At 46.2% G+C, this 230,686-nt stretch carries 215 protein-coding genes, 7 tRNA genes, 9 pseudogenes and 3 CRISPR repeat arrays (2 of these 234 only partly in view); of the genes and pseudogenes, 167 read left to right on the top strand and 64 right to left on the bottom strand.

Going from position 1 to position 230,686, the window contains the following annotated elements; genetic code table 11:
* Both ecfA2 and CELL2_RS03530 read left to right on the top strand, forming a co-directional pair.
* Positions 1-423, top strand: partial view of an energy-coupling factor ABC transporter ATP-binding protein EcfA2 gene (gene ecfA2, locus CELL2_RS03535; RefSeq protein ID WP_038033346.1) — the 3' portion only. It extends 378 nt beyond the left edge of the window; the window shows 423 of its 801 coding nt (coding positions 379-801); its start codon lies off the left edge, out of view; its stop codon occupies positions 421-423.
* Entirely contained in the window at positions 420-653 is a 234-nt protein-coding gene (locus tag CELL2_RS03530; protein ID WP_008193867.1) for an RNA-binding S4 domain-containing protein, read from the top strand. The genes ecfA2 and CELL2_RS03530 overlap by 4 nt, the downstream gene beginning before the upstream one ends.
* On the opposite strand, the gene CELL2_RS03525 is transcribed toward CELL2_RS03530, so the two are convergent.
* Positions 622-1,317, bottom strand: a complete 696-nt coding sequence (locus CELL2_RS03525; RefSeq protein WP_011943304.1) for a biotin--[acetyl-CoA-carboxylase] ligase — start codon at positions 1,315-1,317, stop codon at positions 622-624. The two genes, CELL2_RS03530 and CELL2_RS03525, sit on opposite strands and share 32 nt — an antisense overlap.
* A 53-nt stretch (positions 1,318-1,370) precedes the next feature.
* Here CELL2_RS03525 and CELL2_RS03520 point away from each other — a divergent pair, with 53 nt between their 5' ends.
* Genes CELL2_RS03520 through CELL2_RS03495 form a run of 6 tightly spaced genes read left to right on the top strand, consistent with a single transcriptional unit; the run spans position 1,371 to position 6,556 of the window.
* Positions 1,371-2,309, top strand: coding sequence for an aminocyclopropane-1-carboxylate deaminase/D-cysteine desulfhydrase family protein (locus CELL2_RS03520; protein ID WP_038033348.1), 939 nt, complete (start codon positions 1,371-1,373; stop codon positions 2,307-2,309).
* On the top strand, positions 2,309-3,019 hold the full coding sequence (locus tag CELL2_RS03515) for a DUF554 domain-containing protein (RefSeq protein ID WP_052123920.1): 711 nt from the start codon (positions 2,309-2,311) through the stop codon (positions 3,017-3,019). The genes CELL2_RS03520 and CELL2_RS03515 overlap by 1 nt, the downstream gene beginning before the upstream one ends.
* A 30-nt stretch (positions 3,020-3,049) precedes the next feature.
* Positions 3,050-3,523 (top strand): NADH-quinone oxidoreductase subunit NuoE, encoded by a 474-nt coding sequence (gene nuoE, locus CELL2_RS03510; RefSeq protein WP_011943301.1) that lies wholly within the window; start codon positions 3,050-3,052, stop codon positions 3,521-3,523.
* On the top strand, positions 3,520-5,157 hold the full coding sequence (gene nuoF / locus CELL2_RS03505) for an NADH-quinone oxidoreductase subunit NuoF (protein ID WP_012310703.1): 1,638 nt from the start codon (positions 3,520-3,522) through the stop codon (positions 5,155-5,157). Before nuoE ends, nuoF begins: the two co-directional genes overlap by 4 nt.
* Before the next feature lie 59 nt (positions 5,158-5,216).
* Positions 5,217-6,074, top strand: coding sequence for an AEC family transporter (locus CELL2_RS03500; protein ID WP_012310702.1), 858 nt, complete (start codon positions 5,217-5,219; stop codon positions 6,072-6,074).
* 5 nt (positions 6,075-6,079) lie between these two features.
* A complete protein-coding gene (locus tag CELL2_RS03495) occupies positions 6,080-6,556 on the top strand; it encodes a metallophosphoesterase (protein ID WP_038033350.1) in 477 nt (158 codons plus the stop codon).
* Here the strand turns inward: CELL2_RS03495 and murC are convergent.
* From murC to CELL2_RS03460, 8 genes are read right to left on the bottom strand one after another with little or no spacing between them, the layout of a single operon-like run.
* Entirely contained in the window at positions 6,508-7,881 is a 1,374-nt protein-coding gene (gene murC, locus CELL2_RS03490) for a UDP-N-acetylmuramate--L-alanine ligase (RefSeq protein ID WP_011943297.1), read from the bottom strand. The genes CELL2_RS03495 and murC overlap by 49 nt on opposite strands.
* Positions 7,878-8,897 (bottom strand): undecaprenyldiphospho-muramoylpentapeptide beta-N-acetylglucosaminyltransferase, encoded by a 1,020-nt coding sequence (gene murG, locus CELL2_RS03485; protein ID WP_039446205.1) that lies wholly within the window; start codon positions 8,895-8,897, stop codon positions 7,878-7,880. Before murG ends, murC begins: the two co-directional genes overlap by 4 nt.
* Positions 8,894-9,988: an FtsW/RodA/SpoVE family cell cycle protein gene (locus CELL2_RS03480; protein WP_038033354.1), complete on the bottom strand. Its 1,095-nt coding sequence runs from the start codon at positions 9,986-9,988 to the stop codon at positions 8,894-8,896. Before CELL2_RS03480 ends, murG begins: the two co-directional genes overlap by 4 nt.
* The gene (murD, locus tag CELL2_RS03475; RefSeq protein ID WP_038033357.1) at positions 9,985-11,277 is read right to left on the bottom strand and encodes a UDP-N-acetylmuramoyl-L-alanine--D-glutamate ligase; all 1,293 of its coding nucleotides are present in this window, start codon (positions 11,275-11,277) and stop codon (positions 9,985-9,987) included. The genes CELL2_RS03480 and murD overlap by 4 nt, the downstream gene beginning before the upstream one ends.
* Complete coding sequence (gene mraY / locus CELL2_RS03470; protein WP_011943294.1) at positions 11,274-12,182, bottom strand: phospho-N-acetylmuramoyl-pentapeptide-transferase; 909 nt, start codon at positions 12,180-12,182, stop codon at positions 11,274-11,276. Before mraY ends, murD begins: the two co-directional genes overlap by 4 nt.
* Positions 12,179-12,556, bottom strand: a complete 378-nt coding sequence (locus tag CELL2_RS09535; RefSeq protein ID WP_241208690.1) for a glutamate ligase domain-containing protein — start codon at positions 12,554-12,556, stop codon at positions 12,179-12,181. Before CELL2_RS09535 ends, mraY begins: the two co-directional genes overlap by 4 nt.
* Entirely contained in the window at positions 12,550-13,458 is a 909-nt protein-coding gene (gene murF, locus CELL2_RS03465; protein WP_241208689.1) for a UDP-N-acetylmuramoyl-tripeptide--D-alanyl-D-alanine ligase, read from the bottom strand. The genes CELL2_RS09535 and murF overlap by 7 nt, the downstream gene beginning before the upstream one ends.
* Positions 13,455-14,927: a UDP-N-acetylmuramoyl-L-alanyl-D-glutamate--2,6-diaminopimelate ligase gene (locus CELL2_RS03460; protein ID WP_012310695.1), complete on the bottom strand. Its 1,473-nt coding sequence runs from the start codon at positions 14,925-14,927 to the stop codon at positions 13,455-13,457. Before CELL2_RS03460 ends, murF begins: the two co-directional genes overlap by 4 nt.
* A gap of 67 nt (positions 14,928-14,994) precedes the next feature.
* On the opposite strand from CELL2_RS03460, the gene CELL2_RS03455 reads away from it, so the two are divergent.
* The 28 genes from CELL2_RS03455 (at position 14,995) to hup (ending at position 38,905) form a co-directional block, all read left to right on the top strand.
* A complete protein-coding gene (locus CELL2_RS03455; RefSeq protein ID WP_011943291.1) occupies positions 14,995-15,537 on the top strand; it encodes a hypothetical protein in 543 nt (180 codons plus the stop codon).
* Between the two features lie 39 nt (positions 15,538-15,576).
* Positions 15,577-16,689, top strand: coding sequence for a glucose-1-phosphate adenylyltransferase subunit GlgD (glgD, locus tag CELL2_RS03450; protein WP_012310694.1), 1,113 nt, complete (start codon positions 15,577-15,579; stop codon positions 16,687-16,689).
* A gap of 11 nt (positions 16,690-16,700) precedes the next feature.
* Positions 16,701-17,972 (top strand): glucose-1-phosphate adenylyltransferase, encoded by a 1,272-nt coding sequence (locus tag CELL2_RS03445; RefSeq protein ID WP_038033362.1) that lies wholly within the window; start codon positions 16,701-16,703, stop codon positions 17,970-17,972.
* Positions 17,973-17,975: 3 nt separating this feature from the next.
* Positions 17,976-19,001 (top strand): DUF4899 domain-containing protein, encoded by a 1,026-nt coding sequence (locus tag CELL2_RS03440; protein WP_038033365.1) that lies wholly within the window; start codon positions 17,976-17,978, stop codon positions 18,999-19,001.
* Positions 19,002-19,012: 11 nt separating this feature from the next.
* On the top strand, positions 19,013-19,270 hold the full coding sequence (locus CELL2_RS03435; RefSeq protein ID WP_012310691.1) for a hypothetical protein: 258 nt from the start codon (positions 19,013-19,015) through the stop codon (positions 19,268-19,270).
* A complete protein-coding gene (locus tag CELL2_RS03430; RefSeq protein WP_038033367.1) occupies positions 19,267-20,118 on the top strand; it encodes a radical SAM protein in 852 nt (283 codons plus the stop codon). The genes CELL2_RS03435 and CELL2_RS03430 overlap by 4 nt, the downstream gene beginning before the upstream one ends.
* 4 nt (positions 20,119-20,122) lie before the next feature.
* Positions 20,123-21,430 carry an electron transport complex subunit RsxC gene (rsxC, locus tag CELL2_RS03425; protein ID WP_038033368.1) on the top strand — a complete coding sequence of 436 codons (1,308 nt, stop codon included), beginning with the start codon at positions 20,123-20,125 and terminating at the stop codon, positions 21,428-21,430.
* Complete coding sequence (locus tag CELL2_RS03420) at positions 21,427-22,383, top strand: RnfABCDGE type electron transport complex subunit D (protein WP_038033370.1); 957 nt, start codon at positions 21,427-21,429, stop codon at positions 22,381-22,383. Before rsxC ends, CELL2_RS03420 begins: the two co-directional genes overlap by 4 nt.
* On the top strand, positions 22,380-23,054 hold the full coding sequence (locus CELL2_RS03415) for an RnfABCDGE type electron transport complex subunit G (protein WP_004082950.1): 675 nt from the start codon (positions 22,380-22,382) through the stop codon (positions 23,052-23,054). The genes CELL2_RS03420 and CELL2_RS03415 overlap by 4 nt, the downstream gene beginning before the upstream one ends.
* Positions 23,051-23,653: an electron transport complex subunit RsxE gene (gene rsxE / locus CELL2_RS03410; protein WP_004082951.1), complete on the top strand. Its 603-nt coding sequence runs from the start codon at positions 23,051-23,053 to the stop codon at positions 23,651-23,653. Before CELL2_RS03415 ends, rsxE begins: the two co-directional genes overlap by 4 nt.
* Positions 23,650-24,225 (top strand): electron transport complex subunit RsxA, encoded by a 576-nt coding sequence (gene rsxA, locus CELL2_RS03405; RefSeq protein ID WP_004082952.1) that lies wholly within the window; start codon positions 23,650-23,652, stop codon positions 24,223-24,225. The genes rsxE and rsxA overlap by 4 nt, the downstream gene beginning before the upstream one ends.
* Before the next feature lie 13 nt (positions 24,226-24,238).
* Positions 24,239-24,532, top strand: a complete 294-nt coding sequence (locus tag CELL2_RS03400) for an RnfABCDGE type electron transport complex subunit B (protein ID WP_004082953.1) — start codon at positions 24,239-24,241, stop codon at positions 24,530-24,532.
* On the top strand, positions 24,519-25,532 hold the full coding sequence (dprA, locus tag CELL2_RS03395; protein ID WP_038033372.1) for a DNA-processing protein DprA: 1,014 nt from the start codon (positions 24,519-24,521) through the stop codon (positions 25,530-25,532). Before CELL2_RS03400 ends, dprA begins: the two co-directional genes overlap by 14 nt.
* A 4-nt stretch (positions 25,533-25,536) precedes the next feature.
* A complete protein-coding gene (csrA, locus tag CELL2_RS03390) occupies positions 25,537-25,788 on the top strand; it encodes a carbon storage regulator CsrA (RefSeq protein WP_011943281.1) in 252 nt (83 codons plus the stop codon).
* Complete coding sequence (gatC, locus tag CELL2_RS03385; RefSeq protein ID WP_004082956.1) at positions 25,751-26,041, top strand: Asp-tRNA(Asn)/Glu-tRNA(Gln) amidotransferase subunit GatC; 291 nt, start codon at positions 25,751-25,753, stop codon at positions 26,039-26,041. The genes csrA and gatC overlap by 38 nt, the downstream gene beginning before the upstream one ends.
* Positions 26,038-26,364 carry a YraN family protein gene (locus tag CELL2_RS03380; RefSeq protein ID WP_038033374.1) on the top strand — a complete coding sequence of 109 codons (327 nt, stop codon included), beginning with the start codon at positions 26,038-26,040 and terminating at the stop codon, positions 26,362-26,364. Before gatC ends, CELL2_RS03380 begins: the two co-directional genes overlap by 4 nt.
* Position 26,365: 1 nt before the next feature.
* Positions 26,366-26,818 (top strand): SsrA-binding protein SmpB, encoded by a 453-nt coding sequence (gene smpB / locus CELL2_RS03375; protein WP_038033376.1) that lies wholly within the window; start codon positions 26,366-26,368, stop codon positions 26,816-26,818.
* Positions 26,819-26,868: 50 nt separating this feature from the next.
* On the top strand, positions 26,869-27,081 hold the full coding sequence (gene rpmB, locus CELL2_RS03370; RefSeq protein WP_038033379.1) for a 50S ribosomal protein L28: 213 nt from the start codon (positions 26,869-26,871) through the stop codon (positions 27,079-27,081).
* A gap of 400 nt (positions 27,082-27,481) precedes the next feature.
* Complete coding sequence (locus CELL2_RS03360) at positions 27,482-28,492, top strand: 3'-5' exoribonuclease YhaM family protein (RefSeq protein WP_038033383.1); 1,011 nt, start codon at positions 27,482-27,484, stop codon at positions 28,490-28,492.
* Positions 28,485-30,386 carry a type I DNA topoisomerase gene (gene topA, locus CELL2_RS03355; protein ID WP_038033385.1) on the top strand — a complete coding sequence of 634 codons (1,902 nt, stop codon included), beginning with the start codon at positions 28,485-28,487 and terminating at the stop codon, positions 30,384-30,386. Before CELL2_RS03360 ends, topA begins: the two co-directional genes overlap by 8 nt.
* A complete protein-coding gene (locus tag CELL2_RS03350; RefSeq protein ID WP_038033386.1) occupies positions 30,301-31,212 on the top strand; it encodes a D-alanine--D-alanine ligase in 912 nt (303 codons plus the stop codon). Before topA ends, CELL2_RS03350 begins: the two co-directional genes overlap by 86 nt.
* Complete coding sequence (locus CELL2_RS03345; protein ID WP_038033387.1) at positions 31,209-31,877, top strand: DUF47 domain-containing protein; 669 nt, start codon at positions 31,209-31,211, stop codon at positions 31,875-31,877. The genes CELL2_RS03350 and CELL2_RS03345 overlap by 4 nt, the downstream gene beginning before the upstream one ends.
* A gap of 12 nt (positions 31,878-31,889) precedes the next feature.
* Positions 31,890-33,098 (top strand): inorganic phosphate transporter, encoded by a 1,209-nt coding sequence (locus tag CELL2_RS03340; RefSeq protein WP_038033389.1) that lies wholly within the window; start codon positions 31,890-31,892, stop codon positions 33,096-33,098.
* 13 nt (positions 33,099-33,111) lie between these two features.
* Positions 33,112-34,212: a DNA polymerase III subunit beta gene (dnaN, locus tag CELL2_RS03335; protein WP_038033391.1), complete on the top strand. Its 1,101-nt coding sequence runs from the start codon at positions 33,112-33,114 to the stop codon at positions 34,210-34,212.
* A gap of 10 nt (positions 34,213-34,222) precedes the next feature.
* Complete coding sequence (mnmG, locus tag CELL2_RS03330; RefSeq protein WP_038033393.1) at positions 34,223-36,103, top strand: tRNA uridine-5-carboxymethylaminomethyl(34) synthesis enzyme MnmG; 1,881 nt, start codon at positions 34,223-34,225, stop codon at positions 36,101-36,103.
* Complete coding sequence (locus CELL2_RS03325; protein WP_038033394.1) at positions 36,100-36,819, top strand: pseudouridine synthase; 720 nt, start codon at positions 36,100-36,102, stop codon at positions 36,817-36,819. The genes mnmG and CELL2_RS03325 overlap by 4 nt, the downstream gene beginning before the upstream one ends.
* Positions 36,779-38,452, top strand: a complete 1,674-nt coding sequence (uvrC, locus tag CELL2_RS03320) for an excinuclease ABC subunit UvrC (protein ID WP_011943269.1) — start codon at positions 36,779-36,781, stop codon at positions 38,450-38,452. Before CELL2_RS03325 ends, uvrC begins: the two co-directional genes overlap by 41 nt.
* A 180-nt stretch (positions 38,453-38,632) precedes the next feature.
* Entirely contained in the window at positions 38,633-38,905 is a 273-nt protein-coding gene (gene hup / locus CELL2_RS03315; RefSeq protein ID WP_011943268.1) for a DNA-binding protein HU, read from the top strand.
* Positions 38,906-38,933: 28 nt separating this feature from the next.
* Here hup and mnmE read toward each other — a convergent pair whose 3' ends face one another.
* The 4 genes from mnmE to CELL2_RS03295 are packed head-to-tail and all read right to left on the bottom strand — an operon-like array spanning position 38,934 to position 44,021.
* On the bottom strand, positions 38,934-40,286 hold the full coding sequence (gene mnmE, locus CELL2_RS03310) for a tRNA uridine-5-carboxymethylaminomethyl(34) synthesis GTPase MnmE (RefSeq protein WP_038033396.1): 1,353 nt from the start codon (positions 40,284-40,286) through the stop codon (positions 38,934-38,936).
* A gap of 4 nt (positions 40,287-40,290) precedes the next feature.
* Complete coding sequence (locus CELL2_RS03305) at positions 40,291-42,597, bottom strand: homocysteine S-methyltransferase family protein (RefSeq protein ID WP_011943266.1); 2,307 nt, start codon at positions 42,595-42,597, stop codon at positions 40,291-40,293.
* Entirely contained in the window at positions 42,581-43,189 is a 609-nt protein-coding gene (locus CELL2_RS03300) for a Vitamin B12 dependent methionine synthase activation region (protein ID WP_012896218.1), read from the bottom strand. The genes CELL2_RS03305 and CELL2_RS03300 overlap by 17 nt, the downstream gene beginning before the upstream one ends.
* Positions 43,176-44,021, bottom strand: a complete 846-nt coding sequence (locus tag CELL2_RS03295) for a methylenetetrahydrofolate reductase (RefSeq protein ID WP_038033397.1) — start codon at positions 44,019-44,021, stop codon at positions 43,176-43,178. The genes CELL2_RS03300 and CELL2_RS03295 overlap by 14 nt, the downstream gene beginning before the upstream one ends.
* A 64-nt stretch (positions 44,022-44,085) precedes the next feature.
* On the opposite strand from CELL2_RS03295, the gene CELL2_RS03290 reads away from it, so the two are divergent.
* The 5 genes from CELL2_RS03290 (at position 44,086) to CELL2_RS03270 (ending at position 51,324) form a co-directional block, all read left to right on the top strand.
* Positions 44,086-45,318: a hypothetical protein gene (locus tag CELL2_RS03290; RefSeq protein ID WP_038033398.1), complete on the top strand. Its 1,233-nt coding sequence runs from the start codon at positions 44,086-44,088 to the stop codon at positions 45,316-45,318.
* Positions 45,319-45,392: 74 nt separating this feature from the next.
* The gene (ppdK, locus tag CELL2_RS03285) at positions 45,393-48,038 is read left to right on the top strand and encodes a pyruvate, phosphate dikinase (RefSeq protein ID WP_038033399.1); all 2,646 of its coding nucleotides are present in this window, start codon (positions 45,393-45,395) and stop codon (positions 48,036-48,038) included.
* Between the two features lie 47 nt (positions 48,039-48,085).
* Positions 48,086-49,027 carry a class II fructose-1,6-bisphosphate aldolase gene (fba, locus tag CELL2_RS03280; protein ID WP_038033400.1) on the top strand — a complete coding sequence of 314 codons (942 nt, stop codon included), beginning with the start codon at positions 48,086-48,088 and terminating at the stop codon, positions 49,025-49,027.
* A gap of 12 nt (positions 49,028-49,039) precedes the next feature.
* Positions 49,040-50,251, top strand: coding sequence for an acetate kinase (gene ackA, locus CELL2_RS03275; RefSeq protein ID WP_011943260.1), 1,212 nt, complete (start codon positions 49,040-49,042; stop codon positions 50,249-50,251).
* A 17-nt stretch (positions 50,252-50,268) separates the two neighbouring features.
* Positions 50,269-51,324 carry a GntR family transcriptional regulator gene (locus CELL2_RS03270; RefSeq protein WP_081625172.1) on the top strand — a complete coding sequence of 352 codons (1,056 nt, stop codon included), beginning with the start codon at positions 50,269-50,271 and terminating at the stop codon, positions 51,322-51,324.
* A gap of 18 nt (positions 51,325-51,342) precedes the next feature.
* On the opposite strand, the gene araA is transcribed toward CELL2_RS03270, so the two are convergent.
* The gene (gene araA, locus CELL2_RS03265) at positions 51,343-52,833 is read right to left on the bottom strand and encodes an L-arabinose isomerase (RefSeq protein WP_038033401.1); all 1,491 of its coding nucleotides are present in this window, start codon (positions 52,831-52,833) and stop codon (positions 51,343-51,345) included.
* Positions 52,834-53,025: 192 nt separating this feature from the next.
* On the opposite strand from araA, the gene CELL2_RS03260 reads away from it, so the two are divergent.
* The 12 genes from CELL2_RS03260 to CELL2_RS03205 all read left to right on the top strand — a co-directional run bounded on the left by CELL2_RS03260 (position 53,026) and on the right by CELL2_RS03205 (position 68,328).
* Entirely contained in the window at positions 53,026-54,336 is a 1,311-nt protein-coding gene (locus tag CELL2_RS03260) for a sugar ABC transporter substrate-binding protein (protein ID WP_038033403.1), read from the top strand.
* A gap of 62 nt (positions 54,337-54,398) precedes the next feature.
* A complete protein-coding gene (locus CELL2_RS03255; protein ID WP_235231283.1) occupies positions 54,399-55,256 on the top strand; it encodes a carbohydrate ABC transporter permease in 858 nt (285 codons plus the stop codon).
* Positions 55,256-56,107, top strand: a complete 852-nt coding sequence (locus CELL2_RS03250; protein WP_038033407.1) for a carbohydrate ABC transporter permease — start codon at positions 55,256-55,258, stop codon at positions 56,105-56,107. The genes CELL2_RS03255 and CELL2_RS03250 overlap by 1 nt, the downstream gene beginning before the upstream one ends.
* Before the next feature lie 180 nt (positions 56,108-56,287).
* Positions 56,288-58,150, top strand: coding sequence for a glycoside hydrolase family 127 protein (locus CELL2_RS03245; protein ID WP_038033414.1), 1,863 nt, complete (start codon positions 56,288-56,290; stop codon positions 58,148-58,150).
* Between the two features lie 126 nt (positions 58,151-58,276).
* Complete coding sequence (locus tag CELL2_RS03240; protein ID WP_038033417.1) at positions 58,277-59,731, top strand: alpha-N-arabinofuranosidase; 1,455 nt, start codon at positions 58,277-58,279, stop codon at positions 59,729-59,731.
* Between the two features lie 28 nt (positions 59,732-59,759).
* Positions 59,760-60,830, top strand: a complete 1,071-nt coding sequence (locus CELL2_RS03235) for an aldose epimerase family protein (protein WP_011943240.1) — start codon at positions 59,760-59,762, stop codon at positions 60,828-60,830.
* Between the two features lie 76 nt (positions 60,831-60,906).
* Positions 60,907-61,545 (top strand): L-ribulose-5-phosphate 4-epimerase, encoded by a 639-nt coding sequence (locus CELL2_RS03230; protein ID WP_012310658.1) that lies wholly within the window; start codon positions 60,907-60,909, stop codon positions 61,543-61,545.
* 11 nt (positions 61,546-61,556) lie between these two features.
* Entirely contained in the window at positions 61,557-63,077 is a 1,521-nt protein-coding gene (locus tag CELL2_RS03225; protein ID WP_012310657.1) for an FGGY-family carbohydrate kinase, read from the top strand.
* Positions 63,078-63,080: 3 nt separating this feature from the next.
* Positions 63,081-64,292 (top strand): sn-glycerol-1-phosphate dehydrogenase, encoded by a 1,212-nt coding sequence (locus CELL2_RS03220; RefSeq protein ID WP_038033420.1) that lies wholly within the window; start codon positions 63,081-63,083, stop codon positions 64,290-64,292.
* A 67-nt stretch (positions 64,293-64,359) separates the two neighbouring features.
* Positions 64,360-64,812 (top strand): PadR family transcriptional regulator, encoded by a 453-nt coding sequence (locus CELL2_RS03215; RefSeq protein ID WP_004082997.1) that lies wholly within the window; start codon positions 64,360-64,362, stop codon positions 64,810-64,812.
* Positions 64,809-66,542, top strand: coding sequence for an ABC transporter ATP-binding protein (locus tag CELL2_RS03210; RefSeq protein WP_012896234.1), 1,734 nt, complete (start codon positions 64,809-64,811; stop codon positions 66,540-66,542). The genes CELL2_RS03215 and CELL2_RS03210 overlap by 4 nt, the downstream gene beginning before the upstream one ends.
* Entirely contained in the window at positions 66,535-68,328 is a 1,794-nt protein-coding gene (locus tag CELL2_RS03205; protein ID WP_012310654.1) for an ABC transporter ATP-binding protein, read from the top strand. The genes CELL2_RS03210 and CELL2_RS03205 overlap by 8 nt, the downstream gene beginning before the upstream one ends.
* A gap of 29 nt (positions 68,329-68,357) precedes the next feature.
* On the opposite strand, the gene pfp is transcribed toward CELL2_RS03205, so the two are convergent.
* Positions 68,358-69,617, bottom strand: a complete 1,260-nt coding sequence (gene pfp, locus CELL2_RS03200) for a diphosphate--fructose-6-phosphate 1-phosphotransferase (protein ID WP_038033422.1) — start codon at positions 69,615-69,617, stop codon at positions 68,358-68,360.
* Between the two features lie 217 nt (positions 69,618-69,834).
* Here pfp and CELL2_RS03195 point away from each other — a divergent pair, with 217 nt between their 5' ends.
* From CELL2_RS03195 to CELL2_RS09530, 6 genes are read left to right on the top strand one after another with little or no spacing between them, the layout of a single operon-like run.
* Positions 69,835-70,938, top strand: a complete 1,104-nt coding sequence (locus tag CELL2_RS03195; RefSeq protein WP_011943233.1) for a citrate synthase/methylcitrate synthase — start codon at positions 69,835-69,837, stop codon at positions 70,936-70,938.
* The gene (locus CELL2_RS03190; RefSeq protein ID WP_008193729.1) at positions 70,931-72,187 is read left to right on the top strand and encodes a 3-isopropylmalate dehydratase large subunit; all 1,257 of its coding nucleotides are present in this window, start codon (positions 70,931-70,933) and stop codon (positions 72,185-72,187) included. Before CELL2_RS03195 ends, CELL2_RS03190 begins: the two co-directional genes overlap by 8 nt.
* Positions 72,188-72,200: 13 nt before the next feature.
* A complete protein-coding gene (locus CELL2_RS03185) occupies positions 72,201-72,701 on the top strand; it encodes a 3-isopropylmalate dehydratase small subunit (protein ID WP_008193726.1) in 501 nt (166 codons plus the stop codon).
* A gap of 12 nt (positions 72,702-72,713) precedes the next feature.
* Positions 72,714-73,961 (top strand): glutamate-5-semialdehyde dehydrogenase, encoded by a 1,248-nt coding sequence (locus tag CELL2_RS03180; RefSeq protein ID WP_038033428.1) that lies wholly within the window; start codon positions 72,714-72,716, stop codon positions 73,959-73,961.
* A gap of 2 nt (positions 73,962-73,963) precedes the next feature.
* Positions 73,964-74,758, top strand: coding sequence for a glutamate 5-kinase (gene proB / locus CELL2_RS03175; RefSeq protein WP_241208688.1), 795 nt, complete (start codon positions 73,964-73,966; stop codon positions 74,756-74,758).
* The gene (locus CELL2_RS09530; RefSeq protein WP_371180341.1) at positions 74,719-75,018 is read left to right on the top strand and encodes a PUA domain-containing protein; all 300 of its coding nucleotides are present in this window, start codon (positions 74,719-74,721) and stop codon (positions 75,016-75,018) included. Before proB ends, CELL2_RS09530 begins: the two co-directional genes overlap by 40 nt.
* A 25-nt stretch (positions 75,019-75,043) precedes the next feature.
* Here the strand turns inward: CELL2_RS09530 and fsa are convergent, their stop codons facing one another.
* On the bottom strand, positions 75,044-75,700 hold the full coding sequence (fsa, locus tag CELL2_RS03170; protein ID WP_012310648.1) for a fructose-6-phosphate aldolase: 657 nt from the start codon (positions 75,698-75,700) through the stop codon (positions 75,044-75,046).
* Between the two features lie 98 nt (positions 75,701-75,798).
* A complete protein-coding gene (locus CELL2_RS03165; protein WP_038033429.1) occupies positions 75,799-76,746 on the bottom strand; it encodes a carbohydrate kinase in 948 nt (315 codons plus the stop codon).
* A 103-nt stretch (positions 76,747-76,849) separates the two neighbouring features.
* On the opposite strand from CELL2_RS03165, the gene CELL2_RS03160 reads away from it, so the two are divergent.
* Genes CELL2_RS03160 through CELL2_RS03135 form a run of 6 tightly spaced genes read left to right on the top strand, consistent with a single transcriptional unit; the run spans position 76,850 to position 83,667 of the window.
* Positions 76,850-77,623 carry an SDR family NAD(P)-dependent oxidoreductase gene (locus CELL2_RS03160; protein WP_038033430.1) on the top strand — a complete coding sequence of 258 codons (774 nt, stop codon included), beginning with the start codon at positions 76,850-76,852 and terminating at the stop codon, positions 77,621-77,623.
* Between the two features lie 12 nt (positions 77,624-77,635).
* Complete coding sequence (locus CELL2_RS03155; protein ID WP_012896252.1) at positions 77,636-78,592, top strand: mannitol dehydrogenase; 957 nt, start codon at positions 77,636-77,638, stop codon at positions 78,590-78,592.
* Positions 78,593-78,609: 17 nt separating this feature from the next.
* Positions 78,610-80,055, top strand: a complete 1,446-nt coding sequence (locus tag CELL2_RS03150) for an L-fuculokinase (RefSeq protein ID WP_038033431.1) — start codon at positions 78,610-78,612, stop codon at positions 80,053-80,055.
* Positions 80,056-80,072: 17 nt separating this feature from the next.
* Complete coding sequence (locus tag CELL2_RS03145) at positions 80,073-80,894, top strand: class I fructose-bisphosphate aldolase (protein ID WP_038033433.1); 822 nt, start codon at positions 80,073-80,075, stop codon at positions 80,892-80,894.
* Between the two features lie 14 nt (positions 80,895-80,908).
* Positions 80,909-82,249, top strand: coding sequence for an alpha-L-fucosidase (locus CELL2_RS03140; RefSeq protein ID WP_038033435.1), 1,341 nt, complete (start codon positions 80,909-80,911; stop codon positions 82,247-82,249).
* Positions 82,246-83,667 (top strand): L-fucose/L-arabinose isomerase family protein, encoded by a 1,422-nt coding sequence (locus tag CELL2_RS03135; protein WP_038033436.1) that lies wholly within the window; start codon positions 82,246-82,248, stop codon positions 83,665-83,667. Before CELL2_RS03140 ends, CELL2_RS03135 begins: the two co-directional genes overlap by 4 nt.
* Positions 83,668-83,683: 16 nt before the next feature.
* Here CELL2_RS03135 and yicI read toward each other — a convergent pair whose 3' ends face one another.
* Positions 83,684-85,978 carry an alpha-xylosidase gene (yicI, locus tag CELL2_RS03130; protein ID WP_038033438.1) on the bottom strand — a complete coding sequence of 765 codons (2,295 nt, stop codon included), beginning with the start codon at positions 85,976-85,978 and terminating at the stop codon, positions 83,684-83,686.
* Positions 85,979-86,297: 319 nt separating this feature from the next.
* Between yicI and CELL2_RS03125 the strand changes: the two genes are divergently transcribed.
* From CELL2_RS03125 to CELL2_RS03105, 5 genes are all read left to right on the top strand, one after another.
* A complete protein-coding gene (locus CELL2_RS03125; protein ID WP_038033441.1) occupies positions 86,298-88,274 on the top strand; it encodes an ABC transporter substrate-binding protein in 1,977 nt (658 codons plus the stop codon).
* A 43-nt stretch (positions 88,275-88,317) separates the two neighbouring features.
* On the top strand, positions 88,318-90,336 hold the full coding sequence (locus CELL2_RS03120; protein WP_012310641.1) for a beta-galactosidase: 2,019 nt from the start codon (positions 88,318-88,320) through the stop codon (positions 90,334-90,336).
* A gap of 97 nt (positions 90,337-90,433) precedes the next feature.
* Positions 90,434-90,922 (top strand): DUF6512 family protein, encoded by a 489-nt coding sequence (locus tag CELL2_RS03115; protein ID WP_011943218.1) that lies wholly within the window; start codon positions 90,434-90,436, stop codon positions 90,920-90,922.
* Between the two features lie 59 nt (positions 90,923-90,981).
* Positions 90,982-91,959, top strand: a complete 978-nt coding sequence (locus tag CELL2_RS03110) for a Gfo/Idh/MocA family protein (protein ID WP_038033444.1) — start codon at positions 90,982-90,984, stop codon at positions 91,957-91,959.
* Positions 91,960-91,972: 13 nt separating this feature from the next.
* Entirely contained in the window at positions 91,973-92,932 is a 960-nt protein-coding gene (locus tag CELL2_RS03105; RefSeq protein WP_038033451.1) for an aldo/keto reductase, read from the top strand.
* 31 nt (positions 92,933-92,963) lie between these two features.
* On the opposite strand, the gene CELL2_RS03100 is transcribed toward CELL2_RS03105, so the two are convergent.
* Entirely contained in the window at positions 92,964-93,143 is a 180-nt protein-coding gene (locus CELL2_RS03100) for a YHS domain-containing protein (protein ID WP_038033454.1), read from the bottom strand.
* A gap of 94 nt (positions 93,144-93,237) precedes the next feature.
* Here CELL2_RS03100 and CELL2_RS03095 point away from each other — a divergent pair, with 94 nt between their 5' ends.
* From CELL2_RS03095 to CELL2_RS03080, 4 genes and pseudogenes are all read left to right on the top strand, one after another.
* Entirely contained in the window at positions 93,238-93,495 is a 258-nt protein-coding gene (locus CELL2_RS03095) for a PLB family transporter (RefSeq protein WP_012310637.1), read from the top strand.
* On the top strand, positions 93,488-93,811 hold the full coding sequence (locus CELL2_RS03090; protein ID WP_038033457.1) for a carboxymuconolactone decarboxylase family protein: 324 nt from the start codon (positions 93,488-93,490) through the stop codon (positions 93,809-93,811). Before CELL2_RS03095 ends, CELL2_RS03090 begins: the two co-directional genes overlap by 8 nt.
* Positions 93,771-95,953, top strand: a pseudogene (locus CELL2_RS03085) (heavy metal translocating P-type ATPase). The gene CELL2_RS03090 and the pseudogene CELL2_RS03085 overlap by 41 nt, the downstream one beginning before the upstream one ends.
* Positions 95,954-95,980: 27 nt before the next feature.
* The gene (locus tag CELL2_RS03080) at positions 95,981-96,184 is read left to right on the top strand and encodes a heavy-metal-associated domain-containing protein (RefSeq protein ID WP_011943213.1); all 204 of its coding nucleotides are present in this window, start codon (positions 95,981-95,983) and stop codon (positions 96,182-96,184) included.
* Here CELL2_RS03080 and CELL2_RS03075 read toward each other — a convergent pair.
* Entirely contained in the window at positions 96,169-96,753 is a 585-nt protein-coding gene (locus CELL2_RS03075; protein ID WP_038033464.1) for a ThuA domain-containing protein, read from the bottom strand. The two genes, CELL2_RS03080 and CELL2_RS03075, sit on opposite strands and share 16 nt — an antisense overlap.
* Positions 96,754-96,904: 151 nt before the next feature.
* Here CELL2_RS03075 and CELL2_RS03070 point away from each other — a divergent pair, with 151 nt between their 5' ends.
* From CELL2_RS03070 to CELL2_RS03035, 8 genes are all read left to right on the top strand, one after another.
* Positions 96,905-97,915, top strand: a complete 1,011-nt coding sequence (locus CELL2_RS03070; RefSeq protein WP_011943211.1) for a C4-dicarboxylate TRAP transporter substrate-binding protein — start codon at positions 96,905-96,907, stop codon at positions 97,913-97,915.
* 62 nt (positions 97,916-97,977) lie between these two features.
* Positions 97,978-98,457: a TRAP transporter small permease gene (locus CELL2_RS03065; RefSeq protein ID WP_011943210.1), complete on the top strand. Its 480-nt coding sequence runs from the start codon at positions 97,978-97,980 to the stop codon at positions 98,455-98,457.
* Position 98,458: 1 nt separating this feature from the next.
* Positions 98,459-99,742, top strand: coding sequence for a TRAP transporter large permease subunit (locus CELL2_RS03060; RefSeq protein ID WP_038033465.1), 1,284 nt, complete (start codon positions 98,459-98,461; stop codon positions 99,740-99,742).
* Positions 99,743-99,757: 15 nt separating this feature from the next.
* On the top strand, positions 99,758-100,513 hold the full coding sequence (locus CELL2_RS03055; protein WP_038033470.1) for an SDR family NAD(P)-dependent oxidoreductase: 756 nt from the start codon (positions 99,758-99,760) through the stop codon (positions 100,511-100,513).
* Positions 100,514-100,525: 12 nt separating this feature from the next.
* Positions 100,526-101,368 (top strand): MurR/RpiR family transcriptional regulator, encoded by an 843-nt coding sequence (locus CELL2_RS03050; RefSeq protein WP_038033473.1) that lies wholly within the window; start codon positions 100,526-100,528, stop codon positions 101,366-101,368.
* A 16-nt stretch (positions 101,369-101,384) separates the two neighbouring features.
* A complete protein-coding gene (locus CELL2_RS03045; RefSeq protein ID WP_038033475.1) occupies positions 101,385-102,368 on the top strand; it encodes a phosphoglycerate dehydrogenase in 984 nt (327 codons plus the stop codon).
* 39 nt (positions 102,369-102,407) lie between these two features.
* A tRNA-Thr gene (locus CELL2_RS03040) sits at positions 102,408-102,484 on the top strand.
* 33 nt (positions 102,485-102,517) lie between these two features.
* The gene (locus CELL2_RS03035; protein ID WP_008193633.1) at positions 102,518-103,444 is read left to right on the top strand and encodes a site-specific DNA-methyltransferase; all 927 of its coding nucleotides are present in this window, start codon (positions 102,518-102,520) and stop codon (positions 103,442-103,444) included.
* Here CELL2_RS03035 and CELL2_RS03030 read toward each other — a convergent pair.
* From CELL2_RS03030 to CELL2_RS02990, 9 genes and pseudogenes are all read right to left on the bottom strand, one after another.
* Positions 103,435-104,109, bottom strand: coding sequence for a hypothetical protein (locus CELL2_RS03030; protein WP_004083091.1), 675 nt, complete (start codon positions 104,107-104,109; stop codon positions 103,435-103,437). The two genes, CELL2_RS03035 and CELL2_RS03030, sit on opposite strands and share 10 nt — an antisense overlap.
* Positions 104,084-105,388 carry an amidohydrolase family protein gene (locus CELL2_RS03025; RefSeq protein ID WP_011943205.1) on the bottom strand — a complete coding sequence of 435 codons (1,305 nt, stop codon included), beginning with the start codon at positions 105,386-105,388 and terminating at the stop codon, positions 104,084-104,086. The genes CELL2_RS03030 and CELL2_RS03025 overlap by 26 nt, the downstream gene beginning before the upstream one ends.
* Entirely contained in the window at positions 105,385-105,948 is a 564-nt protein-coding gene (pyrE, locus tag CELL2_RS03020) for an orotate phosphoribosyltransferase (protein ID WP_011943204.1), read from the bottom strand. Before pyrE ends, CELL2_RS03025 begins: the two co-directional genes overlap by 4 nt.
* Entirely contained in the window at positions 105,945-106,550 is a 606-nt protein-coding gene (gene pyrF / locus CELL2_RS03015) for an orotidine-5'-phosphate decarboxylase (RefSeq protein WP_011943203.1), read from the bottom strand. Before pyrF ends, pyrE begins: the two co-directional genes overlap by 4 nt.
* Positions 106,547-107,359, bottom strand: coding sequence for a dihydroorotate dehydrogenase (locus CELL2_RS03010; protein WP_012310634.1), 813 nt, complete (start codon positions 107,357-107,359; stop codon positions 106,547-106,549). The genes pyrF and CELL2_RS03010 overlap by 4 nt, the downstream gene beginning before the upstream one ends.
* Entirely contained in the window at positions 107,347-108,000 is a 654-nt protein-coding gene (locus CELL2_RS03005) for a dihydroorotate dehydrogenase (RefSeq protein WP_010865096.1), read from the bottom strand. The genes CELL2_RS03010 and CELL2_RS03005 overlap by 13 nt, the downstream gene beginning before the upstream one ends.
* A pseudogene (locus CELL2_RS03000) lies at positions 107,963-109,136 on the bottom strand (dihydroorotase). Before CELL2_RS03000 ends, CELL2_RS03005 begins: the two are co-directional and overlap by 38 nt.
* Positions 109,121-110,359 (bottom strand): esterase EstD, encoded by a 1,239-nt coding sequence (gene estD, locus CELL2_RS02995; protein ID WP_004083104.1) that lies wholly within the window; start codon positions 110,357-110,359, stop codon positions 109,121-109,123. Before estD ends, CELL2_RS03000 begins: the two are co-directional and overlap by 16 nt.
* The gene (locus CELL2_RS02990; RefSeq protein ID WP_011943201.1) at positions 110,356-112,059 is read right to left on the bottom strand and encodes a YgiQ family radical SAM protein; all 1,704 of its coding nucleotides are present in this window, start codon (positions 112,057-112,059) and stop codon (positions 110,356-110,358) included. The genes estD and CELL2_RS02990 overlap by 4 nt, the downstream gene beginning before the upstream one ends.
* A gap of 371 nt (positions 112,060-112,430) precedes the next feature.
* Here CELL2_RS02990 and CELL2_RS02985 point away from each other — a divergent pair, with 371 nt between their 5' ends.
* The 11 genes and pseudogenes from CELL2_RS02985 to aroQ all read left to right on the top strand — a co-directional run.
* Positions 112,431-112,814 carry a DUF2089 domain-containing protein gene (locus tag CELL2_RS02985; protein ID WP_011943199.1) on the top strand — a complete coding sequence of 128 codons (384 nt, stop codon included), beginning with the start codon at positions 112,431-112,433 and terminating at the stop codon, positions 112,812-112,814.
* Positions 112,807-113,307, top strand: a complete 501-nt coding sequence (locus CELL2_RS02980; protein WP_011943198.1) for a hypothetical protein — start codon at positions 112,807-112,809, stop codon at positions 113,305-113,307. The genes CELL2_RS02985 and CELL2_RS02980 overlap by 8 nt, the downstream gene beginning before the upstream one ends.
* A gap of 6 nt (positions 113,308-113,313) precedes the next feature.
* Positions 113,314-113,490, top strand: a complete 177-nt coding sequence (locus CELL2_RS09360; RefSeq protein WP_164819368.1) for a hypothetical protein — start codon at positions 113,314-113,316, stop codon at positions 113,488-113,490.
* A gap of 12 nt (positions 113,491-113,502) precedes the next feature.
* Positions 113,503-114,744 carry an MFS transporter gene (locus tag CELL2_RS02970; RefSeq protein ID WP_011943197.1) on the top strand — a complete coding sequence of 414 codons (1,242 nt, stop codon included), beginning with the start codon at positions 113,503-113,505 and terminating at the stop codon, positions 114,742-114,744.
* 256 nt (positions 114,745-115,000) lie between these two features.
* Entirely contained in the window at positions 115,001-116,017 is a 1,017-nt protein-coding gene (gene aroF, locus CELL2_RS02965) for a 3-deoxy-7-phosphoheptulonate synthase (protein ID WP_004083125.1), read from the top strand.
* The gene (locus CELL2_RS02960) at positions 116,014-116,775 is read left to right on the top strand and encodes a prephenate dehydrogenase (protein ID WP_038033481.1); all 762 of its coding nucleotides are present in this window, start codon (positions 116,014-116,016) and stop codon (positions 116,773-116,775) included. Before aroF ends, CELL2_RS02960 begins: the two co-directional genes overlap by 4 nt.
* Positions 116,772-118,037 carry a 3-phosphoshikimate 1-carboxyvinyltransferase gene (gene aroA / locus CELL2_RS02955; RefSeq protein ID WP_011943196.1) on the top strand — a complete coding sequence of 422 codons (1,266 nt, stop codon included), beginning with the start codon at positions 116,772-116,774 and terminating at the stop codon, positions 118,035-118,037. The genes CELL2_RS02960 and aroA overlap by 4 nt, the downstream gene beginning before the upstream one ends.
* The gene (gene aroE, locus CELL2_RS02950; RefSeq protein ID WP_011943195.1) at positions 118,034-118,795 is read left to right on the top strand and encodes a shikimate 5-dehydrogenase; all 762 of its coding nucleotides are present in this window, start codon (positions 118,034-118,036) and stop codon (positions 118,793-118,795) included. The genes aroA and aroE overlap by 4 nt, the downstream gene beginning before the upstream one ends.
* Positions 118,792-119,922, top strand: coding sequence for a chorismate synthase (gene aroC / locus CELL2_RS02945; protein ID WP_011943194.1), 1,131 nt, complete (start codon positions 118,792-118,794; stop codon positions 119,920-119,922). The genes aroE and aroC overlap by 4 nt, the downstream gene beginning before the upstream one ends.
* Entirely contained in the window at positions 119,870-121,348 is a 1,479-nt protein-coding gene (aroB, locus tag CELL2_RS02940) for a bifunctional shikimate kinase AroK/3-dehydroquinate synthase AroB (protein WP_012896285.1), read from the top strand. The genes aroC and aroB overlap by 53 nt, the downstream gene beginning before the upstream one ends.
* Positions 121,345-121,773 (top strand): annotated as a pseudogene (aroQ, locus tag CELL2_RS02935) (type II 3-dehydroquinate dehydratase); the annotation flags it as partial. The gene aroB and the pseudogene aroQ, both read left to right, overlap by 4 nt.
* Here aroQ and CELL2_RS02930 read toward each other — a convergent pair.
* From CELL2_RS02930 to CELL2_RS02905, 6 genes are all read right to left on the bottom strand, one after another.
* The gene (locus CELL2_RS02930) at positions 121,771-122,373 is read right to left on the bottom strand and encodes a LysE family translocator (RefSeq protein ID WP_011943191.1); all 603 of its coding nucleotides are present in this window, start codon (positions 122,371-122,373) and stop codon (positions 121,771-121,773) included. The pseudogene aroQ and the gene CELL2_RS02930 overlap by 3 nt on opposite strands.
* Positions 122,374-122,996: 623 nt before the next feature.
* Positions 122,997-123,755: a CRISPR direct-repeat array (repeat unit 30 nt; unit sequence GTTTCAATAGTTCCTTAGAGGTATGGAAAC).
* A 69-nt stretch (positions 123,756-123,824) separates the two neighbouring features.
* Positions 123,825-125,039, bottom strand: a complete 1,215-nt coding sequence (locus CELL2_RS02925) for an ABC transporter permease (RefSeq protein ID WP_038033483.1) — start codon at positions 125,037-125,039, stop codon at positions 123,825-123,827.
* The gene (locus tag CELL2_RS02920) at positions 125,026-125,730 is read right to left on the bottom strand and encodes an ABC transporter ATP-binding protein (protein ID WP_008193575.1); all 705 of its coding nucleotides are present in this window, start codon (positions 125,728-125,730) and stop codon (positions 125,026-125,028) included. The genes CELL2_RS02925 and CELL2_RS02920 overlap by 14 nt, the downstream gene beginning before the upstream one ends.
* Positions 125,727-126,734, bottom strand: a complete 1,008-nt coding sequence (locus CELL2_RS02915) for an efflux RND transporter periplasmic adaptor subunit (RefSeq protein WP_012310631.1) — start codon at positions 126,732-126,734, stop codon at positions 125,727-125,729. The genes CELL2_RS02920 and CELL2_RS02915 overlap by 4 nt, the downstream gene beginning before the upstream one ends.
* Complete coding sequence (locus CELL2_RS02910) at positions 126,731-127,993, bottom strand: TolC family protein (protein ID WP_038033486.1); 1,263 nt, start codon at positions 127,991-127,993, stop codon at positions 126,731-126,733. The genes CELL2_RS02915 and CELL2_RS02910 overlap by 4 nt, the downstream gene beginning before the upstream one ends.
* Positions 127,994-128,008: 15 nt before the next feature.
* Positions 128,009-128,995 (bottom strand): TolC family protein, encoded by a 987-nt coding sequence (locus tag CELL2_RS02905; RefSeq protein WP_011943187.1) that lies wholly within the window; start codon positions 128,993-128,995, stop codon positions 128,009-128,011.
* A gap of 165 nt (positions 128,996-129,160) precedes the next feature.
* Here CELL2_RS02905 and ilvA point away from each other — a divergent pair, with 165 nt between their 5' ends.
* The 4 genes from ilvA (at position 129,161) to CELL2_RS02885 (ending at position 132,842) form a co-directional block, all read left to right on the top strand.
* The gene (gene ilvA, locus CELL2_RS02900; protein WP_039446204.1) at positions 129,161-130,366 is read left to right on the top strand and encodes a threonine ammonia-lyase; all 1,206 of its coding nucleotides are present in this window, start codon (positions 129,161-129,163) and stop codon (positions 130,364-130,366) included.
* 107 nt (positions 130,367-130,473) lie between these two features.
* Positions 130,474-131,643 carry an iron-containing alcohol dehydrogenase gene (locus CELL2_RS02895; RefSeq protein WP_128080910.1) on the top strand — a complete coding sequence of 390 codons (1,170 nt, stop codon included), beginning with the start codon at positions 130,474-130,476 and terminating at the stop codon, positions 131,641-131,643.
* Positions 131,644-131,724: 81 nt separating this feature from the next.
* A complete protein-coding gene (locus CELL2_RS02890) occupies positions 131,725-131,931 on the top strand; it encodes a hypothetical protein (protein ID WP_004083158.1) in 207 nt (68 codons plus the stop codon).
* A 2-nt stretch (positions 131,932-131,933) separates the two neighbouring features.
* A complete protein-coding gene (locus tag CELL2_RS02885; RefSeq protein WP_038033490.1) occupies positions 131,934-132,842 on the top strand; it encodes a diacylglycerol kinase family protein in 909 nt (302 codons plus the stop codon).
* Between the two features lie 13 nt (positions 132,843-132,855).
* Here the strand turns inward: CELL2_RS02885 and mds are convergent, their stop codons facing one another.
* Entirely contained in the window at positions 132,856-133,926 is a 1,071-nt protein-coding gene (mds, locus tag CELL2_RS02880; RefSeq protein WP_011943183.1) for a GDP-mannose:di-myo-inositol-1,3'-phosphate beta-1,2-mannosyltransferase, read from the bottom strand.
* Between the two features lie 234 nt (positions 133,927-134,160).
* Here mds and tnpA point away from each other — a divergent pair, with 234 nt between their 5' ends.
* The 3 genes and pseudogenes from tnpA (at position 134,161) to CELL2_RS02865 (ending at position 136,145) form a co-directional block, all read left to right on the top strand.
* Entirely contained in the window at positions 134,161-134,550 is a 390-nt protein-coding gene (gene tnpA, locus CELL2_RS02875) for an IS200/IS605 family transposase (protein ID WP_039446189.1), read from the top strand.
* Positions 134,535-135,744 (top strand): annotated as a pseudogene (locus CELL2_RS02870) (RNA-guided endonuclease InsQ/TnpB family protein). Before tnpA ends, CELL2_RS02870 begins: the two are co-directional and overlap by 16 nt.
* A 50-nt stretch (positions 135,745-135,794) precedes the next feature.
* Positions 135,795-136,145, top strand: a complete 351-nt coding sequence (locus tag CELL2_RS02865) for a MazG nucleotide pyrophosphohydrolase domain-containing protein (RefSeq protein WP_012310625.1) — start codon at positions 135,795-135,797, stop codon at positions 136,143-136,145.
* On the opposite strand, the gene CELL2_RS02860 is transcribed toward CELL2_RS02865, so the two are convergent.
* Positions 136,142-136,465 (bottom strand): hypothetical protein, encoded by a 324-nt coding sequence (locus CELL2_RS02860; protein WP_012310624.1) that lies wholly within the window; start codon positions 136,463-136,465, stop codon positions 136,142-136,144. The genes CELL2_RS02865 and CELL2_RS02860 overlap by 4 nt on opposite strands.
* A 55-nt stretch (positions 136,466-136,520) precedes the next feature.
* Here CELL2_RS02860 and CELL2_RS02855 point away from each other — a divergent pair.
* The 9 genes and pseudogenes from CELL2_RS02855 to CELL2_RS02815 all read left to right on the top strand — a co-directional run bounded on the left by CELL2_RS02855 (position 136,521) and on the right by CELL2_RS02815 (position 146,291).
* Positions 136,521-137,383, top strand: a pseudogene (locus CELL2_RS02855) (deoxyribonuclease IV).
* Position 137,384: 1 nt separating this feature from the next.
* Positions 137,385-138,725, top strand: coding sequence for an NFACT family protein (locus CELL2_RS02850; RefSeq protein ID WP_039446203.1), 1,341 nt, complete (start codon positions 137,385-137,387; stop codon positions 138,723-138,725).
* Positions 138,695-139,033, top strand: a complete 339-nt coding sequence (locus CELL2_RS09525) for an NFACT RNA binding domain-containing protein (protein ID WP_039446202.1) — start codon at positions 138,695-138,697, stop codon at positions 139,031-139,033. The genes CELL2_RS02850 and CELL2_RS09525 overlap by 31 nt, the downstream gene beginning before the upstream one ends.
* Positions 139,030-140,356: pseudogene (gene mgt, locus CELL2_RS02840) on the top strand (4-alpha-glucanotransferase). The gene CELL2_RS09525 and the pseudogene mgt overlap by 4 nt, the downstream one beginning before the upstream one ends.
* A complete protein-coding gene (locus CELL2_RS02835) occupies positions 140,356-141,711 on the top strand; it encodes an aminopeptidase (RefSeq protein ID WP_012310620.1) in 1,356 nt (451 codons plus the stop codon). The pseudogene mgt and the gene CELL2_RS02835 overlap by 1 nt, the downstream one beginning before the upstream one ends.
* 9 nt (positions 141,712-141,720) lie before the next feature.
* Complete coding sequence (gene nth, locus CELL2_RS02830) at positions 141,721-142,362, top strand: endonuclease III (protein WP_011943175.1); 642 nt, start codon at positions 141,721-141,723, stop codon at positions 142,360-142,362.
* Positions 142,334-143,012: pseudogene (locus CELL2_RS02825) on the top strand (TIGR00266 family protein). The gene nth and the pseudogene CELL2_RS02825 overlap by 29 nt, the downstream one beginning before the upstream one ends.
* Positions 143,013-143,059: 47 nt before the next feature.
* Entirely contained in the window at positions 143,060-145,042 is a 1,983-nt protein-coding gene (locus CELL2_RS02820) for a methyl-accepting chemotaxis protein (RefSeq protein ID WP_038033526.1), read from the top strand.
* 139 nt (positions 145,043-145,181) lie between these two features.
* Positions 145,182-146,291 (top strand): MFS transporter, encoded by a 1,110-nt coding sequence (locus CELL2_RS02815; RefSeq protein WP_011943172.1) that lies wholly within the window; start codon positions 145,182-145,184, stop codon positions 146,289-146,291.
* Between the two features lie 9 nt (positions 146,292-146,300).
* Here CELL2_RS02815 and CELL2_RS02810 read toward each other — a convergent pair whose 3' ends face one another.
* Both CELL2_RS02810 and CELL2_RS02805 read right to left on the bottom strand, forming a co-directional pair.
* Positions 146,301-146,744, bottom strand: a complete 444-nt coding sequence (locus CELL2_RS02810) for a transcriptional regulator (RefSeq protein ID WP_012310618.1) — start codon at positions 146,742-146,744, stop codon at positions 146,301-146,303.
* The gene (locus CELL2_RS02805; RefSeq protein ID WP_011943170.1) at positions 146,741-147,469 is read right to left on the bottom strand and encodes a KaiC domain-containing protein; all 729 of its coding nucleotides are present in this window, start codon (positions 147,467-147,469) and stop codon (positions 146,741-146,743) included. Before CELL2_RS02805 ends, CELL2_RS02810 begins: the two co-directional genes overlap by 4 nt.
* A gap of 171 nt (positions 147,470-147,640) precedes the next feature.
* On the opposite strand from CELL2_RS02805, the gene argR reads away from it, so the two are divergent.
* Positions 147,641-148,099 carry an arginine repressor gene (gene argR, locus CELL2_RS02800; protein WP_004083185.1) on the top strand — a complete coding sequence of 153 codons (459 nt, stop codon included), beginning with the start codon at positions 147,641-147,643 and terminating at the stop codon, positions 148,097-148,099.
* Here argR and CELL2_RS02795 read toward each other — a convergent pair.
* Entirely contained in the window at positions 148,089-151,091 is a 3,003-nt protein-coding gene (locus CELL2_RS02795; RefSeq protein WP_038033529.1) for an efflux RND transporter permease subunit, read from the bottom strand. The genes argR and CELL2_RS02795 overlap by 11 nt on opposite strands.
* A gap of 233 nt (positions 151,092-151,324) precedes the next feature.
* On the opposite strand from CELL2_RS02795, the gene dnaK reads away from it, so the two are divergent.
* Together dnaK and CELL2_RS02785 are read left to right on the top strand one after the other, a co-directional pair.
* A complete protein-coding gene (dnaK, locus tag CELL2_RS02790) occupies positions 151,325-153,115 on the top strand; it encodes a molecular chaperone DnaK (protein WP_004083187.1) in 1,791 nt (596 codons plus the stop codon).
* Between the two features lie 15 nt (positions 153,116-153,130).
* Positions 153,131-153,574: an Hsp20/alpha crystallin family protein gene (locus tag CELL2_RS02785; protein WP_004083188.1), complete on the top strand. Its 444-nt coding sequence runs from the start codon at positions 153,131-153,133 to the stop codon at positions 153,572-153,574.
* A 29-nt stretch (positions 153,575-153,603) separates the two neighbouring features.
* Here CELL2_RS02785 and CELL2_RS02780 read toward each other — a convergent pair whose 3' ends face one another.
* Complete coding sequence (locus tag CELL2_RS02780; RefSeq protein WP_008193527.1) at positions 153,604-154,191, bottom strand: phosphate propanoyltransferase; 588 nt, start codon at positions 154,189-154,191, stop codon at positions 153,604-153,606.
* A gap of 74 nt (positions 154,192-154,265) precedes the next feature.
* Positions 154,266-154,994, bottom strand: a complete 729-nt coding sequence (locus CELL2_RS02775) for a sulfite exporter TauE/SafE family protein (protein ID WP_038051465.1) — start codon at positions 154,992-154,994, stop codon at positions 154,266-154,268.
* A 626-nt stretch (positions 154,995-155,620) separates the two neighbouring features.
* Positions 155,621-156,796: a CRISPR direct-repeat array (repeat unit 26 nt; unit sequence CAATAGTTCCTTAGAGGTATGGAAAC).
* Positions 156,797-156,890: 94 nt separating this feature from the next.
* Between CELL2_RS02775 and CELL2_RS02770 the strand changes: the two genes are divergently transcribed.
* From CELL2_RS02770 to CELL2_RS02760, 3 genes are read left to right on the top strand one after another with little or no spacing between them, the layout of a single operon-like run.
* The gene (locus tag CELL2_RS02770) at positions 156,891-157,796 is read left to right on the top strand and encodes an ABC transporter ATP-binding protein (RefSeq protein WP_011943166.1); all 906 of its coding nucleotides are present in this window, start codon (positions 156,891-156,893) and stop codon (positions 157,794-157,796) included.
* Positions 157,793-158,848: an ABC transporter permease gene (locus CELL2_RS02765; RefSeq protein WP_235280193.1), complete on the top strand. Its 1,056-nt coding sequence runs from the start codon at positions 157,793-157,795 to the stop codon at positions 158,846-158,848. Before CELL2_RS02770 ends, CELL2_RS02765 begins: the two co-directional genes overlap by 4 nt.
* 21 nt (positions 158,849-158,869) lie before the next feature.
* Positions 158,870-159,880, top strand: a complete 1,011-nt coding sequence (locus tag CELL2_RS02760) for an ABC transporter permease (protein WP_004083210.1) — start codon at positions 158,870-158,872, stop codon at positions 159,878-159,880.
* Here the strand turns inward: CELL2_RS02760 and CELL2_RS02755 are convergent.
* The 4 genes from CELL2_RS02755 to CELL2_RS02740 form a co-directional block, all read right to left on the bottom strand.
* Positions 159,877-160,842 carry a nitroreductase family protein gene (locus tag CELL2_RS02755; protein WP_038033534.1) on the bottom strand — a complete coding sequence of 322 codons (966 nt, stop codon included), beginning with the start codon at positions 160,840-160,842 and terminating at the stop codon, positions 159,877-159,879. The genes CELL2_RS02760 and CELL2_RS02755 overlap by 4 nt on opposite strands.
* An 81-nt stretch (positions 160,843-160,923) precedes the next feature.
* On the bottom strand, positions 160,924-162,879 hold the full coding sequence (nrdD, locus tag CELL2_RS02750) for an anaerobic ribonucleoside-triphosphate reductase (RefSeq protein ID WP_038033536.1): 1,956 nt from the start codon (positions 162,877-162,879) through the stop codon (positions 160,924-160,926).
* On the bottom strand, positions 162,845-163,396 hold the full coding sequence (gene nrdG, locus CELL2_RS02745) for an anaerobic ribonucleoside-triphosphate reductase activating protein (RefSeq protein WP_004083204.1): 552 nt from the start codon (positions 163,394-163,396) through the stop codon (positions 162,845-162,847). The genes nrdD and nrdG overlap by 35 nt, the downstream gene beginning before the upstream one ends.
* Positions 163,397-163,521: 125 nt before the next feature.
* Positions 163,522-164,022 (bottom strand): nitroreductase family protein, encoded by a 501-nt coding sequence (locus tag CELL2_RS02740; protein ID WP_038033537.1) that lies wholly within the window; start codon positions 164,020-164,022, stop codon positions 163,522-163,524.
* A 28-nt stretch (positions 164,023-164,050) separates the two neighbouring features.
* On the opposite strand from CELL2_RS02740, the gene CELL2_RS02735 reads away from it, so the two are divergent.
* Entirely contained in the window at positions 164,051-164,713 is a 663-nt protein-coding gene (locus tag CELL2_RS02735; RefSeq protein WP_004083200.1) for an endonuclease III domain-containing protein, read from the top strand.
* Here CELL2_RS02735 and lpdA read toward each other — a convergent pair.
* The 4 genes from lpdA to CELL2_RS02715 form a co-directional block, all read right to left on the bottom strand.
* The gene (lpdA, locus tag CELL2_RS02730; RefSeq protein WP_038033540.1) at positions 164,690-166,039 is read right to left on the bottom strand and encodes a dihydrolipoyl dehydrogenase; all 1,350 of its coding nucleotides are present in this window, start codon (positions 166,037-166,039) and stop codon (positions 164,690-164,692) included. The two genes, CELL2_RS02735 and lpdA, sit on opposite strands and share 24 nt — an antisense overlap.
* Before the next feature lie 45 nt (positions 166,040-166,084).
* A complete protein-coding gene (locus CELL2_RS02725) occupies positions 166,085-166,420 on the bottom strand; it encodes a carboxymuconolactone decarboxylase family protein (protein ID WP_004083197.1) in 336 nt (111 codons plus the stop codon).
* Positions 166,421-166,444: 24 nt separating this feature from the next.
* Positions 166,445-167,734 (bottom strand): FAD-dependent oxidoreductase, encoded by a 1,290-nt coding sequence (locus CELL2_RS02720; RefSeq protein ID WP_235280192.1) that lies wholly within the window; start codon positions 167,732-167,734, stop codon positions 166,445-166,447.
* Positions 167,735-167,884: 150 nt separating this feature from the next.
* Positions 167,885-168,850, bottom strand: a complete 966-nt coding sequence (locus tag CELL2_RS02715; protein ID WP_038033541.1) for an NAD(P)H-dependent glycerol-3-phosphate dehydrogenase — start codon at positions 168,848-168,850, stop codon at positions 167,885-167,887.
* A 110-nt stretch (positions 168,851-168,960) separates the two neighbouring features.
* Positions 168,961-169,607: direct repeats of the CRISPR family, unit length 30 nt; unit sequence GTTTCCATACCTCTAAGGAACTATTGAAAC.
* Positions 169,608-170,267: 660 nt separating this feature from the next.
* On the opposite strand from CELL2_RS02715, the gene CELL2_RS02705 reads away from it, so the two are divergent.
* Both CELL2_RS02705 and CELL2_RS02700 read left to right on the top strand, forming a co-directional pair.
* Positions 170,268-171,488 carry a glycosyltransferase gene (locus tag CELL2_RS02705; RefSeq protein ID WP_012310607.1) on the top strand — a complete coding sequence of 407 codons (1,221 nt, stop codon included), beginning with the start codon at positions 170,268-170,270 and terminating at the stop codon, positions 171,486-171,488.
* Positions 171,489-171,492: 4 nt separating this feature from the next.
* Entirely contained in the window at positions 171,493-172,608 is a 1,116-nt protein-coding gene (locus CELL2_RS02700) for an ROK family transcriptional regulator (RefSeq protein WP_038033547.1), read from the top strand.
* A 26-nt stretch (positions 172,609-172,634) separates the two neighbouring features.
* Here CELL2_RS02700 and CELL2_RS02695 read toward each other — a convergent pair whose 3' ends face one another.
* The 6 genes from CELL2_RS02695 to CELL2_RS02670 all read right to left on the bottom strand — a co-directional run bounded on the left by CELL2_RS02695 (position 172,635) and on the right by CELL2_RS02670 (position 178,026).
* Positions 172,635-173,372 (bottom strand): hypothetical protein, encoded by a 738-nt coding sequence (locus CELL2_RS02695; RefSeq protein ID WP_008191950.1) that lies wholly within the window; start codon positions 173,370-173,372, stop codon positions 172,635-172,637.
* On the bottom strand, positions 173,360-174,637 hold the full coding sequence (locus CELL2_RS02690; RefSeq protein ID WP_038033549.1) for an NAD(P)/FAD-dependent oxidoreductase: 1,278 nt from the start codon (positions 174,635-174,637) through the stop codon (positions 173,360-173,362). Before CELL2_RS02690 ends, CELL2_RS02695 begins: the two co-directional genes overlap by 13 nt.
* The gene (locus tag CELL2_RS02685) at positions 174,634-175,080 is read right to left on the bottom strand and encodes a 4Fe-4S dicluster domain-containing protein (RefSeq protein ID WP_024103735.1); all 447 of its coding nucleotides are present in this window, start codon (positions 175,078-175,080) and stop codon (positions 174,634-174,636) included. Before CELL2_RS02685 ends, CELL2_RS02690 begins: the two co-directional genes overlap by 4 nt.
* A gap of 5 nt (positions 175,081-175,085) precedes the next feature.
* Positions 175,086-176,609 carry a glutamate synthase-related protein gene (locus CELL2_RS02680; protein WP_038033551.1) on the bottom strand — a complete coding sequence of 508 codons (1,524 nt, stop codon included), beginning with the start codon at positions 176,607-176,609 and terminating at the stop codon, positions 175,086-175,088.
* Positions 176,602-177,735, bottom strand: coding sequence for a glutamine amidotransferase family protein (locus CELL2_RS02675; protein ID WP_012895854.1), 1,134 nt, complete (start codon positions 177,733-177,735; stop codon positions 176,602-176,604). The genes CELL2_RS02680 and CELL2_RS02675 overlap by 8 nt, the downstream gene beginning before the upstream one ends.
* Positions 177,736-177,952: 217 nt before the next feature.
* Positions 177,953-178,026 (bottom strand) — tRNA-Gln (locus CELL2_RS02670).
* 115 nt (positions 178,027-178,141) lie between these two features.
* Between CELL2_RS02670 and CELL2_RS02665 the strand changes: the two genes are divergently transcribed.
* Both CELL2_RS02665 and CELL2_RS02660 read left to right on the top strand, forming a co-directional pair.
* Positions 178,142-178,813 carry a response regulator transcription factor gene (locus CELL2_RS02665; protein ID WP_011943151.1) on the top strand — a complete coding sequence of 224 codons (672 nt, stop codon included), beginning with the start codon at positions 178,142-178,144 and terminating at the stop codon, positions 178,811-178,813.
* Positions 178,794-180,011: a HAMP domain-containing sensor histidine kinase gene (locus tag CELL2_RS02660; RefSeq protein ID WP_038033555.1), complete on the top strand. Its 1,218-nt coding sequence runs from the start codon at positions 178,794-178,796 to the stop codon at positions 180,009-180,011. The genes CELL2_RS02665 and CELL2_RS02660 overlap by 20 nt, the downstream gene beginning before the upstream one ends.
* Here the strand turns inward: CELL2_RS02660 and CELL2_RS02655 are convergent.
* Positions 179,995-180,549: a thymidine kinase gene (locus tag CELL2_RS02655; RefSeq protein WP_038033558.1), complete on the bottom strand. Its 555-nt coding sequence runs from the start codon at positions 180,547-180,549 to the stop codon at positions 179,995-179,997. The genes CELL2_RS02660 and CELL2_RS02655 overlap by 17 nt on opposite strands.
* Before the next feature lie 306 nt (positions 180,550-180,855).
* Between CELL2_RS02655 and CELL2_RS02650 the strand changes: the two genes are divergently transcribed.
* The 33 genes and pseudogenes from CELL2_RS02650 (at position 180,856) to CELL2_RS02495 (ending at position 211,739) form a co-directional block, all read left to right on the top strand.
* Positions 180,856-182,163, top strand: coding sequence for an ammonium transporter (locus CELL2_RS02650; protein WP_029683380.1), 1,308 nt, complete (start codon positions 180,856-180,858; stop codon positions 182,161-182,163).
* Between the two features lie 13 nt (positions 182,164-182,176).
* Positions 182,177-182,518, top strand: coding sequence for a P-II family nitrogen regulator (locus CELL2_RS02645; protein WP_011943147.1), 342 nt, complete (start codon positions 182,177-182,179; stop codon positions 182,516-182,518).
* Positions 182,519-182,661: 143 nt separating this feature from the next.
* A complete protein-coding gene (locus CELL2_RS02640; RefSeq protein ID WP_004083243.1) occupies positions 182,662-183,171 on the top strand; it encodes a cytidine/deoxycytidylate deaminase family protein in 510 nt (169 codons plus the stop codon).
* Positions 183,168-183,968 carry a 2-oxoacid:ferredoxin oxidoreductase subunit beta gene (locus CELL2_RS02635; protein ID WP_004083245.1) on the top strand — a complete coding sequence of 267 codons (801 nt, stop codon included), beginning with the start codon at positions 183,168-183,170 and terminating at the stop codon, positions 183,966-183,968. Before CELL2_RS02640 ends, CELL2_RS02635 begins: the two co-directional genes overlap by 4 nt.
* The gene (locus CELL2_RS02630; RefSeq protein WP_004083247.1) at positions 183,965-184,567 is read left to right on the top strand and encodes a 2-oxoacid:acceptor oxidoreductase family protein; all 603 of its coding nucleotides are present in this window, start codon (positions 183,965-183,967) and stop codon (positions 184,565-184,567) included. Before CELL2_RS02635 ends, CELL2_RS02630 begins: the two co-directional genes overlap by 4 nt.
* Positions 184,548-185,030 (top strand): diacylglycerol kinase family protein, encoded by a 483-nt coding sequence (locus CELL2_RS02625; protein ID WP_011943146.1) that lies wholly within the window; start codon positions 184,548-184,550, stop codon positions 185,028-185,030. Before CELL2_RS02630 ends, CELL2_RS02625 begins: the two co-directional genes overlap by 20 nt.
* Positions 184,993-186,027, top strand: a complete 1,035-nt coding sequence (locus tag CELL2_RS02620; protein ID WP_038033563.1) for a chemotaxis response regulator protein-glutamate methylesterase — start codon at positions 184,993-184,995, stop codon at positions 186,025-186,027. The genes CELL2_RS02625 and CELL2_RS02620 overlap by 38 nt, the downstream gene beginning before the upstream one ends.
* Before the next feature lie 13 nt (positions 186,028-186,040).
* A complete protein-coding gene (locus CELL2_RS02615) occupies positions 186,041-186,856 on the top strand; it encodes a peptidoglycan DD-metalloendopeptidase family protein (RefSeq protein ID WP_038033565.1) in 816 nt (271 codons plus the stop codon).
* Positions 186,853-187,302, top strand: a complete 450-nt coding sequence (locus tag CELL2_RS02610) for a DUF523 domain-containing protein (protein ID WP_038033569.1) — start codon at positions 186,853-186,855, stop codon at positions 187,300-187,302. The genes CELL2_RS02615 and CELL2_RS02610 overlap by 4 nt, the downstream gene beginning before the upstream one ends.
* A 161-nt stretch (positions 187,303-187,463) precedes the next feature.
* Entirely contained in the window at positions 187,464-188,615 is a 1,152-nt protein-coding gene (locus CELL2_RS02605; protein WP_029683376.1) for an ROK family transcriptional regulator, read from the top strand.
* On the top strand, positions 188,566-189,750 hold the full coding sequence (gene iolM / locus CELL2_RS02600) for a scyllo-inosose 3-dehydrogenase (RefSeq protein ID WP_029683375.1): 1,185 nt from the start codon (positions 188,566-188,568) through the stop codon (positions 189,748-189,750). The genes CELL2_RS02605 and iolM overlap by 50 nt, the downstream gene beginning before the upstream one ends.
* 10 nt (positions 189,751-189,760) lie before the next feature.
* On the top strand, positions 189,761-190,732 hold the full coding sequence (iolN, locus tag CELL2_RS02595; protein ID WP_008191988.1) for a 3-dehydro-scyllo-inosose hydrolase: 972 nt from the start codon (positions 189,761-189,763) through the stop codon (positions 190,730-190,732).
* Positions 190,733-190,736: 4 nt separating this feature from the next.
* Positions 190,737-191,741 carry an inositol 2-dehydrogenase gene (iolG, locus tag CELL2_RS02590; RefSeq protein ID WP_008191990.1) on the top strand — a complete coding sequence of 335 codons (1,005 nt, stop codon included), beginning with the start codon at positions 190,737-190,739 and terminating at the stop codon, positions 191,739-191,741.
* Positions 191,738-192,595: a PfkB family carbohydrate kinase gene (locus tag CELL2_RS02585; RefSeq protein WP_008191991.1), complete on the top strand. Its 858-nt coding sequence runs from the start codon at positions 191,738-191,740 to the stop codon at positions 192,593-192,595. The genes iolG and CELL2_RS02585 overlap by 4 nt, the downstream gene beginning before the upstream one ends.
* Positions 192,564-193,373 (top strand): 5-keto-L-gluconate epimerase, encoded by an 810-nt coding sequence (gene iolO / locus CELL2_RS02580; RefSeq protein WP_012895857.1) that lies wholly within the window; start codon positions 192,564-192,566, stop codon positions 193,371-193,373. The genes CELL2_RS02585 and iolO overlap by 32 nt, the downstream gene beginning before the upstream one ends.
* Positions 193,374-193,582: 209 nt before the next feature.
* Positions 193,583-194,914, top strand: coding sequence for an ABC transporter substrate-binding protein (locus tag CELL2_RS02575; RefSeq protein ID WP_011943139.1), 1,332 nt, complete (start codon positions 193,583-193,585; stop codon positions 194,912-194,914).
* 36 nt (positions 194,915-194,950) lie between these two features.
* On the top strand, positions 194,951-195,835 hold the full coding sequence (locus tag CELL2_RS02570) for a carbohydrate ABC transporter permease (protein WP_011943138.1): 885 nt from the start codon (positions 194,951-194,953) through the stop codon (positions 195,833-195,835).
* Complete coding sequence (locus tag CELL2_RS02565; RefSeq protein ID WP_011943137.1) at positions 195,835-196,683, top strand: carbohydrate ABC transporter permease; 849 nt, start codon at positions 195,835-195,837, stop codon at positions 196,681-196,683. The genes CELL2_RS02570 and CELL2_RS02565 overlap by 1 nt, the downstream gene beginning before the upstream one ends.
* Positions 196,683-197,762 carry an ABC transporter ATP-binding protein gene (locus CELL2_RS02560; protein WP_038033572.1) on the top strand — a complete coding sequence of 360 codons (1,080 nt, stop codon included), beginning with the start codon at positions 196,683-196,685 and terminating at the stop codon, positions 197,760-197,762. The genes CELL2_RS02565 and CELL2_RS02560 overlap by 1 nt, the downstream gene beginning before the upstream one ends.
* A 17-nt stretch (positions 197,763-197,779) precedes the next feature.
* Entirely contained in the window at positions 197,780-198,685 is a 906-nt protein-coding gene (locus CELL2_RS02555) for a TIM barrel protein (RefSeq protein ID WP_038033574.1), read from the top strand.
* A 146-nt stretch (positions 198,686-198,831) separates the two neighbouring features.
* The gene (locus tag CELL2_RS02550) at positions 198,832-199,764 is read left to right on the top strand and encodes a sugar ABC transporter substrate-binding protein (RefSeq protein WP_038033576.1); all 933 of its coding nucleotides are present in this window, start codon (positions 198,832-198,834) and stop codon (positions 199,762-199,764) included.
* A 53-nt stretch (positions 199,765-199,817) separates the two neighbouring features.
* The gene (locus tag CELL2_RS02545) at positions 199,818-200,798 is read left to right on the top strand and encodes an ABC transporter permease (protein ID WP_012895862.1); all 981 of its coding nucleotides are present in this window, start codon (positions 199,818-199,820) and stop codon (positions 200,796-200,798) included.
* Complete coding sequence (locus tag CELL2_RS02540; protein ID WP_012895863.1) at positions 200,795-201,547, top strand: ATP-binding cassette domain-containing protein; 753 nt, start codon at positions 200,795-200,797, stop codon at positions 201,545-201,547. Before CELL2_RS02545 ends, CELL2_RS02540 begins: the two co-directional genes overlap by 4 nt.
* Positions 201,548-201,735: 188 nt before the next feature.
* Positions 201,736-202,542, top strand: a complete 807-nt coding sequence (locus tag CELL2_RS02535) for a TRAP transporter substrate-binding protein (protein WP_235231268.1) — start codon at positions 201,736-201,738, stop codon at positions 202,540-202,542.
* 326 nt (positions 202,543-202,868) lie between these two features.
* Positions 202,869-203,288 carry a TRAP transporter small permease gene (locus CELL2_RS02530; protein ID WP_235231267.1) on the top strand — a complete coding sequence of 140 codons (420 nt, stop codon included), beginning with the start codon at positions 202,869-202,871 and terminating at the stop codon, positions 203,286-203,288.
* Positions 203,285-204,684, top strand: a pseudogene (locus tag CELL2_RS09885) (TRAP transporter large permease). The gene CELL2_RS02530 and the pseudogene CELL2_RS09885 overlap by 4 nt, the downstream one beginning before the upstream one ends.
* Positions 204,685-204,747: 63 nt before the next feature.
* Entirely contained in the window at positions 204,748-206,157 is a 1,410-nt protein-coding gene (gene gndA, locus CELL2_RS02520) for an NADP-dependent phosphogluconate dehydrogenase (protein ID WP_038033579.1), read from the top strand.
* Complete coding sequence (locus tag CELL2_RS02515) at positions 206,154-206,798, top strand: GntR family transcriptional regulator (RefSeq protein WP_012310576.1); 645 nt, start codon at positions 206,154-206,156, stop codon at positions 206,796-206,798. Before gndA ends, CELL2_RS02515 begins: the two co-directional genes overlap by 4 nt.
* A 6-nt stretch (positions 206,799-206,804) precedes the next feature.
* Positions 206,805-208,250: a D-tagaturonate epimerase UxaE gene (uxaE, locus tag CELL2_RS02510; protein ID WP_038033581.1), complete on the top strand. Its 1,446-nt coding sequence runs from the start codon at positions 206,805-206,807 to the stop codon at positions 208,248-208,250.
* Positions 208,247-208,426 (top strand): SDR family NAD(P)-dependent oxidoreductase, encoded by a 180-nt coding sequence (locus tag CELL2_RS09505; RefSeq protein WP_371180331.1) that lies wholly within the window; start codon positions 208,247-208,249, stop codon positions 208,424-208,426. The genes uxaE and CELL2_RS09505 overlap by 4 nt, the downstream gene beginning before the upstream one ends.
* A 4-nt stretch (positions 208,427-208,430) precedes the next feature.
* Positions 208,431-209,015, top strand: coding sequence for an SDR family oxidoreductase (locus tag CELL2_RS02505; protein WP_241208695.1), 585 nt, complete (start codon positions 208,431-208,433; stop codon positions 209,013-209,015).
* 13 nt (positions 209,016-209,028) lie between these two features.
* Complete coding sequence (locus CELL2_RS02500) at positions 209,029-210,312, top strand: lactate racemase domain-containing protein (protein WP_038033587.1); 1,284 nt, start codon at positions 209,029-209,031, stop codon at positions 210,310-210,312.
* Positions 210,309-211,739, top strand: a complete 1,431-nt coding sequence (locus CELL2_RS02495) for a gluconokinase (RefSeq protein ID WP_038033588.1) — start codon at positions 210,309-210,311, stop codon at positions 211,737-211,739. The genes CELL2_RS02500 and CELL2_RS02495 overlap by 4 nt, the downstream gene beginning before the upstream one ends.
* On the opposite strand, the gene CELL2_RS02490 is transcribed toward CELL2_RS02495, so the two are convergent.
* The 7 genes and pseudogenes from CELL2_RS02490 to CELL2_RS09355 all read right to left on the bottom strand — a co-directional run bounded on the left by CELL2_RS02490 (position 211,727) and on the right by CELL2_RS09355 (position 219,133).
* On the bottom strand, positions 211,727-213,103 hold the full coding sequence (locus tag CELL2_RS02490; protein WP_038033591.1) for an aspartate ammonia-lyase: 1,377 nt from the start codon (positions 213,101-213,103) through the stop codon (positions 211,727-211,729). The genes CELL2_RS02495 and CELL2_RS02490 overlap by 13 nt on opposite strands.
* Positions 213,100-214,314 (bottom strand): [FeFe] hydrogenase H-cluster maturation GTPase HydF, encoded by a 1,215-nt coding sequence (hydF, locus tag CELL2_RS02485; protein WP_011943114.1) that lies wholly within the window; start codon positions 214,312-214,314, stop codon positions 213,100-213,102. The genes CELL2_RS02490 and hydF overlap by 4 nt, the downstream gene beginning before the upstream one ends.
* Positions 214,315-214,434: 120 nt before the next feature.
* Positions 214,435-214,950: a 5-(carboxyamino)imidazole ribonucleotide mutase gene (purE, locus tag CELL2_RS02480; RefSeq protein WP_004081520.1), complete on the bottom strand. Its 516-nt coding sequence runs from the start codon at positions 214,948-214,950 to the stop codon at positions 214,435-214,437.
* Positions 214,938-216,081: pseudogene (gene purK, locus CELL2_RS02475) on the bottom strand (5-(carboxyamino)imidazole ribonucleotide synthase). Before purK ends, purE begins: the two are co-directional and overlap by 13 nt.
* A 13-nt stretch (positions 216,082-216,094) precedes the next feature.
* Positions 216,095-218,230: an outer membrane protein assembly factor gene (locus CELL2_RS02470; protein ID WP_038033599.1), complete on the bottom strand. Its 2,136-nt coding sequence runs from the start codon at positions 218,228-218,230 to the stop codon at positions 216,095-216,097.
* Positions 218,227-218,889, bottom strand: coding sequence for an FAD-dependent thymidylate synthase (gene thyX / locus CELL2_RS02465; protein WP_038033605.1), 663 nt, complete (start codon positions 218,887-218,889; stop codon positions 218,227-218,229). The genes CELL2_RS02470 and thyX overlap by 4 nt, the downstream gene beginning before the upstream one ends.
* 91 nt (positions 218,890-218,980) lie before the next feature.
* Entirely contained in the window at positions 218,981-219,133 is a 153-nt protein-coding gene (locus CELL2_RS09355; protein WP_011943110.1) for a hypothetical protein, read from the bottom strand.
* A gap of 56 nt (positions 219,134-219,189) precedes the next feature.
* On the opposite strand from CELL2_RS09355, the gene CELL2_RS02460 reads away from it, so the two are divergent.
* The 14 genes from CELL2_RS02460 to rpoC form a co-directional block, all read left to right on the top strand.
* A tRNA-Met gene (locus tag CELL2_RS02460) sits at positions 219,190-219,265 on the top strand.
* A gap of 106 nt (positions 219,266-219,371) precedes the next feature.
* Positions 219,372-219,444, top strand: a tRNA-Met gene (locus tag CELL2_RS02455).
* A gap of 23 nt (positions 219,445-219,467) precedes the next feature.
* A tRNA-Thr gene (locus tag CELL2_RS02450) sits at positions 219,468-219,543 on the top strand.
* Between the two features lie 9 nt (positions 219,544-219,552).
* A tRNA-Tyr gene (locus CELL2_RS02445) sits at positions 219,553-219,639 on the top strand.
* Positions 219,640-219,664: 25 nt separating this feature from the next.
* Positions 219,665-219,814: a 50S ribosomal protein L33 gene (rpmG, locus tag CELL2_RS02440; RefSeq protein ID WP_004081515.1), complete on the top strand. Its 150-nt coding sequence runs from the start codon at positions 219,665-219,667 to the stop codon at positions 219,812-219,814.
* Positions 219,815-219,818: 4 nt separating this feature from the next.
* Positions 219,819-219,894: transfer RNA gene (locus tag CELL2_RS02435), tRNA-Trp, on the top strand.
* A 26-nt stretch (positions 219,895-219,920) separates the two neighbouring features.
* Entirely contained in the window at positions 219,921-220,118 is a 198-nt protein-coding gene (gene secE / locus CELL2_RS02430; RefSeq protein ID WP_004081514.1) for a preprotein translocase subunit SecE, read from the top strand.
* Positions 220,119-220,129: 11 nt separating this feature from the next.
* Positions 220,130-221,191 (top strand): transcription termination/antitermination protein NusG, encoded by a 1,062-nt coding sequence (gene nusG / locus CELL2_RS02425; protein ID WP_012310572.1) that lies wholly within the window; start codon positions 220,130-220,132, stop codon positions 221,189-221,191.
* A gap of 47 nt (positions 221,192-221,238) precedes the next feature.
* Positions 221,239-221,664: a 50S ribosomal protein L11 gene (gene rplK, locus CELL2_RS02420; protein ID WP_038033608.1), complete on the top strand. Its 426-nt coding sequence runs from the start codon at positions 221,239-221,241 to the stop codon at positions 221,662-221,664.
* A gap of 23 nt (positions 221,665-221,687) precedes the next feature.
* Positions 221,688-222,389 (top strand): 50S ribosomal protein L1, encoded by a 702-nt coding sequence (rplA, locus tag CELL2_RS02415; protein WP_004081511.1) that lies wholly within the window; start codon positions 221,688-221,690, stop codon positions 222,387-222,389.
* Between the two features lie 141 nt (positions 222,390-222,530).
* The gene (gene rplJ / locus CELL2_RS02410) at positions 222,531-223,070 is read left to right on the top strand and encodes a 50S ribosomal protein L10 (protein WP_011943106.1); all 540 of its coding nucleotides are present in this window, start codon (positions 222,531-222,533) and stop codon (positions 223,068-223,070) included.
* Positions 223,071-223,085: 15 nt separating this feature from the next.
* Positions 223,086-223,472, top strand: a complete 387-nt coding sequence (gene rplL, locus CELL2_RS02405; protein ID WP_011943105.1) for a 50S ribosomal protein L7/L12 — start codon at positions 223,086-223,088, stop codon at positions 223,470-223,472.
* 190 nt (positions 223,473-223,662) lie between these two features.
* Positions 223,663-227,454 carry a DNA-directed RNA polymerase subunit beta gene (locus CELL2_RS02400; RefSeq protein ID WP_012895873.1) on the top strand — a complete coding sequence of 1,264 codons (3,792 nt, stop codon included), beginning with the start codon at positions 223,663-223,665 and terminating at the stop codon, positions 227,452-227,454.
* Between the two features lie 16 nt (positions 227,455-227,470).
* On the top strand, positions 227,471-230,686 hold the 5' portion of the coding sequence (rpoC, locus tag CELL2_RS02395) for a DNA-directed RNA polymerase subunit beta' (RefSeq protein WP_038033610.1). It continues 1,857 nt past the right edge of the window; the window shows 3,216 of its 5,073 coding nt (coding positions 1-3,216); its start codon is at positions 227,471-227,473; its stop codon lies off the right edge, out of view.

Genomic DNA, 230,686 nt, shown 5'->3' with positions numbered 1-230,686 from the left:
GATTTCGACTCTTTCAAAGACAGAGTGCCGTTTTTCCTGTCCGGCGGTGAGAAGAGAAGAGTAGCGATCGCTTCTGTGATCGTTCACGAACCGGATATTCTCATCCTCGATGAGCCTTTAGTGGGGCTGGACCGGGAAGGGAAAACAGACCTTCTGAGAATTGTTGAGAAGTGGAAGACCCTTGGAAAGACGGTCATTCTCATTTCTCACGATATCGAAACAGTTATAAATCACGTGGATCGTGTGGTGGTACTCGAGAAGGGAAAGAAGGTCTTCGACGGGACCAGAATGGAATTCCTTGAAAAATACGACCCTCGCTTCTTCACGAGCAAGATGCTGGTTATGAGAAGATTAGTTTTGAAAGGAGAAGACCCCTTCTCAATGAGCGACGATGAGCTTTTGGAAAGGGTGTGCAATTCATGAGATTAGATTTGTTTCTCAAGATCTCGGTGGTGAAGAGAAGAACGATTGCCCAGAAACTTCTGAAAGGGCAGAGAGTTTTGGTGAACGGAAGACCCGCGAAAGCCTCGTACGAGGTAAAGGACGGAGACATCGTGGAGGTGTTCTTACCAACCAAGAAAATAACCCTAAGGGTTGTGGGAAACGGAGGCTACGAAATCCTCAGTGAGGAGAGAGTGAGTAAACCTTTTTGATCTCTCCGTCGAAGTCTATTAACAGACTGTCAGGGTTTATCTTTACGATCTTTCCTTTCTTTCCTTCCAGAGATATGATATCTCCTTCTTTCTGAAGAAGGTATCTTTTCCAGATCCTCGTCAGAGCTTCTTTTTTCTTTGAATACTTTCTGAAAATCACGCGTGCGTTCTTCAATATCGACTCTATGAGTTTCACAACGCTGATTTCTTTTCCCGTGATTTCCTTCAGACTGATCGCTCTTGTTTTCAACTCGGCTGGGATTTCGTTGTTCACGTTCATCCCCACTCCCACGACAACGGCGAGAGGTTTTGCACCTTCAAAAATTCCCTCTGAGAGAACTCCTGCGAGCTTTCTCCCGTTTATGTACACGTCGTTGGGCCACTTTATGTTCGCGTGTATTTTCATGTTTTCAAGAGTCTTCACAACCGCTACTGAGAACACCCTTGTGTAAAACGAAAGCTCCAGTGACTTTCTCGGTTTGAAAAGCACAGAGAACCATAGTCCACCCCTTGGAGAGTGCCAGTGTCTTCCGTTTCTTCCGTATCCTGAGGTCTGCTCCAACGCAACCACTACCGTGCCATCGGGATAGAAGCGGTAATTCTCTTTCAAGAAACGATTCGTGGAGTCTATGGATTCGAAAGAAATGATCTTTTCTCCTATCAATCTCTCTCCCTCCCGTGCTACAATTCTAACAAACAAAAAGAGGGGGGAGACGAATGAGAATCGATCTTTCCCTTAAACCCACACCTGTTCAGTTTCTCAAAAGACTCTCGGAAGAATACGGGTTCAACATCTACGTTAAAAGAGACGATCTCACAGAGCTTGTGGGATCGGGCAACAAAATCAGAAAGCTGGAGTATCTTCTCTGGGAAGCTCTTAAAAAAGGAGCAACAACTGTCTTCACCTGTGGAGGTCTTCAGTCGAACCATGCCAGAGCAACGGCATACGTTTCGAGAAAACACGGTTTGAAACCTGTTCTCTTCCTCAGAAAAGGAGAGAAGGTTCTGAACGGAAATCTTCTCCTCGACATTCTCCTCGGTGCTGAAATAGTGGAGGTCTCCCCGGAAGAGTACGAACGCATCGATGAGATCTTCGATGTTCACAAAAAGATGAGAGAGAAGAAAGGTGAAAAGGTGTACGTGATACCCGAAGGGGGATCGAACTCCCTTGGGGCCTTTGGCTACTTCAATGCGGTGCTGGAGATGAAAGATCAATTGAACCTCGAATCTTTCGATGCTATCGTGTGTGCTGTTGGAAGTGGCGGAACCATAGCGGGTTTGTCAGCTGGAATTTCCTTTCTGGAATATCACGTACCTGTGGTGGGTGTGAACGTCACCACGAAAAACTCGGATTATTTTGTGGGGAAGGTGAAAAGAATAATTAGTGGTATGGAAAAGTACGGTCTGAGAGTCAACGAAACCGTTTTCGAAGTGGTGGACGATTACAGAGGGCCGGGATATGCGATTCCGTCCAGTGAGGATGTGGAGATCTTGAAAGAAGTAGCTTCGATAGAAAGTATCATCCTCGATCCGGTCTACACGGCAAAAGCCTTCAGAGGAATGATCGAAATGTTCAGAAATTCAGGAAAGAACGTTCTTTTCATCCACACGGGGGGAATATTCGGTCTGTTCGCGCAGAGCGGGAGGTTGGTATAATGTTTCACTACGCTGTTCTTCTGAACGCACTTGGAGTTTTGATCGGTGCGTCCGTGGGTTTCCTGTTCAAAAGAAAGATTCCTCAGAGATTACACGACATCCTTTTCACGGTGATAGGACTCACCACAATGGGCATAGGTATCCGGATGGTCACGCAGGGTGATGATTTTTTGATGATTCTCCTCGCACTCGTTGCAGGCGGCATCATCGGAGAGTTGTTCAGAATAGAGGACAGAATAGAAGGTATTGGGAAGAAGTTCAGTAATTCTCAGGGGTTTGCGGAGAGTTTTCTCACTTCTTCGCTTCTCTTTCTGGTTGGTCCCATGACCATAGTGGGATCCATAAACATAGGACTCACGGGAAACGCGGATTTGATACTCGTGAGAACGGTGCTAGACACAGTGTCAGCCACAGTGCTCACGGCAACCTTAGGAACAGGGGTTTTTCTCTCGGCAGTTTCTGTGTTCCTCGTTCAGGGACTTCTCGTTGTTTTCGCAAAGAACCTGACTTTTCTCACAGGTGATGCGTTTATCTCCGATTTTGTTGGCACAGGTGGTGTCATGATTCTGGGTCTTGGAATAAGGATTCTTAAACTGAAAGAGGTAAAGGTTGGGAACCTACTTCCGGCGCTGGTTTTGATTCCTATTTTTGACTGGTTGAAAAACTTTTTTAAATGGCACAGAAAAAGTGGTATAATTTTTCGTGAATGATTGTGAAATTTTTGACGAGGGGGAGTGAAGATGAGGGAGGTAATAGTAGAGATCGTCCAGAAAGCTAAAGAGACAGCAGAAGAGAGAGACGTTTTGATAAACACCCTGCACGAGATACAGAAGCGCTTTGACAACTTCATACCACCGGAGGCTGCTGAGATCGTGGCTGAAGAGCTTGGCGTGCCGCTCTCCAGAGTGTACGAGGTGTTGACGTTCTACACCATGTTCTCGACAAAACCGAAGGGAAAATACGTGATAAGGGTTTGTGAGAGTCTTCCGTGTCATGTTGAAAACGGGAGAGAAGTGGTCAAAGCCCTCAAGGAAATTCTGAAAATCGACTTTGGCCAGACCACTTCTGATGGTCTTTTCACACTCGAAATGACGAGTTGTCTGGGCCTTTGTGGTGTTGCACCGGTGATCATGGTGAACGACGAGTATTACGGTAATATGACACCTGGTCGTGTGAAGGATCTCATAGATAGACTGAGAGGTGAGTCGCTATGAAACCGATAACAGTTCTGGTCTCAGTTGATTCGAACAGTGTGTTGATGGGTGCTCGTCACTTTCTCAATTACTTCAGGGATCTTGTGAAGGAACACAATCTCGAAGATACCGTCGATGTACTGGAAACGGGTAGCATGGGAATTTATCCAGAAGGAGTGATTGTTTCCGTTCTTCCCGACGGTGTTTTCTACGTTGTGAGGAATGAATTGGATGTGAAGAGGATCTTCGAAGAGCACATTCTCAAGGGAAGGAGAGTGTTCGATCTTGAAGTTCCCGAGAGTCAAATAAAAGGAACCGTTGAGGTAGAGAAGGTGGCCGAAGAAACTCGTATCGTTCTAAAGAACGTAGGAGAGATAGATCCCACTCGTATAGAGGAATACATCGCAAGAGACGGTTATTTTGCCCTCGCCAAGGCACTCCAGATGGAACCAGGAGAGGTAATCGAAGAGATAAAGAGAAGTGGGCTGAGGGGAAGAGGTGGAGCCGGTTTTCCAACAGGTCTGAAATGGGAATTCACCTACAAAGCTTCTGCCGACCAGAAATATGTTCTGTGCAACGCCGATGAAGGAGAACCCGGTACCTTTAAAGACAGGCTCATCATGGAGGGTGATCCTCATTCTTTGATAGAGGGCATGATCATAGCGGGGTACGCGGTTGGTGCAACGAAGGGTTACATATACATAAGGGGAGAGTATCACAGTTCGATAGAAATCTTGAAAAAAGCTGTAGAACGGGCTTACGAGTACGGATTCCTCGGTGAGAACATCCTCGGAAGTGGATTCAACTTCGATCTGAAAATAAGGCTCGGGGCGGGAGCTTACGTGGCGGGAGAGGAGACGGCGTTGATAGAGTCCATAGAGGGGAAACCCGCTCGACCCAGGCTGAAACCTCCTTACCCTCCCACCTTTGGTCTCTTTGGAAAACCCACCGTTGTGAACAACGTGGAAACTTTTGTGAACGTTCCAAGGATAATAATGAACGGTGCGGAGTGGTTCAAAAAGTTCGGCACCGAGTCTTCTCCTGGGACGAAAGTGTTCTCCCTCGTGGGTAATGTGGTGAGAAAGGGAATCGTGGAAGTGCCAATGGGAGTGACGGTGAGAGATCTCATCTTCAAATTTGGTGGGGGGATTGAGGGTGGCAGGAAGTTGAAAGTGGTGCAAACGGGTGGTAGTGCAGGAACGTTCATCGGACCAGACAAACTCGACGTTCCACTCGATTTTGATTCTTACGCAAAGTACGGAGTTTCTCTCGGATCAGGAGTGATTCTCGTTGCTGACGAGACTCACTGTGTGGTGGATCTCGCACTCACCGTTATGAGGTTCTTCGAACACGAGTCGTGTGGGAAGTGTACACCGTGTCGGGAAGGTACGAGGATGATCGTCAATATTTTGGAGAGAATAAGCAGAGGCGAAGGCAAAAAAGAGGATCTCGATACGTTGAGGGAGATCGCTCGAAACGCAGGGGAAACTTCTTTCTGCGGACTGGGTCAAAGCATTCCGGTTCCTCTGCTCTCGATCGTTGACAACTTCGAGGAAGAATTCAGAGCCCACATAGGCGCTGATAAATGTCCGGTGGGTGTGTGTGAGTTCAAGAAAAAGAAGGAAAAGAAGAAAATTGGTGTTAGAAAACCATAAAGAGGGCGTCAAAGAGACGCCCTCTTTTTCTGGTAGAATTCCTCTCAGGGGTGCACTGAATGGAATTTTCGGTCATCATACTGATCGGTTATCTGACGAAGAAATTTTTCGAAAGAGATACTGGTAAGGTCCTTTCGAAACTGGTGGTGAATTTCACACTGCCTGCGGCGATCTTCTACAGTTTTTCCACTTCGCGTTTTCACTTTTCGAAGTTCGCCTTCACTGCAACGGGTATTTTGAGTAACCTTCTTCTCATCTTTCTTGCCTTTCTGTTTTTCTCGAGAATAAAGGACCCAAGAGTGAGAATCCCGATCATTCTCTCTTTCGTTGGTTTCAACACAGGTTTGTTCATGTATCCTCTGGCGGAAAGCCTCTGGGGAGAAGCATCGGTGGTTAACTTCGCCCTGTTCGACTTGGGGAATTCTTTCTTCATATTTGGTGTGGGGAAAGCAGTGGCTGAGCAGAACAAAAAGGGAATACTGAAGGTTTTCACCTTTCCACCGTTTCTGTTCCTCCTTGTCGGAATAACGATGAACAGCCTCAAAGTGGTTCCACCTGGTATTGTTCTCGATGTTGCGCGGACGATAAAGAACGCTAATGCCTTCCTCGTGTTTTTTCTTGTGGGATACTATCTCAGCTTCAGATCGGTTTACGACAAATTCCGTCTGATTTTAATGGCGGGACTCGTAAAGTATGCCGCCGGGTTGCTTGTTGCTCTGATCGCAGTGAAGATCTTCTCTCTTTCTTCTTTCGAGGAAATGAACCTGTTTCTTTCACCGCTTCTTCCTTCTGCCATCATGACACTCGTGTACTCGGTTGAAAAGGGTTACGATGCGGAACTCGCGAGCGGGCTCATCACTTTCTTCACGATCGTTTCAACGTCCATAATCATGGCGGTAAACTATACATGGGGGTGATGCGAATGTGGCTGATACTCAGTGACACTCACGATAACATGGAGGTTCTGAAAAAGGTGGAAGAACTTCTATCTGAGAAGAATATAGAAAAAGTTTTTCACTGTGGAGACTTCGTTGCGCCGTTCACACTTGGAAGATTGATCAAAGAAGGGGTAGATTTCTACGGTGTTTTTGGAAACAACGACGGAGAGGTACTGCTGTTGGACAAAAGATCCGGCGGAAGAATCAAAAAACCACCCATTTTCCTGGAGATTGATGGGTTGAGAGTAGCAATGATGCACGAACCCATTCTTCTGGATGCGATCGTTCGCTCCCAGGAGTTCGATCTGATTCTCTACGGGCATACTCATAGAGTAGATGTGAGAAAAGAAGGAAAAACTCTCGTGGTGAATCCTGGAGAAGCGTGTGGTTATCTTTCCGGTAAGAGCACCGTCTATTTGTTCGATCCCAGAACACGTGAAGGAGAACTTTTGGAACTCTGATAACGTTCCACGAATCTTCTGGAAGAGTGGATGATATCTCCGGCACCGACGAAAAGAAAGACGGTGTTCTCACTCACGGGGATTACCTTTTCCAGTTCTGGAAGCTTCTCAACGAAATACGCCTCTTTACCGAGCGACTTGAGAGAGTCCCAGATCATCTTCCCTGAGATGCCGTTTTTCCTCTCTTCGAACGCATCGTAGACTTCTGTGACCACAACTTCATCCGCCAGCTGAAGCGCTTTTGCGAAGTTTCCATCTTCCCTTTCCAGTCTGGTGTATCGGTGCGGCTGGAATATCACCACGATTTTTTCGTTTTCGAAGACTTCTTTTGCTGTCTGAAGAAGGTTTCTTATCTCATCTGGTGTGTGGGCGTAGTCGTCTATCACATAGATGTTCGTTTCCGGATCGTGAAACGCGATGGAGAAGCGCCTGTGAACTCCCCGGAATTCTTCCAGTGCTTCAAGCACTGGCGCCAGATCGTACCCGAGCGAGTCGAAGAGTGCTATCACTGCCAGTGCGTTCAAAACGTTGTGAAAACCGGGAACCTTGAGTTTGAGTTCGAGATATCTCTTTCCATTTTTCTCCACCACTGCTTTTTGTTCGGCGCGAGAAGCGCTTCTCATTTCAAGGGTGTACGTGCCTTTCTTCACGCCAAAAGTTACATCACCCAGATGGGATGTGAGTTCGTCCTCTGCGAAGGTGACTACCAGATCGGTGTTCCTGCTGATCTTTTCGAAGGCCGATCTGTATCTGGACAGAGAGTTGCCGTAGTTTTCCAGATGATCTCCTCTGGCGTTTGTGATTATGAGATAGTTTGGGGAGAACTCTGAGAAAAACTCTTCGCTCTCGTCGAGTTCGTAAACTACGGGCCCGTTTCCTTTCTCGTAGTTTCCGTGTTCGAGGGAATCCATTATGCCTCCAAGGAACACCGTTGGAGACTTTTTCAAATGTTTCAAAACGTGCGCAACCATAGCGGTTGTTGTGGTTTTTCCATCGGTTCCGGTTACAGCGAACTCTTCCTTTTTCTCCCGTTTCAGAATGTCTCGGAAATAATGCAGTCTATTTTCTACTGGGACCCTTTCCATCCTGGCGCGTACTATCTCCGGGTTGTCGTCACGAACAGCGGGGGTTTTTATAACCAGATCGGGATCGTACCAGTTGTCTGCGGAGTGTGGCACAAAAATCGGAATTCCTAATTTTCTTAAATAAGCGGTTCTTTCTGTTTCCTCTATATTTGAACCGTAAACATCGTTTCCATTCAAGAATTCGTGTAAAGCCACGGCACTCATTCCAATTCCACCAATTCCTACGAAATGAATTTTCACATTATCTCCCCCAGTATTTCCTCAGATATTTTGGAAGCAGGGTTTTCTTTCATCTTCTCTATTTTACCTTTTTTCACCACTTTATCAATAGACTCGATTATTTTTCGGGGTGACGCCTCGTTTTCTCTGATAACGATACCATACCCCAGCCTTTCCGCTTCCAGAGCGTTTTCAAGCTGGTGTGATTCGGCGGAACTTTCCCACGGTATCAGTATTCCGGGAACACCGTAGTACATCATCTCTGCGATTGTACTCGCCCCTGCCCTTGAAATGGACGCGATCGCTTTCTTCCAGTAGGCTCCCATGGGGTCTATGTAAGTGAGTGCTGTTACATTTGGAAAAACGGAAAGTCTTTTTGTCCAATCGTCTGATCCCGCGGAATGTACGAATTGAGTTTCCTGAAGTTCTGGATACACCTTTTCCATCAATTCATTTATCGCTTCACTCCCCAAACTTCCACCGAGAACGAGCACGAAATCCTTCAGAGGTGCTTCTTTTTCCGTTTCTCTCACCGGACATCCAGTGACGACGATCTTATCCTGCCATTCTCTCAGATAATCTCGGGTTCTTTCGAAAGAGACGAAAACTTTCTTCGCGTACTGTGAGAGAACTTTCACTGCGAGTCCTGGAACGACGTTTTGTTCGTGAACAAAGATGGGTATCCCAAGATCCTTAGCGGCTAGCCCCACAACTCCAGATATGTATCCACCCGTGAGAACCACTAAATCCGGTTTGAAGCGCTTCAAATGTTTCTTTACTTCGATCGTAGCAATTCCTATCTTCAAGGTTCTCCACAGGTTTTTTGGATGATGGAGTGGCCTGAGCAAACCTCTGACATCGATTGAAACTGTTTCGAACTCTGGATGATCTTTTCTCACAACTCTCTCATCGATTTTGCCTTTTACAGCGAAGAACAGGACCTTCACGTCAACTCTTTTCGCGAGCGTCTCGAGGATGGCCAGAAGTGGATAGAGATGTCCACCAGTTCCACCGCCAGCTGCAGCGACCTTTATCACTCTCTTTCACTCTCCAGAATCATATTTCCGACTATTCCAAAGCCTATCATGATAGAAAGAAGTGAACTCCCTCCATAGCTTACCAGAGGAAGAGTTACTCCCGTGACTGGAAGAATTCCGGATATGACACCAACGTTCGTCATCACCTGAAGCATTATCAAAATAGCGAAACCGGAGATGAACGTTCTGACTGATGGAACCGTATGCATTTTCGTAGCGACCTTCACAAGGCTGTGAACCAATCCGTAAAATGAGAACAGGACAACTCCCAGACCTATGAAGCCAAGCTCTTCTCCCACTATAGCTAACACGAAGTCGCTTGTCACCACAGGCACGAAGAGCTTTTCTTCACCGAGAACTAATCCTTTGCCAAGCGTACCACCGTTTCTTATAGCGTTCACTGCTTCAACAACCTGTTCTGAAACGTTCCCTCTCAGATACGATATGAGTCTTTCCATCTGGTAATTTTTCAGGAAATGTTCCAGAACACCGGTTTTATACATGGAAATAAAAAGAGAAATTATCACCAGAAAGAAACTCAGCACGTAAATCCCGCGAGTTTCAGCAGCGTAGAGTGTGAGGATAACCATGAAAACAAGAAGCACAAAAGTACTGAAATCGGGTTCTATCAGAACAAGGAAGAGTAGAGGAGAAACAAGAAGAATCGGCTTCAAAAATCCCCTGAAGAATTTTTTCATGAACAGGGAGTTTTTTTCGACGTACCACGCGAGAAACAGAAGAATGTAGATTTTGACCAGTTCGGATGGCTGGAATGAAAAGCTACCAAGATCTATCCACCTGTGTGCACCTCTCTCACTCGAGGGGAGGAACAGCACGACCGTCAGAAGGACAAGGGAGAGGACGTATCCCCCTATGATGATTTGCTTTGAGAAGAGCAATCTGTGGTCCGTGTAGAGGAAGACAACGAAAAAAGCGATGGCCACCGCGAGCTTCATCAAATGGTTCAGCACCACGTGTGCGGTGTCTCTGACCGGTTTCACATAATCCCGAACTATTTCAAAACTGCTGAGAGATATGAACCCCACGCACAGAAGTACGATGACAAAGAACACGAGAGATTTTTCGTTCAAACTTCATCCCCTCCGTGTCGTTTGAAGATCTCTCTGAAGTGTTCACCTCTTTTTGCGTAGTTTTCGTACATGTCAAAGCTCGCTCCTCCCGGGCTGAGAAGAATCACATCACCTTTTTCAGAGACTTCCATTGCTTTTTCAAAGGCTTCTTCCATGTTTTCGACAATACTGTGAGGAATTTTCCCCACAAACGGAGCGAGTTCTTTCGATATCTCTCCGAACATGATGAGATGTTTCAGCTTTGGACTGGCTTTTTCCACGAAGAGAGAGTAATTTTCTTTTTTACCGATTCCACACATTATGAGAACTACCTTGTCGAAGTTGGAGAGCGCACCCAGTACCGCGTGTGTCGACGTGGCTTTCGAGTCGTTGTAAAAATGCCTTCCATCTATTTGACCCAGGTATTCCATTCTGTGCGGGAGCGGTTTGAAATCTCTGAGAAGTTCCAGAAAACTTTCCAGTTCGTTGAACATTTCCATGTAAAGAACGGAAACTGCCAGTACGTTTTCCCTCATCTGATACGGATAGTTTCCAGGAAGTGTGTATCTCTTCCCGCGAACGATCAGTTCCTTTTCTGTAGCAAAGTTTTCATCCGTCCAGAAAGGGATTTTTCTGGATCTCACACCTTCCAGATCTTTCAAGCGCTCTATGTGCTTGTTGTAGACGAACAGATCTCCTTCTGTCTGGAGAAAAACCGGTTTCAACTTTGAATCAACGTATTCTTCGAAAGAGGAGTGCCAATCCAGATGATCTTCGGATATGTTCAGAACGAGGAAATTTGAAAGATACGGTCTTTCGCTCCAGAAAAGCTGGAAACTGCTCATTTCCAGTACGTAATAGTCGTACTCTCCTTCCAGGGCTTCCACAGCCGGTGTACCAAAGTTTCCACCAAGGAAAGATTTGAATCCCCTTTCGGAAAGCACATGATGCATGAGGGCGGTAGCGGTGCTTTTTCCGTCAGTCCCCGTGATGCCCACGACCTTTTTTGGATCTACATTGTCCAAGAAAAACTGAAGTTCTGTGGATAGTTTCGCACCTCTGGAAGAGAGGAGTTCGATCATGCTCGTGTCTGGTTTTATTCCGGGACTCACGTAAACAACATCACAATCCAGGAGTTTTTCGGTGTGGCCTCCTTCTTCGTATTCCACGGAGTGTTCTTCCAGAAATTTTTTCGTTTCACCGTCCAGAGTTTTTGCTTCGCTCACGAAAAATTTCGCTTCTTGATGCTTCAAAAGATATTTCAGAAGGGACCTGTTGCTCTTTCCAAAACCCAGAAAGCCTATTCTCACGCTATCACCCCGAAGATCTCAAGAACGACAAGAGAAGATATCAGATTGAAAACGGTGAACACTGCCACGATTTTTTCCTCGCTCCATCCGATCAATTCGAAGTGATGGTGCAGAGGAGACATTCTGAATATCCTGCGTTTGAAGATCTTGAAAGATCCCACCTGAAGAATAACGCTCAATGTTTCGATGACGGGGATCAAAAAGAAAAGCACCAGATAGAACTCCGTTTTCGTTAGAACGGAAACAGTTCCCAAAACCCCACCGAGTGTGATAGAACCTGTGTCTCCCATGAAGATCTTTGCGGGTTTCGAATTGAACACTAGAAAGGCAAGAACACCGGCTCCAAGGATCAGCAGAATGTCCTCTGAGACTCCCCTTTCTTTGAGGAAAAACCAGTAAGGGATGCTTCCGCTCACGTATATCCAACCGGCCAGCCCATCCAGTCCGTCCGTCAGGTTCATGGCGTTCGAGCTTCCCACGATGACCAGGAGCGCGAAGAGGTAATACCACTTTCCCATCTCAATCGTGAAGCCAAAGAAATCGACGTTCGTTTCAGGACGTATCAGAAGCAACATAATGAGGGCTGATAGAGTCTGAAGCAGAGCCTTCTGATAAGTTTTCAACCCCGTGGAGTCTTTTCTTACCACACTGAGAAAGTCATCCAGAAAACCGATGAGGAAGAAGAGAAACATGCCGAGCAACACCATCGTAGTTGTCTTCGAAATCATTCCAAACAGAAAACCGGTCAGAACGAACAGAATACCTCCCATGGTGGGGGTACCCTCTTTGTAGCCGTGAAGGTCTGGGCCTTCTTTCCTTATGTACTGCCCGATTCTTCTTCGTCTGAAGAGTTTTATGAGGATCGGATAAAGAAAAAGGTTCAGAAGAAAATTTGCTGCTATCATTTTCTCTCCAGCTCCTTTTCAAACATTTCCAGAACTTTTTCTATTCTCACCGCTCTTGAAGCTTTGAAGAGAACCACATCCCCTTCTGTTACCCTGGAAGCAAGATCTTTCGCTATCTTTTCGGGATCGTCTGACTTCAGAATGATCTTCTTGGACTTGATCCATTCCGCTTCGGGTTCTGACAAGAAAATGTACACCCCATCCAGAACGTTCAATCTCTCTCCGAGCTCTTCGTGAAATTCCTTCGACCTCTCCCCAAGCTCTTTCATTGCTCCAACAACGGCGAATCTCCTTCCAGGAAAGCGAAGAAGCGCCTCTATAGAAGTTTGAAACGCTTCAGGGCTTGCGTTGTACGTATCGTCCACGATCAGCACATCTTTTTTTCTCTCACATTGAAACGGCCGGGAACTGTTTTCAGGCTGGCAAGATCGAAGATATCCACAGTTTCGCCCAAAGCTCTCATGACACACAGAGAAGCGGCGATGTTCAAGAGTTGCCCTCCGTTCCAGTATCCGGAGAGTTTCACTGTAAAAAGAGAATCAAAAGCTTCGAACTCTGCGATCGTGGAACCCTCATAGTACCACCAATCCTTTAGAACCGAGTCACCGCCTTCTTTGCCGAAGAACAACGTTTTTCTGTAACAAGGTACTTCCCTTCTCAAATCGGGATCGTCAAAGAGTGTTACGGCTGTCGCATTTTCTTTCGAGTGCTTGATGATCTCCATCTTGGTTTCCATGATTCTTTCTCGTGTTCCAAAAAACTCGAGGTGAGCGCTTCCAACGTTGAGGAGAACGGCGACATCCGGAGGAGCGATTTTACACAGGTGAGCGATATCACCGGGCCTGCTCGCGGCCATTTCGAGAACCAGGATTTCCTCTCCTTTGTAATCGTTGAGGATGGAGAGTGGCAACCCGTACTCCGTGTTCATGTTTCCCGGTGTTTTGAAAACACTTCTCTTGTTTTTGAGAAGGTTGTACAATATCTCTTTCGTGGTGGTTTTTCCCGATGAACCTGTTACACCAACGACTGTACCGGAAAAATTCCCGAGCTTTTCTCGGGCCAGTTTTGCAAGTGCGTCAACGGAACTTTCTACGAGAAGGATTCTATCAGAATCCACCGTTTTTCTCTCGGCAATGATCGCGTAAGCACCGTTCCTGAGGGCTTCATCTATAAAATCGTGACCATCGAATTTTTTCCCCTTCACAGCGACGAACACATCACCTTCTCTCACTTCTTTCGAGTTCAGAACAAAGCGCCTTGTGAGGAGATCTTTCATTGGGCGTATTTCCTCCCCTTCAGCTTTTCTCTCAAGATCTCTTCCACGACCTCTCTGTCCTTGAACGGTACCTTCTTTTCTTCGTCAATTATTTGGTATCTTTCGTGGCCTCTCCCCGCTATGACAACAGAATCTCCTCTGTTGGCGATGGTAAGAGCTGTTTCAATGGCTTCTCTTCTGTCGAAGAGCACCAGATAAGGTTTACGTTTATCTATACCCTTTATCAGGTCTTCCATTATCTGTTCCGGGTCTTCCCCTCGTGGATCGTCGGTTGTGAGAATAACAACGTTAGCGAGTTTTGATGCGACTTCGGACATCATGGGACGTTTCCCTCTGTCGCTGTTTCCCCCGGCCCCGAAGACAACTATCACTCTTCCCTGAGAGATCTTCCTGACATTTTTCAGTAATTTTTCCAGTGCATCTGGAGAATGGGCAAAATCGACGACAACGTTGAGGCCAATCTTCTTTGCTCCCCGTACTACTTCGAACCTTCCCTCGACTCCTGTGAACGTCTCAAGGGAACTCGCCAATTCTTTTGGATCGTATCCGAGCTGGTGGAGAGCTGCGATAGCGGCCGCGGCGTTGTAAGCGTTGAAATCTCCTATTGCTTTCGTGAAAACTTTCAACAAACCATCGGGAGTTTCCAGAACGAACTGTGTCCCTTCCCAGTTCACTTCTATGTTTCCCAACCTGTAATCGGCGTTTTTCGATGTTCCAAAGGTGATTTTTCGCGACTTCCGATTGAAAGCGTCTGCCAGTGATTCGTTCAGAACAGCAACCCCATCATCTTTCAGCAGATCAAAGAGATGAAGCTTTGCTTTCAGATAGTTTTCGAATGTGCCGTGAAAATCGAGGTGATCGCGTGATATGTTGGTGAATATTCCTACATCGAATCTGACTCCTTCGACCCTTTTCTGGACCAGTGCGTGAGAGGAGACTTCGAGGGCGAAGAACTTTCCTCCACCTTCCTTGTTCTCTTTCATGGCGGAAAGGATAGTGATCGCATCCGGTGTGGTGATGTCGTCGTAGTAGGAGCTTCCAAGAATTCTCTTCACAGCGGTGGTGAGAACGCTTCCTCTTTCCCCAAGGGAGGTGAGCATGTGGTAGATCATCATGGTTGTTGTGGTTTTGCCGTTTGTTCCTGTGACTCCAAAGGTTAAAACGTCTTTCCAGGGGTCTTCGAAGAAGAGGCTGGCCACCTTTGCCTCAAAATAGCGAGAATCGAAAACCTGAATGTGGGGGAAATCCAGATCTATCTCTTTTTCGACGACAACAGCCACTGCTCCTTTTTCCATCACTTCGGGTATTATCTCGTGGGAATCGAACTTTTCCCCTCTTCTGCAGATGAAGAGATCTCCTTTTTTTACCTTAGAAGAGTGGTTGGACACACCTGTTATTTCGAGATCGTAGGGTGCACGAACTTCTAAAATGAGATCCTTTAAATTCGACACGATAGTTGATATATTCATAGTAGAACCACCTCTGAAGGAATTTTAACACTTTATTTAAAGCTTTTCCAGACAGGGGGTAGGAAAAATGATTCTAACTTATCATCTTGAAAAATGGAGAGACAGAGAAATTGTGAAGTTAGAACTGATGGAAGATGAATTCAAGGGAGGATCGACCATAGTTCCCGAAAGATCGCTGGGAGAGCATTACAAGATTTTTGTGGCCGTTCTTGAAGAATATGAGGGGATTCTCAAGGAAGCAAAATCAAGTCAGATTTTTGGTCTCTTCGAGAGACTCGAGGCGCATTTTCCAGAACATCCGAAAGTGCTTTTCTCGTTATCGTGTGCCATGTTAGAACTCTTTTCCAGACGTTATGGAGTAAAGCTCAAGGAAATGTTCGATCTGCCGGACTTCGAGCCAGAAAAGCTTGATTTTCCTTCTGGTGATTTTCTGATCTTCCCCGAAATGATCGGTCACGTTCTCAGGGTGATGGGATTCATGTCTGCCATGAGAAGTTTTGGAGAGAGAGTTTATCTTGTCGTGAGGGAATATCCGGATTCTAACACCAATTTCATTGTAGATTTACTGAAAAAACTTTCGGACGGTTTTATAGAAGAAGAGTGGAGGTGATAGAATTCTTTAGTGAACGAAGGAAGAGAGGTGTTAAGAATGAGGGTGCTTGGATTGATTCTTGCTGGGGGAAAAAGTGATCGTTTGTGGCCTCTGACGAAGGTGAGAGCCAGTGCGGCGGTTCCTGTGTTTGGAAAGTACAGGGCTATAGACTTCACTTTGAGCAACATGGTGAATTCCGGCATCAGGAAAGTGGGTATCCTTACTCAGTACAATCCAAGGAGTTTGATGGACCATCTGGGTTCTGGAAAGGAATGGGACCTCGATCGGAAAAGCGGAGGATTGTTCATTCTCCAGCCCTACGTTGGGCCGAACAGAGAAGTTTGGTACAGGGGAACGGCGGATGCCATCTTCCAGAATATGACCATTCTAAGAAGGGGCGAGGAAGATCACGTTTTGATAGGTTCGGGAGATCACATCTACAAGATGATCTACAGGGATCTTTTCAACTACCATCTAAAAAAGGGAGCGGACATAACTCTCGTAGTTAAAGAACTCGATGAGACGTACAACTTGAGTGAATATGGAATAGTTCAGCTCGACGATGATATGAGAGTGGTGGAGATAGAAGAAAAACCTGCGCATCCAAAAGGGAACATCGCGTTTCTTGGGGTTTACTTCATGAACAAAGAACTGCTCAAGGAACTTCTTTATGCAACAGTTCCCCAGGGGAAGTACGATCTCCTTCTCGACATAGTGATTCCCAACCTTGATAGATTGAAGGTCTACGCTTACAGGTTCGATGGTTACTGGAGAAACGTAAAGAAGGGAATAAAAGAATACTACAGGATAAACATGGATATATTGAAAAAAGAAGTACGCGATGAGCTCTTCTACAGAAACGGGAAGGTTTATACGAAGCTGAAGGATCTCCCTCCTCCAAAATTCACGACCACGGCTGTTGTTGAGAATTCTTTGATCGCAGATGGGAGCATAGTTTCCGGTACGGTGAGAAATTCTGTCATTTTCAGAAACGTGCGAATAAAAGTTGGGGCAGTAGTGGAGAATTCCATCATCATGGAAAGCACTGTCGTGGAAGAAGGCGCAGTTCTGAGAAACGTGATCCTGGACAAGAACTGTATCGTGAGAGAAGGTCGTGTCATCGAAGGAGACACAGAGTTACCTGTTTTCGAAAAAAGAGCAGTTTTGTGAGGTGAAATCTTATGGGAAATACCGTTGCGATGATACTGGCAGGTGGTCAGGGGACGCGGCTCGGAGTTCTCACGGAAAGAGTAGCGAAGCCTGCTATCCCTTTTGGAGGGAAATACCGTCTGATAGATTTTACTCTGAGCAACTGTGTGAATTCTGGAATCTATAGGGTAGGAGTTTTGACCCAGTACAGACCCCATGTTCTCTCGAAACACATAGGTATTGGAAGACCCTGGGATCTGGACAGAAAGGACGGAGGGGTTGAAATTCTTCCACCTTACGTCGGAAGGCACGAGTCTGATTGGTACAAGGGGACTGCCAATGCCGTCTATCAGAATCTTGAATTTCTCGAAGAAAACGATGCGGAACTCGTCCTCATCCTCTCGGGAGATCACGTGTACGCCATGAATTACAATGATCTCATAGACTATCATCTGCTCAAAGAGGCGGATGGAACGATAGCCTGCATGGAAGTGCCCATCGAAGAAGCGAGCAGGTTCGGTATCATGATAACGGATGTGGATGGGAAAATCGTCGATTTTGAAGAAAAACCGGCAAAACCCCGATCGAACCTGGCATCTCTGGGAATTTATGTCTTCAATTATGAATTCCTGAAGAAAGTTCTCATCGAAGACGAGAACGATCCAAACAGTTCTCACGATTTTGGAAAAGACGTGATTCCAAGAATTTTGAGAGAAAATCTCGGTTCTCTCTACGCGTTCAGATTCGACGGGTACTGGAGAGATGTTGGTACGCTCAGATCTTACTGGGAAGCCAATCTGGAGCTTGTTCTTCCAGTGCCGCCTTTCAACCTCTACGATCCAAACTGGAGGTTTTTCACCCATACCGAAGAGATGCCGCCTGCTTACGTGGCTCCTGGTTCGAAGGTCTCCACCTCTCTTGTGAGTGAAGGAGCAGAGGTTTACGGCAACGTTTTCAACTCTGTTATTTTCCAGGGTGTGAAGATCGGTAGAGGAACAGTGGTGAAAAATTCAGTCATAATGACCAGAACTGAGATAGGAGAGAACTGCTATCTAGAGAACGTGATAATAGCGGAAAATGTAAAAGTAGGAAACAACGTCAGGATGGGAGTAGGTGAAGACGCTGAAAGCAAACTGGATCCAAAGGTGTACTCTGGTCTCCTGACAGTGGTTGGGATGAACTCTGTGATTCCCGACGACATGGTGATAGGAAAGAACTGTGTTATAGGTATTGGTGTAAAACCAGAAGACTTCAAATCGAAAACTTTAGAATCGGGAGATTATGTGATAGTCAGGGAGGAGTAGTGAGTGGATCTCTATTTTGTGAAGTTCAGGGTCACATCGAAGCTCACATCCGAAATCGTTCAGGGGTATTTCCTTGGCAAACTCAACCAGATCCCCGAGTACGATTTTTTCGTGATGCCGGGTCGGTACATCCGGAAGTATTCTGTAGATTTGAATCTTGGATTTGAAGAGTTCCTTGAGGATTTTAAAGCAAAAAAGGAATCGGCTTTGAAAGAAGTACTGGAAGCTTCTGCCATAACGGATGAATTCTTCAATTTCTGGCTGATTCAAAGCAGAAAACAGAACCTCCGGTTGGTGGGGAGCGAGTTTTTCAGGCTCGTTGAAAGTGGTGATCACGAGGCGCTCAGGGTCTTCATAGCCGACCTTTTCAGGGAGTGGTCTGAAAAACTAGAGGTTGAAGTGGTAGGAGTACCTCTGGACTATGAAGACGTTTCCATTGAAGTGGTGAAAGAACACTTCGAAGAACTCTCGACTGATGAAGTTTTCAAATTGTTTCAGAGAGAAGACTTGAGAAATCTGCCGGAAGTGTTTCCGGTTCTTGATCCTTTGAACGGCGTGACCATAAAAGAGATAGATGTGGAAGAGAGGATAGATTTCGTGATCCTGAACTATGGAAGCCAAGAGTTTTCGGAGAAGTTCAAGAGGTTTCTGAAGGAAAAGTTTGGAACAGAAAACGTAGCGAGTCTCCCTGGAAAAATCCTTTCAAAAGAAATCGTAAAGACCCGGGAAGGAAATCTTTATCTTTTGAAAGTAGAGTTTGAAGAGGGAATAATTGGAAAAGCCATAGTATCCCCGAATTTGAAGATAAAACGCGGTGAAAGCAGGGTGAAGATTTCCGATGAAGAATGGATGGAAAAAATAGGAGAGATGCTCAAGGAGGGGGAAGAATCGAAGCAAGAAAAGTTGAAACTGAGAAACTCTCCTCAGCCCGTTCAGAAAACGACGAGTTCGGATTTTCTCCTCGCTCTCGTGCTGGCGCTTCTTGTCATGGGAATTCTTCTGATACTTTCTTATCTTCTTTTCAGTTAGGTTCTCTTGTCATGGAAGTTCTTTTTGCTCTTCTCATCGTCACAGTGATCTTTTTCACGGTTTGCAGTGTTTCCATTCACGCGAGAAGGATATTTTTACTTTACAGGGAAAGAGAAATAGCTGAAAGAACCGCAGATGGTGTGCTCATGCGATTGGAAGCAAAACAGTCGATTCCTGAATTTTTGAACGGCTTCGAGATCAGTGTGGAAGGGAGCAGGGTTCATCTGAGAAACCAAGAAAGAGAATACGAGTTTGAGGTGGAGAAATGATACTCAGAGCATCTTACGGAACAATTCAGAAAGTGAATGGAAGATTGTCTTTAGAGATGGACACAGCTTATCTCATGCTTGGAGAAAGGTGCGTTTACAACTGCCTTTATTGTGCGCAGTCACGCTCTTCCACAAGCCCATCTCATTTTCTCTCCAGGGTCACCTGGAAAGAGGTTTCGGAAGATTTGCTTGGCAAATTGAACGATCGTTTCAAGAGGGTTTGTATCCAGGTTGTTTCTTATCCTGGCTACGGAAAGGATCTCAGTTTGATCATTCCAAGGTTTCGTATACCGGTTTCGGTGAGTGTCAGAGCTATCAGTGTGGAGGAAGTTACAGAGTATTTCGAACTTGGGGCGGACAGAGTGAGTATCGCTGTGGATGTCCCCAACAAAGATCTTTTTGAAAAAATCAGAGGAGGAAAGTACGAGAGACACCTCCATATTTTGGAAAAATCAGCGGAAATGTTCCCTGGAAAGATCACAACGCACGTGATAGTTGGACTGGGTGAAAGCGATAAAGACATCGTTGATTTTATAGTGTGGGCAAGAGAAAGAAATATCGTGGTTTCTCTGTTTGCTTTCACACCCATCAGGGGAACGGCCTTTGAAAACAGGGAAAGACCTTCCCTGGAGCGTTACAGGAAAATTCAGTTGGTAACTTACCTTCTCGAGAAAAACCTGATAAAACCGGAGAATATAATTTTCGACTCAAATGGTAAAATTATTGACGTTGAATGGAACGGCGAGTTCCCGGAAGAGGCTTTGAAAACTCGCGGATGCCCTCACTGCACGCGCCCCTACTACAACGAAAGTCCAAGAGGCCCTATTTACAACGTTCACTGGAGGTGAAAATGTGCTCACTTTTAAGGGAGGGGTTCATCCCCCGGAATTGAAGGAATGGTCGAAGGATAAACCCATTGAAAGGGCACCTCTACCTCAGAAGGTTTTCGTCTTTCTTTCTAATCACGCGGGAAACCCGGCGAAGCCTGTAGTTTCTCCCGGTGATGAAGTGAAGACCGGTCAGGTCATAGGAGAGCCTGAGGGTTTCATTTCCGCTTATCTTCACTCTCCCGTGACAGGAAAGGTGATCGAGATAAAAAAGATCCTTCATCCAATTCTCGGAAAGCCCATCGAGGCGATCGTTATAGAAAGAACCTCTGACGATGAGTGGGTTCACATGGAAACTGGAGATTTTGAACGTATGTCGAAAGAGGAAATCCTGGAAATCATCAAAAAAGCAGGAATTGTTGGTCTGGGTGGAGCGATGTTTCCCACCCACGTTAAACTCTCACCTCCTCCCGAGAAAAAAGTTGATACCTTGATCATCAACGGGGCAGAGTGTGAACCCGTTCTCACGATAGATCACAGACTCATGCTGGAAAGAGCCGAGGACATCCTCCAGGGAATCCTGATAATGATGAAGGTCCTGGGGGTTCAAAAAGCCGTAGTCGGTGTGGAGAGCAACAAGATGGATGCGTACCACAATTTGAAGAAGGTTTTCAAGGGATACCCCGTCGATGTTGCTCTCCTCAAGACCAAATATCCGCAGGGTGCAGAAAAGCAGCTCATATACGCGATAACCGGAAGGATGGTACCAAGGGGCGGTCTTCCAATGGATGTTGGAGTGGTGGTCCAGAACGTCGGTACCTGTGTCGCAGTGAAGGAAGCGGTCGTCGATGGAAAACCACTCGTGGAAAGAGGTATAACAGTCAGCGGTGATGCCGTGAAAAATACGAAAAATCTGGTCGTCAGGATAGGGACACCTGTGAAGGATGTTATCGATTACTGTGGTGGAATAGATGAGAACACGGAGCGTGTCATCCTTGGAGGTCCCATGATGGGAATATCCATCACAAATCTGGACATCCCTGTTATGAAAGGAACTTCTGGAATAACCGCGTTTCTTCCTGAGAAACCTCAACCCCAGAAACCCTGTATTAGATGCAGTGAATGTGTTCAGGTGTGTCCGATGAACCTTCAGCCTTACCTTCTCTATCTTCTCTCCACGAAGAGAAAGTACGACGAAGCTGTGGAGAACGGTTTGATGGACTGTATAGAGTGCGGCTCGTGTACCTACACCTGTCCCTCGAAGATAGAGCACGTAAGGTACATAAAACTCGCAAAAACAGTGTATCGTGCTACAGGGAGGGGTAGAAGATGAAGCTGATAAGCGCTTACGCTCCACATCTTCGAGAAGAGGATGATGTTAGAAAGATCATGCTGGATGTGCTCATAGCCCTATCACCAGCGGTTATTGGGGCGGCTTATTTCTTCGGATGGTATGCTCTATTTCTCTGTATCGCAGGAGCGGTGATAGGTGAGCTGTTCGATATATTCGTCATGAAGTACCTGAGAGGAATAAAAAACTTCGTCCCGGATGGCAGCGGGGCAGTGACAGGACTGCTTCTGGCGATGAACGTGAGCACAAGGCTTCCTTTCTGGGCTTTTTTGTTGGGACTCGTTTTCGCTCTGGGGATCGGGAAACACGTGTTCGGAGGACTCGGCCAGAACATTTTCAACCCTGCGCTCGTCGGAAGAGCGTTTCTGCTCATTTCTTTTCCCACTTACATGACCACCTGGGTTGTACCCGGGGCAGGATTCTGGAAATCTCCAGCGGATGTGGTAACGGCAGCAACTCCTCTTGCACTTTTCAAGGAACACGGTGTTTTCACACCCTATTGGGATCTGTTCATAGGTAAGGTTGGAGGATCCTTAGGTGAAACGAGTGCACTTCTTCTCATAATTGGTTTCATCTATCTTCTCTTGAGAAAGAGAGTGAAGATATTCATTCCTGTCTCCTATATAGGAACTGTTCTTGTGTTTTCTTCGATAGCTTATTTGATGAATCCAAGGTACGGTGATCCTCTCTTTCACCTCCTCAGTGGTGGTCTCATGCTCGGTGCACTTTTCATGGCCACCGATATGGTGACGAGTCCCATCACCGCGAAGGGACAGGTGATCTTCGGGATTGGATGTGGCGTTCTCACGATGGCTATAAGACTCTTTGGAGCGTATCCTGAAGGCGTTTCATTTTCGATCCTTTTCATGAATGCACTGGTTCCCCTGATAGACAGGTACACCAGACCGCGCATCTTCGGTGAGGTGAAAAAATGAAGGATATCCTGAAGACTGGATTGATTCTGATGGTTTTCACGGCTATTTCTGGACTCTTTCTTGGACTCGTGTATGTGGGAGTCAAAGGAAAGATCCAGGAAGCGGATAACGCAGCTAAGTTGAGCGCCATCAAATTCGTTCTGAAAGATCCCCTCACGGGAGATTATCTGGTGGATGAAAAAGAAATCGAGGAAATCGTCAAAAAAACAGGCATAGAAACGGTTGTTCTGAAAGAGTACAAAGAAGGGGTAGTCCTTGGTCCCTTGTATGAATTCGTGACGAAGGATGGCAGAAACGCATACGTTCTGTCGGGATACGCACCCGGTTTTGGAGGAAACGTGACCGTTGTAGCCTGTTTTATAAAAACGGAAGATGGATTCATGCTCAATTCCGTGAGAGTAATAGATTATTCTCAGGAGACGCCTGGACTCGGCGCAAAGATAGGAGAAGAAAGTATACAGAGGCGTTTCTTTCCAGTTCCACCCGAAGGACTGAAGAACGGCCTGAGGGTCGACAAAGATGCGGGACTTCCGAAGGGTTCTCCTGAGGAGTTGAAAAAGCAGGGTATTGTGAAGGTAAGCGATGTAATGACGGGAGCAACGATCACACCAAGGGCCGTGGTGACCGCTCTGAATCTCATGTACAGGTACCTCGAGGAGGTGTCGAAATGAGCCGCTTGAGAGAATTAACTAAGGGGATCATAAAAGAAAATCCCACTTATGTTCAGGTTCTTGGAATGTGTCCCACACTCGCCGTCACCACGAGTGCCATCAACGGTCTGGGGATGGGGCTTGCTACGACAGCCGTTCTCACCATGTCAAACGTGGTTATTTCACTGATAAGAAAGATCGTTCCTGATAAGATCAGAATTCCTATATTCATCGTTGTTATCGCGTCTTTCGTTACCATGATAGATCTCCTCATGCACGGTTTTGCCTACGATTTGTGGAAAACTCTGGGCCTTTTCATTCCTCTCATAGTGGTGAACTGTATCATAATGGGAAGGGCGGAATCGTTCGCTTCCAAACATGGTGTTCTGGATTCCATGCTCGATGGCCTGGGAGTGGGGCTCGGTTTCACAGGTTCGCTTGTTCTCCTTGGAAGCGTCAGAGAACTCTTCGGCAACGGTACGATCTTTGGTTACAAAGTGTGGGAGTTGAAGATATTTCTTGAAATTCTTCCACCGGGAGCCTACATAACACTCGGCCTTCTCTCTGCACTCTTCACCTACATCGGCATCAGGAGAAAGAAAAGAGGTGAAGCGAAATGAAGGTGTTTCTACTCTTCTTTTCTGCCATATTCGTGAACAACTTCGTTCTGGCGAGGTTTCTCGGGATTTGTCCCTTTCTGGGGGTCTCCAAAAGGTTGGAAACGGCAACAGGAATGGGTATAGCCGTTACGTTCGTTATGACGGTTTCTGCTGCCATCAGCTGGTTTCTGGACAAGCTCCTTATCTCCACAGGACTTGAATTTCTGAGAACGATCGTCTTCATACTCGTCATCGCTTCTTTCGTCCAGTTCGTCGAACTGTTTTTGAAGAAAACCAGCCCGGATCTCTACGAAGCGCTTGGTATTTTCCTGCCTCTCATCACCACAAACTGTGCGATCCTTGGTATGGTGCTTTTGAACAGTCTCATGAAGCTCAACTTTGTTGAGGCGGTCTTCCACGCACTGGGATCTGGTCTTGGATTCGCTCTTGCTCTTGTGATATTCGCCGGAATAAGAGAAAAAATGGATCTCTACGATCTGCCGGAGCCTTTCAAAGGCACCGCCATAGCCCTCATCACCGCGGGACTTCTTTCGCTTGCTTTCATGGGATTCCAGGGAATGGTGAAGCTGTGAGGAGGTGAAGGAGTTGGAAGTCATCTACTCGACGCTCTTGCTCGCTGTTCTGGGTTTTGGGTTCGGGGCTTTTCTTGCCTATTCTGCGCAAAGATTCAAGGTGGAAGAAGATCCACGTGTGAAGATGATAACGGAGGTTCTTCCTGGAATAAACTGTGGTGCGTGCGGTTTTGCCGGGTGTGAAGCCTACGCGAAGGCGATCGTGAAGGGTCAGGCGGAAACGAACAGGTGTCTCCCCGGAAGACCTCAGGGTGTCGAAGAGAAGATAAAGAAGATTCTCGAGGAGTACAAGAATGTCTCCTCTTGAGATGGCTCTGCTCGTTCATCGTGGTGAGTTCCATCTTCGGGAACTGGAACCGGAGTTACCTCTCGAAAAATTTCTGAAGAACGCGGATCCAAAAAAGACGAGGAAGTTTCTTGAAAAGTGCGGAAAAGAAGAATTAGAAAGGCAAAAGGAACTGATAAGGAAACACAATGTGAAGCTCGTTTCGTTCTGGGAAGATGACTACCCCCAGCACTTGAGGGAGATCAGGTATCCGCCAGCTGTTCTTTTTGTGAGGGGCGATGCTGAGCTCTTGAAAGAAAAGTGTGTGGGAGTTGTGGGAACAAGAAGACCCACAAGTTATGGAGTGAACGTCACAAAGCGCTTTGTTAAACTGCTGAGCGAATACTTTGTGATCGTTTCCGGCATGGCGTTTGGAATAGATTCCGTTGCACACAAGGAAGCCCTGAGTTCTGGAGGAAAGACGGTGGCGGTTCTCGGCACAGGAGTGGATGTTGTTTATCCGCGATCGAACGAACGACTCTTCCATGAAATTGTGAAAAACGGGTGTGTTGTCAGTGAGTATCCAATGGGAACTCGTGCTCGAAAACATCATTTTCCAGCGAGAAATCGAATCATAGCGGGTCTTTCTGATGCGATCATCGTCACAGAGGCTCCCATCAAAAGCGGTGCGCTCATAACGGTGAAGTTTGCTCTGGAAAGCGGTCGTGATGTGTTCGCCGTTCCCGGTGATATAGATAGGAAGACCAGCAAAGGTACGAACTATCTGATAAAGTCAGGTGCCTATCCCCTCACCGACGAGGAAGACCTTGAAACTCATTTTGGAATCAGAAGAATCGCTTCCCCATCGCTCGATGATGACAAAAAGAAGATCTACGATCTGTTGAGAAGTTCGCCAAAAACAGTCGATGAGCTTGTTGAAGAATTGGGGTGGAGCGTTTCGAAGGTCCTCAGGGTGATATCGGAGATGGAACTGATGGGAATGATCTGGTTCGACGGCGGTGCATACAGATTGCTGGGGTGATAACGTGCTGGTTCTCACTAGAAGAGTAGGGGAAAAGATCGTGATTGGTGAGGACATAGTGATTACTGTCCTGAAGATAGAAGGAAATTCTGTTAAAATTGGTATAGAGGCACCAAGGCATGTGAAGATTCTTCGTGAGGAACTTTACGAAGAACTCAAGAGTGAGAACATAAAAGCTTCTGAAGTTTCAAAAGATGACCTGAAGGGGGTTTTAAAAAATGATAAAGGTTACAAAGGACCTGGTACTTCATCTTGAAAATCTGGCAAGGTTAGAACTCTCCGAAGACCAGAGAGAAAGTCTGATGAAAGATTTTCAGGAGATACTCGATTACGTGGAGCTCCTCAACGAAGTCGACGTGGAGGGTGTGGAGCCGATGTACACACCCGTTGAAGACAGTGCCAAACTCAGAAAAGGAGATCCGAGGTTCTTTGAAATGCGGGACCTCATAAAGAAGAACTTCCCGGAAGAAAAAGACGGTCACATAAAAGTCCCCGGAATCCACAGATGATGGACTGGAAAGAAGCGGAAGAACTCGCATGTAAATTCTTGAAGAAAAAAGGCTACAAAATTCTTGAAAGAAACTACAGAACGAAGTACGGTGAGATAGACATAGTGGCGCGCGATGGGAGAGAGATAGTTTTCGTGGAAGTCAAAAGCGGAAGTGGGAAAGTGGATCCTCTTGAAAGAATAGATCTCAAAAAGGTGAGGAGCCTGGAACAGACAGCGAGATTTTACATGATTCAGAACAAATTAAAAGGACCAGCGCGGGTTGATTTTGTGAGGGTGACCCCTGAAGGAATAGACCATTTTGAAGGTATCTGGCTGGGGTGAGATGGTGAAGGTTGTTGCCACGAACAAAAAAGCCTACACGGACTACGAGATCCTGGAAACTTACGAGGCGGGAATCGTTCTCACAGGAACGGAAGTGAAATCCCTGAGGAACGGCTCAGTCAATTTCAAGGATTCCTTCTGTCGCTTCAAGAACGGAGAGCTGTACCTTTTGAATTTACACATTCCACCCTACAGTCACGGTGGAGTTTACAACCACGATCCTGAAAGGCCAAGGAAGCTGCTCCTTCACAAAAGGGAACTGAAGAGACTCATGGGTAAAGTACAGGAAGAGGGAGTAACGATAGTCCCACTGAAGATATATTTCAACGATCGCGGGATAGCAAAAGTGGAGATAGCCGTTGCTCGAGGAAGAAAGAAATACGACAAGAGAGAAGCGATAAAAAAGAGGGAAATGGAAAGAAAGATCAGGGAGTACATGAAGTATTCGAGATAGTTATGGTATACTCTTGGAGAGAGAAATCAGACTCACGGGAGGTCGTGATCATGGCAAAGAAATGTGAAGTGTGTGGAAAGGCTCCCAGATCTGGGAACACCGTTAGCCACTCGGACAAAAAGTCAGGAAGATGGTTCAGACCCAATCTCCAGAAAGTAAGAGTGGTGCTCCCAGATGGAACGGTTAAGAGAATGAGAGTCTGCACTTCCTGTCTGAAAGCTGGTAAGGTGAAGAAGTACGTTGGGCAGATTTCGGAGGTGTGAGCGGGCTGTTGGCCCGCATTATTTATGGTAATAAGATTCAGGATCCCTTTCTGGTATAAGTTCATCATGGTTCTGCTATGGGTTGTGAGCTTTGACCTCACAATTTTCCTTTTTTATAAGCCTCTCCATTTGATTTTGAGGATTTCTCTACTGATTTTGGATATAATCTTTGGTGTATGGGTGATTTCACTCTTCAAGAAAGAGATGGTGATCGATTTAGAACAAAACAAACTGATTCTGAGGAGGGAATTATTTGACCTTTTTTCGATTGAACGAGTTGAAAGATACGGGATGTCAATTGTTTTCTATTTAAGTGATGGAACACGTCGTGTTTTTTCTCATCCGGTGGAGGATTTTGAACTTTTGAAGAAATTGATTAACGAGAAGGGAAGTGGTTGGTTTGAAACTCGGTGATTTGATGCCAAGAGATCTGTTAAAACAGGAACTGTTTGTTCAGGATTTGAAGAATCATATCAACGACAATGTTGAAATCACCCTTAAGATTAGGAGTAAAAAACTCCAAGAGACGAAAGACAGTAAGAAATTCCTGATCATGACGCTGGAAGACAGGACGGGAACCGTCAGGGCTGTGGATTGGTACAATGCTGAACTCAACGATCAGCGTCTGAAGGAAGGAAGCGTCGTCAGAGTGAAAGGCAGAGTGGTATTTTTTGAGAACAGGATACAGATAAACGTGGATAACGATTACGGTGCTATAAAGATCCTGAAGAACGACGAGTACGATTACACAAAATTCGTCGCACAGTCGAAGAAAGACCTGGAAGTTTTGAAGAAAAAACTTTTTGTCCTTCTGGATCAAATAAAAGATCAGCACTACAAAAAACTTTTGAAGGCATTTTTCGAAGATGAAGAATTTTCTGAAAAGTTCTTCAGATCACCGGCGGGTATGCGGGTACATCACGCTTACATAGGCGGACTTCTGGAGCACAGCGTTACGGTCGCTGAGATTTGCAAAGATATCAGCAAATATTACTCCCTCGATAGAGATCTTCTCATAACTGGTGCCCTCCTTCATGATGTTGGAAAGGTGGAAGAATACAAGATCACAGAATCCGGGATCGAGGTGACCACTGAAGGAGAGTTGAAAGGGCATATAGCGATAGGAGCGGCTATGGTCAGAGAAACGGGGAAAAAGTTGTCTATTCCAGAACACAAGATCCTCGAGTTAGAGCACATAATTCTCTCGCACCACGGAGAGCTCGAGTGGGGATCACCCGTGGTTCCAAAAACAATAGAGGCTTTAATAGTTCACCACGTTGAGAACTTGGATTCCAAGATAGCTCGATTCATTGAGGTTATTGAAAGTTCCGAAACAGATCAGGGATGGACAGAGTACGATAAGAATCTGGGAAGGAGAATCTTTTTAAGAGGTGAAGTAACTGATGAGTAAGAAAGTGAAAAAATACATCGTCGTTGAGTCTCCTGCCAAGGCGAAGACGATCAAGAGTATTCTTGGAAACGAATATGAAGTCTTCGCTTCGATGGGGCACATCATAGATCTTCCCAAGAACAAGTTCGGTGTGGATCTGGAAAAGGATTTCGAACCGGAATTTGTGGTGATAAAAGGGAAAGAGAAGGTAGTCGAAAAGCTGAAAGATCTTGCAAAGAAAGGAGAACTGCTCATTGCTTCTGATATGGATAGAGAAGGAGAAGCCATAGCCTGGCACATAGCCAGGGTGACAAACACTCTTGGAAAGAAGAACAGAATTGTGTTCTCTGAGATCACTCCTCGCGTGATAAGAGAAGCCGTTAAAAATCCTCGAGAGATTGACATGAAGAAAGTTCGAGCACAGCTCGCAAGAAGGATTTTAGACAGGATCGTTGGTTATTCTCTGAGTCCGATACTCTGGAAAAATTTTAAAACCAACCTGAGCGCCGGCAGGGTCCAATCGGCTACCCTGAAGCTCGTTTGTGATAGAGAGAGAGAAATCCTCAGGTTTGTGCCAAAGAAGTACCACAGGATCACCGTCAAATTCGATGGACTCACAGCAGAAATAGATGTGAAAGAAAAGAAGTTCTTCGACGCTGAAACGTTGAAAGAGATCAAGAGTATAGACGAACTCGTCGTAGAGGAGAAAAAGGTTTCTTTGAAAAACTTTTCACCTCCAGACCCCTTCAAAACCAGTACCCTCCAGCAGGAGGCGTATTCCAAACTGGGTTTCTCTGTTTCTAAAACCATGATGATTGCCCAGCAGTTGTATGAAGGCGTGGAAACAAAAGATGGACATATCGCGTTCATAACCTATATGAGAACAGATTCAACACGTGTGTCAGACTACGCAAAGGAGGAAGCCAGAAATCTGATAACAGAAGTGTTTGGAGAGGATTATGTTGGTTCGAAAGGAACAAAGAGAAAGAACAATACAAAAATACAGGACGCGCATGAGGCAATTCGTCCCACGAACGTTTTCATGACACCCGAAGAAGCAGGAAAATACCTGAATTCTGATCAGAAAAAGCTCTACGACTTGATATGGAGGAGATTTCTCGCCTCTCAGATGAAGTCTTCTCAATATGAGGAAACTCGTTTTATTCTGAGAACAAAGGATGGAAAGTACAGATTCAAGGGAACGGTACTGAAGAAGATTTTCGATGGGTACGAAAAGGTTTGGAAGACGGAAAGAAACACAGGGGAGTTTCCTTTCGAAGAGGGAGAATCTGTGAAACCGGTGGTTGTAGAAATAGAAGAACAGGAAACCAAGCCGAAACCAAGGTACACTGAAGGTTCACTCGTGAAGGAAATGGAAAGACTTGGTATAGGTCGTCCCAGCACCTACGCATCCACGATAAAGCTTCTGCTGAACAGGGGTTACATAAAAAAGATCAGGGGCTATCTCTACCCAACGATCGTTGGAAGCGTTGTCATGGATTATCTGGAGAAGAAATACTCTGACGTTGTTAGCGTTTCTTTCACAGCTGAAATGGAAAAGGACCTCGACGAGGTCGAACAGGGTAAGAAAACAGACAAAATCCTCTTGCGGGAGTTTTATGAATCCTTTTCCAGTGTGTTCGACAGGAACGACAGGATTGTGATTGATTTTCCGACGAACCAGAAGTGTTCGTGCGGAAAGGAAATGAGACTCTCTTTTGGGAAATACGGATTCTATTTGAAATGCGAGTGTGGTAGCACCAGAAGCGTGAGAAACGATGAAATTGCAGTCATAGACGATGGAAAAATATTCCTGGGGAGGAAAGACAGTGAGAGTGGCTCTCCTGATGGGAGGAGTGTCGAGGGAAAGGGAAATCTCTCTGAGAAGCGGAGAAAGGGTAAAAAAAGCTCTTGAAAGACTTGGGTATGAATACACAGTTTTTGACGTCAAAGAGGACTTTCTCAAGAAAGTGGATCAGTTGAAAAGTTTTGATGTGGTCTTCAACGTTCTCCACGGAACTTTCGGTGAGGATGGAACGTTTCAGGCAATTCTGGATTTTTTGGGGATCAGATACACCGGGTCCGATGCGTTTTCAAGCATGATATGTTTTGATAAACTTGCGACTTACAGGTTTTTAAAAGGCACCGTCGAGATACCTGATTTTGTGGAGATCAAGGAATTCATGAAAACTTCTCCCCTTGGGTATCCCTGTGTGGTAAAACCGAGGAGAGAGGGTTCAAGCATAGGAGTGTTCGTTTGCGAATCGGATGAAGAGTTTCAACACGCGCTCAAAGAAGATTTACCACGATATGGGAGTGTGATTGTTCAAAAGTACATCCCTGGCAGGGAGATGACCGTGTCTATTTTGGAAACGGAAAAAGGTTTTGAGGTCCTTCCCGTTCTTGAGTTGCGACCAAAGCGTCGTTTCTACGATTACGTTGCGAAGTACACGAAAGGTGAAACGGAGTTCATTCTTCCTGCTCCTTTGAATCCTTCAGAAGAACGCCTCGTTAAGGAAACAGCTCTCAAAGCATTTGTGGAAGCTGGCTGCAGAGGTTTTGGGAGAGTGGATGGTATTTTCAGCGATGGCAGGTTCTACTTTCTGGAAATCAACACGGTACCGGGTCTAACGGAAACCAGCGATCTCCCAGCGAGTGCGAAAGCGGGAGGAATCGAGTTCGAGGAACTCGTTGATATCATCTTAAAAAGCGCTTTTTTGAAAGAAGGGGTGAAAGTATGAAATTTATAGAAAAAATGCTCCCGGAGGAGTCTCCCATCGATCTTCTCATAAATCTTTCCAGAAGAGGCGAAGCGGTCGTTGTGCTTCTCAAAGATGCCATCGAGGATTACTTCACCGGAAAATTCGGGGAAGGCCACCTCAATCGTGTGATCTCTCTGGAGCGAGAATCAGATGAGATCAAGTTAAAGCTGAAGAAGATGTATCTAAAAATGAAGTACACCTACTTCGAAAAGGACGATTTTCTTTACATAGTTCACAAAGCAGATGAGATTCTTGACCTTGTCAGGGATATCGTCATCATGCTCGACATGAACAGAGTTGAAGATGTACCGGAGAATATCAAAGAGTTATTCGCAGAACTCGTTGAAAACGTTCTGGATACTATCAGAGAAACCACCGAGGCAATCGAACAGCTTCGCACACTCGCGGAGAGCGGTTTTTCACCTTTTGAAAAGGAAAAGGAAGAAAGAGAAATCTTTGATGTGTCCATGGAAGAGAGGGAAGTCGACACAATATCGAGGAATCTTGGAAAAAAACTCTATTCCCTCAAAAACAGTATGAATCCCGTGGATCTGATTTTCTTGAACAAAGTAGCAAGACTTATTTCAAAAATCGCCGATCAGGGCAAAGATATCACAAAGAGGATAAATTCCATCCTTAGGTGAGGAGGGAACAACGTGACAATACTCATCGTAGCTGGCATACTTGGTTTCATCATGGCTTTCTCCATAGGAGCCAACGACGTGGCGAATTCCATGGCCACAGCCGTTGGAGCAAAGGCCATAACTGTAAGACAGGCATCCATTATTGCGATGTTTCTCGAGTTTCTTGGAGCGGTTATGTTCGGCTCTCATGTCTCCCAGACGATTGTCAAGGGAATAGTAGAGGTGGAGAAAGTTCAACCGGTAGAACTCATGTATGGTGCACTGTCAGCCTTGATCGCAGCTTCACTCTGGATCCTGATAGCGACCAACTGGGGTTATCCCGTTTCCACCACCCATTCTATAGTCGGAGGAATGATAGGATTCGGTCTTGTGGCGGTAGGCATAGATGGCGTGAACTGGAAAACGTTTCTCTTCATAGTACTTTCCTGGGTTGTTTCACCTGTTCTCGGCGGTTTGATTTCCTTTGTGATGTTCAAACTGATCTCTCTTTCGGTGTTCCACACAAAAAATCCGAAGAAATCTTCCACTGTGGCTATTCCGTTTTTCATATCTCTTGCGGTTTTCACAATGATATCTCTTTTTGTAAAAAAGACGCTCAAACAGCCTCTCAGTGAATCTTTTCTGCTCGGTATTGCTTTCTCTCTCGTAACATTTTTCGTAGTTCACTTCGCTGTGAGAAAGCTGATAAACGAAAAGAAAGATGTGTACGAAGCGGTTGAAGATGTGTTCAAGCGCGCTCAAATTCTCACTTCCTGCTACGTTTCTTTTTCTCATGGAGCCAACGACGTTGCCAACGCGGCAGGTCCTGTAGCAGCGGTCATGATCGTTGCGTCAACGGGTGTTGTTCCAAAAACCGTTGAGATACCCTTCTTGGCGCTTCTTCTTGGGGGAATTGGTATCTCACTTGGTGTGTTCTTCCTTGGGCAGAGAGTGATGGAAACGGTAGGTGAAAAGATAACGACGCTCACAAATTCCAGGGGATTCACCGTGGATTTTTCCACTGCGACGACGGTTCTGCTCGCTTCGTCACTTGGGCTTCCTATCTCCACGACGCACGTTGTGGTGGGAGCTGTCACGGGTGTTGGCTTCGCCAGAGGACTTGAAATGGTGAACGTTGGTGTGTTGAAGAACATCGTTATATCCTGGCTTCTCATAGTACCAACGGTGGCTGCGACTTCCGCAGCTGTTTATTGGGTTCTGAAACTGATATTAAAATTCTAATGGGGGTGTGACGATGAAAGTAACTGTTACGACTCTTGAATTGAGGGACAAAATAACTATTGCCTCAAAAGCACTCGCAAAGAAATCTGTGAAGCCCATTCTTGCCGGATTTCTTTTCGAAGTGAAAGATGGAAATTTCTACATTTGTACAACCGATCTTGAGACCGGAGTCAAAGCAACTGTGAACGCTGCTGAAATCTCCGGTGAAGCACGATTTGTAGTACCGGGAGACGTCATCCAGAAGCTGGTCAAAGTTCTTCCAGATGACATCACAGAACTTTCTTTAGAGGGGGATGTCCTTGTTGTAAGTTCTGGAAGTACTGTTTTCAGGATCACCACCATGCCTGCGGACGAATTTCCAGAGATAACACCGGCCGAGTCCGGAATAACTTTCGAAGTCGACACTTCACTTCTCGAGGAAATGGTTGAAAAGGTCATCTTCGCCGCTGCCAAAGACGAGTTCATGCGAAATCTGAATGGAGTTTTCTGGGAACTCCACAAGAATCTTCTCAGACTGGTTGCAAGTGATGGTTTCAGACTTGCACTCGCAGAGGAGCAGATAGAAAACGAGGAAGAGGCGAGTTTCTTGCTCTCTTTGAAGAGCATGAAAGAAGTTCAAAACGTGCTTGACAACACGACGGAGCCGACTATAACGGTGAGGTACGATGGGAGGAGGGTTTCCCTGACGACAAGCGACGTGGAAACGGTGATGAGAGTAGTCGATGCTGAATTTCCTGATTACAAAAGGGTGATCCCCGAAACTTTCAAAACGAAAGTGGTAGTTTCTAGAAAGGACCTTATGGAATCGTTGAGAAGAGTGATGGTAATCGCCACCAAGGGAAGCGAGTCCGTGAAGTTCGAAATAGAAGAAAACGTTATGAGACTTGTGAGCAAGAGTCCGGATTATGGTGAAGTGGTTGATGAAGTTGAAGTTCAGAAAGAAGGGGAAGATCTCGTGATCGCTTTCAACCCGAAGTTCATCGAGGACGTTTTGAAGCACATTGAGACTGAAGAGATCGAAATGAACTTCGTTGATTCTACCAGTCCCTGTCAGATAAATCCACTCGACATTTCTGGATACCTCTACATAGTGATGCCCATCAGACTGGCATGAGGTGATTGGTTTGAGGCCTGAGGACGATCGTGTCTACGATGTGATCGTTGTGGGAGCCGGTCATGCGGGAATAGAGGCGGCTCTTGCGGCTGCTAGAATGGGTTTCAGAGTACTTGTCCTCACGGTGAATCCGGACACCGTGGGATGGGCTCCATGCAATCCCGCCGTAGGTGGTCCGGCAAAGGGTGTTGTGGTTCGTGAAATAGACGCTCTCGGTGGAGAGATGGCCAAAACAACCGATGAGACGATGATAAACGTGCGAATGCTGAACGTGAGCAAAGGGCCCGCTGTGAGAGCTTTAAGGGCTCAGATAGACAAGATCTCGTACAGCAGAACGATGAAAAGAAAGCTGGAAACGAATCCGAACATAGTGTTGAGACATGGTATCGTTGAAAGAATTCTAACGGAGAAGGGAAGAGTTAAGGGAGTTGTGGACAATTACGGGATAGACTACCTGGGAAAAGCTGTGATCGTGACAACCGGGACTTTTTTGAGAGGAAAGATATTCATCGGTCGTTCCACATTCCCAGCGGGTCGGATGGGAGAGTTTCCAGCGACAAAGCTCACGGAAAGTCTCATAGAACTGGGATTCGAAGTTGGTAGATTCAAAACAGGAACGCCGGCTCGTGTGTTGAAGCGCTCTATAAACTTTTCCGTTATGGAAAGGCAGGACACCTCGGATGAACCCCTTGCTTTTTCCTTCTTTGACGAACCGAGAGTACTCTCGAAAGATTACCCCTGCTGGCTGACCAGAACGAACCCGGAAACCCACAGCATAATAAGACAGTATCTGGAATTTTCGCCCCTTTATGGAACGGTCAAACTCATAGAGGGAATAGGACCAAGGTACTGTCCTTCCATAGAGGACAAGGTTGTCAAATTCAAAGACAAAGAATCGCATCAGGTCTTCGTAGAACCGGAAGGAAGAGACACGGAGGAATACTATCTGAACGGTTTGAGTACGAGCCTGCCCTATGAAGCACAGATAAAGATGATAAGAAGCGTGAAAGGATTGGAAAACGCTATCATCACTCGTCCTGCCTATGCGATAGAGTACGACTACATAGATCCCAGGCAGCTCTATCCCACGCTTGAATCCAAACTTGTGGAGAATCTCTACTTCGCAGGTCAGGTGAACGGGACGAGCGGATACGAAGAAGCGGCTGGTCAGGGTATAATCGCCGGTATAAACGCTGCTCTCAAACTTCGGGGAGAACCTCCTCTCATCTTGAAGAGGTCCGAGGCCTACATTGGTGTTCTGATAGACGATCTGGTAACGAGGGGAGTGGATGAACCATATCGGCTTCTCACTTCAAGGGCCGAGTATCGTCTTCTTCTACGCCATGACAATGCTCATCTGCGGCTGGCGAAGTACGGCTATCGGGTGGGGCTGATTCCCAAGTGGTTCTACGAAAAGGTATTGAGTCTTGAACGCAGAATAAACGAAGAGATCGAACGTTTGAAGAAGGTTGTTGTAAAACCTTCTGACAAGATCAACGATCTTTTAACTTCTCTGGGAACCAGTCCTCTCAAAGAGTCGGTCTCCCTATATCAGCTCTTGAAACGTCCTCAATTGAGTTACAGTGCGCTGAAGTTTCTGGATCCGAACCCTATAGATGATCCAGAAGTCGTGGAACAGGTGGAAATAAACGTGAAATATGAGGGATACATTCAGAAAATGTTCGAAGAGGTCGCCGTCTTTGAGAAGTATGAGAATTACAAGATACCGCACGATTTAGATTACGATGCAGTTCCGAATCTCTCCACAGAAGCGAGGGATAAATTGAAAAAGATCAGGCCGAGATCCATCGGTCAGGCTATGAGAATCCCGGGGATAAATCCTTCCGACATTTCGAACCTCATAATCTACCTGGACAGGGAAAAACAATGAGATTGGACAGGTATCTTTCGAACAGTGGTTTGGGAACAAGAAAAGAAGTGAAAAAACTGATAAAACAGGGCAGGGTGACCGTTAACGGGAGAGTAGTGCTCGATCCTGATCATCCTGTGTCGGAGAACGATGCAGTTGCGCTCGATGGTGAGACAGTGAAGCTTCACAGAAAGGTTTACATTCTCTTCTACAAGCCTTCAGGATACGTGACCAGCACGAAAGATCCCCATTCGGAAACCATCATGGAATTTCTTCCCCCATTGAAAGGAATTTTCCCCGTTGGAAGGCTCGATAAAGATGCCGAAGGTCTCCTGATAATAACTAGCGATGGTGATTTCGCTCATCGTGTGATTTCGCCGAAATGGTCTGTAGAAAAAGAGTACATTGTGAAGGTAGAAGGAGAAGTCACAGAAGACAAGATAGAAAAGTTGAAAAATGGTGTGACTTTAAGGGACGGTTTTTTCGCAAAAGCGAAGTGTGTGGAGAAGCTGTCGAACGACACGTTGAAGATAGTTATAACGGAGGGTAAATATCATCAGATCAAACGGATGACGGTTGCTGTGGGTCTAAGAACAGTGCATTTGAAGAGAACTAGAATTGGCAGACTCGTTCTACCCGAGGACATGAAACCTGGAGAGTACAGATTCTTGAGTGAAGAGGAGGTGAAGAAGGTTTTTGAAAGAGAAGATCAGAAAGAAGATACTCCTCGCTCCTGAAGAACCTGGTGTTTACATCTTCAAGAACAAAGGTGTTCCCATCTACATAGGAAAAGCAAAGAGATTGTCCAGTAGATTGAGGAGTTACCTCAATCCCCAGACGGAGAAAGTGTTCAGAATTGTCGAAGAGGCCGACGAACTGGAAACGATCGTTGTGATGAACGAAAGGGAAGCGTTCATACTCGAGGCGAATCTCATAAAGAAGTACAGGCCAAAGTACAACGTTCGTCTCAAAGACACGAATTTCTATCCTTACATCAGGATATCCGATGACGAAATACCGTACGTTGAAATCGTGAAGAGAAAACTGAGGGATGGAACGTACTTCGGCCCCTACACCAGTGTTCAATTCGTCAGAAATCTGCTGGAAATACTCCAAAAAATAATGGGATTCAGAACCTGTAAATCTGATTTGAAAAGAATAAAGAGGCCCTGTTTTCTTTATCACCTCGGTAGGTGCACCGGCCCGTGCATTGGAAATATAGAATCGCATGGAGAAGCGGTAAGAAGGCTGAAAGAGTTCCTCTCGGGGAACATGGAAGAAGTCTTCGATTATCTGAAAGAAAAGATGGAAACTCACAGCAGAATGCTCGATTTCGAGAACGCTGCAAAGTACAGGGATCTTCTTTTGAATCTGTCGAATGTTCTGGAATCTCAGGGAGTGGTTTTTGAAGAAAGTATCAGCTGTGATGTTCTGGTCCACGCACACGATCTGTTCGTGGTTCTGAGAGTCAGAAATGGTTACCTGGTAGGGAAGATCTCCTTTGAAATGGAAGGGGGAAATGTGGAAGATTTCATCAGAGAATACTACGTATCCGGGAGAGGTGATATCCCGAAAACTCTCATTCTGGAGAGTGATCTGGATGAAATGGATTACTCGTCTCTCGGTTTTGAGTATGTAGGACCGCCGCGTTCCACCACAGAAGAAGATCTCCTTGAGAAAGCAAAGAAGAACCTGGAAAACGAGTTAAAAATGAGAGGATTGAGAAAGGAAGCGCTCGAAGAATTGATGAAGCTCCTGAACATGAAGGATTTTCCGTACAGGATAGAAGGGATCGATATTTCTCATCTTCAAGGAAAATACACCGTGGCTTCTCTGGTGGTGTTCGAAGATGGATTTCCCAAAAAGAGCGATTACAGACGTTACAAGATCGAACAGGATCATCCAGATGATTACGAATCGATAAGAACAGTCGTGAAAAGAAGATATTCGAAACACCCGCTTCCAAATCTTCTGTTCGTGGATGGAGGAATAGGGCAGGTGAACGCCGCTGTCGAAGCGTTAAAGGAAATAGGAAAGGACTGTCCCGTGGTTGGACTCGCGAAGAAGGAAGAGACCGTTGTCTTTGAGAACAGAGAAATAAAACTTCCACACGATCACCCGGTTTTAAGACTCCTCGTTCAGATAAGAGACGAAACACACAGATTCGCTGTGAGTTACCACAGAAAGCGGAGGGAGAAAGAATCACTCAGGTCTGTTCTTGACAGTGTGCCCGGAATAGGTCCCATTAGAAAGAAAAAGCTCATTGAATACTTTGGTTCTCTGGAGAATATTCGTTCTGCCTCTCTGGAAGAAATAGCAAGGGTCATTGGTAGTGCTGAGATAGCGAAAAGAATCCTGGATGTTTTGTAAATTTTCTGTAACCAATTCTAAATTTTATCTTATATTTCGAAATTCCGCTTTTTATGGGGATTTTAGAACTTTCAGGCTTCGAAGTGCTTTTGTAAAGGGACTTGCAACACCCCACTGTAAAATGGTATATTTACAAGCAGTGAGAAGGATGCTTTACAACCCTAGAAAGGAGGGGGTTTCATGAACAAAAAGGAACTCATCGACAGGGTGGCGAAGAAAGCAGGTGCGAAGAAGAAGGATGTAAGAGTGATTCTCGACACCATTCTTGAAACGATCTCAGAAGCTCTCGCAAAAGGGGAAAAGGTTCAGATCGTTGGGTTCGGAAGCTTTGAGGTGAGAAAGGCTGCTGCAAGAAAAGGCGTGAATCCTCAGACAAGAAAACCCATCACCATTCCCGAAAGAAAGGTTCCGAAGTTCAAACCCGGAAAAGCTCTCAAAGAGAAGGTCAAGTGATAGGGGAAGGGGAACCCCTTCCCCTCATTCATTTTCCAACGCAGAAATTGGAGAATATGGTATCAAGCAGATCTTCCCTGAAGCTCCTTCCTGTCACTTCATCGAGAAGATTGAGAGCCCTCTCTAGATCTATAGAAGCCATATCAACCGGCATTCCTTCCTTCAAAGACTTTATAGCGTCTTCCAGATGTCCTTTAACGTTTTCAAGCAACTGCTTTTGTCGAAGGTTCGTTATAAGGGAATCAGAACCTCTTTCAAAGATCTCCTGAGTTTCTCTGTAGATGGATTCTTCCAGCTTTTCAAGTCCTTCTCCTTTCAGGGCAGATATCTTCACCATGTGTCTGTCTGTTCCGAGTTTGTTTTTTATCTCCTCTTCATTTATCTTCTCCACCACATCCACTTTGTTTATCACCACAAGATAGCGTTTGTTCTTTATCCTTTCGAGGATTTTTCTGTCCTCTTCGTCAAGTGGTGAAGAAGCATCGAGCACAAACAGTACTATGTCAGCTTTCTCTATTTCCTGAAGAGTTCTCTCTATCCCCAGTCTCTCGACCAGATCGTTCGTTTCCGATCTCACACCCGCTGTGTCGACTATCCTGAAAAGAATTCCTCTTATGACGATTTCTTCACTGATAACATCCCTTGTTGTTCCGGGTATATCTGTGACGATCGCCCTGTCCTCGTTCAAAAGTCGATTCAGAAGAGTAGATTTTCCCACGTTGGGCTTTCCCGCGATGACCATCCTGAGTCCTCTGTTGAGAAGAATGCCTGCATCTGCTTTTTTCAGTTCTTCTGTGAGCTTTTCTTTTATTCGCTCCAGCCTGGTCACCACTTCGCCTGTGTTCGTTTCTATCTCGTCTGGATAATCGAGCTCTACCCGTATCTCAGCAAGGACTTCTATGAGTTCTCTTCTCAAGCTCTCAACAAAGTCCTTCAATCCTCCCTTGAGGTTCCTCAGGGAGAGTTTCAAACTGGTTTCACTTTTTGCCTCTATGAGATCTCTCACAGCCTCTGCCGAAGTGAGATCCATTTTTCCGTTCAAAAAAGCTCGTTTTGTGAACTCGCCGGGTTCAGCCATTCTCGCTCCAGATTTCAAGAAGAGATCCAGCAGCTTTTTCACCACGAGCGGTCCTCCGTGGCACATCACCTCTACCATGTCCTCTCCTGTGTAACTCTTCGGTGATTTGTAGAAAACGACCACTACCTCATCCACATCTTCTCCGTTTTCGTGGATCCAGCCGTGGATTGCCTTTCGTGGAACGATTTTCGATCGCGTCCGAAGGTGTTTCTGAACGATTTTCCAGCTATCTGGACCGCTCAACCTGAGAATCGCGATTGCTCCTTTTCCGGGAGGGGTAGCTACAGCGACAATGGTGTCCACAATCTCATCTCCCGAGAGATTTCAATATTTTTACCGCTTCGGAAGCGTTCCTTGCGTAATAGTCCGCTCCTAGCTCCTTTGCAAGTTTTTCGTTCAGGGAAGCACCACCCACTATGACGGGGATTTTCAGGTTCTTTTCTTTGAGCTTTTCCACAACTTCCTTTATTCTTCCGACGGTGGTTGTCATCATTGCAGACAGACCGAGTGCAACGGGTCTTTCTTTTTCCACGGTTTCCAATATTTTCGATGTTTCCACGTCCTTTCCAAGGTCCACCACGCGGTACCCGCTGCTTCTGATGACAGACGCCACTATGTTCTTTCCTATGTCATGCACATCACCCTTGACTGTTGCAATGACGAACGTTTCACCCTGACTGTCTGACGGAAGCATCGATGTCAGTTTGTCGAACGCGGGTTTCACCGTTTGAGCGGCGAGGATGAGTTGCGGAAGAAAGATTTTTCCCTTATCGTAGAGTTCTCCAATACGCTCCATCGCCGGCCTCAATTGTTCTTCTATTATGGAAAGAGGATCTTTTTCCTTCAGAAAATCCTCCACGAGCCTCTCGAGTTCCGACCGGTTCCCGGAGAGTATGATTTCAACCAGTTTTTCTTCCTTCACTTCAGCTCTGGGAAGTTCCTTCTTCTCTAATATCACAAGTGTAGCGTTCAAGGTCTTCATTAGTATTTCGTCGAGGGGATTCATGATGGCAGAGCTCAGGCCTTTAGATATTCCAAGAACGAGAAAAGCGGTGTTGTAATAACTTCTGTCAGGAAGTCCGAAAGACAGATTGGAAAGACCAACAGTCGTGTTGAAACCCCTGTTTGAAATGAATTCTATGGTCTTCAGTACTTCTACCGGTTTTCCTTCTGCACCGAGAGGCAGAACTCCTGGATCGAAGATCACTCTGTCTGAGAAATTGTGTCTCTCCAGGATTTTCAGAGCCTTTTCGAAGTACTCTTTTCTCTCTTCGAAGCTTTTTGGAACGTCTTTTCCCATCAAAAGTACGATGAGTGTTCCACCGTATTTCTTCAACAGGTTTATTTTCTTTTCGAGTTCTTCTTCATCCACCTTGGACGAGTTGAAAAGGGGTCTTCCCGGGTAGGTTCTGAGCGCTTTCTCTGTGAGGTCAACGCTTTGGATGTCCAAGGAGAGAGGAACGTTCGAAACATACGGAAGTGCCTGAACGATCTTTTCCACGTATCGTACGTCTATCTGGGATTCTATCCCGAAGTTCACATCGAGCACTTCCGCACCTTTTTCCACCTGTGTCTTTGCTTCGTTGATCACGATTTCTTCGTTTCCTTTCTGCATCTCCGCCCATAGCTTCTTTCTACCTGCCGGGTTTATCCTCTCTCCTATGACAACAAAGTGATCGAACGTCACGAGTTTTGAAGGAGAAGAAACAGCAAATATTCTCTTTTTCTTTCTTTTAAGAGGCTTTCTATTTCCAAGAACTTTTCTGAAGAGCTTCACGTGTTCAGGGGTGGTTCCGCAACAGCCTCCGAATATGTTCACACCGAGTTCGTAATAGGAATCTATATGAACGGCAAAGTCATGTGGTTTCAAAGGATACACGGTTTTCCCGTTTTCCACGATGGGCTTTCCCGCGTTCGGTTCAACTACGAGAAACTTGTCTGTGTACTGGGACAGTTCCTGAAAAATGGGAAGGATCTCTTCGGGCCCGAGTGAACAGTTTATACCGAGGGCATCGACATCCAGTTCATCGAACGTGATGGCGAAGTTTGCGGGATCTGTCCCTGTGAGACTTCTTCCCTTCTCATCGAATGTCATGTGGGCAATCAGGAAAACATCACGGGAGACTTCCCTTGCCGCGAGCACAGCGGCTTTCAACTCTAGAATGTCCGAGAACGTCTCAAAGATGATTCCATCCACACCTTCCTCGACCATTATCTTCACGGTTTCTCTGAAGTTCTCGTAGAATTCCTCGAACAAAGTGTTTCCGAGTGGATAGGGAAGTTCTCCCGTCGGTCCGATATCTCCAAAAACAAGCTTTTCTCCAGCTGCTCTTCTTGCGATTCTCACAGCGTTTCTCACAATAGGATCCAGTTTGTCCTCCAGGCCGTGTTTTCTCAGTTTCATCCTTGTGGCACCGAACGTGTTCGTCAGAATGACATCCGATCCACTCTCTATGTAACTTCTATGAACCTTCAGCACCACGTCGGGTGCTTTTATATTCAGCTCTTCGGGAAGGTCATCGTATCCGTACTTCATGAACTCCGTTCCGTAGGCTCCATCCAAAAGCAACACTCTCTCTGAAAGCAATTTTGAAACCTCACGTCTGTTTCTCATTCTTCTCCCTCCAGCCTACGAATGCTGTGATGGTTTTTCTGGGAACGAGCACGTAAGAGTCTTCGAACACATCGACGTCCACTTCTTCCTTGAAAATTTCGACGATCTTTTTGTTCAAGGAAAGCGGGAGGTCTCCATATCCGGGTGAAATTCTAAAACTTCCCTCCAGGTTGGATCTTTTCATTCTGAGCTCCGCATCCACCTTTCTCAAAGCGTACTCCACCATCTCTGAAGCGATTCCATCGATGAAGAACGCGAGAAGATCCTCTCCTTTTCTAAAGTATTCCTCTATCTTTTTGTCCACCTTTTTTCCGAGGGTCGCAAGAAAAACTGTGATGATCTTACTCCCAGAAAGGTGTTTCGTTGCAAGTTCACCCGTGAGTTCCATGTTGTCGAAAGAGAGAGAACCGTCCACCTCGAAATCTCGCCACAGAACCACAGGTTTCGCCACATCGTGAAGCTCTTCATACGCCCTTTTCACCATTTTCCTGAATTCTTCGGGTATCTCTTCTGCTCTTCCAAAACCGAGTTTTGACTTCAAAACGTTGTTTGGAATCTTTATATCTTTTGGGTCTATTTCAACTTTTGGCAATTTCTACCACCTTCCTGATTTTTTCGAGATCTTTCACTATGGCCACTATGTAGAAACCATCCAGTACATCTTTTGTCTCTTCAACGAATCTGAGCACACTTTCAAAGCTTTTTTCTTTCAGGTAATCGTCTCCCTTCTCCGCGGAATTCACTATCTCATCGGGTATTTCTATTCCAGGAACGTTCGAGAAGTAGCCCATCTGTTTTGCGTTTTCAAAGAAAACTATAGAAGCGAGAATTTTCGTGTTCAGTTCTTCCTTGATCTTTTTTGCCACCTCGCTGTTGAAAAGCGGCTGGGTGACAAGGAAATCAACGCCGGCTTCAATCTTCTGTTTGGCCCTTTCTACGTCTTCATCGCTGAAGGGATTCAGCGCACCACCGACGAAGAAATCTGTTTTTCCATAGATCTTGTTTCCGGCAAGATCTGTTCCTTCGTTCATGAGCTTTGTGAGTCTTATGAGGTCTAAGATATCTATATCGTTAACGGAGGTCGTTTCAGGGTAATCACCGTGGGAAGGATTGTCTCCGGACAGAAGGAGCAGATTCTTCACTCCGAGGGCATGACAGCCCAGAAGGTCAGATTGTATTCTTATCATATTCCTTGTGTTCCTCGTAAAGTGCATGAGAACATCTTTTCCGCTTTCCACAAGAAGGTGGGAAGCAGCCCAGGGAGCCATTCTCACTCTTCCCATCGGCATGTCGGTCACCGTGAACGCGTCGATGCCAGTCTTCCAGGCTTCTTCGGTGAACTCCATGAATTTATCCAGATTTGTGCCTCTTGGTGTCAACACTTCCAGAACAACGCATTTTCCTGTCTCGAGAGATTTTCTCAACGTGCTACCTCCTTTCCTGTGTTATCATAAGTTTTGGTGAAGAAAAAAGAAGGAGGTTCTGAACATGAAGAAAGGGATAATTTTTATCCTGCTGATTCTCACGGCCCTCTCTTTTTCACAAATATTAAACTATGTACCGGAGAATTTCAAGGTGATTCGATATGTGAAGGATTTATCAGAGTTCTACTCCGAGGTCAAAAGCCTTTCTACCGGCCGTTTCCTGACAGAGAGCCTCGGTCTTGAGATGATGATACAGGGTGTTCTGGAGTCCCAGCTTATCAGCAGGGATATAGAGCCTTCCGACTTCTACGATCTCCTCTCTCACGAATTTCTCTTTGTACAGCTCGACAGCGAAGACACTTGCTTCGTTCTGGGACCGTCTGAAAAGACAAAGAAACTGAAAGACAGCATAAAGTCTCTCGTGGTTGATCTGCTGGGAATGGAAGATGTGGTCGTTGCTGAAAAAGATGGGTATCTCTTCTTAGGAACAGCTAAAGCAGTGAACGCTTCTTTGAAGGGTGGGGGAAAGATTCCCGATACTCTGAAAACCGCAGATTTCTTTGGCTACGGTTTGCTGCAAGGTGAGAAGTATTCCTTCACCGTTGTGAGCACAAAAGAATCCGCGGGTGATCATCTCTCGATAAAGGTGGAAATCATACCAATGGATGATACTTCCAGAAACTTCCTCGAAAAAGTTGGACAGCCGAGGAAAGTCCCATCTGATTACTACACGTTCGGAGAATTGACGGTGATTTTCAACACGGAGAATTACGATGGATTGTTAGACGTTCTCTCCAGCGCTGGATTTTCTATAGAAAGCGAGAATCTACCTGTTCAACTTCCCGAATCGGACATTGAGAAAGTTGTCAAAAATCTCTTTGAAGAACTCGAACCTCCAATGTTCTTGAGTGCGAATGTATCTTCAGCGGTTATGGACCTGATAGCCGGATCCACTCCCACCAATCTCGAAGTTGTTGCAAAAGCCAGGCTGAAAACCCCTGATGCAGTGGAAAACGCTTTAAAAACCGCGGGAGTTCAGTACAGGAAGGAAGGCAGGTGTTTTGTTCTGGAAAATGGATTATCGATTTGCACAGAGGGAGACACAGTCGTTCTGAAAAGCGAGCAATTTTCTCCCAGAGATCTCGATATCACGCCTGCAAAGAACGACGTTTTCTTCCTCTTTCTCGATATGAAAGCTGTCATGGAATCGCTTGTGGGAGAGGGTGAGGAGGCTTACATCTTTGCGAGGGGCTTCTACAAAGATGGGAAGATGGTTTTCTATGTTAACGTGAAATGATACCGAAGTTAATCGTGCGGTTTTGATTTTATAATAAATTCTTGGATACGAAAGGAAAAGGAGGGAGTCAGAAGATGGCAAAGAAATACGTGTATTTCTTCGCAAACGGTAAGGCAGAAGGCCGAGCGGACATGAAAGATATCCTCGGTGGAAAAGGTGCCAACCTCGCAGAGATGACCAACCTTGGAATTCCTGTTCCTCCCGGATTCACCATTTCTGCGGAAGTTTGTAAGTACTACTACGACCACGGAAGAACTTATCCAGAAGAACTGAAAGAACAGGTTGAAGAGGCAATGAAGAGACTCGAGGAGGTTACTGGAAAAAAGTTCGGTGACCCCAACAATCCACTCCTTGTTTCCGTCAGATCTGGTGCAGCCATTTCAATGCCTGGAATGATGGACACCGTTCTCAATCTTGGTCTCAACGATGAGACAGTGAAAGGATTAGCAAAACTGACGAACAACGAAAGGTTTGCCTACGACGCTTACAGAAGATTCCTTCAGATGTTCGGTGATGTGGTTCTGAAGATACCTCACGAGAAATTCGAAAAGGCACTCGAAGAACTCAAGAAGGAAAAAGGTGTGAAACTCGACACCGAACTGGATGCAGAAGACCTCAAAAAACTCGTTGAAAGATACAAACAGATCTACAAGGAAGAAGGAAAAGAATTTCCGCAGGATCCCTGGAAACAGCTCTGGCTTGCGATCGATGCGGTGTTCGGTAGCTGGATGAACGAGAGAGCTATCAAGTACAGAGAAATTCACGGAATCAAAGAGGGAGATCTCCTCGGTACGGCTGTGAACATCGTCGCGATGGTCTTTGGAAACATGGGAGAAGACTCCGGAACGGGTGTCGCTTTCACAAGAGACCCGAACACTGGAGAGAAGAAACCTTATGGAGAGTTCCTGCCCAACGCCCAGGGTGAGGACGTTGTTGCGGGTATCAGAACCCCCCTCAAACTTGAAGAGTTGAAGAACAGAATGCCGGAGGTCTACAATCAGCTCCTTGAAATAATGGAAAGACTCGAAAAACACTACAGAGACATGCAGGACATCGAGTTCACCATCGAAAAAGGGAAACTCTACCTGCTTCAGACAAGAAGTGGAAAGAGAACATCTCAGGCAGCTATCAGGATCGCCGTTGACATGGTCCACGAAGGACTCATCACCAAAGAGGAAGCTATTCTCAGAGTGAGACCTGAAGACGTCGAACAGGTGCTTCATCCTGTGTTCGATCCAAAAGAAAAGGCCCAGGCAAAAGTCATCGCGAAAGGGCTTCCTGCGTCTCCAGGTGCTGCAACGGGTAAGGTCGTTTTCAACGCCAAGAAAGCCGAAGAACTTGGTAAAGCAGGTGAACAGGTTATTCTTGTGAGACCTGAAACCAGCCCCGAAGACGTCGGAGGAATGGCCGTTGCACAGGGAATTCTGACCTCCAGAGGAGGAATGACCTCTCACGCTGCCGTTGTCGCGAGAGGAATGGGTAAGCCAGCAGTCGTCGGAGCAGAATCCATAGAAGTCCATCCTGAGGAAGGCTACTTCAAAGTGGGAGACGTCGTTGTAAAAGAAGGAGAATGGATCTCAATCGATGGAACGACCGGTGAGGTTCTCCTTGGAAAAGTGACAACAATAAAACCACAGGGTCTTGAAGGACCAGTCGCAGAACTTCTGCAGTGGGCCGATGAGATCAGAAGACTCGGTGTGAGAACCAACGCAGATATACCGAGAGACGCGGAAATTGCGAGAAAATTCGGTGCTGAAGGAATTGGGCTCTGCAGAACAGAACACATGTTCTTCGAAAAGGATAGAATACCCAAGGTTAGAAGGATGATCCTCGCAAAGACAAAAGAAGAAAGAGAAAAGGCTCTGGATGAACTTCTGCCACTTCAGAAAGAGGACTTCAAAGGATTGTTCAGGGTGATGAAAGGACTTCCTGTCACCATAAGGCTCATAGATCCTCCTCTTCACGAATTCCTGCCGCAAGAAGATGAACAGATCAAGGAAGTTGCCGAACAGATGGGAGTCTCCTTTGAGGAACTCAAGAACGTCGTGGAGAATCTCAGAGAACTCAACCCGATGCTCGGACACAGAGGTTGTAGGCTCACCATCACCTATCCTGAGATCGCTGTGATGCAGACCAAAGCAATAATTGGAGCGGCCATCGAACTCAAGAAAGAGGAAGGAATAGATGTGATACCTGAAATCATGATTCCTCTTGTGGGACACGTTAACGAACTCAGGTACCTGAAGAAGATCATCAAGGAAACGGCCGACGCTCTCATAAAAGAAGCTGGTGTCGAGCTCACTTACAAGATCGGAACCATGATCGAAGTTCCAAGGGCTGCTGTCACCGCCCATCAGATAGCGGAAGAAGCTGAATTCTTCAGCTTCGGTACCAACGACCTCACACAGATGACCTTCGGATTCAGCCGAGACGACGTTGGAAAGTTCCTGCCTGAGTACCTTGAAAAGGGCATCCTCGAACACGATCCGTTCAAGACGCTGGACTACGACGGTGTTGGAGAACTGGTGAGGATGGGTAAAGAGAAAGGAAGAAGCACAAGACCCGATCTCAAAGTTGGCGTCTGTGGAGAACACGGTGGAGATCCGAGATCCATACTGTTCTTCGACAAGATCGGACTCGACTACGTTTCCTGTTCGCCGTACAGAGTACCCGTTGCCAGACTTGCAGCAGCTCAGGCAGCTCTCAAAAACAAGAAATAATTGAAGGCCGGGCTTGTCCCGGCCTTTACATTGAAGGAGGTGTGACAATGCCTTATGTAAAGAGCACAAAAGAAATTCTGGAAAAAGCCAGCAAAGAGAGATACGCTGTTGGTGCGTTCAATTTCAACAACATGGAATTCCTTCAGGCGATTCTTGAAGCCGCTGAGGGAGAAAAAGCACCGGTCATCGTCGCCACATCGGAAGGGGCAATAAAGTACATAGGAAAAGGCGATATAGAGGCAGGAGCAAAACTTGCCGTTGAAATGGTGAGAACTTACGCTGAGAAACTTTCGGTTCCTGTCGCACTCCACCTGGACCACGGAAGGGACTTTAAAATCATCATGGCCGCCATAAAAGCGGGTTACTCTTCGGTGATGATCGACGCTTCACATCTTCCCTTCGAGGAAAACCTCAGAGAGACGAAGAGAATCGTGGAGATAGCTCACGCGGTTGGTATAAGTGTAGAAGCGGAACTCGGAAAACTCAAGGGAATAGAGGACAACGTGGTGGAAAAAGAGTCCGTACTTGTCGATCCAGAAGAAGCAAAGGTATTTGTGAAGGAAACAGAAGTGGATTTCTTAGCTCCAGCCATTGGAACCAGTCATGGTGCGTTCAAGTTCAAAGGGGAAGCACAGCTCGACTTTGAACGACTGAAGAAAGTGAAGGAATACACCCAGATACCACTCGTTCTTCACGGAGCTTCCATGGTTCCACAGGATGTAGTGAAACTGGCGAACGAATACGGTGCCGAGCTTTCCGGTGCGAAAGGTGTTCCTGAAGACATGTTGAAGAAAGCTATAGAACTTGGTATCAACAAGATAAACACGGACACCGACCTGAGAATTACCTTCGTTGCGTATCTCAGGAAGGTTCTCTCAGAAGACAAGTCTCAGATAGATCCCAGAAAGATTTTTGGACCTGTCTTCGAACAGGTGAAAGAAATCGTCAAAGAGAGAATCAGAATATTCGGATCTAGCGGAAAGGCGTGAGGTGAAGAGAGAATGAAAGTACTGGTGATAAACTCGGGAAGTTCCTCAATAAAGTACCAGCTCATCGAGATGGACGGTGAGAAAGTTCTTTGTAAGGGTATCGCAGAAAGAATCGGCATTGAAGGCAGCAGGCTCGTTCACAGAGTGAACGACGAAAAGTATGTGATAGAAAGAGAACTTCCGGATCACGAGGAAGCATTGAAACTCATATTGAACACATTGGTCGATGAAAAACTTGGAGTCATAAAAGATCTAAAGGAGATCGATGCCGTTGGTCACAGGGTGGTTCACGGTGGTGAAAGATTCAAAGAATCGGTGCTTGTGGACGAGGAAGTGCTCAAAGCGATCGAAGAGGTTTCACCTCTTGCACCGCTTCACAACCCTGCGAATCTCATGGGAATAAAAGCTGCCATGAAGCTCCTTCCAGGAGTACCAAATGTGGTTGTTTTCGACACAGCTTTCCACCAGACGATTCCTCAGAAAGCATATCTTTACGCTATACCGTACGAATACTACGAGAAGCACAGAATCAGACGCTACGGTTTTCACGGTACAAGTCACAGGTACGTTTCGAAAAGAGCGGCGGAGATCCTTGGGAAGAAACTAGAAGAACTCAAGATCATCACCTGTCACATAGGAAACGGAGCTTCAGTAGCCGCTGTGAAATATGGAAAGTGCGTCGATACCTCCATGGGATTCACACCGCTTGAAGGACTCGTTATGGGTACAAGGTCCGGTGATTTGGATCCGGCAATTCCCTTCTTCATCATGGAAAAAGAAGGTATATCCCCCCAGGAGATGTACGATATACTTAACAAAAAGAGTGGTGTCTACGGACTTTCAAAGGGCTTCAGCTCCGACATGAGGGACATCGAAGAGGCTGCCTTGAAAGGAGACGAATGGTGCAAGCTCATCCTCGACATCTACCACTACAGGATCGCCAAATACATAGGCGCGTACGCTGCTGCGATGAACGGTGTTGATGCCATAGTCTTCACAGCCGGTGTTGGAGAAAACTCTCCAATCACAAGGGAAGATGTGTGTTCTTACCTGGAATTTCTCGGAGTGAAGCTTGACAAACAGAAGAACGAAGAAACAATAAGAGGAAAGGAAGGCATAATCTCCACTCTCGATTCCCGTGTGAAAGTACTGGTTGTTCCAACAAACGAGGAGCTCATGATAGCGAGGGATACGAAAGAAATAGTCGAGAAGATTGGCAGGTAAAGGAGAGGTGATTTGCAATCCTTCCAAAATACAGAATAATTGAAAAATTTCTGATCGATGAAATAAAATCTGGAAAGTACAAACACGGAGACAAACTCCCCACCGAGAAAGAGTTAATGGAAAGATTCAACGCCAGTCGGGAAACGGTGAGAAAGGCCCTTGAAAGACTGGTAGTTAAAAACCTGGTCATCAGAAAGCCAGGACTTGGAACGTTTGTGAACATAGAAAAGAAAAACAAGGTCGTTGGCATTCTTGTCCAGCAGATCACAAGTTACATATTTCCATATATAGCACTCGGCGCCGAAGAGGTTCTGTTTGCAAACGGGTACAAGATGCTTCTTGGAAACGCTTCTGAGGACCCCCACAAGGAGAGACAGATCATAAACGAATGGCTGGAAGTTGGTGTGGATGGCCTGATAATAGACCCTGTCTACAGTGCCACCAAACGTTCCAACAGAGATTTGATAGAAGACATGGCAAAAAAAGGCACGAAGGTAGTTCTGGTACACACCAACTGGGACATAGAAGGTGTGGGAAGTGTTGTTCTCGACGACTGGTACGGAGGAGAAAAAGCAGCGGAAATATTTTATCAGTATGGACACAGGAATGTGGCTGTATTGTATAAAACGATACACCTTCCCAGTGTTGTGAGAGCCCAGGCTTTTCTGAAACGAGGAAGAGAACTCGGTTTCGAGAAAGTCCACGAGAAATCTTTTCATGTTTCGGAGTTCACCGGTATTGTTATGCAGAGTGCTTTTGAGCTTCTATCTTTACCGAAGGATCAGCGTCCAACTGCGGTTTTCTGCTACAATGATGCAACGGCTCTTCAGTTTTTCCTTGCAGCAAAGAGAATGGGTCTGAAGATACCAGAGGACGTTTCAGTTATAGGTTTCGACGATGCTCCCATAGGTGATTTCAGAGAGATTCTGACCACCTTCGAACATCCCAAGGAAGAAGTTGGAAAGAAAGCAGTCGAGATCCTTTTGAAGATGATCGATGGAGAAAAACCTGAGAAATATGTTTTCAAACCAAAACTCATTATGAGAGAGTCGGTGACGTATCCAAAAAAATGAGGGGCTTTCGCCCCTCTTTCATCTTTTCAAAAGCCCCCAGTAGAGTTCGTTCCATCTCAGTTCTTTTTTGAAGTCCTCGAGATCCAAATTCTCATCGATGACGACGTATTCGATTTCCAATGCCTCCGCCCAGTCGATGAGGTATTCTATGTCAATGGCTGTTGAGAAGGCAGTGTGGTGTGATCCTCCAGCGAGTATCCATGCAGTAGTTGCCCTCTTGAAATCAGGCAGCGGTTTCCAGAGGACCCTGGCTGTTGGGAGTTTTGGCATCTTCCTCTCTATGGGAACGGATAAAACCTTGTTCACAACGAGTCTGAACCTGTTACCCATGTCAACGATCGATGCGTTAACGGCTGGTCCTTCCTGACCGTCGAAGACAAGACGGGCAGGATCTGCTTTCCCGCCGATGCTGAGAGGGTGAACCTCTATTCGTGGTTTTTCCTTTGCTATCGTTGGACATACCTCGAGCATGTGAGCCCCTAAAACGAGTTCGTTCCCGGGAGTGAGGTGGTAAGTGTAGTCTTCCATAAAGGAAGTTCCGCCGGGAAGACCCGTTCCCATTACCTTGATGGCTCTAACCAATCCCGCTGCTTTCCAGTCACCTTCTGCACCAAAACCGTATCCTTCCTCCATGAGTCTCTGGACCGCGAGCCCGGGAAGCTGTGGAAGATCGTGCAGGTCCTCGAACGTGGTGGTGAAGGCAATAGCGTTCTTTTCTTTCAAAAATTCTCTCAGAGCAATTTCTATTTTCGCCTGCTCTCTTATTGCCTTGAGACTGTATTCATCCTCTGGCATGATGTATTTTTCTCTGTATTCTTTGAGAAGTTCCTCTACTTCGCGCTCTGGAACGGCTTTCACTCTCTCTGCAAGTTCTCCAACTCCCCAAGTGTTTATGGACCAGCCGAGTTTTATCTGGGCTTCTACCTTGTCACCTTCGGTGCTGGCGACTTCTCTCATGTTGTCGCCGAACCTGACTATCTGTCCCGTTCTTCCATCCTGTATCGCACAGGCCACTCTCATCCACTTTGCGATCTTTTCTCTGACTTCTTTCTCTTCCCAGTGTCCCACCACAACTTTCCTTGGAAGTCTCATCCTTGCATGTATGAACCCATGCTCTCTGTCTCCGTGTGCAGACTGGTTCAGGTTCATGTAATCCATATCGATCGTATCCCATGGAATCTCTCTGTTGTACTGCGTGTGAAGGTGAAGCAGGGGTTTTTTGTTTATAGAGAGTCCCCGTATCCACATCTTCGATGGGGAAAAAGTGTGCATCCAAACGATAACCCCTGCGCATTTGGGGTCTGCGTTTGCTTTCTCAAAGATTTCTGTGATTTCAGAAGAACTCTTCAAAACCGGCTTCAGAACGATCTTTGAAGGGAAGATGGGGTCATCGTTCAGTGAATCCACGATCTTGCTTGCCTGCTGTTCCACCTTTTTCAGGGTTTCCAGACCGTAAAGATACTGACTTCCAACGAGAAACCAGAACTCGTACTGCTTGAGATCTATCATTCTCCGACCTCCTTTCTCATGGTTTCATCCTTTTAGTATAACATAAAAGTACGTACCTTTATACGTATCATGTCCGTTTCTGCGGAGATTTATGTTAACTAATTGACTATAAGATAATTCTTTGTTGACAGATATGATATACTACCATCGGTACGTACCGTTATCCACTATTTTTAGGCAGGGGGGATTTGTATGAAGAGATTTTTACTGTTGATCTTTCTCATCATCACCTCGTTGATCTTCTCGGTTAAAATCTCCGTTCTCTGTTCTCCAGACAACGCGGACGCCCTGAAGTGGCTTGCCCAGGAGTTCATGAAACAGAATCCCGAAATTCAGGTTGAGATCGTACCTCTTTCGTGGGAAGTACTTTATCCGAAGCTGCTGCAGGATCTCAGATCTCAGGCTGGATCGTTCGACGCTTTCACTTACGATGTGATGACCACTGGAGCCGTCTCTTTCGGACTGGTTGACCTTGGAGAGTTCATGAAACAACATCCAGAACTTGTTCCAGAAGATTACGATTTGAACGATTTTATCCCACAGGTTCTGGAAGAATCTGGAAAGTGGCAGGGAAAACTCATCGGGCTTCCGTTCTACAACAACACAATGCTCTTCTATTACAGAAAAGATCTCTTTGAAGATCCAAAGATAAAACAAGCGTTCAAAGAAAAATACGGTAGAGAACTCACCCTCCCGACCACCTGGGAAGAAGTTGTAGAAATAGCGGAATTCTTCACCAAAAAATACAACAAGAGCTCTCCAACAGACTACGGAATCGCCCTCATGTTCCCGAGAACCCACACACTCTTCTACATGTATCTGCTGTTTTTCGGTGAGTACAGGAACGCACCACTCGGTATCATGAGGCACGGAACTGCGGATCTTGAATTCGGTGAATACTTCACAGCGGATCACAAACCGGCCTTCAACGGCGAAGAAGGATTGAAAGCGCTCGAAATGATGAAAAAACTCATGCCTTACAGTCCAGATCCGCTCGGCTCTGATTACGGTGAAACGATTGAGTACTTCAACCAGGGACTCGTTGCTATGGTACCTCAATGGACGGGGCCGTATCTGATCTTCAAGAGCACACTCGGTGAAGATAAAGTCGGGATCATTCCCATGCCGGGTCGATCTGTGAGTGGTCAATGGGCACTCGGCATCAACAAATTCATACCCGAGGACAAGAAACTCGCTGCGTTCAAATTCATCATTTTCGCCACTAGCAAATGGGCTGACAAGAACAAGTTCTTGAGATTCGCCGTCGCTCCTGCCAGAATCTCAACACTCCAGGATCCCGAGGTGAGGGCCGCTGACCCGAGAGTTCCCGCCCTCGAGGTAACGTACGTTTCTCAGACCCACAGGCCAAGGATTCCAGAGGAACCGAGACTCGAAGACATCACCGTTGAGACCTTCTCCAAGATCCTCTCTGGAGAACTCCCGCTCTCCATGGAAACGCTGAACGATCTTGCAAAAAAATGGGAAGAGATTCTTGGAAAATAAGGAGGTGAAGAGGGGGCGCTCTGCCCCCTTTTGCCATGAGAAAAAGAATTGTTCCCTGGTTGATGGTTCTTCCCGTTCTCGCTCTTTTCCTTGCAATGACAATCTATCCCTTTGGTTTCATGATCTGGGCTTCTTTCAGAGATTACGATCTTTCAAAGAGTGCGGAGACTCACTTCATTGGTCTTTCGAATTACTTCCAGATTTTCAGAGATTCAACCGCTATCGAATCCATGAAATTCACCGCAAAGCTCCTCTCGATAGCAGTTCCCGTAGAACTTGTTCTCGGTGTTCTCATCGCTTTTCTGATAAGGGGCGTCAAGGGAGAAAAGATAATCAGGTCTTCCCTTCTCATTCCCATGATGATTCCACCGGCGGTTTCCGGTGTTGCCTGGAAGATGTTGTACAACTTTGCCTTTGGACCGGTGAACTGGTTCCTGTCACTCTTCGGTGTTCCCAAAATTTCGTGGCTTGGAGATCCATTCTATGCACAACTGGGGATCATTATCATAGACGTTTGGCAGTGGACTCCTTTCATTTTTCTCATGATATACGCAGGTCTTCAGTCGATACCTCAGGATCTCATAGACGCGGCCCGGGTGGATGGAGCCGATTGGGGAAGAGTCTTTTTGCACGTGGAGTTTCCTCTTCTAAGACCTTTGATCCTGGTCGCTCTTGTTTTGAGAATCATAGACTGTCTGAAGACCTTTGATATTGTCTTCATGACAACCTGGGGTGGTCCAGGATCTGCGACCCACACTTACAGTTTCTACATCTACAAGGTAGGTATTTCTTTTGGGTGGAACATCGGTTACGCCTCTGCGTTGAGTGTTTTGCTATTGATTGTGGCGATAGTCCTTGTGAATGCAGTGTTCAGGCTTGTGAGAATGAGACAACAACTGGGGTTTGGGGGTGAAGAGTGATGAAAAAAATCCTGACAATTGTGAGATACATCCTGATCGCCGTTTGTTTGATATTTTTCCTTTTTCCCGTTTACTGGCTTGTGATCACAGCCTTTAAGCCTTCAGACGAGTGGTTCACCATGCCTCCTAGATTCTTTCCGACAAAGCCCACGCTTGCTAATTTCTTTGGAGCAAAAGAGACAGAAGTTTTCGGTGGAACAACCGGTTCTATTGAGAACATCTTTCCGTACTTGAGAAACAGTATCGTGGTTGGTGTATCTGTAGCACTTATAGGAACGGTAATCAGTGCCCTCGCTGCCTATGCTATTGCCCGATACAAGGTAGGAGGTCCATTCCTGGCGGAGTGGATCATCTCCATCAGAATGCTCCCGCCTATTGTGTCAGCCGTTCCCCTGTACGTGATATTCACGAAACTGAGACTCATCAACACCTGGTGGGCTCTCATTCTGTCCCATCTTGTCATAGTTGTGCCTCTCGGGGTCTGGCTTCTTATCAGCTTTTTCAGAGAGATTCCAAGAGAGATAGATGAAGCGGCTTATGTAGATGGGGCTACTCCTTTTCAAACGTTCTTCTATGTGGTTCTTCCTCTCAGTGCCCCAGGACTCGCAGCGGTCGCAGTGCTTTCTCTCATTCAAAGCTGGGGAGAGTTCCTTCTGGCTCTTGTTTTAACGAACGATGCACGTGCTCAAACGCTACCCATTTTCCTTGGAAGATACATCACTGGATGGAGGGTTGCATGGGGACCTCTTTCCGCGGCCGGTATAGTCACCATGCTTCCCGTTGTGGTCTTTGCTCTTGTTGCCCAAAGGTATCTAATTAGAGGCCTCACCTTCGGAGCGGTGAAAGGATAGTTTGTGAAAAAATGAGAAAACATGAGAAAAACCATTGTAAGTAGGAATATTTGTATCTATTAACAGATAATGCGCAGTGTTTACCCCGAATCATACTTGATTTAACAAAAGTGGGCAATGTAGAATTTATGTGAAGAATAATGTACGTACCTAAATGTATAAAAAGGAGGAATATCGTTTATGTCCAGAATCGTAGAAGTTTCCAAAAGCCCTTATGCGAAGCTCAAAACGATACCTGTTGGTTCTGTGAAGTTAAATGGATTCATGGGTAAATACTTTGAAACCCTCGTCAACGTGACTCTTCCCACACAGTACGATCTTCTGGAGAGCACAGGAAGACTCGACAACTTCAGAATCGCCGCTGGCAAGATGGAAGGATCTTACAAAACATTTTTCCCGTTTGACGACACAGACGTGTACAAATGGACTGAGGCAGTGTCCTTCGCTTTAGCGAACAGGAAACTTCCGGAGCTGGAGAAGATCCTTGACAGCGTGATAGAAGAGGTGAAAGCTGCTCAGGATGAAGACGGTTACCTTGGAACCTATCTTTCTGGAGAGAGAAAAAAAGAGCGATGGACGAACCTTGCGTGGAATCATGAGTTGTACAACGCAGGTCATTTGATTCAGGCTGCCGTTGCGCACAGAAGAGTGACAGGAAAGAACTTCCTCTTTGAAGTGGCAAAAAGATTCGCAGATCACATTTGCAACACTTTCGGTCCTGGAAAAAAAGAAGGGGCACCGGGGCATCCTGAAGTGGAAATGGCACTTGTAGAGCTCTACAGAGAAACAGGAGACAGAAAATATCTGGACCTTGCAAGGTACTTCATTTACGCACGTGGAAAAGGGCTTGCCAGCGTCCCAAGAAATCCTGGACCAGAGTACTTCATCGATCACAAACCTTTTGTGGAGCTAGAAGAGATCACAGGCCATGCGGTGAGAGCTCTGTATCTCTGCTCTGGTGCTACCGATCTTTATCTTGAAACAGGTGATGAAAAGATCTGGCAGGCCCTCAACAGACTCTGGGAGAATTTTGTGACGAAGAAGATGTACATCACAGGAGGGGCGGGTTCCAGACACGACTGGGAATCCTTCGGAGAAGAGTACGAGCTTCCAAACAGAAGATCTTACGCCGAGTCCTGTGCCTCGATAGCGAACTTCATGTGGAACTTCAGGATGCTTCTTGCAACGGGCGATGGGAAATTTGCAGATGTGATGGAACAGGTACTGTACAACGGACTTCTCTCCGGTATATCCCTCGATGGGAAGCACTATTTCTACTTCAACCCGCTGGAGGACTACGGGAGAACAAGAAGACAGAAATGGTTCGACTGTGCGTGCTGCCCACCGAATCTTGCCAGGTTCATAGCGTCTTTTCCGGGATACATGTACACCACATCGGACGACGGTGTTCAGGTTCATCTGTACGAAAAAAGTACAGCCAGGCTTGATTTCAAAGGTTCGGTTGTGGAGATAGAGCAGGAAACAGACTATCCATGGAGTGGCGAAGTAGCTTTCACGATTAAAACAGACATTGAAGAGCCATTCTCCATTTATCTCAGGCTTCCTTCCTGGGCAGATGATTTTGTTCTCAGGGTGGACGGAAAAGCGGTGATAGCAAAGCCACAGAACGGTTATGTAAAACTGAGCCAGAGCTGGAAAGGAAAACACACAGTGGAACTCTCACTTCCTATGAAAGCGGAGTTCATTGAAGCACATCCGTTCGTGAGAGACAACCTTGAAAAGGTTGCAGTGAGAAGAGGCCCCGTTGTCTACTGTATAGAACAAGCAGATAACCCGGATTTCCATGTTTGGACACTGGTGTTGAACTCAGAAAGCCTGAAGGAAGAAAAAGGAAAGGTACTGGACAGGGAGGCTTTTTTCCTCAAAGGAACTGGAAGAGCACTGGACATCTCTGAATGGGAGGGGAAACTGTACAGAAAGCTGTCTGAGGTTAGGGAAAAAACGGTAGAGTTCACTCTTATTCCCTACCATATGTGGGCCAACAGAGAACCGGGTGCAATGGCGGTGTGGTTGAAAAAATAAAAAAGAGCCCCACGAAGGGGCTCTTTTATCTTTTCTGGAAAAGTTCCTTTACCTCTTCAGCTGTCAACGGCCGATCATAGGTATTTCTATAACACCAACTTTTGTGAAGTGAGGAGGGAAAAGAGTATGTCCTACAGGATAGTGGTTGATCCAAAAAAAGTTGTCAAGCCGATTAGTAGACACATCTACGGTCATTTCACGGAACATCTGGGAAGGTGTATCTACGGCGGAATTTATGAAGAAGGTTCTCCGCTCTCCGATGAAAGGGGTTTCAGAAAGGACGTTCTGGAGGCTGTAAAGAGGATAAAAGTTCCGAACTTGAGATGGCCCGGTGGAAACTTCGTGTCGAACTACCACTGGGAAGACGGAATAGGTCCCAAAGATCAGAGGCCTGTTAGGTTCGATCTCGCCTGGCAACAGGAAGAGACGAATAGATTTGGAACGGACGAATTCATTGAGTACTGTCGTGAGATAGGAGCAGAACCTTACATCAGTATAAACATGGGAACTGGAACACTCGACGAAGCTCTCCACTGGCTTGAATACTGCAATGGAAAGGGTAATACCTACTACGCTCAACTCAGAAGAAAGTACGGTCATCCAGAACCTTACAACGTAAAGTTCTGGGGAATAGGCAACGAGATGTACGGGGAATGGCAGGTAGGCCACATGACGGCGGACGAATACGCAAGAGCCGCCAAAGAATACACGAAATGGATGAAGGTTTTCGATCCTACAATTAAAGCGATCGCCGTGGGCTGTGACGACCCTATATGGAATCTCAGAGTTCTTCAAGAAGCAGGCGATGTGATTGACTTCATATCTTACCATTTCTACACAGGGTCCGACGATTACTACGAAACGGTCTCTACGGTTTACCTCCTCAAAGAAAGACTGATTGGTGTCAAGAAGCTCATCGATATGGTGGATATTGCTAGGAAAAGAGGAGTCAAGATCGCCCTCGATGAATGGAACGTATGGTACAGAGTGTCCGATAACAAACTCGAAGAACCTTACGATCTCAAAGATGGTATCTTTGCATGTGGAGTGCTTGTACTTCTTCAAAAGATGAGCGACATAGTCCCACTTGCCAATCTCGCACAGCTTGTAAACGCCCTTGGAGCTATACACACCGAGAAAGACGGTCTCATTCTCACACCCGTTTACAAGGCTTTTGAACTCATCGTGAATCATTCCGGAGAAAAGCTTGTCAAGACCCATGTTGAATCGGAGACTTACAACATAGAAGGAGTCATGTTCATCAACAAAATGCCTTTCTCTGTCGAGAACGCACCGTTCCTTGATGCCGCCGCTTCCATCTCAGAAGATGGCAAGAAACTTTTCATCGCTGTTGTAAACTACAGGAAAGAAGACGCTTTGAAGGTTCCAATCAGAGTGGAAGGTCTGGGACAGAAAAAAGCCACCGTTTATACACTCACAGGTCCGGACGTGAACGCGAGAAACACCATGGAAAATCCGAACGTCGTTGATATTACCTCCGAAACCATCACCGTTGACACCGAATTTGAACACACGTTTAAACCATTCTCTTGCAGTGTGATTGAGGTAGAATTGGAGTAAGAAAAACTGTTGCCAGGAGGAGAAAGAAATGGAATATCTGATGAGCCACATTGAAAAGGAGTTCTTCGGAGCAACTTCTGAGGGAATACCTGTATATCAGTACACACTCATAAACAAAAATGGAATGATGGCAAAGATCATCACTTATGGTGCGATAGTGAGAGAATTGTGGGTGCCAGACAGTTCTGGCACCCTTTCTGATGTTGTTTTGGGATTTGACACACTCCAGGAGTACGAAGCAAAGAACTCGAACTTCTTCTTCGGGGCGATAGTGGGAAGATACGCGAACAGAATAGCCGGTGGAAGATTCGAGATCGACGGAGTCACCTATCAGCTTGCCCTGAACGATGGAGATCGTCCAAACGCGCTCCACGGTGGTGTGAAGGGATTCTACACCAGGGTCTTCAAAGCCGTTCCCATAAAAACGCCCACTGGACCTTCCCTTGTTCTGAAGTATTTGAGCCACGATGGCGAAGAAGGCTATCCTGGCAATCTGGATCTCACAGTTATCTACACTCTCACAAACGAAAACGAGCTGAAGGTAGAGTATCGTGCCACAACGGATAAACCCACCGTTGTGAACCTCACACAACATTCCTATTTTAACCTTGCCGGTGATGGTTCAATACTTGATCACGAGCTTATGATAAACGCAGATAACTACACCCCCGTTGATGATAACCTCATACCAACAGGAGAGATTGCACCGGTTGAAGGCACACCGTTCGATTTGAGATCTTTCAAAGTTCTGAGAGACGCCATCGAACCGTTGAAAAGCACTACAACAAAAGGTTTCGATATAAACTACGTTTTAAACGGTGAAGATGGAAAGCTGAAGCTTGCAGCTGTTCTAAGAGACAAGAGATCTCGTCGAAGGATGGAGGTCTACACAACAGAGCCGGGTCTTCAACTCTACACGGGAAACTTCCTCGATGTGAAGGGAAAATGCGGTACATACTACGGACCGTACTCAGGTTTGTGTCTTGAAGCACAGCACTTCCCCGATTCTCCAAATCATGCAAACTTTCCAAGCACCATCTTGAGACCAGGTGAGGAGTACAGACAGGTTACTGTTTATAGATTTTCTGTTGAAGTTTGAAAACAAAAACGGAACTGTGATGCCTTGTTGTGTGGATAATTTTGACTGTACGTTTACCCATAAAGGAGGTAAAAGCATGTACGAAAAAGAAAGGAAAGAGCTATACAATGCCCATCTTCTGTTGGAAAAATACGGTCTTGTCGCTTACACAAGCGGTAACGTGAGTGTGAGAATCGGTGATCATGTTCTGATAAAGCCCTCCGGTGTTCCATACACCGAGCTGAAACCAGAGGACTTCGTCGTGGTGGACCTTGAAGGAAACGTGATCGAGGGAGAGAAGAAACCCTCCGTCGATACAGCCACACATCTGTATCTCTACAAACACCTCGACTGGGCAAAATCCGTGATTCACACTCATTCAACATTCGCCATGGTGTGGGCAATTCTCGAAAAATCAATCCCCGTTCTTTGCACGGCACATGCGGATGTTTTCGGAGAGGAGATTCCTCTTACAGAATACGCTCCTGTAGGATCCGAGGCGATTGGAAAAGCTGTCGTGAAAGTGATTGGAAAATCCGGTGCTGTTCTTCTCAGAAAACACGGTGTTATGATCGTGGGGACCTCTGTGGACGATGCGGTGAAAAAGGCGATTTTCCTTGAGGAGGTAGCAAAGGCAGCGTACTTTGCAACACTTGCAGGAAAACCCACACCATTGCCACCTGATGAGGTGGATCGTCTCTACAATCAGTACCACACCAAGTACGGTCAGAAGTGAGGAGGGGGAATATGTACCTCATCGGAAGTGATATAGGAACTCAGGGTACGAAATCCGTCATTGTGAACGAGAAAGGAGAAGTGCTCGCTGAGGCTTTCAGAGAGTACGAAGTCATAACTCCAAAACCGAACTGGGCAGAACAGTGGCCTGATGTCTGGGTTAAAGCAGTCTTTGAAACTGTAAAAGAAGTGGTGGAGAAGTCTGTGGTATCAAAGAAAGAAATAGCTGGGATTGCCATTAGCGGGCTCTACGGTGGATCGGGCATTCCAGTTGACAGGAACATGCAACCGCTCAGACCCTGCCTCATCTGGATGGACAGAAGAGCGGTGAAAGAGACGGAGTGGGTGAAACAGAACGTTCCCAAGGAAAAGCTCTTCGAAATCACAGGAAATTACGTGGATTCGTACTTTGGCTTTACGAAAATCATGTGGATCAGAAACAACGAACCAGAGATCTGGGAAAAGATCTACAAGTTCATCACTCCTAAGGACTACGTGATCTATCAAATGACGGGAGAAGTTGTCATCGACTATTCCTCCGCTGGAAACCTGGGTGGTGTTTTTGACATCAGAAAGCTCACCTGGTCCAAGGAGATGTGCGATGTTCTCGGAATACCAATTGAGTTCCTCCCCGAGAGAATAGTGAAGTCTTCTGACGTGGTTGGAAGAGTGACGAAAGAAGCTTCAGAATTGTGCGGACTCCTCGAGGGAACACCCGTAGTGGCCGGTGGAATAGACGCTCCAGTTGCCCAGCTTTCTGCCGGTGCACTTGAAGAGGGAGAACACGTTGCGATGGTGGGTACTTCCACCTGCTGGGGAACGGTCCACGATGGTTCGAAACTGGCTTTCGGGCTTGTGAATTATCCTTATGTGGTTTACGACACTGAAAGGATCTACACATTTGGAGGGTCCGCTACAACGGGGGCTCTCGCCAGGTGGTTTAAAGAACAGTTCGGTGAGAGCGAGACAATCGTCGGTGAAAGAACTGGCATCTCACCGTACCAGCTCTTTGACAAGGAGGTAGCAAACATCCCTGCTGGAAGCGAGGGTATCATCGTTCTTCCATACTTCATGGGTGAAAGATCTCCGATATGGGATCCTACCGCAAGGGGTGTGTTCTTTGGGGTCACTCTCTATCACAAGAGAGCACACCTCTACAGGGCACTAATGGAAGGAGGAGCGTATGCCCTGAGACACAACATGGAAGAGGGCTTGAAAGCTGGTTTGAAACTGAACGACGAATGCTGGATCGTCGGTGGCGTTTCCAAATCTTCTGTGTGGGTTAAAATATTTGCGGATGTTACTGGTTTCAAGATGAGGCAGGTTGCAAGCCTTGTGGAGGCTCCTTACGGAGATGCCTTCCTTGCGGGACTCGGAACAGGCGTTATAGACAAGCCCGAGAGAATAAAAGAGTGGGTGAAATACAGAGATCCCGTGGAGCCAGATCCGGAGAACAAGAAGATCTACGACAGGTACTACGAAATATACAGAGAGCTCTATGAGAGAACAAAAGACCTGATGGCGAGGTTGTGAGGGATGAAGGATATCCTGGGAAAAACCTTCGAGTGCAGTTGCGGGAAAACTCATGAGGTTCCGAATATAGAAATCCTGGAGGCATCCATAAGAGAGGCACCGGATGTTTTTTCGGATGCGTTTTTCATAGCAGACCTGAACACCGCTTCCCTGGTGGACTTGCCCGGGAAGCGGTCTTTCGTTTTCAACGAGAGAAGACCCCTTGCAACGATGGAAAACGTTGAAAAAATAGTGAAAGCATCTGGAGATTTCCCAGAGATCGTATCGATTGGATCTGGCAGCCTCACAGACATAGCAAGATACGCGGCATATCTTTCTGGAAAGCGTTTCTCGTGTGTTCCTACAGCGCCTTCTGTGGATGCTTATACTTCCACCGTGGCGCCCATCCTGGTGAACGGTGTGAAAAAGACCTTCATGGCGATTCCCCCCAGGAGAATCCTTTTAGATATCGAGGTGTTGAGAAACGCACCAATGGACCTTTTGAGGGCTGGTGTAGGAAACATTGTTGCCAAGATTCCCGCAAGAATGGATTGGATTCTCTCACATATCGTTACGGGTGAATACATCTGTGACTTCGTCTGGAACGACATGAAAGATCTGTTGAAAGAAATTCTTTTGAAGTCAAAAGACATTCTCAACAGGGAAAGAAATGCCATCAAAACACTCATGGAGGCCCATCTTGTTTCAGGAATCAACATGGTCATCATGGGAAATTCAAGGCCGGCGTCCGGTGCAGAACACATGGTTTCCCATCTGATAGAGATGTTTCACGAAGAAAAAGGGGAGATGCCTCCTTTCCATGGCTTGACAGTGATGATAGGAGTTTTTGTTTCGATGAAGGCGTACGAGGCACTTGTAGAGAAGAAAGAGATACCTCTAAAAGACTACTCCATTGAGGAAAGAAGGAAAGAACTTCTTGAGCTCTTCGAAGAAAGAAAAGTAGAAGAATTTTTAAAAACATACGCTGAGAAGAAATTCCCAAAAATCGAAGCAGATATAGTCGGAGAACCATTGGAGGATATTTACTGGGAGTTTTTCCCCCATCTCAAAAGAACTCTTGAGACTATAGATGTGAACTCAGTGATCAACAGTTACAGCAAAGACTTTCTGTCAAGAGTTGTACGTCTCGCAAACACCATAAGGGACAGGTTCACCATCTTGGATGTCTTTGATGAGATGAAGATCCTCAAGAATTTTTCCGAAATGGTGTTTTGAGATATTCCAGAAATCCGGTATAATTCTTGTTGAAAATCATAACTCTATAGATATATCTGGTGACAGTATGAGAGATACGAAAGGGCATCTGAAATTTCTGGTTCTTCACATAATTTCTCAACAACCCTCTCATGGGTACTACATAATGAAGAAGATCTCCCAGATAATAGGGGCAGAGCCTCCGAGTCCTGGTGCGCTCTACCCGATACTCTCTTCCCTCAGGAAGCAGAAATACATCGAAACATACAACGAGGGGAAAAGAAAGGTTTACCGTTTGACTGATAAGGGGAGAAAGTACCTGGAAGAACACAAAGAGGAAATCAAGAAGGCACTGGATTTCGCAGAGAGATTCAGAGTCTTTTCTGAAATTTGTGGTCTTTCCTTGAGAAATGTAGTGGATGTGATTTTCAAAAACGCGAAAGATCTCACACCGGAACAAAAGAAGAAATTAAAACACGCCACGGAAGACTTTGAAAGGAACGTATACAACATCATCTACGGAGGGAAAAACTCGAAATGAAAACACTCGCCAGATATTTAAAACCTTACTGGCTATTCGCCGTTCTCGCACCGCTTTTCATGGTTGTAGAAGTGATATGTGATCTTTCACAACCCACTCTTTTGGCACGTATCGTCGACGAAGGAATCGCGCGTGGAGACTTTTCTCTGGTTTTGAAAACAGGGATCCTCATGTTGATAGTGGCACTGATAGGTGCGGTGGGAGGAATAGGCTGCACGGTCTTTGCGAGCTACGCCAGTCAGAACTTTGGAGCCGACTTGAGGCGAGATCTCTTCAGAAAAGTTCTGAGTTTTTCTATTTCCAATGTGAACAGATTCCACACTTCATCTTTGATAACGCGTCTCACCAACGACGTCACGCAGCTTCAAAACTTGGTGATGATGCTTCTCAGGATCGTTGTCAGAGCGCCTCTTCTCTTTGTGGGTGGAATAGTCATGGCAGTGTCTATCAACGTGAAGCTTTCTTCCGTTTTGATCTTTTTGATACCTCCCATCGTTCTCCTCTTTGTGTGGCTCACTAAGAAAGGGAATCCTCTTTTTCGAAAGATTCAAGAGAGCACCGACGAGGTCAACAGAGTCGTGAGAGAAAATCTCCTGGGTGTCAGGGTAGTGAGGGCCTTTCGAAGAGAAGAATACGAGAATGAGAACTTTCGGAAAGCAAACGAGTCTCTGAGAAGATCCATCATCAGTGCCTTTTCACTCATTGTTTTCGCACTGCCCCTTTTCATATTCATCGTGAATATGGGGATGATCGCCGTCCTGTGGTTTGGAGGGGTTCTCGTTAGAAACAACCAGATGGAGATAGGAAGCATCATGGCATACACGAATTACCTCATGCAGATCATGTTCTCTCTCATGATGATCGGAAACATTCTCAATTTCATTGTAAGAGCCAGTGCTTCTGCAAAGAGAGTTCTGGAGGTGCTGAACGAAAAACCTGCAATTGAAGAAGCGGACAACGCCTTAGCACTTCCAAATGTGGAGGGGAGCGTTTCCTTCGAAAATGTCGAATTCAGATACTTCGAAAACACCGATCCTGTTCTCAGTGGAGTGAACTTCTCCGTTGAACCAGGATCACTCGTTGCCGTTCTGGGTGAAACAGGGTCCGGAAAGACCACCCTCATGAGCCTCATTCCAAGGCTCATCGATCCAGAGCGTGGACGTGTGGAAGTCGATGAATTGGATGTTCGGACGGTGAAGCTGAAAGATCTGAGAAGTCACATATCTGTTGTTCCTCAGGAAACCGTGCTGTTTTCGGGAACCATCAAAGAGAACCTGAAATGGGGAAGAGAAGACGCCACAGATGATGAAATCGTGGAGGCAGCGAAGATCGCTCAGATACACGATTTCATAATCAGTCTGCCCGAAGGATACGATTCTCGCGTCGAAAGAGGGGGGAGAAACTTCTCGGGAGGTCAGAAACAGAGACTTTCCATAGCCCGTGCTCTTGTAAAAAAACCAAAGGTACTGATACTCGACGACTGCACGAGTTCAGTGGATCCCATAACTGAGAAAAGAATACTGGATGGGTTGAAGCGATACACGAAGGGATGTACGACCTTCATCATCACTCAGAAGATCCCAACGGCTCTTCTCGCCGATAAGATCCTGGTCCTTCATGAAGGGAAAGTAGCGGGATTTGGCACCCACAAAGAGTTGCTCGAACACTGCAAACCCTATCGAGAGATATATGAATCCCAGTTTGGAAACGGGGTGATGAACGATGCCTGAGATCAGAAGAAGGCCACACGGACCAATTTTAGAAAAACCCGCACTGAAAAATCCCACGGCCACGTTGAGAAGACTCCTCGGTTATCTGAGACCTCACACTTTCACTTTGATCATGGTCTTTGTTTTCGTCACCGTTTCTTCCATACTTGGTGTTCTCTCACCGTATCTCATAGGAAAAACGATCGATGTTGTCTTCGTTCCAAGAAAATTCGATCTTCTTCCCAGATACATGCTGATTCTCGGAACGATTTATGCGCTTACGTCTCTTCTCTTCTGGCTTCAGGGAAAAATCATGTTAACGCTTTCCCAAGATGTTGTTTTTCGTTTGAGAAAGGAGCTTTTCGAGAAGCTTCAAAGAGTTCCGGTCGGCTTCTTCGACAGAACACCTCACGGAGACATCATAAGCAGAGTCATAAACGATGTGGACAATATAAACAACGTTCTTGGAAACAGTATCATTCAGTTCTTCTCGGGAATTGTGACACTCGCAGGCGCTGTGATCATGATGTTCAGAGTGAATGTGATCCTTTCACTCGTCACACTCTCAATAGTTCCCTTGACCGTTCTCATCACGCAGATCGTCTCCAGCCGAACCAGAAAATACTTCTACGAAAATCAAAGAGTCCTCGGCCAGCTCAATGGGATCATAGAAGAAGACATCTCCGGCCTCACTGTGATAAAACTCTTCACCCGTGAGGAAAAAGAGATGGAGAAGTTCGACCGGGTGAACGAGAGTCTCAGAAAGGTGGGAACGAAGGCTCAGATCTTTTCAGGTGTTCTCCCTCCTCTTATGAACATGGTCAACAACCTTGGATTTGCCCTGATCAGCGGTTTTGGAGGATGGCTCGCCTTGAAAGACATAATCACAGTGGGTACCATAGCCACCTTCATAGGCTACTCGAGGCAGTTCACAAGACCGTTGAACGAGCTTTCTAACCAGTTCAACATGATCCAGATGGCGCTTGCGAGTGCTGAAAGAATCTTTGAGATTCTCGATCTGGAGGAAGAAAAAGACGATCCTGATGCTGTGGAACTGAGGGAAGTCAGAGGAGAAATCGAGTTCAGGAACGTGTGGTTCTCCTACGACAAGAAAAAGCCTGTTCTTAAAGACATAACTTTTCACATAAAACCGGGTCAGAAGGTTGCACTGGTGGGTCCCACAGGGTCCGGAAAGACGACGATCGTGAATCTGTTGATGAGATTCTACGACGTGGACAGAGGGCAGATCCTCGTGGATGGTATAGATATAAGAAAAATAAAGAGGAGTTCTCTGAGATCCAGCGTAGGTATCGTCCTTCAGGATACTATTTTGTTTTCCACCACCGTGAAAGAAAACCTCAAATACGGAAATCCTGACGCTACCGACGAAGAAATAAAAGAAGCAGCGAAACTGACACATTCCGACCACTTCATAAAACACCTGCCTGAGGGTTACGAAACGGTCCTCACCGACAACGGTGAAGATCTGAGTCAGGGTCAAAGACAGCTTCTTGCCATAACAAGAGCTTTCCTTGCGAATCCAAAGATCCTGATACTGGACGAAGCCACCAGCAACGTTGACACAAAGACGGAGAAAAGCATACAGGCAGCCATGTGGAAACTCATGGAGGGGAAGACCAGCATCATCATAGCTCACAGATTGAACACGATAAAAAACGCAGATCTGATCATCGTTTTAAGAGACGGAGAAATTGTGGAGATGGGAAAACACGATGAGTTGATTCAAAAGCGAGGCTTTTATTACGAGCTCTTCACAAGCCAATACGGTCTCGTTGTAGAAAGATAATGAGCCCCAAGATGGGGCTCATAAAAGTTTTATGGAAGCTCTGTCGTGTGCCAGTATTTCTTTTTGAATTCTTCAGGTTCCATCTTTGCGAGCTTTGCTAGTTTTTCGAGAGTTTCGGGATCTTCGAGATCTTTCTTTTCCAGCCTTATCATGTATTTTCTTGCTACTCTGTAATCTTCCGATCGAACATCCACCACTCTCACCTTTGTCCTTCCGGTCTTTGGATCCATGAAAGCGTCGAAGGGAAGAATCTTGATTCTGCCACCAACCACGCACACCATCCCGCCAGGGAGATCGGAATAATCTCCAAGGAGAAATCTCACAGCACCGTAACCGAGTGTTCTGGTGTATACTATGTCGAAGGGTATGGGACGTGCGCTTCTGAGTTCGTATCCTATTGTGACATCGACGATATGGATTCTTTCACCTCTTTCAGCGTATCTCCTCTCGATCGCCCGTTTCAGAATGGTGGCGAGCGGGATCTCTGCAAGTCTCAGGTGTCCGTGCGGGTCTTTTTCGACTATCACACCGGGAATGTTGGCAAGTTCCTCAGGATCCATCTTTTCTGCGATACCTTCACCTATTATTGCTACTCCATCGTCTCTTCCCATGAGTTTTCTCTTGAGAATCGCCCCATCGAGAACGTCGCACACTTCTTCGAGTGTCACTCCCTCTTTGAACTCTTCAGGAATGATCGTGATCGTTGCACTCGCTGCTTTTCCAACGCCGAGTGCGAGGTGCCCGGCTTCCCTTCCCATCATGGCCACAAAGTACCATCTGTTCGTTGTTCTTGAGTCCTGCATGAGATTGTAAACGAGCTCTGTGGCCACGTGGCGGGCTGTTTCAAAACCGAACGTGGGCATGTTCTCCGGAAGAGGGAGGTCGTTGTCTATAGTCTTTGGAACGTGGACCACCTTTATTTCGCCCTGCGATCTTTCACACACTTTGCTCGCAGAAAACGCGGTGTCGTCCCCTCCGATAGTAACAAGATACTTTATCCCGAGCTTTTTGAGAGTCTGAACGGTCTTCTCGAGGGTTTCTTCGGATTTGGCAGGATTCACCCTCGAGGTTCTGAGAATGGATCCACCTTCGATGTGGATTCTAGAGACATCTTCGATGGAAAGTTTTTTCACCATATTCGTTTTTCCCTCTACGAGGTGTTTGAATCCATCGTATATTCCGATCACTTCGAGTCCGTTGTTTATAGCTTCGATGGTAACAGAACTTATCACACTGTTGATTCCAGGTGCCGGCCCTCCGCCAACGAGTATTCCCAATCTTTCAGCCACTTCAACCCCTCCCCTTGCTTAATGTCTTCAAAACATATTCTACCAATTTTTCTGCGAAAGTGTTAAATCTTTTTCAAAACGAAAAGCATTAAAATGCCAGCCTGTGCCATGCAGTACTGTTTAACTTTACCTTCAAGTTTGTATGGTAAAATTTCCCAAAGCCCTCCTTCATTTTTAATCGTTCCAGTGTATAGTTATACAACACGGAGGTGTTATTTTGATACAAAAGGGACTGGAAGGCGTCAAAATATGTGAAAGTTCGATATGCTATCTGGACGGCATCAACGGAAGACTCTACTACCGAGGAATACCGGTTGAGGAACTCGCGGAAAAATCGACTTTCGAAGAAACGGCCTACTTTCTCTGGTACGGAAAGCTTCCCACAAAGAGTGAGCTTGAAGAATTCAAAAGGAAAATGGCAGATTACAGAGAGCTTCCTGATGAAGCCCTTGAAATTCTTTACCATCTTCCGAAAGACCTTCATTACATTGATGTTTTGAAGATATTCCTTTCCATTCACGGTTCCATGGATGGGAACGATGAGGATCTCAGAGAAAAAGCCATCAGGGTTGCCAGCGTCTTTCCCACAATACTGGCGTATTACTACAGATACTCTAAAGGAAAAGAACTGATAAAGCCAAGAAAAGACTTATCACACGTTGAGAACTTCTACTACATGATGTTCGGAGAGAGAAACGAAAAGATCCGTCTTCTGGAATCTGCGTTCATTCTTCTCATGGAGCAAGATATAAACGCTTCCACCTTTGCCGCGCTTGTGATAGCTTCCACACTCTCCGATCTTTATTCCTGTATTGTAGGGGCTCTCGGTGCGCTCAAGGGTCCTCTCCACGGTGGTGCGAGTGAAAAGGTTCCGCCCATGCTAGAAGAGATCGGAAGTGAAGACAGGGTGGAAGAGTTCGTTCAAAAGTGTCTGAAAGAGAAAAGAAAGATCATGGGATTCGGGCATCGAGTTTACAAAACTTACGATCCGAGAGCGGTGTTTTTGAAGAGAGTTCTTCAGGAACACTTTCCAGATAGCAAACTGTTCAGAATCGCCAGCAAGCTGGAAGAATACATCGTTTCTAACAAGATCAAAAACATATACCCGAATGTGGATCTGTATTCGAGCGTTCTCTTCGAAGAGCTCGGTTTTCCAAGGAACATGTTCACTGCCCTGTTTGCAACTGCTCGCGTTGTCGGATGGACCGCTCATGTGATCGAATACGTGAGCGACAACAAGCTGATCAGACCAACTAGTGAGTACGTGGGTCCTATGGATGTCGAATACATTCCTATCGAGCGGAGGGATGAGAATGGGTAAGACACTCGCAGAAAAGATCTTTTCTGAACATACTGGAAGAGACGTGAAAGCCGGAGAAATCGTACTCGCGAGAGTGGATATAGCCATGGCCCAGGATGGAACAGGCCCCCTGATGATAAACGAATTCAGAGAACTCGGCTTCAAAGAAGTGAAGGTCCCGAAGGCCTTCCTCTTCATCGATCACGCTTCTCCGAGCCCGAGGAAAGAGCTTTCGAATTCGCAGAAGATGATGAGAGAATTTGGAAAAGAGATGGGAGTCAAGGTTTTCGATGCGGGAGACGGGATATCCCACCAGATCCTCGCGGAAAAATACGTGAAACCCGGCGATCTGGTAGCAGGTGCGGATTCGCACACCTGCACTGCCGGTGGGCTCGGTGCTTTCGGAACGGGAATGGGGTCCACAGATGTTGCGATCATCTTCGGGCTTGGACAGAACTGGTTCAAAGTACCTGAGTCGATCAAAGTTGTGGTGAACGGGAAGTTACAGGATGGAGTTTACGCGAAAGACATTATTCTCGAGATCGCGAGAATTCTGGGAAGCGACGGCGCAACTTACAAAGCGTTGGAGTTCCACGGAAGCTGTATCGAAAATATGAATGTGGAGGACAGACTCACCATTTCCAACATGGCGGTGGAAGTGGGAGCGAAAGCAGGTCTCATGCCTTCTGATGAGAAGACCAGAGAGTTCCTGAAAAAGATGGGAAGAGAGGAGGACTTCAGAGAGTTGAAAGCAGATCCAGACGCGGTTTACGAGACAGAGATAGAGATAGATGCCACCACACTCGAACCACTCGTCTCTTTGCCTCACTATGTGGACAACGTGAGAAAGGTAAGCGAGGTTGAAAAGGAAAAGATAAAGATAGATCAAGTGTTCATAGGAACCTGTACGAACGGAAGACTCCAGGATCTTGAGATCGCTTTGAAAATTCTTGAGAAACACGGAAAGCACCCGGATGTGAGGCTGATCGTTGGCCCTGCTTCAAGGAAGGTCTACATGGACGCCCTTGAAAAGGGAATAATCAAGAAATTCGTTGAACTTGGAGCGGCAGTTATACCACCGGGTTGCGGCCCGTGTGTTGGAATCCACATGGGTGTTCTTGGAGACGGAGAGAGGGTACTTTCCACGCAGAACAGAAACTTCAAGGGAAGGATGGGAAACCCCAACGCGGAGATATACCTTGCTTCTCCTGCAACGGCGGCAGCCACCGCGGTAACTGGATACATCACAGATCCGAGAAGGTTCATTTGAAGGAGGGTGGAGCATGATAAGGGGAAGAGTCTGGAAGTTCGGTGACAATATATCGACTGACCATATAGCACCTGGAAGGTACTTTCATCTGAGGAACAATCTTGAGGAGCTCGCAAAACACGTCCTGGAAGATGCCATGGAAGATTTCGCAAAGAAGGTGCAGAAAGGTGACATCATCGTGGCCGGCAAGAACTTCGGACTTGGTTCTTCCAGAGAGCACGCTGCGCGTATCATAAAGATCGCTGGTGTTTCCTGTATCGTGGCGAAGTCTTTCGCAAGGATCTTTTACCGAAACGCCATCAATGTGGGGCTTCCGGTTATAGAGCTCAAAGAAGTCGACGAGATCAACCAGGGAGACGAACTTGAGATAGATCTCGAAAACGGTATTTTGAAGAACCTCACAACAGGGAAAGAATACAGATTCACTCCTATTCCGAAGTTTCTCCTCGAGATACTGAAAGAAGACGGTATAGTGAACTATCTGAAAAAACACGGTTCCTTCCCGAAGGTTTAGGGGGTGAGAGTTGTGGATGAACTCCTCGAGAAGGCGAAGAAGGTACGAGAGGCTTGGGATGTTCTGAGAAACGCGACGACGAGGGAAAAGAACAAAGCGATAAAGAAGATAGCCGAGAAACTCGATGAGAGGAGAAAAGAAATCCTCGAGGCGAACAGAATCGACGTGGAAAAGGCCCGCGAGCGGGGTGTGAAAGAATCCCTTGTCGATAGACTCGCCCTGAACGATAAAAGAATCGATGAGATGATAAAAGCTTGCGAGACGGTGATTGGACTGAAAGATCCCGTGGGAGAAGTAATCGATTCTTGGGTGAGAGAAGACGGACTCAGAATCGCGAGGGTGAGGGTTCCCATCGGTCCGATAGGAATCATTTACGAATCCAGGCCGAACGTCACTGTGGAGACCACGATCTTGGCCCTGAAGAGCGGTAACACCATACTGCTCAGGGGCGGATCCGACGCTCTTAACTCGAACAAGGCGATAGTCTCAGCCATAAAGGAAGCGCTCAAAGAAACAGAGATTCCAGAAAGCTCCGTTGAATTCATAGAGAACACCGACAGATCCCTCGTTCTTGAGATGATACGGCTCAGAGAGTATCTCTCCCTCGTCATTCCACGTGGTGGATACGGCCTCATCAGCTTTGTGCGTGACAACGCGACTGTTCCGGTACTGGAAACAGGTGTTGGAAACTGTCACATCTTCGTCGATGAGAGCGCCGATCTGAAGAAGGCTGTTCCGGTCATAATAAACGCGAAGACACAAAGGCCTGGTACCTGTAACGCTGCAGAGAAACTGCTCGTTCATGAGAAGATAGCGAAGGAGTTTCTTCCTGTGATCGTGGAGGAGCTGAGAAAACACGGCGTCGAAGTGAGAGGCTGTGAAAAGACCAGAGAAATCGTGCCGGACGTGGTACCGGCTACTGAAGAGGACTGGCCCACCGAGTATCTGGATCTCATCATCGCCATCAAAGTGGTCAGAGATGTGGATGAGGCAATTGAGCATATAAAGAAATATTCCACAGGACATTCCGAATCGATTCTGACTGAAAACTATTCGAACGCTAAAAAGTTCGTTTCAGAAATCGATGCCGCAGCCGTTTACGTGAACGCTTCGACCAGGTTCACAGACGGTGGACAGTTCGGATTCGGTGCCGAGATCGGAATCAGCACTCAGAGATTCCACGCAAGAGGTCCTGTGGGACTCAGAGAGCTCACCACGTACAAATTCGTCGTTCTTGGAAATTATCATGTGAGGGAATGATTATGAAAGTCGTTGTAAAGGTTGGAAGCAACCTGCTTGTGGGAAGTTCTGGCTTGAGAAAGTCTTACATCGCAGAACTCTGTCGCGAGGTTGCACGTTTGAAAAGTCAAGGGCACGAAATTTCCATCATCACATCTGGGGCCCGCGCTGCGGGCTTTACTTATCTTGGAAAAGGAAAGAGAACACAGGACCTTCACATAAAACAGGCTCTCTGCGCTGTGGGACAGGTCCAGCTCATGAAGGTGTACGAAAACGCCTTCGATTTCTATGGCATCAAAATCGCCCAGATCCTGCTCACAAGGGACACTTTTTCCAACAGAAAAAGGTACCTGAACCTCAGAAACACACTGATCGGACTCTCGGAGTTCGATGTTGTACCCATCGTGAACGAAAACGACACAGTTGCAACAGAGGAGATCACACTCGGTGACAACGACACGCTCGCTGCCATGTTCTCGATAGCCTGGGATGCGGACTTCCTTGTGCTTTTCACAACGGTGGATGGAGTCATCGATGAGAACGGAAAACTCGTCGAAAGATTCGACGAGTCGGTGAAACTGAAAGATATGGGAAAGAGCAGCTGGGGAACTGGTGGTATCAGATCCAAGATAGAATCTGCGTTGATGGCTTCAAGATGCGGTGTGAAAGCGACCATATGCAGCGGAAACGACGTTTCAAACCTCACAAGGTTTGTGAAGGGAGAACCTGTCGGTACTGTTTTTGAACCACAAGGACGCTTGAAAGCAAAAAAGCCTGGATCGCCTTTCTTTCAGAACCTGCGGGGAAGATATACGTAAACAAAGGAGCTGAAGAAGCACTCAAAAGCGGTAATAGTCTGCTGCCTGTTGGTGTCACAGGTGTGGAAGGAACGTTCGATGTGGGAGATGTGGTGGAGATAGTGAACGAAGAAGGAGAACTCGTCGGTCGAGGAATCGTGAATTACTCGTCTTCGGATCTGGAGAAAATAGCGGGTCACAAATCTTCCGATTTGAAAAAGATCCTCGGATACGAAGGAAACAAGGTGGTCGTTCATATAGACAACATGTGGGTAGCTTAAAAAAGCCCGCCGGGTGGCGGGCTCTTTATTTCTTCAGGTTCTCCAAATACTTTTTCCAGTCTTCCATGAACCTTTCTATTCCAAGATCCGTCATTGGGTGTTTGAAGAGTCTCTCCAGCACGGCAAATGGTATTGTCACGATATCCACACCCATGAGTGCCGCCTCCACAACATGCATCGGATGTCTGATGCTTGCGGCGATGATCTCGGTTTCGAAACCGTAGTTGTTGTAGATCTCGACGATTTCCCCAAGCATCCTCATCCCGTCGTTTGAAAGATCGTCCATCCTTCCAACGAAGGGGCTCACGTAAGTTGCTCCCGCTTTCGCGGCCAGAATAGCCTGGGCTGGGCTGAACACGAGTGTCACGTTTGTCTTTATACCCTCCGCGGAGAGAGTCTTCACCGCTTTGATGCCATCGGGTGTCATTGGTATCTTGATCACCACGTATTCGCTGATCTGAGCGAGCTCTCTCGCCTCTCTCACCATACCTTCGTAGTCGAGAGACACAACTTCCGCAGAAACGGGACCTTTCACCAGATCACAGATCTCTTTTACTCTCTGTTTGAACTCTGCTCCTTCCTTTGAAATCAGCGTTGGGTTCGTCGTTACTCCATCCACGATACCCCATTCGACACCTTTTTTGATCTCTTCTAAGTTTGCTGTGTCCAGAAAGATCTTCATCGTTTCACCTCCCAGAAGCTATTCTCCCTTATTTTCTTTAAGAGCTCGATAGGAATTTTTGAAAATCTCTGTTAGTCTTTGATTGATAAGAAGTTAACTCAACGTTCCTGATTTGATAGAAACATTTCAACTTCATCTAAAACCGGCATCGCATCTACACCGCCCACTCTTGTGATAACGATAGCGGCGACGGCGTTGGCGAACTTTCCAATCTCGACAGCGTCTTCGATCGTTTCAGGTGTTTTCTCCAGATACTTGTGTATCACTGCGGCTGTGAACGAGTCTCCGCATCCCGTTGCGTCGACTGGTTCTACCTTGAAAGCAGGTACCATACGCACTTTACCTCTGTACTTCACAAGACATCCCTTCTCTCCCATTGTTACAAAGAGCACTGCATCTTCTCTTATCGGAATCTTCTCAACGGAAGTTTCCAGATCTTCCTGGAAGATGTATTCAAGATCTTTGTCACTGAGTTTTACGATGTCGACCTTGGATGAAATCTCAAGGAAATCTTTCACAAACGATTCTCTATCTTCTATCAGTGATGCCCTCACGTTCGGGTCGTACGAGACGGGTTTTCCCGCTTTGAGAAATTCTTCCATCACCTTCAGATAGGTGCTGCGGGAAGGTTCCACAACGAGGGAGTAAGATCCGATGTGGAGGAAAGAAAAATCCTCCGGATTGAGTTTCACCTCTTCAGGTCTCAAATTTGTGTCCGCCGGATTTTCCCTGAAAAACACAAAATCCGGGTTCCCCATCTCGTCCCTCGCTACAAAAGCGAGCGTTGTTTTGCAGGAAGGATCCACAACTACGTGTGTTGTGTCTATGCCTTCCTTTTTCATCGCTTCGAGAAGAAACGAGGAGAACTGATCTTTTCCGAGTTTTCCAAGAAAAGAAACGCGCCTTCCCAATCTTCGAAGTGCAACGGCAACGTTCAGTGGAGAACCTCCTGCTTTCTTCCTGAAGAGTTCACTCTGGGAAAGGTTTTTTCCCCGATCTTCTGAGATGAAGTCTATGAGGATTTCACCGGTGCAGAGAACATTCATTCACCTTACACCTCCTGTGCCTCTTTAACTCAATTATACTTACACGGATTCAACCGCAGTGTGTTAATATTGTGTTGAAACGATTGGTATGGGAGGAGAAACCATGCAGATTCTTGAAAGACTTTTCTCTCTCGAGGGAAGAACTGCTCTTGTAACAGGTGGAGGTCAGGGAATTGGAAAAGCCATCGCACATGCACTGGCAGAGGCAGGAGCATCCGTTTTGATCATGGACATCAACGAAGAAACGGCTCGAAAAACAGTTGAAGAGATAAGAGAAAAAGGCAAAGAAGCAGATTTCTACGTGGGGGATGTGACAAAAGAATCGGATTGTTTCCATGCAGTGAAGAAGGTACTGGACAATTGGGGAAAACTTGACATAGGTGTTAACAACGCAGGAATAGGTGACTGGTGTGAGGCAGAGAACTATCCGGTGGAAAGGTGGAAGAAGGTCATAGACGTGAATATGGTAGGGGTTTTTCTTTCTGCAAAAGCAGAGTTCCACGCAATGAAGGAGAGAAAATACGGAAAGATCATAAACATCGCTTCGATGTCGGGTCATATAGTGAACAGGCCACAAAAACAGACAGCCTACAACGCATCAAAAGCGGGCGTGATACACCTCACCAGATCACTTGCCGCCGAGTGGGCACCGTACGGTATAAGGGTGAACAGCATAAGCCCTGGCTACATCAGAACTCCTCTCATAGAGTCTCCAGAGGTGAAAGATCTTGTTCCCCTTTGGCTCGATATGATTCCACTTGGAAGGCTGGGGGAGGTGGATGATCTGATAGGTGCTGTCATCTTTCTTGCAAGTCCTGCCTCTGATTATATGACCGGTCACGATCTTGTGATAGATGGAGGGTATACCATCTGGTGAGGAGGGGAAGTTATGAAAGCACTTCTCATAGAAAGTCCTGGTGATTCAGAAGTTGTGGATCTGGAAACGCCCGTTCCTGGAAAAGGACAGACACTTGTGAAAGTCCTTGCCTGTGGCATCTGTGGGACTGATTACAAGATCTTCTCAGGAGAAACGAACGCGAACTATCCGGTTGTTCCAGGGCATGAAATCGCAGGTGTTGTCGAAAAGTCCGATGATTTTGAAAAGGGTCAGATGGTCGTGATAGATCCCAACAGATCCTGTGGAGAGTGCAACTTCTGTAGAAAAGGAATGCCCCAGTTCTGTGAAAATCTTCAGGCGACAGGGGTGACAGAGCCGGGTGGTTTTGCGGAGTACGTTCTTGTGGAAAATTCACAGGTTTATCCCTTGAAAAATGTACCGGTGGAGAGAGCGGTGTTTGCAGAACCACTCTCGTGTGTTCTCGAAGGAGTGAAGATGATAAAGCACGGGTTTTTCGACAGAATCCTCATAGTGGGGGCAGGCAGTATAGGCGTGATCTTTGGTTTGGTGTTCAGGAAGATCTTTCCAGGTGCAGAGATTGTTCTTTCAGAAAAGGACGAAAAGCGTGCAGAATTCGTCACTCAAACGTTTGAGTTGAGGGTGGATGAACCAAAAGGTGAATACGACCTTGCTGTTGAGTGTTCTGGAACAGCAGAGGGATTCAAAGTGTGTTTCGATCACGTTGGAAAAGGTGGAGCTCTCCTTCAGTTCAGTGTTATAGCAAAGAACAGAACCATCGACATCTCACCCTTTGAGATCTATCGGAAGGAGATGAAGATACTCGGTTCTTATCTCAATCCGTTCACCATGAAGGAAGCAGTGAAGATCATAGAATCAGGGGAGTTTCTTTTTGAGAAACTCGTCACCGACCGGTTGGATCTCAACGGAGTAAGAGAGTATCTGTCGTCTCATAAAAAAGCGTTGATGAAAGGAATTTTTGCTCCCTAAAAAGTGGGGGATCATTTGTGTACTGTGGAATAGACGTTGGGACAACCAACACAAAAGTTCTGGTGTTCGATGATGATTTCAAAGTTGTGTTTTTGAAAAAATTCAAAACACCAGTGATTTCCAGCAAAGAGGGGGATCTTTTGTCATCAAAAAAGCTTTTTGTGGAGATTCTGAGTTCTCTCAAATCAATTCCAGAGAGCACAAAAGAGAAGATAAAAGCTATCGGCATCTCTTCACTCGGAGAGACGGTGTTTCCAATTTCGCAGGATGGAGAAGTACTCCAGGACGGGATGATGTGGTACAACAAGAACGTGCTGGAAGAATACAGGGAGTTTCTAAAAAAAGTTCCATCGGATGTGATATTCAAAAAAACGGGATTGTGGCCTTCGTGGATATACTCTGTGTTCAAAATGAAAAAGTTCTACAAAGGAAATGAAGAACTGAGTCAAAGAGTTTACAAATGGCTCGATGTGACAAGTTTAATAGCTTTTTTGTTGACAGGAAACGTTGCGATGGATAGGGTGCTCTCTTCAAGAACACTTTTGATGAATATACTCACCGGGAAGTGGGATGAAGAACTGGTGGAGGCATCTGGCATCCCAAAAGAGCATCTTCCGGAGGTTGTTGATAGCGGTGTTTCTCGAGGAAGAATAAGAAAAGGAATTTCTGAAGAAACAGGTCTTCCAAAGGACACGATTGTGACCACAGCTGGGCAGGATCATATAACCGCTTCCTATGCTGCCGGTGTTCACGATGAAACCAAGTTACTAGATTCCTCCGGTACGACAGAGGCTGCACTTTGGACAGTTAGCAAAGAAACCCTAAAGAAGTACTTGAAAAAGGCTCCGAGTATATTTCAGGCTGGTTTTCACTGTATCCCTGGTAAATACTATCTTCTCACAGGTCTTCCCACAGGCGGATTCTGTATCGACTGGCTCCTCAACAAAATTCTCAAGGAAGATTACTCCGTTTTCAGGATGTTTAAATATCAAAAGAACGCGGTCTTCTTCTTCCCCTACCTCCGTGGTAAGTTCGACAGGGAAGAGATCGGAGGAGCGTTCTTCAACTTAAAAGACACAGATGATCGAGATGTTATCATCTCAGCTGTTCTTGAATCGATCGCTTTCGAAATGAGAGGTTGTCTTAACGAATTCGAGAAACTGGGATTGAAAAACTATGAGGTTGTGGCAACGGGTGGTGGTAGTCAGCTAAGAGAGTGGTTGAAGATAAAAGCAAGTGTTTTCGACAGAGCTGTGAAGGTCTTCTCTGTTCACGAGAGCGTCGCTCTTGGTGCAGCCATGATAGCCAAAATCGCAAAAACAGGCCAAAAGAATTGGGGAGAGTTTTTCAAAGAAGTTTCACAGAATTTTGAGTACGAGTATTTCCAGCCAGACGAAGGTGAGTATTTCCAGAAAAAATACCTCGAGTATCTAAAACTCAGAAACAGAATTTACGGGTTCTAAAATAAGGAGTGAGTCAGATGTATGGTGGGAAAGCAGTGAGGTTCTCAAAACTTTTAAATCCGAAATCTGGAAGATCTCTTATTATTGCTCTAGATCACGGTTTAATATTTGGAAACGTAGAGGGACTAGAAGATCCTGTGAAGACTTTAGAGAGAGCGATATCCTGTGGCGTGGATGGGGTTCTTTTGAGTCCTGGTGTAGCGAGATTGACGGAGCAGTTGTTCAGAGGGAAAAATGCCCCTGCTCGGATTCTAACAATAGATCTTCCAATGGGTTCAACTGTTCCGGGAAGATTCGAAAAAGTATTCGCCCATAAGCTGATATACTCTGTAGAACAGGCAGTGAAAATGGCTGTGGATGCCGTGAAGATTCTATTCCCATGGGGATTAGAAAAGAGTGCACAAGCCGAAGTAGTTCAAGTGATATCAAAGGCTGTTGAAGAATGCGAGCACTGGGATATGCCATTGGTGGTCGAACCGGTTTTGTGGGGGGAGAATGTTTCAGAAAGGAACGATCTTGATCTCATAGAGTCTGCTGCGAGAATAGCCGTGGAGATAGGAGCGGACATCTTGAAGATTCAATTCTTGGGGGAAAGTCGACTCTCTCGGATAATTCATAGGCTTCGTATTCCCGTTTTTGTACTTGGGGGACCAAAGTCAGACAGTTCAAGACAGATCCTGAAGGTAGTTCAGGAATCAGTGAGATCAGGTGCAAAAGGAGTGATGTTTGGAAGAAACGTATGGCAGAGAGAAAACATGGAAGAAGTCCTGGCAGCCCTGAAATCCATCATACACGATGATTTGGGTTATGAGGAAGTTGTCCAGAAGTTCAATTTGTAAGAGGGGGATGCACAGTGAATCATCGCTACAAACCTGACTGGGAATCTCTGAGGGAACACACAGTGCCGAGGTGGTTCGACGAGGCAAAATTTGGGATCTTCATTCACTGGGGGATTTACTCTGTTCCGGGATGGGCGACGCCCACCGGAGAACTCGGTAAAGTGCCGATGGATGCCTGGTTCTTCCAGAATCCGTACGCAGAGTGGTACGAAAATTCCCTCAGGATCAAGGAGAGTCCCACCTGGGAATACCACGTGAAGACCTACGGAGAAAATTTCGAGTACGAGAAGTTTGCGGATCTTTTCACCGCAGAGAAGTGGGATCCACAAGAGTGGGCTGATCTCTTCAAAAAAGCAGGAGCGAAGTACGTGATACCGACAACGAAACACCACGATGGATTCTGTCTGTGGGGGACGAAATACACAGATTTCAACTCCGTGAAGAGAGGACCGAAGAGAGATCTCGTAGGAGATCTTGCAAAAGCCGTAAGAGAAGCAGGATTGAGATTTGGAGTGTACTACTCAGGAGGTCTGGACTGGCGCTTCACGACCGAGCCGATAAGATACCCCGAGGATCTCTCCTACATCAGGCCGAACACTTACGAGTACGCAGATTATGCCTACAAACAGGTCATGGAACTTGTGGATCTGTACCTTCCCGACGTTCTCTGGAACGACATGGGCTGGCCGGAGAAAGGAAAGGAAGACCTGAAGTATCTCTTCGCTTACTACTACAACAAACATCCAGAAGGTTCTGTGAACGACAGGTGGGGAGTGCCGCACTGGGATTTCAAAACGGCCGAGTACCACGTGAACTATCCGGGGGATCTGCCGGGCTACAAATGGGAGTTTACGAGGGGAATAGGGCTCTCTTTTGGATACAACCGAAACGAGGGGCCGGAACACATGCTCTCTGTTGAACAGCTCGTCTACACACTCGTGGACGTTGTGAGCAAGGGAGGAAATCTCCTTTTGAACGTTGGGCCAAAGGGTGACGGAACGATTCCGGATCTGCAAAAAGAAAGACTCCTGGGCCTTGGTGAATGGCTGAGAAAGTACGGAGATGCCATCTACGGTACTTCTGTCTGGGAAAGGTGCTGTGCGAAGACTGAGGATGGAACAGAGATCAGGTTCACCAGAAAATGTAACAGAATCTTTGTCATCTTTCTCGGTATCCCGACCGGAGAAAAAATTGTAATTGAGGATCTCAATCTATCAGCAGGGACAGTGAGACATTTCCTGACGGGGGAGAGATTGAGCTTCAAAAATGTGGGAAAGAACCTGGAAATCACAGTACCCAAAAAGCTCCTTGAAACAGACAGCATAACACTCGTGTTGGAGGCGGTGGAAGAATGAAGGGAAAATACAGGGTGGGACTCATCAGCTTCTCCGATGGAAGAGAGTACGTGCACAGAGAACTTGAAGGCATTGTGAAAAAGTTCGAAGATGAGATAGCAAAAACTCTGGAAGAAACAGGAGAAGTGGAGGTAATCAGAGCAAAAGAAATCGTGTGGAAGCCTTCAATAGCGAAGAGAGAAGCAAGAAGGCTCGCAGAAGAGGGAGCGGAAGTTACCATCTTCAACTACGCAGTTTGGGCGTTCCCTCATTTCACAGTTCTTGCGAGCAAATTCGCACCGGGTCCGTTTCTACTTTTTTCCAACATAAACCCGCAGTATCCAGGTATGGTTGCGATGCTCTCTGCGGCGGGAGCGCTGGAACAGGACGGAACGAAGCACTACAGAATGTGGGGCAACATAAAAGACGAGAAAGTTCTCAGGAAAGTGATGGCATTCATCAGAGCGGGAAGCACATACAAAAAACTCAGGGGTCAGAGATACGGTGTGTTCGGTGGAAGATCGATGGGTATGTACACCGCCGTTCCTAACGTGGATCTGTGGAACAAGATCTTCGGTGTCGATGTAGAGCACATAGACCAGTTCGAGATCGTTCGAAGAAGCCAGCTGATACCGGACGAGCGCGCAAGGAAAGGAAGGCTCTGGATCGAAGAGAAAGCAAAAGCGGTTCACTACGATGGGAAGTACCTCACACCCGAAAAGCTCGAACTCCAGATAAAGAGCTATCATGCGGTGAGGGAGATCGTGGAGGAGATGGAATTAGACTTTGTGGGAATAAAAGGCCAGCTCGAACTCACAGAACACTTCGTGACGATGGATGTGACGGAGACGTTCCTGAACGATCCCTACGACTGGGAAGGAGAGCACGAACCGATCGTGTGCGCAACAGAGGCAGATTCCGATGGGGCGCTCACGATGCAGATCTTCAAGCTGATTGCGAAAACACCCGTGCTCTTTGCGGACGTGAGACACTACGTGGAGGAGTACGATGTACTGGATCTGTGCAACTCAGGAAACCACGCAACGTACTTTGCAGCCAGATCGTTCGATCCCGACGAGAACATGAAGAAAGTGGAGTTCTATCCACAGACGTTCTACTTCCCCGCAGGTGGTGCAGCGGTAAAACACATAGCAGCACCCGGAAAAGTGACACTTGGAAGACTCACGAGGGAAGATGGAAGGTACAGATTCACAGTCGTTCCTGGAGAGTTCGTGGACTTTGGGGAGGAGAAAAACTACGAGATAGCAGACAGCATACAGAACAACTGGCCGCACGCGTTTTTGAAGATGGAGACACCTATAGACGAATTCCTGACCAAATATTCCTCCAACCACATCCACGGCGTCTACGGAGACTACGTGGAGGAGATCAAAACCTTCTGTGAAATAGCCGGTATCGATTTTGTGCTTATGAAATGAGGGCGCAGAAGCGCCCTCATTTTGTCTTTAAAATCGCTCTCTGGAAGCTGAGAACCACCTCTGTTCCTTTTTCTAGTTCTCTTGTCTCAGCGCCTTCCACTGCCTCAAGCCTTTCGTTCCAGAACAGCAGCTTCCATGGTTTTCCGGAGTCCTTCAGGACCTCAACGTGTATCTCGTTTTCTCTTCTCTCTACTTTCACACTCAATTCCACCTCGTCCCGTGTGTTGTAAACATGCGCTGTTTTGTTTGAAATTTCAAAAACGTTCAATGTGACACCGTCTGCGTAATCGTAATCCGGCCTGTCATCGACGGACCCTGCTGGAATTACGGAGTTTGGTCTCACAAAGAGTGGAAGCCCGAAGTAGTCGTATTTTTCTGTTCTCCATCTTCCTCCTTCTATCCTCTCACCGGTGAGAAAGTGAGTCCAGACTCCCTCTGGAAGGTAGTAGGTTACCTCTCCCGTCTCGCTGAAGATCGGAGCGACAAGGAGTGATTCTCCCAGCATGTACTGTCTGTCCAGATAGAGACAGGTGGGATCGTCTGGAAACTCAAAAATCATGGGTCTCGTGACAGGGATTCCCCTCTCATGTGCTTCGACTGCACTGGCGAATATATAGGGCATGAGCTTGCACTTCAGTTTCGTGAAAAATCTGAGCACCTCCACCGCTTCTTCATCGAAGTTCCAGGGAACCTTGTACATCGAATTTCCGTGGAGCCTGCTGTGAGAGGACAGAAGACCGAATGCCACCCATCTCTTGTACAGATCCGGTGTTGTGATGTCCTCGAATCCTCCGATGTCGTGACTCCAGAAACCGAAACCGCACAGTGCGAGAGAAAGACCCCCTCTCAGGGTTTCCGCCATGGACTCATAGGAAGCCAGACAATCTCCTCCCCAGTGGACCGGGAATTTCTGACTCTCTGCCGTTGCAGACCGCGCGAAGACGGCAGCGTTTCTCTTTCCGAGTTTTCTCTCAATGGTTTCGAAGACCACTTTGTTGTACAGATAGGTGTAGTAGTTGTGCATCTTCTCAGGATCGGATCCGTCGTAATAGACCACATCTGAGGGGATTCTCTCTCCAAAGTCCGTCTTGAAACAGTCAACTCCCATATCTATCAATCTTTCCAGTTTTGAAGCGAACCACTTTCTCGCCTCGGGATTTGTAAAATCGATGATCGCCATTCCTGGTTGCCAGTCGTCCGTCTGCCAGACATCTCCGTCTGGTTTTTTCAGGAAATAGCCCTTTTCTTTTCCCTCGTCAAAGAGACTCGAAAACTGAGAGACATAGGGGTTTATCCAGACGCACACCTTCAGTCCCTTCTCTTTGAGGCGTTTCAACAACCCTTCAGGGTCGGGGAAGTTCTCCCTGTTCCACTCAAGATCCACCCAGTGAAACTCCTTCATCCAGAAGCAGTCGAAGTGAAAGACATGAAGGGGTATGTCACGTTCTCTCATGCCATCCACGAACTCCATCACAGTTCTCTCATCGTACTGTGTGGTGAAGGATGTGGTGAGCCAGAGTCCAAAGCTCCAGCCAGGAGGAAGTTCTGGCCGTCCTGTGAGAAGTGTGTAGCGTTCCAGAACTTCTTTCAGATCTTTTCCAGCGATGATGAAATAGTCCAGAGTCTCTCCTTTCACACTGAACTGCACCTTTTCCACATGTTCTGTTGCAATTTCGAAGTCCACCTTTCCAGGATCGTTCACGAAGACACCGTACTTTCTGCTGCTCACATAGAACGGGATGTTCTTGTAGGTCATATCGGAGATCGTTCCGGCGTCCTCGTTCCACATGACAACTCTCTGACCGTTTTTGACGAAAGGTGAGAATCTTTCTCCGAGACCGTAGATCATCTCTCCCACACTCAGATGAAGTCTTTCAAGACAGAACCTCCCTTCTGGTGCCACGGCGTATCCCAGATCCGATTTCGTGAGGAAACGATCTTCGTAGAAGAATTCCATCTTGAGAGGATTCTTCCTTATGATCGCTTTTACCTTTCCTGAGGTGAAGATAAAACTTCCTTCTGTTTCTTTGATATCCGGTGTGAAGCTTTCATCCTGGTGGATTTCGTAGTACGGTGACTTTTCGAGTACTCCCTTGAAATGTCTGAACCGAATTCTTATTACGTTTTCAAACGGAGAGGAGATCTCGATCTCGAAGACCGGACCCTGAAGCGTCTGTCCCCGGTGCTCCACCCTCTGAAACGGCGATCGAAGGATCAATCTTTTTCCATCGCAGGAGTATTCGTACACCTGTTCTGGTTTGAACAGCTGTACCCCTTCTCTCAATCTCCACAGCCCTTCTGTGAAACGCATCTTGGCCCACCTCCTTTTGAACTAAGATTATCATGAAACTGTTTTCACGCAGAGTTTGAATAATTCCTCTGAAACCAGATACCAGCGAATTATAGAAGATTAACGTCGAGTATCTTTTCTGAAGGCTTTTTCAAATTAGGAAATACAGTTTCAGATGAGAAAATTGACGGTAAAAATCGATATTTATCGATAGTTGTGAATAATTCCAGAAAATCGGATTTTTTCGTGTTTGGTTCTCTTTGTACAGTGGTGGTAGTATAATAACGAAGAAATTTCTTTAGAGGAAAAAATAAAAACATTCATCAAAGGGGGTGTGTTCATGAGGAAAGTCTTTGTTTTTCTGCTGGTCTCATTGTTCATTGTGATTGGTCTTTCCTGGAGTGTCTACGCAACACCTGAAGACTACTACAAAGCCACGGGTAAAAAGATTGAAAAGTTCAACGAGGCACCCATGCTTGCCGAACTTGTGAAACAAGGAAAGCTCCCACCGGTCGAGCAGAGGCTTCCAAAGGAACCTCTTGTTGTAGTTCCTGAGGAAAGTGTAGGACAGTACGGTGGCACCTGGAGGAGAGTCTGGAAAGGGCCTTCTGACAGGTGGGGTATTCCCAGGATCAACCAAGCGAGTCTTGTGTTCTGGGACAAGAACGGAGAGAAGTTTGTACCGGGAGTAGCGAAAAGCTGGGACATACTTGAAAATGGAAAAGTATATGTCTTTCATCTCAGAGAAGGCATGAAGTGGTCCGATGGTCATCCCTACACTTCCGAAGATATTCTTTTCTGGGTCGACGATATACTGGGGAACGATGAACTCACCCCTGCGAAACCCGCCTGGTACAGACTTCTCGACAGGGTGGAAGCTCCTGATCCCTACACGGTGAAATTCGTGTTCAAACAACCGTACGCTCTGTTTCTGCTTCAGGTGGCGAACAGAGGGATTCACAGGCTTCCCAAACATTTCTTGAAGCAATTCCACCCAAATTACACCCCTATGGAAGAGATCGAAAAGAAAATGGTTGAGGGTGTTCACAACACATGGGTAGATCTTTTCAATGACAAAAGTGATTTTCTCGAAAGTCTTGATCTGCCCGTTTTGACACCCTGGAAACCCATCACAGATCCAACAGAACAGTTCTACATACTCGAGAGAAATCCATACTTCTGGGCGGTTGACATCGAAGGGAATCAACTGCCTTACATCGATAGGATCAGACACGAATACGTTCAAAGTAGTGAGGTTATCATGTTGAAAGCAATCTCCGGAGAAATCGATATGCAGTGGAGGCACATTGGTCTTCTGGGACCCGGCCCGGGTGTTTTGCCGCTTCTTCTCGAAAACGCCAAGAACGGTGGTTACAAGGTTTTGAGATGGAAAACCGACAATGGATCTGTGAGCATGTTAATGCTGAACATCTCCGATCCACCAGATCCTGTACTTGGAGAAGTTTTCAGGGACGTGAGATTTAGACAGGCGCTGTCACTTGCTATCAACAGAGAAGAGATCAACGAGATTCTCTTCAACGGACTCGCAGAACCAAGGCAAGCCTCGTTCGTGAGTGGATCTCCGTACTACGATCCCGAATGGGAGAAGGCGTATGTGGAGTATGATCCAGACAGAGCAAACAAACTCCTCGACGAAATGGGACTGAAGTGGGACAGCAAACGCGAGTACAGACTTCTTCCCAATGGAAAACCTCTGAGATTCACCGTACAGGTCACTGGTCAGACCCACGTTGATGTCTGGACGATGGTGAAAGAATACTGGAAACAGATAGGTGTGTGGGTCGAAATCGAAAACCTCGAAAGGTCACTCTATGATTCGAGGCTCAGTGCACACGATTTCGATGCACAGGCTTGGGTGATGGACAGGGCAAGTCAGCCCCTTGTGGATCCCCTGTGGATCATTCCTGGAAGCACGGAGTACGCTTCCGCGTGGTACATTGGCTGGGCTGATTGGGCTGGTTCTTACCTTGAAGGAGAAGAATCTCTGAAGGAATATCTACAGCAGGAAGATGCGATCGTTCCACCCGAGGGTATAAAGGAGACTCTCGAAAAGCTACTCGACGTATGGAAGGAGATTCAAAACACTTCCGATCCTGAAAAGATCAAGGAACTCATGAAAGAAGTAACGAAGATCCACAGGGAAAATCTCTGGATGATAGGAACAGTGGGCGAAGATATATCTCCTGCCATCGTTAAGAACAACTTCAAGAACGTACCGGAGGAACTGGTGACGGCAACGCCGTTCTTCAGTCCATGGAACGCCATGCCGATACAATTCTACATAGAACAGAAATGAGAAAGCCCCGGCGATCGCCGGGGTTTTTTGGAGGTGAACGTGGGTGGTAAATCCGAAACTTCCTGTGATCTGGTACGGAGGAGACTACTACCCGGAACAGTGGGACGAGGAAACGTTCGAAAGAGATATCAGGATGTTCAAAGAAGCAGGTATCAACGTGGTCACCCTCGGGGTTTTCTCATGGAGTCTTATCCAACCAGACGAGAACACTTACGATTTTTCGTTCTTCGAAAAAGTGATGGATCGTCTGTACAAAGAAGGTATCTATGTCTGTCTTGCAACTCCCACATCCGCTCCCCCTCACTGGATGACGCAGAAATACCCTGAAATCCTTCTCACAGACGTGAACGGTGTAAAGCGAGAGAAGGGAGGCAGACAGAACTTTTGTCCCAACAGTGAGAAGTACAGATATTTTGCAAGAAACATCGCAGAGAAACTCGCAGAACATTTCAAGGATCACCCTGCTCTCGTTCTTTGGCACGTGAACAACGAATATTTGAACTACTGCTACTGTGATATCTGCAGGGGGAAGTTTCAGAATTGGTTGAAGGAAAAGTACGGCACACTCGATGAATTGAACAGAAGATGGAACACGCGTTTCTGGTCCCAGACCTTCACCGCCTGGGAAGAGATTCCTGTTCCAACAACGAGAAGTGTTCTCTTCTGGAGAAAGGACAGGTATCAATCTGTTCTTCCGGAACTTTATCTGGATTACAGACGCTTCATGACACAGAGTATGCTCGAGTGTTTCCTGGAGGAATACAGGGCAATAAAGAAACACACTCCAGACATACCCGTCACCACGAATCTGATTGCGGCAACTTTCAAGGAGTGGAACTATTTCGAATGGGCGAATCATATGGACGTTGCAGCATGGGACAACTATCCCGGTTACAAAGAAGATTTCTCCGTGATTTCTTTGAGACACTCTCTGATACGCGGTTTGAAAGAAGGAAAACCCTTCGTCCTAATGGAACAGTCTCCTTCGCAGGCGTGCTGGAGATGGTACAATCCCCAGAAAAGACCAGGAGAGATGAGGCTCTGGAGTTATCACGCTCTCGCTCACGGTGCAGAGACTCTCATGTTCTTTCAACTGAGACAATCAAAAGGAGGAGTAGAAAAATTCCACGGGGCTGTTATCACGCATGTCGACAGTCCGAACACAAGGGTCTTTCAAGAAGTGAAAAGAGTGGGAGAAGAGATAAAGTCCTTATCGGATATTCTCGACACAAGGGTTGTCTCACAGACTGCTCTTCTTTTCGACTGGGAAAGCTGGTGGGCGATGGAAGACACTCTGACACCGAACATAGACTTCAAGTACCTGAACGAAGCAGAAAAGTATTTCAAGGCACTTGTGAAAACCGGTCTTGGAGTCGATGTTGTTGGTAAAGATCAGAATTTTGAGGGATATAGGATCATCGTTGCTCCGGCGCTTTACATGGTGGACGAAGAACTTGCACGGAAGCTGAAAGATTACGTCTCGAACGGAGGAATCTTGATCCTCACAACAATGAGCGGTATTGTCGATGAAGACGATCAGGTTGTTCTGGGAGGTTATCCAGGTTATCTTCGCGATCTTATGGGGGGCTATGTGGAAGAAATAGATGCTTTGCCACCTGAGGAGAAAAACGAAATCTTGATGTTTGGCAAAAGGTACGAGTGTAGTTTGGTGTTTGACTACATAAAAACCACCACAGCGGAAGTGCTCGGAAGATTTGGAAGGGACTATTACATGAACGAACCTGCCGTGTTGAGAAACAGATACGGTGGCGGATGGGTTTACTACGTAGGTTCTTCCGCGTCTTTCGATCTTGTATGGGATCTTGTGAAGTTCATAGAGAGAGAACACGATCTCAGAGCAGAGATCACACCGCCAGATGGTGTAGAGGTGATAAAGAAAGTCAAAGGAGAGAAGACCTTCTACTTTCTCTTCAATCACTCTCATGAACCGCAGATCGTTGACTTGCCGGAAGGAACGTTCAGGGATCTGATCAAAGGAAATTTGTATGAAAAAAAGGCAAGACTGCAACCGCTCGATGTCTTGATCCTTCTGAAAGAGTGAGAGTTTTACCAACAGTAGTGTGTTCAAGGGCGGATTTCCGCCCTTTTTTGTTCTGGTGTTAGAATTTGTACAAGCTTCGTATAGGGGAGGTGTGATGATGCTCTGGAAGGCTTTGATCTTTCTGGGTATCTACGCTGTTCTTCACTTTGGCTACGAACTCTCCGGCTGGGAATTCTTAAAGCCCATCTGTGGAGTTGACGAGTCTGTCTTTGAACATCTCAAGATCGGCTTCTGGGCGTACTTTTTCACGAATATCATCGAGTATTTCTTCGCAAAGAAAAAACACGGGTTCTGGTATCCTCGTATCCTATCAACAGTTCTTCTTCCCTGGTTCATAGTGCTCATCTGGTACATGCTTCCTGTGTTCTTTGGACACATCGAATCGCTTGCTGTGGATCTTTCCTGGGCTTTTGTGGTAACCTTCCTTGCTGCGATCCTGTCGGAAATTTTCGAGAGAAATCTGGAAAGAAATTCTCTCGGAACAGATTTCAAAACAGTGATAGTTGTACTTTTCATCATCTCCATAATCTTCTACACCGCTTTTTCATTTGAAAAACCTTGGATCGACGTCTTCACTGAACATTGAAATGAAAACATTTTCAAACTATAATGTATTTGGAAACCACATGAAAGAAGGTGAAGCCTTTGAGAAAGATCAGATTGGGTGTTGTGGGGTGTGGAATCGCCGCTCGAGAGCTGCACCTTCCTGCTCTGAAGAACCTTTCCCATCTCTTTGAGATCACGGCTGTCACGAGTAGAACGAAGTCTCACGCTGAAGAGTTCGCGAAAATGGTCGGAAATCCTGTTGTTTTCGATAGATACGAGGAACTTTTGGATTCTGGTCTTGTTGACGCGGTCGACCTCACACTTCCCGTTGAATTGAACCTCTCGTTCATTGAAAAGGCCCTTCAAAAAGGAGTCCATGTGATCTGTGAAAAACCCATTTCAACGGACGTAGAAACGGGAAAGAAAGTTGTCGAGTTGTCAAAAAAGTCTGAAAAAACAGTCTACATCGCGGAAAATTTCAGACACGTTCCAGCGTTCTGGAAGGCAAAAGAACTGGTTGAGAGCGGGTCGATAGGTGATCCTGTTTTCATGAGCTGGCAGATCTGGGTGGGAATGGACGAAAACAACAAATACGTTCACACCGACTGGAGGAAGAAACCGAAACACGTTGGAGGTTTTCTCTCGGACGGTGGTGTTCACCACGCGGCGGCGATGAGGTTGATCCTTGGTGAGATAGAATGGGTTTCCGCCGTTGCGAAGGATCTTTCCCCGCTTCTCGGGGGAATGGATTTTCTTTCTTCGATTTTTGAGTTTGAAAGCGGTGTTGTTGGAAATTACACGGTTTCCTATTCTCTGAGAGGAGACGACAGGTTCGAGATCGTTGGAACGAAAGGAAGAATGGAAATATTCTGGGACAGAATAGTCCTGAACGGAGAAGAGATAGAAGTTCCCCATCAGGATAGTTATCAGAGAGAATTCGAGGATTTCTACCGTGTGATCATGGGAGAAAAGAGAAACGATCTGGGAGATCCTCTCGAGGCGCTGAAGGATCTTGCCTTCATAGAAGCATGTGTGAGATCTCAGGGAAACAGGGTGTCTGTTTCCAGTCTGCTGTGAGGAGGTGCTGTTTATGGAGTACAGGAAGGTTGGAAAATGGGGTATCAAGATCAGCGAACTTTCACTCGGATCGTGGCTCACTTTTGGAAAACAACTCGATCTGGACATGGCCACCGAGGTTGTGAAAAAAGCGTTCAACAGTGGGATAAACTTCTTCGACACGGCAGAGGCGTATGCGGGTGGAATAGCGGAGGCTATGCTCGGAAAGATTCTCAAAAGCTTCAGAAGAGAAGATCTTGTCGTTTCCACGAAGATCTTCTGGGGTGGAAGTGGCCCGAACGATCTGGGGCTTTCGAAGAAGCATCTTCTCGAGGGGACCTGGAACTCTTTGAAGAGGCTTCAGATGGACTATGTGGATATCCTCTACTGTCACAGACCCGATCCGAACGTTCCCATGGAAGAAGTTGTCTTCGCGATGGACTACATTTTGAGAGAAGGGCTTGCACTCTACTGGGGAACTTCTGAGTGGAGTGCGAAAGAGATAGAAGAGGCTCACAGGGTTTGCAGGGAACTGGGAGTTATGCCACCCATCGTGGAGCAGCCGCAGTACAACATGTTCGTGAGGGAGAGAGTGGAGAAAGAATACGCTCCTCTGTACGAAAAGTACGGTATGGGTCTCACCACGTATTCTCCTCTTGCCTCGGGCCTTCTTTCTGGAAAGTACAACAACGGTATCCCGGAAGGATCGAGGCTTGCCACGTTCCCGCAGGTGAGAAAGTGGCTCGAAGAAGGAGGACTGCTCAACGAAAAGACATTCGAAAAACTCAGAAAACTCCAGAAAATAGCGGATCAACTGGGAGCGAGTCTTCCTCAACTTGCCATCGCCTGGATACTGAAGAACAGGAACGTGAGCAGTGTCATCCTTGGAGTGAGCAGGCCAGAGCAACTGGAAGAGAATTTGAAGGCGGTGGAGATCAAAGAAAAACTCACAGAGGATGTGATGAAGGAGATAGAAGAAATCCTGAACGAATAAAAGGCGCCGGGCGGCGCCTTTTTTTAATCTTTCAATGACAACATCCATGACCACGTGACTTTCCCCGGTGCGCGTATTGTTCTGGATTATCTTTAAACTTTTCAGCACACTCTTGAGAACAGAAGTAGTACTCTTTCCCCATGTATTCCACCTTTTCCACCGCCTCTTCCTTTTCGATCTTCATTCCGCAGACGGGATCCTTCACTTTCATAAAATCCACCTCCTTACTGGAAAAATTCGACTTGAATTAGTCTCTCATAATGTGCTACAATTAGTGTAGCATAATTTGAGAGGAGGAATCAACGATGTGTCCTTTTTGTTTTTGGAGCTGGGGCTTCTGGCCCTGGAACTGGGGAGGAGTTATCATGATGATTTTCTGGGCAGTTATTCTGGTGGTTCTCTTTGCCTTTCTCTTCAGGTGGCTTGGAGGAGAAAGACATGAGAAAACGGAAGGAAGAACCAGTAACAAAAAGGCTCTTGAGATACTGAAGGAAAGGTTTGCCCGCGGTGAGATCACCGAAGAAGAGTACGAAAGAATGAAAAGGAGGATCCAGGATGAGTGAATTTGAACGCTGGAGAAAGGAATTCCCTGAAGTGAGTGGTGCCGTTGTAAGAATGAGAAACAAGGCTTTCGCTGACGGTTCTATCCCTGCAAAGTACAAAGTGCTGACGGCTTTAGCCATAGCGGTTGTGGAAAAGTGCAAACCCTGTGCTCAGGGATATTATCAGAAAGCGATCGAAATGGGTGCCACAAAGGATGAAATAAAAGAGATCCTCGAAGTTGCTATCACCATGGGAGCGTGCATTGCAGAAACCTGGGCGAGGGAGGTATGGCAGGATGGTCGATCAGAAGATGATGGAGGATCGTGCTGTGAATAATAATGATAAAATAAAGAAAACCTTCACTGTGACAGGGATGACGTGTGCTACCTGTGCAAAGACCGTTGAAAAGGCCCTGAGAAAACTCGACGGAGTGAAGTTCGCGGCTGTGAACCTTGCTACTTCAACTGGTTTCATCGTGGCAGAGAAAGAGATTTCCCTCGAGGAGATCAAAAAAGCCGTGGAGGAAGTGGGATACGGAGTAACAACGGAATCTCCAGAAGATGTGGAAAAAAAGCGATACGAAGAGTCAAAGAGAAATCTGATACTTGCCTGGCTCGTCACAGCCCCCCTTGCCCTCCTCATGATCTACCACATGTTTGTTTCTGAGGTGCCATATTTCACCTGGATAGAGTTGTTTGCTGGTGCGTTCGTTACGTTCTACGTGGGAAGGGGAACGATCAGAGGTGCATGGATAGCCCTCACACACAAACACACAAACATGGACACACTCATCTTCTTCGGTGCGGTGACTTCCTGGGTGACGGCTGTTCTTGACAGTGTGGGACTTCCTGTGATGTCCTTTGGTGCCATCGGCGCGATGATCGTTGCGTTTCATATCACCGGACGTTTCATAGAGTCTTACCTGCGTGACAGGGCCAGCAAGGAAATCAAAGCCCTTTTGAAACTTCAAGCAAAAGAAGCCCGCGTCATCACCGATGAAGGAGAAGTAATGATGCCGATAGAGGCAGTGAAAGAAAGGTTCATAGTACTCGTGAAACCCGGTGAAAGAATACCCGTGGATGGAGTGATCGTGGAAGGCCAATCTTCAATCGATGAATCTGTAGTAACGGGAGAATCCATACCGGTTTTGAAAAAGAAAACGATGAAGTGATCGGCGGTTCTTTGAACGTATCGAGTCCTATCAAAATAAAAGTCACAAAAATAGGAGAAGACACCTTTCTGTCTCAAATGATCAAATTGATTCAGGAAGCGCAGGGTTCGAAGGTGCCGATTCAGGCTCTGGCCGATAGAATCACCATGTGGTTTGTCCCAACGATCATTATTCTTGCAGTAGTCAGTGCCCTGGTGTGGTATTTCAACTACGAAACCTTCCTACCCTTTGTAGAAAAGGCAAGAGAAATCTTTCCCTGGATCATACAAACCAGTGACCCGCTGACCTTCTCTGTCTTCGTCTTCGTTGCAACGATCGTCATAGCGTGTCCGTGCGCTCTTGGTCTTGCAACTCCCATGGCGCTCGTCACGGGAACGGGACTTGCTGCAAAGAAGGGCCTTCTCATAAGAAACGCCGAGGCGATTCAGACATCGAAGGATATAGGAGTGGTGCTCACAGACAAGACAGGAACGCTCACCGAGGGTAGTCCAAAGGTGGTGGATCACAATCTCTCCGCTGAACTGATCAAAATTGTTGCGAGTATAGAGAGAAACTCGAACCATCCTCTTGCAAAGGCAATTTCTGAACTCTCTCAGGATGTGGTTGGGGTAGAAAACGTGGAAGAGATCCCAGGAGAAGGAGTGAGGGCACGTTACAAAGGAGAAGAGTATTTTGTCGGGAAGCCTCTGGATTATTCAAAGTACGAGTCTCTTCTGGAAGAGGGAAAGACCGTGGTTGAGGTGAGAAGAAACGGTGAAGTTGTGGGATTTCTTGCGATAGAAGATCCTATCAGGGAAGACAGTCCCGAGGCCGTGAGAAGGCTCAAGGAGATGGGAATAGAACCTGTCATGATAACGGGAGACAACGAAAAGACAGCAAGAGCGGTTGCAAGGCGACTTGGGATAGAGAAGTTCCACGCGGGTGTGAAGCCTTCTGAAAAACTGGACCTTGTGAGGTCTTACCAGGCTCAGGGAAAGAAAGTTGCGATGGTGGGAGACGGTATGAACGACGCCGCTGCTTTGAAAGGGGCAGACGTCGGAATAGCAATAGGTTCAGGAACAGACCTTGCCATCGACAGTGCAGACATCATCATAACAAAGGGTGGTATATCAAAAGTCGTCGATGCCATCGAGGTGTCGAGAAAAACCTTCAGAATCATAAAACAGAACCTGTTCTGGGCCTTCTTCTACAACGTGGTGGCCATTCCAATGGCGATGATGGGATTGCTTCATCCGGTGATCGCAGAACTCGCCATGGCTTTCAGTTCCATCACTGTGACTCTCAACTCTATGAGGGTGAGAGAGTGAACGATCAAAATCTGAGGAGGTGCTGCCATGAGGTACGTACTCAACGTTCCGGATATTTCCTGCAATCACTGCAAAATGAGAATTTCGAAGGCGCTGGAAGAACTGGGCGTTAAAAACTACGAAGTGAGCGTGGAAGAGAAGAAAGTGGTTGTTGAAACGGAAGATCTGGACAGTGTTTTGAAGAAACTCGAGGAGATCGACTATCCGGTGGAGAGTTACCATGAAGCCTGATTAACAAAGGTGTTGAGAACTTTCTTCAAAAAATCTCTAAAGACCTGATCCTTCAGGCCCTCACTGTGAGCAGATGTGAGGGCCAGTATTTTTCCGTTGTAATATCTTTTCATCCAGCCCGCGATGGAGGTACCGTCTTCTGATTCACTCCAGAGGAATATCTCCACATCGGAATACAGATCCACGAAATAGTGTTCATCTACGAGTTCAAATTCAACGTCCTTGCCGTAGTATCTCACTTTCTTCTGAGGTGGATGGTGGATGAACCTTCCTCCAACAAGCCTGTTGTAGCTCTCTGGAAAACGTGCAAGGCCGGAGTGCCAGACAAAGAGCATTCCTCCAGATCTCACGTAGTCTTCCAGAATCTTTGTTTCTTCCTCTTTGAACCACGGTGTTTCATCGTCGAGGAGGTTCCAGCGTCCTATGACAACAAGATCTGGGAATTTTCTGATCTCTGGGAAATCCTCAGGACGAAGATCATTGATCTCACAGTTTAAGGCATATTTCAAGGTTTCCAGAAAGAGATCGTGATCGTGGTATTTGTCGCCAAGAAAAGAAAAAACTCCCATCTCATCCCTCCTAATCAGTATACTATCACCACATTATGTAACAGAAATGTTAACCATTGACTTTCTATCCGATTGAGATATAAAATTTTTTTGCAAAGATATGGTTATAGTACCATAAGAAAAAATATTTTTACCGAGGAGGTGTGGGTTAATGGGTAAAAAGCTTCTTTTGATGCTGATTTTAGGCGTGTTTTTAGTGTCGGCTGTGTTCGGTGCAAAGTACACACTGAGATTTGGACACGTTCTTGCTCCAGGTGAACCGTACCATCAGGCGTTTCTGAAATGGGCCAAGGCAGTTGAGGAGAGAACGAACGGCGATGTTAGAATTGAAGTCTTCCCGAGTTCACAGCTTGGTGTGGAAGAGGACATCATCGAGCAGATCAGAATGGGAGCGCCTGTGGGATGGAACACGGACTCTGCAAGGCTTGGAATGTACGTTAAAGACATCGGCGTCATGAACCTTGCATACTTCATCGATTTCATGGGCGCAAAAACTCCTGAAGAGGCGATGGAGGTTCTGAAGAAGATCAAGCAATCTCCAACAATGCAGAAGTGGTTGAAAGAGTTGGAACAGAAATTCGGTATAAAGGTTCTCTCCTTCTACTGGGTGCAGGGTTACAGACACTTTGTGACAAACAAACCCATCAGGGAACCGGAAGACCTGAATGGTTTGAGAATCAGAACTCCCGGTGCGCCTGCATGGCAGGAATCCATAAGAGCTCTTGGTGCCATCCCTGTTGCCGTCAACTTCGGAGAGATCTACACAGCGGTTCAGACGAAAGCGGTCGATGGAGCAGAACTCACTTACGCGAATGTTTATAACGGTGGTCTATACGAAGTTTTGAAGTACATGTCTGAAACGGGACACTTCCTTCTCATCAACTTCGAAATCGTCAGCGCAGACTGGTTCAACAGCCTGCCCAAGGAATATCAGAAGATTATTGAGGAAGAGATTGACAAAGCGGGAATCGAAGTTTCTCTCAAAATCATGAAAGAACTCGAAGAAGAATACAAACAGAAGTGTATTGAAAAGGGTATGACAGTGATACCAGCTTCTGAAATCGACAAGGAAGCCTTTATGGAAAGGGCAAAACAGGCTTACAAGAATCTCGGTCTTGAGGATGCTCTCAACCAGTTGATCAAGGAAGTGAAGGGAGAGTAATCATCAATTGCCCGGCCCTTTCTGGGTCGGGCTTTCACTCTGTTCAGACAGAGGTGAGAGACGTGAAAAAAGTGGACCAGATTCTTTTGAAGTTTGAAAAACACGCCGCCAAGATTCTCCTTATGGTTATGATTGTTCTCGTTTTTGCTTCAGGAGTTGCCAGATTTCTAAAGCATCCAATAAACTGGGCTGTTGATATGAGTAGCTTTTTCTTTGCCTGGGCCTGTTTCTTTGCGGTGGATGTGGCCTGGCGTGAAAACAAGATGATGTCTGTGGACATCCTTGTGAAGAAATTTTCCGAAAGGACTCAAAAGATCATCAGGGTAGTGAATTACATCATTATCCTTGCTTTCATTGTTTATCTTATCGTGTGGGGCTTTTATCTTTCCTATAAAACAAGATACAGAACCTTCGTGGGGATACCAAACTTCAGCTACACGTGGGTCACACTGAGTGTTCCTGTTGGTGCAATTTTGCTATTCAGAACAACTGTACTGAAGCTGATAGAAGAGTTCAGAGGCAACAAGAAGGAGGAAAGATGACATGATCATAGTGCTCATTGCCTTCGCTGTTTTTCTGATGCTTGGCATGCCTGTTGCCTTCGCTATAGGAATATCCGGATTCCTCTGGTTTCTTCAGCATCCAGAACTTCCCATCACTATTCCGATACAGAGACTGCTTTCTCAAACAGTGAATTTCACGCTGCTTGCTATTCCCATGTTCATTGTGGCTGGTAATGTGATGAATTCTGCCGGTGTGACGAGAAGACTCCTTGATTTTGCCTCTACCCTCGTTGGTCACATGAGAGGAGGACTCGGTCAGGTTTCAGCTGTTCTTTCCACGTTGATGGGAGGAGTTTCCGGATCCAGTATTGCGGACGCGGCGATGGAAACAAGGATGCTCGGTCCAGAGATGCTCAGACGAGGCTATCCAAGAGGATTCGCTGTTGCCGTGAACGTCTGGACGTCCCTGATCACTCCTATTATCCCTCCCGGTATCGCTTTCATCATTTACGGTACAATCGGTCAGGTCTCCATAGGAAGGCTCTTTGCGGCGGGAATAGGACCTGGTCTTCTTTTGATGGTGGTTTACATGATCACCATATGGTTTGTTGCTAAAAGATTGAACCTTGCACCTGAACGAGAGAAACGAGCACCGATAAACGAAGTTTTCAGATCTCTTGGAAAGAGTATCTGGGCTCTTATGTTTCCGGTTTTGCTGATTGTGGGTTTGAGAGGCGGTATCTTCACCCCTTCGGAGGTTGGTTCTTTCGCAGTTTTGTACGGAATGCTGGTGGGATTCATAATACACAGGGAGATGTCTTTCAAAACCTTTTATTGGGAAACCCTGGAGAATTCTCTTGGTGATATCGGTAGTGTGATGTTCATACTTTCAATGTCTACAATCTTTGGTTACGGTATGATATGGGAAAGGATACCGGAAAAGCTCGCGGAATTTCTCCTTGGAATATCTTCCAATCCAAACGTTCTGATGATAATGATCTCCTTGTTCCTGGTCTTCGCTGGTTTGTTTGTGGACGCAACGGCTTTGATTCTCATGCTTACACCAATCCTGCTTCCTGTGGCAAGACAGGTGGGAATAGATCCCGTTCACTTCGGTTTGGTGTTCATTCTATCTGCTGCTATGGGTAATCAGACACCGCCTGTAGGTGCTTCCATGTATGCCGGTTGCTCTGTGCTCGGTGCAACCATAGAAGAATACATACAGGCATCCTGGCCTTTCCTCATAGTAACGGTGATAGCCATACTTCTCATCATCTTCTTCCCGCAGATCGTGCTGTTCATACCGAACCTCATCTTTGGATAAGGAGGGATTGAAGCTATGAACTTTCAGGGAAAGGTGGTTTTGATAACGGGAGCAGGTTCCGGCATCGGAAAGAAGGCAGCCATTATGTTCGCAGAAAGAGGAGCGAAAGTGGCAGTGAACGACATTTCCGAGGAGAAAGGCAATGGCACTGTGGAACTGATAAAAAGCAAGGGTGGAGAGGCCGTGTTCATTCTTGGAGACGTAACAAAGGATGCAGAACGGATAGTGAGAAGAACGGTGGAAGCGTTTGGGAGACTCGATATCCTTGTGAACAACGCGGGTATAGTTCCCTATGGAAACATAGAAGAGACTTCGGAGGAAGACTTTGACAAAACGATAGCCGTGAACGTCAAAGGGCCTTTCCTTCTTTCAAAATATGCTGTCGAGCAGATGAAAAAACAGGGCGGAGGAGTCATTGTGAACGTTTCCTCCGAAGCAGGACTCATAGGGATTCCAAGAAGGTGTGTCTACAGTGTTTCAAAAGCAGCACTCCTGGGACTCACACGATCTCTTGCCGTTGACTACGTCGATTACGGAATCAGGGTCAACGCGGTGTGTCCAGGCACCACTCAGTCTGAGGGGCTCATGGCGAGGGTGAAGGCTTCTCCGAATCCAGAAGAACTCCTGAAAAAGATGACCTCCAGGATCCCCATGAAGAGACTGGGGAAAGAAGAGGAAATTGCCTTCGCAATCCTCTTTGCGGCGTGTGACGAAGCCGGATTTATGACGGGCAGTATCATAAACATAGATGGAGGTTCTACCGCTGTGTAAGGAGGTCTTAGTGTGGATGTTATTCAGAGGATCAAGGAAAAATACGATGAGTTCACGAATGCAGAGAAAAAAATAGCTGATACCATCCTTTCTGATCCGAAGGGAATTATAGAGAGTTCCATCAGCGATCTCAGCGAAAAAGCAGGTGTGAAGAGTGAAGCTTCCGTCGTGAAGTTTTACAAAAAACTGGGATTGAACAGCTTTCAACAGTTCAAGGTGCTTTTGGCTCAGAGCATCTCCAGGGCACCGCTCGAGATCGTCTACGAAGATGTCTCGAGTGAGGACGATACGAAAACCATCACGGAGAAGATATTCAAAGCAACAGTGAGGGCCATCCTGGATACACTGAATTGGATGGATGTAGATTCCATCGAAAAGGCCGTCGATCTGTTTAAAAACGCTCAGAGGATCATATTCATCGGTTTCGCGGCCTCGGCAGCTGTTGCGTTTGATGCGTTTCACAAATTCACAAGAATAGGAAAGAACTGTCTGTTTTCTAACGATGAGCACATCATAGCAACCATTCTTGCTACAGCTTCACCAAACGATTTGCTGGTTGCCATTTCGCACACCGGAGAAACGATCTCTGTGGTGAACTTTGCCAGGAAGGCCAGAGAGATGAAGATACCGGTTGTTGCAATAACGGGAAACAGAAAGTCCACTCTTGCAAATTACTCGGACGTTGTCCTCGTAACGAACACGAAAGAGACGAAGATAAGAACAGATGCTATGACCTCCAGGATCGTACAACTCGTAATACTCGACACGATTTACACACTTCTTGCAGCGAGAGATCCAAAAGCCATAGAGAATCTGAACAAGAGCAGGTTGTCTGTCTCGGAGCTAAAGTACTGAACGTGGAGGGAAAAATATGAGGAAAGTTCTGATTGTAACACGAACCTTTGGTAAATATTCTCGAGAACCTGTTGAGTTTCTCAGAAAAAATGGATTTGAAACAATAAGGGCCGATACCATAGATCCTGATGTTTTGAAGAACGTGGACGCTCTGATCGTGGGCACACATCCTGTCACGGCTGAGATGATAGAAAACTCCCGTCTCAAAATCATAGCCAAGCACGGGGTAGGAGTGGACAACATAGATTTGGAAGCTGCCACGAAAAAAGGTATTCCCGTTACCATCACAGCCGGTGCAAATTCCCTTTCCGTCGCAGAGCTCACAATCGCTTTCATCTTCGCACTGATTAGAGGTCTTGTATGGGCTCACAACAAACTGTTTCTCGAAAGAAAATGGGAAGGAACGGTGGGACAGGAAGTTTCTGGAAAAACACTGGGTGTGGTGGGGTTTGGCTCGATAGGAAGAGAAGTGGTTAAAAAGGCTGTCTGCCTTGGAATGAACGTGCTGGTCTACGATCCTTATGTGAGTAAAGATAATGTTAGATTACTGGAGGCTACCCCTGTTGATGATCTGGATCAACTTCTAAAAGAGAGTGATTTCGTCTCACTCCATGTTCCGCTGAACGAAAGTACAAAGAACATGATAGGAGAAAGAGAACTCTCACTCATGAAGAAATCTGCTTTTTTGATCAACACCTCCCGCGGAGGACTGGTAGATGAAGAAGCACTCGTGAAAGCTTTGAAAGAGGGAAGAATAGCGGGTGCTGCCTTGGATGTCTTCTCTGAGGAACCTCCGAATCCCAATTCACCTCTTTTCAAATGTCCCAATCTCATCACCACAGCCCATATAGGTGCGCATACAAAGGAATCCATCCTCAGAATGAATATGATGGCTGCTCAATCTGTGGTGGACTTTTTCAAGGGTAATATTCCGAAATACGTGGTGAATAAAGAAGTAGCCCAGATTTTGAAAGAGAAGGGTTATCAAGAAGTATCTTGAACGGAAAAGGTTCGTGTGTTAAAATAACCACAGAAGCGAGCAGGCGTAGCTTCAAGCGGTGGAGCGCCGCCTTGGTAAGGCGGAGGGTGTGGGTTCGAGTCCCACCGCCTGCTCCATTTTCTATTTTCCTATCCCCAGGGGATGACATTGTGAAGAGAAGAAAATCAACAAGAACCAGTTCTTTTGGAGTAAAAGGCCGGGAAAGCCATGATTCATCTCCATTTTATAGTAGAGCGATCTATTCCAACTTTTCCCTTCCAAAACCTTCAGAGGAAGATCTCATCGAGAACCCACTTCCTGAAAATCTCTTAGACAAGGTCATTGAGGGGGATGCCAGAGAAGTTCTGAAAAAAATACCTGACTGTTCGATACATCTCATGGTGACTTCACCTCCGTACAATGTAGGGAAAGAATACGATGAAGATATGACTCTTGATGAATACCTTGAATTCATAGAAGAAATCATGAAAGAAGTGTACAGGGTTCTCGTCTGGGGTGGAAGAGCCTGTTTTAATGTAGCAAATCTTGGAAGAAAACCGTACATTCCTCTTCATGCGTATCTCATCCATTTGTTTGAAAAGATAGGCTTTTTGATACGTGGAGAGATCATTTGGGACAAAGGGGAAGCGGTGAGTGGTTCTTCGACTGCGTGGGGTTCGTGGATGTCTCCTGTAAATCCCGTGCTAAGAGATCAACACGAATATATAATTGTAATGAGTAAAGGAGATCTAAAGCGAAGAAAACCCAGTGATAGAGAAGCAAAATCAACAATAACAAGGGAAGAATTTTTAGAATTCACAAGGAGTGTGTGGAAATTTCCACCAGAGTCAGCTAAGAGAGTAGGACATCCTGCCCCCTTTCCTGAGGAACTTCCTTACCGTTGTATACAGCTCTACACCTTTAAAGGAGATGTCGTTCTCGATCCTTTTGCTGGTGTAGGAACAACTTGTGTGGCTGCCGTTAAAACAGGACGGCATTTTGTTGGAATAGAGATAAATCCCGAATACGTAAAAAAGGCCGAAGAAAGGGTAAAGGATATTCTCAGCAAACCTACTCTTTTTGAAGATCACTGTTGATATTTTTCTATCAACTCTTTTATGAGATCGTACCATCCTTTGAAATATTCTTCTTTTGCTTTGAGTATCAATTCAACGGGAAAAGGTTTGTAATCGATCTCTAAATAGTTTTCCTCTTTTTTTGAAAGCTCGATCAATCTTTTTACAGTAGAACTCTTCAATCCAAAACCACGCGGGTTTGTGTTGCTGCTCGGGAGTGAGTAGTACTCCTCCAACTTTGATTCATTTTTTTCTACTTCTCTCTGTAGGTCTCTCAATTTTTCTAAATCAATAACGCATAGTATTATTTTGTCTTTGTTTCTTGCAATGTAGAATATATCTGCCTGGAAGTTGAAAGTTAAAATTCTATCTTTGGTTGGGAATCCATCCCATGCTATTTTAACGTCGGAAAATCCTTCAGTTGTTTTTATACTGTACCTCTTTGTTGAGTCGTCTTGAAAAGTTATTTCAATATCCCAGTTTCTTTCTGTGTCTGGGGCTTGATTAACGGATTTTATGAAGTGTGAAAGTTCTTTTCTTATCATCTCAACTATGAAATTCTCACGCCTTTTACCTACATCGGGAGCTCTTCCTTCAAAATAAAAGATATCCCATGCTTTTCCAAGGATATCGATTCTCTCTTTGTTCTTTTTGAAAATATCAATGAGAGGATCCGTTTTTCTCATAAATCTTCTCCCCCTCCACAAACACCGCAATGGGATCATCCTCGAAAAGAAGTGGATTTCTCTCGTAGAGACAAAAGTCTGCTCTGTACCCTGCTTCTATCTTTCCTGTTTTTATTCCCACCTGACTTGCCCCCGCTTCCGTCATCAGGTAGAACGTTTCTTCTCTGGAGAAACCCATTTTGAGTGCGTGTTCTGCGATATATTTTGGGTCACACGGTGAAACGGGAGAATCCGAAGAGAAAGAGATAGAAACACCCGCTTTGAACATTCTGTAGAACGGATAGTGAAGAGCGTTCACCTTGACTTTCTTCAAAAGGGGCTGATCTTCGAAGAAGAAATGTGGCTGAACGGAAAAAGTGGTGTTTTTCACCCGTTGTAGATCCTTTTCCTGGACGAACTGAGCGTGGATGATTCTGTGACCGCGGTGTCTTTCGAGAACATCGAGAACAAGGCTCACCGCACTGTCTCCTATGGCGTGAACGTTCAAAATGAGATCGTGTTCGTCGCAGAAGCGAGCCAGTTCTTCGAGTTTTTCTTCTGTGAGAAGTTGCACACCCTGCGTTCCGTCGTCGTATTCACCGGAGATGAGAGCCGTTTTTGCTCCAAGGGAACCGTCCATGAAGACTTTGACTCCTTTAACGTGCACTCTCTTGTTGAGATCTCCGAAGTGTTCGGGTTTTAGATCCTTTGGTTTCAGCTTCTCGAAGAGTCTGATTCTGGAGTGTTTTATAATGGAAAGAAGCCTTTCCACGCTCACACCGTAAAGGTCATCGCTCTGAACGAATGTTACACCGTGTTTGAGAAATTCCTCTTCTCCTACTCTGTAGAATTCTGCTATTTTCTCTTTGAAGACGTATTCGTAGATCTTTTCCAAGTTCTCTACGAGATACCTTTCTTCGACTCCCAGAACCTCCATCGCTTTTTTGTTGAGAAACGCTTTGTGACCGCACCTTCTTATGAGAAAGACAGGCGCTTCGATTCTGTCCAACCTCTCAACAACCGATCCATCTGGTTCTTCGAACCAACCCCTTCCCACCACAACTTCACTGGTGAGATCTCTTTCGAAAAGCTCGTCCCAATCGTTGAACTGGACACTGAGTTTCGAAAAGCCCGTTCCCACAACGTGTGCGTGTGAATCGACAAAGCCCGGAACGAGGAAGTATCCTTTCGCATCAATGACAGGTTCATTTGCTTTTTCGACGAATTCTCCGTTTTCCACGAACAGATCTTTTTGAACAAACTCCCTTCCATTCCACACCAGGGCACCTTTTATTATCATTTCAACCCCCTGCTTCCCGGTTTTTCTGCCGGGATTCCCTGTTTGCAGAGTGGACAGTCTTCAGGATCGTAGACCGGAAGGTCGAGCTTCAGAAGACTTTCGAACGGAACTCCAAAGTCCACTTTTCCGCCGGAGCGATCGATGATGGAACCCACACACACCACGTTTGCTCCATACTCTTTCAAGAGCTCTATCACTTCCTTCACAGAACCACCCGTGGTCACCACGTCTTCAACTACCGCTGCTTTCTCACCAGGTCTTACGAAAAAGCCCCTTCTGAGTTTCATCACTCCGTTTTCTCTTTCCGCGAACAACGACCTCGCTTTCAGGTACCTTGCGACGACGTACGAGAGTATCACTCCTCCCATCGCAGGACCCACTACTGTTTCCACATCGTACTTCCTCAGAAGCTTTGCTAATTCTTCTCCCACGATGTCGCCGTACTCTGGGAACTCGAAAAGACGTGCGCACTGCACGTATCTTGAGGAGTGTTTCCCGGAAGAGAGAATGAAGTGCCCCTCCATCAAAGCACCGGTTTTCTCGAGGATTTCCTTTATCACAGTCTCATCTCCTTTATTCTTTTGATCTTTTCTCCGGGATTTTCGCTCAGGTAGATCTCTCTTCCGAGCACAGCAAAATCCGCTATTCCCTTCATTTCTTCGAGCGTTACGACGTCCTTTTGATCGTCTGCTTTCACTTCCATTCTGATGCCGGGAACGAGAATTTTGCCTTTTATCTTCTCTCTCAGAGCCTTTGCCCATGGACCAGGAAGCACGAAATCACACCCAAGCTTGTTCAGTTTTTCTATCCTGTCCATGTAATCCTCGAGAGATCCTTCCATGGAAGTGAGTTTCACCACAACGAACACATGTTTGTCTGTTGTCCTGAGGGCTCTCTCCACGCTTTCGTATCCAGCGCAGGAGTGAACTGTGAAACCTATGATCGCCGGATGATCCCAGCTCTTTATGGAACGTTCCACCGTTGAAGGGATATCACAGAACTTCAGGTCAAGGATTATCTTCAAATTCCTCTTTGCGAGTTCGTCGAAGATCTTTTTTCCGTGTACGGCGAGGTTGTGCCCCACCTTCACCACTTCGAAACTGCCGTTTTCGTCGATGAATCTGATAGGATCTTCCATGTCCAGACTGAGAACAGGTGTCATCTTTTCACCTCCAGCAGATATTTTCCAATTTCTTCCACAACACCGGGATCTTTGAAGAGAGCGCTTCCGACTCCTATCACGTCCGCTCCCACTTTCAGGAATTCTTCTGCGTCTTTCACGGAGTACACACCACCGCTTGCTATCACAAAGAGTTCTGGGAATCTTTTCTTCACTTCGTACACTGCCCTGAGGGCGATCGGTTTCAGCACGGGACCAGAAAGTCCTCCTAAGATCATCGTGTCTTTTTCAAAATGCAGTCCCCTCACCGTGTTCACGAGCGTGATTCCGTCCCATTCCGCTTTCATCACAAATTCCGCGGCATCTTCCACAAAGATACCCTCTACTCCCACTTTCGCTATCAGGAAGGAGTCGGGAAGTTCTTTTCTAAGTGTGTTCAGGAGTTTCTTCCACTCTTCCGCGTTTTTGACTATGGAGAGTCCTCCTTCTTTCACGTTCGGACAGGAGAAATTGAACTCCACCGCATAGAATCTGTCCGCTACCTTTTTGAACACACGGGCCACTTCCAGATACTCCTCGAAAGAATCACCGCCGAGACTTGCGATCATGGGAACGGGAAGTTCCGGAATGTTTTCAACGAACGCGTGTATTCCGGGGTTTTCCAGTCCGATCCTGTTTATCACGTAGAAATCGCTGTCTGCCATTCTGGGAGTGGGGTTTCCTTCTTTCGGATGGAGCGTGACGGTTTTCAGCAAAACACCGCCCACGTATCTGTGATCCATGAGCTTCAGATACTCTCCAAAGCCGGCAGGACCGGAGAGAAGAACAAGGGGAGGTTTCAGCTCCAGCACAGTTCATCACCTCTGAATATAGGACCATCGGTGCAGACGTGTTTCACACCCTCTTTTGTGAAGACGGCACAGGACTTACACGCTCCTATTCCGCATCCCATGTATTCTTCGAGCGAGAAGTAAACTTCTTTTCCTTTCAGGTGTTCCCAGCAGACTTTTTCCATTCCCCGAGAACCGGAGACGAGGTACCAGTCGTACTCTCCCGTGGAGGAGAGTTTACTCAAAAACTCCTCATCACCAACGGCCGTTTCGTGATCAAGTGGTATCTGGAAGGGAGTTCTGCTTCCCACGAGTACATCCACGTTCATCTTCTTTCGGAACGCTTCGGCCATCGTGAGGCATGTGGGAGAGATGATGAGAAGGCCTTTTCCAGGCTTTTCGAAGCCGTTTCCAAGAGGACCGTGACCTTTTATCTTCTCTGCTTCTTCGACGATCCACTTCGTTCCCTTTCCCTTCACCTGAACGGAGATCGCTGTGTGATCTTCCCAGTATCCGAGAACGAAAGGCTTTCTGACGAGTTTCGGTGTCTCCAACATGACGAACTGTCCTGGAGAGAAATCGATCCGCTCCTCGAAGAGAACGATCCAGGTATCCTCGTTCACTCTAATCGTTTTCTTTTTGGTCAGCAATAACCTCTCCATCTATCATCACCCATCTTCCTTTGAGTTTTAAGAGCGACCACTTTTCCCTTCAGTCTGACACCGTCGAACATGGAATTCTTCCCTTTGCTTTTGAATTTTTTTGCGTCCACGATGAACTCTGCCTCCGGATCGATGAACACAAGAGTATCTTCTGTGAGACGAGCTTCAACACCGAGCACTTCGAGGGGCTTTTTCGTGAGTTTTTTTACGACGAGTTCGAGATCACCCAGGGCTGTGTAATAGGCAGGAAAGGCGATTTCTATGGATGTTGAGCCGTAGGGAGCGGTGAGAAAATCGTCCGGTTTTTCGTGGTGTGGCGCGTGATCCGTCGCTAGAACATCGATCACATCTTTTTTCACGGCCTCAATGAGAGCTCTTCTATCCTCCGGAGATCCGAGAGGAGGGTTGATCTTGAAGTTCGTGTTTTTGATGTCTTCGTAGCAGAAAAACAGGTGGTGCGGTGTTACTTCACAGCTGACCTTTGCCAGGTTCTTCAAAAACGATATCACTTCTACGGAGTACTTCGTTGTTACATGCTGGATGTGGAATCTTTCGAATCCGTACTCAAGGCCCGTCAGAACGGTTCGTGCTATGGCTATCGCTTCGTTCGATCTCGGTCTTTTCTGAAACGGTAGAGGAGCTCCCTCGTAGAAGATTCCATCCACCTCGTACATCTGGCTGTGGTCGAACCAGAGGGCTTTCTTTTTCTTTTTCATCGTTTCAACGAGTGTAGGGTAGTCGTACTCTATGCCGTCCGTTGAAAAGCCCACCACTCTTTCTCCTTCAGCTTCGATCGATCCGAAGGGAGAAACGGCAAAGAGAAACTCGACCGCTCTGTTTTTGGAGAGATCCAGGTGTCTTTCCAGAACTTCTTTGCTGTCTATGAGTGGCTTTGTATTGGGCTGTACCACCACTTTAAAAAAGCCTCCCACAAGGGAGGCTTCTTCTAAGGAGCTGTAATCTTCTCCACCATTGAGGCGAACATGAACGTGAAGATCGACAAAGGGAAACGTGGCAACCAATCCTTTCGAGGGAAAGGGTGTTTCTATTTCTTCTTCTATCCATTTCTTTCTAAACGGATCGTAGATCCTCACACTTTTCCCTCCGAATTCCTTTCCTGTTATTTTACCATCCACCTGGCGATCTCATCTATTACTCTTTTGTCAACGTGACCTTTCTTCATGTATTCAACCGGCGTTGATTTTCCTTCTCCTGAAATCATCAAGTGATTGAGATCGTCGAAGACGAGTATTTTCACATTTTCCCTGCCTGAAAGTTCCTTCAACCAGATCTCCTGGTCCTTTTCAGTCACCTGGTAGTCTCTGCCGCCGAAGATCAAAAGCATGGGGATGGTTAGTCTCTTCGCAATTGAAGCAGGATCTCTTTCTCTCAGATCGTAAAAGTACTTCGCGGGAGCTCCAAGGACGAATTCATCTGGAGGAATCTCTTTTCTTTTGAGTTTTTCCAGAATGTTCAGAGTTTCTTCTACGTTGCTTGCAAGACCCAGAGACTGAAGATATTTCAACTGATCTTCCATGACTTCTTCGAGCGGTCTTGCGGGCGGTGCTATCATGACAACACCGTCTGCCTTCGATCTTTCCGCTATCTCCGGTGTGAGCATCGCACCGAGGCTGTGTCCCAGCACATAAACTCGGGAGACGTCTTTTCTCTCTTTGAGTATCTTCACCGCTTCCAGTGCGTCTTCTATGACTTCTTTTTCGACGGTCAGGGTGGTAGGGTCTACTTTCTCGACGAACGTTCTTTTGTGGTATCTGAGAACGATGATACCCTTCGAAGACAGACCGTACGCGATGTCCTTGAATATCTTGTTTGGACCGATGGTTTCGTCCATGTCGTTCGGTCCAGAGCCGTGCACGAGGACAACAGCCGGGAACGGTCCGCTTCCTTTTGGGATCGTGATCTTCCCGGGAAGGCCGTTCACGGTGATATCCTTCTCCTCAAAGCTCTCCGGGTCCACGTAGTCTGGAAGTTCGTACTCTGTCTTTGTAGCCTGTTTGAAGAAGAGTCCGGCGACTTTTCCTTCTCTGTCCATGGTGACAAGTGCTGAGATTTCTCCTCTGTCGAACTTCAGAGTGAAGTTGTAGATCTCGTATTCAGCCTGGATGATTTTCTCGTATCCAGCGATTTCTCTGAAGTCACTGAGCTGTGCTTTCAGAGAGTTCCAGATGTTTGAAAGACTCTGGACACTGAGCTGTGCTTTTACCTGATTGGAACACATATTCAAAGCCGATTCGAAGTTTTCAGAGGTGAGATGTTGAACGAAGAGAAACGCTTCCTGATCGAAGGCACCAAACACCATCACACCGAGAAAGAGCGAAAGGAAGACAGTGAGTCTCATCTCTTTTCCCTCCCCTTCTTTTTGAACAGCACGTTCTCCTTCATCTTGTTTCTTACCTTCAGCGATCTTTCGACGTGAACCTTTTCACCTGTGAAGGGATCCAAACCAGAGTAGTACATCGCGGTGCTCACCGTTCCGGGAGTAGGTGTGAATATCTGGATCTGCTGAGGAAAGTACCCGAGGTGTTTGAGTATGAAGTCTCTCAAGTAATTGTTCTCCCTCCAGCCTTCTCCCGGATGTCCCACTATGAAGTAGCCGATCACGTACTTTCTCTTTCCTATCTTCTTTGCGAGTGTTTCAAAGCGCCTTTTGAACTCGAGGAACAGTTCTACAGGCGGTTTTCTCATCAGAGATAGCACCTTTGGATGAGCGTGTTCGGGGGCGAGTTTCAGCTGTCCCGGGGTGTACTTCACGAGTTCCCTTATGAAGACGTCTGGATCTTTTTCGGCAAGGACGAAGTCGTGCCTGATCCCGGAAGAGACAAAGACGTTTCTGACACCTGGTATTTTCCTGATCGACTCGAGAAGAGAGATGAATTCGTCATGGTTCGGTCGGACAATCTTGCACACGCTGGGATACAAACAGAACTTCTGGCACTGTCCTTTCGTTTCTCTGATGGAACAGCTCGAACCGTAGAGGTTCGCAGTCGGCCCTCCAACATCCGTGATGGTACCTTTGAAATCCTTTTTCTTTGTGAGGATCCTCACTTCTTCGAGAATGGAATCTTTGCTGCGGTAGGAAACGTGGGTCGTCTGGTGCTGTGTGAGGGCGCAGAAAGAACAGCTTCCGAAACAACCTCTCACGGCCGTTATCGAGAACTTCACCGTTTCTATCGCCTTCACTCTTCCCATCTTTGCGTAGAAGGGATGAACTTCTCTTTCGAAAGGAAGAAGGTAGAGCCGGTCGAGTTCCTCCTGGGAAAGTGGAAGTTGCGGGGGATTCTGAACAACATATCTTGTGTCCTGTTTCTGGTAGATCAGAATGTTCTTGTATGGATCAGTATACCAGGTCTGAAGTTTCAACGCTTCGGCGTATTTTTCGGGATTCTCTGAGATTTCATCGTAGGAGGGTAGTTCGATGCCTCCTTCAGGTTTTTGAGAGGACCACCAGACAACTCCACGAACACTTTTGCACTTTTCTATATCACCTGTTCTGGAAAGAATCTGTGCAATCTCAAGAACTGCCTTCTCACCCATTCCATAGACGAGGAGATCCACCTTTGAATCGATGAGGATGGATTTTCTCACCTTTTCGCTCCACCAGTCGTAATGTGCGAACCTTCTGAGGCTCGCTTCCAATCCACCAAGGACAACGGGAACTTCCGGGAAGAATCTCTTGATGAGATTCGTATAGACGATGGTTGCTCTGTCAGGTCTTTTTCCACCAGATCCACCCGGTGTGTAGTCGTCCGTTTTTCTCTTTTTCTTTGAGGCCGTGTAATTCGCCACCATCGAGTCAACGTTTCCAGCGGTGACACCGAAGAAAAGACGAGGCCTTCCAAGACGTGTGATGTCTTTTTCTGTTCTCCAGTCCGGCTGAGCTATGATTCCCACTTTGAAGCCGTGAGAGACGAGATAATGACCGATGAGGGCAACACCGAAGGAGGGATGATCCACATAAGCGTCACCTGTGACAAGAATGACATCGAGCTCTCTCCAGCCTAATTTTTTCATTTCCTCACGTGTTGTGGGAAGAAACACAGTATCACCCTATGTATTTTAAAACAAAAAAAGCCTCGTTTCGAGGCCTGGTTAAAAAACAGGGACGCAGGGGCACGACACTTATTTCTTTTGAGGTTGCTTTATCTTTTCATTGTGGATCGAAATCAACACATCTACCGGTATCAACACTAACATTTTCCTCACCTCCTTTTTGAGAATTACTCTCATTTTTCATGTGTAAGTGTATCATCGGGAGATTAAGAGTCAAATAAGGTAACGCTAATTATATGTAAAGAAAGACTCATTTCACGGTGAAGAAGGGAGCAATAAGAATCCTCACAGAAAAATTTTTGGGGACTTGACAAAATATTTGGTGATAGTCTAAAATATTTTGCAGGAGGTGACAAAATATGTTGCCCAAGTGTCCGGTCTGCGGAAAAGAAATGATAGTTACAGAGCTTCACTGCAAAAGAGACGATGTCACTGTGCGGGGACATTTCAAAGCGAGCCCGTTCGATTTTCTCGACAAAGATGAACTCGAGTTCGTGATTCTATTCTTCAAGGCGCGTGGGAATTTGAAGGAGATAGAGCGTTACACAGGACAGGGCTATTTCGCCTTGAGGGGGAAGCTGGAGAGAATCCTGGAGAAGATGAATCTCCAACCCCTTGGAGAAGTGGAGGAAGAAGCTGCAGAAGAGGATCTCTTCAAGCAGGTGAAAGAAGGGAAGATCAGCGTTGAGGAAGCTTTGGAAATTCTGAAGAAGAGGAAAAAAGGAGGAGAGAGCGATGTCTGAGGAGATCAGAAAGATCCTGGAAGCTGTGGCAAGGGGAGAAATCAGTCCAGAAGAAGGGGAGATGCTGATAAAGGCGGTACAGGAAAAGGAAAGAGAAGAAATCGGGCCAAAAGGTGATTTTTCTGAACGGGAGGGCGACTACATCCTCGGCGAAAACGAGATAGTGGAAGAAGATCTCGTCCTTTCTAAAAAGAAAGCGATCATAAGGGGAAAAATCAAAGGAGATCTTGCGCTCATCAACTGTGAAACGTTCTTTTCCGGAGAGGTGGAAGGTGATCTTGCCGTCATCGGCGGAAAGATCGAATTCGATGGAGGAACGGTGAAGGGAGATCTCGCTCTCATCGGCGTCAAAGAATCAGGGAAAACACCGGTGGTGGAAGGTGATATCGCGAGGATATCGAACTTCTTCGTCAGCGGTATTTTGAAAATGGTCTCTCCTTTCATCAGTAACATCTCTGTTTCTTCCAAGAAGAAGGTCGAAGGAAAAGAATGATCTTCCATGAAGGTGTATCTGATGGTTTCGACGATTCTTGTGGTGATGTTGTTTTCTTTGATATGGCTGTATGTGCTGTTTTTTTCTACTGTAGAGACAGCTCCATCTTCACCGGCGGTTTGGGAACTGGGTGTCACAGAAACATCCAGTGCAATGGTACCTGGAAGTCTTCAGGATCGATGAGGAGGGAGTACTGTGAATGAGCTCTTACACTGGAAGAGGAACTTCTTCCTTCTTGCCCTCGGAAGGTTCGTATCGATTCTTGGAAGTTCCATTCAGGCGGTTGCGATTCCTCTTTTTGTACTGGATCTGACACACTCTGGATCTGCTGTTGCCCTGATGACCGTAGCCTACATGGTTCCGAGGATCCTTTTCACACCCATAGCCGGGATCGTGGGAGACAGGGGAGATAGAAAGTTTCTCATGGTCTCGATGGATTTTCTGAGGGGATTTCTCATCTGTTTTCTGGCCCTTCTTGCGTTCAGAAACTCCGTCACCCTTCCCGTTCTCTACGTTTCTCAGATAGCGATGGCTGTCATGGACAATCTCTTCGACATACCGACAGGTGCGATGTTTCCCGATATCGTTCCTCAGGATTTTCTCATGAGAGCCAACTCCATCATGGGTATGGTGAGGATCTTTCCACAGATCCTGGGCCCCGCACTGGGAGGAGTGATCTACGGATTCTACGGTATAGCGATCGTTTTTCTTGTGAATGGGGTGTCTTTTGTCCTCTCTGCTATCAGTGAGATCTTCATCGTTTACAGCCGAAAGGTGGAGAAAAAGCCAGCAAAATTCTCTCAGATCCTTGAAGATCTCAAAGAAGGATTTCTCTTCATCTGGAACCACGAGCTCATACGAACCATTCTGATCTTCGCACTTTTTCTGAATCTGCTCATCTCTCCGCTGTTCATGGTGGTGTATCCTTACACGATCAGGGAAGTGATGAAATTTTCGGCTCAGGAATTTGGTTTCCTGGAGACTTCCTTCACCTTAGGGGCGCTTCTTGGGAACTTTCTGATCGCATCGTACCTGTCAAAGAAGAACATGTGGAAGGCCATGAAGATTTCTATCTTTCTTTTTGAACTTCCCATCGTCTTCCTTGGCTTTCTCGTCATGCCTGATTTTTCCTTGAACAGACTGGTTCTTTTCTCGCTGTTTTTCATCACGTTCCTGATAATGGGTTTTTTGAATCCCATCATCAACGTTCCTCTGGACACGGCGTTTCAAAAGATGACACCTTCTCACATCAGAGCGAGGGCCTTTTCTTTCCTCATTCTCGTAGCAAACGGAGTCACTCCGCTCGGATCGGTTCTCTACGGATACCTCGTTGATAGAGTGCCGGTCCATTTTCTTTACTATATTGTCGGAGCGCTTTCTTTTCTGGTCGCTGTGCTGCTTCTGGTAGCTTTGAGGGGAAAAGAGCTTCCCACTTGATTTTTCCAGCGTTGTTTGTTAGAATAGTAACCAAACAGGGGTGAAAGGTTATGCGATGTGGAAGAATAATATGTCTCAAATCGATTGAACACAATTATTATTACTTTTGGTTTAACAGGGGCACCTGTCCGTGAGTGCGACCGCTCCGGGCAGGTGCCTCTTTCGGTATCTGCCCGGAGCGATAGAAAACACTGAAGGGCTCCGGGCAGCGGAGCCCTTTTTTTATTACCAAAATCCCGTAGGAGGTGGTAGATCTATGATAGTCGTTTTGAAACCCGGTTCCACAGAAGAAGATATAAGGAAGGTGGTGAAGTTGGCTGAGAGTTACAACTTGAAGTGTCACATTTCCAAAGGTCAGGAAAGAACGGTTATTGGGATCATCGGGGACGATAGGTACGTGGTGGCGGACAAGTTCGAATCTTTGGACTGTGTGGAAAGCGTTGTGAGGGTGCTCAAGCCTTACAAACTCGTCTCTCGTGAGTTCCATCCGGAGGACACGGTGATCGACCTCGGAGATGTGAAGATAGGAAACGGCTACTTCACCATCATAGCGGGACCGTGCTCAGTTGAGGGCAGGGAAATGCTCATGGAAACCGCGCACTTTTTGAGCGAACTCGGTGTCAAGGTTTTGAGGGGAGGGGCTTACAAGCCTCGAACATCTCCTTACTCTTTCCAAGGACTCGGAGAGAAAGGGTTGGAGTACCTGAGAGAAGCTGCCGACAAGTACGGTATGTACGTGGTGACGGAGGCTCTCGGAGAAGACGATCTTCCAAAAGTGGCCGAGTACGCTGATATCATTCAGATAGGAGCGAGAAACGCTCAGAACTTCAGATTGCTCTCTAAAGCGGGAAGCTACAACAAACCCGTTCTTCTGAAAAGGGGTTTCATGAACACCATCGAAGAGTTCCTTCTCTCCGCTGAATACATCGCAAACTCTGGAAACACGAAGATCATACTGTGTGAAAGGGGAATCAGAACGTTCGAAAAGGCCACGAGGAACACACTCGATATATCCGCTGTTCCTATAATCAGAAAGGAATCCCATCTTCCCATTCTGGTGGATCCGAGCCACTCTGGGGGAAGAAGAGACCTCGTTATTCCACTCTCCCGGGCCGCTATAGCGGTTGGAGCTCATGGAATCATTGTGGAGGTTCATCCGGAGCCGGAGAAGGCACTTTCGGATGGAAAACAGAGTCTTGACTTCGAGCTCTTCAAGGAACTGGTTCAGGAAATGAAGAAACTCGCTGATGCCCTGGGGGTGAAGGTGAATTGAAAATTTCTGTGCACGGAGCGGGATGCATCGGTGGATCGATCGCACTTAAATTGAAAGAAAAGCATCATGTCACAGCCTTCGACAGAGATGAAGAAACGATGAAAGCATTGGAAGAAAACGGAATAGAAACTGTTTCAAAGGAAAGCGATCTCTACGATACAGACCTTCTCGTTCTTGCGCTTCCCATGAGCGTCGAGGAGAGATTCCTGAAAGAAACGGACTTTTCAGGGAAGATTCTCGATGTGGCGAGCGTGAAGACACCTTTCATGGAAATAGCCAGAGAGAGGGGATTGAACTTCACAGGAGGACATCCCATGGCCGGAAACGAACGAAAGGGAAAATCAGGTTGGGATCGAGAAATGTTCGACGGAAAGATCTTCTTTCTCTGCTCTCTCGACGGAAAAGAGGATGGGATGATTGAAAACATCGTGAAAGATCTTGGTGCCAGACCTTTGTGGATAGACTACAGGATCCACGACGAGATCGTCGCTGCGGTGAGCCACGTTCAGTACTTGATCTCACTGAGCGCACGGTACGTAGGGAAACCCTTTGAAGAATACGCGGGACCTGGTTATCTTTCCAACACGAGACTTTCGAAACAGAACATGGAGATGGCGCTGGATATGATCAGATATAATAAAGAAAACATCCTCAAATACCTGGAGGACGCAAGAAACTTTCTGAATGTTTTATATCATCTCACAGAGAAAGAGGATTTCGAAAACCTGAAAAAAGTGATAAGGGAAGTGATATCTTGAAGGTACTTCCGGCGAAGAAGGTTGAAGGAGTGCTGAGCGTTCCTCCGGACAAATCCATAACTCACAGGGCTCTCATTCTGTCCGCTTTGGCGGAAACGGAAAGCACCCTGTACAACCTCTTGAGGTGTCTCGACACAGAGAGAACCCACGATATTCTCGAAAAACTCGGTACACGTTTTGAAGGCGATTGGGAAAAGATGAAGGTCTTTCCGAAGCCCTTCGCTGAGCCAATAGAACCTCTCTTCTGTGGAAACTCCGGAACAACCACGAGGTTGATGAGTGGAGTTCTTGCTTCATACGAGATGTTCACAGTGCTTTACGGGGATTCTTCTCTTTCCAGAAGGCCGATGAGAAGAGTGATCGAACCTCTGGAGATGATGGGAGCGCGTTTCATGGCGAGGCAGAACAACTACCTTCCCATGGCTATCAAGGGAAATCACCTTTCCGGTATCAGCTATAAAACACCGGTGGCGAGCGCTCAAGTGAAGAGCGCGGTTCTTCTGGCGGGGCTCAGAGCCAGCGGACGAACAATCGTTATCGAACCAGCAAAAAGCAGAGATCACACGGAAAGGATGCTCAAAAACCTCGGTGTTCCCGTCGAGGTGGAGGGAACACGTGTGGTTCTGGAGCCTGCTACCTTCAGGGGTTTCACGATGAAAGTCCCTGGTGATATCTCGTCGGCTGCTTTCTTCGTGGTTCTCGGCGCCATTCATCCCAACGCTCGAATCACAGTAACGGACGTTGGCCTGAATCCCACCCGAACGGGACTCCTCGAAGTTATGAAACTCATGGGAGCCAACCTGGAGTGGGAGATCACGGAAGAAAATCTTGAACCGATAGGAACTGTGAGGGTTGAGACATCTCCAAACCTGAAAGGTGTGGTTGTTCCCGAACACCTCGTACCTCTCATGATAGATGAACTGCCTCTTGTGGCGCTTCTCGGTGTTTTTGCGGAAGGAGAAACGGTTGTGAGAAACGCGGAGGAGTTGAGAAAGAAGGAATCCGACAGGATAAGGGTTCTGGTGGAAAACTTCAAACGGCTCGGTGTCGAAATAGAAGAGTTCAAAGATGGTTTCAAGATCGTTGGAAAGCAGAGCATAAAAGGTGGATCGGTGGATCCAGAAGGCGACCACAGAATGGCTATGCTCTTTTCCATAGCAGGGCTCGTGAGTGAAGAGGGGGTTGATGTGAAAGATCACGAATGCGTGGCGGTGTCTTTCCCGAACTTTTACGAACTGCTGGAGAGAGTGGTGATATCATGAAATTCTGCATCATAGGGTATCCGGTGAGTCACAGCATATCACCAAGGCTTTACAACGAGTATTTCAAAAGGGCGGGAATGAACCACTCGTACGGTATGGAAGAGATACCACCTGAATCTTTCGACACGGAGATAAGAAGGATTCTCGAAGAATACGATGGTTTCAACGCGACAATTCCTCACAAAGAAAGAGTGATGCGGTACGTCGAACCATCTGAAGATGCGCAGAGAATAAAAGCCGTGAACTGCGTCTTTCGGGGAAAGGGATACAACACCGACTGGGTTGGCGTTGTGAAATCGCTCGAGGGTGTAGAGGTGAAAGAACCCGTTGTCGTTGTGGGAGCGGGCGGAGCCGCACGTGCTGTGATCTACGCTCTCCTCCAGATGGGCGTGAAAGACATCTGGGTGGTGAACAGAACGATCGAAAGGGCGAAGGCTCTCGATTTTCCTGTGAAAATTTTCTCTCTCGATCAGCTCGACGAGGTTGTGAAAAAGGCGAAGAGTCTCTTCAACACCACTTCCGTTGGAATGAAGGGAGAGAAACTGACCGTTTCCGAAGCTTCTTTGAAAGGTCTGTATCTTGTTTACGACGTGGTGTACTTTGAGACTCCTCTCGTTTCTGATGCGAAGAGATTGGGAGTGGAACACGTTGTAAAGGGAAACCTCATGTTTTACTATCAGGCGATGGAGAATCTCAAAATATGGGGAATCTACGATGAAAGATCGTTCAAAGAAGTGTTCGAGGAGGTACTGAGATGAGGCTCACAATAGCGGGAGATTCCCACGGAAAGTACATGATAGCGGTTTTGGAAGGGATTCCTGCGGGTTTGAAGATCGACGAAGAAATCATAAGAAGAGAGCTTTTCAGGAGAAGAAATTGCTACGGTAGAGGAAAGAGGATGAGCATGGAAGAAGATGCCTTCGAGATCGTCTCCGGAGTGTGGGGAGGTATCACAACGGGAGCACCGGTGACGATTCTCGTTCCAAACAAAGCGGGCAACCCGGTGAAAGACGTTCGAAGCGTGCCGAGACCGGGTCACATAGATTACGCTGCCTTTGTGAAGTACAAACTGCCGGATCTGAACGTCTACGTGGAACGATCCAGTGCCAGATGGACGGTGGCTCTCACGGCGGCGGGTGCTCTTCTGAAGAGTCTCCTCAGAGAGTTCAACATAGATGTTCTCGGGTTTGTCACAAGACTTGGAAACGTGGAAGCGAAGAATATCCCAGACAATTTTGAGGAGTTGAGAAGAAAGAGGGACGAATCGGCCGTTTTCTGTCCAGATCCAGAGGCAACGGAAGGAATGATCTCCGAGATCGACAGGGCGAAAGAAGAGGGAAACACCCTCGGCGGCAAGGTGAAGGTCATTGCAAGAGGTGTCCCGGCAGGCATCGGGAGCTACTCCGATCTTTTCAAAAAGCTCGACTCGAAGATAGGTTCCCTCTTTTTTGCCATTCCCGCTGTGAAGGGAGTGGTGATTGGAAGTGAAGAGATGTGGTACGGCTTTGACTATCTGGATGAGTTCGAACTGGAAGACGGCAGGATAAAGAGAAGAACAAACAATCTGGGAGGAATAGAAGGGGGCATCACCAACGGAGAAGACGTGTGGGTGAACGTCTTCGTGAAACCCATTCCTACCACAGGAAAGCCGTTGAACTCCGTTGATTTGAGAACAATGGAACCGGCGAAAACACCGTACGTGAGATCTGACGTGACGGCCGTTCCTCCCGCTTCCGTCGTGTGTGAAGCCGCGCTCGCTGTGGTGATTTCGGACGCCTTGCTCGAACACCTGGGCGATGGAAACATCGACGACCTGAAAAGGAGGTTCGGGAATGAGAATCTTCCTCGTTGGGATGATGGGTTCTGGAAAGAGTACGATCGGTAAAAGGGTTTCCGAGGTGCTCGACCTTCAGTTCATAGATATGGACGAAGAGATAGAAAGAAGAGAGGGAAGAAGCGTTCGAAGGATTTTCGAAGAAGACGGTGAAGAGTACTTCCGATTGAAAGAGAAAGAACTTCTTAGGGAACTTGTGGAAAGAGACAACGTGGTCGTGGCAACGGGTGGAGGTGTTGTGATCGATCCAGAGAACAGGGAGCTTTTGAAGAAAGAGAAGACTCTCTTTCTCTACGCTCCCCCTGAAGTGTTGATGGAAAGAGTAACAACAGAGAACAGGCCTCTTCTGAGAGAAGGAAAAGAGAGAATACGAGAGATCTGGGAAAAGAGAAAACAGTTCTACGCGGAGTTCAGAAGGATCGACACCTCCAAGTTGAACGAGTGGGAAACAACCGCACTCGTTGTGCTGGAGGCTCTGGACGAGAAAGAAATCTCAACGATAGAAAAACCACACCTGGTGAAGATCATCCTCGGTGGTTTCAAGAGGGTGAGGAACGAAGAGCTGGTTTTCACCACGGAGAGGGTGGAGAAGATATACGGAAGGTACCTTCCAGAGAATCGGCTTCTTTTTCCGGATGGAGAGGAAGTGAAGACGCTGGAGCATGTCTCCAGAGCGTACTACGAACTTGTGAGGATGGACTTTCCCAGGGGAAAGACCATAGCGGGTGTCGGAGGAGGTGCTCTCACCGACTTCACTGGCTTTGTGGCGAGCACGTTCAAAAGGGGAGTGGGACTTTCTTTCTATCCGACAACACTTCTGGCTCAGGTGGACGCTTCCGTTGGTGGAAAGAATGCCATCGATTTCGCTGGAGTGAAAAACGTCGTTGGGACTTTCAGAATGCCAGACTACGTCATCATAGATCCCACCGTCACGCTTTCGATGGATGAGGGCAGGTTCGAAGAGGGAGTCGTGGAAGCCTTCAAGATGACGATTCTATCGGGTCGCGGGGTAGAACTCTTCGATGAGCCGGAGAAGATTGAGAAGAGAAATCTCAGAGTTCTCAGCGAGATGGTAAAAATCTCCGTCGAAGATAAAGCGAGGATAGTAATGGAAGATCCCTACGACATGGGTTTGAGACACGCCCTGAATCTGGGACACACGCTCGGTCATGTGTACGAGATGCTGGAAGGGGTACCTCACGGTATAGCGGTAGCGTGGGGCATCGAAAAAGAGACGATGTACCTGTACAGAAAGGGAATAGTGCCTAAGGAAACCATGAGATGGATCGTAGAAAAGGTCAAACAGATCGTACCAATTCCTGTTCCATCCGTCGATGTTGAGAAAGCCAGAAATCTCATTCTGAACGACAAGAAGATCCTGAAAGGTTCCAGAGTTAGGCTTCCTTACGTGAAAGAAATCGGAAAGATCGAATTCTTAGAGGTCGATCCGCTCGAACTTTTGGAGGTGGTAGATTGAAAGTACTCGTGGTGAACGGACCCAACTTGAACATGCTCGGAAAAAGAGACAAAAACATCTATGGAAACTTTTCTCATGAGGATCTTGTGAAGATGATAGAAGATTGGGGAAGGAAAAACGATGTGGAAGTGGAGGTCTTTCAGTCGAACCACGAGGGAGAAATTTTGGATAGACTGCACAGGCTCGATTTCGATGGTCTTGTGATAAACCCGGGGGCTTTCACCCACTACAGCTACGCCATAAGGGATGCCCTGGAGATCGTGAAGGTGCCGAAGGTGGAGGTTCACATATCGAACATACACAGGAGGGAAGAGTTCAGAAGAAGGAGCGTTACGGCTGAGGTGTGCGACGGTCAGATAAGCGGACTTGGTGTGTACGGTTACCTTCTGGCTCTGGAGTACATAAAAAAGAAACTGGAAGAACTACCTGAAAGAATCAAGCACGAAGAAAAGACCAAAACCGATGAGGAACAGACCGGTCACGGCCATCACTATTTTATAGATCCGTGAGGATTTCAATATGGTGTTTCCAAAGACACCTATCAGAGAGTACCAGAGAATGTCTGAGAGAATGTGGCCGAAGTAGAAGGCAGTAACCCCAGCCAGAAACGATGTCTGCGCTTTGACAAGGAAAGCGCTGCCGACGGACATCCACCAAAGAAGAAAGTACGGGTTGGACAGTGAAACGAGGGCTCCTGTGATGGGAAGGGGGATTTTCAGATCGTTTTTTTCTACCTGTGAGATCTCACCTTTGATGGCTGTTAGCTGAGAAATCCCCATGAAAGCAAGGAAAGATCCTCCAAGAAGACCTATCACTTTTGTCACAAGCGGAGATTTCAGGACCCATTGAAAGCCAAGAACCAGCAGGAGAACAAGAAAAGCTTCCAGAACAACGTGGCCGGATATCAGTTTTATAGAGTTTTTCCAACCTTTTGCACTCTGGGATATGGCTATCATCATTAGAGGGCCCGGTGCGACCGCACCGGAAAGCCCCACAAGGAAACTCCCGAAGAATATGGAAATCATCATCTTCCTCCCCAAGAATTTTGAAAAATTTTACCACTCTGTTCTTTGCTTTTGTGTTAGTGTGAAATATATTTGTTTTAACATATTATGTTTTATGCATACAAACCAGGTTAGTTCCAATCATTCACAAAGTAGGTGATGTGTGTATCTGGCACTGGAAGAACGATACAGAGTATGCAATTACCGGTAACGAAAAATTTCATGCAGGTTTGTGGTACCGGAAGCTATGCGTTAAAAAGGGAATAATGGATGATATGAAGAGACAATATGAAGAGAATTTGTGGTAATCGATGACGTGTAAGTGCTTTGAATTCGAGAAATTAGTAGTTAACTTCTAACACATTGAGGAATACCTTCTTTCATCTATTTGTGAAACATGGAACTAATCGATTTTTACCAGAAACACCTCAAAACACCCTGACGTAGGTTGATATAATTTATCTTCTGTTTTTTGCTTGTGTTCTTTCGTTGTTTGACTATGCAATTATTCCATTTTTCCAAACAGTACTTGAAGGTGCTCTTTTGTGTGTTAGAATGGTTTATGGAAAGGGAGGATATGGAAGGTCAAAAAACATCTTGCTTTCAGATTGTGTTTGTGGTATAATTTCTCTTGAACTCAACGGGTTTCAATAGTTCCTTAGAGGTATGGAAACTAACACCCTTGTTTGCAGAAGTGTTTTCGATGAAGAGTTTCAATAGTTCCTTAGAGGTATGGAAACTGGTATGAGTAGTAATAGTCTCGTGCCCAGTTAACAACGTTTCAATAGTTCCTTAGAGGTATGGAAACACATACGATACACTCTCAACTTCATAATACCGCCTCCTGTTTCAATAGTTCCTTAGAGGTATGGAAACTGGTTTTCTTGATACCTTTTTCGACTCTTGCGTTTAGTTTCAATAGTTCCTTAGAGGTATGGAAACATGATCATGTTGATAAGTTCTTCGTCTCTTTCCAACGTTTCAATAGTTCCTTAGAGGTATGGAAACTGCTGGTAAAGGTCAAATTCTACACCACCCAACCTAGTTTCAATAGTTCCTTAGAGGTATGGAAACTGAGCTTTCTGAGATTTTTCATCTACAGAGGGATGAGTTTCAATAGTTCCTTAGAGGTATGGAAACTGCATTTTATGACTTTCGGCGAGTTCGTCCAGTTGGTTTCAATAGTTCCTTAGAGGTATGGAAACAGTGTGGCTTGAGCTCTATTAACAGGAACTTCTACCCGTTTCAATAGTTCCTTAGAGGTATGGAAACGTAGCCATTCGAAATCCTCCTCCCCGGGCTCAAATTGTTTCAATAGTTCCTTAGAGGTATGGAAACGCTGTTTTGTAGAATGCCCGGTATAGACATCTTAAGTTTCAATACTTCCTTAGAGGCATGGAAATCTGATACAAAACAAAAAATGCCCCTTTCGGGGCAAATGTTTGTTTTTGTGTTTCCGCTATCCGGTTAAATTACTCGTACCTCAGGGCTTCTATTGGACTCAGTCTGGAGGCTCTGTATGCGGGATAGAACCCAAAGAACAATCCAACGCTTGCCGAAACTCCAAATGCAACAATCACAGAGAGCGGATCTATCACGGCTTTCAATCCGTACTGACTGCCAAAGGTGTTAACTATCGTGTTCGAACCTAAGATACCCAGAGCAACACCTATGGCACCAGCAACGAATGTGATCACAACGCTTTCCACAAGAAACTCCAAAAGAATTCTGAGTCTTGATGCTCCTATAGCCATCTTTATACCTATTTCCCTGGTTCTTTCAACAACAGAGACGAGCATGATGTTCATGATACCGATACCACCAACGATCAGCGACACAACGGCGATTGCAACGAGAACAAGGTTGATGATAGACACACTCTCAGAGACCACGTTCAAGATGGCTTGCTGATTGATGATGTTGTAGTAACTTTCTTCCTCGTGAAACTTTGTGTAGAGCAGGTGATCTATCTCCATGACTGCCCTTTGAGCAACATCCGCGGATTTACTTGTTGCGAGTATCATGGAAACCTTCCCGTGTGTCTGGAAGACCCTGAATTTTCCCGTTTCATAGGGGATCAGAATCATGTTGTCTGGGTTGAACATGAGAATGCTACCGGTTCTTTCGAAGATTCCAATGATTTCAAAGACGAGTTTTCTATTTCCCTGAACGAGGTAAATCTTTTTGCCCAGAGGATTTTCGTTTCCGAACAGGTTGTACGCCACTTCTTGTCCGATGATCGCGACGTTGGCAGTGTTGTCCTCCTGGGAGAAGGTCCTTCCAGAAGAGACTTTCAGATTCAAAATGTGGAAAATATCAGCTGGTGCAGAGTACACGTTAGATCTGGTGTTTGTCTCTCTGTACTGAACAAGGAAACTTCCATTCACAAGACCGATCGCTTTGTCAACACTCGGGCACATCTTCAGGATATCTTCTACATCGTCTTCCTCGAGCGATTCCACCGATTGAGCGATCGTACCTCCTCTTCCTCCAGTGAATCCAGGTGTGATCATGATGATGTTCGATCCAAGCGAAGTGAGCCTCTCTGTCACGCTTTCTTTCATACCTGCCCCAAGAGACATCACCATGATAACGGCGGTCACTCCGATCACAATACCGAGCATCGATAGAAACGTTCTCATCTTGTTGGCAAGAAGTGATCTCAGAACCTCTTTAAGTATCTCCATACACAACACCTCGACGTTCTACACCTTCGATTTTTCCATCTCTGATTCTCACGATGCACGTTCCTTCGTCCACCATCTCGAGGTTGTGAGTCACAACAACCAGCGTTTTTCCCATCTCGTGGAGTTTTCTGAACAGCTCCAGTATCTCTTCGCCAGTTTTTGTGTCCAGATTTCCCGTTGGTTCGTCTGCGAGGATGAAGACAGGATCGTTTGCCAGAGCCCTCGCTATCGCAACTCTTTGCTGCTGACCTCCTGAAAGCTGATTCGGCCGGTGATGGAGTCTGTCTCCCAGACCGACCAATTCCAGAAGCTCTTTTGCCCTCCTTTTTCTCTCCTTCGCCGGTACACCCGCGTAGATCATTGGAAGCTCCACATTTTCCAAAGCGGTGAGACGGGGAAGAAGGTTGTAACTCTGAAAGACAAAGCCTATTTTCCTGTTTCTAACCTGCGCGAGCCTTCGATCACCCATCCTCGAAACCTCTTCTCCTTCTATGAGTACCTTTCCCTTTGTAGGACGATCGAGACATCCAAGAATGTGAAGGAGTGTAGACTTTCCGCTTCCAGATGGTCCTATTATGATCACGTATTCTCCTTCGAACACCTCGAAAGAAACACCACGAAGAGCCTCGACCTTCACCTCACCCAGGTCATATATTTTCCACACATCGACAAGCTCCATCACCTTTTTCATCTTGCTCGTCCCCCTCCGGGGCCGAACATTGGAAGACCTTGTCTTGTTCGAAGTCTCTGGATTTCCTGCTGTGACGGGATGAGAAGCAAAACGTCTCCTTCGGAAACACCCTTTTTGATTTCTATCTTATCGTTCAGCTCTTCACCCACCTCAACATACACCTTTTGAGGTCCTTGGGGTGTTTGTTTCATCACGTAGTAACCGTTTTGATCCTGACTGACCGCTTCTTTTGGTACAAAGAAAGAACTTGTAGCTTCTTTGATGATTATTTCCACGTCGCACGTGAGACCAGGTATCACTAAGCTGGGAGGTATCTGATCGAAAGAAAACTCCACCGGTATCACGGTAACTCCACCGGACGTTTCCGCAACAGGACTGATTCTTTTCACCTTTCCGGTCAGGGTGAGGCCAAGCTGTTCGAAGGTGAAGACAGCCTTCATTCCTTCTTTAACGTTCTTGAGGTCGTATTCACTGATGGAACCTTCTACTCTGAGGGTATCTGTTTCCACTATAGTGACTATGCTGGTACCAACCGACACACTGTCTCCCACATCCACATTGACCGATTGAACTACTCCATTCACAGGCGAAACCACCGTTGTGTTCTCCAGGTTCTCTTTTGCTTTCTCCAGATTCAAACGGTTGATCTCGGTGGGAGAAGTTTTGTAGCTGTTGAGAGCGGAAAGATAACTGATTTGATAATCTGTGTCGTCTATCTTTGCTATTTTCTGACCTACCTGAACCACATCTCCCTCTTCCACGTAAATTTCCAGAACGTCTCCAGATACTTTGGAAGTGACTTTCTTCGTATCGGCGGTGACCTGACCCACTATTTCTACAGTTTCATTCTCTTTCGTCACAGTGTAGGTGAGATAGACAGGAGCCTGTGTTGAAGTGGCGTCTTTTTCAGAAACGGTCTGGGCACTGGCTCTGTTCAAAAAGATCACAACGATCACCAGGACCACCAGTACTGCTATGATCAGCAGGGTTATCCACTTTTTCAATTCTGATCACCTTCCTTGAGGAATTTCTCAAGATCGTATCCTAAGATGCTTATGTATTTCAGTTTTTCCAGAATCAATGAATTTTCCAGATTTTCTTTCTCGAGAGTTCCTTCCACGTAGTCGAGTTTCGAGAGAGTGTAGTCTTCTTCACTCAGGAAGCCTTTCCTGAAAAGCTGATCGTTTGTTTTGGAGCTTTCCTCCAGATCTTCCAGTTCGATTTCTTTTTGTCTCAGCTGAGACTCGAGATTGGCAATGTTGACAAGCTCTTGGCTCAACGAGTTTTCTATGTTTCGCACCTTTTCCTGATATTCCAGAGAAACCAGCTGGGATTTTCTTTTCTCTGCTTCCAGTTTTCTTTCTCCAAAGTCCCAGAGCGTCATCTGAAATCCTATTCCGATCGACCACTCGTTCTCTTCGAAGTCGTAGTTGAACGAGAACGTCAGATCCGGAAGATACGGAAGAAACCATGTTTTCTTTTCTATCTCTTCGGCTTTCTTTTGAAGCTCCAGAGCTTTCAGGTCTTCTCTGTACTCCAGAGTGGTGGCCGGCAGAGTGACCCCCTCGAGAAACTTTCTTGTTTTCTGATACACTTCTTCGTCGATGTTCTTTGTTTGAATCGTCTGAAGACTGTATTCTGCGCTTCTCAGGGTTTGTTCAGTGGAGAGTATCTGCTTTTCCAGAGCTTTCTTTTCGTCGTCATCTTTTGCCTTGCTGAGTTTTTCGTTCAACACCTGAAGTCTCTGCGAGAGTATCTCGATCTTCTTTGTGTAGTAGTACCAGTCGAATATGTCCTGGACGGTCTGGATGAAAATGCTGTTCTTTGTGGATTTCAAAGAATACTTGCTGGAAAGGTAGTTTGCCTCAGTCTTCAACTTGTCCACTGTGTATTCCGTTTTGAGATTTCTGGACACACTGAGCTGTGTTCCTTCGAAGTTAAAAGACCAGTCGTCAGTGTTCACGGAGATCGGAAAGGAAAGTCCGAGCTCGAATCCGTAGATGTTTACAAAGTTGACAATTGGAGATATTGAGAAATCAGAGATACCATCCTCTGTTATGGTGATACCTGTCTTCCCCAATGAAACGGATATCTCAGGATTCCAGAAGTTTGTGTAACGTTTGTAGTTGAGCTGTGCTTCTTTGAACTTTTCCACACTCGACCAGTAACCGGACGAATTTTTCAGGTTCTCCTCGAACAGATCGAAGACGTTCCCCACGAGGAAAACCGGAACAAGGAGAAAAACCAGAAAAAATCGTTTCATTTCTTACCACCTTCTTCAAAAGGAGACTTCTTTTCCAGCGTCTATCAGGAAGTTCACGATCGAAGTGTAGTAGCTGCGTAGCGAATTGAAGTAGTTCTTTTTGGTGTTGAGAAGATTGATCTTCTGGGTGTTCAGTTCTTTCTTTGAGATCAGTCCCTTTTCGTATCTTTCCTGGTAATCTTTGAGGATGTTCTCGTTGAGGTCAACCTTTTCTTTCAGTACTTTCAAATTCAAGAAGGCGATTTCCAGAGAATCGAGGGTGCTCTTATAGCTGTCTTTTGCTTCTTTCAAAGCTTCGTCGTAGTTCATCTTTGATTTCTTGTAATTCAGCTCTGCCTTTTTCTGTTCGTACTTCGAAGCGGAAGCGGAGAGGTTGTTGAGATCGTATTCAGCGATCTTCATGTTCAGCTCCGCGATCTTGACGGAAGAAAGATTGTCGAGGTATTCGTCTTCACTCACAAGGTTCTGATAATCGATGAGAGGAAGCTCTATTTCACTCACTTCCACGCTGAAGATCTCCTCATAATCTTTTTGGGCTTCTTCAAGGTCTTTTTGGGCGGAAAGGAGGTTGTTGCTGGCTTCTTCGAGGGTGAGCTCTGAATCTTTCAGGTCGTTCTCGGAAATGAGATTCTTCTTGAAAAGCTCCTGACTGGTTTTGTAGTCTTCCTGGGCGTTTTCGAAGTTCAGCTGTGCGATTTCGTAGGAAAGGTCAGCGGTCAGGAGATTGAAAATCCTTCCCAGAACATCTTGATAAGCGGATTTCAGCGAGTTTCTGTAGCTTTGAAGGTTGTTGTAGTAGCTGAGTTCTGCGGAGAGTTCTGATCTCTTGTTCGTTGCTTCGAGTTTTGCTTTTTCGTAGTCCATCGTCGCGGATTCTAAGTTGATCTGCGCGATTTGATAATCTGTACTGCTTGCAAGAGCGGTTTGAAGAACATCATTCAGAGAAACAGAAAAGCTCAGCACAGAAACGAGAGACAACAGCACCACGAAGAGATTTTTCATACAAATACCTCCTTTTTCGATTGTTTGACGATAAAATTCTATGCCTTTTTTGTGAAAAAACGTGAATTTCTCACAAGCAAAATGAGAAACTCCTTCTTTCAAACGAGTTCGGGCCTGGAGTAAGATTAAAACTGTGGTTGCTCAGAAAACCGGGAGGTGTTTCTCGTGATCACACTCGAGGATATAAAAGAAGCCCAAAGAACGCTGAAGAATGTGGTGCACAGGACCGCTCTTGCTTACAGCTCTGTTCTGAGCGAAGTGACAGGTGGAGAGATCTACCTGAAGATGGAAAATCTCCAGAAGACCGGTTCGTTCAAAATAAGGGGAGCGTACAATAAAATAGCCCACCTGAGCGAAGAGGAAAGAAAGAGAGGAGTCGTTGCCGCGTCCGCTGGAAACCACGCGCAGGGAGTGGCACTTGCTGCTCAAATCTTCGGTATTCCCGCTACCATCGTGATGCCGAAGTACGCTCCTCTTTCTAAAATCACCAAAACGAGGAATCTTGGAGCTCAAGTGATTCTTGAGGGGAACATCTTTGATGAGGCCTACGAAGCAGCTCTCAGAATACAGGAGAAAATAGGTGCGGTTTTTGTGCATCCCTTCAACGATCCTCATGTCATCGCTGGGCAGGGAACCATAGGGTTGGAAATAATGGAAGATCTTCCGGATGTGGAAGTGGTGGTAGTGCCCGTTGGTGGAGGTGGTTTGATTTCGGGAGTATCCGTTGCGATCAAATCGATGAATCCTGAGGTTAAAGTAATAGGCGTTCAAACGGAGAACATGCCTTCCATGATCGCTTCACTGAGAAGGGGCAGGGCAGAGCGGGTCGAGGGTAAACCCACGCTTGCCGATGGAATAGCCGTGAAAAAGCCCGGTGACCTGACCTTCGAGCTGGTGAAGAAGTACGTCGATGAGATGGTCGTGGTGAACGAAGAAGAAATAGCGGATGCCATCCTTTTCCTTCTTGAGCAAGCAAAGGTGGTTGCTGAAGGTGCAGGAGCAGTGGGGGTGGCCGCTGTTTTGAACAAACTGGATGTGAAGGGAAAGAAGGTAGCGATCGTGATAAGCGGCGGCAACATAGATGTGAACATGATAGACAGAATCATAAACAAAGGACTCGTGAAGAGCGGAAGGAAAGTGTTCATAGAAACGTTCGTGATGGACAGACCTGGTGCCCTGAAAGAGCTTCTCGGGATAGTGGCGGAACTCGGCGCAAACGTCCTTTCCGTTTTTCACAATCGCTCCGCAAAGGAAGTTCCCATTGGTTTTGCCAAAATAGAGCTCGAGCTTGAGACGGTCGATGAAAAACACGTTGAAGAGATAGAGAGGGTGTTGATCGCAAAGGGATACGAGGTGAGAATAGTCGTGTGAGAAAATTTTCACAAATGTAATTGTTATGAAATTCACAATGAAGAAAGTCCGGGTACAATGAAAATCAGGAGGTGATAGATTATGTGGTCCAAAGAGATTAACATCAAATAAGAACAAAAACGACTTGTTACTTTGGGGCGGGTGCATTAGCTAAAATCGAGGATATACTGGATTTTCTGAAGGAAAGAGGTATAAAGTCTGTGGTAGTTGTTAGTGACAAAGTTGCGTACAAAGTTACAGGTGCATGGGATAAAGTGAAGCCTGCTTTGGAAAAGAGAGGTATAGAATACGTAGTTTATGATGATGTGACACCAAATCCCACAACCGAACAGATAAACGAGGCTACAAAAAAAGCGCTTGAAATAAACGCTCAAGCCGTGATAGGAATAGGCGGAGGAAGCCCCATCGACACTGCAAAAAGTGTCGCAATATTACTTGAGTATCCTGAAAAAACAGCTGAAGAATTGTATGAACAAAAGTTCATACCCGAAAAAGCAAAACCCATAATTGCCATAAACACAACACATGGTACAGGAACAGAAGTCGATAGATTTGCAGTGGCATCTATTCTGGAAAAAGAATACAAACCACCAATAGCCTATGATTGCATTTATCCAACCTTCTCTATCGATGATCCAGAGCTAACTAAAAGTCTTCCAGAAAAACAAAGTATTTATACCTCTCTTGATGCACTGAATCATATCACAGAAGCAGCTACAACTTCTTTAGGAAATCCATTTTCAATAAATCTTGCAAGAAATACTGTGGAATTGATATCTGAATACTTACCCGAGGTTCTCAAAAAACCTGATAACTTAGAAGCGCGTTACTTCCTGATGTATGCTTCTGCAATAGCAGGTATCTCTTTCGATAATGGTATGCTACATCTCACGCATGCTCTTGAACATCCGCTGAGTGCTATCAAACCCGATCTTCCTCATGGTTTGGGACTTGCTATGCTGCTTCCAGCTGTTTTTAAATACACATATAAAGCGAAACCACAAATACTTGCTTACGTATATCAGCCTATAATTCCTGATTTAAAAGGAAGACCGAATGAAGCGGAAGAAGCTGCTTCAAAACTTGAACAGTGGATTTTTAACTTGGGTGTCAAAGAGAAACTGGCGGATGTTGGATTTTCTGAAAAAGACATCCCTAAACTTGTAAGGCTTGCTTTTGAAACTCCTGCATTAGATCTTCTGCTGAATTTGGCACCAATGAAAGTAGATGAGAATCTGGTGGAAGCAATCTATAAAGAATCCTTGAAGCCTTATTGAGTAAAGGAATCAGAAACACTAAAGAAGGGCAGGGATTTCCTGCCCTTTTTTTGGTAGAATATCCCCTGCGGAGGTGAGACTTTGAGATTTGTATCGGATTTTCTGTTCTTTGCCGGTTTTGGACTTTTGTTCATCGCGATAGTGTTTTTCGATCTTGGAACACGTGCTATAAAGAAGAAGCAGAATCAAAAGAAAAAGTTCTACGATAAAAAAGGATGGCAGTTTCTCTCTGTGAGTCTTGGAGCCTTTGCTGTATCTATTCTGCTTGCTCTGATCGGAAGGGGATGAACATGGTATTCCTGATCTACAATCCCGCTGCGGGTGGAGGAAGAGCTGGAAAAATCTGGGACAGGGTCGAAGATCTTCTGAAGAAACACGGGATAGATCACAAGGTTGCCTTCACAGAAAGGCCAGGTCACGCGATGGAAATTTCAAAGAAGGCTTTCAAAGAGGGATACAGAAGAATAGCAGCGTTCGGTGGAGATGGAACGGTAAACGAGGTGGTAAACGGGATCTTCTTGAACGGATACGATTTAAGAGAAGTTGTCTTCGGGTGGATACCGTTCGGAAGCGGCAAAGACTGGGCGAGAACGATCGGCGTTTCTCTTGAGATCGAAGAAGCGATCAAAACATTGAAAGATGGAAAAGAATTCGTTCAGGATCTGGGAGTAGGTGAATACGAAAAAGCGAGCGGAGAGATAGAAAAGCGCGCGTTCGTGAATGTTGCAGGCCTTTTCTTCGACGGATTTGTGACCTACAGGACCAACCTTCTCAAGAGGAAGAACCGCGTTTCTTACTTCTCGAGGATTTTCTCCTCTATCATCGAATACGATCCCCCTACTGCCAGGATCCAGATCGATGAAAAGGTGTGGGAGAAGAGGGTTTTCTCCATGAACGTTGGGATCTGTAAATACAATGGAGGAGGCATGAACCAACTTCCCCACGCTGTGCCAGACGACGGCCTTCTTGCTGTGACAGTGATAAACGACATAGGAAAGTTGAGAATCCTGGCTAACCTGCACAGGGTGTTCAACGGAAAGCTGTTGGAACATCCCGGGGTGGAGGGTTATCAGGCGAAAAAGGTGGTGGTGGAGTTTCAAAGAGATGAACCGGTGGAATTCGATGGTGAATCTTTCTGGGCCAAGAAGATTTTCTTTTCAATAATCCCCGGGGTTATAAGGGTGCTGGTGAAAAAATGAGGAGGCTACCCCCTCATTTGGTGATGGTCTTTGCAAGATCCAGGAATTCCTGAGCGATCTTGTCACCGCCGTACTTTTCCACAAAAACCCTCACTTCTTTCTTGATATCCTCGACCTGCTCTCTGTCCAGCATCAAAAGCTCGAGCTTGTGAACCAGATCGTGAATATTTCTGTACTTCACGATGGGGCCGAATCCGTACGCGTCGGTCTCTATGGTTTCAACGAATCTACTGTCTCTTATGACGATGGGGGTTTCACTCGCTATGATCTGATACAGGGTAGAAGACACAACAACGTTCGGAGTGTTTCCTTTTGGTAGAAGGTGTACGTTCGATCCCTTCAGATAACTGTAGAGTTTTTCGACGGTTGGTCTTTTCTGCCACTGAGTGATCCACTCAGCCTCGTAATCCACCCTTCCATCTGACCTGATGATCCAGTAGTGAACGTTGTCGAATCTCTTTCTGAGTTTTTTCAGGGCGTTGAGGAAGTCACAGTATTCTTCGACGGGTTGTCTTCCAAACGAAAAGAACAGGAACTTGTCTTCACTGACGGGTCTTTCTGGTTCCACATCGTAGGGTTTCATAACCGGGTAGCTGATCACTTCGACCTTTTCCCGGGGGATCTCGTAAAACTCCAGAATCTCATCGTAAAACCTTCTATCGAAAACCACGATTTTATCGCAGGGCAGTTTCACCACTTCTCTTGCTTTGAAGATGTTTGCTTCATGGAAAACGGAAATAACCGGAATCTTCAGCTTTTCTATGAGCCTGGTGAGTGGTTTTACCGGAACTCTCCAGAAGGTTTCTATTATGAGCAGGTCCAGGTTTTCCTTTAAAATCTCTTCTTCTTTCACCCAGCCCTCCTCTGTTACGTTGTCCACTTCCGTGTAGATCTCTCTCTTCACGAACTCCGGATCCTGGGCTTCCGTTCTTTTGTAGTATTTAACTTCCTTGCTGGCACTCTCTTCTGTTGGTGCAAAGACCACAACTTCGTGTCCCATTCTGATGAACTCTCTTGCAAGTATCTCTGCGTGCATCCCCACACCGCACGTGGCACCCCATCTGCTGAGGAATCCGATTTTCATACTCTCACCTCCTTTTTGTGATGCAAATTTTAAGAACTTCCTATAATATATTATAGAATTCATCGAATTTAGGAGCGTGATGAAATTGAAAGAAATTTTGAGCATGGAAACAAAAGAGCTGATTCTAAAAGCAAATAGAATGACAGAACCCCAACCACTTACTATCCCCCTTCAGGGGGATAGGTTTGTTGTGGTGTTAATTATCTTATGATATAATTGAATGTGGTGATAGGTATGCATATCAAGAAGACAAGGTGGAGTCATTATAATCTGAACTATCATTTTGTGTGGATACCTAAATACCGCAGAAAAATCCTGGTCGGCTCCATAGCTGAAGAACTTGAACGAATACTCCGCAACACAGCAAAACAACACGGAATAGAAATACTGGCCCTCTCTATTCAGCCTGATCATGTTCATTTGTTTGTATCGGCGCCTCCAAGATTTTCACCGGCTGAGATAGCAAACCTGTTCAAGGGCGTTTCAGCGAGGAAACTGCTGGAGAAATTTCCAGAGCTTAGAACCAAAGAGGGCCTTTGGGCTCGAAGTTACTACGTTGGAACAGCCGGTAATGTTTCTGAAGAAACTATCAGGAGGTACATCGAGGAATGTCAAGACGTGTGATACGAACCTACAAACTCGCCGTACCAGGACACCTGAGTCAAACATGCGAAGAACTCAACCGCACTGCAGCAAGAATCTACAACAAAACGATGTCTACTTGTGCGAAAGATACACCAAAAGAAAGGCTTCTGGCTGTCCTGGCCTGCCGCAGACAAATACATCCTCCGCTGGGCAGAAAACATCAAAATCCACGTCCACTCAAAGCAGGCATTTGTTCAGCTCTACTTTCAAGCCCTCAAAGGGTACTTCAAAGCAACCAAAAAGAATCCAGATGCAAAACCTCCCTACAAGAAAAAACGCTATCTGCCGTTCATATGGAAAGAAAGCGCTGTAAAACTTCTGCCAGACGGTACCCTAAGACTGTCTTTGGGCAAAGAACGAGAATCATTTGTTGTACAAACACCTCTCAAACCTCCCCTTCGCATCAAACAGGCAAGACTTGTCTTTGAAGATGGATACTATCTCCACCTTGCGATAGAGGTGGAGATTGAAGAGAAGAATGCTGGCTCTGGTGTTATGGCGGTCGACCTTGGAGTGCTCCGTCCCATTACGTGCTTTGATGGAAAAGAAGTCATCAGCTACCACGGAGGAGTCCTCAGCAGCACTCTTCGCTATCGAAACAAACGCCTTGCAAGTTTTCAGTCTGCCATAGCAGAGTGCAAGAAGGGATCAAGAAGGTACAACAAGCTTGTTCGTGCAAAGAAAAGAGTCCTGAGACGGCTCAGAAACCAGATCAACGACATCATGCACAAGATCACAAGCAACTTCATCGGACTGTGCCTCAGAAAACAAATCAGAACCATCGTGATAGGAGACGTCACAGGGATCAGAGAAAGAGCGGACTACAGCGACAACGCGAACCAGAAGATCCACCAGTGGCAGTTCAGAAAACTCATCGAGATGATAAGGTACAAAGCAGAGCAGTTCGGAATCGAAGTGAAACTCATCTCAGAAGCGAATACAAGCAAGACGTGTCCTGTCTGTGGTGCAAAGAACAAGCCGAATGGAAGAAGATACCACTGCAAAGCCTGTGGTTTTGAGTATCACAGGGACGGAGTTGGAGCAATCAACATCTGGAAAAGGTATCCTGGCACAGGCCAGGTAGTAGCGGGCTTGGCCCCCGTCAGAGGTGTGAGGTTTCATCCACACCTCTGTGGCCATGGAGCATCTTTGGCTCCATGGAAGGTGGCCTGAGAGCCACCAAAAGTCCCATCCCCTTCAGGGGATTGGGAGGAGGTCAAGGGATGGTAGAGAGACTTCTTGAAATCATCGAAAGAAGTTTGAGAAAGTGCCCTTGGTTAGAGAAACAGAGCATTGAAACTCTGCTTGAAGCCCTCGCTTCTGAAATAGAAGAAGTCGCTGAAGCTGTGAAGAAAAACGACCTCGTAAATCTCGAGGAAGAGATAGGAGATCTCATCTACGACGCGCTTCTCGTGGCAGCAGTGGCACAGAGAGATTACGGAATAGACCTTGAAAGTGCCATTCAGAAGGTGGTGGAAAAGATCTCACACAGGAAGCCCTGGCTGTTCTGGGAAGAAAAGATTTCCTTAGAAGAGGCGGAAAAGATATGGAAAGAGCGCAAAAAGAAAATTTAATCTTTCTTCTCCAAGGGAACCTCTCCAAAAAGCTTTGCAGGTATGAAATAAAGAGGTGATTTGAGTTTCCTGTTGAATTTCTCTACCTCAAAGTTGTAGTCTTCCTTGGCCCTTTCAAGGAGCTTCAGAATTTTCTCGTATTTTTCTTTGACAAAGTCATTTCCTGAGGCAACTTCTCTTCTGAAGAGCTTCTCTCTTTCTTCCAACTCCAAAATATCCCTTTCTATGTACGAGATGATCTTTCTGTGACGAACAAGAAACGCCCAGGTGTAAAATGAATATAGAGTGAATCCGAGAACAACGAGTGCGGTGATCCACACGATGTCACCTCCATGCACTGTTTCATTATATCACCGCGGGAAAGGGGTAAGAAGCATGATAAAAATAGGAGCTCACATGCCCATCTCGAAAGGATTTGACAGGGTACCACAAGACACAGTGAACATTGGGGGGAACTCCTTCCAGATCTTCCCGCACAACGCCCGGTCCTGGGGTGCAAAACTCCCTTCTGACGAGGTCGCCACGAAATTCAAAAGGGAAATGAAAAAAACGGTATCGACTGGGAAAATGCGTTCTGTCACAGTGGATACCTCATAAACCTTGCCAGTCCAAAGGAGGACATCTGGCAGAAATCCGTTGAACTTTTGAAAAAAGAAGTGGAAATTTGCAGAAAGCTGGGTATAAGGTATCTGAACATTCACCCCGGAAGCCATCTCGGGACAGGAGAGGAAGAGGGAATAGACAGAATAGTAAGAGGACTGAACGAAGTGCTGAACAACACCGAAGGTGTGGTAATTCTCCTTGAGAACGTTTCACAAAAAGGAGGAAATATCGGATACAAATTGGAACAGCTAAAGAAGATCAGAGATCTCGTCGATCAAAAAGACCGTGTGGCTGTCACCTACGATACGTGTCACGGGTTCGACTCTGGATACGACATCACAAAAAAGGAGGGTGTCGAAGCCTTGCTAAACGAAATAGAAACCCTGTTTGGCCTGGAAAGACTCAAGATGATACACCTGAACGATTCTAAATACCCCCTCGGAGCGGCAAAAGACAGACACGAAAGAATAGGAAGCGGATTCATAGGTGAAGAAGGTTTTGCCGTGTTTTTCTCCTTCAAAGAGATCCAGGAAGTTCCGTGGATCCTGGAAACCCCCGGTGGAAACGAAGAGCACGCGGAGGATATAAAGAAAGTGTTTGAGATCATAGAAAAATTCGGTATAGAGGTCGATTGATATGCCCTTCGATGGGTTGCTTCTGCACAAAGCAGTCAGAGAGTTAAAGGAACTCGAAGGAGAACACTTGAGGCAGATCTATCAACCAACAACGGTTGATTATTATTTTCTTTTCAGAAGTGCGACCGTTCGGGTGTGTTTGAGACCCGATGTTTCCCATGTAACGATCGCTGAAAAAGAAGAGGCATCGGAGAAGATGCCCTCTTCGTTCACGATGCTTCTGAGAAAGGAACTGAAAGGTGCGAAACTTCTAAAGGTAGAACAAATTGGGATGGACAGAACACTGCGGTTTTCCTTCGAGAAATTCGATGAGATAGAGGGAATCGTTCAAAAAGATCTCTACATCGAAATAATGGGGATCCACTCGAACATGATACTGGTCAGAGACGGGAGAATCGTTGACGCACACAGACGCATTGTAACGAAAAAGAGAGAAATCCTCCCCGGAAGGGAGTTCGTGATTTTTCCCTCTGGAAAGTTATCTATTTTTGAATTGAAAGAACTTCCCCCAGAGAGTGAAAAAACGATTCGAAACGTTCTCCTTTCACTTCTTGAAGGCTTTTCTCCCGCCTCCGTGGAGGAGTTGATCCACAGAACCGGCTACGAGCTGAATACTCCGTGGAGGTCTGTGATTCGAGGGAAGATACTCGAAGTTCTTGAGGAGATAAAAAAGGAGCTGGAACTCCCGGGGGTGTTTGTTTATTACGAAGCTTCACACCCTGTGGAAGTTTCTGCCTTCAGGTTCACCATGCTGGGCCCCAAAGAAAGGTACTTTGAAAAACCCTCCGAGGGTATCAACGAATTTGTGAGATGGAAAGAAGAAAAATCCACCTTTGAAAACACCAAAAATCGTTTTATCAAAGTGGTTGTGAATAGAATTGAAGATCTGGAGGATCTTGAAGAAAAACTTTCGAGGGAACTTTCCGAAGCAGAGAAAGCCGAAAGATACAAAAAACTCGGCGATCTCATCGTTCAGAACCTCTGGAGTATAAAGGGAAAATCCGGAGAGGTCGAACTCACGGACTGGGAGACAAACGAAAAGATCGTTGTGGATGTGGGAAAAGATCCTGCCCAGACGGCTCAGAAGTTCTACAATACCTACAAAAAACTGCAGAGAAAGAAAGAACAGGTAGAAAAACGGCTCGAAGAGATACAGCGGGAAAAAGAGTATCTCTATCAGCTGTGGCAGACGATCGAAGACGCGGAAGATCTGGAAACACTCGAAGAGATAGAAGAAGAAATGAGAGAATTTGGACTCCTGAAAGAGAGGAAAACGAAAAACAAAAATCAAAGAAAACCCGTTTCAGAGAGGTGTACTACGGCGGATTCAAAATTCTCATAGGAAGAAACAACAAACAGAACGATGAACTCGTGAGAACTTCCTCGAAGGAGGACCTGTGGTTCCACGCTCATGAAATGCCGGGAGCTCACGTTGTGGTGAAGACAGAAGGAAAGGAGGTGCCTCAGGAAGTCGTGGAGTATGCGGCGAGTCTCGCAGCCGGTTACTCGAAGGGAAAAAACTCCGGGAAAGTGTCGGTCGATTACACGTTTATAAAATATGTAAGAAAACCTAAGGGGTTCAAACCCGGTATGGTGATATACACGAACTACAAAACCATTCTTGTTGAGCCAAGGAGGATAGAGGGATGATAGGCTATCAGATCTACGTGAGATCTTTCAGGGATGGAAACCTCGACGGTGTGGGAGATTTCAGGGGATTGAAAAACGCTGTTTCCTACCTGAAAGAACTGGGGATTGACTTTGTCTGGCTCATGCCTGTTTTTTTCCTCCATATCTTTTCACGGGTACGACGTGGTGGATTTTTATTCTTTCAAAGCTGAGTACGGTAGCGTGAGAGAGTTCAAAGAGATGCTCGAGGCGTTCCACGACAGCGGAATAAAAGTCGTTCTTGACCTTCCCATCCATCACACAGGCTTTCTCCACACGTGGTTCCAGAAGGCGCTGAAAGGAGATCCACACTACAGAGATTACTACGTATGGGCAAACAAAGAGACGGATCTGGACGAGAGAAGAGAGTGGGATGGAGAAAAGATCTGGCATCCCCTGGAAGATGGAAGGTTCTACAGAGGACTCTTTGGACCTTTTTCACCCGATTTGAACTACGACAACCCACAGGTATTCGATGAAATGAAAAAGCTGGTTCTCCACCTTCTTGATATGGGAGTGGATGGTTTCAGGTTCGACGCAGCAAAGCACATGAGGGACACGATCGAACAGAACGTTCGCTTCTGGAAGTACTTTCTTTCCGATTTGAAGGGCATCTTCCTCGCGGAAATATGGGCAGAGGCCAGAATGGTGGATGAACACGGCAGAATATTTGGCTACATGCTCAACTTTGACACATCCCACTGTATAAAGGAAGCTGTATGGAAAGAGAACACAAGAGTTCTGATAGAGTCGATCGAAAGGGCCGTTGTCGGCAAAGACTACCTCCCGGTGAATTTTACTTCGAATCACGACATGTCAAGGCTTGCAAGCTTTGAAGGAGGCTTCAGCAAAGAAAAGATCAAACTTTCGATTTCCATTCTTTTCACTCTCCCGGGAGTTCCTCTCGTGTTCTATGGGGATGAGCTTGGAATGAAAGGAATTTACCAGAAACCGAACACAGAAGTCGTTCTGGATCCGTTTCCGTGGAATGAGAGTATGTGCGTTGAGGGACAGACCTTCTGGAAGTGGCCCGCGTACAACGGGCCTTTCTCTGGTGTCTCTGTGGAATACCAGAAGAAAGATCCCGATTCGATTCTTTCACACACGCTGGGATGGACGAGATTCAGAAAGGAAAACCAGTGGATCGATCGGGCAAAGCTCGAATTTTTGTGCAAAGAGGACAAGTTCCTTGTGTACAGACTCTACGATGATCAGCATTCTTTGAAGGTGTTTCACAATCTTTCAGGGGAAGAGGTTGTCTTTGAGGGAGTTAAAATGAAGCCTTACAAAACGGAGGTGGTTTGATGAAAATGGAAAGGAAAAACGTCTGGCACCACAGGAAGAAGAAGGAGATAGAAGCCTTTTCGAAAGAGTACATAGAATTCATGAGCAAAGCAAAAACCGAAAGGATGACGGTGAAAGAAATCAAGAGAATCCTCGACGAATCGGGATTCGTTCCTCTTGAAGACTTCGCGGGGGATCCCATGAACATGACAGTTTACGCTGTGAACCGGGGAAAAGCCATCGCCGCCTTTCGTGTGGTGGATGACCTGAAAAGAGGTCTGAACCTTGTGGTTGCGCACATAGATTCTCCGAGGCTGGATTTCAAACCCAATCCGTTGATAGAAGACGAACAAATAGCCCTGTTCAAAACACACTACTACGGAGGAATAAAGAAGTATCACTGGCTGAGCATTCCTCTTGAAATACACGGTGTTCTCTTCAAAAACGATGGAACGGAGATAGAGATTCACATAGGGGATAAACCGGAGGATCCCGTCTTCACGATTCCAGATCTTCTTCCGCATCTCGACAAGGAAGACGCGAAGATCTCTGAGAAGTTCAAAGGAGAAAACCTCATGCTCATAGCCGGAACGATCCCCCTCAGTGGAGAAGAAAAAGAAGCGGTGAAGACGAACGTTCTCAAGATTTTGAACGAGATGTACGGTATCACCGAAGAGGACTTCGTGAGCGGTGAGATAGAAGTGGTTCCTGTTTTCTCACCGAGAGAGGTAGGAATAGACAGAAGTCTCATAGGAGCGTATGGACAGGACGACAGGATATGTGCCTACACAGCTCTTCGAGCGCTTCTGTCTGCAAATTCCGAAAAATCGATAGGTGTGATCTTCTTCGACAAGGAAGAAATAGGAAGCGACGGAAACACGGGAGCAAAAGCCAGATTCTACTTGAAAGCCCTCAGACAAATTCTGAAAATGCAGGGTGCGAAAGATTCGGAGTTCGTGCTCGATGAAGTTCTTGAGAATACCTCTGTCATCTCCGGAGATGTGTGCGCTGCCGTGAATCCTCCTTACAAAGATGTCCACGATCTTCACAACGCTCCGAAACTGGGATACGGAGTTGCTCTTGTGAAGTACACGGGTGCAAGGGGAAAATACTCCACGAACGACGCGCACGCTGAATTTGTAGCTCGTGTGAGAAAAGTGCTGAACGAACAGGGAGTCATCTGGCAGGTGGCCACCCTCGGGAAGGTGGACCAGGGCGGAGGAGGAACAATTGCCAAGTTCTTTGCTGAGAGAGGATCCGATGTGATCGATATGGGACCTGCCCTTCTCGGAATGCACTCTCCTTTTGAAATCTCCTCGAAGGCGGACCTCTTCGAAACCTACGTTGCTTACAGGAGTCTCATGGAAAAACTGTGAGGTGGTACTTTGATAGAAGAGCTGGCAAGAGAAATCGTGAAGCGATTTCCAAGGAACCACAAAGAAACGGATCCATTCAGAGTTCTCATCTCCACTGTCCTGAGCCAGAGAACGCGCGACGAGAACACAGAGAAAGCGTCGAAGAAGCTCTTCGAAGTTTACAGAACACCGCAGGAACTCGCAAAGGCAAAACCAGAGGATCTCTACAATTTGATAAAGGAGTCCGGGATGTACAGGCAAAAAGCCGCGAGAATCGTGGAGATATCCAGGATCCTCGTGGAAAGGTACGGCGGAAGAGTTCCCGATTCGCTGGAAGAACTGCTCAAACTTCCCGGTGTGGGAAGAAAAACAGCGAACATAGTGCTGTGGGTGGGTTTCAGAAAACCTGCCCTCGCGGTTGATACGCATGTTCACAGAATCAGCAACAGACTGGGTTGGGTGAAGACAAGAACACCGGAAGAAACAGAAGAAGCCCTCAAGAAATTGCTCCCGGAAGATCTCTGGGGGCCGATCAACGGTTCTATGGTCGAATTCGGAAGAAGAATCTGCAAACCGCAGAATCCTCTGTGTGAAGAGTGCTTTCTGAAGAATCACTGTGAGTTTTACAGAAGGAGGGGAAAGGGTGAAGTACGAAATCGTACTGAAAGGTAGCTACGCTCTTTTGAAGGTGTTTCTTTCGATTGGGGAGAGTGTTGTGGTAGAACCGGGTGCGATGGTTTACATGAAAGGACCCCATCGAAGTTAACACTTCAGCAACGGGAGGTGTCTGGAAAGCCCTCAAAAGAGCCATTTTGGGCGGGGAGAACTTTTTCATGAACACGTACATCTCCCGCGGAGAAAGTGAAGTCGGTCTGGCTCCTCAGCTTCCGGGAGATATAGACGTGATACCTCTGAAAGACATCCTCTACGTTCAATCGACTTCTTTCCTGGCATGTGATCCTTCGGTGGAAATGGACGTTTCATTCGGTGGTTTGAAGTCATTCTTCTCTGGTGAAGGAATATTTCTCTTGAAATTCGTTGGTCACGGTGATGTGGCCGTTTCTTCATTTGGAGGAATAAAATCTATAGAACTTCAGTCGGGAGAGGAGTTTACCGTTGACACAGGACATGTCGTGGCGTTCGATGGAACGGTGAAGTGGAACGTCAGAACATTTGGTGGCCTGAAATCCACACTCTTCGGTGGAGAAGGTCTGGTGTGTACCTTCACAGGCCCAGGAAGAATTTATGTCCAGACGAGGAATTATCCCGCTTTTGTCGAGTGGATAAAGTCTCTTGTTCCTAGGCAGACGGGTAGCAGATGAAAATACAATGAACTGCAGTTATAATTTTACGCAAAGGAGGTGTTGCCGTGAAAAACTTACCTGTTTTCTGGAAAATTATGATCATAGTGCTGATACTTGGTGCAGGTATAACGTTTGTTGGTACTTTGAGTACGATAACGATTAGAAGCAAGATGCTGGAACAAACTGATATGAACCTTCTGACCCAGTCAGAAGGAAGCGCCGATGCACTGTGGAACTTCTTACAGGCTCACACACAACTTGTGGATTTGCTTTCCCGCGATGAGGGTGTGATCAATCTGTACAGGGATGAAACCAACGAAGAAGATGTGAAAAGCTTGTTCGAGAAAGTTCTGAAGAGCTACCCAAACGTTATGAATGTCTATGTAGGTTTGAAAGATGGAAGGATGTATTTGGTTCCAGAGCAAGAACTTCCAGAAGGATACGATCCAAGGGTGAGACCATGGTACAAAGACGCAGTTGCTAAGTTAGGTAAAATCGTCATCACCGATCCTTACGCGGATGCTTCAACTGGAAAAACCATCATAACAATCGCAAAAGCGGTCCAGATCGGTCAGGAAATCGTAGGTGTTCTTGGCCTTGATTTTGACTGTTCAAAACTGGTTGATGAGCTCTTCAAAAAAGGTGTAGAAAAGGGATATATGAGCGCTCTTGTCGATGAAAATGGTACTATCACTCTTCACAGCAAAAAGGATTACATAGGCGAAAACATAAAAGACACGGATTTCTTTAAAAAGTGGCATGCAGGATCGGAAAGCGGCGTGTTTGGATACGTGTTCGATGGTATTCCAAGAAGAACTGGGTACAAAAAACTACCGAACGGCTGGATATACGCTATCGTGGTACCAGAAGAAATCGTTTACAGCGAAGTGAAAGAATCCACGGTGGTTCTTATAACCATCACTCTTGTTTCTTTGGTTGCTGCAATAGTCTTTGCGCTCTTCATGTCGAGAAGATATATTTCGGAACCGCTCAAACACCTTGCATCTATCTCAGATAAGATTGCTGGAGGTGATTTGACTGTCGAAATCCAGCTCAATTCAAAGGATGAGATCGGAAAACTTGGAAATGCTCTAACACATATGGTTAAATCCCTCAGAGAAATAGCTTTAAACATAAAGAACAATTCATCTGAAATAAAACGAAACGCAGAAAGTGTAGCTTCCGTAGCTCAGGAAGTCAGCTCAACTATCGAGGAAGTAACATCGCGGGTGGAAAATGTAGAATCGAACGTGAGTAACACATCGGCATCGATTCAGGAATTGACGAGTGGGGTTGAGGAAGTAGCAGCGAGCGCTCAAAACGTTTCCAGAGCAGCTCAGGATCTCTCAGAAAAATCTACACAGGTCAGCGAATCAGCAAAAGAAGGTGAGAAGGCCATCAAAGAAATAGTCGAGATGATAAAACAGGCAAGAAGCAGGGCAGAACAAACAGCAAGTGTTGTAGAGGAGTTGAACGAACACGCAAGGAACATAGGACAGATACTCGATACGATCAACTCGATAGCAGAGCAGACGAACCTTCTCGCCTTGAACGCGGCAATAGAGGCGGCGAGAGCGGGAGAAGCGGGAAGAGGATTCGCAGTTGTGGCGGATGAAATAAGAAAACTTGCAGAAGAGAGCAAGAGTGCGACGGAAAAAATAGGGCAGATATTGAATCAGATCAGCCAGGAAGTGGTGAAAGCGAACGAAGAGACGAGAGGAACGGTGCAGGCAGTGGAGAACATAAGCAGCAGTGCGGAGGTTGTAGCGAGCCAGTTTGACAGGATAGCTCAGGGAATATCCAGCATAGTGTCGCAGATTCAAAATCTCGCAGCAATAGCTGAAGAGCAGAGCGCGGCGGCTGAAGAAATGAGCAGCGCCATGGACAACGCAAGCAGATCAATGGTAGAAGTAGCGAAGCAAATGAACGAAATCGCAGAAGCGATGAAACAACAGGCCAAGGCTGTCAATACACTGTCCGAAGCCATGAATAAACTGGATCAGATTGCAGAAAAATTAGAAAAAGGGATGGAAGTATTTAAATTGTAATCTTTAAAATGATCTTCAAATTCATTAGAAACCCGCTTCAGGCGGGTTTCTTCTACACTTCATTTTTCTGATGTTTGATGTTTCTCATTGTTGTGATAAAATAATTCACATGCCGAACTAATTGCTGGAGGGTTGAAGGATGTTCTTTCTCACCAATGTTTTTCGTTCTATGGGCACCATGAGTTTCAATCTTCTGATACAGCTTCGCATGAAAGAAATAGGAGCAACTCTCTTTATGATAGGGCTCCTTTCCAGTTTGCAAGGGGCAATGAACACCTTTTCTAACGTTTTCTGGGGAAGAATTTCGGACAAAATTGGGAAAAGAAAGGTATTCATCATATTGAGCCTCGTTCTAGCATCTGCTTTTTATCCTCTGTACGCGGTCATAAACGTTCCCTCTGCTTTTCTGTTCGTCTCTATGATCATAGCGTTCTTCAACGGAATGTATCCTCCCGCTGCCATGGCGCTCAGCAGCACTGCAAAGAGAATGTCACTTGGATTTTCACTTTACAACTCTTCAAATTCACTTGGGATGCTTCTGAGCAGGATTTCCATAGGTTTTCTGCTGATGTTCATGGATCTGAAACTCGCTTTTGTTTTCTTTTCGATAGTCGTGGCAGTATCCGTGATTCCTGCTCTCGGGTTGAAAGAAGAGAAGATCCAAAAGAAGAAAGAGGAAGACTTTCATTTTGGAAGAAAGGTAATGGAGCATGGAATCTGGGCACTGTACCTGGGGAGTCTCTTGAGGCAGATGGGAACTTCCGGCTCCATGTCATTGATAGCTGTCTATCTAAACGAAAGATTTCATTATAGTGCTTCAACGATAGGTTTCGTCACGGCTGTGAATCCACTCATCCAGATACCATCACATTTTTTCTTTGGAAAACTCGTTGAAAAAACAGATCCGAAGTTCATAAGTGTTCTAGGCATTTTCATGTCTTCACTGGTTCCCTTTCTCATGATGATACCTGAGAACTGGGCACCAGTGCTGGCTTATGCCTTTTTGGGAGCGAGTTTTGGAGCTTTCATCAACGGATCGAACAATTTTCTTGGAAGAAGATTCCACTACCTTCAGAGGGGAAGAGCACTTGGTCTTTTGAGCTCTGCCAGATTTCTTGGAGCAACCATCGGACCTTTCCTGGCGGGATTGCTCGCAGAAAAGTCTTACTCTCTTATGTTTTCGACACTGGGTCTTGCTGTGCTTTCAGGAGGAATAGTGGTTCTTCTGTTCACAAAAGACGGGGATTGATTCCCCGCCTCACAGTTTCTGAATCACACTTTCAAGTTTCTGTTTGATTTCTTCGAGCTCTTTCTTGACTTCCTGGAGCTTTTCGTCACTACCAGTAGTAGTAGTGACTACCTTGATACCCTCACCTATCAATCCTTCCACACTCAACTTTCCTTCCTTCAGAAGTTCATAAGTTTCGTTCACCAGCTTTCCGGCTTTGGTTTCTCCCTTGACGTGTTCTCTGATTGTTGCTTCTGTCCTTCCGAGTTCCTCTGCTATTTCGGAAGCTGTCATTCCTGCCTTTGCCCTTGCGAGGGCACCGGCGGCCACCGCCAGGCTGTCAACCCAGGTGAGCCTCTCAGCAGAATTTCTGATCTCCTCGAGCACTTCCTTTCTGAAAAGTGTACCAACGAGCAAAGCGATCTCGAGCTGGTGAATCTCCTCTTTGGTCACGGGATTGAAGTTGAGTTTCATTTTTCTTCACCCCCCTCCGAAGGATGTATGACGATTCCTTTATCGGTTATTTCGAACGGATGCCTCCTCATCGAGTGAGACGTTCCTCTCATCTTCCAGACGATCAAACTTCTTTTGAGCTCTCCATCGATTTCATCAAGATCCAGTCTGATGATACCGTCCACTCCGTGTTCAACACCAGGACCTCCGAATCCCTTCTCAGTGACTGACACCTGACTCACAAAGAGCGATGTACATCCAAGACCGGAGAGTATTCTCTTGAGCTGGAAGATAATACTTCTTGCCATTGCGGGTTTCGTGATATAGAGAGTGGTTACAGAATCGATCACAACTCTTTTTGCCTGTGTTTCCTTCACCGCTCTCTTCAGCACTTCGGCGAGCTCTCTGACATCGTCTATGTCTTTTACGACGTATTTTTCTTTCTCGGCATATTCACCGATTCCACCAGTGAACGCGTCCACTATGGCGAACTTTCCTTCCTTCTCAAAAGGATCAACGTTCCAGCCGAAAACTTCCATGTTTTTCTTCACCTGAACGGGGTGTTCCTCGAGTGCAACATAGATGCCGGGTTCCCCCATCTGAAGTCCGTTCCATATGAACTGCTGAGAGAAGATCGTCTTTCCGGTACCGGGTCCTCCAGAGATGAGCACGATGTTTCTCTCAGGAATTCCGCCGTGAAGGATTTCGTCCATCCCCGGAATTCCCGTCTTGACCTTCTTGATCATATTCCCACCCCCCACAATTATCTTAGCAATCATTTTTTTCGTTTGATAAACCAATACGTTACTTTTTTGATAACAACATCATAAAAATTGAATTTTCTGTTCATATTTTTCATATTTATGCTATATATATAGTTGTATGCTTTCAAAAATGTTCTTCGGAGGTGTTTTCAATTGAAAATTTCAAAGAAGAGAAGACAGGAACTGATAAGGAAGATTATACATGAGAAAAAAATAAGTAATCAATTCCAGATCGTAGAAGAACTGAAAAAATATGGAATAAAAGCTGTTCAACCGACCGTCGCTCGAGATCTGAAAGAGATAGGTGCCGTGAAGATCATGGACGAGAGCGGAAACTACGTGTACAAACTTCTCGATGAAACCCCTGTGATCGATCCATGGAAAGAGCTGAAAAGAAACTTCAAATCCTTCGTTGAGAGTATAGACAGGGCAGGGAATCTCATCGTCATAAAGACGATACCAGGTACCGCAAGCGGTATCGCTCGGGTTATAGACAGACTCGACATAGACGAGATAGTGGGCACTCTCGCAGGAGACGATACCATATTCGTTGCTGTGCGCGATCCAGAAAGCTGTGAGAAGATAGTTGAGAAGCTCTCATCTATACTCTGACTTTTCTTCTGATCGCAGTGTAGATCACAGGGATCACAAACAAAGTGAACAGCATGGATATAAGCATTCCAAAGATCACCACCCACGATATTGGAGACTCTATTTCCGATCCTTCTGCGTGGCTAAGTGCAGTTGGTAGAAGCGCAACGATCGTGGTGAAGGTGGTCATCAGGATGGGTCTCAACCTGCTCTGAGCACCTTCAAGTGTGGCCTCTAAGAGACCTTTTTCCTGTCTTATCTGTTCTATTCTTGTCAGCATCACGATGGCGTTGTTCACAACCGTTCCCGAAAGGGTGAGAAGACCAACAAGAACGGGTACATTCAGTGAGTATCCGTTCACGAAAACCGCGAAGGCAACCCCAACGACAGCGAAGGGTATGGTGAAGAATATAATGAAAGGCAGTGTGAAAGACTCGAACTGCGCAGCGAGAATCATGTATACGAGTGCGATCGCTATGTAAACAACATACTGAAGCTCCGAAAACGCTTCGTCCATGAAACTTTTCTGTCCGGTGATTTCCACTTTTACACCAGAAAGATCAATTTCATTTAGAAGATTTTCTACTTTCTTTGCAACTTCGCCGATCGAACCTTCTATACTCACCAGATCTACGTAAACAACACGTTCTCCATCGGAGTGTTCCACTATAGAAGGAAGTGTTTCCCTCGATATGTTTGAAACTGCACCAAGAGAGACATCCCCTTTGAGACCAGTAAGCGAAATCTTCGATAAGTCTTCGGGAGATAGAGATTTTGCCTTTTTCAAAACGATGGGAAGTGTTCCTTCTTCCGTTCTCAGTGTTCCGATTTTCTTCCCGAGAAGGTAGGTCTGGAGATCCAAAAAGACCTGGCCTGTCACCACACCGTTCATGAGGGCTTTGTTCCGGTCTATTTTCACATGAAGGACTTCCTTTTCAAAGGAATTTCTTATCTGAATCTTTTTGACTTCCTGCAGTTCCCTTAAACGCTCGAAGATTTCTTTTGCTTTTTCCTGTATCAGAGAAAGATCATCTCCTCTCACTTCGATCGTCACAGGATAGCCCAGAATTTCGTATATCTGCTGTGATTGCTCAAGAACTTCTATTTTCGCTTCTGGAATGTTCAGCTGGGAGATGGCATTCTTCAGTTTCTCTCTGTTTTTCGCGAATTCCCTCCTGCTTCCTCCGAGGTTCACCATTATTCTTGCTTCGTTCTGTCCCCTTCCCATTATTTGAGAGTAGATATTCGTTATTCCAACTTCCGAGTCGAAAGAAGAGATTTTGTACTCGTTTCTGTGTTTGTTCAGGTAATCTTCTATTTGCTCTACAGCTTCGGTGGTTTTTTCATAAGACGACTGAGAGGGAAGTTTCACATCTATCACCATGAGATTCGTCTGGAAAGACGGGAGAAAACCCAGAGGTTTCGAAAGAAGGTAAATCACGGAGATTGCAACCAGAGCAAAAGAAATCACCAGGACCAGTTTCTTTCTCTTCAAACACCATTCCAATGCCTTCCGATAATGCTTTTGCAGTGCTTCGGTGAGTTTTCCTCTTCTTGGCTTTATCCACCTTGTACCCGCTGGAACGACGACTGTAGATACGAACAGCGAAGAAGAAAGTGCGAAGACGAACGCAATGGCGAAATACTTGAACAGTCTCACTACAAAACCTGTGAAGAACACCATGGGAAGAAAAACAGAAACGGTTGTGAGTGTGGAAGCAAGAATCGCCAGCCACACCTCTCCCGCACCTTTTCTCGCAGCGTCCGGTATTGGATCACCGAGGGAGCGATGGCGGTATATGTTCTCAAACACGACTATGGAATTGTCCACCAGCATTCCCAGTGCCATGATGAGACCGCCCAGCGTGAGCGTGTCGAGGTTCAAGCCGAAGGCGTAAAGAAGAACAAAGGTGATCGTGAGGGACAGCGGAATGGAAAACGAAGTGACGATGGTTGACGTGAAATCCTTCAAAAAGATCAAAACCACCACGAAAGCCGCGATGAAGCCGTAGAGAAGATTCTTGAGAAGATTGTCGATCGCTCTTTCAGTGTAATAAGCCTGGTTCATGGCCTCTATGTAATTTATTTTGGAATCTCTCAGTATCCTCTTTATTTCACGGACAGTTTTGACGGTGTTCGCACCGCTTCTTTTGTAGATAGCGATGAGAGAAGCCTTCTTTCCGTTGACCCTGACTTCTCCCTGAACGCTTTCGTTCGTTATATTAACCTCGGCTATGTTTCTCAATCTCACGGGAACGAGTATGTTCGGTACCTTACCCTGCAGAAGGGACTGGTATTTCACTCCCCTGAAACCAACTATTGTGTTTTTGAGATCTTCTATGTTCTCAAACCGGCCATCGACGGAAACGGGGTAAATGTTTCCTTCAGAATCGCTCACATAGCCGAACGGGTAAACGAGATTCCCTGAAAGGATGGTCTCTATCAACGAAGGATCAACATCGAACCGTTTTATTTTCTCCTGATCAAGTATAACCTCGACGATTTTTTCTGGTTTTCCCATCACTTCTACACTGGCGACTTCCGGCAGTCTTTTGATTTTCGACACGACATCTTCGTAGTCATCTTCCGTTGAGAAAGCATACACGGGAAGTAAGGAAGGATCGAACTCTACGACCACAGGATTCGCACCCTCTGGCAGGTCGCGAGTGGCAAGATCTACGTACCTTGAGAGTCTTCCAACGGCTTCGGAGGTTTTCACATTCCAGTCGAACTCGACGAGGATGAAAGAAACGGAATCCATCGACATGGAGGTGAACCTTCTAACACCCGGAGTTGAGGAAATGTACCCTTCAAGAGGTTTGGTTACGAGTTCTTCGACTTCTTCCGTGCCCGCTCCCATGTACGTGGTTATAACAGCAGCGTAAGGGTACTCTATCTGAGGAAGAAGATCCAGCTTGAGATGCTGAAACGAAATGAAACCAAGGAAGACAACAGCTGTCAACGGCATAAAGATGGCTATGGGTCTTCTCGAAGAGATTTCCGCGATCTTCACTTCGATCCCTCCCCGACAGAACAAATTATAGCACACTTTCGATCTGAATTGTTATTATCATTCAAAAGTTTCATTTGCTATACGATATTGTTTCTAAAAAATTATATATTCGATTTCCATCATTATGAGACGAATATATGTTTGTACAAATTCTCATACGACCCCTTGACATCCCATTCTGTGCCTCACTATAATTTCTCATGGATGAGAAAAGGTTCTGAGGAGGTGGCACAATGGCAGAAAAGAAAGAATTCGTTGTGGGAATAGACCTTGGAACGACAAATTCTGTTATAGCTTGGATGAAACCGGACGGTACAGTTGAAGTGATACCGAACGCTGAAGGAAGCAGGGTCACACCATCCGTGGTTGCGTTCACAAAGAGTGGAGAGATACTCGTAGGAGAACCCGCCAAGAGACAGATGATACTCAATCCTGAACGAACGATAAAATCCATAAAGAGAAAAATGGGAACTGATTACAAAGTGAGAATAGACGATAAAGAATACACTCCTCAGGAGATCAGCGCGTTCATCCTCAAGAAGCTGAAGAACGACGCGGAAGCGTACCTCGGTGGTGAAATAAAGAAAGCCGTCATCACCTGTCCCGCTTACTTCAACGATGCCCAAAGACAGGCAACGAAAGAGGCTGGAATCATAGCAGGTCTTGAGGTCTTGAGGATCATCAACGAACCAACCGCAGCGGCCCTCGCTTACGGACTCGATAAAGCTGGAAAAGAAGAGAAAGTGCTGGTTTACGACCTCGGTGGTGGAACGTTCGATGTCTCCATACTCGAGATAGGAGAAGGTGTGATCGAAGTCATCGCTACAGCTGGTAACAACCACCTCGGTGGAGACGACTTCGATCAGAGACTCATCGACTGGATGGCAGAGGAATTCAAAAAACAGCACGGAATAGATCTCAGAGAAGACAGACAGGCGCTTCAGAGATTGAGAGACGCTGCCGAAAAGGCCAAGATAGAGCTTTCAACGAAGATGGAAACCGATGTGAGTTTGCCGTTCATCGCTGTCTCTCCGAGCGGACAGCCTCTGCACCTTGAAATGAGAATCACCAGAAGTCTCTTCGAATCGCTCACAAGAGATCTCGTTGAAATGACAAGAGGCCCAATCGAACAGGCACTGAACGATGCAAAGCTCTCACCACAGGATATCGACGAAATCATACTCGTCGGCGGTATGACCAGAGTTCCAATGGTGCAGAGGTTCATAAAGGAGTTCTTCGGAAAAGAACCCAACAAGAGCGTCAACCCGGACGAAGCAGTTGCTATCGGAGCAGCGATTCAGGCGGCGATACTCGCAGGCACCGAAGGAGCAAAGGGAAGAGATATCGTTCTCGTCGATGTAACACCACTAACACTCGGAATAGAAGTCAAAGGCGGACTCTTCGAACCGATAATCCCGAGGAACACCAAGATACCCGTGAGGAAGAGCAAGATCTTCACAACGGTTGAAGACGGTCAGACCGAAGTAGAAATCAGAGTCTATCAGGGTGAAAGGCCGATTGCGAGGGAAAACATCTTCCTTGGAAGCTTCAAACTCGTTGGAATTCCACCGGCACCGAGGGGTGTTCCTCAGATAGAGGTCACGTTCGACATAGACAGCGACGGAATAGTCCACGTTTCCGCAAAAGATCTCGGTTCTGGAAAAGAACAGTCCATGGTAGTCACAGGAAGACACAAGCTCTCCGAAGACGAAATAAAGAGAATGATAGAAGATGCGAAAAGATACGAAGAACAGGACAAACGTCTCAAAGAAGAAATCGAACTCAAGAACAGAGCAGACGATCTCGCATACAGCGTAGAAAAGACTCTGAAAGAACACGGAGATAAGATACCAGCGGATCTCAAGTCCAGACTCGAAGACATGATCAGAGAACTCAGAGACGCGATAAACAGAAACGACATACCAAAAGTGAAGATGCTCTTCGATGATCTCCAGAAGGAAAGTATGAAGATAGGAGAATACCTCTACAAATCTGCAACTGGTGGAGAAACATCGAACCAGTGAAAAGGGGGTGACACGATGCTCCTTGGAAGAAGAGAAGACATCTTCAGGCCGTTCAGGGAACTCCAGAGGGAGATCGACAGGCTCTTCGATGACTTCTTCAGGACGGAGGTCAGACCCGCTAAGGAGTTCTTTGCACCAGACATGGATGTGTACGAAACAGACGATGAAGTAGTGATAGAAGTAGAAATCCCAGGCATAGACAGAAAAGACGTCAAAATAACGGTTGAAGAGAACATTTTGAAGATCTCTGGTGAAAAGAAACTCGAAAGAGAACAGAAAGGTAAAAACTATTACTACGTTGAAAGAAGCGCTGGAAAATTCGAAAGGGCAATCAGACTCCCAGACTACGTTGACGTAGAAAAGATCAAAGCAGAGTACAAGAACGGTGTTCTCACGATAAGGGTACCAAAGAAAGAAGAAAGGAAGAAGAAAGTGATCGAGGTGGAAGTTCAGGAGTAAGGGGAGCGAACGCTCCCCTTTTTATTTTTTTAGAACTCCACGATATAAACGAAGTCCCCAGTGTTGAGCATCGCTGCGTTCGCTTCATCTGTGTCCACGTGGAATTCCAGTGCGAAGTCTTCCCTCACTCTTATGAGAACATCATCGAAGATCAGTTTTCTGTCTCCGCTTTCAACGATCACCTTCACAAGATCTTTGTCTTTAACTCCATAGTGTTCGGCATCCTTTGGGTGCATGTGTATGTGTCTTTTTGCTATGATGACTCCCTTCTCTTTAACCAGAATGCCGTTTGGACCTATGATGACTATTCCCGGTGTTCCCTCGAGATCTCCCGAGTCTCTAACAGGGGGTCTGAGTCCGAGTTTGAAGGCATCCGTTCTGGAGATCTCGACCTGTGTTTCTCTTCTGACAGGTCCCAGTACGCGAACGTTCTCTATCGCGCCTTTCGGTCCTACTATGGTCACTGTCTCTTTCGCTGCGTACTGACCGGGCTGTCTGAGATCTTTTATGGGGGTGAGTTCGTAGCCTTTGCCGAAGAGAATCTCCAGGTCCTCTTTTGAGAGATGGACATGCCTGTTGCTTACACCAACGATTATTCCAGGTTCTTTCTTTGTCACTGGTACACCTCCCTCACTTTATGCATTATTCCATCTTCTATCATGGCACACTTCTATTTCTTTTTGATTGAAAGTTAATTAAAAACGTATCTTATTCCAACCACGATTACTGCTGTAAAGACGATCCATCTCACCCAATTTGCACCTTTTTTGATGGAGAAAGTGGCAGCGAGCCACGCACCAGTCATATTCCCAAGAGCGAGAATGAAACCGTAGAGGAAGTTCACCTTTCCGTTCAGAATGAAGATCACAAGTGAGATTATATTGTAAGAAGCCACGATGAAGACTTTTACAGCGTTTGTTTTGACCAGTTCGTATCCAAGAAGAAGAGCGATCGCAGGCATGAGAAGAAAACCGACCCCCGCTTGAATGAACCCACCGTAGATACCGATCAGAAAAAAGACGATGTATATGAGAACCCAGTTTCTTTTGACGAATCTATCCTCAAGCCAGATTCTGGGTTTCCAGACAAGAGAAACGGCCATAACGAGGAAGATAACACCTACGATTTTCTGAAGCATCTCTTTTTCTATCTGAACCGCTATGGAGCTTCCCAGAATCGCTCCCACTATGGCCGGCAAAGCAACAAGAATCGCTTCTTTTATTTTCAAAACCTTCTTGGCTTTGAACCTTTCAATTGCCACAAGATTTTGAAGTATTATGGCGATCCTGTTTGTTCCGTTTGCAACATCTATTCCGAGTCCCAGAGCAGTTAAGATAGGAAGTGTGATCATTGAGCCACCACCTGCAAGAACATTTAAAAAGCCCGCGAGGATACCCCCAAGGAACACAAGAACGATCACCTCAGAACACCTCCAAAAAAGTTTTGAAAAATTTTACCACTCTCTTCTTCGCTTTGATGTTAGGATAAAGTATGTTTACTTTAACATTTTATATTTTATGCATACAAACTAAGATAGTTCCAATCATTCACAAAGTAGGTGATGTGTGTATCTGGCACTGGAAGATAGATATAGAGTATGCAATTACCGGTAACGAAAAATTTCATGCGCCTTTCTGGTACCGGAAGCTATGCGTTAAAAAGGGAATAATGAATGATATGAAGAGACAATACGAAGAGAATTTGTGATAATCGATGACGTGTAAGTGCTTTGAATTCGAGAAATTAGTAGTTAACTTCTAACACACTGAGGAATACCTTCTTTCATCTATTTGTGAAACATGGAACTAATCGATTTTTACCAGAAACACCCCAAAATGCCCTGACGTAGGTTGATATAATTTATCTTCTGTTTTTTGCTTGTGTTCTTTTCTTGTTTGACTATGCAATTATTCCATTTTTCCAAACAGTACTTGAAGGTGCTCTCTTGTGTGTTAGAATGGTTTATGGAAAGGGAGGATATGGAAGATAAAAAAACATCTTGCTTTCAGATTGTGTTTGTGGTATAATTTCTCTTGAACTCAACGGGTTTCAATAGTTCCTTAGAAGGTATGGAAACAAGATGAGAACAACGAAGAACCATTTACCGGTAGGAGTTTACAATAGTTCCTTAGAGGTATGGAAACGGTGTAAGAATACCTTATCTACAATGAAACTTACCAGGTTTCAATAGTTCCTTAGAGGTATGGAAACATATTCCCTTTGAGGTATCCCAATCCCAACGTGGAGGGTAACAATAGTTCCTTAGAGGTATGGAAACTCATATGGACTTACATAATTTCCTTCTACTGATACATGTTTCAATAGTTCCTTAGAGGTATGGAAACAAAATTGTCTGCGTAATAGACTGTGCTCTTGCGGGTGGTTTCAATAGTTCCTTAGAGGTATGGAAACCTGGAGTTGTGGGCGGCGGGTGCATACATTCCTGCCAGGTTTCAATAGTTCCTTAGAGGTATGGAAACCGGCCAACACTTATTTTTGTGTACCCCGGGGCAGAAGAGCAGTTTCAATAGTTCCTTAGAGGTATGGAAACGAAGTAGAGATAAATCTATATCCGCCTAAAGAACATCGACGTTTCAATAGTTCCTTAGAGGTATGGAAACTCGGCATCATAACCCTGATGCCTACGACATCAAGCACGGTTTCAATAGTTCCTCTAGAGGTATGGAAGACGCGGAATGTGCGATGAATATGACGTCCACGCCTTCCCACGTTTCAATAGTTCCTTAGAGGTATGGAAACAGAGAGTGAGTTCAAATACGATCCCACAACAGAACAGTTTCAATAGTTCCTTAGAGGTATGGAAACCATGAATAGCTATAGATGTCAAGAGGCATAGGGAATGTTTCAATAGTTCCTTAGAGGTATGGAAACTCCGATAAACCCCTGAAATACTTGGCGGCGACATCGGTTTCAATAGTTCCTTAGAGGTATGGAAACTGCAAAATAGATGGTGTTAATTGGTACGACCTAAGGTTTCAATAGTTCCTTAGAGGTATGGAAACTCCAGAAGCTTTGTTGAGATAATATCGTTAAGCAGGGTTTCAATAGTTCCTTAGAGGTATGGAAACCGCTCTCAAGCGGAGAAGTGATAGTGCACAAACCGAGTTTCAATAGTTCCTTAGAGGTATGGAAACACGATTTTTCCGTCGAATGTTTCGAATTTCTTTGCGAGTTTCAATACTTCCTTAGAGGTACGGAAACTTGTCTTGTATCGATGATCTCCGCTAAGCTCAACAAATTTCAATGCATCCTTTAAACAAAAGTGCCCGTGAGGGGCGCTTTTTTGTTTCAATGTATGGTAGTATTACATTCAAAGGGGGGATTTTTTCTGGAGATTTTGAAAGTCGTTGATCTGAAGAAACACTACGGTGACGTGAAGGCCGTGGACGGGATAAGTTTCACCGTGGAGCGTGGAACTGTTTTCTCCTTCCTTGGACCCAACGGTGCGGGAAAAACCACGACCGTTGAGATACTCGAAAGTCTCAGAAAGAAAGACTCCGGGGAGATCTACTATTTCGGTGAGAGAAAGGATGTCTTAGATAGAGAAACGAAGAGAAAAATTGGTGTGTGTCTCCAGAAAAGTGCCTTTTTTGAAAACCTCACCGTTTGGGAAACCCTCAAATTGTTCCGCGGGCTGTACGGAACGGGATTGGATCTCAAAGAAGTGATGGGATTGTTTTCTCTTGAAAACATAGAGAAAAAAATGGTGAAAACACTCTCTGGGGGCCAGCTTCAGAGACTCGCAGTGGCTGTGGCGTTCATCAACGATCCGGAGATTGTTTTCCTCGACGAACCAACGACAGGTCTTGACCCACAGGCGAGAAGGCAGATATGGGACACCATAGAACACTTCAAAAATCTTGGAAAGACCATCTTTCTCACCACCCATTACATGGAAGAGGCAGAGAGACTATCTGACCACGTCTGCATCATAGACCACGGGAAGATCATAGCAGAAGGGACTCCTTCCTCTCTCATAAGCTCTTCCGGGCTGAAAACCGTCGTCGAGTTTGACTGTGATCAGGACGTGAACGTGAGATACTTGGAGAAAAAAGAGAACCACTACGTTGTGGAAACTGATGCCCCAGAAGAACTCATAAAAGATCTCCTGAAAAATTGGAACGTTTCAAACATCGTGATAAGAAAACCGAATCTTGAAGATGTTTTCCTGAAGCTCACAGGCAGGGATCTCAGAGAATGAGGCATCTTGTTGTTTCCATTCTGAAAAACGATTACTTCAGAACTAAGAGCGTTCTTTTTTGGAATTTCCTTTTTCCAATACTCCTCTATCTCATTCTCGTATCCATCTTCGGAGATATGTCTTCTAACATGAACCTGAGGATAGGACTTGTGGGAGAGAGTAGTTTGGTAGAGAGTGTGTTCAGCCATCTCCCATCCGGTATCGAGATCATCAGAACACAGAACCCTGAAAGAGACCTCAAATACGGAAAGATCGATGTTTGTGTGATTCTACCGGAGAACTTCGACAATCTCTTCACAAAAGCTATCATCTTTTCCAAAACGAAGATCTCTGTTCCTGTGGAGATCACCATTCTCTACGCTCCGGAGAGGCAGGAATCCATTGTCCTTGCGAACGTTGTTTCTAACATACTCGAGTCGCTCGACTTTCAACTAAGAAAGGTAAAGGAGGTAGAAGTGGAGTACAGAAAAAAAGAAAGGCAGGCTATCAATTACTCTCACTACATTCTTCCTGCCGTTCTTCTTGTGGGTGTGATGTCCGTCGGCCTCTTCACTGTTCCGTATCAGCTCGCTCTCTACAGAGAGCAGGGAATTTTGAAAAGAATCCTCGCTTCTCCACTGAGAGGTCATCACTACTTTTTCTCCATAGTCGTCTGCGGACTTTTTGCCATGTCCATCACTTCCGCTTCTGTGACGCTCTTTGCACGTTTTGTGTACGGAGTAGAGTTCCCCATCAATGTATCCTTCTTAGGCGGTGTGCTTCTTTCCTTTCTTACGTTTCTGAGTGTGTCTCTGCTCATGGTGTCTCTGTTCAAAACCTTCTCCGCTTTGAGAGCAGCTTCGCAGGTGTTCAACCAGGTGTTCATGTTCCTCGGAGGTTTTTACTTCGATGTCTCCGGAATTCCTTGGCCGATCAAAGCGGTTGTTCTTGGAAATCCTGCAACCTACTTGGTGGATTATCTGAGGGGATCTTTCGGATACAGAACGATTTACTCGAATCACTTTTTAGTGCCGATCGTGTGGATAGTACTCTCTTTAGTTCTCTTTTTTTGAACTGGAGGAGGGTGATGATGGTTGAGTGAGTTTTTGGCTCTGTTCTCTGCTATGTGGAAAGAATCGTGGAGGGATAAAATTTCCACTTTTTTCAGCATTGCTTTTCCCGTCATGTTTCTTCTGATTTTTGGTTTTCTTTTTGGCGGTTCCGGCAATTCTGTGAAAACAGCAGTTGTGACCGTCGATTACGATCTTTCGGATTTTGGAGATGTTTACACCTCGCTCGAGGAGTTGAAGGGCTACTACCACGAAGTGGCGGTGGTGGAGAAAGAAAGAATCATCTTTATAAGAAACACAACGGACGAATACTATCAATCGCTTCTCGACTCCTGGGAAATCTCCCTCAAAAACAAGGTCACAAGGCTCCTCAACGGTCTGAATCCCGTCATCATGGTGAAAAAAGAAGTTCTGAAAACCGCAAGAGAGCTCACATCTTTCGATTATACCCTCACGGGTGTGATCGCCGTATCTCTACTCTCGATCGGGCTCTTTGGAACCGTGGACGTGTTCTCCCGCTATCGTGAAAGAGGCTTTTTGAAGAGGCTCAAAGCAACTCCCGTTGGAAACTTTTCCTTTGTCTTTGGTCTCATCTCAGCGAGGATGTTCTACGGAATTTTGAGCACCGCTCTCATAATGCTGCTGGGAACTTTGATCTTTAAAGCAAGCTACGAACTGAACGTGTTTCTCTTTTTGATATCCGTCGTCAGTTCTGTTCTATCCTTCATCGCGCTTGGAGCTTTGATATCAATTCTGTTCAAGAAATCCGATGTGGCAACGGATGCTGCTGTGATTCTCTTCACCATTATGATGTTTCTAACAGGTGTTTATTTTCCGGTCTCGTTCCTCCCTGATTATCTGAGAGTTGTCTCTTACTTCCTACCTGTGAAATATGGTGTGGAACTCATCAGGTACTCATTGGGCTTTGAGATATTTCCGTTCAGCAGGTACCTTATCACCGCAGTGATCATGTTCTTAGCTGGTCTTATGTTTGTCTTTTACACAGCGTCACTCGTTCTGAGAAAAGAAGACTAAAGGTTCCACCTGACAATTTCGGAGAGCTCTTTTCTCACCCTTTCTGAGCGTTCCAGCTCCCTGTGTTTCTCGGAAAGCTCACTTTCGTCTCCCAGGTATCCTACAGCGATCAAGGTTATCAGCACGTGATCTTCAGGGATTTTCAAGATTTCTTTGACCTTCACAGGATCGTAGCCTGCAACGGGATGAGCCACAAGGCCCATCTGTGTTGCCTGAACAAGGAGGTTTCCCACGGCAAGCCCAGTGTCGAACAGGAAGTAATCTCTGTTATCTGGGAGTGCACAATCGAAGTCTTTTTTCGAATGAACCGCTATCAAAGCGGGTGCGTTCTTCATCCAGTAGTTTCCACCGGGAAGTGCTTCGTGTATCTTTTTGAGGAGTTCCTCTTCATCCACTACCACGAACCTCCACGGCTGGTTGTTCATGCACGAAGGAGCAAGATGAGCTGCTTTTATGAGAAGTTCTAACTCCTCTCTCGGTACTCTGTCTTTTTTCAACGCTCTCCTTGCCCTTCTCCACTCTATGTGTTTGTTCAGTGGAAGGTCTTCTTCTATCAGTCGATCTAAAGCTTCTTTCACTTCCTGAACATGTCCTTCGACCTTCACTCTTCTCCATTCTTTCCTCACAAAGCCCCATCTGTCTATCAAGAAGGTGGATCGAACTGTTTTTCCGTTTTCCAAAACGTTGAAAAACTCATGGAGAATTCCTTCTGGATCTGAAAGGAGAGTCACTTTGAGATCGTTCTTTTCTTTGAATCTCTTCAATGCTTCAACACTGTCTCTGGAGATCCCCACTACCTGGGCCTTCTCGAAGTTTTCCTTGGAGAATTCGACGGCTTCTCTCGTGCAGCCGCTCGTTCCTGCCTTAGGGAAAAAGAAGAGGATGGTGTACTTTCCGTAAAGATCAACGTGAGTAAAAGTTTTCCCTTCGTCTGTGAGGAGTTCAAAGTGCCTCACCCTCATGAAACTCACCTCCAACAAGTTGAAACTAATTCTCAATAATAATTGTACCACAAAAAACCCCCGCGTTGTGCGGGGGCTTGATCACCTTCTGATTGTCAGCGAATCGTAGAACTGTCTTCTGGGATACTCTATTTCTCTTCTTTCTTTGTTGAAAGCGGAAACCGGAACGAGATACCCTACGATTCTCATGTATTCATCTACTTTGGCTTTTCCGCAGGCCGGGCATCTCTCCCCGTAGAACGCGTGTCCATCCTCACACACGCTGATCTTCGTGTTGAACGCAAAGTACATTACACCCATGTCCGCGATCATTTTCACCATGTTGAAGGATTCTTCCTCCGTCTTGAAAGATTCTCCGAGGTTGATATGCAGAATCGCTCCTCCACTCACCTTTTTGTCCCATTTTCCGGAGTAGCGGATTCTGTTGAGAACATCCGTGTTCGCCATGAGAGGCACCCACTGGTTGGAGTAGATCTCGAACGGCTGTTTCTCACCGAAGAGAAATCTGTCTTTCTGAGCAAGAGTCACAGCCGCTTTCTCTGCGGGTACCTGTTCTATGTTGAAGGTGAAGCCGTACTCATGGTATCCCTTTTCCGCTTCTTCTCGGATGGTGTCCAAAACGTTGTCTACGAACACTTCTCCTTCTTCTGTGTACTTCAGACCGTCGATGTCTTCCGTGGTCAATCCCATGATCGAGGCGCTCTCCCAGACACCAGTGACACCGATGGTTCCGTACTGTCTGTTCAAAAGCATGAGACCGTTTTCGTAGAGAGGAAGAAGTCCTTCGGATATTCTCTCTTTTATGATCTCCCTGACTGCGGCGAGGGCTTTTTTGATGAGCTGAACGCGGTGCCTGAGAATCTGAAGATACTTTTCTCTGTCTCCGCCGCTTTCAAGAGCGATTCTTGGAAGGTTCATCGTGATCACTTTGAAGGATCCGATGTTCAGGTCTGATCCACCGATAGAGTTCATCCTTCCTTTCAGTTTTTCTTCTTCCTCGCTCGAAAGTGAGAACTTCTTCAGAGTTTGAGTAGACGATGTGAGCCTGCAGCAGGACGCCACAGCATCTATCGAGTCGGAGATGTACCAGTTCGTGTCCTGCCACTTCATGTTGATTTTGTTTATGAAGCGAGCGCTGTCCTCGTCGAGGAACTTGCCGTCCTTATAGAGAAGGCTTGCTGTGAGTACAGGGAAGGTGAACATCTGGCGCTCTCTTTCCCTTGACACCCACTCCCAGTAGTGCTTCTGCAGAGCGATGATGTCTTCCACGTGGTCCGTGATCAAAGAACCATCTGGATACCTTTCCCCTTCGAAAATCGCTTTTATGTAGTTTCTGTCGAGGTACGTGAAGTTCGTGTACGGAGACTGTGTCGTTCTGATGGGCTGGTTCAGTGAGTAAGTGAGTATCTGGAAATGCTGTTCTATGTACCAGTCGAGTTTGTCACGCGGGATGATTCCTTCCTTGAGGTCTTTCTTGACGAAGTACCACATCCAGACGAAAAAGTCAGGAAGTCCAACCGCACCAGAGCTTTGGTTGGACGCAAACATCACAAACTGAATGACATGCTGAATGAATGTGGACAGGTGCTTTGCGGGCTCGGATTTTATGGTTTTTATGAACGGAAGTCCCTTCTCCACTATGGGTTTCAGAGTGTAGGCGAAACAGTAAGGCATGAGAGCTGCGTGGTGCCTGTCATGAAGATAGACGGCACCGTTTATCTGCGCTTCGACGAACTCGTCTGCGACCCCTTTTCCAAACATCTCCTTCATCTTTTGCCAGATCCTGTACAGCGAGTAGAGGTACGTGTGCGGCTTCGATATCTCGATGAAGTAAGTGCTGATGTTGGTGACCCTGACGTTCGCGTTTGCGTCGATCGTAGACTCGATGATTCCCCGTCTCACGAAGTCTTCTGTGAACTTTACCACATCGAGCTGGTCGCCGAGGCCGTCCATCTGGAACATCTCATAACCGTACTTGGAAAGAAGATCACTCATCAGTTCTTCAAATTCTCTTTCGAACGAATACTGAACCTTCATAGTGTCCCCTCCTCAACACTGCTTCGATCATTCTCTCAAAAGTTCTCCTGTCAATATGAATCTGGTTCTTAGAGGCCGGAAACCCATCCCGGCGGTAAGTGTGGAGGTACCTTCCCATGACGAACTCATCCACGTATTGAACGTACTTGAGAAGGTTCTCTTTTACGATGTCCTTCGGAAGCCTCCAGGTGAACAGCACAACCGTCAAGCGTTCTCCGTACTTTTCCTTGAACATCTTCGAAAGAGAAAGCATCTCTTCTCTGTTGTACGGTGCGAGGGGTTCTCCTCCGAGAAAGACGAGGGCGGCTTTTGGGAAGTACCTCAAAAGACTCGAGAGTTTTTCATCGATGATCTTTGTCACAACCTCTGATGGTCTTTTGTATTCTTCTGAAAGATGCCATGTTTCTGGATTGTGGCACATGTAGCACTTTGGTTTCGCATCGCACCCCTGGAAGTAAACCGACACCCCATAGAGATCTGGATGATCCCGGAAAGTTCCTATTCGGTTCACATACAAGGGAAGGACCCCCTTCCGGTGAAATCTGCTGAGATTTTACCACAATATATTGTGGTTTGTTTAGTTACATCTCAAAAAATTGTTGGTGGAGATTCTAAAAAGATGGATCTGTTTGTTAATGTTTTTCACCATTTTTCGTAATGGATCCTTTCGGGCTTGAACCTGTCCACCTGGGCAGGTTGCTCTGCGGGGTATCCCACAGGAACAATGGCGAAAGGAACGACATGTTCGGGTATTCCAAGAAGCTCTCTGAAGGCTTTCACTCTTTCCTCTCTTGGATAAACTCCACACCACACGGCTCCAAGACCGAGTTCTGTCGCTCTCAGAAGAAGGTTCTCCACGGCGGCAGAGCAATCCTGGACCCAGTAGCCTTTGCATTTTTTAAGTGTGGGATCTCCACAGACAAGGATTACAACGGGCGCCTCTGCAGACATTTGTGCATGAGGGTGGATCTCCGCGATTTTCTTTTTTGTTTCTTCGTTTCTGATAACAACGAAATGCCACGGTTGTTGATTGCACGCGGAAGGAGCGTGCATGGCGGCACGGATGATCTCTTTCACCAGCTCGTCCGGAACATCCTTTTTCTGATACTTTCTGATACTCCTTCTCCTGTAGATGATGCTCATCTGGTTCACCCCCCGTATAATTTTAAGTATGAGACTGACAGAACTCTACAGAAAGTTACTGGAAATACACGGATCGGTTGGGAAATGGTGGCCCGGAACACCTGAGGAAATCGTAATAACAGCAGTTCTCACCCAGAACACGAACTGGAAGAACGTTGAACGTGCCATGGAAAACATCAAAAACGAAGTCAAAGGAAACAACCTGCTGAAAGAACTGGATTCTCTTCCCGAGGAGAAAGTAGCAGAGCTCATAAGACCAGCGGGGTTCTTCAACATCAAAACAAAGCGCCTCAAGGAACTGTTGAAATTTCTCAAAGAATACAACTACAATCTATCTCGTCTGAGAGATCTTCCAACACATATTTTACGAGAAAGACTCCTCAAAATAAAAGGCATCGGCAAAGAAACCGCCGATGCCATTCTGCTCTACGCCCTGGAAAAACCGGTTTTCGTTGTTGACAGCTACACAAGAAGACTTTTGAAGAGAATCTTCAACATCGAGCTGAACGACTACGACGAAGTGCAAAAGCTTTTCATGACTCACTATCCAGAAGATGTTCGTCTTTACCAGGAGTTTCACGGGCTTATAGTGGAACACGCGAAAAAATTTTGCAGCAAAACTCCGAAGTGCGGTGTCTGCCCTTTAAAGAAAGAGTGCTGCCATGTATCACAGATGAATGGGTTTTCCTGAGACCCCTTCAAGAGCCCCGAGTATGGTTTCTGTCAAAGTCGGATGCGGGTGAATGGCTTTCTCCAGAACTTCCGCTTTCATCCTGAACTTCACGGCTATGACACCTTCCATGATCATATCGGTAGCCGATGGTGAAACGATGCTCATGCCGAGAACCGTTCCGTCTTTCTTGTCCGCTATGACCTTGGCAAACCCTATGTTTTCAAGCATCGTTCTTGCCCTTCCGTTTGCGGAGACTGGGAACTTGGAGATCACAACTTCTTCGGGGTTCACGTCTTTTTCTCTCACACCGACAGATGCCACTTCCGGAGAGGAGAAGATGATACTCGGAACGGCCGAGTAATCCATTTCTTCCTCTTCTCCCGCGATGTTCTTTGCAGCGACTATTCCCTCGTACATGGCCACATGAGCGAGCATGATTCCACTTCTGATATCTCCTATCGCGTAAACGTTTTCCACGTTCGTTCTCATCCTGCTATCAGTGACGACTCCTTTTTCTATCTTCACTCCGAGAGCTTTCACGTCCTCCGGTATGTTGGGCTTTCTTCCTGCGGCGAGCAGGACCTTTTCTGCCTTAAGGGTTTCTCCATTTTCGAGTGCGACTTCAAAGCCGTCATCGACTTTGCTCAGGGAGGAAATTTTTGTTTTTTCCAGGATCTTAACACCCTTCCTTTTGAGGGCCTTTTTCACTTCTTCTGCCACATCTGAGTCTTCATAGGGGAGGATGTGTTCTGCGATCTCAACGATCGTCACATCCACACCGAAAGAACCGAAGAACGTTGCGAATTCAACACCTATGACACCACCGCCTATTATCACAAGCGACTTTGGAAATTCTTTCAAATTGAACACGTCATCACTCGTCCAGACTCCGTCGATATCGAAGGGAGAAAACACGGAGGGAACGGATCCGTGTGCGAGAACAAGATTCTTTGCTTCCAGTTTCTCTCCCGTTTCCTGGACAACAACCGTGTTCTTGTTTTCCACGACGGCCGTTCCTTTGAAGACTTCAACCCCATTCTTTTTCAGCAGGTACTCTATTCCCTTTCTTGACATCATCACACTCTTTTGAACGTGTTTCATTATGGCGGCGACGTCGTATTCGACTCCTGAGACTTTCAAGCCGTACTTTGAAGCTTTCTCTTTCATTTCATCCATGAGATGGGAGACTGTGAGCATCGCCTTCGTTGGAATGCATCCCCTGTTGGTACAGGTTCCCCCGAGGGCATCTTTTTCGACAAGTGCGACCTTCTTTCCAAGCTGTGCGAGTTTTATAGCGCAGACGTAACCTCCGGGTCCTCCTCCTATGATTACCGCATCGTACATCCTCTTTCCCTCCTGAGAAAACCCCTCCCGAAGGGAGGGGTGATGTTATTTTCCGAGGAATTCGAGGGCGATTTCGTATGCCTTCAAACCGTACATGAGTGCTGGGCCACCGCCCATACAGACTGCCACTTTGATTGTGTCGAGGATTTCTTCTTCTGTTGCTCCTGCTCTCACAGCGGCTCCCGCATGCCAGACGATACACGGTTCACATCTCACTGCCACAGCTATTCCAAGAGATATGAGTTCCTTCGTTTTTGTGTCGAGTGCTTTCGGGCTTTCAGCTGCGTGAACGTATTCTGCGAACTTTCCGATCTCAGGTGCCTTTCCGATGATTTCCTGAAGCTGCTTCTGAATCTGTTCCAGTTTTTCTTTCGCTGCCATGAGCAACACCTCCATATGAGAAATTTATAATACCATTTCAGCCGCTTTCGCCAGTGGATACACCGTTGGAGCGGATGTGAGAAGTGGATGGGTCCCGATTTGCATGGTGAACAGATCGTTGGCTGTGATGCCTTTCTGTATGCCGAGGCTTATTAGGTTCACTATCTCACCGACGCTCTTTCCACCACACACCTGCGCACCGAGCAGGATCTTGCTGTCTTCCGAGAAGATGAGTTTCACCACGAGTTTTGAGGTATCTTCGAACTTTCCAGGATGTCTGTCTGGTGCCTCTGCCTTTCCAACGACAACTTCGAATCCTTCTTCCTTCGCTATTCTCTCCGTTATTCCCACAGAGCCGAAGGCCTTGCTTCCTATGACGGTCGAGTACGCGTTCAGAGAACCCTTGTTCGTTCTGATCACCTTCAGACCGTACAGGTTGGACGCTGCAATTCTGGCATCAAAAACAGCAGCGGAGGCAAGCATAAGTCTGGAAGGCTTTCCAGTGAGGAAGTCTTTGTGCTGTACGCAGTCGCCTGCAGCGAAGATATCAGGTTTTGAAGTTCTCATGTACTCATCCGTTTCTATGAAGCCGAGTTCTGTCACCTTGAGTCCGAGTTTTCTGGCGAGTTCAGAATTCGGTTTGTAACCCGTTGCGAGCACGACCACATCGGCCGGGATCGTTTCTCCGCTGTCCAGCTTTACTCCCTCCACTTTTTCCGTTCCGAGGATCTCTGTTACTTTTCTTCCTGTGAGGACTTTGACGTTGTCCGATTCGAGTTCCTTTCTCGCGAGTTCTCCAAAATCCGGGTCGAACGACACGGGAAGGAGGCTGTCCATTATTTCCACGAGGGTGACGTTCTTCCCGGACTTTTTGATCTCGTCAGCCACTTCAACACCTATGAAACCGCCCCCGATGATGACCACATCGTTGGCATCCTTCACCTTCTCGTGCAGTAGTTTGAGATAGTCAGCCTCTTTTGGAACGGTGAACACACCTTTTAGATCCACACCTGGGATCTTCGGTGTGTTCGGTGAAGATCCAGTTGCGATGATGAGCTTGTCGTAAGAAATCTCTTTTCCGCTCTTCGTGAAAAGCTTCTTTTCATCTGGGTTTCCATCGACAACTTCGTCTATCAGAAGATCTATGCCTGCACCTTTGAAGCGGTCTTCAATTCCCATGTAGTCGTTTTCCACACTGCCGAGAGTGTGAAAGATGTACGGTATTCCACAGGGTACCATTTCTTTCTCGGTCTTCTTGACAACGAGAATTTTTTTTGTCTCCAAAGAATCTTTTTGTGGTGAATGCCGCCACAAGACCGGCTGGTCCACCTCCAACAACTACAACATCGTACCTCATGTTTTCCCCTCCAAAAGAGAAATGTTTCACGATCTTCCATTCACAATTCTACTACTTTTCGGATTAAATTTCAACTGCAAAGGAAGAGAAATTACGGTGTCTAATAATCAGCTCGCCCAGAATTCGTCTTTCAGGCTTCTTCTCATGAGATCTCTCATCGACTGAAGAGGTGGTTTCCCTTCGTAAACGACTCGGTAAACCTCTTCGGAGATGGGCATATCTATTTTGTTTTCTTTGGCTATCTTCATCACAGCTTTCACAGTGAAGGCACCTTCTACAACCTGGTTTGAGCTTTCAAGGAGTTTCAGCGGGTTGAATCCCCGCGCTATCAATTCTCCGAAGCGTCTATTTCTGCTGTAACGACTGTTGCAGGTGACCATGAGATCGCCTATTCCTGCAAGACCCATGAAGGTCTTCTGATCCGCTCCAAAAAACATTCCAAATCTTGCTATTTCGTATATACCGCGAGTTTCGAGTGCTGCTTTTGCGTTGTCCCAACCACCGAATCCATCCAGGATCCCCGCGGCGATAGCGATGACATTTTTCAATGCTCCAGCGATTTCCACACCCACCACATCTTCGCAAGTGTACACCCTGAAGTACTCGGTGGAGATCCTCTTTTGAAGTTCTTTCGAATTTTCTCCAGCGAGTGTGACGGCAGTTGGAAGTTTTTTTGCGACCTCTTCGGCATGTGAAGGACCGGAGAGGACAGCGTAAGGACAACCCAGTATCTCTTCAACGATCTCAGACACTCTTTTACCTGTTTTGATCTCTATTCCCTTTGAAAGATTCAGCACCATGGAAGGCTTCACAGGTAGTCTCAGAAGATGTTCTCTTATGTATTGAACGGGAATCGCTATAACGAGAATGTCTTCTTTTTTGATTTCTTCAAGATCGTTTGTGGCTCTTACGGTGATCTTCGATTCCTCCACATAAGGGCTCGTGTGTGAAACATTTATGAGACCGACGATCTCTTTCCTTCTTGCCCAGAGAACCACTTCTTCTCCGTTTTCATGCAGTATCTGTGCAAAAACTGTCCCCCAGCTCCCTGCACCGAGAACAAAAAATCTCATCTCCATTCCTCCTCGAAGATAGAATTCCCCAAGAATTTTAACAAAAAACAAAAAGCAGGGTTTTCCCCTGCTTCGTGAAATGGTTCTCTCATATCTCACGGAATCGGGTGGTTCCATACCTCTAAGGAAGTATTGAAACCCACGGAAAACCGAGTTTTAGACTTTGGTTGTCTTCGTTTCCATACCTCTAAGGAAGTATTGAAACCTCTACCACGTTGCTTGGAAGAAGCGGAAGGTACTCCGTTTCCATACCTCTAAGGAACTATTGAAACCGGTTGGTACCTTGTCTGTTTCTACGATTTTGACTACGGGTTTCCATACCTCTAAGGAACTATTGAAACTCTCACTTTCACTGATTCTGAAGAGAAACGGTGCGTGTTTCCATACCTCTAAGGAACTATTGAAACCACCTGAGGATATATCAGAGGAGGAAAGAGAGTTTAGTTTCCATACCTCTAAGGAACTATTGAAACTGCCGTACCTTTATTGTGCTGAAACATATATAGGTAGTTTCCATACCTCTAAGGAACTATTGAAACACGGGAGTCTTAGTGCCGAAGAGCTGTGATAGGAGTTTCCATACCCTCTAAGGAACTATTGAAACGGGTTATGTAGCCCCTCCCTCCCCAAGGACGTTGGATTCTAGTTTTTCATACCCTCTTAAGGAACTATTTGAAACCCCCTCCCCCCAGGTTTTTAATTCTTTCTTGGTTTCCAACCCTTGGTTTCCAATACCCTCTTAGGGAACTTATGAAACCCCGGTGAGTTTCAAGAGAAATTATACCCACAAACACAATCTGAAAGGCAAGATGTTTTTTGACCTTCCATATCCTCCCTTTCCATAAACCATTCTAACACACAAGAGAGCACCTTCAAGTACTGTTTGGAAAAATGGAATAATTGCATAGTCAAACAACGAAAGAACACAAGCAAAAAACAGAAGATAAATTATATCAACCTACGTCAGGGCATTTTGGGGTGTTTCTGGTAAAAATCGATTAGTTCCATGTTTCACAAATAGATGAAAGAAGGCATTCCTCAATGTGTTAGAAGTTAACTGTTAACTTCTCGAATTCAAAGAACTTACGCATCATCGATTACCACAAATTCTCTTCGTATTGTCTCTTCATATCATCCATTATTCCTTTTTTAACGCATAGCTTCCGGTACCACAAACCTGCATGAAATTTTTCGTTACCGGTAATTGCATACTCTGTATCGTTCTTCCAATGCCAAGTACACACATCACCTACTTTGTGAATGATTGGAACTAACCTGGTTTGTATGCATAAAACAATGTTGTTTAAAACCATCTTTCTTCTTGCTAACTCAAAAACACCTCTTGAAACATTTCCATCCTGTGGCATGATTAATTGTGTATTAATTCAAGTTACGAATAAATTCGGGAGGGATCACCGTGGATGTTGTGTTGAGAGAGCGAAACATAGAGGAGTACCGCACCATAATCGGAAACGAGGTGGACGAGATAAAAAAACTTGCAGAACCTCTTAAAGGAAAAAAGGTTCTTCACGTCAATGCGACTGCCTACGGTGGAGGAGTTGCCGAAATCCTCCACAATCTCGTTCCGCTTATGAGATCGGTTGGTCTGGACGCCAGGTGGAGGGTCATAGAGGCACCCGATGAGTTTTTCAACGTCACAAAAAAGTTTCACAACACGCTTCAAGGTGCGGATATAGAGATTTCAGAGGAAGAGTGGAACCTTTACGAAGAGGTCTGCAGAAAAAACGCAGAACTGATCCAGGACGAAGAGTTATTCGTGATCCACGATCCCCAACCAGCAGCTCTGAGAAAATTCGTGGATTTGAACGACAGAAAGTGGATCTGGAGATGTCATATAGATCTATCCACTCCAAACATGAAGGTCTGGCAGAGATTTTCCCAGTATTTGGAGGGATACGACAGACTTGTTTTCCATCTCGAGGAGTATTTCCCGCAGGGATGGAAAGAAAGGAGCATAGCTTTCCCACCGAGTATAGATCCCCTGAGTGAAAAGAATCGAGATCTTGATGAAGACACAATAAGAAAAACTCTCGAAAGACTCGAAATAGACCCGGAAAGGCCTCTGATAACTGTTGTGTCTCGATTTGATCCATGGAAAGATCTTTTCAGTGCCATCGACGTCTATAGACTGGTGAAGAAAGAGATCCCGGAGGTTCAGCTTGCCGTAGTTTCCGCCATGGCAACGGACGATCCGGAGGGATGGTTCTTCTTTGAAAAGGTCCTCAGATACGCCGGAACGGACGAAGATATAAAATTCTGCACGAACCTGAAAGGTGTTGGAAACAAGGAAGTGAACGCTATTCAGAGGGCCACGACTGTCGCTCTGCACACGGCAACAAGAGAAGGCTTCGGTCTCGTCATAAGTGAAGCACTTTACAAGAGAGTTCCGGTCGTAGCAAGGCCAGTTGGTGGTGTTAAGATACAGGTGAAACATGGAGAAAATGGTTATTTGGCATGGGAAAGAGAGGACCTTGCAGGATACGTGGTAAAACTCATAAAGGATGAAGAACTCAGAAGAAAAATGGGAGAAAAAGGAAGGCAAACTGTGGTGGAGAATTTCATTATCACGGTGCATCTGAAGAACTATCTGAAACTCTTCTTAGATCTGTTGAGGTGAGAGAGTGCCTTCACCGCTTCTTCGAAGAGAGAACAAGATAAAGATTTTGAGGTACATACTGAGAAATGGAAAAACTACCAGAAACCAGCTTGCCAGCAATTTGAACCTCGCACACAGCACTCTGAGCTACATAATCGACGAGTTGCTCGATGAAGGTTTCCTCGTCTTTGAAGAGATCAGGAAGAGGAGAGGAAGACCATATCAGATTTTGAAAGTCAATCCAGAAAAATTCACCGCGATCGGGGTGAAGGTGGGTCGCGAAGAGGTACGGGGTGTACTCTTTGACGCAAGCATGAATCCTTTGAAAGAACACAGAGTGCAGATTCTGTCCGGTATGAGAAACAACGACGGTTATACTCGTGCTCTCAGAGAAACCATCGAACAACTTCACAGTGAAAATCTTCTCGGAGTGGGTATTTGCTCTTCTGGAATCGTGAAAGAAGGAAAAGTGATCGTTTCCCATGTGATGAACGTGAAAGACTGGGATCCAAGGAAAGTCCTGAAAGATCTTGAAAGGATCCTCGTCATGAACGATTCGGATGCTCTCTGCCGGGAAATTTCCCAGAGAGTGAACGCAGACTTTCTTCTGGTGAGCTACGGCATCGGCATAGGTGCGAGTCTCTGGAAAGATAAGAGGATTCATCACTTAGAAATGGGACACATGCTGGCTTCTTCAGAAGGAAAGTGCTACTGTGGACAGACAGGTTGTCTGGAGTATCATTCTTCAGAGTACGCTGTTTTGAAGTCTTGCCTTGGAAAAGAGATTGATTTCGAAGATTTCATCACAAGCGAAGAAGAAAAGTACAGGCAGACAATCGAAGAATTGAGAGAAAAAGCCAGAAAGGATTTTGATTCTGTGAAAGTGCACTACGAAAAGGCATTCAAAACCTTTTCTGTGATACTGGGGAACGTTATCATGGGTTCGGGTGTTTCTCGGGTGTTCTTCGCGGGAGAGGGTGTGGTCAACGAAGAAATGATCAAGATCTTGGAAGAGATGGTTAGAGCTCGATTCAATCGCGATTTTGTGGGAGAAGTGCAATTTCAGGTGGCCGATGCGAACTGGATGTTCGGCGCGGCTCGGGCGGTTGTTGACAAATACCTTCCTTATATTGTGAAATAAGCTCCCGGAATCCCGGGAGCTCTTTTTTAATACGCATACAATCTTCCGTACGGTCTGTGTGTGTAGGGTTTGAGGATGATGAATTCTCCGTTCAGAATCTCCTCTGAGTCGTAGTCAAAGAGTCTGCAGAACTCTTCAACATAAGGCTTGATCCTGTTGATATCCTCTTCGGTGGGCTGGAAGATTTTCACTTCTTTTCCGAGTTTGTGCTCTTCTACGGTTCCTCTGAGAAAGATCTCCCCACCGTGCATTCCTGTTCCAACGTAGTTTCCTGCGATGTTTCCATCTTCATCTTTTTCCAGTCCCAGCACTATGAGAAGTCCTCCTGCCATGTATTCTCCGAGGAAGTCTCTCGCAAAGCCTCCTATGACGACAACGGGGTAATTTTCTTTGTATGCCTTCATGTGTATTCCCACTCGATATCCAGCATTTCTTTTTATGTAGATGTGTCCACCCCTCATGGCGTATCCTATGATGTCGCCCGCGTGTCCGTGGACCACGATTTTTCCTGCGTTCATGGTGTTTCCTACACCGTCTTGTGCGTTTCCGTTCACGATGATTTCAGGACCGTCCATGAAAACACCAAGATCGTTCCCCGGAACGCCGTTTATTTCTATTTTTACTTTCTTTCTGATTCCGGCTCCGATGTATCTCTGACCGCAAACGTTGTCCAGAACTATTTCTTCTTCTCCGTTTTCTATCGCTTCCCAGATCAAGTCGTTCAGTTTTTTGTAGTGGAGGCCTTTCGCGTCTATTCTAACCATATCTTGATTTCCCCCTCCAGCATCTTCTTTCTGAACTCTTTTGGAAGGTAAACGAGGCCGAAGTTCTCGTCGAGTAGTCTGTCTTTGAAAGAAGACACGTCGAGTTTTTGAAGGATGAGGCCTGTGTAGATTCCGGCCCTGTCTATGTCGTTCACAAGGATGGCACCTATGAGTCTGTTGTCCTTCAACACCATTTTTTTGTAGGTGTTTCCTTCTTCGAAGGTGAGGATTTCATACCCATCGTCTTCCACGTTCGAGTGCCCGACCGATATGGTTGGAATACCGGCGAGTTCAACGGAGTTCATCGGGATACCGCCGGGATACCTCACGTTTCTCCCAGCCATGTTGTAGCCAGCCACTCTTCCCTGCGCAACAGCCACAGGCCAGATGGCGATCGTTTTTCTCTGACCATCTATCAGATCGTAGAATTCAGTGCAGTCTCCCGCAGCGTAAACACCTTCCACGTTTGTTTCCATCATTTCGTTCACCACAATACCACGGTTTATCTCTATCCCGGAGTCTTTGAGAAATTCCACATTCGGCCTTACTCCAATAGCGATGACGAGAAGCTTTGTTGGGATCTCCTTTCCGCTTTTTAGAACAACGGAGGAAACCGTGTCATCACCGTTCACTTTCACCACTGTGTCGTTCGTTATAACACTGCATCCTTCTTTTTTCAAAGCTTCGGTGATGATCTCAGATGCCTTTCTGTCGAAGGTAACGGAGAGTATCCTATCTGCCAGTTCAACAATGGTGACCTTTACTCCAAGTTCCATCAGCGCTTCCGTTGTTTTAAGACCGATCAGACCTCCACCGAGCACCACGGCTTCTTTCACATCGTTTTCTTCTATGTACTTTTCTACCTTCTCTTCGTCTTCCCACGTGGTGAATGTGAACACACCTTTCTTTCCAGTGAGTCCTTCTATGTTTGGAACAAACGGCTTTCCACCGGTGGCAATCAGGAGTTTGTCGTAGCGAATTTCTTCTCCGCTGTCTGTTACTACTGTTTTCTCCTCTGGTATCACCTTTTCGACTCTTGTAGCGGGTTTTATATCGACCCTCATTTCTCTCAGATAGTCTTCCGTTCTGTAATACATCTTCTCCTCTGTGACCTTTCTTCCAAGCAAGTAGGTGATCAAAGGTCTTGAGTATCCCACGTATTTCTCTGCCGTGATCAGAAGGATTTCTCCTTCTTTGTCAACTTCTCTGATCGCTTCTATCGCGTTCAAACCGGCTGGTCCGGATCCAACTATCACGTACCTCATTCTCTCACCTCAACCAGAACGAGCGCTTCGTTTGGACAGCCTTCGACACAGCCAGGAGTTCCTCTATCGGCACAGAGATCACACTTTGAGGCAACTTTCTTTTCTTTCGTGTTCCTTCTTATCACACCGAAGGGACAGGCCATCACACACATCCAGCATCCTACACACTTTTCTTGATTCACTCTGATGGCTCCTGTTTTTGGATCTCTGTGCATCGCGCCCGTCATACAGGCCTTCAGACAGGATGGATCATCACAGTTTCTGCACTGAAGTGCGAAAGTGACGTAATCGTGCTCTTCCACTATCACGTTTGGTTCGGGAAGTTCCGGGACGTATCTGTACACCTTTATGAGGTTTCCCGTTCCCACCTGTGCAGCGACGCAGTTTATCTCACACAGCTTACATCCCATGCAGTACTCTTCCCTGATAAGTATTCTTCTCACCGCTATCACCACGCCTCTCCTGCGGGTTTAATACCAAGGAGTTTCAACTCGTATTCGTGGAGTCCCACACCCCTGAGGACTTCCCTGTTGCCTCTCAGTGACTCTATGGCGTTGATACCCATTCCACCGAGGATTTCTTTTATCTCATGAGCCCAGGCTCTCAGAAGGTTCGCGGCTCTTCTTGCGCCTATCTCTGGATTCAGTCTCTTTGTGAGTTTTGGATCCTGGGTGGCGATTCCCCAGTTGCACTTTCCAAGGTAACACGTCTGACAGAGATGACAGCCGAGTGAAATGAGAGCGGCCGTTCCTATGTAAACCGCGTCCGCTCCGAGTGCGATCGCTTTGATCACATCGGCACTGTTTCTGATTCCACCCGCAACCACGATAGAGGCCATGTGCCTTATGCCTTCCTCTCTGAGCCTCTGATCAACAACGGCTACAGCGAATTCTATGGGAATTCCGACGTGATCTCTTGTTATCTTGGGAGCGGCTCCTGTACCACCCCTTATACCGTCTATCACTATGTAGTCCGCACCGGCTCTGACTGCACCGGCAGCGATTGGAGCCACGTTGTGGACTGCAGCGATCTTGACACCAACTGGTTTTTCGTATCTTGTGGCTTCCTTTATGGCGTAGATGAGCTGTCTCAGGTCTTCTATGGAGTAGATGTCGTGGTGCGGTGCGGGAGAGAGAGCATCGGTTCCAACGGGAATCATTCTGGTTTCCGATATGGGCTCGGTGACCTTTTCTCCCGGAAGGTGTCCACCGATACCCGGCTTTGCACCCTGCCCTATCTTTATCTCAACCGCAGATCCAGCGTTCAGATAATCTGCACTCACACCGAAGCGTCCGGATGCAACCTGAACGATCATGTTGTCCTTGAACTCTCTCAGTTCTTTCGGGAGTCCTCCTTCACCTGTGTTGAAGAAGGTTCCCACGGTCCTTGCAGCTCTTGCGAGTGAAAGGATTGCGTTCAAACTGATCGAACCGTAGGACATGGCGGTGAACATGACTGGAACTTCCAGTTTGAGCTGAGGAGCGATCTCTGTTTTGAGTTTCACTGTTCCATCCTCGTCTTCTTCAATTTCCAGTTTTTCTTCTTTTCTTCCGATGTACGTTCTGATTTCCATGGGTTCTCTGAGGGGGTCTATCGAAGGATTCGTCACCTGACTCGCGTTGAGCACTATGCGGTCGAAATAGCTGAAATAAGGTCGGTCGTTGCCCATGCTGGTGAGAAGAACTCCTCCGGTTTCTGCCTGCTTCATGATGCCTATGAGATGCTCTGGAGTCCAGTGGGCAAGAGGTCTGATGTCGAAACCGTTCTTTCGAACCGTGATGGCCTCTGTTGGACAGATAGCCTCACAGAAGTGACATCCAACACACTTGGTGTTTTCTGTGTACACTCTGTTGGCGTTTTCATCGTAGAAATTCGCACCGTAGGAACAAACCCTCACACAGGCGAGACACCTTATACATTTATAATCATCGCGTTCCACAACAAATTCGGGGGGTACTTTTCTCTTAGCCATTTTCTCCCTCCAGTACCACCTGAGTTTTCCTGGCGGATTTCAGCACTCCAACGACGGGATCACCGGCTTTTGGAGCCCAGACCTCATCAGGTTCCGGACAAACAACTCTTATAGCGGACTCCTCGGAAGCGATGTATAGAAAGTCGTCTTTTGTAGCGGCGACGAGTGGTCTGAGCTTTATTCTGTCGTTCAGCCCCATCATCATGTTGTTGTTCGCAACGATAATGGCAAACGGTCCGTTCAAAAGTGCTCCTCCGTAGTTCATTCTCAAAGCGGTGTAGAGTTTTCTTTCCTCTTCTGGCATGAGGTCTATATCTTTCCAGAGAGGCGCTGCGAGGATCTTTGCCGTGAGCTGAGGACTGTAGCCGAACCGTCTCATGAAGAGATCCACCAGGTACGCCACCACTTCAGTGTCCGTCATGAGTGTACATTTGTAGCCGTACGCTTCCAAAAACCTTCTGTTTATACCGTAGGAAGATATTTCTCCGTTGTGAACGACCGTCCAGTCGAGAATACCGAACGGATGTGCTCCTCCCCACCATCCGACGGTGTTCGTGGGGAACCTGTTGTGCGCGGTCCAGATGTAACCCTTGTACTCGTCTATTCTGTAGAAATCAGCGATGTCTTCCGGGAATCCCACTCCTTTGAAAACACCCATGTTCTTTCCACTGGACATGACGAAGGCTCCGTTAATTTTTTCGTTTATGAACATGACAGTGCTGACGACAAAGTCCTCTTCGCTCATGTCTTCAGGAATGAATTTTGGCTTCAAAAAGTATCGCCAGAGGATGTGGACTTCCTTGATGTGGGGATTTTTCCTGGTGGGGATGGGTTCACTTTCGATGATTTCGTAGTGATCTTTTATGTATTCTTCGGCATTTTTCTTATCGAGATCGCTGTCGTAGAGCATGTGGAAACAGTAAAGATCTTTCAACTCCGGATATATTCCATACGCAGCGTATCCAGCCCCAAGCCCGTTTCCTCTTTCTCTCATGAGCGCCATGCTTTCCACGATCATGTTTCCACTGAATCTCTTTCCAGAGGTGTTCATTATCCCGGAGACTCCACAGGCGGATGGGACTTTGAAATCTTTATCTGGTATCAGACGGGGAAGGTCATAGGACAAGGCATTCACCTCCTGAAGGAGAAGAGCATGAATATAAAATCTTGTGTATAACATTTATACCATATGTGTTCTCTCAATCAAAGGACTGTATCAGTATTGTTTCGTTTGAGAAAAGTAAAAGTCTGTTATGAAACATCCGTGTAATTATTCCAGTTATGGCATAAAAATTAATTTAGTCTGTGGATAAAGAAAAAGGGGATGCATTGCATCCCCTTTCTGGCTGGGAGGGGAGGACTCGAACCTCCACCAGCGGATCCAGAGTCCGCCGTCCTACCGTTAGACGACCTCCCAACGGCCTTTCAAATTATACATCAAGAACAGGGATAGTTCAAGGGGTGGTGTTTCACGTTTTTTTCACGTTCAAACTGATAGAATTTGATCAAGGTCAAAAATCGGGGTGATGAACGTGAGAGTTCTTGTGGTAGAAGACGAAAGAGATCTCGCCGATCTGATAGCCGAGGCTTTAAAGAAAGAAATGTTCACCGTCGATGTTTGTTACGATGGAGAAGAGGGTATGTACATGGCTCTGAACGAACCTTTCGATGTTGTGATTCTTGATATAATGCTTCCCGTCCACGATGGGTGGGAGATCCTGAAGTCTATGAGGGAAAACGGAGTGAACACCCCCGTTTTGATGCTCACAGCTCTTTCAGATGTAGAGTACCGTGTGAAGGGTCTCAACATGGGGGCGGACGATTACCTTCCCAAACCTTTCGATCTCAGAGAGCTCATAGCCAGGGTGAGAGCTCTCATCAGAAGAAAAAGCGAAAGCAAAAGCACAAAACTCGTGTGCGGTGACTTGATTTTGGATACAGCCACTAAAAAGGCATACAGGGGCGGTAAAGAAATAGATTTGACAAAGAAGGAGTACCAAATTTTGGAATACCTTGTGATGAACAAAAACAGAGTTGTCACAAAGGAGGAGCTCCAGGAACACCTGTGGAGCTTCGATGATGAAGTTTTCTCCGATGTTTTGAGAAGTCATATAAAGAATTTGAGGAAGAAAGTGGACAAAGGGTTTAAAAGGAAAATAATTCACACGGTGAGAGGTATCGGTTATGTTGCCCGTGACGAATGAGAAGAAGGCATTCAGAAAAACACAGCTTATCTGGACGGCCGTGTTCACACTCTCTATAGTTCTCATAGTGGCCATCACGGTGGGCGCTGTTTTCATTGTAGAAAAGAGAAGAATAACCACCCAATTCGATGGTGAACTGAGGAGAACAGCGGATCTCATCGAAAGAAGACTGAAAGCGCCCGGTATGATGGGCATGCTCCGCACGTTTAGAGGAGTGGATCCTCTCTTTGTTCCACGTGGTGAGGCGTTTCAGTTTCTGTTTCCCTCGGGAGAGGTCTTTCTGGAGGTGGGAGAACAGATAGGAACTCCCGAAACTCCCGTGGAAGAGGGGTTTTCCACGGAAGGGAACTACAGGATTTTCACCAAAAAGATAGATCTGGGAGACACCACAATATTCCTGAGGGTGGGAAAGGACATCTCCGATCTCATAGAGCGAAGCAGAAGACTTCTTTCCATGTATTTGCTCGTGATTCTGTTTTTTGCGGGGGGAGCCGCTGTATTCGGATATTTCGTGTCCAGCCTGGTTCTGCTTCCCGTGAGGAATGCCTACAACAGCCTGAAAAGATTCTCGATGGACGCCTCCCATGAACTGAAAACACCTCTCTCTGTTCTGAGAACAAGTCTCGATGTTTTGAAGTATCGAGAAGATTTACCAGATGATGTGAAAAACAAGCTGGGCATAATGGAAAAGAACGTCGAGAAGATGAGTAAACAAATAAATCAGCTCCTTCTTCTCGTGAAAAGCGAAAGTTCTTTCAACGGTGTTGTGAAAGAGAGAATAAACCTCAAGGAGTTTCTCCAGCAGATCGTGAATGAATTCAAACCGAAAGCAGAATCAAAGGGTTTGGTGCTGGAAATAGATTGCCCAGAAGATCTATTTTTAGAAACCGAGAAAGATACCTTGAGGGTGATACTGGAGAATCTGATCGATAACGCTGTGAAGTTCACAGAGAAAGGGAAAGTGATCGTCGGTGCAAGAAAGGAAGGTAGATTAACCATCTACGTTCAGGACACAGGACCTGGAATTCCGAAAAAAGAACAGAAGAGAATCTTTGAGAGATTCTACAGAATATCCAGAAACACAGAGGGTTCTGGACTTGGCCTTTCCATAGTCAAAGAACTCGCTTCCAGATTGAAAGCGAAGGTAATTCTTGAAAGCGAAGAAGGAAAAGGTAGCACCTTCAAACTCGTTTTTTGAGGGTGTTGTAACAATCCCTGCAGACCGCAATGTATTTCTCCTGTCCCCCAACGTCTATTTCTTCTTCGCCTCCTGCTACTTTTAATGTGAGAGTAGCGTTGTACTCACCACATCGGTGACAGACTGCCTTCTTTTTGATCACGGTGTCGGCGAGGCTGAGAAGCAGAGCGGTTGTTTCAAAGGGATTTTGCTTGTGTGTGAGATCGAGTCCCGCACAGAAAACATCTATTCCTCTGTCGAGAAGATCTTTCACCACTTCAAACAAACCGGGGCTGAAGAACTGCACCTCATCTATGAAAACTCCCCGGGTGTCTTCTTCGATGTACTTTCGAATTTCCTCAGGACGTTCTATCACGTGTGCTTCAACACCGTTTCCAGAATGAGAGACGATCATGGTGGAGTGATATCTGCTGTCGATTTTTGGTTTAAAAACAGCGACTTTTTTCTTTCCCAGTTTGTATATCTCCACAAAGGAGAGAAGCTCGGTTGTCTTTCCGGAGTACATGGGACCCGTGATTACGGTCAATTTTCCCGACATGTCGATCCCTCCCCGACGATTATACAACCCGGAGTGTTAACAATCTTCCCAGTCAAACTGAAACATTCTCATAATTGACAGCGGTTTTTTGAATTGATAGTATTGAGACATATAAAATCCTCCAGAAATTTATTCCCGGAAATTAGTAATAAATATCCAATCCAACATGGGGTTTGTACCCTCAAGAAAACGAACCCCATGGTGTTTGTTTTTTGTTTTTCAAGAATATTGTTTATTTGTATCATATTGATAGAGAATTAATCTTAAAAGAGTCAACAAACATATTTACCAAAAGGAGGTGTTTTTATGCGAAAGAGAGTTTTTTCCTTGTTGCTAGTTCTTGCTTTTCTTTCTGTGGGTTTCGCCCAGAACGGTGTCACAGATGTCGGCTGGTCACTCGACATGGTCTGGATCCTCATTTCCGCAGCGCTGGTCTTCTTCATGCAGGCGGGTTTTGCCATGGTAGAGTCCGGTTTCACCCGCGCAAAGAACACGGTGAATGTGCTCATGAAAAACCTCATGGATTTTGCGATCGGATCTGTGGTCTTCTTCATCTTCGGTTACTGGATTATGTTCGGGAAACATCCTCTCACCTTTGATCCCTCCACAAAAGAAGGTCTCTGGGATTTTGCCATGTGGATGTTTCAGATGGCTTTCGCAGGTACGGCCGCGACGATTGTGTCCGGAGCGATGGCAGAGCGCACTAAGTTTTCCGCGTACCTCGCTTACACAGGTTTCATAACAGGAATCATCTATTCGGTTGTTGGAAGGTGGATCTGGGGAGGAGGATGGCTTGCACAGAAAGGTTTTATCGATTTTGCAGGTTCCACAGTTGTTCATTCTGTTGGTGGATGGGCTGCCATGATAGGTGCGGCTCTTCTTGGGCCCAGGTTTGGAAAGTACGACAGTCAGGGGAATCCCATGCCTATTCCAGGGCACAACATTCCTCTTGCTGCTCTCGGAACCTTCATCCTCTGGTTTGGATGGTTCGGGTTCAATGGAGGGAGTACCCTTGCCGGAACGAACGGTGCGATAGGGATGATCATATTGAACACCAACCTCGCTGCCGCCACTGGAGCACTTGCCGCGATGTTCACCGTATGGGCAAAATATGGAAAGCCGGATGCGAGTATGACGATGAACGGTGCTCTTGCTGGCCTTGTTGCCATCACCGCACCGTGTGCTGTGGTGTCTCCTGTGAGTTCTTTGATCATAGGAGCGATCGGAGGGGTGCTCGTAGTGTTTGCGGTTGAGTTCTTCGACAAAGTTTTGAAAATCGACGATCCCGTTGGGGCCATATCCGTTCACGGTGTCAACGGTGCTTGGGGGACTCTCGCCGTGGGGCTCTTTGCGGAGAGCAAGTACGCTCTTGCAAGCGGGATGGGGGATGTGAACGGACTCTTCTTCGGAGGAGGAGTGCATCAACTTGGAGTTCAGTTTCTGGGGGTGGTCAGTGTGTTTGCCTGGACAGTAGTGACCAGTTTCCTTGTTTTCTGGTTCATCAAAAAGACAATTGGCTTGAGGGTGGACAGAGACATAGAGTTGAAGGGGCTGGATATAGAGGAGCACGGCATGGAAGGATACGCTGATTTTGAAATCTTCACCACAAGATGAAGGAGGTGACAGTATGAAACTGATCATAGCTGTTATACAACCCCACAAGTTACCGGATGTGAAAAAGGCACTTTTCGATGCTCAGATTTACAAGATGACTGTCATGAACGTTCTTGGATGTGGTCAACAGAAGGGATACACAGAAACGTATCGAGGTGAAGTAGAAGAGGTGAATCTTCTCAAAAAGGTGATGCTTCTCATAGCGGTCAATGAAGAATTCGTTGAACCAACTATCGAGGCGATTCAAAAAGGAGCAAGGACAGGAAACATAGGAGATGGGAAAATTTTTGTGCTGGATCTGCTGGATTGCATTAGGATCAGAACGGGAGAAAGAGGACGGGAGGCCATAGGATAAGGTTTCCTTTCGGGAGGAGAAACCTCCTCCCCTTTTTTCGGCCTCCCTTGAAACGACGTCTGGGATTGAAATTATACTACAGAAGGCGAGGGCACGTAAAGCCCTCGCTTTTGTTTGTGATACAATCTCATAAGGGTGAGTTTGTGAAAGACAGGCTGGAGGAATACCTGAACAATCTGAAAATAGAGAAGAAACCGGATAGTAGAGAATCCTGGGACTCCTACTTCATGAGGATTGCCAGGATGGTTAGTGAGCGATCGACCTGTGTTCACAGAAAAGTGGGAGCTGTGATTGTGAAAGATCACAGAATCCTCGCCACCGGATACAACCAGCCTCCCTCGAAATTTCCCCACTGCAACGAAATCGGATGTATCCGCGATGACCTTGAAATAAATTCTGGAGAACACCAGGAGATATGCTACGCGCTACACGCGGAGCAGAACGCATTGATGCAAGCGGCAAAGTTCGGTATAGCGGTCAACGGTGCTACCATATATGTCACGCACAAACCGTGTTCAATCTGTGCAAGACTCATAGTTAACGCTGGAATAAAGAGAGTCGTTTACGAGAAGGATTATCCTGATCCTCTGACAGATTTCTTCTTCAAGTTCACGGGAGTGGAAAGTGTTCGCTTTGTAGGTGATGAGATGTGAAGACGGAAAGACTCATTTCTTACCTCAGGCCGGGCAGGTGGCCGAGCGTCTGGTGCCCGGGTTGTGGGAACGGAATAGTCCTGAAAGCGTTCCTGGAAGCCGTGGATGACCTCGCACTTCCAAAAGAAAAAGTGGCTGTGGTGTCTGGAATCGGTTGTTCCTCGAGGGCTACAGGGTACCTCGATTTCAACACGTTGCACACCCTTCATGGAAGGGCAATCGCCTTCGCAACGGGAGTGAAGCTGGCAAAGCCGGATTTCGAAGTGGTTGTGATGGGAGGAGACGGAGACATTCTCTCGATAGGTGGGAACCATTTCATACACGCGTGTAGGAGGAACATAGATATAACCGTTGTCATTTTCAACAACATGATATACGGCATGACAGGTGGCCAGGTTTCTTCAACGACTCCTCAGTATTATCAGACTTCGACAACTCCTCTTGGGGCCTTTGAAAAACCGTTCGACGCGGTGGAGATAGCTCTCTCCGCTGGAGCCACTTTCGTTGCGAGAAGTACCGTTTATCACTACGATCACCTGGTGAGAGTCCTAAAAAAGGCCCTTCAGCACCGGGGAATTTCTGTTGTTGACGTTCTAACGAACTGTCACACCTACTTTGGACGGTACAACGGCATGCCCGAACCTCATCAGATGATGGAATACTTCAAGAACAACACGTGTTTTCTGGAACGACCCGAAGAAGGTAAAATAAAGATAGGAATCTTCCGTGAGGAAGAAAAAGAAGACTTTCTGACTGTTTACAGGCGTTTGACCAGAAAAGAAGGTGCGATGGAATGACAGAGCCTGTTTCCATACGAATAGCGGGTATCAGCGGACAGGGAAACATACTGGCGGGTTTGATACTCGCGAAGGCTCTCGTTTATGAAGGTAAATGGGTTGTCCAAACGCAGTCTTACAGCGCTCAGGTGAGAGGAGATGTCAGTTACTGCGACGTGCTTTACGACGACTCACCGATAGACTATCCAGAGAGTGAATATTTCGACATTGTGTGTATTCTTCATCAGAAAGCGATGGACGAGCTTTACAAGTCGGTGAAAGTAAACGGTGTGGTCATTCTCGATCAAACTTTTGTGAAGAACGTTCCTGACTTCGTAAAGAGAATAACCCGAAAGATTCTGTTTGTACCCGCTACAGAAAGGGCCATTTCAGAATTCAAGACGGCTATGGTTTCTAACGTCATAATGGTGGGGGTACTTGCCAAAGTTTGTAACATAGTGAAGCTCGATTCTTTGAAAAGAGCACTGAAAGATCACGTGAGGAGGCCTCTGTGGGACATAAACCTGAAGGCTTTGGAGTTCGGCTACAACATGTTCGAAAAACAGTTCAAGATAAAAACAGAGAGGGTGTGGAAGAGGCTTGCAGCGGGATTCGAATAATATTTTGAAATCCTTCAAAAACGCCTTTGAAGGAATAGAAAATGCCTTAAAACTTGAGAGAAATCTCAAAATACATTTCTTCATAGGGATCGTTGTGGCTATTTTTTCTCTCTTTTTGCCGTTGAGTGCGAATGATCTTTTGTGGATATACTTTGCCATATTCTCTGTCATTGGAGCGGAGCTTCTCAACACGGTGGTGGAAAAATTTCTCGATCTTTTCTTCAAGGAGTACAGTGAATCGGTAAAGCTCGTGAAAGATATAGCGGCCGGTGTGGTTCTCTGGTATTCACTTTTTTCAGTGGTTGTGGGTATTTTGATACTGGGAAAAGCTCTTTTCTCCTGGGAACCTTCGTTTGCCAAGTTCTTCGTTTCTGGTGTTTTGATATTCTTTCCTGTAATCTCTTTTTCCATGAGGAGGTACAGAAATGACAGACAGGGTGATAAGAGTACTGGTGGTAGATGACTCGGCGTTCATGAGGATGGTACTCAAAGATATCATAGATTCTCAGCCAGACATGAAGGTAGTGGGATTCGCTAAAGACGGTTTGGAAGCCGTTGAAAAGGCTGTAGAACTCAAACCAGACGTCATAACCATGGACATCGAAATGCCGAATCTGAACGGAATTGAAGCGCTGAAACTCATCATGAAAAAAGTCCCCACACGAGTCATCATGGTGAACAGTTTGACGGAAGAAGGCGCGGCGATCACAATAGAAGCTCTCAGAAACGGTGCGGTGGATTTCATCACCAAGCCGCACGGTTCGGTTTCTCTCACTTTCAGACAAGTTGCCCCGGAACTTCTGGAAAAGATCAGACAGGCGATGAACGTGGATCCACGAACGCTTCTTTTCAGGCCGAAGGTTTCACGGCTCACCATAACCAAACCAGCTGTAAGTGGGAAAATCGTGGTTATAGGTTCCTCAACCGGAGGGCCCAGATCGCTCGACATGATCATCCCAAACCTTCCGAAAAACTTCCCAGCTCCAATAGTTGTGGTCCAGCACATGCCTCCTGGTTTCACAAAATCGCTCGCAATGAGGCTGGATAGCACCTCTGAACTCACCGTGAAAGAGGCTGAAGACGGAGAAGAGGTCAAGCCCGGTTTTGTTTATATCGCTCCCGGGGACTTCCATCTTGGTTTGAAAGCCCAGAACGGCAAGGTTTTTTTCTTCCTGGACAAGTCTGATAAAATAAACAACGTGAGGCCATCGGTGGATTTCACCCTGGACAAAGCAGCGGAGATATACAAATCCAAAACGATAGCTGTGATTCTCACGGGTATGGGCAAAGATGGCACCAAGGGAGCATTCAAGGTCAAGTTTTACGGTGGAACGGTAATAGCCGAAGATAAAGAAACATGTGTCGTCTTTGGAATGCCCAAGTCGGTGATCGAAGAAGGTTACTCTGATTACGTTCTTCCGGCCTATAAAATACCTGAGAAGCTGATAGAACTCGTATGAAAGGATGGGGAGGATGAAGAGAGGCTTCTTTTTGCTTTTTCTTGTTGTCTTTTTCGTACACGGATTCTCATCCTACTTCCTGATTCATTACAAGGTCCAGAAGAACGACACCCTTTACAGTATATCCCTCAACTTTGGGATTTCCCCCTCTCTTCTTCTTGACTGGAATCCCGGACTCGACCCTCACAATCTCAGAGTGGGGCAGGAGATCGTGATTCCTCAGCCGCCTGGCTACCTCTACACAGTAAAAAAAGGAGACACCCTCGATACTATTGCAAAAAGGTTCTTCACAACCGCTACTTTCATAAAGGAAGCGAATCAGCTCAAGTCTTACACCATATATGCGGGACAGAAGCTGTTCATACCTGAAAGTATCATTGGAAAGGCGTTCAACGATGAGAAATTCTTCATCTGGCCTGTTTATGGTGTCATTTCCTCCGGTTTTGGCTGGAGGACTCACCCCATAACCGGGAAATATTCCTTTCACTCAGGAATTGATATATCGGCACCTGAGGGTACACCCATATTCGCTGCTGAAAGCGGAGTGGTGGAGTTCGCCGGGGAAAACGGCGGGTACGGTCTCATGATAAAAATAAAATCTGCTTCTTACGAACACATATACGGGCATCTTTCCCAAATAGATGTATACGAGGGTCAGTACGTAAAGAAAGGTCAGATAATAGGAAGGGTTGGAAACACCGGTTTGAGTACAGGGCCTCACCTTCATTTCGAGGTTAGAGTGAATGAGAAAGCCGTGAATCCGATCAATTACCTGCCAAACCAGATCTGGGTGTTGAAAAAAGAACTCATAGGAACCGGTGGAGAATGAAGATCCTGGTAAGCGCGTGCCTTCTGGGACTTCCCACAAGATACGACGGACGTTCAGCAGCAGATGAAAGAGTTCTTTCGCTGCTGGAAAGGCACGATCTGATACCTGTTTGCCCCGAGCAACTTGGTGGTCTTCCAACTCCAAGACCCCGGTGTGAGATTTCTGGAGGCTGTGGATGGACCGGGAAGGAAAGAGTTCTCGATGAGTTTGGAAGCGACAGAACTGAGAATTTTTTAAGAGGCGCGGAAACCACCCTCAAGGTTGCTCGCCTTCTGAAAGTAGACCTCGCCATTCTGAAATCTAAAAGTCCCTCCTGTGGAAAAAAATTCGTCTACGATGGAAGTTTTTCCGGAAGATTGGTTCCGGGAAAGGGAGTTACCGCTTTCGTTCTGGAAAGAAACGGTGTGGAGGTACTGGACGAAACAGAGATACTGGATGATTTGTGAATAACGATGATTCTACTTGATGTGAAATGATCCCATAAAAATATTCTCCTTTAACCCGAGGAAACTTTTGTTTCCTCTTTTTTTCTAATTTTTCTTATAATTGATAAATTGATTATAATGTGGTTGGTTAATTAGCGATAACAAACGAAAGGAATGGAAAAATGCTGAATGAAATGGAAAAGACAGTTCTTCAAATGATAATGGCTGGAAGCGACATTTCAAGGGTGGATATCAGCAGAGCTCTTGGGATCAGTAAGCCAGTGGTGTCTAAGGCTGTGAACAGATTAATAGAACTGGGTTTCGTCAAAGAAACGGGAAGGAAAGAAAGTTCTTCCAAAGGTGGAAGAAAGCCCGTTTTGCTTTCTTTTGTTCCGGAGAGTAGATACGTCATAGGTGTGGATATCGGCGGCACGAAAATCGACGCTGTGCTCACCGATCTGGTTGGAAATGTTTTGAACAAGGAGCACATACTTTTACCCTCAAACCTGGACAAGAGGAAGTTGCTTGAATTGATAAAAAAGGTGATCCATCCATTTCTTGTCTATGAGAGGATTCTTGGAATAGGAATTGGAATACCGGGCACTGTCGATGAAGATCATCTTGTAAAGCGTATTCCGGCTTTCGATGTCACAGATTGGGATCTAAAAGAGGAACTGGAGAAAACTTTTGGATATCCCGTTTTTGTCGAAAACAACGCGAATCTGGATGCCTTCGCGGAGGCAAAGATAGGAGCTGGACGAGGATTCAGGTGTGTCTTGCTCATATCTGTCGGCTGGGGAATTGGATCGGGAATTGTTTACGATGGAAAGATCTTCAGGGGGGCAAGGGGGAAAGCAGGAGAGTTCGGGCACATTGTTACGGACTGGTCAAAGGAAAAGGAGATAGTACCCGAAAAGGGTTTTGGACATCTGGAAGAGTGGTTCTCTGGTTTTTCTATGAGTAAAAGATTTGGAAAAAGTCCTGAATGGGTATTTGAAAAATACCGCGACGAGATAAAGGAAAGTCTGGAACACTTTGGAGTCGCTGTCGCGAATGCGATTGTACTGTTCGATCCAGACGTTGTCATCATAAAAGGAGGAATAGGACTCCATCAATTTGAAAAAATCTCGGCTGTAGTGAGGTCGGTTGTCTCAAAGATCGTTCCCGAGGATATATTGAGGGATGTTGAGATCAGAAAAGGGGAAATCGAGGAATACGGGGTTGCGATCGGTGGTGCTCTTTTTGTGATTGAAAATATCCTGGGGTTAAAAGGAGGGGGAAAGTATGAGGGCTGTCAGGCTTCACGCGAAGTGGGATCCAAGGCCGGAGTTTAAACTCGGTCCAAAAGACATTGAGGGGAAACTCACCTGGCTCGGTAGCAAGGTTTGGAGATATCCGGAAGTGAGGGTGGAAGAGGTACCAGAACCAAAAATCGAAAAACCCACGGAAATCATAATCAAGGTGAAAGCCTGCGGGATCTGTGGCAGTGACGTTCATATGGCCCAGACCGATGATGAAGGCTACATTCTTTACCCTGGTCTTACTGGTTTTCCCGTCACTTTGGGCCACGAGTTTTCCGGAGTTGTGGTGGAGGCAGGACCGGAGGCCATCAACAGAAGAACAAACAGAAGATTCGAGATCGGAGAGCCCGTCTGTGTAGAGGAAATGCTCTGGTGTGGTCACTGCAGGCCCTGTGCTGAAGGCTTCCCAAACCACTGCGAAAACCTGAACGAACTGGGATTCAACGTCGATGGAGCTTTCGCAGAGTACGTGAAGGTCGATGCCAAATACGCCTGGAGCCTCAGAGAACTGGAGGACAGGTACGGTGACAGACTCTTTCTTGCAGGAAGTCTCGTGGAACCCACCTCCGTTGCTTACAACGCTGTAATTGTGAGAGGAGGTGGAATCAGGCCTGGAGACAACGTGGTGATACTCGGAGGAGGTCCTATAGGACTTGCAGCCGTTGCGATTTTGAAACACGCAGGAGCAGCGAAAGTGATCCTGTCAGAGCCTTCCGAAACTAGAAGAAACCTTGCCATAGAGCTGGGAGCAGATCACGTGATAGATCCCACAAAGGAGAACTTCGTGGAAGCGGTGCTTGATTACACGAACGGTCTTGGAGCAAAGCTTTTCCTCGAAGCGACAGGTGTTCCTCAGATCGTCTGGCCACAGATAGAAGAGGTAATCTGGAGAGCCCGCGGTATAAACGCCACCGTGGTGATCGTGGCAAGAGCCGACGCGAAGATACCTCTCACTGGGGAAGTGTTTCAGGTCAGAAGGGCACAGATCGTGGGATCTCAGGGACACTCTGGTCATGGTACCTTCCCGAGGGTGATCAGTCTCATGGCCTCCGGGATGGACATGACCAAAATCATCTCCAAGACCGTTACCATGGAGGAAATACCTGAGTACATAAAGAGGCTTCAAACCGACAAGTCCCTGGTGAAGGTTACCATGGTGAACGAGTGAGGTGAGAGTTATGGGTAAGTGGCAGATACCACCTGAGGGAGGTCACATGGAAAGACCAACGGGTGTCTATTATCAGACGATGACGATGAAACAGATAAAGGAAAGACTAAAGGAATGTGACCTCATAATAATCCCTGTGGGAAGCACGGAAAACCACGGACCAAATGCACCAACAGGAGAAGATACCTTCCTCGTCACGAGGATGGCCGAGCAGGTCGCATTGAAAACAGGTTGTACAGTTGCAGAGCCCATCTGGTATGGATACCATCCGTACCACCACATAGGAATGCCAGGAACGGTTCCAGTAAAAGATGAGGCGTTCATAGACTATCTTGTGAGCGTCATAGCAGGATTCTGGAACACTGGTTTCAGAAAGCAGATCCTTCTGAACGGCCATGGCCAGGAGTTCGTGATTCCTGTAGCCATTCACAAGTTCGCAAAGATTTTCCAGGTTCCTGCCATCATCATCAATCTGAACTGGTATCACGCCATACAGGACAAGTTCAAGACGAAGGAAGAAGGCGGCCCCTACGAAACACCGTTCATTCACGCAGACGAAGTGGAGACGTCATGGAGCCTTGCGCTCTTTCCGGAACTCATGCACCAGGAATGGGCTGTCGACACAGAGCCGAAAGGGTTCCTACCGGAAGGACACATAGACAAGGCGGGAAATCTCCTTCACAGACCCATTGCATGGTACGGACACGTAGGGGGAGGTCCCATAGAGGTTGTGGCGTATCCTGAGGGGGTTGTAGGAAAGGCAACCCTTGCGTCTGCGGACAAGGCCAAGGAAGGAGTTGAAGCCCTTCTGGATTACCTGGAAAAACTCGTGAGGGACATCATGGAAAGGTTCCCGCCGGGGAAACTGCCACCTGCGGAGATGCTGTCTCAGAGGCCAAAGGAAGAACTCGATGCACTCACAAAAGAGCCACTTACGGAAGGCTGGAGGAACCTGTACACGGCTGGGAACCTGTGGGGATGAGACCGTGAAACTTGGAATAATCGGTCTGGGGCGCATAGGAACGATACATGCCGAAAACGCAAAACTCCTGGAAGACGTGGAACTGGTGGCGGTGTCCGATATAAGGATTGAAAGAGCAAAGGAAGTGGCCGAGAAGTTGAAGGTGAAAAAGGTCTTTGCCAGCCCGGAGGACCTCATACGTGATCCAGAAGTGGAAGCGGTGATGATCTGTTCCAGTACCAACACGCACGCACCACTTGTCCTTGAATGTGCCAGAGCAAGAAAACACGTGTTCTGCGAGAAACCCCTCTCCCTGGATCTGGTGGAAGTGGACAGGATGATAGAGGCAATGAAAGAGGCTGGAAGGATCCTCTTTGTTGGATTCAACAGAAGATTCGACAGGAATTTCAAAAAGGTAAAAGAAGCAGTAGAGGAAGGAAAGATAGGGACACCCCATGTTTTGAAGATAACGAGCCGGGATCCTGAGCCACCCCCGATAGAGTACGTGAAGGTCTCAGGAGGAATATTCCTCGACATGACCATACACGACTTCGATATGGCGCGCTACATAATGGGTGAGGAAGTGGAAGAGGTCTACGCCAGTGGATCTGTGCTTGTGGACGAGGAGATAGGAAAAGCAGGGGACGTGGACACAGCCGTGGTCGTTCTGCGTTTCAGAAGCGGGGCTCTCGGGGTGATAGACAACTCCAGAAAGGCTGTTTATGGTTACGATCAGAGACTGGAGGTCTTTGGAACAAAAGGGAAAATCACCGTCGACAACATCAGAGAAGACACCACCATGCTCACAGATGAACAGGGTGACCACGGTTCGAAGTATCTCTACTTCTTCCTGGAAAGGTACAGAGAGTCGTATCTGGAAGAGTTGAAAACGTTCGTTAAAAACGTAGCAGAGAACGAACCACCGGCCGTGAGTGGAGAGGACGGGAGAATGGCTCTTCTGCTGGGATACGCTGCAAAGAAATCTCTGGAAGAAAAAAGGGCCGTGAGATTGGAAGAGGTGATTCCATGATCACCTTCATTGGACACGTGTCGAAGGACATCAACGTGATACATGGAAAAGAGGAAACAGCGTACGGTGGAGGAGTGGTGGCTGGTTCTATCACCGCAGCTCTTCTTGGGGTGAAAGCGAAGGTGGTTACAAAGTGTGCAAGGGAAGATATCGTACACTTTGAGTTTTTACGTGAAAACGGAGTTGAAGTGGTCTTTCTGGAAAGTACCAGGACAACCAGCATAGAGAACAGGTATGGAACCAGTCCAGACGAAAGGGAAAGTTTTCTGATTTCGGCAGCTGATCCGTTCACAGAGGAGGATCTTCTGCACGTTGAAGGAAAGGTTTGCCACGTGAATCCCCTGTGGTACGGTGAGTTTCCAGAAGAGCTCATAACAAAATTGCGCGAAAAGGTGGATTTTCTATCTGGAGACGCACAGGGTTTTGTCAGAGCCCCAGAAAACGGAAAACTCGTCTACAGAGACTGGAGAAAAAAAGAACACCTGAGATTTTTTGATCTCTTCAAGGTCGATATCAAAGAAGCAGCGGTTCTGACAGGAACAAAGGATCTAAAAGATGCGTGTAGAATCATCGGCTCCTTCGGGACCAGGATTGTACTTGCAACTCACTCCGCCGGTGTTCTTGTGTTCGATGGAGAGTTTCATGAAGCACCCTTTGAAGGATGGACTCTGGAGGGGCGAACAGGAAGAGGCGACACGTGTACAGCCGCGTTTCTCGTTGCTTTTCTCTTCAAAGGAATGAGTGTGGATGAGGCCACACGGTTTGCAGCAAGGGTTACTTCTGTTAAGATGAGACATCCAGGACCTTTGAGGAGGGATGATGTTGAAACTCTCTCTGGTAATCAGCACCTCTGATGCTGCCTTTGACGCACTGGCTTTCAAAGGAGACCTGAAAAAAGGAATGGAACTTGCAAAAAGAATCGGCTATCAGGCGGTGGAGATCGCTGTCAGAGACCCTTCTGTTGTGGATTGGAACGAGGTAGCCAGGCTCTCAAAGGAGCTGAGTCTTCCTATCTGTGCCATAGGAACTGGTCAGGCGTTCCTCGCTGATGGGCTTTCTCTAACACATCCGGATGAGAAGATCAGAAAAAAGTCGATCGAGAGGGTCAAGAAACATGCGGAAGTTGCAGAGTCATTCGGAGCATTTGTTATTATCGGCCTTGTTCGTGGAAAAAGGGAAGGAAGGCCATATCGAGAGGTAGAAAAACTCTTCCTTGAAAGTATGAACTCTTTACTGAGCGATACAAAAGAAGTGAGATTCGTCATAGAGCCTCTCAACAGGTACGAGTCAGATTTCATAAACACCGTTGAAGAGGCACTGAGGGTGATTGAAAAAATCAACTCTGACAGGGTGGGAATTCTCGCAGACACCTTCCACATGAACATAGAGGAGGTAAACATTTCAGAGAGTCTGAAAGTAGCGGGAAAGAAACTGTACCACTTCCATGTGGCAGACAGCAACCGATGGGCACCGGGATGCGGACACTTTGATTTTGAAAGCACTTTCAAAACCCTGAAAGAGATTGGCTACGATGGATACATCTCCGTTGAGTGTCTTCCTCTTCCGGGAGGGATGGAAAAGGCTGCGGAGGTTGCCTTCAGGACTCTAAAAGAACTAATTGTTAACTTGTAGTAACACAATGAGGGCAGTCTTGATTAATGATAAACAGGACGATTGCTCATACTCTTTAGTTGTGGGAGTAAAAATCAACCTGAGATGGCTTTTCTATTACAATGGGTAGCACTGCACCTGACCTTCCGAGCCTACAGGAAAGAAATTTGATGTTTTTTAACGGAAATTGAAAAAATAGTGATAAAATTAATAAAACGGGGGGTGAAAGTATGAGAAAGCTTCTACTTGTGATCATCTTGACCATAGGTCTTTTGATGTTCGCAGAAGAGATCACCATCACCGCGTGGACCGTGGGACCCGATAATCCATCTTACTACAGGTTTGACAATCTGAAAACAGCTGCAGAGAGGCTGAACAAGATTCTGAAGGACCTTGGAGTCGATCTCACCGTCAAAGTCGATGGCTACTTTGATACGACGGATTGGAGTTCTTTCAAGCAGAAGGTTGTCTTTGGAATCAAGTCTGGTCAGGTAGTGGACATCATCTGTTCCGGTCACGACGACATAGGAGCCTGGGCGAAAGCGGGTTACATCATTCCTCTAGACGACTATGTGAAGAAGTACTGGGACGAGGAGTACTATGACTTCATTCCATCGCTCTGGGAGGCTACCAAGTACAAAGGAAAGATCTACGGAATCCCACAGGACACAGAAGCAAGACCTTTCTACATCAACAAGCAGGTCTTGAAAAAACTCGGCTGGTCGGATGAAGAAATCAACTCTCTGCCAGACAGGATCGCCAGGGGAGAGTTCACCTTTGAAGACTTCATTGAAGTGGCAAAAGAAGCCGTTGAAAAGGGTCTTGTGGAGTGGGGACTCTACCACAGACCGAAAGCAGGTATCGACTACTACCAGCTCATGATCAGCATGGGTATCGACTTCTACGATGAGGAAAAGGCTGTGTTCGTTTACAACGTAAAAGAGATGAAAGACTACTTCAAGCTCCTCTACGACCTTGCGAACACCTACAAGATTCTTCCAAAGAACATGATAGGAACACCGTGGACCTCTGTTCACAAGGATGTCACGAGCGGAAAGGTCCTGGCATGGATGGGTGGTACATGGAACTGGGCTGAATGGAAGAAAGATTACGGAAAGACAGAGGAAGAACTGCAGGACATGTTCATCCTCGCTCCTGTTCCGAAGTTCAAAGGCAGAGGAAGGCCGAACACCCTGTCCCATCCAATCGTTTACATGATCCCGAGCACGAGTAAATACCCAGACATTGCATTCTTGCTCATAACCTTGGCTTCTGCACCGGAACTCAACATGAGACACGCTGTTGAGAGCGGGCACCTGCCGATCAGATGGCAGCAAACGGTGCTTCCTGAGTACACCAAGGAATTTATCATGGTGGAAGGAACGAAGCTTTTGCCGTACTCCGGTTTCATTCCAAACGATGACATGTTCAACCTCTACACCCAGATCATCTTCGAAGGAATGCAGATGGCCGAAAGCGGTATGGATCCAGAGAAGGTGGCAGAAGACGTTGCAAAAAGGCTGAAGTCCCAGCTGAAAGATAGGGTTGTGATCGTGGAGTGAGGGGGTTTCCCTCACTCCTTTTGTGGGGTGAACAGGGTGAAAAGACTGAAGCCGTTACTTTTGCTTTTTCCTCTTCTTGCCTTCGTGATCATTTTCTTTGTGATCCCTGTTGTTCTCACCGTAGTGATCGCGTTCACAGACATGGACTATTCGTTCGTATGGAATTTCGTGGGGTTTCAGAATTTCAGGGATATTTCCACGGATTTCATTATTCCACGTGTGATAGCGAACACCTTCATATACACTTTCGGTACGTTGGGACTTTTCAACCTTGGAACGGCCCTTCTTATTTCACTTCTCACAACGTCGATCAGCGATAGATGGGGTAACTTCTTCAGGACTCTCTGGATGCTTCCAAGACTCACGCCGTCTGTTGTTTATGGACTCCTCTGGCTCTGGATGTTCGATCCCACAGAGTACGGACTTGTGAACTTCATACGGGGACTCTTCGGCCTTCCTCCACAGGACTGGCTTCACAGTGCTCCTATGTGGATGGTGATCTTCGCAAACGGTTTCATAGGTGCTTCGATGGGAATGCTTGTCTTCACAGCGGCGATAAAATCCATACCAGAAGATTACTACAGGGCAGCCCGTATCGATGGAGCGAGTTGGTTTATGGTGGTGAGGAGAATCACCCTTCCTCTGATAAAGTGGCATCTTCTCTTCGTGACTGCATACCAGACACTTTCCCTTCTTGCCTCTTTTGAATACATACTCATCATCACGGACGGTGGACCCGTTTACAGAACAGAGGTGTGGGCACTCTACACGTACCACAACGCCTTTTCACACTTCAGATTCGGCTACGGTGCAGCCCTTTCGATCATCCTCGTTATCATAGGTGTGGTTTCTGCTCTTGTCTACATGAAGTTCTTCGGTTTTGAATCTCTCATGGAAAAACCGAAGGTCGAGGTGGAATGATGAAACTCTCGTTCTGGCAAAAAAATTCGGAAAAAATCAGAAATTTTGTGATAATCCTCGTGCTTTTTCTCATAACCTCACCGATTCTGGTGGGGTACGTCTGGCTCATTCTGAGATCTTTCAGCGAGGATCTGGTGAACGGCTTTGTCCCCACGAAGCTCACCCTGAAAAACTGGAGATTCCTCTGGCAGGAGATCAAGGGATATCCGAACATCTGGCAAACCACGCTGAACACCGCTCTGCTAGCACTCGGTGTGATGGGAATTGAGGTGTTGATCACAAGCCTTGGTGGGTATGCACTCTCAAGGTACGATTTTCCTGGAAGGTCCTCTATGATGAAGTTCATTCTTGCACTTCATGCTTTTCCGGCAATATCTCTCATGACAGCTGTGTTTTACCTCCTCTGGACGCTTAGACTGCTGGATACCCTCTGGGGAGTGATACTCCTCAAAGCCTCTCTGGAAGTGCCGTGGGGCACCTGGATTATGAAGGGGTTTTACGATGGTATTCCCTGGGAACTCGAGTGGGCAGGCCTTGTTGATGGCTACAGCAGATTCGAGGTGTGGAGAAAGATTCTTCTTCCACTTGTAAAACCAGGGATCGCCGTTACGGCCATCTTTGCTTTCCTTTCCGGATGGTCTGAATTCGTTTTCGTGAACACGTTCATCTTCTCGCAGAACCTGTGGACACTCTCAAAGTACGTAAAAGGGTTCATCGGAGACTACAGATTCGCAGACTACGGGCTTGTGACTGCCGTGGGATTGTTCTACATGATACCAACGATCATCTTCTTTTTCTTCGTCAGCAAACACATGATAAAACTGACCATCGGGGGAGTGAAAGGATAATGCCCAGCATCAGGGTTGTGAATTTGAAGAAGTACTTTGGGAAAGTGAAAGCGGTTGATGGTGTGAGTTTTGAAGTGAAGGATGGAGAGTTCGTTGCGTTGCTCGGTCCGTCCGGTTGCGGCAAAACCACTACGCTTCTGACGCTCGCTGGCATCTACAAACCCACGTCCGGTGAGATATACTTCGACGATGTGCTGGTCAACGACGTTCCACCGAAATACAGAGAAGTGGGAATGGTTTTCCAGAACTATGCGCTCTATCCTCACATGACCGTTTTTGAAAACATCGCCTTTCCCCTGAGAGCAAGAAAAACACCAAAAGAGGAGATAGAAAAGAGAGTCGTTGAAATCGCTCGAAAACTCCTCATAGACAATCTTCTTGAAAGAAGACCTTCTCAACTCTCCGGTGGTCAACAGCAGAGGGTAGCACTTGCAAGGGCACTGGTGAAGCAACCGAAGGCACTCCTTTTCGATGAGCCTCTCTCGAATCTCGATGCGAATCTGAGGATGCTCATGAGGGCAGAGATCAGGCATCTTCAGCAGGAACTCGGTATCACTTCCGTCTATGTGACGCACGACCAGGCAGAAGCGATGACAATGGCATCGAGAATAGCGGTCTTCAACCAGGGAAAGCTCGTTCAGTACGGAACACCAGATGAGATATACGAAAACCCTAAGAACATGTTCGTTGCCTCATTTATAGGTAATCCCCCGACGAATTTCCTGAAGGGTTTTTCTGTGGAGGTGGAAAAAGGACAGACCATCCTGAAAAGAGACGATGTGGTTTTGAAGATTCCAAAAGAGTTAGAAACGAACCTGAAAGAGGTGGTCGTTGGTATAAGACCGGAACACTGTGAAGTGGTTCATAACAAACAAGAGAACGCAATCCCTGGCACTGTTTATGTGGTCGAGCCCCTTGGAAGAGATATAATAGTGAACGTACAAACTGACAGGGGAGAACTCGTGAAAGTGTTTGGAGACCCGGCGAAGATCCCCTCTGTTGGAGAAAAGGTGTTTCTTGTTCCGCACTTGGAGAAGATTCATCTTTTCAACCCGGAAACGGAGGAGACGATCTTATAAAAAAGAAGGTGCAGGGGATGGTAAAAGGTATTGGAACGAACGTCGATACAAGGAGAGTGAACGGATCGATAAAGAGACTGGTGAGTGAACTGGAGTTCTTCAAAAGTATTGGGTTTGACTACGTAGAAATTCCCGCCGCCGGACTCAATGTGATAGCAAGAGGACGCATCATAAAGAAAAGGCTTGAGAGGGTAAAAGAGATACTCTCCAACTACAACTTCAGGTACACGGTGCACGCACCGGACGTGATAAATCTCAAGAGAAAGACAAATCCCTGGCATTACAGAGTGATGGAGGCGGTTATAGAGTTTGCTGGGGAGATAAACGCTGAAGTCATCGTTTATCATTACAATGAGGTGGATCATTCCATCGACGTCCCAGAGAGAATACAGCGTCGAGCGGAGATCCTGGCCCTTCGGGAACTGGCGAACCTAGCAAAAGAAAAAGGTATTGTTATTGGTATAGAAAACGTCCAGCATCCTGTCTCTGAAGTTCTGGAACTGGTGAAGCAAGTGAACCATCCGAACGTGAGACTCACCATAGACATCGGACACCTGTTCATACTCACAAGCTATCGAGGCCTTAACTTCTATGAGGAGTTGAAAAAGGGTCTGCCTTACGCTGTGGAACTCCACGTCAGTGACAATTTCGGTGAGTCTCCCCAAACGTACCAGCAAATACCCGATGTTGAAGCCTTCAGGTTCGTGTACGGAATAGGGGATCTCCACCTTCCCATCGGGGAAGGAGATATCCCCTACAACAGAGTTCTTAAGATAATAAGAGAATCCGATTTTAGCGGGATCGTTATTCTGGAGATAAACTCCATGGACAGGTTTGCAGACGAGTACGCGGACTCTCTCAACCTTCTGAGAAGACGTCTCATCCTGGCAGCAAACAACAACACTCATCGAAAACTTTTGTGAAACACTATTTTGTCAGAAGAGGTCCAGATATTCTTGAATAACGGTTAAAAATTTTTGTATACTACTACGTTGAAATTTTACCTTGGCGTAACCATGTGGTAGAATTCCTTATGAAATATCACACATCTCATAAAGGGAGGAGTCGTATGAGAAGGGTCTTGATCTTCCTGATGGTAGTACTGGCTGTTTTTGGATTCTCGAAGTACACGTTCTATCTTGTCTCGCATGGAGGACCTGCTGATCCGTTTTGGGCAGTGGTTATGAAGGGTTTAAAGGATGCTGGTGAAAAATATGGAGTAGAAACGGTTTACCTCGGGCCAGAGAAATATTCTTTGAAAGAGTTCATTGATCTTGTAAACAGCACTATTGCCAGGAAACCGGACGGTTTGATAGTTACAATAACCAATCCCGTGGCTCTGGATGAGCCTCTGAGAAAGGCTATAAAAATGGGTATTCCGGTGGTAGCAATAAACGTGCCGGATACAAGGCCACCTGAAGAGGCTATACCGTACCTGGTTTACGTTGGTATGGATGAATATCTAGCAGGAGTTTATGCTGCCAGGAGAATGTTACAGGAGTTCACTCCAAAAAGAGCTGTTATTGCCATTCACGAACCTGGACACGCTGGTTTGGAAGCAAGAGCCAAGGGTATTATGGATGTTCTCTCCGAAAAGAACATTCCTGTTGAAAAGCTTGATATCACAACAGACCCCACGAAAGCACTGAGCATTATGAAGAGTTATCTCATGAAGCATCCTGATACCGATGCCATTTTCACTCTTGGGCCATTGGGAGCGCATCCTGCCATTCAACTTGTTGAAGAGGAAGGTTTAAAAGGAAAAGTGAAGATAGGAGCCATAGATCTTACAACCAAGATCATAGAAGCTATAAAAGATGGTACTGTGCTTTTCACCATAGACCAACAGCAGTATCTCCAGGGTTATCTACCCGTTGTTTTCCTCTACTTATACAAGGAATACGGTCTTATACCACATGAAAAGGTGCTCACTGGTCCTTCTATCGTCGACAAAAGCAACGTGGACGTTGTGGAAAAAACGGTCAGAGAAGGTTACAGATAATCTGATTCACGGGGGGTCTCCCCCCGGTATCGTCTATTAAGGGGGAGAAAATCATGATAAACGTCAGTCACTCTGGCTCCAAATCGTTGATGATCAGGTTTCCTCTTATGAAGGAATTGGGAGCAATCGTGGGAATAGTGGTCTTCTTCATTTTGTTTTCTGTTTTATCAGATCGATTCCTGAGCATGGATAACCTCGCTTCAATTTTTACTATGGCTTCGGAGTTAGGGATAGTTGCTATTGGAATAACCCTCCTTATGATATCAGGGGAATTTGATCTTTCCGTGGGTTCTGTATATGCTGTGGTACCAATGGCTATGGCAATACTTATAAACAAAGGGCAACCCGATGTCATAGCCTTGATAATATCGTTGCTTTTGGGAGCGTCCTTGGGACTGTTAAACGGTATTGTCACGTTGAAAACAGGTATTCCTTCGTTCATCACCACCCTTGGAACTATGATGTTCTGGAGAGGAATTCTTCTAGCCGTTACCGGCGGATTTCCCATAATGCTTGAAAGAAACAGCAGGGTTCTTAACATATTTGGAGGCAGTATAGCGGGTGGATTAAGATATTCAGGTGTTTGGTTTATAATCCTGGCGATTGTTTTCTGGATAATACTTGAGAGGACCCGCTATGGAAACTGGGTCTTTGCAACAGGTGGTAATCTTGGCGCGGCAAAGGCTCTGGGAATACCAACAGACAGAGTGAAAATTGTAAATTTCATTATCAGCAGTCTTCTAGCAGGGCTGGCTGGGATTACTACTTTTGGGAGATTCAAGATAGTTGATCCCACTCTGGGACAGGGAATGGAACTGGAAGCCATAGCTTCTGCTGTAATCGGCGGCACCCTTTTGTCAGGGGGATTTGGAAGTGTCCTAGGCACCTTTATAGGGGCATTCATGATAGGGATGGTTCGAAGTGGTCTAGTTCTGGCAGGGGCTCCTGCTTACTGGTATAGAGCCTTTATAGGAGTCATTTTAATAGTTGCCGCTATAATAAACGCCAGGATAAGAAAGAAGGTGGCAGGATGAGTGAGTATCTTGTGGAAATGCGTGGTATCAAAAAGAGCTTTGGGAGGGTTCAGGCTTTAAAAGGTGTGGACTTTTGGGTGAAAAGGAATGAAATAGTGGGTTTACTCGGAGACAATGGAGCAGGAAAGTCAACGTTGATCAAGATACTTGTTGGGTATTATCGGCCGGATGAGGGGGAAATATATTTTGAAGGGAGAAAAGTTTCTTTCAAATCACCCTGGGATTCCCGAAAGCTTGGCATAGAAACAGTTTATCAGGACCTTGCCCTGGTCAATTTGATGCCTATTTGGAGGAATTTCTTTCTGGGGCGAGAGGTTATGAAAGGTCCGTTCGGAACACTGGATGTTAAAAGGATGAAGAAGATCACCATAGAAGCCCTGAAAGACATAGGAATATTTGTGAGATCTCCCGATGAAACAGTTGCTTTCCTATCTGGTGGTGAAAGACAAGCGATAGCAATTGCAAGGGCCATTCATTTTGGTGCCAAGTTGTTGATACTCGACGAGCCCACAGCTGCCCTCTCGGTTGGAGAGACTCAAAGGGTGCTGGAGCATATACTTGAGGCCAAGAGAAGGGGAATAGCTGTCATTTTCATTACTCACAATATATATCATGTCTATGAAGTGGCCGACAGATTCGTGTTACTTGAAAAAGGAGAAAAAATAGGTGACCTTGAGAAATCAGAAACCACTCCTGAAAAGATCATGGAGATCATCGCTGCTTCTTCTGTTGGAACGATGTCTCGTTGAATAACCAGAGCATCACGGACTGTGCCAGAATATTTTTGATTATCTTTTATTAACAGCGATTATTGATGAATATCACCGAATAATCTTTGAAATCTTTTTATTTCATTTCTTGGACTTTTGTAATCGTTTTGGTACAATCATAATCTGGTGACGCTTAAAACATCACATATCTTACAGGAGGTGGAAGTATGCGAAAGTTGCTTATGCTTTTCGTTACACTTCTGGTTATAGTGAGTATCTCTTTGTTTGCTGATCCCATCATTCTAAAAGCAGCAGATGACCACGCCGAGGGATATCCTACTGTTGAAGCTTTGAAGTTCATGGGTAAGATCATTGAAATCATGACGAACGGAAAGTATAAGATTGAAGTCTATCCAAGTGCTCAGCTTGGTTCAGAAAAAGAAACTATTGAACAAACTATTCTTGGAGCCATTGACATTAACAGAGTTTCGGTTTCACCAATTGTCACGTTTTATCCTCCTATAGGAGTTCTTTCAATGCCTTACATTTTCAGAGATCAGGAGCATATGTGGAAAGTTCTGGAGGGACCCATTGGTGAAGAGCTCCTGAAGGGACTTGAAGAAGTAGGTCTAGTAGGTCTGTGCTACTATGACGCTGGAGCGAGGAATTTCTACACAGTCAAGAAACCTATTCTTAAGCCTGAAGATCTGAAAGGTCTAAAAATACGTGTTCAAAAGAATCCTGTTATGATTGAACTCATGAAGACTCTTGGAGCATCTCCTGTACCAATGGCATTTGAAGAAGTTTATACAGCTCTCCAAACAGGTGTGATCGATGGGGCAGAAAACAATCCTCCGAGCTACTATGAAACAAGGCATTTTGAAGTGGCACCTTATTACAGTCTTGACGGTCATACAAGGATTCCAGAAGTTGTCGTAGTGTCAAAAGTTCTCTGGGACAAGTTAACTGATGAAGAAAAACTCATATTTAAAACAGCTGCTTTAGCTTCTGCCGAATATGAGAAGTATCTATGAAATCAATGGGAAGAGATGGCTTTAGAAAAAGTACAAGAAGGTGGTGCTAAGATATTCTATCCAGACGTCACGCTTTTCCAAAAGGCTGTTCAACCTTTGTACGATAAATATCCTGAATACAAAGATTTGATCAAGAGAATACAGGCAGTTAAATGATTTCTAGATATGAATAAACCCCGGTCGGTTTAAAAACCGACTGGGGTTTATTGCTTAATACTCTTCAAGGAGGTAGCTTGAATGAAAGAAAACATAGGAAAAATTATAAACACAATTGATAAAATCATTGAAAACGTTGTTTTGGGTTTTTCCACAGCGGGTTTTTTTTCATGGTTGGAACAACTTTCTATCAAGTTGTAGCTCGATATGTGTTCAATAAGCCACCTACTTGGAGCGAAGAAACCACGCTTCTTGTAATGATATGGGTTTCTCTCTTGACGGCAGGCATTGGTGTTAGAAGAGGTATTCACATGAAAGTGGAGCTGTTTTTAAGTACATTGCCATTGTTGATGAGAAAAGTATGCGAAATAGCTGTGTTACTCGTTGTAGGATACTACGGTTATGTAATGGCAAAGTACAGTTATATTTTAGCGATTCGTTTGCCCAATAAATTACCAGCCACCGGGATCTCTGTTGTTTGGATGTATATGCCAGCTTCAATATGTGGAGTATTGATTATCTTTAGCGTCGCTGTGAAAGTATTGGAATATTTTCTCCTATCAGAAAAAACAAGGGGAGCGAGAAAATGATGAAGGCAAAAATAATTTCCAGACTGCTAGTGTTTATAGCCCTTTTCTCGTTACTAGGGATTGATATAGCCTTTCTTTTGAATCTTCCCATAGTAAGCAATCTTCAACACAACTCAGCGGGAACCATTCTTCTCTTATCTAATTTCTTTCTTACACTAATGATAGGGGTCCCAATTTCTTTGTCTTTAGGTTTTTCTGCGTTGATCACAGCGTTTTACTTGAAAGTTCCCGCTATGATTATATTCCAGAAGATAAGTGCTGGTATAAATTCCTTCTCATTAACTGCTATACCTTTTTTCATACTGGCAGGCCAAATAATGTCAGAAGGAGGTATTGCAAGCCAAATAGTTGAATTTTCGAAACTGATAGTTGGACGCATACGTGGAGGACTTGCAATGGTTAACATCGTTGCAAGTATGTTTTTTGGAGGAGTTTCTGGATCGTCAGTTGCGGACGTGTCTTCAATAGGAGCCATTTTGATACCAGCCATGGAAAAAGAAGGTTATGACAGAGAATTTTCCGTGGCTGTCACCGTTACTTCGTCTACGCAAGGCATTATAATTCCTCCTAGTCACAACATGATAATCTATTCTTTGGCTGCGGGAGGAGTTTCCATAGGTGCTCTTTTCATGGCGGGATATATTCCTGGTATAATGGTCGGTATTGCTCAGATGATCGTGGCTTACATAATCGCCAGAAAGAAAATTATCCTAGGGCAGAGAAAGTACCCCTGAAAGAAGCTCTTCGAATTGCCAGAAACTCGATTCTTGGTCTCTTGGTAGCTATCATCATCATAGTAGGAATCGTTGCTGGTATATTCACTGCCACGGAGGCATCAGTAGTTGCTGTGGTTTATGCCATGGTGATAACTCTATTTGTTTATAGGAGTTTGAATCTCAAAAGTTTGGTGACCGTTTTCAAAAACGCTACTCTAACAATTGCACAAGTGTTGTTTTTAATAGCCAATGCTTCCGCTTTCAGTTACATTATGGCGTATTTAAGAATACCGTACACCGTTGCGCATGGACTTCTCCAAATAACCGACAATAAATATCTTCTAATGTTATTAATTAATGGTGTGCTCTTGGTTTTGGGAATGATTATGGACATGGCTCCTTTGATTCTTATAGTCACTCCTGTTTTGCTGCCAATAGTCACACAATTGGGATGGTCACCCATACAATTCGGTATTATCTTGCTATTGAATCTTTCAATTGGCCTATGTACACCACCAGTGGGTAATACACTATTTGTAGGATGCGCCGTGGGGAAAACAACCATAGAAAAAGTTATGAAAGCAATCTGGCCGTTTTATATAGCTATGATAGTTGTACTGCTACTTGTAACCTACGTCCCATGGTTTACTATGTTCCTGGGTAGCAAATTCGGTGGCTGAAAAATCGTGAAAATCTAGCAACCAGTCACTGGGAATTATCACACGTTCTAGGAGGTGATACCTGTGAAATCCAGCATAGGTCTCATAGGTCTTGCGGTGATGGGACAGAATCTTGCATTAAACATCGCAAGAAAAGGTTATAAAGTCTCTGTTTTCAACCGAACGGCCCAGAAAACAGAAGAGTTCGTGAAAAATCGGGTGAAGGGCGAGGAAATAGAACCTCACTACGATATAAAAGATTTTGTAGAATCCCTTGAGAGACCAAGAAAGATCATTCTGATGGTGAAAGCAGGAAAACCTGTTGACGATACTATTTCCCAGCTTCTTCCCTATCTCGAACCGGGGGATTTGATCATAGACGGCGGGAATTCTCATTATCTGGACACAGAAAGACGCTTTAAAGATCTCACAGAGAAAGGGTTTCTCTTTCTTGGAATGGGAGTTTCGGGTGGTGAGTATGGAGCCCTCCATGGACCCTCTCTCATGCCTGGTGGAAGCAAAAAAGCGTACAGCCTGGTCGAAGATATCCTCCTGAAGATCGCTGCAAAAACGGAAGATGGCCCCTGCTGCACCTACGTTGGGGAAAGATCCGCCGGGCACTTTGTGAAAATGGTTCACAACGGAATAGAATACGCCATCATGCAATCGATAGCGGAAATTTATCACATCATGAGAGATGTTCTGGACCTTCCTACCGATGAGATGTCTGATATCTTCAAGGAGTGGAACTCTGGGGAACTCAATTCCTTCCTCGTGGAGATCACCTACAAGATCCTGAAAAGAAAAGACGAAGAGACGGGAAAGCCGATGGTTGACGTGATACTGGACAGAGCAGAACAGAAAGGAACCGGAAAGTGGACTTCTCAGGCAGCCCTTGACCTCGGAATACCTACCCCTTCCATAAACCTGGCGGTGGTTGAAAGGGTGATTTCCCATTTCAAAGACATAAGAACAAGGCTTTCGAAACTGTATAATAAGAGAAGAAGCGCTACTCAGGGTAGCGAGGAATTTTTGAGAGATCTCCGAAACTCTCTCTTCTTTGCCATGTTCATGGCCTTTTCTCAGGGCATGTGGTTGATCGCAGAAGCATCGAAAGAGTTCGGCTATGGGGTGAACCTCTCGGAGGTGCTCAGAATATGGAAGGGTGGATGTATCATAAGGGCGAAGTTGATAGACACACTCAGAAGGTACATATCTAACGAGAACGCGTATTTGCTGGAGAACGAAGAAGTGATGAATCTATTGAAAGGCAAAATCGATTCTCTAAAGAACATATTGAAGGCGTCCATAGAGAACGAAATCCCCGTTCCTGTTTTGAGTTCCTCTTACAACTACTTCATGAGTCTTACCGAAGAGAGACTGCCGGCGAATCTCATACAGGCTCAAAGAGACTTCTTCGGAGCACACACTTTTGAGAGAGTAGACAGAGAAGGTGTGTTCCACATCAACTGGGAGGAAGGAGAGATAGGATGAAAAAAATCGAAGTGGACCTCGTGAGAACGAAGGTCTACAATCTTCTCAAAGAAATGATACTGAACCACGAATTGAAGCTTGGAGAGAAACTAAACGTGAGAGAACTCTCCGAAAAACTTGGTATCAGCTTTACTCCTGTGCGGGATGCCCTTCTCCAGCTTGCAACTGAGGGTCTTGTGAAGGTGGTTCCAAGGGTTGGTTTTTTTGTAACCGACGTCGATGAGAAATTCATAAGAGAAACCATAGAAACGAGAATCATGATGGAAGTCTTCTGTCTTGAAAATTACTTCGATAAAATTGCTGGTTCCGAAGAACTTTTAGAGATAAAGGGAGAAATCGATGATGTGGAGAAAAGCGCCAAGAGAGAGATTTTTGACGATTCCGATGAAAGGCTACACAAACTCTTCATCAGAGCCTCAGGGAATGATCTCATCATATCTTTGTATGAAAAGATATGGGATCGTATAGACCTCGTAAGGCATCTGAACGAAAGATACGTCGTTTCGAACAGGGAACACAAAGAACTCATAGAGAGAATCATCAGCGGCGATAAAGAAGGCGCTATTGAAAAGTTAAAAGAACACTTGAAAAATGTGGAGGCGGAGACCATAAAGAACCTGTACACATATGAAAGGAGTTGAGAAGTTATGGTCTTGAAAGTGTTCAAAGACCACTTTGGAAGGGGATACGAAGTTTACGAAAAGTCTTATAGAGAAAAGGATTCTCTTTCTTTCTTCTTGACAAAGGAAGAGGAAGGAAAAATTCTGGTAGTGGCTGGAGAAAAGGCACCTGAGGGTCTGTCGTTTTTCAAAAAACAGCGGGTGGAGGGTGTTTCGTTCTTTTTCTGTGAGAGAAATCATGAGAACTTGGAAGTTCTCAGAAAATACTTTCCAGATCTCAAACCAGTTCGAGCGGGATTGAGAGCGTCTTTTGGAACAGGTGACAGACTCGGTATCACCACACCGGCTCACGTGAGGGCGTTGAAGGATTCAGGGCTTTTTCCCATCTTTGCGCAGCAGTCGGTGAGGGAGAACGAGAGAACGGGAAGGACCTGGAGAGATGTGCTGGACGATGCCACATGGGGAGTTTTCCAGGAGGGATACAGTGAGGGATTCGGAGCGGATGCAGACCATGTGAAGCGGCCGGAGGATCTTGTTTCGGCTGCAAGGGAAGGTTTCACCATGTTCACAATCGATCCTTCGGATCATGTGAGGAATCTTTCAAAACTTACAGAAAAGGAAAGAAATGAGAAATTCGAAGAGATTCTGAGAAAGGAAAGGATCGACAGGATCTATCTCGGTAAGAAATACTCTGTTCTCGGTGAGAAGATCGAATTCGATGAGAAGAATCTCAGAGATGCGGCGCTCGTGTATTACGATGCGATTGCCCACGTGGATATGATGTATCAAATTTTGAAAGACGAAACCCCGGATTTCGACTTCGAAGTGTCAGTTGACGAAACAGAAACTCCTACGAGTCCTCTCTTCCACATTTTCGTTGTGGAAGAACTCAGACGAAGAGGTGTGGAGTTCACCAATCTTGCCCTGAGATTCATCGGCGAATGGGAAAAGGGAATAGATTACAAGGGGGATCTTGCACAGTTCGAGAGAGAAATCAAAATGCACGCAGAAATCGCAAGGATGTTCGAAGGATACAAAATATCACTCCACTCTGGAAGCGACAAATTTTCCGTGTATCCTGCTTTTGCTTCCGCGACAGGAGGCCTTTTCCACGTGAAGACAGCCGGAACGAGTTATCTTGAGGCGGTGAAGGTCATATCCATGGTCAACCCGGAGCTCTTCCGGGAGATCTACAGGTGTGCTCTCGATCACTTTGAGGAAGACAGAAAGTCCTATCACATATCTGCGGATCTGTCGAAAGTTCCGGAAGTAGAGAAAGTGAAAGATGAAGATCTTCCAGGTCTTTTTGAAGACATCAACGTGAGACAGTTGATCCATGTCACCTATGGCTCTGTTCTGAAAGATGCATCTTTGAAAGAACGGCTGTTTAAGACGCTTGAACAAAATGAGGAACTCTTCTACGAGACCGTGGCAAAACATATAAAAAGGCACGTAGACCTGTTGAAGGGGTGATTTGTGTGTTCGATCTCAGGGGGAGGGTTGCCCTCGTAACCGGTGGCTCTCGTGGGCTGGGTTTTGGAATCGCTCAGGGGCTGGCAGAGGCCGGATGTTCAGTGGTCGTTGCAAGCAGAAATCTGGAGGAAGCATCAGAAGCGGCTCAAAAAGTTGAAAGAAAAATACAGTGTTGAAACAATGGCTTTCCGATGCGATGTTTCAAACTATGAGGAAGTGAAAAAACTTTTGGAAGCAGTGAAAGAGAAATTTGGAAAGCTCGATACGGTGGTCAACGCTGCGGGGATAAACAGAAGACATCCAGCGGAAGAATTTCCTCTCGATGAGTTCAGACAGGTGATAGAGGTGAACCTTTTTGGAACTTACTACGTGTGTAGGGAGGCCTTTTCACTCCTGAGAGAATCCGATAACCCCTCTATCATAAACATAGGATCTCTCACCGTTGAAGAAGTCACCATGCCCAACATATCCGCGTACGCTGCTTCGAAAGGAGGCGTTGCTTCTCTCACAAAAGCTCTGGCGAAGGAGTGGGGAAGGTACGGCATAAGGGTGAATGTGATAGCGCCGGGCTGGTACAGAACCAAGATGACAGAGGCTGTATTCAGCGATCCAGAAAAACTGGACTACATGCTCAAGAGGATACCCCTTGGCAGAACGGGTGTACCAGAGGATTTGAAGGGTGTGGCAGTCTTCCTTGCTTCCGAAGAGGCGAAGTACGTGACTGGACAGATCATATTTGTAGACGGTGGTTGGACTGCGAATTGAAGGGGTGGGATCAGTGACGGTGTACCTAGAAGAAGATCCTTTGACCGAAGAGAAGATAAAAGAAGGTCTTTCAAAATTGGTTGAAGATCTTGGAAAAGTGAAAAAAGTGCTGGTGGTGCACACAGATTACACCCGCGTGGATTTCACCCACTTAGTGGCAAAGAACCTCTACAGATTTCTCCTTGAAAGAGGTCTGAAAGAGTTTCATACGCTCAACGCGAGCGGTACACACAGGGCCATGAAAATTGAAGAGTTCGAAAAGAAACTCGGTATCTCAAGAAACGAAAGAGGAGTGTTTTTCCACAACCATGAGTTTTTCAATCCTGAAGCACTGGCGTTTGTTGGCACGCTACCGGCTGGTTTCGTTTCAGAGATGACCGAGGGAGATCTGGAAGAGGAGATACCGATAAAGGTGAACAGAATCCTCTTTGAAGATTTCGACGCGATCTTTTTCATAAACGGTACAGTTCCTCACGAATCGACAGGTTTTTCCGGTGGCTTGAAGATCGTTATTCCGGGAATCGCCAGCACGGAAGTTGTAGATACTTTCCACTGGGCAGCAGTTCTCATGGGCATTCCAAAACTCATAGGCACGGTGGACAATCCCGCGCGTAAGATCATAAACAGGGCATCGGAGATGATTTTTGAGAAGATAAAAGCAAGATCCTTCACACTCAACATGGTGTACGAAGAGGAAGAAGAAGTGATTCCAAGAGCTCTCTACATAGATGAAGGATACGAAGGCTTTTTAAGGGCATACGAAAAAGCTTGCGAGCTCAGCTCTCAACTTCACGTGAAATACATAGACCGACCTCTCAGAAGGGCTGTCCAGGTGATAGGAGAGGAATACGATGAAGTCTGGACGGCGGGGAAGGGTTCCTACAAGCTTCAAAGACCAGGTGTGATGGCAAAGGGCGGTCAGATCATCATCTACGCACCGCACATAAGGAAGTTCCACTCCAACCCGCAGATGGACAAGTGGATCAGGGAAATAGGATACCACTGTAAAGACTACGTGAAGTGGTATCTGAAGAAACATCCCGATTTCAACAAGAACGTTGCAGCACATGTGATCAACGTAAGAGGAGCTGGAACGTTCGATCCAGAAACGGGTAAAGAGGAGTTCGAATTCGATGTGATCCTCGCCACCTCCATTCCTGAAGACGAATGCAGGGCAGTGAACCTTGGATACATGGATCCGTCGAAGATCAAAAAAGAAGATTTCATGGATGAGGATAGTCTCTGGATAGTCCCGGGTGGAAAGTACCTCTACGATCTGAAGGAGAGGAGAGGATGATAGCGGCCATAGACATTGGAACAGAGAGCACTCGTCTTATGTTCAAAAGTAACGGTGAGTGGAAAGTTCTGAAAAAGTCATATAGAATCTTCTTTCCATCACCCGAGGCGGCAGAACAGGACCCGAATGAGATCTTTTCCGCTGTTTTCGATCTTTTAAAGCAAGTACCCAACGAGGACGAGGTTCTCTACGTTGGTATGAGCTCTGTGTTCCACAGCATCATCGGTCTTGATGAAAATCTCAATCCGGTTACTCCCCTCCTCAACTGGGCAGACAGGAGATCCTTTCGGGAAAAGGAAGAACTGGAGAAGAAGTACGGTGTCAGGTTCTTTTATGAAAAAACCGCGTGCCCGCTCCATCCGATGTACTGGCCTTCAAAGATCCTGTGGATGAAGAAAAACTCGAATGCGAAAAAGTTCTGTTCGATAAAAGCCTACATCGTCAACAAGATGACTGGAGAATTTGTGGAAGAGCTTTCTCTCGCATCTGGAACCGGTATGATGAACATACATTCCCTCGAATGGGACGGGGAAATCCTGGAGATCACGGGAGTGAGGAAAGAAGATCTTCCTGAGATCAAATCACCTTACACACAGGTGAGGGTGAAAGACGAGATAGCAAAAGAGCTTGGCTTCAAGAAAGTCTACCTGATCCTTGGCGGTGGAGACGGAGTGATGACGAACGTGGGATTGAGTGCGATGGATCCTGATTCAGCCACCGTGACGATTGGAACGAGCGGCGCGTTTCGTGTTGTCATGGACAGACCGGTGATCGATCGGGAGGGGATTTCCACCTGGTGCTATCTGATCGATGAGGAAAACTACGTTCTCGGCGGGGCGATAAACAATGGCGGTATCGTGTTGATGTGGCTTAAAGATGTCATGAGGTTCGACAGTTACGACGATATCATAGAAGAAGCAAAGGAGTCTCCAGCTGGTGCGAACGGACTGGTATTCCTGCCGTTTCTCAACGGGGAAAGGGCACCGCACTGGAGAGAAAGATACAGGGGCGTTCTGGTAGGGCTCACTTCCTCTCACAGAAGGAGTGACATTGCAAGAGCGGCACTCGAGGGAATCTGCTTCAGGATAAAGGACATACACAACGCGGTTAAAAGAGTGGGAAGTGTTGATCCCAATCGAATCGTTGCGACGGGAGGTTTCACCAGCTCTCCGTACTGGGTCCAGCTCTTATCGGACGTTCTTGGAAAGGATATAATCGTCACAAACGTGGAGAATCCTTCCGCTTTTGGAGCCTACGTAATGGCTTTGAAATCGCTGGGAGAAGATGTGGAAGGCTTTATCGAAAAAGAGGTTCGGGTAGAGCGGGTGTTTCACCCTGATTCTGAAAGAAACGCGGTGTACGAGAGACTGTACAGTGATTATAAGTTCCTGTACGAAAAACTCGTGGACTATTATTACAAGGAGTAGCCAAGCCCCGTCATCTTTTTGAGGTTGAGAACCTTCAGTATCTCTTCGACAGGAATGTTTTTCTCCTGGGATAGAATTTCAACGGCTTTCTTTATGTCCCAATTCGCTTTTTTTATTGCTTCAGAGACCGCTTCGTATCCAAACAACTTTATCAAAGGTGTGAGGTTCGAAACAGACCTTCGAAGGTGTTCCTCGCACCGCTCGTTGTTCGCTTTTATTTTTGAGATGTAGCTGGCGAGTGATCTACAGGCGTTTGTGAGGAGTGTGAGAGATTTCAGTGTTAGGTGAACTATCAGAGGAGCGAACTGGTTGAGTTCTAAATTCCCAAGTGCGCAGGCATGGTTCAGGATCATGTCGTGACCGAAAACCATGTGACAGATTTGCATCACGTACTCGGGAACAACCGGGTTTATTTTTCCTGGCATGATGGAGCTTCCCGCCTGCACAGCTGGAAGAATCAGTTCCCCGATCACGGTGTTTGGTCCGCTTCCCAGCAGTCTGATGTCATTTGAGATCTTGTAGAGGTTCACAGCAAGAGATTTCAAAAGACCATGAACCTCAGCAAAAACGTCCCAGTTCTGCGTGGCGTCTATGAGGTTTTCTGCTTTAGCAATCTTCACTTTCGTTACTTCTCTCACTTTTTCGACGATCTTGAGGATGTAGTCTTTCGGCGCCCCAACTCCCGTTCCGATGGCCGTTCCCCCGATGTTTACACTTCTTATTCTTTCTTCGACTTTGTAGAGCCTCCATCTGTCTCTTGCGAGGGCATCCGCGAAAGCGCCGAATTCCTGCCCTAACATGATGGGCGGTCCATCCATGAGCTGTGTTCTTCCTGGTTTTCTTATGGAGTAGAACTCCTTCTCTTTCTCCTGAATCTTCTCCTGAAGGTTTATCACTTCATCTATGAGTTTTCTGAGTTTCACGATGGTGGCGATTTTCGCACTCGTTGGGAAGGTATCGTTCGTGGACTGGTGCAGGTTCACATGGTCTATGGGATCGACCAGGTATTCTCCTTTCTTTCCACCGAGTATTTCCGTAGCCCTGTTTGCGATCACTTCGTTTACGTTCATGTTTATGGAAGTTCCAGCCCCACCAGAGAGTGGATCCACAACCACGTGTTTTTTCAGGTCTTCCCATTCGTCACAGGCCTTCACGATGGCGTTTCCTGTTCGTTCGTCCAGATAACCGAGCTCTGTGTTCAAAAGGGCGCAGGCTTTTTTCACCATGAAATAGGCCCAGATGAGGGTTTCGTCGAGCTTTTCACCTGTGGATGGGAAGTTCATGAGGGCTCTCTTTGTGTGTATTCCATAGTAGGCTTCGTCTTCTATCTCCAGTTCCCCGAGGTAATCGCGTTCCTTTCTCACACCTTCACTTCCTCTCTGAAGGGACGTATCGCCCGGTCGAGTACTCCATGGAGGTAAGAGATCGTCACACCGTAGTTCGTCATGGGAATACCGAGTCTTTTTGCCATTCTCACCCTTCTCATCATAGCTGCCCTGTTCAGAACACATCCTCCGCAGTGAATGATGAGTTTGGCATCTTCGATCTCTTCGAGATCCGGGAAATCCTTTCCCGCTATGACTTTGAAGTTCAACTGGGCTCCCGTGTGGTTCACAAGCCACCTTGGAATCTTCACCCTTCCGATGTCTTCGGTGAGAGGTCTGTGGGTGCAGCCTTCCATGATGACAACAGTGTCTCCGTCTTCCAGCTCTTCTATCTTTCTCACGCTTTCCACAAAGTAGGCCAGATCGCCTCGATATCGTGACTCCACAATGGAAAAGGTGGTGAGTTCCACGTCTTCCGGGACATCAGACGCTACTTTCATTACCACCTGAGAGTCTGTGATGACGAGTTTTGGTTTCATCCCTATGTTTTCCATCACGTACCTGAGCTCTCTTTCCTTCACCACGAGGGCGATGGCTTCTCTGTCGAGGGCTTCCCTGATCGCGTGGACCTGAGGCATGATGAGCCTCCCCTTTGGAGCACCGAGATCTATAGGGACCACGAGGATCACAAGATCGCCGCCATCTATCAGATCACCGAGGTAAGGAATCTCTTCATCACCCGGAAGAATTTCGGAGATGGTCTTCCCGATATCGTCGAATCCCTTTTTCTGCAAAGCCGAGACAAGGAGTACTTTCGCTTCGTAACGGCTTTCGTAGAGTCCCTTCAGCTCTTCGGCCTTTTCTCCAAGAACGTCGATTTTGTTTACGACAACTACGAAGGGAATTTCCATCTCTTTGAAAAGATTGACAACGTCGTCTTCGTACGGTGTCGGTTCGCTGTCTGTTACGAGTATTCCACAGTCCGCTCTATAGAATACTCTCCTTGCTTTCTCCACTCTGAGTCTTCCAAGTTCTCCCACATCATCGAGTCCAGGAGTGTCGACCAGCGTTACAGGGCCTACGGGGTAAAGCTCCATGGATTTGTAAACGGGATCTGTCGTGGTGCCTGCGTATTCACTCACGATGGACACGTTTTGTCCAACGAGTGCGTTCATGAAGGATGATTTCCCGACGTTTCTTCTTCCGGCGACAACGATGTATCTCCTGAAACCAGCGTCCGGCAATCTCACGATATCACCCTCTATAAAGAAAAATCCCCTTCGCACGACCGAAGGGGTGAGTTCCCCCTCGGTGTCGGATGCCCTCCACCTCAGGTGGAACGGTCTTTTTCATGTTAATTTTATCACAATTTACTCTTTCTGGTTCAGATATTCTTTGTAACCAATTTGTTCTAATCTTTGGGCTTTTTCCAGAACTTCCCGTTTCATTCTCTCTTTATACTCTTTTACCTTCCTTGCGATCTCCGGATATTTGATTCCCAGAATAGACGCAGCGAGGATTCCCGCGTTCTTCGCGTTGTTTATGGCAACGGTGGCAACGGGTACACCTCCCGGCATCTGAACTATGGAGAAAAGAGAATCCAGACCGTTCAGTGTGGATGTTTTCACAGGAACACCTATCACAGGAAGGTGGGTGATGCTTGCCACCATTCCCGGGAGGTGAGCTGCTCCTCCCGCTCCCGCAATGATCACTTCTATTCCCCGTTCTTCGGCGTTCTTTGCGTACTCGAACATGCGATCCGGTGTCCTGTGGGCAGAAACGATCGTAATCTCGTAATCTATTCCGAATTCTTCCAAAATTTCAGCTGCCTGCTTCATTACAGGAAGATCGGAGTCACTTCCCATGATGATTCCTACCCTTGGCACATCGCTCCCTCCTCCGAGACGACTTTCAGTATTTTCTTCGCTCTGAGCGCTTTTTCGAGCGCTCTTTCAACGTCTCTGTCCACCACCGTGAAATGTCCCATTTTTCTGTACGGTCTGGTTTCTTTTTTTCCATAGAAATGAAGCGAAAGACCTTCTATGGCCAGAGCTTCTTCCAATCCAATGAGGGCGGGTTTCCCATAATATCCTTCCTTACCGAGGAGATTCACCATCACCGCGGGGATGAGAAGCTCCGTTGATCCGAGAGGCAGGTTCATGATCGCCCTTATGTGCTGTTCGAACTGGCTCGTCACACACGCTTCGATGGTGTAATGGCCGGAATTGTGTGGGCGTGGAGCGATCTCGTTGACGAGTATCTCACCCTGTTTTGTGAGAAACATCTCTATTCCAAAGATACCGACACCTTCTAACGCCTCTACAACACTCGTTGCGATTTCTCTGGCGATCTTCGAATGTTTTTCTTCTATTCTGGCAGGTGCTATCACCGTATCGCAGATGTTCGCATCTTCGTCGAAGTACATCTCCACCACGGGATAACACGCTGTTTCTCCTTTTTCGTTTCTCGCCACCATGACAGCGAGTTCTTTCTCTATCTCAACGAACTCCTCAAGGTAGGTCTCGCCTTTTATAGCGTTTCCAAGGTCTTTTTCGTTTTTTATGATGAACACACCTCTGCCGTCGTATCCTCCTTTTCTCGCCTTTTGAACAACAGGGAAACCGAACTCCCTGACGTCGCTTTCCAGATCCTTCACCGGTTTGTATCTGGGAACTGGGATGCCGTTTTTCTTCAAAAATTCTTTTTGAATGAACTTATCCTGTATGATTTCCAGAGTGTACGGAGAGGGATGTATTTTGTAGCCCTCGTCGTAGAGTTTCTTCAATGTCTGAACGTCGATGTGTTCAAGATCGTAGGTGGTAACATCTGAACCTTTTACCAGATCTTCAATTCTTTCTGAGTCGAAAAAAACCTGCGACTATCTGCTCATCCGCCACCTGTCCGGCGGGGCTTCTGGGGGTTGGATCGAGCACTATCACGTAAAAACCCATCTTCTTCGCTTCGAGGGTCATCATCTTGCCAAGCTGGCCACCGCCGATGATACCGATCTTTTTCAAATCTCCTCCCTCCTCACCAGCTTCCCATGAAGAAGTAGAACTGCCAGTCTTTCTCGTTGAATCTGTAGGCACCGCCAACTTCCACGCTCCCAAGAAGGGGAACGACGAGATCGAGTTTCACGCCTGCTGAAGAGAGAGTGTTCATATTTCCGTTCTCTTCTATTCCGCCGTAGTCAACGAACAGTCCGGTGACGACGGGTACGTTTTCTTTCTGAAGAATCCAGTTCAGATCGGCTGAGAGTTTGAACATCTTTTCAGTCTCGAAGTAGTTGTAACCACGCACCGCATAAGGACCAGACACTTCCAAAAGTTCCGTTCCAATCTCGTTGCGGACCATTCCGCCTGTACCTTTGAAGCTCCAGAAGAGACTTTCAAAGATCGGGTAGTACGCTTCTCCCGAGAGGATGCCCTTCCAGTACTTTTGATCGTCCAGCCCGAAAAGACCCGCGCGTGTCAGGTCGAGCGAGAGGTAGTACCCTTCGGTTGGAAGGATTGCGGAGTTCTTGGTGTTGTATCTGTATCTCGTGAGGATTGCGAGAGTTCCCTTGCTTCCGTCGACCAATGTCTTTTCGTAGATGGGTCCGATACCGAAGGAATGTCCCTTGTACGGAAGAGAAGAGATCAAGCCTTTGAGGCTGATCGTATCGGTGCCGCTGGAGGTGGTGTAATCTGTGTATCCAATTCCCAGTTCAAGGTTCATTGGAACTTCGAATTTGACAGGGAGTTTCATGCTTCCTTCAACGCTTCTTTCGGTGAAACCGAGGTTGAGATTCACAGAGAAGGACTCTCCGTATCCGAAAGTGTTCACTGCGGAGAGCTGAACCATTCCGCTGAAGCCCTGCCACCACTCACCTTCTTTTGGCATGGTCCATCCAATTCCACCTATGAAATTCCTCGTTTTTTCCGCTTCTTTGAGATCTATCACGACATCCACCTGAGTTGCGCTTGGAGAAAGCTGTGGATATATGTTCACAGAATCGAAGTACCTGCTGTTCTGCAGATAAGAGTAGGTGAGCATGATCTCTTCTTTGTTCAGAGGTTCTCCTTCTTTTATGGTGACCAGGTTCTCCACCACGTAGGGTTTTGTTTTCTTGAGCCCTTCGATTTTAACGGAGCGAACGTATTTCTCGTAGATATCGAACACGAGGCTGTCGTCTTCTATCTTTGCTTCCACCCACGTGTATGGGAAATTGTTCTTCTCGTAAAAATCAACTATTCTGTTCATCGCGAGAAGCACCTGAGCATTCGTGTAGGTCTGATCTGGAGACAACCCGGACGCTTTCAAAAGCTCCTGATCCGTGAAGATCGTGTTACCGTGGAAGAGAATCTCTTTGAAAGCTTTCTCTCCTTCAAACAGTCTTCTCTGTACTACATTGACCACCATGATCACGACATTCTTTTCTTCGATATCCTTCACTGTGGTTTTCTTGAAATTAACCGTTGTTTCTTTCGAGAAGAACGGGTAGGAGTTTATAACTGAGATGAGGTTGTTTATATCGGAGTACTTTGGATAGAAATCTTTCTTGCTCATGGTGAAAAACCTCACCAGTGGAGAGGAAGAATAGAAGTCTCTCAGGGTTTTTATCTTCGCTTTCGAAAGGATGGAAACGATATCCAGCCCATCCACTTCTCCGTTGAAAACGATGTCCCATAGAGCGTATTCTTTCACAACGATTTTATAAGTACCGTCCTCAAAGTTTCCGTTTATCTCTACAAGAAAGTATCCTGCTTCCTGATACTTGTTTCTCATAGTTTCGAACGTTTCTTTCAAAAGGTTCACGTTCAACGGCATGCCTTTCTCGATTTTAACGAGCTCTTTGAGTTCTTTTTTGTCCACCAGACCAGGGCCCTCTATTTCCAGTTTCCAATCTTTGACAACTGGATTTTCCTCCAGTGAGACGACAAGTCTGTAACCCACATCAGCTGGTTCCAGAGAGGGTGTTAGAGAGGAGAAATATCCAAGGTCGAAGACTTTTTTCAGATACTCCTGAATTTCATCGGATGATACCTCTCCGAAGAGTTTTCCGACTTTTTGAACTATGAATTCGGAATTGAGAGTGTTCAATCCCTTGAAATCGACTTCCGAGATGTAAATTGCCATCGCGGAAACAGCCAGCAGAACCATCAGAAGAACCAGCTCTCTTTTCATACCTGTACCTCCTTCAGGATATCTCCCTTATAAGCATACTTGAGAAATGCCTCGAAAGTCCAGGGACACTTCTCTTTGAAAATCCTCGCGATTGCCAGAGCGTACTGTTGAATTTCCCACTGAGCGTGAGAATCTGCCCTCAGATTCAAAAAATTCATGAGACTCCTTGCGTTCACAGTCCAGAAAAACCTCGTGTACAGATTCAAAGGGAGCACTATCCTTGCCACCTCTCGAGGAACACCGCTTTCTATCAACTCCAGATACGTTCGATACGCTTTATCGACTATTTCTGAGATCTTCTCCGTCACCTGTTCGGGAGGGATGGTCGTTTTGTACCCTTCCAGGCGTTCGGGAGAGGGGATATAAAATTCGTAGGAGAGCTTCGAGTATCTGCCGCTCAATTCGTTGTAGGATGCGATCCTGTGTCTGAACCACTGCCTCGCCACGAATATGGGAGCTTTCACGTGGAAGGTGAAGACAATGTGTTCGAAAGGAGTCTCGTGGCCGTGCCTCATGAGATATTCGATGAGATGTCTATCCCTTTCTTCGTCTTTCAAGCCCATATTGAAAGAAACGCGGGCGGCCCGTACAGCGGAAAGATCGTTTCCCATCATATCCACAAGTTCAACGAATCCTTTGTCTAAGATATCGATCTTCATCGATATCCTCCCTTCCGGAGAGTGCTCGTTGTTGGAGGGTGCCGGTCTTTTATAACAATACTAACATATAAGCTTAGAGGGCTGAATGTTTTCAGCCCTCCTTTTTGGTCATGATCTTGACGATCGTTTTTTCGATCCGTTCTCTGTCTATCTTATTTCCGTCCTTTAAAATCTTCAGAGCGGCTTTTATCACGAGAATTCTCGGATATTTTACGAGCATTTCCTTGATAGGATCTCTCTTCATGCTGATCACACTCCTTGACAACGGGGATGTGTTAGAATATAATCTGATATCGGTGTGGGCTCGTAGCTCAGCTGGCAGAGCGCCCGGCTCATAACCGGGTGGTCGGGGGTTCGAATCCTCCCGAGCCCACCAGTTCCTGAAGGAGAGCACGGCTCTCCTTATTATTTTAACACATCGTTCAAAGATGTTCGAGGTTGACAAAGAAAAGCTCTGATAGTAAAATTAATGAACGGTCTTGGGCGGCGTAGCTCAGCGGCGAGAGCGGGTGATTCATAATCACCGTGTCGTGGGTTCGAGTCCCACCGCCGCCATAGGTCATCGGAAAGGAAATAGGGCCAGCGTAGCTCAACCGGTAGAGCGACTGATTTGTAATCAGTAGGTTGTGGGTTCGAGTCCCACCGCTGGCTCCAAAAGTATGTGGTGGGGTGCCCGAGTGGCCAAAGGGGGCGGACTGTAAATCCGCTGGCAGAATGCCTTCGGAGGTTCAAATCCTCCCCCCACCACCAGATTTTTTGAGAAAGGGTGGAAGATATGCGAGTGAAAGTGGCTCTGAAATGTTCTCAGTGCGGTAACAAGAACTACTACACCACAAGGAACAAGGACAAAAGAGCAAAGCTCGAACTGAGAAAGTACTGTCCAAAGTGCAACGCCCACACGATTCATACCGAAACGAAAGCGTAATCGCAGGGCCGTAGCTCAACTGGTAGAGCGCCGGTCTCCAAAACCGGTGGTTGCGGGTTCGAGTCCTGCCGGCCCTGCCATTTTTTGATCTGAGGGGGCATCGAGAATGGAGAAACTCCGAAAGTTCTTCAGGGAAGTCATCGCCGAAGCAAAGAAAATTTCCTGGCCCTCCCGAAAGGAGTTGCTCACTTCTTTTGGTGTTGTTCTCGTGATACTCGCTGTTACAAGTGTTTATTTTTTTGTGCTTGATTTCATCTTCTCAGGAGTTGTAAGTGCGATTTTCAAAGCGCTGGGAATAGGATAAGGTGATAGGTGATGAAGAAAAAGTGGTACATAGTCCTTACTATGTCCGGTTACGAGGAAAAGGTTAAAGAAAATATCGAAAAGAAAGTCGAAGCCACCGGGATAAAAAATCTGGTGGGCCGTATTGTTATTCCTGAAGAGGTAGTTTTGGACGCCACCAGCCCTTCCGAGAGGCTCATACTTTCTCCGAAGGCCAAATTACATGTGAACAATGGAAAAGATGTTAACAAAGGGGATTTGATAGCCGAAGAACCTCCTATTTATGCTCGAAGAAGCGGTGTGATCGTTGACGTGAAGAACGTCAGAAAGATTGTTGTGGAAACCATCGATAGGAAGTATACGAAGACGTATTACATTCCCGAGTCTGCGGGAATCGAGCCGGGTTTGAGGGTTGGAACGAAAGTGAAGCAGGGACTGCCGCTTTCGAAAAACGAAGAGTACATCTGTGAACTGGATGGAAAGATCGTTGAGATAGAACGAATGAAAAAAGTGGTCGTTCAGACACCCGATGGTGAGCAGGACGTTTATTACATTCCTTTGGATGTTTTCGACAGGGATAGGATAAAAAAAGGAAAAGAAGTGAAACAGGGGGAAATGCTTGCGGAAGCCAGGAAGTTCTTCGCCAAGGTTTCGGGAAGAGTCGAAGTGGTGGATTATTCAACAAGAAAAGAGATCAGAATCTACAAGACGAAAAGAAGAAAACTCTTCCCGGGTTATGTGTTCGTGGAAATGATCATGAACGATGAGGCCTACAATTTCGTTCGTTCCGTGCCATACGTTATGGGGTTTGTTAGTTCAGGTGGACAACCTATTCCCGTAAAAGACAGAGAAATGAGACCTATTTTGAGACTCGCGGGCCTCGAAGAGTATGAAGAGAAGAAGAAACCTGTGAAGGTCGAACTCGGTTTCAAGGTTGGAGACATGGTGAAGATAATAAGCGGTCCCTTCGAAGATTTTGCGGGTGTTATAAAGGAAATCGATCCAGAGAGACAGGAATTGAAAGTAAACGTAACTATATTCGGACGTGAAACTCCTGTTGTTCTTCATGTTTCTGAAGTGGAGAAAATCGAGTGAGAAAACGTGGGAGGAGGAATCCGCACCACGCATAGGGAGGTTCGAACATGGCGAAGAAAGTAGCGGCTCAGATTAAATTACAACTGCCTGCCGGAAAAGCCACGCCGGCTCCACCCGTTGGACCCGCCTTGGGTCAGCACGGTGTTAACATCATGGAGTTTTGTAAAAGGTTCAATGCCGAAACAGCGGATAAAGCAGGCATGATTCTTCCTGTTGTTATAACGGTGTACGAAGACAAGTCGTTCACTTTCATCATCAAAACACCTCCGGCTTCCTTCCTTCTCATGAAAGCGGCAGGTTTGGAGAAAGGTTCTTCCGAACCAAAGAGAAAGATTGTTGGAAAGGTTACCAGAAAACAGATCGAAGAGATAGCGAGAACAAAGATGCCAGATTTGAACGCAAACAGCTTGGAAGCAGCCATGAAGATCATTGAAGGAACCGCTAAGAGTATGGGAATAGAAGTAGTGGACTGATGTAACGGAAAGGAGGAGGCGCAATGCCGAAGCACTCCAAGAGGTATCTTGAAGCAAGGAAACTGGTGGACAGAACAAAGTACTACGATCTTGACGAAGCCATAGAACTCGTTAAAAAAACTGCCACGGCGAAATTCGATGAAACGATAGAACTCCACATTCAAACTGGAATAGACTACAGGAAACCTGAACAGCACATCAGAGGAACGATCGTGCTTCCACACGGGACAGGTAAGGAAGTCAAGGTTCTGGTGTTTGCCAAAGGTGAAAAGGCAAAAGAGGCTTTGGAAGCGGGCGCGGATTACGTAGGAGCTGAGGATCTTGTAGAAAAAATAGAAAAAGAAGGTTTTCTCGATTTCGATGTTGCAATAGCCACACCTGATATGATGAGAATAATCGGAAGGCTCGGAAAGATTCTGGGACCAAGAGGTTTGATGCCATCGCCCAAATCTGGAACGGTAACTCAGGAAGTAGCAGAAGCGGTTAAAGAGTTTAAAAAAGGAAGAATCGAGGTCAGAACGGACAAAACTGGGAACATCCACATACCCGTTGGTAAGAGGAGCTTTGATAACGAGAAACTGAAGGAAAACATAATCGCGGCAATAAAACAGATCATGCAGATGAAACCCGCAGGTGTGAAAGGACAGTTCATAAAAAAAGTGGTTTTGGCTTCTACAATGGGACCCGGTATAAAATTGAATCTTCAGAGTTTGTTGAAAGAGTAAAGCAATCGAAAACTCAATAAGACGCCGTAGATGGCAGGGCCCGTGGGGTTAAAGATCCTGCCGGAGGCGTCCCAGAAAGGTTCTATGACCTTTTTGTGGACCCTCCGGGGTCCACAAAATTTTTTTTGGGAGGTGAATCCTTTGCTGACCAGGCAACAAAAAGAACTCATAGTTGAAGAAATGAGTGAAATATTCAAAAAAACATCGCTGATACTCTTTGCCGATTTCCTGGGTTTCACGGTGGCTGATCTCACCGAACTTCGCTCCAAATTGAGAGAAAAGTACGGAGATGGAGCAAGGTTCAGGGTTGTGAAAAATACTCTCTTGAATCTTGCGCTCAAGAACGCTGAATACGAAGGCTACGAAGAATTTCTCAAAGGACCTACAGCTGTACTCTACGTCACGGAAGGAGATCCTGTGGAGGCTGTCAAGATAGTTTACAACTTTTACAAAGATAAAAAGGCTGATCTTTCGAGGCTCAAGGGTGGTTTCCTCGAAGGAAAGAAATTCACGGCAGAAGAAGTGGAAAACATCGCAAAACTCCCATCCAAAGAAGAGCTCTACGCTATGCTCGTTGGTCGTGTGAAAGCTCCTATTACCGGTCTTGTGTTTGTTCTGAGTGGTATTTTGAGGAATCTCGTGTATGTGCTCAATGCCATTAAAGAGAAAAAATCCGAATGATGGAGGTGTTTGAAGATGACGATTGATGAAATCATCGAAGCGATTGAGAAACTCACGGTTTCAGAGCTTGCAGAACTCGTGAAGAAGCTCGAAGACAAATTTGGAGTGACTGCTGCAGCACCTGTGGCCGTTGCTGCCGCTCCAGTTGCCGGAGCCGCTGCCGGTGCCGCTCAGGAAGAGAAAACAGAATTTGACGTTGTTTTGAAGAGCTTCGGTCAGAACAAGATTCAGGTCATCAAGGTTGTCAGAGAGATCACCGGACTCGGTCTCAAGGAAGCCAAAGATCTCGTTGAAAAAGCCGGTTCACCCGACGCAATCATTAAGAGCGGTGTTCCCAAACAGGAAGCAGAAGATATCAAGAAAAAGCTTGAAGAAGCCGGTGCTGAGGTAGAACTGAAGTAAATTTTCGTTTGTGAAAAAAGAATGTTTCAACCCTGTACCGCCTCTTGCCGGTACAGGGTTTTTGTGTTTTAATAAATAGAGTGTGGTACAAAAGCTCTTCCTCACCCTATTGTTTCCTTTCCGTTCAATCTAAGCAAAACCCGGGAGAGAAATCCTGGGAGTTTCTTATTCCACATTGAGAGGTGAGAAAATGAAAGAGATCTCTTGCGGTAGGAGGACAAGGGTTTCTTTCGGCAAGACTCAGGAACCCCTACCAATTCCAGACCTTGTGGAGATTCAGAAGATTTCCTACCGAAGATTCCTCGAAGAAGGTTTGCTCGAAGTCCTCAAAAAATTTTCCCCCATTTATTCGCAGGCGACTCGCTCAGATTTGAAAAAATCGGACAGAGGATTTGCCCTTGAATTTGTTTCAACCAGGATAGGAGAACCTGTTGTTGATCCCCTTGAATGTAAAGCAAAGGGTTTAACTTACAGTGTTCCAATATACGCAACGGCTCGCCTTACCGACATGAAAAGCGGTGAAATGAAGGAAGAAGAAGTGTTCCTTGGCTACATTCCCTACATGACAGATCGTGGAACGTTCATAATAAATGGAGCAGAAAGAGTTGTGGTCAATCAGATAGTAGTTTCTCCAGGGCTTTACTTCTCGTCTGAGTACATCGACAGAGAAGAGTACGGCGGATACTTTCTTCCATCTCGAGGCGCATGGCTTGAAGTTATCCTCGATCCCTACGATGGAGTTCTTTACGCGGGTCTTGACGGAAAGAAGGTCAATCTTTTCCTCTTTCTGAAAACGATCGGTTATGAAAAGGATGAGGATATCCTCTCTCTTTATCCCACCTATCTGGATGCCGACGATGAAGACAGTCTCCTGCTCCATGTGGGTTCCATTCTGCTTGAAGACATCTACGATGGTGACAGGAAGATCGCCGAAAAATGGGATATCCTGACCAAAGATCTCGCGGAAAGGATTTTGATGATAGATGACATAAATCAGATAAAAATAGTTCATCCAATAGCTCAAAATACATTTGAAAAGATGCTGGAATTGGTGTCTTCCTCGGGCGAAGAGGGAGAGGAAGAAGAGGAAAAGACAAAGATTTACGGTTTAAACGAAGTTACCGTTGTGGACGCTTATCTGGAGATATTTAGAAGATTGCGACCCGAGGAACTTCCAAGAATAAACGCGGCGAAGAGGTATCTTCACGATCTCTTCTTTAATCCAGAAAGATACGATCTTTCCGAGGTGGGAAGGTACAAAGTCAACGAAAGACTAAGAAACGCTTACATCAGGTACCTCATAGAGGTTGAGGGAGAAGATCCCGAAGAAGCGAGGAAGAAGGTTTACAACGAAAATTCTCTCGTTCTGAAACCACTCGATATAGTCCTCGCTTCCAGAATTCTCTTCGACTACTTTGAGAGAAGATACGTCAACGATTTTGAAATAGATTCCTACGAGTTGAGAAATTTGATCAGAATCTTCAAGGAAGAATATTTGGAAAAGAGAAAAACAGCTTCTTACGACCTCAGAAAGCTTGTATCGGTGTTTCGGAGGAACTATGGAGTAACATCCGATCTCAGTGTCCTTGCTGCTATCAGGTACATCTCCAACATAAACAAGGAGCTTCCTTCGATACCTTTCGATACAAAAGACCATCTCGGGAACAAGCGCGTTAGAACGGTGGGAGAACTCGTCCAGAGAGAGTTCGAGAGGTTGTTCGCAAGGGCACAGAAGGCCATTCAGGAAAGACTCACACTCATAAACTCTCTGAGCAAGGTTTCCATTCAGAGTCTTATAAACATAAAATCTATCATATCAACGGTCAACCAGTTTTTCGCGATGAACCAGCTTTCTCAGTTCATGGATCAGGTGAACCCTCTGTCGGAACTCACTCACAAAAGAAGGGTTTCCGCTGTTGGACCTGGTGGGTTGAGAAGAGAATCCAAAGTCTTCGAAGCAAGAAACGTGCACTACTCACAGTACGGAAGGCTGTGTCCCATTGAGACACCTGAAGGTGCGAACATAGGATTCATAACATCGCTGGCTATATACACCAAAATTGATGAATACGGATTTCTCATGACTCCTTACAGAAAGGTAGTCAATGGAAAAGTGACGGATGAAGTAGTCTACTTGAGGGCCAACGAAGAAGAAGATTTCAAAATTGTACCTGCCACCACACCCGTGGATGAAGAGGGCAACATAATACCAGAGAGAGTAGTGGCTCGAGTGGGTGAGGATATCAGGCTTGTTCCCAGAGAAGAAGTAGATTTCATGGATGTATCAACAAAACAGCCCTTCAGTGTCTCGGCTTCACTCATTCCATTCCTCGAACACGACGATGCCAGCCGAGCCCTTATGGGTTCGAACATGCAGAGGCAGGCCGTCCCGCTTCTGAAAGCGGAAGCACCCTTTGTTGGAACTGGAATGGAATGGGAAGCAGCGAAAAATTCTGGTTATGTCACTCTCGCAGAACACGATGGAATAGTGAAAGAGGTTGACGCCGCCAGAATCGTTGTTCACAGAACAGACGAGAATGGAAATCTCATGTACGATGATAAGGGCAATCCAGTGGTTGATGAATACAGACTTCTAAAATTTGTGAGATCCAACCAGGATACGATGATAAATCAAAAACCCATTGTCAACGAAGGCGATTTTGTGAAGAAGGGTGATCCCATAGCCGACGGTCCGGCAACCGACATGGGAGAACTGGCACTCGGAAGGAACATCCTCGTCGCCTTCATGCCATGGGAAGGTTACAACTACGAGGACGCTATTCTCGTGAGTCAGGAGCTTCTTGAAGAAGACGTTTTCACGTCGATCCACATAGAAGTTTATGAAACTCAAGCAAGAGAAACGAGGCTCGGTCCTGAAGAGATCACCGCTGATATACCGAACGTGAGCAAAGAACTCCTGAAAAATCTCGACGAGAACGGAATCATCAGAGTTGGAGCGTACGTTGTGAGTGACTATGGAGTGGGTTCTCAGGCAATACTGGTTGGAAAGGTGACACCGAAAGGTGAAGGAGACACAACACCAGAAGAGAAGATCATCAGATCTGTTTTTGGTGAACGTGGAAGAGACGTGAAGGATACATCTCTCAGGCTGCCTCACGGGGTTGAGGGAAGAGTTATAAGGGTCGATGTTTACGATCAAAACGATATAGCAGAACTGGGAGCGGGAGTTTTGAAACTCGTCAGGGTGTACGTCGCCTCAAGAAAGACGCTCGACATCGGAGACAAGCTCGCGGGACGCCACGGAAACAAAGGTGTTGTCTCAAACATACTTCCAAAAGAAGACATGCCGTTCCTACCCGATGGAACACCGGTTCAGATGGTACTGAACCCGCTGGGAATACCCTCACGTATGAACGTCGGTCAGATTCTGGAAACGCACCTTGGATGGCTCGCCAAACTAACTGGAAAATGGTTTGCAACACCTGTTTTCGAAGGGGCGAAAGAAGACGAAATTCTCAGACCGCTCTACGAAGAAAGGAAGAAGAGGGGTCTTCACCTTGGAGACGACGAAAACAACCCGAATGGAAAAGTGGTTCTCAGAGACGGAAGAACGGGAGAACCCTTCGACAATCCTGTGGTGGTCGGTTACATGTACATGCTGAAGCTCGTTCATATAGCAAAAGAAAAGATTCATGCAAGATCCACAGGACCTTACTCTCTCATTCACCAGCAGCCTCTCGGAGGAAAGTCTCACTTCGGTGGACAGAGGCTTGGAGAAATGGAGGTCTGGGCTCTGGAAGCGTACGGAGCTGCTCATACTCTCGCGGAGATGCTCACCATAAAATCCGACGACATAAAAGGAAGAAATGAAGCTTACAAAGCCATACTGAAGAACATGAATATACCTGAACCTGGTGTTCCCGAAAGCTTTAGGGTTCTCATCAAAGAACTTAAAGGTCTCGCGCTCGATGTGAGACTCTATGATGAGAACGGTAACGAGATAGATATCGACAAGTACTGATTGGGAGGTTGGTAGAATGCCAATGTCCTCTTTCAAGAGGAAGATAAAGGCGATTCAGATAAAGATAGCCTCTCCAGAAGTGATAAGAAGCTGGTCTGGAGGAGAGGTCAAGAAACCTGAAACGATCAACTACAGAACGTTCAAACCCGAGAGAGATGGTCTTTTCTGTGAGAGGATTTTCGGTCCTGTGAAGGACTACGAATGTGCCTGTGGTAAGTATAGGGGAAAGAAATACGAGGGCACCGTCTGTGAGAGGTGTGGAGTCAGGGTCGAATCCAGAGAAGCCAGGAGAAAAAGGATGGGGCACATAGAACTGGCAGCACCCGCTGTGCACATCTGGTACCTCGAGAGCATACCGAGTGTCCTTGGAACACTCTTGAACATGAGCACTTCAGACCTGGAAAACATCATCTACTACGGCAGCCGCCGTGTCATAGAAAGGGCTTTCATTGTGACTGATCCCAAAGATACTCCGTTCTCCCAGGGGGACGTGATCTACGAGACCGAGTACAGGATATACAGGAAAAAGTGGGATTTCGAAGTTGAGCAGGCGTTCGTGGTGAAGAATCCAAAATCTCCTGTTCTTTCTGATATTGATGGAGAAGTGACTTTGAAGACAGAAAAGTCCATCACAGGAAGGGAAATCACCTGGATCATAGTGAAGAACATCACCAGAGCCACACACACGGTGCTCCCTGGAATGATTCTCATTGTGAAAGATGGTCAGGAAGTGGAAAAAGGACAGGATCTGACGAAAGAAATGACAATCGACCCTGTTTACGCTCCGTTTGACGGTCACGTGGAAATAGATGAACTTTCGAATACTATTACGTTGAAACCTCTCACAACCAGTAAGGATCAGCCGGTTGTTTTCACGGCTCCTTACGGAGCAAAGATTCTTGTTTCGAACGGCCAGAAGGTGAAAAAAGGTGATCAGATCACGACTTCTACCAGCCTCCCATCCGTCAAATCGAGCATATCTGGTACAGTGAGATTTGGTTCCAACCTCAACATAAGAGCGCTTGAAGACGGAAACTTCGAAGTGCTCTCCACCGGTGAAGTCTATGTAGAACAGGTTATAGAGGAGAGAAAATATCCTGTCTTTGAAGGAGCGCTTGTCTACGTTAACAACGGCGACCAGGTGAAGAAAGGGGATCACTTAGCTGACAGATTCCTCTTCGAGGAAGAGTATCTCTCTGCTACCGAGTACAAAATCTTCGAGTCTCACTATCCAACCATGTTCGATGTTGAAGAGAGAACGGAAAACGACAGACCGATCGTGGTCATAACGGATATAGATCCCGAGGTTTCCAAAGAGACAGGCTTGAAAGTTGGCGATATAGTCACAGAAAACGAGTACGAAGCGTATCTTCAGATATATCCAGAAAAGATAGTGGCTGATGCCGGAGCGCAGGCGATAAAGAAACTGCTTCAGAATCTGGATCTGGAAGCGCTTCAGGCGGAAATCGAAGCGGAACTCAAAAAGTTACCTTCTTCCAGCTCGAAGGCGATAAAGCTCAGAAGAAGGTTGAAGATGGTGAAGGATTTCCTGAAATCTGGCAACAAACCCGAATGGATGGTTCTTGAGGTCGTTCCCGTGATTCCACCCGATCTCAGGCCGATGATACAGATTGAGGGAGGAAGGTTCGCCACAACAGATCTCAACGAACTTTACAGAAGACTCATAAACAGAAACAACAGACTCAAAAAACTCCTGGAACTCGGGGCACCTGAGATCATTCTGAGAAACGAGAAAAGAATGCTTCAGGAAGCGGTTGATGCTCTCATTCACAACGGCTCTGATTCGGAGGGAAAGAGAAGCAGAAGAGCCGTTTTGAAAGACAGAAACGGCAGGCCTCTGAAATCGCTCACCGATCTCCTGAAGGGAAAGAAGGGAAGGTTCAGAAGAAACCTGCTTGGAAAGCGTGTGGACTACTCTGGAAGAGCGGTCATTGTCGTGGGACCGCATCTGAAAATACACCAGTGCGGTATTCCAAAGAAAATGGCAATGGAGCTCTTCAAACCGTTTGTTCTGGCGAAACTTCTTGGAGAGGGTTCTTCCAGCAAAACCATGAGAAAGGTCAAAAAAGCGATCATAGAAAAAGAGATGCCGGAAGCTTGGGAAGTGCTCGAAGAAGTGATAAAGGGAAGCGTTGTTCTTTTGAACAGAGCTCCCACACTCCACAGAATGTCAATTCAGGCGTTTGAACCAAAACTCGTTGAAGGAAACGCCATACAGCTCCATCCTGTCGTGTGTCCACCATTCAACGCGGATTTCGACGGTGACCAGATGGCGGTTCATGTACCGCTTTCGGCCGCGGCGCAGGCAGAGGCAAGATTTCTCATGCTTTCGAGATACAACATCATCTCCCCAGCACACGGGAAGCCGATTTCGCTGCCGACGCAGGATATCATCATAGGTTCTTACTACCTCACAACGGTCAGTAAAGAATTCGATTCACTGAGAGAAGAAGATGTGAAATGGAAGTTCTCTTCGCCCGAAGAGGCGATGCTGGCTTACCACCTTGGATTCATAAAACTTCACACTCCGATTCTGATAAAGGTCGTTATCAACGGCGAAGAAAAACGAATAAAGACGACTCTGGGAAGAGTGATCTTCAACAGCATTCTCCCGGAAGATTTGAGGGATTACAATAGAATTTTCGACAAAAAACAGATAAACGCTCTCGTCTATGAAACGTTCAAGAGACACGGTATAGACAGAGCTGCGGATCTCCTGGATGACATAAAAGACATCGGTTTCCACTACGCAACCGTTTCCGGTCTGACTCTCTCGTTGAAAGATCTGAAGATACCACCAGAGAGAGATGAGATTCTCAGGAAGACCTGGGAGAAGGTCAGAATAATCGAAGAGAATTACGAAAAGGGCTTCCTGACGGAGGAACAGAGAAAGAGTGAAATCATACGACTCTGGATGAGTGTGACGGAGGAGATCACAAAACTCACATCCAAAACACTCGCAGAGGATCCGTTCAACCCCATATACATGATGGTGAACTCTGGTGCTAGAGGTAACATAGATCAGGTGAAACAGCTCGCCGGTATCAGAGGTTTGATGATCAAGGCGTACGACCCGCGATCCAGGGAAATAAAGTCCAAGATCTTCAAAGGTCAGGCAATACACGAAGCACTCACCTTCGATTATCCAGTCGATAAGAACCTCAGAGAAGGTGTTGACATCCTGCAGTTCTTCATATCCACCTACGGTGCT

The organism is Thermotoga sp. Cell2 (assembly GCF_000789375.1).
In the GTDB taxonomy this organism is placed as follows: domain Bacteria; phylum Thermotogota; class Thermotogae; order Thermotogales; family Thermotogaceae; genus Thermotoga; species Thermotoga petrophila.
Note: the sequence above shows the minus strand (reverse complement) of the source record. Positions and strands in the feature narration are given on the sequence as shown.

Excerpts from the sequence above, each read along its gene's own strand:
- CELL2_RS02885 (WP_038033490.1), top strand. The coding sequence starts at position 131,934 with ATGGTATTCCTGATCTACAATCCCGCTGCGGGTGGAGGAAGAGCTGGA.
- rpmB (WP_038033379.1), top strand. The coding sequence starts at position 26,869 with ATGGCAAAGAAATGTGAAGTGTGTGGAAAGGCTCCCAGATCTGGGAAC.
- CELL2_RS03500 (WP_012310702.1), top strand. The coding sequence starts at position 5,217 with ATGGAATTTTCGGTCATCATACTGATCGGTTATCTGACGAAGAAATTT.
- CELL2_RS02545 (WP_012895862.1), top strand. The coding sequence starts at position 199,818 with ATGATAAACGTCAGTCACTCTGGCTCCAAATCGTTGATGATCAGGTTT.
- dnaK (WP_004083187.1), top strand. The coding sequence starts at position 151,325 with ATGGCAGAAAAGAAAGAATTCGTTGTGGGAATAGACCTTGGAACGACA.
- CELL2_RS02850 (WP_039446203.1), top strand. The coding sequence starts at position 137,385 with ATGCCCTTCGATGGGTTGCTTCTGCACAAAGCAGTCAGAGAGTTAAAG.
- murF (WP_241208689.1), bottom strand. The coding sequence starts at position 13,458 with ATGAAAGATCTCCTCACAAGGCGCTTTGTTCTGAACTCGAAAGAAGTG.
- CELL2_RS03430 (WP_038033367.1), top strand. The coding sequence starts at position 19,267 with ATGATACTCAGAGCATCTTACGGAACAATTCAGAAAGTGAATGGAAGA.
- CELL2_RS02495 (WP_038033588.1), top strand. The coding sequence starts at position 210,309 with ATGATAGCGGCCATAGACATTGGAACAGAGAGCACTCGTCTTATGTTC.
- nrdD (WP_038033536.1), bottom strand. The coding sequence starts at position 162,879 with ATGAAGGTTCAGTATTCGTTCGAAAGAGAATTTGAAGAACTGATGAGT.
- CELL2_RS03305 (WP_011943266.1), bottom strand. The coding sequence starts at position 42,597 with ATGAGAAACAGACGTGAGGTTTCAAAATTGCTTTCAGAGAGAGTGTTG.
- CELL2_RS03055 (WP_038033470.1), top strand. The coding sequence starts at position 99,758 with ATGAACTTTCAGGGAAAGGTGGTTTTGATAACGGGAGCAGGTTCCGGC.
- CELL2_RS09355 (WP_011943110.1), bottom strand. The coding sequence starts at position 219,133 with ATGAAGAGAGATCCTATCAAGGAAATGCTCGTAAAATATCCGAGAATT.
- CELL2_RS02530 (WP_235231267.1), top strand. The coding sequence starts at position 202,869 with ATGGTTGGAACAACTTTCTATCAAGTTGTAGCTCGATATGTGTTCAAT.
- CELL2_RS02400 (WP_012895873.1), top strand. The coding sequence starts at position 223,663 with ATGAAAGAGATCTCTTGCGGTAGGAGGACAAGGGTTTCTTTCGGCAAG.
- CELL2_RS02920 (WP_008193575.1), bottom strand. The coding sequence starts at position 125,730 with ATGAAAAAGGTGATGGAGCTTGTCGATGTGTGGAAAATATATGACCTG.
- CELL2_RS03260 (WP_038033403.1), top strand. The coding sequence starts at position 53,026 with ATGAAGAGATTTTTACTGTTGATCTTTCTCATCATCACCTCGTTGATC.
- CELL2_RS02565 (WP_011943137.1), top strand. The coding sequence starts at position 195,835 with ATGAAACTCTCGTTCTGGCAAAAAAATTCGGAAAAAATCAGAAATTTT.
- araA (WP_038033401.1), bottom strand. The coding sequence starts at position 52,833 with ATGATAGATCTCAAGCAGTACGAGTTCTGGTTTCTCGTTGGAAGTCAG.
- CELL2_RS03240 (WP_038033417.1), top strand. The coding sequence starts at position 58,277 with ATGTCCTACAGGATAGTGGTTGATCCAAAAAAAGTTGTCAAGCCGATT.
- proB (WP_241208688.1), top strand. The coding sequence starts at position 73,964 with ATGAAAGTCGTTGTAAAGGTTGGAAGCAACCTGCTTGTGGGAAGTTCT.
- CELL2_RS02755 (WP_038033534.1), bottom strand. The coding sequence starts at position 160,842 with ATGAGGGTGAGGCACTTTGAACTCCTCACAGACGAAGGGAAAACTTTT.
- CELL2_RS02610 (WP_038033569.1), top strand. The coding sequence starts at position 186,853 with ATGAAGATCCTGGTAAGCGCGTGCCTTCTGGGACTTCCCACAAGATAC.
- CELL2_RS03045 (WP_038033475.1), top strand. The coding sequence starts at position 101,385 with ATGAGGAAAGTTCTGATTGTAACACGAACCTTTGGTAAATATTCTCGA.
- CELL2_RS02690 (WP_038033549.1), bottom strand. The coding sequence starts at position 174,637 with ATGAGGTACGTGATAGTTGGATCCGGACCAGCCGGTTTGAACGCGATA.
- CELL2_RS02650 (WP_029683380.1), top strand. The coding sequence starts at position 180,856 with ATGCGAAAGAGAGTTTTTTCCTTGTTGCTAGTTCTTGCTTTTCTTTCT.
- CELL2_RS03070 (WP_011943211.1), top strand. The coding sequence starts at position 96,905 with ATGGGTAAAAAGCTTCTTTTGATGCTGATTTTAGGCGTGTTTTTAGTG.
- CELL2_RS02985 (WP_011943199.1), top strand. The coding sequence starts at position 112,431 with ATGTTGCCCAAGTGTCCGGTCTGCGGAAAAGAAATGATAGTTACAGAG.
- CELL2_RS03090 (WP_038033457.1), top strand. The coding sequence starts at position 93,488 with ATGAGTGAATTTGAACGCTGGAGAAAGGAATTCCCTGAAGTGAGTGGT.
- ppdK (WP_038033399.1), top strand. The coding sequence starts at position 45,393 with ATGGCAAAGAAATACGTGTATTTCTTCGCAAACGGTAAGGCAGAAGGC.
- CELL2_RS03025 (WP_011943205.1), bottom strand. The coding sequence starts at position 105,388 with ATGATAATAAAAGGTGCCCTGGTGTGGAATGGAAGGGAGTTTGTTCAA.
- CELL2_RS03435 (WP_012310691.1), top strand. The coding sequence starts at position 19,013 with ATGGAAGTTCTTTTTGCTCTTCTCATCGTCACAGTGATCTTTTTCACG.
- CELL2_RS03210 (WP_012896234.1), top strand. The coding sequence starts at position 64,809 with ATGAAAACACTCGCCAGATATTTAAAACCTTACTGGCTATTCGCCGTT.
- CELL2_RS02715 (WP_038033541.1), bottom strand. The coding sequence starts at position 168,850 with ATGAGATTTTTTGTTCTCGGTGCAGGGAGCTGGGGGACAGTTTTTGCA.
- glgD (WP_012310694.1), top strand. The coding sequence starts at position 15,577 with ATGAGGGTGCTTGGATTGATTCTTGCTGGGGGAAAAAGTGATCGTTTG.
- CELL2_RS03235 (WP_011943240.1), top strand. The coding sequence starts at position 59,760 with ATGGAATATCTGATGAGCCACATTGAAAAGGAGTTCTTCGGAGCAACT.
- CELL2_RS02680 (WP_038033551.1), bottom strand. The coding sequence starts at position 176,609 with ATGGCTAAGAGAAAAGTACCCCCCGAATTTGTTGTGGAACGCGATGAT.
- aroB (WP_012896285.1), top strand. The coding sequence starts at position 119,870 with ATGAGAATCTTCCTCGTTGGGATGATGGGTTCTGGAAAGAGTACGATC.
- iolN (WP_008191988.1), top strand. The coding sequence starts at position 189,761 with ATGGGTAAGTGGCAGATACCACCTGAGGGAGGTCACATGGAAAGACCA.
- CELL2_RS03460 (WP_012310695.1), bottom strand. The coding sequence starts at position 14,927 with ATGAATATATCAACTATCGTGTCGAATTTAAAGGATCTCATTTTAGAA.
- CELL2_RS03415 (WP_004082950.1), top strand. The coding sequence starts at position 22,380 with ATGAAGGATATCCTGAAGACTGGATTGATTCTGATGGTTTTCACGGCT.
- CELL2_RS02645 (WP_011943147.1), top strand. The coding sequence starts at position 182,177 with ATGAAACTGATCATAGCTGTTATACAACCCCACAAGTTACCGGATGTG.
- CELL2_RS03495 (WP_038033350.1), top strand. The coding sequence starts at position 6,080 with ATGTGGCTGATACTCAGTGACACTCACGATAACATGGAGGTTCTGAAA.
- CELL2_RS03520 (WP_038033348.1), top strand. The coding sequence starts at position 1,371 with ATGAGAATCGATCTTTCCCTTAAACCCACACCTGTTCAGTTTCTCAAA.
- ackA (WP_011943260.1), top strand. The coding sequence starts at position 49,040 with ATGAAAGTACTGGTGATAAACTCGGGAAGTTCCTCAATAAAGTACCAG.
- CELL2_RS03220 (WP_038033420.1), top strand. The coding sequence starts at position 63,081 with ATGAAGGATATCCTGGGAAAAACCTTCGAGTGCAGTTGCGGGAAAACT.
- CELL2_RS02925 (WP_038033483.1), bottom strand. The coding sequence starts at position 125,039 with ATGGAGATACTTAAAGAGGTTCTGAGATCACTTCTTGCCAACAAGATG.
- aroE (WP_011943195.1), top strand. The coding sequence starts at position 118,034 with ATGAAATTCTGCATCATAGGGTATCCGGTGAGTCACAGCATATCACCA.
- CELL2_RS03455 (WP_011943291.1), top strand. The coding sequence starts at position 14,995 with ATGATTCTAACTTATCATCTTGAAAAATGGAGAGACAGAGAAATTGTG.
- CELL2_RS02515 (WP_012310576.1), top strand. The coding sequence starts at position 206,154 with ATGAAAAAAATCGAAGTGGACCTCGTGAGAACGAAGGTCTACAATCTT.
- CELL2_RS02725 (WP_004083197.1), bottom strand. The coding sequence starts at position 166,420 with ATGGCAGCGAAAGAAAAACTGGAACAGATTCAGAAGCAGCTTCAGGAA.
- iolM (WP_029683375.1), top strand. The coding sequence starts at position 188,566 with ATGAGGGCTGTCAGGCTTCACGCGAAGTGGGATCCAAGGCCGGAGTTT.
- CELL2_RS03185 (WP_008193726.1), top strand. The coding sequence starts at position 72,201 with ATGATAAGGGGAAGAGTCTGGAAGTTCGGTGACAATATATCGACTGAC.
- CELL2_RS02740 (WP_038033537.1), bottom strand. The coding sequence starts at position 164,022 with ATGAGCATCATCTACAGGAGAAGGAGTATCAGAAAGTATCAGAAAAAG.
- tnpA (WP_039446189.1), top strand. The coding sequence starts at position 134,161 with ATGCATATCAAGAAGACAAGGTGGAGTCATTATAATCTGAACTATCAT.
- CELL2_RS03530 (WP_008193867.1), top strand. The coding sequence starts at position 420 with ATGAGATTAGATTTGTTTCTCAAGATCTCGGTGGTGAAGAGAAGAACG.
- CELL2_RS02620 (WP_038033563.1), top strand. The coding sequence starts at position 184,993 with ATGACAGACAGGGTGATAAGAGTACTGGTGGTAGATGACTCGGCGTTC.
- CELL2_RS02585 (WP_008191991.1), top strand. The coding sequence starts at position 191,738 with ATGATCACCTTCATTGGACACGTGTCGAAGGACATCAACGTGATACAT.
- CELL2_RS03420 (WP_038033370.1), top strand. The coding sequence starts at position 21,427 with ATGAAGCTGATAAGCGCTTACGCTCCACATCTTCGAGAAGAGGATGAT.
- gatC (WP_004082956.1), top strand. The coding sequence starts at position 25,751 with ATGATAAAGGTTACAAAGGACCTGGTACTTCATCTTGAAAATCTGGCA.
- dprA (WP_038033372.1), top strand. The coding sequence starts at position 24,519 with ATGTCTCCTCTTGAGATGGCTCTGCTCGTTCATCGTGGTGAGTTCCAT.
- CELL2_RS02930 (WP_011943191.1), bottom strand. The coding sequence starts at position 122,373 with ATGATTTCCATATTCTTCGGGAGTTTCCTTGTGGGGCTTTCCGGTGCG.
- CELL2_RS03445 (WP_038033362.1), top strand. The coding sequence starts at position 16,701 with ATGGGAAATACCGTTGCGATGATACTGGCAGGTGGTCAGGGGACGCGG.
- nuoF (WP_012310703.1), top strand. The coding sequence starts at position 3,520 with ATGAAACCGATAACAGTTCTGGTCTCAGTTGATTCGAACAGTGTGTTG.
- secE (WP_004081514.1), top strand. The coding sequence starts at position 219,921 with ATGGAGAAACTCCGAAAGTTCTTCAGGGAAGTCATCGCCGAAGCAAAG.
- CELL2_RS03105 (WP_038033451.1), top strand. The coding sequence starts at position 91,973 with ATGGAGTACAGGAAGGTTGGAAAATGGGGTATCAAGATCAGCGAACTT.
- CELL2_RS02765 (WP_235280193.1), top strand. The coding sequence starts at position 157,793 with ATGAGGCATCTTGTTGTTTCCATTCTGAAAAACGATTACTTCAGAACT.
- CELL2_RS02540 (WP_012895863.1), top strand. The coding sequence starts at position 200,795 with ATGAGTGAGTATCTTGTGGAAATGCGTGGTATCAAAAAGAGCTTTGGG.
- rplK (WP_038033608.1), top strand. The coding sequence starts at position 221,239 with ATGGCGAAGAAAGTAGCGGCTCAGATTAAATTACAACTGCCTGCCGGA.
- CELL2_RS03255 (WP_235231283.1), top strand. The coding sequence starts at position 54,399 with ATGGTTCTTCCCGTTCTCGCTCTTTTCCTTGCAATGACAATCTATCCC.
- CELL2_RS02560 (WP_038033572.1), top strand. The coding sequence starts at position 196,683 with ATGCCCAGCATCAGGGTTGTGAATTTGAAGAAGTACTTTGGGAAAGTG.
- CELL2_RS02770 (WP_011943166.1), top strand. The coding sequence starts at position 156,891 with ATGGTAGTATTACATTCAAAGGGGGGATTTTTTCTGGAGATTTTGAAA.
- nusG (WP_012310572.1), top strand. The coding sequence starts at position 220,130 with ATGAAGAAAAAGTGGTACATAGTCCTTACTATGTCCGGTTACGAGGAA.
- fba (WP_038033400.1), top strand. The coding sequence starts at position 48,086 with ATGCCTTATGTAAAGAGCACAAAAGAAATTCTGGAAAAAGCCAGCAAA.
- aroC (WP_011943194.1), top strand. The coding sequence starts at position 118,792 with ATGAGGCTCACAATAGCGGGAGATTCCCACGGAAAGTACATGATAGCG.
- CELL2_RS02660 (WP_038033555.1), top strand. The coding sequence starts at position 178,794 with ATGTTGCCCGTGACGAATGAGAAGAAGGCATTCAGAAAAACACAGCTT.
- smpB (WP_038033376.1), top strand. The coding sequence starts at position 26,366 with ATGGTGAAGGTTGTTGCCACGAACAAAAAAGCCTACACGGACTACGAG.
- rplL (WP_011943105.1), top strand. The coding sequence starts at position 223,086 with ATGACGATTGATGAAATCATCGAAGCGATTGAGAAACTCACGGTTTCA.
- CELL2_RS03165 (WP_038033429.1), bottom strand. The coding sequence starts at position 76,746 with ATGAATGTTCTCTGCACCGGTGAAATCCTCATAGACTTCATCTCAGAA.
- CELL2_RS03160 (WP_038033430.1), top strand. The coding sequence starts at position 76,850 with ATGCAGATTCTTGAAAGACTTTTCTCTCTCGAGGGAAGAACTGCTCTT.
- CELL2_RS03205 (WP_012310654.1), top strand. The coding sequence starts at position 66,535 with ATGCCTGAGATCAGAAGAAGGCCACACGGACCAATTTTAGAAAAACCC.
- nuoE (WP_011943301.1), top strand. The coding sequence starts at position 3,050 with ATGAGGGAGGTAATAGTAGAGATCGTCCAGAAAGCTAAAGAGACAGCA.
- fsa (WP_012310648.1), bottom strand. The coding sequence starts at position 75,700 with ATGAAGATCTTTCTGGACACAGCAAACTTAGAAGAGATCAAAAAAGGT.
- rsxE (WP_004082951.1), top strand. The coding sequence starts at position 23,051 with ATGAGCCGCTTGAGAGAATTAACTAAGGGGATCATAAAAGAAAATCCC.
- CELL2_RS02615 (WP_038033565.1), top strand. The coding sequence starts at position 186,041 with ATGAAGAGAGGCTTCTTTTTGCTTTTTCTTGTTGTCTTTTTCGTACAC.
- CELL2_RS02835 (WP_012310620.1), top strand. The coding sequence starts at position 140,356 with ATGAAAATGGAAAGGAAAAACGTCTGGCACCACAGGAAGAAGAAGGAG.
- CELL2_RS03290 (WP_038033398.1), top strand. The coding sequence starts at position 44,086 with ATGAAGAAAGGGATAATTTTTATCCTGCTGATTCTCACGGCCCTCTCT.
- yicI (WP_038033438.1), bottom strand. The coding sequence starts at position 85,978 with ATGCGTTTCACAGAAGGGCTGTGGAGATTGAGAGAAGGGGTACAGCTG.
- CELL2_RS02735 (WP_004083200.1), top strand. The coding sequence starts at position 164,051 with ATGAGACTGACAGAACTCTACAGAAAGTTACTGGAAATACACGGATCG.
- CELL2_RS02550 (WP_038033576.1), top strand. The coding sequence starts at position 198,832 with ATGAGAAGGGTCTTGATCTTCCTGATGGTAGTACTGGCTGTTTTTGGA.
- mds (WP_011943183.1), bottom strand. The coding sequence starts at position 133,926 with ATGAAAATCGGATTCCTCAGCAGATGGGGTGCCACGTGCGGTGTGGGG.
- CELL2_RS03345 (WP_038033387.1), top strand. The coding sequence starts at position 31,209 with ATGAAATTTATAGAAAAAATGCTCCCGGAGGAGTCTCCCATCGATCTT.
- CELL2_RS02575 (WP_011943139.1), top strand. The coding sequence starts at position 193,583 with ATGAGAAAGCTTCTACTTGTGATCATCTTGACCATAGGTCTTTTGATG.
- CELL2_RS03215 (WP_004082997.1), top strand. The coding sequence starts at position 64,360 with ATGAGAGATACGAAAGGGCATCTGAAATTTCTGGTTCTTCACATAATT.
- CELL2_RS03005 (WP_010865096.1), bottom strand. The coding sequence starts at position 108,000 with ATGGAGAGGTTATTGCTGACCAAAAAGAAAACGATTAGAGTGAACGAG.
- pyrF (WP_011943203.1), bottom strand. The coding sequence starts at position 106,550 with ATGACACCTGTTCTCAGTCTGGACATGGAAGATCCTATCAGATTCATC.
- CELL2_RS02630 (WP_004083247.1), top strand. The coding sequence starts at position 183,965 with ATGACAGAGCCTGTTTCCATACGAATAGCGGGTATCAGCGGACAGGGA.
- CELL2_RS02815 (WP_011943172.1), top strand. The coding sequence starts at position 145,182 with ATGTTCTTTCTCACCAATGTTTTTCGTTCTATGGGCACCATGAGTTTC.
- CELL2_RS02805 (WP_011943170.1), bottom strand. The coding sequence starts at position 147,469 with ATGATCAAGAAGGTCAAGACGGGAATTCCGGGGATGGACGAAATCCTT.
- CELL2_RS03245 (WP_038033414.1), top strand. The coding sequence starts at position 56,288 with ATGTCCAGAATCGTAGAAGTTTCCAAAAGCCCTTATGCGAAGCTCAAA.
- CELL2_RS02810 (WP_012310618.1), bottom strand. The coding sequence starts at position 146,744 with ATGAAACTCAACTTCAATCCCGTGACCAAAGAGGAGATTCACCAGCTC.
- estD (WP_004083104.1), bottom strand. The coding sequence starts at position 110,359 with ATGAGACTCACTGTCTTCCTTTCGCTCTTTCTCGGTGTGATGGTGTTT.
- dnaN (WP_038033391.1), top strand. The coding sequence starts at position 33,112 with ATGAAAGTAACTGTTACGACTCTTGAATTGAGGGACAAAATAACTATT.
- CELL2_RS03080 (WP_011943213.1), top strand. The coding sequence starts at position 95,981 with ATGAGGTACGTACTCAACGTTCCGGATATTTCCTGCAATCACTGCAAA.
- CELL2_RS03145 (WP_038033433.1), top strand. The coding sequence starts at position 80,073 with ATGTATGGTGGGAAAGCAGTGAGGTTCTCAAAACTTTTAAATCCGAAA.
- CELL2_RS02695 (WP_008191950.1), bottom strand. The coding sequence starts at position 173,372 with ATGGTTAGAATAGACGCGAAAGGCCTCCACTACAAAAAACTGAACGAC.
- CELL2_RS09360 (WP_164819368.1), top strand. The coding sequence starts at position 113,314 with ATGAAGGTGTATCTGATGGTTTCGACGATTCTTGTGGTGATGTTGTTT.
- CELL2_RS03115 (WP_011943218.1), top strand. The coding sequence starts at position 90,434 with ATGCTCTGGAAGGCTTTGATCTTTCTGGGTATCTACGCTGTTCTTCAC.
- CELL2_RS02535 (WP_235231268.1), top strand. The coding sequence starts at position 201,736 with ATGCGAAAGTTGCTTATGCTTTTCGTTACACTTCTGGTTATAGTGAGT.
- CELL2_RS03125 (WP_038033441.1), top strand. The coding sequence starts at position 86,298 with ATGAGGAAAGTCTTTGTTTTTCTGCTGGTCTCATTGTTCATTGTGATT.
- CELL2_RS02605 (WP_029683376.1), top strand. The coding sequence starts at position 187,464 with ATGCTGAATGAAATGGAAAAGACAGTTCTTCAAATGATAATGGCTGGA.
- CELL2_RS02505 (WP_241208695.1), top strand. The coding sequence starts at position 208,431 with ATGGCTTTCCGATGCGATGTTTCAAACTATGAGGAAGTGAAAAAACTT.
- CELL2_RS02865 (WP_012310625.1), top strand. The coding sequence starts at position 135,795 with ATGGTAGAGAGACTTCTTGAAATCATCGAAAGAAGTTTGAGAAAGTGC.
- CELL2_RS02470 (WP_038033599.1), bottom strand. The coding sequence starts at position 218,230 with ATGAAAAGAGAGCTGGTTCTTCTGATGGTTCTGCTGGCTGTTTCCGCG.
- CELL2_RS03515 (WP_052123920.1), top strand. The coding sequence starts at position 2,309 with ATGTTTCACTACGCTGTTCTTCTGAACGCACTTGGAGTTTTGATCGGT.
- CELL2_RS03325 (WP_038033394.1), top strand. The coding sequence starts at position 36,100 with ATGAGATTGGACAGGTATCTTTCGAACAGTGGTTTGGGAACAAGAAAA.
- CELL2_RS03075 (WP_038033464.1), bottom strand. The coding sequence starts at position 96,753 with ATGGGAGTTTTTTCTTTTCTTGGCGACAAATACCACGATCACGATCTC.
- CELL2_RS03060 (WP_038033465.1), top strand. The coding sequence starts at position 98,459 with ATGATCATAGTGCTCATTGCCTTCGCTGTTTTTCTGATGCTTGGCATG.
- rplA (WP_004081511.1), top strand. The coding sequence starts at position 221,688 with ATGCCGAAGCACTCCAAGAGGTATCTTGAAGCAAGGAAACTGGTGGAC.
- CELL2_RS03230 (WP_012310658.1), top strand. The coding sequence starts at position 60,907 with ATGTACGAAAAAGAAAGGAAAGAGCTATACAATGCCCATCTTCTGTTG.
- CELL2_RS02980 (WP_011943198.1), top strand. The coding sequence starts at position 112,807 with ATGTCTGAGGAGATCAGAAAGATCCTGGAAGCTGTGGCAAGGGGAGAA.
- thyX (WP_038033605.1), bottom strand. The coding sequence starts at position 218,889 with ATGAAGATCGATATCTTAGACAAAGGATTCGTTGAACTTGTGGATATG.
- CELL2_RS03030 (WP_004083091.1), bottom strand. The coding sequence starts at position 104,109 with ATGAGAAAAACGGATCCTCTCATTGATATTTTCAAAAAGAACAAAGAG.
- CELL2_RS03095 (WP_012310637.1), top strand. The coding sequence starts at position 93,238 with ATGTGTCCTTTTTGTTTTTGGAGCTGGGGCTTCTGGCCCTGGAACTGG.
- CELL2_RS03135 (WP_038033436.1), top strand. The coding sequence starts at position 82,246 with ATGAAGGGAAAATACAGGGTGGGACTCATCAGCTTCTCCGATGGAAGA.
- CELL2_RS03250 (WP_038033407.1), top strand. The coding sequence starts at position 55,256 with ATGAAAAAAATCCTGACAATTGTGAGATACATCCTGATCGCCGTTTGT.
- CELL2_RS02655 (WP_038033558.1), bottom strand. The coding sequence starts at position 180,549 with ATGTCGGGAAAATTGACCGTAATCACGGGTCCCATGTACTCCGGAAAG.
- mraY (WP_011943294.1), bottom strand. The coding sequence starts at position 12,182 with ATGATAGCAGCAAATTTTCTTCTGAACCTTTTTCTTTATCCGATCCTC.
- aroF (WP_004083125.1), top strand. The coding sequence starts at position 115,001 with ATGATAGTCGTTTTGAAACCCGGTTCCACAGAAGAAGATATAAGGAAG.
- CELL2_RS03190 (WP_008193729.1), top strand. The coding sequence starts at position 70,931 with ATGGGTAAGACACTCGCAGAAAAGATCTTTTCTGAACATACTGGAAGA.
- rpmG (WP_004081515.1), top strand. The coding sequence starts at position 219,665 with ATGCGAGTGAAAGTGGCTCTGAAATGTTCTCAGTGCGGTAACAAGAAC.
- CELL2_RS03100 (WP_038033454.1), bottom strand. The coding sequence starts at position 93,143 with ATGAAAGTGAAGGATCCCGTCTGCGGAATGAAGATCGAAAAGGAAGAG.
- CELL2_RS02910 (WP_038033486.1), bottom strand. The coding sequence starts at position 127,993 with ATGAAACGATTTTTTCTGGTTTTTCTCCTTGTTCCGGTTTTCCTCGTG.
- CELL2_RS02555 (WP_038033574.1), top strand. The coding sequence starts at position 197,780 with ATGGTAAAAGGTATTGGAACGAACGTCGATACAAGGAGAGTGAACGGA.
- CELL2_RS03380 (WP_038033374.1), top strand. The coding sequence starts at position 26,038 with ATGATGGACTGGAAAGAAGCGGAAGAACTCGCATGTAAATTCTTGAAG.
- CELL2_RS02785 (WP_004083188.1), top strand. The coding sequence starts at position 153,131 with ATGCTCCTTGGAAGAAGAGAAGACATCTTCAGGCCGTTCAGGGAACTC.
- uxaE (WP_038033581.1), top strand. The coding sequence starts at position 206,805 with ATGGTCTTGAAAGTGTTCAAAGACCACTTTGGAAGGGGATACGAAGTT.
- rsxA (WP_004082952.1), top strand. The coding sequence starts at position 23,650 with ATGAAGGTGTTTCTACTCTTCTTTTCTGCCATATTCGTGAACAACTTC.
- hup (WP_011943268.1), top strand. The coding sequence starts at position 38,633 with ATGAACAAAAAGGAACTCATCGACAGGGTGGCGAAGAAAGCAGGTGCG.
- topA (WP_038033385.1), top strand. The coding sequence starts at position 28,485 with ATGAGTAAGAAAGTGAAAAAATACATCGTCGTTGAGTCTCCTGCCAAG.
- CELL2_RS02905 (WP_011943187.1), bottom strand. The coding sequence starts at position 128,995 with ATGAAAAATCTCTTCGTGGTGCTGTTGTCTCTCGTTTCTGTGCTGAGC.
- lpdA (WP_038033540.1), bottom strand. The coding sequence starts at position 166,039 with ATGTACGATGCGGTAATCATAGGAGGAGGACCCGGAGGTTACGTCTGC.
- CELL2_RS03155 (WP_012896252.1), top strand. The coding sequence starts at position 77,636 with ATGAAAGCACTTCTCATAGAAAGTCCTGGTGATTCAGAAGTTGTGGAT.
- CELL2_RS03225 (WP_012310657.1), top strand. The coding sequence starts at position 61,557 with ATGTACCTCATCGGAAGTGATATAGGAACTCAGGGTACGAAATCCGTC.